Source organism: Paramicrobacterium fandaimingii (assembly GCF_011751745.2).
Classification (GTDB): domain Bacteria; phylum Actinomycetota; class Actinomycetes; order Actinomycetales; family Microbacteriaceae; genus Paramicrobacterium; species Paramicrobacterium fandaimingii.
In genome coordinates this window covers 2850606-3077944 of record NZ_CP061170.1, presented here as the reverse complement: position 1 = coordinate 3077944, position 227339 = coordinate 2850606, and the positions used below count along the sequence as shown (strand labels likewise).

General features: G+C 63.4%; 224 protein-coding genes, 1 tRNA gene and 1 riboswitch (2 of these 226 cut by a window edge). Of the genes, 131 read left to right on the top strand and 94 right to left on the bottom strand.

Annotation, left to right across the window (positions count from 1 at the left end; genetic code table 11):
• A protein-coding gene (locus HCR84_RS14855; protein ID WP_195706656.1) for an MFS transporter crosses the window boundary here: on the bottom strand, positions 1-911 show its 5' portion. It extends 418 nt beyond the left edge of the window; the window shows 911 of its 1329 coding nt (coding positions 1-911); its start codon is at positions 909-911; its stop codon lies off the left edge, out of view.
• A 115-nt stretch (positions 912-1026) separates the two neighbouring features.
• A riboswitch (guanidine-III (ykkC-III) riboswitch) is annotated at positions 1027-1090 on the top strand.
• 15 nt (positions 1091-1105) lie between these two features.
• On the opposite strand from HCR84_RS14855, the gene HCR84_RS14850 reads away from it, so the two are divergent.
• Entirely contained in the window at positions 1106-1420 is a 315-nt protein-coding gene (locus tag HCR84_RS14850; protein ID WP_166979750.1) for a DMT family transporter, read from the top strand.
• A complete protein-coding gene (locus tag HCR84_RS14845) occupies positions 1420-1794 on the top strand; it encodes a DMT family transporter (protein WP_166979752.1) in 375 nt (124 codons plus the stop codon). The genes HCR84_RS14850 and HCR84_RS14845 overlap by 1 nt, the downstream gene beginning before the upstream one ends.
• Here HCR84_RS14845 and HCR84_RS14840 read toward each other — a convergent pair.
• Positions 1785-2525 (bottom strand): SDR family oxidoreductase, encoded by a 741-nt coding sequence (locus HCR84_RS14840; protein WP_166979754.1) that lies wholly within the window; start codon positions 2523-2525, stop codon positions 1785-1787. The genes HCR84_RS14845 and HCR84_RS14840 overlap by 10 nt on opposite strands.
• A gap of 177 nt (positions 2526-2702) precedes the next feature.
• Here HCR84_RS14840 and HCR84_RS14835 point away from each other — a divergent pair, with 177 nt between their 5' ends.
• The 4 genes from HCR84_RS14835 to HCR84_RS14820 all read left to right on the top strand — a co-directional run bounded on the left by HCR84_RS14835 (position 2703) and on the right by HCR84_RS14820 (position 6663).
• Complete coding sequence (locus HCR84_RS14835) at positions 2703-3254, top strand: hypothetical protein (protein WP_166979756.1); 552 nt, start codon at positions 2703-2705, stop codon at positions 3252-3254.
• Positions 3255-3287: 33 nt separating this feature from the next.
• Entirely contained in the window at positions 3288-3956 is a 669-nt protein-coding gene (locus HCR84_RS14830; protein ID WP_166979758.1) for an NAD(P)H-hydrate epimerase, read from the top strand.
• 81 nt (positions 3957-4037) lie between these two features.
• On the top strand, positions 4038-5099 hold the full coding sequence (locus tag HCR84_RS14825; protein ID WP_244972506.1) for an AI-2E family transporter: 1062 nt from the start codon (positions 4038-4040) through the stop codon (positions 5097-5099).
• Positions 5100-5130: 31 nt separating this feature from the next.
• On the top strand, positions 5131-6663 hold the full coding sequence (locus tag HCR84_RS14820; RefSeq protein ID WP_166979762.1) for a deoxyguanosinetriphosphate triphosphohydrolase family protein: 1533 nt from the start codon (positions 5131-5133) through the stop codon (positions 6661-6663).
• A 106-nt stretch (positions 6664-6769) separates the two neighbouring features.
• On the opposite strand, the gene HCR84_RS14815 is transcribed toward HCR84_RS14820, so the two are convergent.
• The gene (locus tag HCR84_RS14815; protein WP_166979764.1) at positions 6770-7345 is read right to left on the bottom strand and encodes a TetR/AcrR family transcriptional regulator; all 576 of its coding nucleotides are present in this window, start codon (positions 7343-7345) and stop codon (positions 6770-6772) included.
• Positions 7346-7465: 120 nt separating this feature from the next.
• Between HCR84_RS14815 and HCR84_RS14810 the strand changes: the two genes are divergently transcribed.
• On the top strand, positions 7466-9712 hold the full coding sequence (locus tag HCR84_RS14810; RefSeq protein ID WP_166979766.1) for a beta-glucosidase: 2247 nt from the start codon (positions 7466-7468) through the stop codon (positions 9710-9712).
• 129 nt (positions 9713-9841) lie between these two features.
• On the opposite strand, the gene HCR84_RS14805 is transcribed toward HCR84_RS14810, so the two are convergent.
• The 3 genes from HCR84_RS14805 to HCR84_RS14795 all read right to left on the bottom strand — a co-directional run bounded on the left by HCR84_RS14805 (position 9842) and on the right by HCR84_RS14795 (position 12848).
• Positions 9842-10720, bottom strand: coding sequence for an aggregation-promoting factor C-terminal-like domain-containing protein (locus HCR84_RS14805; RefSeq protein ID WP_244972505.1), 879 nt, complete (start codon positions 10718-10720; stop codon positions 9842-9844).
• Positions 10721-11063: 343 nt separating this feature from the next.
• Entirely contained in the window at positions 11064-11663 is a 600-nt protein-coding gene (locus HCR84_RS14800; RefSeq protein ID WP_166979768.1) for a histidine phosphatase family protein, read from the bottom strand.
• Positions 11664-11678: 15 nt separating this feature from the next.
• Positions 11679-12848: a PEP/pyruvate-binding domain-containing protein gene (locus tag HCR84_RS14795; protein WP_166979770.1), complete on the bottom strand. Its 1170-nt coding sequence runs from the start codon at positions 12846-12848 to the stop codon at positions 11679-11681.
• 56 nt (positions 12849-12904) lie between these two features.
• Between HCR84_RS14795 and HCR84_RS14790 the strand changes: the two genes are divergently transcribed.
• Both HCR84_RS14790 and HCR84_RS14785 read left to right on the top strand, forming a co-directional pair.
• Positions 12905-13300 carry an SANT/Myb-like DNA-binding domain-containing protein gene (locus HCR84_RS14790; protein WP_166979772.1) on the top strand — a complete coding sequence of 132 codons (396 nt, stop codon included), beginning with the start codon at positions 12905-12907 and terminating at the stop codon, positions 13298-13300.
• Positions 13297-13929 carry a transcriptional regulator gene (locus HCR84_RS14785; RefSeq protein ID WP_166979774.1) on the top strand — a complete coding sequence of 211 codons (633 nt, stop codon included), beginning with the start codon at positions 13297-13299 and terminating at the stop codon, positions 13927-13929. Before HCR84_RS14790 ends, HCR84_RS14785 begins: the two co-directional genes overlap by 4 nt.
• 139 nt (positions 13930-14068) lie before the next feature.
• On the opposite strand, the gene HCR84_RS14780 is transcribed toward HCR84_RS14785, so the two are convergent.
• Positions 14069-14983, bottom strand: a complete 915-nt coding sequence (locus tag HCR84_RS14780) for an SDR family oxidoreductase (RefSeq protein ID WP_244972504.1) — start codon at positions 14981-14983, stop codon at positions 14069-14071.
• Positions 14980-15591 carry a TetR/AcrR family transcriptional regulator gene (locus HCR84_RS14775; RefSeq protein ID WP_218043579.1) on the bottom strand — a complete coding sequence of 204 codons (612 nt, stop codon included), beginning with the start codon at positions 15589-15591 and terminating at the stop codon, positions 14980-14982. Before HCR84_RS14775 ends, HCR84_RS14780 begins: the two co-directional genes overlap by 4 nt.
• A 58-nt stretch (positions 15592-15649) precedes the next feature.
• Here HCR84_RS14775 and HCR84_RS14770 point away from each other — a divergent pair, with 58 nt between their 5' ends.
• Both HCR84_RS14770 and HCR84_RS14765 read left to right on the top strand, forming a co-directional pair.
• Positions 15650-16054 (top strand): MarR family winged helix-turn-helix transcriptional regulator, encoded by a 405-nt coding sequence (locus HCR84_RS14770; protein WP_166979778.1) that lies wholly within the window; start codon positions 15650-15652, stop codon positions 16052-16054.
• Between the two features lie 158 nt (positions 16055-16212).
• The gene (locus HCR84_RS14765; RefSeq protein WP_166979780.1) at positions 16213-16779 is read left to right on the top strand and encodes a DnaJ family domain-containing protein; all 567 of its coding nucleotides are present in this window, start codon (positions 16213-16215) and stop codon (positions 16777-16779) included.
• Between the two features lie 9 nt (positions 16780-16788).
• Here the strand turns inward: HCR84_RS14765 and HCR84_RS14760 are convergent, their stop codons facing one another.
• Positions 16789-18066, bottom strand: coding sequence for an ATP-binding protein (locus HCR84_RS14760; RefSeq protein ID WP_166979782.1), 1278 nt, complete (start codon positions 18064-18066; stop codon positions 16789-16791).
• 120 nt (positions 18067-18186) lie between these two features.
• On the opposite strand from HCR84_RS14760, the gene HCR84_RS14755 reads away from it, so the two are divergent.
• The 6 genes from HCR84_RS14755 (at position 18187) to HCR84_RS14730 (ending at position 26489) form a co-directional block, all read left to right on the top strand.
• Entirely contained in the window at positions 18187-19692 is a 1506-nt protein-coding gene (locus HCR84_RS14755; RefSeq protein WP_166979784.1) for a carboxylesterase/lipase family protein, read from the top strand.
• 177 nt (positions 19693-19869) lie between these two features.
• A complete protein-coding gene (locus tag HCR84_RS14750) occupies positions 19870-21501 on the top strand; it encodes an ABC transporter substrate-binding protein (protein WP_166979786.1) in 1632 nt (543 codons plus the stop codon).
• Positions 21479-22507, top strand: a complete 1029-nt coding sequence (locus tag HCR84_RS14745; protein ID WP_166979788.1) for an ABC transporter permease — start codon at positions 21479-21481, stop codon at positions 22505-22507. The genes HCR84_RS14750 and HCR84_RS14745 overlap by 23 nt, the downstream gene beginning before the upstream one ends.
• The gene (locus HCR84_RS14740) at positions 22504-23373 is read left to right on the top strand and encodes an ABC transporter permease (RefSeq protein ID WP_166979790.1); all 870 of its coding nucleotides are present in this window, start codon (positions 22504-22506) and stop codon (positions 23371-23373) included. The genes HCR84_RS14745 and HCR84_RS14740 overlap by 4 nt, the downstream gene beginning before the upstream one ends.
• Positions 23370-25079: a dipeptide ABC transporter ATP-binding protein gene (locus HCR84_RS14735; RefSeq protein WP_166979792.1), complete on the top strand. Its 1710-nt coding sequence runs from the start codon at positions 23370-23372 to the stop codon at positions 25077-25079. Before HCR84_RS14740 ends, HCR84_RS14735 begins: the two co-directional genes overlap by 4 nt.
• 27 nt (positions 25080-25106) lie before the next feature.
• Entirely contained in the window at positions 25107-26489 is a 1383-nt protein-coding gene (locus HCR84_RS14730; protein ID WP_166979794.1) for an LLM class flavin-dependent oxidoreductase, read from the top strand.
• A gap of 54 nt (positions 26490-26543) precedes the next feature.
• Here the strand turns inward: HCR84_RS14730 and HCR84_RS14725 are convergent, their stop codons facing one another.
• From HCR84_RS14725 to HCR84_RS14690, 8 genes are all read right to left on the bottom strand, one after another.
• A complete protein-coding gene (locus tag HCR84_RS14725) occupies positions 26544-28352 on the bottom strand; it encodes a DEAD/DEAH box helicase (protein ID WP_166979796.1) in 1809 nt (602 codons plus the stop codon).
• Between the two features lie 152 nt (positions 28353-28504).
• Positions 28505-30043 (bottom strand): HNH endonuclease signature motif containing protein, encoded by a 1539-nt coding sequence (locus tag HCR84_RS14720; RefSeq protein ID WP_166979798.1) that lies wholly within the window; start codon positions 30041-30043, stop codon positions 28505-28507.
• A gap of 215 nt (positions 30044-30258) precedes the next feature.
• Positions 30259-32064, bottom strand: coding sequence for a DUF6398 domain-containing protein (locus HCR84_RS14715; protein WP_166979800.1), 1806 nt, complete (start codon positions 32062-32064; stop codon positions 30259-30261).
• A gap of 52 nt (positions 32065-32116) precedes the next feature.
• Positions 32117-32950 (bottom strand): MBL fold metallo-hydrolase, encoded by an 834-nt coding sequence (locus HCR84_RS14710; protein ID WP_166979802.1) that lies wholly within the window; start codon positions 32948-32950, stop codon positions 32117-32119.
• 49 nt (positions 32951-32999) lie between these two features.
• On the bottom strand, positions 33000-36056 hold the full coding sequence (locus HCR84_RS14705) for a glycoside hydrolase family 2 TIM barrel-domain containing protein (protein WP_166979804.1): 3057 nt from the start codon (positions 36054-36056) through the stop codon (positions 33000-33002).
• Positions 36056-36967, bottom strand: a complete 912-nt coding sequence (locus HCR84_RS14700; protein WP_166979806.1) for a carbohydrate ABC transporter permease — start codon at positions 36965-36967, stop codon at positions 36056-36058. The genes HCR84_RS14705 and HCR84_RS14700 overlap by 1 nt, the downstream gene beginning before the upstream one ends.
• Complete coding sequence (locus HCR84_RS14695; RefSeq protein WP_235940773.1) at positions 36964-37899, bottom strand: carbohydrate ABC transporter permease; 936 nt, start codon at positions 37897-37899, stop codon at positions 36964-36966. The genes HCR84_RS14700 and HCR84_RS14695 overlap by 4 nt, the downstream gene beginning before the upstream one ends.
• A 5-nt stretch (positions 37900-37904) precedes the next feature.
• Positions 37905-39245, bottom strand: a complete 1341-nt coding sequence (locus HCR84_RS14690; RefSeq protein ID WP_166979810.1) for an ABC transporter substrate-binding protein — start codon at positions 39243-39245, stop codon at positions 37905-37907.
• Between the two features lie 160 nt (positions 39246-39405).
• Here HCR84_RS14690 and HCR84_RS14685 point away from each other — a divergent pair, with 160 nt between their 5' ends.
• Both HCR84_RS14685 and HCR84_RS14680 read left to right on the top strand, forming a co-directional pair.
• Entirely contained in the window at positions 39406-40026 is a 621-nt protein-coding gene (locus tag HCR84_RS14685; RefSeq protein WP_166979812.1) for a TetR/AcrR family transcriptional regulator, read from the top strand.
• A gap of 63 nt (positions 40027-40089) precedes the next feature.
• Positions 40090-41430: a mechanosensitive ion channel family protein gene (locus tag HCR84_RS14680; RefSeq protein WP_166979814.1), complete on the top strand. Its 1341-nt coding sequence runs from the start codon at positions 40090-40092 to the stop codon at positions 41428-41430.
• 68 nt (positions 41431-41498) lie between these two features.
• On the opposite strand, the gene HCR84_RS14675 is transcribed toward HCR84_RS14680, so the two are convergent.
• The gene (locus HCR84_RS14675) at positions 41499-42923 is read right to left on the bottom strand and encodes a GntP family permease (protein WP_166979816.1); all 1425 of its coding nucleotides are present in this window, start codon (positions 42921-42923) and stop codon (positions 41499-41501) included.
• Positions 42924-43199: 276 nt separating this feature from the next.
• On the opposite strand from HCR84_RS14675, the gene HCR84_RS14670 reads away from it, so the two are divergent.
• On the top strand, positions 43200-44135 hold the full coding sequence (locus HCR84_RS14670; RefSeq protein WP_166979818.1) for a sugar phosphate isomerase/epimerase family protein: 936 nt from the start codon (positions 43200-43202) through the stop codon (positions 44133-44135).
• A 21-nt stretch (positions 44136-44156) separates the two neighbouring features.
• A complete protein-coding gene (locus HCR84_RS14665; protein ID WP_166979820.1) occupies positions 44157-45119 on the top strand; it encodes a 3-hydroxyacyl-CoA dehydrogenase family protein in 963 nt (320 codons plus the stop codon).
• 24 nt (positions 45120-45143) lie between these two features.
• Here HCR84_RS14665 and HCR84_RS14660 read toward each other — a convergent pair whose 3' ends face one another.
• Genes HCR84_RS14660 through HCR84_RS14645 form a run of 4 tightly spaced genes read right to left on the bottom strand, consistent with a single transcriptional unit; the run spans position 45144 to position 48921 of the window.
• Positions 45144-45869, bottom strand: coding sequence for a GntR family transcriptional regulator (locus tag HCR84_RS14660; protein ID WP_244972502.1), 726 nt, complete (start codon positions 45867-45869; stop codon positions 45144-45146).
• Between the two features lie 16 nt (positions 45870-45885).
• The gene (locus HCR84_RS14655) at positions 45886-46680 is read right to left on the bottom strand and encodes a triose-phosphate isomerase family protein (protein WP_166979822.1); all 795 of its coding nucleotides are present in this window, start codon (positions 46678-46680) and stop codon (positions 45886-45888) included.
• Between the two features lie 4 nt (positions 46681-46684).
• Positions 46685-47146 carry a ribose-5-phosphate isomerase gene (locus HCR84_RS14650; RefSeq protein ID WP_166981827.1) on the bottom strand — a complete coding sequence of 154 codons (462 nt, stop codon included), beginning with the start codon at positions 47144-47146 and terminating at the stop codon, positions 46685-46687.
• A gap of 17 nt (positions 47147-47163) precedes the next feature.
• Entirely contained in the window at positions 47164-48921 is a 1758-nt protein-coding gene (locus HCR84_RS14645) for a dihydroxyacetone kinase family protein (protein ID WP_166979825.1), read from the bottom strand.
• 233 nt (positions 48922-49154) lie between these two features.
• Between HCR84_RS14645 and HCR84_RS14640 the strand changes: the two genes are divergently transcribed.
• Together HCR84_RS14640 and HCR84_RS14635 are read left to right on the top strand one after the other, a co-directional pair.
• Complete coding sequence (locus HCR84_RS14640; RefSeq protein WP_166979827.1) at positions 49155-49541, top strand: DUF7715 family protein; 387 nt, start codon at positions 49155-49157, stop codon at positions 49539-49541.
• 52 nt (positions 49542-49593) lie between these two features.
• Positions 49594-49971, top strand: coding sequence for a nuclear transport factor 2 family protein (locus tag HCR84_RS14635; protein WP_244972501.1), 378 nt, complete (start codon positions 49594-49596; stop codon positions 49969-49971).
• Positions 49972-50033: 62 nt separating this feature from the next.
• Here the strand turns inward: HCR84_RS14635 and HCR84_RS14630 are convergent, their stop codons facing one another.
• From HCR84_RS14630 to HCR84_RS14620, 3 genes are all read right to left on the bottom strand, one after another.
• Positions 50034-51491, bottom strand: coding sequence for a DHA2 family efflux MFS transporter permease subunit (locus tag HCR84_RS14630; RefSeq protein WP_166981833.1), 1458 nt, complete (start codon positions 51489-51491; stop codon positions 50034-50036).
• 204 nt (positions 51492-51695) lie between these two features.
• On the bottom strand, positions 51696-52379 hold the full coding sequence (locus HCR84_RS14625; protein ID WP_166979829.1) for a DUF899 domain-containing protein: 684 nt from the start codon (positions 52377-52379) through the stop codon (positions 51696-51698).
• Complete coding sequence (locus HCR84_RS14620; RefSeq protein ID WP_166979831.1) at positions 52376-52942, bottom strand: dihydrofolate reductase family protein; 567 nt, start codon at positions 52940-52942, stop codon at positions 52376-52378. The genes HCR84_RS14625 and HCR84_RS14620 overlap by 4 nt, the downstream gene beginning before the upstream one ends.
• Positions 52943-53030: 88 nt before the next feature.
• Between HCR84_RS14620 and HCR84_RS14615 the strand changes: the two genes are divergently transcribed.
• Positions 53031-53651 carry a TetR-like C-terminal domain-containing protein gene (locus HCR84_RS14615; protein ID WP_166979833.1) on the top strand — a complete coding sequence of 207 codons (621 nt, stop codon included), beginning with the start codon at positions 53031-53033 and terminating at the stop codon, positions 53649-53651.
• A 16-nt stretch (positions 53652-53667) separates the two neighbouring features.
• Here the strand turns inward: HCR84_RS14615 and HCR84_RS14610 are convergent, their stop codons facing one another.
• From HCR84_RS14610 to HCR84_RS14595, 4 genes are all read right to left on the bottom strand, one after another.
• Positions 53668-54111 carry a DUF2185 domain-containing protein gene (locus HCR84_RS14610; RefSeq protein WP_166979835.1) on the bottom strand — a complete coding sequence of 148 codons (444 nt, stop codon included), beginning with the start codon at positions 54109-54111 and terminating at the stop codon, positions 53668-53670.
• Between the two features lie 72 nt (positions 54112-54183).
• Positions 54184-55908, bottom strand: coding sequence for a ubiquinone-dependent pyruvate dehydrogenase (gene poxB / locus HCR84_RS14605; protein ID WP_166979837.1), 1725 nt, complete (start codon positions 55906-55908; stop codon positions 54184-54186).
• A gap of 58 nt (positions 55909-55966) precedes the next feature.
• Entirely contained in the window at positions 55967-59227 is a 3261-nt protein-coding gene (locus HCR84_RS14600; protein WP_166979839.1) for a DEAD/DEAH box helicase, read from the bottom strand.
• Between the two features lie 38 nt (positions 59228-59265).
• Positions 59266-60729, bottom strand: coding sequence for a SulP family inorganic anion transporter (locus tag HCR84_RS14595; RefSeq protein WP_166979841.1), 1464 nt, complete (start codon positions 60727-60729; stop codon positions 59266-59268).
• 91 nt (positions 60730-60820) lie between these two features.
• Between HCR84_RS14595 and HCR84_RS14590 the strand changes: the two genes are divergently transcribed.
• Complete coding sequence (locus HCR84_RS14590) at positions 60821-62275, top strand: CCA tRNA nucleotidyltransferase (RefSeq protein WP_166979843.1); 1455 nt, start codon at positions 60821-60823, stop codon at positions 62273-62275.
• 48 nt (positions 62276-62323) lie between these two features.
• Here HCR84_RS14590 and manD read toward each other — a convergent pair whose 3' ends face one another.
• Positions 62324-63553, bottom strand: coding sequence for a D-mannonate dehydratase ManD (gene manD / locus HCR84_RS14585; protein ID WP_166979845.1), 1230 nt, complete (start codon positions 63551-63553; stop codon positions 62324-62326).
• Between the two features lie 51 nt (positions 63554-63604).
• Positions 63605-65029, bottom strand: a complete 1425-nt coding sequence (uxaC, locus tag HCR84_RS14580) for a glucuronate isomerase (RefSeq protein WP_166979847.1) — start codon at positions 65027-65029, stop codon at positions 63605-63607.
• A 223-nt stretch (positions 65030-65252) separates the two neighbouring features.
• Here uxaC and HCR84_RS14575 point away from each other — a divergent pair, with 223 nt between their 5' ends.
• From HCR84_RS14575 to HCR84_RS14505, 15 genes are all read left to right on the top strand, one after another.
• A complete protein-coding gene (locus tag HCR84_RS14575; RefSeq protein WP_166979849.1) occupies positions 65253-66251 on the top strand; it encodes a LacI family DNA-binding transcriptional regulator in 999 nt (332 codons plus the stop codon).
• Between the two features lie 61 nt (positions 66252-66312).
• The gene (locus HCR84_RS14570; protein ID WP_166979856.1) at positions 66313-67536 is read left to right on the top strand and encodes an extracellular solute-binding protein; all 1224 of its coding nucleotides are present in this window, start codon (positions 66313-66315) and stop codon (positions 67534-67536) included.
• Between the two features lie 4 nt (positions 67537-67540).
• Positions 67541-68671 carry an ABC transporter ATP-binding protein gene (locus tag HCR84_RS14565; protein ID WP_166979858.1) on the top strand — a complete coding sequence of 377 codons (1131 nt, stop codon included), beginning with the start codon at positions 67541-67543 and terminating at the stop codon, positions 68669-68671.
• Positions 68668-69618 carry an ABC transporter permease gene (locus HCR84_RS14560; RefSeq protein ID WP_166979860.1) on the top strand — a complete coding sequence of 317 codons (951 nt, stop codon included), beginning with the start codon at positions 68668-68670 and terminating at the stop codon, positions 69616-69618. The genes HCR84_RS14565 and HCR84_RS14560 overlap by 4 nt, the downstream gene beginning before the upstream one ends.
• Positions 69618-70568 (top strand): ABC transporter permease, encoded by a 951-nt coding sequence (locus tag HCR84_RS14555; protein ID WP_166979862.1) that lies wholly within the window; start codon positions 69618-69620, stop codon positions 70566-70568. The genes HCR84_RS14560 and HCR84_RS14555 overlap by 1 nt, the downstream gene beginning before the upstream one ends.
• The gene (locus tag HCR84_RS14550) at positions 70561-72111 is read left to right on the top strand and encodes a mannitol dehydrogenase family protein (RefSeq protein WP_166979864.1); all 1551 of its coding nucleotides are present in this window, start codon (positions 70561-70563) and stop codon (positions 72109-72111) included. The genes HCR84_RS14555 and HCR84_RS14550 overlap by 8 nt, the downstream gene beginning before the upstream one ends.
• 60 nt (positions 72112-72171) lie before the next feature.
• Positions 72172-73128 (top strand): carbohydrate ABC transporter permease, encoded by a 957-nt coding sequence (locus HCR84_RS14545; protein ID WP_166979866.1) that lies wholly within the window; start codon positions 72172-72174, stop codon positions 73126-73128.
• Positions 73115-73999 (top strand): carbohydrate ABC transporter permease, encoded by an 885-nt coding sequence (locus HCR84_RS14540; protein WP_235940710.1) that lies wholly within the window; start codon positions 73115-73117, stop codon positions 73997-73999. Before HCR84_RS14545 ends, HCR84_RS14540 begins: the two co-directional genes overlap by 14 nt.
• 45 nt (positions 74000-74044) lie before the next feature.
• Positions 74045-75376 carry an ABC transporter substrate-binding protein gene (locus HCR84_RS14535; protein WP_244972500.1) on the top strand — a complete coding sequence of 444 codons (1332 nt, stop codon included), beginning with the start codon at positions 74045-74047 and terminating at the stop codon, positions 75374-75376.
• Between the two features lie 138 nt (positions 75377-75514).
• Positions 75515-75877: a 30S ribosomal protein S6 gene (gene rpsF, locus HCR84_RS14530; RefSeq protein WP_166979870.1), complete on the top strand. Its 363-nt coding sequence runs from the start codon at positions 75515-75517 to the stop codon at positions 75875-75877.
• Positions 75878-75881: 4 nt separating this feature from the next.
• Positions 75882-76391 (top strand): single-stranded DNA-binding protein, encoded by a 510-nt coding sequence (locus HCR84_RS14525; protein ID WP_166979872.1) that lies wholly within the window; start codon positions 75882-75884, stop codon positions 76389-76391.
• 65 nt (positions 76392-76456) lie between these two features.
• Positions 76457-76717 carry a 30S ribosomal protein S18 gene (gene rpsR / locus HCR84_RS14520; protein ID WP_166979874.1) on the top strand — a complete coding sequence of 87 codons (261 nt, stop codon included), beginning with the start codon at positions 76457-76459 and terminating at the stop codon, positions 76715-76717.
• 11 nt (positions 76718-76728) lie between these two features.
• Positions 76729-77181, top strand: coding sequence for a 50S ribosomal protein L9 (rplI, locus tag HCR84_RS14515; protein WP_166979876.1), 453 nt, complete (start codon positions 76729-76731; stop codon positions 77179-77181).
• Between the two features lie 507 nt (positions 77182-77688).
• The gene (gene dnaB, locus HCR84_RS14510; RefSeq protein ID WP_166979878.1) at positions 77689-79059 is read left to right on the top strand and encodes a replicative DNA helicase; all 1371 of its coding nucleotides are present in this window, start codon (positions 77689-77691) and stop codon (positions 79057-79059) included.
• 73 nt (positions 79060-79132) lie between these two features.
• Entirely contained in the window at positions 79133-79612 is a 480-nt protein-coding gene (locus tag HCR84_RS14505) for a P-loop nucleotide/nucleoside kinase family protein (RefSeq protein WP_218043578.1), read from the top strand.
• 86 nt (positions 79613-79698) lie between these two features.
• On the opposite strand, the gene HCR84_RS14500 is transcribed toward HCR84_RS14505, so the two are convergent.
• Positions 79699-80514 (bottom strand): aminoglycoside phosphotransferase family protein, encoded by an 816-nt coding sequence (locus HCR84_RS14500; protein ID WP_166979880.1) that lies wholly within the window; start codon positions 80512-80514, stop codon positions 79699-79701.
• A 209-nt stretch (positions 80515-80723) separates the two neighbouring features.
• Positions 80724-82196: an HNH endonuclease signature motif containing protein gene (locus tag HCR84_RS14495; protein ID WP_166979882.1), complete on the bottom strand. Its 1473-nt coding sequence runs from the start codon at positions 82194-82196 to the stop codon at positions 80724-80726.
• Between the two features lie 255 nt (positions 82197-82451).
• Here HCR84_RS14495 and HCR84_RS14490 point away from each other — a divergent pair, with 255 nt between their 5' ends.
• From HCR84_RS14490 to HCR84_RS14480, 3 genes are all read left to right on the top strand, one after another.
• Positions 82452-83177, top strand: coding sequence for a hypothetical protein (locus HCR84_RS14490; RefSeq protein ID WP_166979884.1), 726 nt, complete (start codon positions 82452-82454; stop codon positions 83175-83177).
• A gap of 102 nt (positions 83178-83279) precedes the next feature.
• A complete protein-coding gene (locus HCR84_RS14485; protein ID WP_166979886.1) occupies positions 83280-83921 on the top strand; it encodes a hypothetical protein in 642 nt (213 codons plus the stop codon).
• A complete protein-coding gene (locus HCR84_RS14480; RefSeq protein ID WP_166979888.1) occupies positions 83918-84178 on the top strand; it encodes a hypothetical protein in 261 nt (86 codons plus the stop codon). The genes HCR84_RS14485 and HCR84_RS14480 overlap by 4 nt, the downstream gene beginning before the upstream one ends.
• On the opposite strand, the gene HCR84_RS14475 is transcribed toward HCR84_RS14480, so the two are convergent.
• The 4 genes from HCR84_RS14475 to HCR84_RS14460 all read right to left on the bottom strand — a co-directional run bounded on the left by HCR84_RS14475 (position 84175) and on the right by HCR84_RS14460 (position 87927).
• Positions 84175-84801: a GrpB family protein gene (locus HCR84_RS14475; protein WP_166979890.1), complete on the bottom strand. Its 627-nt coding sequence runs from the start codon at positions 84799-84801 to the stop codon at positions 84175-84177. The genes HCR84_RS14480 and HCR84_RS14475 overlap by 4 nt on opposite strands.
• A 26-nt stretch (positions 84802-84827) precedes the next feature.
• Positions 84828-85955, bottom strand: a complete 1128-nt coding sequence (locus HCR84_RS14470; protein ID WP_166979892.1) for an ROK family transcriptional regulator — start codon at positions 85953-85955, stop codon at positions 84828-84830.
• 65 nt (positions 85956-86020) lie between these two features.
• On the bottom strand, positions 86021-87412 hold the full coding sequence (purB, locus tag HCR84_RS14465) for an adenylosuccinate lyase (RefSeq protein ID WP_166979894.1): 1392 nt from the start codon (positions 87410-87412) through the stop codon (positions 86021-86023).
• Positions 87409-87927, bottom strand: a complete 519-nt coding sequence (locus tag HCR84_RS14460; protein ID WP_195706655.1) for a low molecular weight protein-tyrosine-phosphatase — start codon at positions 87925-87927, stop codon at positions 87409-87411. Before HCR84_RS14460 ends, purB begins: the two co-directional genes overlap by 4 nt.
• Before the next feature lie 160 nt (positions 87928-88087).
• Here HCR84_RS14460 and HCR84_RS14455 point away from each other — a divergent pair, with 160 nt between their 5' ends.
• Positions 88088-88399, top strand: a complete 312-nt coding sequence (locus HCR84_RS14455; RefSeq protein WP_166979896.1) for a hypothetical protein — start codon at positions 88088-88090, stop codon at positions 88397-88399.
• Positions 88396-90072, top strand: a complete 1677-nt coding sequence (locus HCR84_RS14450) for a hypothetical protein (protein ID WP_166979898.1) — start codon at positions 88396-88398, stop codon at positions 90070-90072. Before HCR84_RS14455 ends, HCR84_RS14450 begins: the two co-directional genes overlap by 4 nt.
• A 23-nt stretch (positions 90073-90095) precedes the next feature.
• Here HCR84_RS14450 and HCR84_RS14445 read toward each other — a convergent pair whose 3' ends face one another.
• On the bottom strand, positions 90096-90485 hold the full coding sequence (locus HCR84_RS14445) for a phage holin family protein (RefSeq protein WP_166979900.1): 390 nt from the start codon (positions 90483-90485) through the stop codon (positions 90096-90098).
• Between the two features lie 113 nt (positions 90486-90598).
• On the opposite strand from HCR84_RS14445, the gene HCR84_RS14440 reads away from it, so the two are divergent.
• The 17 genes from HCR84_RS14440 to HCR84_RS14360 all read left to right on the top strand — a co-directional run bounded on the left by HCR84_RS14440 (position 90599) and on the right by HCR84_RS14360 (position 106522).
• A complete protein-coding gene (locus HCR84_RS14440; protein ID WP_244972618.1) occupies positions 90599-91723 on the top strand; it encodes a histidinol-phosphate transaminase in 1125 nt (374 codons plus the stop codon).
• Positions 91724-91766: 43 nt separating this feature from the next.
• Complete coding sequence (locus tag HCR84_RS14435; protein WP_166981846.1) at positions 91767-92867, top strand: thiamine pyrophosphate-dependent enzyme; 1101 nt, start codon at positions 91767-91769, stop codon at positions 92865-92867.
• On the top strand, positions 92864-93877 hold the full coding sequence (locus tag HCR84_RS14430; protein ID WP_235940709.1) for an alpha-ketoacid dehydrogenase subunit beta: 1014 nt from the start codon (positions 92864-92866) through the stop codon (positions 93875-93877). Before HCR84_RS14435 ends, HCR84_RS14430 begins: the two co-directional genes overlap by 4 nt.
• Positions 93878-93892: 15 nt before the next feature.
• A complete protein-coding gene (locus HCR84_RS14425; protein ID WP_166979904.1) occupies positions 93893-95197 on the top strand; it encodes a dihydrolipoamide acetyltransferase family protein in 1305 nt (434 codons plus the stop codon).
• Positions 95198-95600: 403 nt separating this feature from the next.
• The gene (locus tag HCR84_RS14420) at positions 95601-96923 is read left to right on the top strand and encodes a quaternary amine ABC transporter ATP-binding protein (RefSeq protein WP_166979906.1); all 1323 of its coding nucleotides are present in this window, start codon (positions 95601-95603) and stop codon (positions 96921-96923) included.
• The gene (locus tag HCR84_RS14415; protein ID WP_195706654.1) at positions 96923-97867 is read left to right on the top strand and encodes an ABC transporter permease; all 945 of its coding nucleotides are present in this window, start codon (positions 96923-96925) and stop codon (positions 97865-97867) included. Before HCR84_RS14420 ends, HCR84_RS14415 begins: the two co-directional genes overlap by 1 nt.
• 52 nt (positions 97868-97919) lie before the next feature.
• Positions 97920-98813: a glycine betaine ABC transporter substrate-binding protein gene (locus tag HCR84_RS14410; protein WP_166979908.1), complete on the top strand. Its 894-nt coding sequence runs from the start codon at positions 97920-97922 to the stop codon at positions 98811-98813.
• A 120-nt stretch (positions 98814-98933) separates the two neighbouring features.
• The gene (locus tag HCR84_RS14405) at positions 98934-99896 is read left to right on the top strand and encodes a metal ABC transporter solute-binding protein, Zn/Mn family (RefSeq protein WP_235940708.1); all 963 of its coding nucleotides are present in this window, start codon (positions 98934-98936) and stop codon (positions 99894-99896) included.
• A complete protein-coding gene (locus HCR84_RS14400; protein WP_166979912.1) occupies positions 99893-100738 on the top strand; it encodes a metal ABC transporter ATP-binding protein in 846 nt (281 codons plus the stop codon). Before HCR84_RS14405 ends, HCR84_RS14400 begins: the two co-directional genes overlap by 4 nt.
• Positions 100735-101625: a metal ABC transporter permease gene (locus HCR84_RS14395; RefSeq protein ID WP_166979914.1), complete on the top strand. Its 891-nt coding sequence runs from the start codon at positions 100735-100737 to the stop codon at positions 101623-101625. The genes HCR84_RS14400 and HCR84_RS14395 overlap by 4 nt, the downstream gene beginning before the upstream one ends.
• A 75-nt stretch (positions 101626-101700) precedes the next feature.
• A complete protein-coding gene (locus tag HCR84_RS14390; RefSeq protein WP_166979916.1) occupies positions 101701-102105 on the top strand; it encodes a Fur family transcriptional regulator in 405 nt (134 codons plus the stop codon).
• A 149-nt stretch (positions 102106-102254) separates the two neighbouring features.
• Positions 102255-102491: a 50S ribosomal protein L28 gene (gene rpmB, locus HCR84_RS14385; protein ID WP_166979918.1), complete on the top strand. Its 237-nt coding sequence runs from the start codon at positions 102255-102257 to the stop codon at positions 102489-102491.
• Positions 102491-102658 carry a 50S ribosomal protein L33 gene (gene rpmG / locus HCR84_RS14380; RefSeq protein ID WP_098406719.1) on the top strand — a complete coding sequence of 56 codons (168 nt, stop codon included), beginning with the start codon at positions 102491-102493 and terminating at the stop codon, positions 102656-102658. Before rpmB ends, rpmG begins: the two co-directional genes overlap by 1 nt.
• A 4-nt stretch (positions 102659-102662) precedes the next feature.
• Positions 102663-102968: a 30S ribosomal protein S14 gene (rpsN, locus tag HCR84_RS14375; RefSeq protein ID WP_166979920.1), complete on the top strand. Its 306-nt coding sequence runs from the start codon at positions 102663-102665 to the stop codon at positions 102966-102968.
• 286 nt (positions 102969-103254) lie between these two features.
• Positions 103255-103542, top strand: a complete 288-nt coding sequence (locus HCR84_RS14370) for an HU family DNA-binding protein (protein ID WP_166979922.1) — start codon at positions 103255-103257, stop codon at positions 103540-103542.
• Between the two features lie 100 nt (positions 103543-103642).
• The gene (locus HCR84_RS14365; RefSeq protein WP_208322071.1) at positions 103643-105661 is read left to right on the top strand and encodes a bifunctional copper resistance protein CopD/cytochrome c oxidase assembly protein; all 2019 of its coding nucleotides are present in this window, start codon (positions 103643-103645) and stop codon (positions 105659-105661) included.
• Positions 105662-105718: 57 nt separating this feature from the next.
• Positions 105719-106522 (top strand): GNAT family N-acetyltransferase, encoded by an 804-nt coding sequence (locus HCR84_RS14360; protein WP_166979924.1) that lies wholly within the window; start codon positions 105719-105721, stop codon positions 106520-106522.
• A 7-nt stretch (positions 106523-106529) separates the two neighbouring features.
• On the opposite strand, the gene HCR84_RS14355 is transcribed toward HCR84_RS14360, so the two are convergent.
• The gene (locus tag HCR84_RS14355) at positions 106530-107639 is read right to left on the bottom strand and encodes a hypothetical protein (protein ID WP_166979926.1); all 1110 of its coding nucleotides are present in this window, start codon (positions 107637-107639) and stop codon (positions 106530-106532) included.
• A gap of 107 nt (positions 107640-107746) precedes the next feature.
• On the opposite strand from HCR84_RS14355, the gene HCR84_RS14350 reads away from it, so the two are divergent.
• Positions 107747-109060 carry an ATP-dependent DNA helicase gene (locus tag HCR84_RS14350; RefSeq protein WP_166979928.1) on the top strand — a complete coding sequence of 438 codons (1314 nt, stop codon included), beginning with the start codon at positions 107747-107749 and terminating at the stop codon, positions 109058-109060.
• 25 nt (positions 109061-109085) lie between these two features.
• On the opposite strand, the gene HCR84_RS14345 is transcribed toward HCR84_RS14350, so the two are convergent.
• Together HCR84_RS14345 and HCR84_RS14340 are read right to left on the bottom strand one after the other, a co-directional pair.
• The gene (locus tag HCR84_RS14345; protein WP_166979930.1) at positions 109086-109727 is read right to left on the bottom strand and encodes a biliverdin-producing heme oxygenase; all 642 of its coding nucleotides are present in this window, start codon (positions 109725-109727) and stop codon (positions 109086-109088) included.
• 60 nt (positions 109728-109787) lie between these two features.
• Complete coding sequence (locus tag HCR84_RS14340) at positions 109788-110099, bottom strand: DUF2470 domain-containing protein (protein ID WP_166979932.1); 312 nt, start codon at positions 110097-110099, stop codon at positions 109788-109790.
• A 117-nt stretch (positions 110100-110216) separates the two neighbouring features.
• On the opposite strand from HCR84_RS14340, the gene HCR84_RS14335 reads away from it, so the two are divergent.
• Together HCR84_RS14335 and HCR84_RS14330 are read left to right on the top strand one after the other, a co-directional pair.
• A complete protein-coding gene (locus HCR84_RS14335; protein ID WP_166979934.1) occupies positions 110217-111485 on the top strand; it encodes a serine hydrolase domain-containing protein in 1269 nt (422 codons plus the stop codon).
• Positions 111486-111542: 57 nt separating this feature from the next.
• A complete protein-coding gene (locus HCR84_RS14330; protein ID WP_166979936.1) occupies positions 111543-112070 on the top strand; it encodes a DinB family protein in 528 nt (175 codons plus the stop codon).
• 8 nt (positions 112071-112078) lie between these two features.
• Here HCR84_RS14330 and HCR84_RS14325 read toward each other — a convergent pair whose 3' ends face one another.
• The 3 genes from HCR84_RS14325 to HCR84_RS14315 form a co-directional block, all read right to left on the bottom strand.
• A complete protein-coding gene (locus HCR84_RS14325) occupies positions 112079-112408 on the bottom strand; it encodes a cupin domain-containing protein (protein WP_166979938.1) in 330 nt (109 codons plus the stop codon).
• A 208-nt stretch (positions 112409-112616) separates the two neighbouring features.
• On the bottom strand, positions 112617-112781 hold the full coding sequence (locus HCR84_RS14320; protein WP_166979940.1) for a hypothetical protein: 165 nt from the start codon (positions 112779-112781) through the stop codon (positions 112617-112619).
• A complete protein-coding gene (locus tag HCR84_RS14315; RefSeq protein ID WP_491562676.1) occupies positions 112778-113041 on the bottom strand; it encodes an efflux permease Rv1217c-related protein in 264 nt (87 codons plus the stop codon). The genes HCR84_RS14320 and HCR84_RS14315 overlap by 4 nt, the downstream gene beginning before the upstream one ends.
• Before the next feature lie 35 nt (positions 113042-113076).
• Here HCR84_RS14315 and HCR84_RS14310 point away from each other — a divergent pair, with 35 nt between their 5' ends.
• Positions 113077-113256: a hypothetical protein gene (locus HCR84_RS14310; RefSeq protein ID WP_166979944.1), complete on the top strand. Its 180-nt coding sequence runs from the start codon at positions 113077-113079 to the stop codon at positions 113254-113256.
• Between the two features lie 36 nt (positions 113257-113292).
• On the opposite strand, the gene pntB is transcribed toward HCR84_RS14310, so the two are convergent.
• The 7 genes from pntB to HCR84_RS14275 form a co-directional block, all read right to left on the bottom strand.
• Positions 113293-114705, bottom strand: coding sequence for a Re/Si-specific NAD(P)(+) transhydrogenase subunit beta (gene pntB, locus HCR84_RS14305; protein ID WP_166979946.1), 1413 nt, complete (start codon positions 114703-114705; stop codon positions 113293-113295).
• Positions 114702-116282: a Re/Si-specific NAD(P)(+) transhydrogenase subunit alpha gene (locus HCR84_RS14300; protein WP_166979948.1), complete on the bottom strand. Its 1581-nt coding sequence runs from the start codon at positions 116280-116282 to the stop codon at positions 114702-114704. Before HCR84_RS14300 ends, pntB begins: the two co-directional genes overlap by 4 nt.
• 232 nt (positions 116283-116514) lie before the next feature.
• A complete protein-coding gene (locus HCR84_RS14295) occupies positions 116515-117279 on the bottom strand; it encodes an ABC transporter permease (RefSeq protein ID WP_166979950.1) in 765 nt (254 codons plus the stop codon).
• Positions 117276-118088 (bottom strand): ABC transporter ATP-binding protein, encoded by an 813-nt coding sequence (locus HCR84_RS14290; RefSeq protein WP_166979952.1) that lies wholly within the window; start codon positions 118086-118088, stop codon positions 117276-117278. The genes HCR84_RS14295 and HCR84_RS14290 overlap by 4 nt, the downstream gene beginning before the upstream one ends.
• Positions 118085-118453 (bottom strand): DUF1048 domain-containing protein, encoded by a 369-nt coding sequence (locus HCR84_RS14285; protein WP_166979954.1) that lies wholly within the window; start codon positions 118451-118453, stop codon positions 118085-118087. The genes HCR84_RS14290 and HCR84_RS14285 overlap by 4 nt, the downstream gene beginning before the upstream one ends.
• Positions 118454-118455: 2 nt before the next feature.
• Positions 118456-118800 carry a PadR family transcriptional regulator gene (locus HCR84_RS14280; protein WP_166979956.1) on the bottom strand — a complete coding sequence of 115 codons (345 nt, stop codon included), beginning with the start codon at positions 118798-118800 and terminating at the stop codon, positions 118456-118458.
• Positions 118801-118976: 176 nt separating this feature from the next.
• Positions 118977-119047: transfer RNA gene (locus tag HCR84_RS14275), tRNA-Gly, on the bottom strand.
• A gap of 56 nt (positions 119048-119103) precedes the next feature.
• Here HCR84_RS14275 and dcd point away from each other — a divergent pair.
• The gene (gene dcd, locus HCR84_RS14270) at positions 119104-119709 is read left to right on the top strand and encodes a dCTP deaminase (protein WP_166979958.1); all 606 of its coding nucleotides are present in this window, start codon (positions 119104-119106) and stop codon (positions 119707-119709) included.
• Between the two features lie 118 nt (positions 119710-119827).
• Positions 119828-120187: a helix-turn-helix domain-containing protein gene (locus tag HCR84_RS14265; RefSeq protein ID WP_166979960.1), complete on the top strand. Its 360-nt coding sequence runs from the start codon at positions 119828-119830 to the stop codon at positions 120185-120187.
• 8 nt (positions 120188-120195) lie between these two features.
• Here the strand turns inward: HCR84_RS14265 and HCR84_RS14260 are convergent, their stop codons facing one another.
• The 8 genes from HCR84_RS14260 to HCR84_RS14225 all read right to left on the bottom strand — a co-directional run bounded on the left by HCR84_RS14260 (position 120196) and on the right by HCR84_RS14225 (position 128786).
• The gene (locus HCR84_RS14260; protein WP_166979962.1) at positions 120196-120804 is read right to left on the bottom strand and encodes a ClpP family protease; all 609 of its coding nucleotides are present in this window, start codon (positions 120802-120804) and stop codon (positions 120196-120198) included.
• 1 nt (position 120805) lies between these two features.
• Positions 120806-121417, bottom strand: coding sequence for a ClpP family protease (locus tag HCR84_RS14255; RefSeq protein ID WP_166979964.1), 612 nt, complete (start codon positions 121415-121417; stop codon positions 120806-120808).
• Positions 121418-121508: 91 nt separating this feature from the next.
• Positions 121509-123089 carry a serine/threonine-protein kinase gene (locus HCR84_RS14250; protein ID WP_166979966.1) on the bottom strand — a complete coding sequence of 527 codons (1581 nt, stop codon included), beginning with the start codon at positions 123087-123089 and terminating at the stop codon, positions 121509-121511.
• A gap of 31 nt (positions 123090-123120) precedes the next feature.
• Positions 123121-124689, bottom strand: a complete 1569-nt coding sequence (locus HCR84_RS14245; protein ID WP_166979968.1) for a transporter — start codon at positions 124687-124689, stop codon at positions 123121-123123.
• Positions 124671-125429: an ABC transporter ATP-binding protein gene (locus tag HCR84_RS14240; RefSeq protein ID WP_166979970.1), complete on the bottom strand. Its 759-nt coding sequence runs from the start codon at positions 125427-125429 to the stop codon at positions 124671-124673. The genes HCR84_RS14245 and HCR84_RS14240 overlap by 19 nt, the downstream gene beginning before the upstream one ends.
• Positions 125430-125604: 175 nt before the next feature.
• A complete protein-coding gene (locus HCR84_RS14235) occupies positions 125605-127056 on the bottom strand; it encodes a phytoene desaturase family protein (RefSeq protein WP_166979972.1) in 1452 nt (483 codons plus the stop codon).
• Positions 127057-127153: 97 nt separating this feature from the next.
• Positions 127154-127903, bottom strand: a complete 750-nt coding sequence (locus HCR84_RS14230; protein ID WP_166979974.1) for an SDR family NAD(P)-dependent oxidoreductase — start codon at positions 127901-127903, stop codon at positions 127154-127156.
• 16 nt (positions 127904-127919) lie between these two features.
• Entirely contained in the window at positions 127920-128786 is an 867-nt protein-coding gene (locus HCR84_RS14225; RefSeq protein ID WP_166979976.1) for a fumarylacetoacetate hydrolase family protein, read from the bottom strand.
• Between the two features lie 160 nt (positions 128787-128946).
• Between HCR84_RS14225 and HCR84_RS14220 the strand changes: the two genes are divergently transcribed.
• From HCR84_RS14220 to HCR84_RS14210, 3 genes are read left to right on the top strand one after another with little or no spacing between them, the layout of a single operon-like run.
• Positions 128947-130254: an L-fuconate dehydratase gene (locus HCR84_RS14220; protein WP_166979978.1), complete on the top strand. Its 1308-nt coding sequence runs from the start codon at positions 128947-128949 to the stop codon at positions 130252-130254.
• A complete protein-coding gene (locus HCR84_RS14215) occupies positions 130247-131215 on the top strand; it encodes an aldo/keto reductase (protein WP_166979979.1) in 969 nt (322 codons plus the stop codon). The genes HCR84_RS14220 and HCR84_RS14215 overlap by 8 nt, the downstream gene beginning before the upstream one ends.
• Complete coding sequence (locus tag HCR84_RS14210; RefSeq protein ID WP_166979980.1) at positions 131212-132120, top strand: amidohydrolase family protein; 909 nt, start codon at positions 131212-131214, stop codon at positions 132118-132120. The genes HCR84_RS14215 and HCR84_RS14210 overlap by 4 nt, the downstream gene beginning before the upstream one ends.
• 158 nt (positions 132121-132278) lie before the next feature.
• Here the strand turns inward: HCR84_RS14210 and HCR84_RS14205 are convergent, their stop codons facing one another.
• From HCR84_RS14205 to HCR84_RS14180, 6 genes are all read right to left on the bottom strand, one after another.
• Complete coding sequence (locus HCR84_RS14205; RefSeq protein ID WP_166979982.1) at positions 132279-132983, bottom strand: FadR/GntR family transcriptional regulator; 705 nt, start codon at positions 132981-132983, stop codon at positions 132279-132281.
• Between the two features lie 55 nt (positions 132984-133038).
• Positions 133039-133860, bottom strand: coding sequence for a serine protein kinase RIO (locus tag HCR84_RS14200; protein WP_235940707.1), 822 nt, complete (start codon positions 133858-133860; stop codon positions 133039-133041).
• Between the two features lie 219 nt (positions 133861-134079).
• Entirely contained in the window at positions 134080-135510 is a 1431-nt protein-coding gene (locus HCR84_RS14195) for an MFS transporter (protein WP_166979985.1), read from the bottom strand.
• Between the two features lie 84 nt (positions 135511-135594).
• The gene (locus HCR84_RS14190; protein ID WP_166979986.1) at positions 135595-136200 is read right to left on the bottom strand and encodes a TM2 domain-containing protein; all 606 of its coding nucleotides are present in this window, start codon (positions 136198-136200) and stop codon (positions 135595-135597) included.
• A 60-nt stretch (positions 136201-136260) separates the two neighbouring features.
• Complete coding sequence (locus tag HCR84_RS14185) at positions 136261-136926, bottom strand: LuxR C-terminal-related transcriptional regulator (RefSeq protein WP_166979987.1); 666 nt, start codon at positions 136924-136926, stop codon at positions 136261-136263.
• Positions 136923-138134: an ATP-binding protein gene (locus HCR84_RS14180; protein ID WP_166979988.1), complete on the bottom strand. Its 1212-nt coding sequence runs from the start codon at positions 138132-138134 to the stop codon at positions 136923-136925. Before HCR84_RS14180 ends, HCR84_RS14185 begins: the two co-directional genes overlap by 4 nt.
• Before the next feature lie 114 nt (positions 138135-138248).
• On the opposite strand from HCR84_RS14180, the gene HCR84_RS14175 reads away from it, so the two are divergent.
• On the top strand, positions 138249-139787 hold the full coding sequence (locus HCR84_RS14175) for a PspC domain-containing protein (protein ID WP_166979989.1): 1539 nt from the start codon (positions 138249-138251) through the stop codon (positions 139785-139787).
• Entirely contained in the window at positions 139784-140194 is a 411-nt protein-coding gene (locus HCR84_RS14170) for a hypothetical protein (protein WP_166979990.1), read from the top strand. Before HCR84_RS14175 ends, HCR84_RS14170 begins: the two co-directional genes overlap by 4 nt.
• Before the next feature lies 1 nt (position 140195).
• Here HCR84_RS14170 and HCR84_RS14165 read toward each other — a convergent pair whose 3' ends face one another.
• The 6 genes from HCR84_RS14165 to HCR84_RS14140 form a co-directional block, all read right to left on the bottom strand.
• Positions 140196-140975 (bottom strand): PKD domain-containing protein, encoded by a 780-nt coding sequence (locus tag HCR84_RS14165; RefSeq protein ID WP_166979991.1) that lies wholly within the window; start codon positions 140973-140975, stop codon positions 140196-140198.
• A 20-nt stretch (positions 140976-140995) separates the two neighbouring features.
• Positions 140996-141559 carry a DUF896 domain-containing protein gene (locus tag HCR84_RS14160; protein WP_166979992.1) on the bottom strand — a complete coding sequence of 188 codons (564 nt, stop codon included), beginning with the start codon at positions 141557-141559 and terminating at the stop codon, positions 140996-140998.
• A gap of 58 nt (positions 141560-141617) precedes the next feature.
• Positions 141618-143060 (bottom strand): sodium:proton antiporter, encoded by a 1443-nt coding sequence (locus HCR84_RS14155; protein ID WP_244972499.1) that lies wholly within the window; start codon positions 143058-143060, stop codon positions 141618-141620.
• A gap of 25 nt (positions 143061-143085) precedes the next feature.
• On the bottom strand, positions 143086-143511 hold the full coding sequence (locus HCR84_RS14150; RefSeq protein WP_195706652.1) for a DUF1648 domain-containing protein: 426 nt from the start codon (positions 143509-143511) through the stop codon (positions 143086-143088).
• A 381-nt stretch (positions 143512-143892) separates the two neighbouring features.
• Positions 143893-145065, bottom strand: a complete 1173-nt coding sequence (locus tag HCR84_RS14145; RefSeq protein ID WP_166979994.1) for an FAD-dependent monooxygenase — start codon at positions 145063-145065, stop codon at positions 143893-143895.
• Complete coding sequence (locus HCR84_RS14140) at positions 145062-145679, bottom strand: TetR/AcrR family transcriptional regulator (protein WP_166979995.1); 618 nt, start codon at positions 145677-145679, stop codon at positions 145062-145064. Before HCR84_RS14140 ends, HCR84_RS14145 begins: the two co-directional genes overlap by 4 nt.
• A 220-nt stretch (positions 145680-145899) precedes the next feature.
• Between HCR84_RS14140 and dnaK the strand changes: the two genes are divergently transcribed.
• From dnaK to HCR84_RS14095, 9 genes are all read left to right on the top strand, one after another.
• Positions 145900-147759, top strand: coding sequence for a molecular chaperone DnaK (gene dnaK, locus HCR84_RS14135; RefSeq protein ID WP_166979996.1), 1860 nt, complete (start codon positions 145900-145902; stop codon positions 147757-147759).
• 2 nt (positions 147760-147761) lie between these two features.
• Positions 147762-148427, top strand: coding sequence for a nucleotide exchange factor GrpE (locus HCR84_RS14130; RefSeq protein ID WP_166979997.1), 666 nt, complete (start codon positions 147762-147764; stop codon positions 148425-148427).
• Between the two features lie 5 nt (positions 148428-148432).
• Entirely contained in the window at positions 148433-149413 is a 981-nt protein-coding gene (locus tag HCR84_RS14125; RefSeq protein ID WP_166979998.1) for a DnaJ C-terminal domain-containing protein, read from the top strand.
• 2 nt (positions 149414-149415) lie between these two features.
• On the top strand, positions 149416-149838 hold the full coding sequence (locus HCR84_RS14120; RefSeq protein WP_166979999.1) for a heat shock protein transcriptional repressor HspR: 423 nt from the start codon (positions 149416-149418) through the stop codon (positions 149836-149838).
• A gap of 134 nt (positions 149839-149972) precedes the next feature.
• Positions 149973-150686, top strand: coding sequence for a hypothetical protein (locus HCR84_RS14115; protein ID WP_166980000.1), 714 nt, complete (start codon positions 149973-149975; stop codon positions 150684-150686).
• A 155-nt stretch (positions 150687-150841) separates the two neighbouring features.
• Positions 150842-151483, top strand: coding sequence for a hypothetical protein (locus HCR84_RS14110; protein ID WP_166980001.1), 642 nt, complete (start codon positions 150842-150844; stop codon positions 151481-151483).
• Positions 151484-151492: 9 nt separating this feature from the next.
• Entirely contained in the window at positions 151493-152620 is a 1128-nt protein-coding gene (locus tag HCR84_RS14105; RefSeq protein ID WP_166980002.1) for a class I SAM-dependent methyltransferase, read from the top strand.
• A 30-nt stretch (positions 152621-152650) separates the two neighbouring features.
• Positions 152651-153445, top strand: coding sequence for a thymidylate synthase (locus tag HCR84_RS14100; RefSeq protein WP_166980003.1), 795 nt, complete (start codon positions 152651-152653; stop codon positions 153443-153445).
• Complete coding sequence (locus tag HCR84_RS14095; RefSeq protein ID WP_166980004.1) at positions 153442-153918, top strand: dihydrofolate reductase; 477 nt, start codon at positions 153442-153444, stop codon at positions 153916-153918. The genes HCR84_RS14100 and HCR84_RS14095 overlap by 4 nt, the downstream gene beginning before the upstream one ends.
• Before the next feature lie 318 nt (positions 153919-154236).
• Here the strand turns inward: HCR84_RS14095 and HCR84_RS14090 are convergent, their stop codons facing one another.
• Both HCR84_RS14090 and HCR84_RS14085 read right to left on the bottom strand, forming a co-directional pair.
• The gene (locus tag HCR84_RS14090; RefSeq protein WP_166980006.1) at positions 154237-155475 is read right to left on the bottom strand and encodes a Fic family protein; all 1239 of its coding nucleotides are present in this window, start codon (positions 155473-155475) and stop codon (positions 154237-154239) included.
• A 234-nt stretch (positions 155476-155709) separates the two neighbouring features.
• The gene (locus tag HCR84_RS14085) at positions 155710-155934 is read right to left on the bottom strand and encodes a DUF1016 N-terminal domain-containing protein (protein WP_244972498.1); all 225 of its coding nucleotides are present in this window, start codon (positions 155932-155934) and stop codon (positions 155710-155712) included.
• On the opposite strand from HCR84_RS14085, the gene HCR84_RS14080 reads away from it, so the two are divergent.
• The 7 genes from HCR84_RS14080 to HCR84_RS14050 all read left to right on the top strand — a co-directional run bounded on the left by HCR84_RS14080 (position 155933) and on the right by HCR84_RS14050 (position 162054).
• On the top strand, positions 155933-156370 hold the full coding sequence (locus tag HCR84_RS14080; RefSeq protein WP_166980009.1) for a VOC family protein: 438 nt from the start codon (positions 155933-155935) through the stop codon (positions 156368-156370). The two genes, HCR84_RS14085 and HCR84_RS14080, sit on opposite strands and share 2 nt — an antisense overlap.
• Before the next feature lie 55 nt (positions 156371-156425).
• On the top strand, positions 156426-157388 hold the full coding sequence (locus tag HCR84_RS14075; protein WP_276511779.1) for a Gfo/Idh/MocA family protein: 963 nt from the start codon (positions 156426-156428) through the stop codon (positions 157386-157388).
• Positions 157389-157452: 64 nt separating this feature from the next.
• Positions 157453-157737 (top strand): ATP-dependent Clp protease adapter ClpS, encoded by a 285-nt coding sequence (gene clpS, locus HCR84_RS14070; RefSeq protein ID WP_166980011.1) that lies wholly within the window; start codon positions 157453-157455, stop codon positions 157735-157737.
• Positions 157737-158258, top strand: a complete 522-nt coding sequence (locus HCR84_RS14065) for a DUF2017 family protein (protein ID WP_166980012.1) — start codon at positions 157737-157739, stop codon at positions 158256-158258. The genes clpS and HCR84_RS14065 overlap by 1 nt, the downstream gene beginning before the upstream one ends.
• A 20-nt stretch (positions 158259-158278) precedes the next feature.
• Positions 158279-159304 (top strand): glutathione S-transferase family protein, encoded by a 1026-nt coding sequence (locus HCR84_RS14060; protein ID WP_166980013.1) that lies wholly within the window; start codon positions 158279-158281, stop codon positions 159302-159304.
• A gap of 102 nt (positions 159305-159406) precedes the next feature.
• Entirely contained in the window at positions 159407-160582 is a 1176-nt protein-coding gene (locus HCR84_RS14055) for a glycosyltransferase (RefSeq protein ID WP_338040101.1), read from the top strand.
• An 83-nt stretch (positions 160583-160665) separates the two neighbouring features.
• Positions 160666-162054 (top strand): LLM class flavin-dependent oxidoreductase, encoded by a 1389-nt coding sequence (locus HCR84_RS14050; protein WP_166980015.1) that lies wholly within the window; start codon positions 160666-160668, stop codon positions 162052-162054.
• Positions 162055-162063: 9 nt separating this feature from the next.
• Here the strand turns inward: HCR84_RS14050 and HCR84_RS14045 are convergent, their stop codons facing one another.
• Entirely contained in the window at positions 162064-162639 is a 576-nt protein-coding gene (locus tag HCR84_RS14045) for a dihydrofolate reductase family protein (RefSeq protein WP_166980016.1), read from the bottom strand.
• Between the two features lie 209 nt (positions 162640-162848).
• On the opposite strand from HCR84_RS14045, the gene HCR84_RS14040 reads away from it, so the two are divergent.
• The 5 genes from HCR84_RS14040 to HCR84_RS14020 all read left to right on the top strand — a co-directional run bounded on the left by HCR84_RS14040 (position 162849) and on the right by HCR84_RS14020 (position 168618).
• Complete coding sequence (locus tag HCR84_RS14040) at positions 162849-164498, top strand: DHA2 family efflux MFS transporter permease subunit (protein ID WP_166980018.1); 1650 nt, start codon at positions 162849-162851, stop codon at positions 164496-164498.
• A 150-nt stretch (positions 164499-164648) separates the two neighbouring features.
• Positions 164649-166115 (top strand): HNH endonuclease signature motif containing protein, encoded by a 1467-nt coding sequence (locus HCR84_RS14035; protein ID WP_166980020.1) that lies wholly within the window; start codon positions 164649-164651, stop codon positions 166113-166115.
• A gap of 307 nt (positions 166116-166422) precedes the next feature.
• Complete coding sequence (locus tag HCR84_RS14030) at positions 166423-166869, top strand: DUF6069 family protein (protein WP_166980022.1); 447 nt, start codon at positions 166423-166425, stop codon at positions 166867-166869.
• 22 nt (positions 166870-166891) lie between these two features.
• Entirely contained in the window at positions 166892-168016 is a 1125-nt protein-coding gene (locus tag HCR84_RS14025) for a sensor histidine kinase (protein ID WP_166980024.1), read from the top strand.
• On the top strand, positions 168013-168618 hold the full coding sequence (locus HCR84_RS14020) for a response regulator transcription factor (protein ID WP_166980026.1): 606 nt from the start codon (positions 168013-168015) through the stop codon (positions 168616-168618). The genes HCR84_RS14025 and HCR84_RS14020 overlap by 4 nt, the downstream gene beginning before the upstream one ends.
• A gap of 4 nt (positions 168619-168622) precedes the next feature.
• Here the strand turns inward: HCR84_RS14020 and HCR84_RS14015 are convergent, their stop codons facing one another.
• Positions 168623-169120, bottom strand: coding sequence for a mycothiol transferase (locus tag HCR84_RS14015; RefSeq protein ID WP_166980028.1), 498 nt, complete (start codon positions 169118-169120; stop codon positions 168623-168625).
• A gap of 157 nt (positions 169121-169277) precedes the next feature.
• Between HCR84_RS14015 and HCR84_RS14010 the strand changes: the two genes are divergently transcribed.
• The 11 genes from HCR84_RS14010 (at position 169278) to HCR84_RS13960 (ending at position 181787) form a co-directional block, all read left to right on the top strand.
• Positions 169278-171428 carry an ATP-dependent Clp protease ATP-binding subunit gene (locus tag HCR84_RS14010; RefSeq protein WP_166980030.1) on the top strand — a complete coding sequence of 717 codons (2151 nt, stop codon included), beginning with the start codon at positions 169278-169280 and terminating at the stop codon, positions 171426-171428.
• Positions 171429-171494: 66 nt separating this feature from the next.
• Positions 171495-172736 (top strand): sensor histidine kinase, encoded by a 1242-nt coding sequence (locus HCR84_RS14005; RefSeq protein ID WP_166980032.1) that lies wholly within the window; start codon positions 171495-171497, stop codon positions 172734-172736.
• Entirely contained in the window at positions 172733-173401 is a 669-nt protein-coding gene (locus HCR84_RS14000) for a response regulator (protein ID WP_166980034.1), read from the top strand. The genes HCR84_RS14005 and HCR84_RS14000 overlap by 4 nt, the downstream gene beginning before the upstream one ends.
• 73 nt (positions 173402-173474) lie before the next feature.
• Positions 173475-174494, top strand: coding sequence for a hypothetical protein (locus tag HCR84_RS13995; protein WP_166980036.1), 1020 nt, complete (start codon positions 173475-173477; stop codon positions 174492-174494).
• A gap of 45 nt (positions 174495-174539) precedes the next feature.
• Positions 174540-175250: a FadR/GntR family transcriptional regulator gene (locus HCR84_RS13990; protein ID WP_166980038.1), complete on the top strand. Its 711-nt coding sequence runs from the start codon at positions 174540-174542 to the stop codon at positions 175248-175250.
• 90 nt (positions 175251-175340) lie between these two features.
• Positions 175341-176990 carry an ABC transporter substrate-binding protein gene (locus tag HCR84_RS13985; RefSeq protein WP_166980040.1) on the top strand — a complete coding sequence of 550 codons (1650 nt, stop codon included), beginning with the start codon at positions 175341-175343 and terminating at the stop codon, positions 176988-176990.
• 51 nt (positions 176991-177041) lie between these two features.
• Positions 177042-177977, top strand: coding sequence for an ABC transporter permease (locus tag HCR84_RS13980; protein WP_166980042.1), 936 nt, complete (start codon positions 177042-177044; stop codon positions 177975-177977).
• Between the two features lie 24 nt (positions 177978-178001).
• Positions 178002-178901 carry an ABC transporter permease gene (locus HCR84_RS13975; RefSeq protein WP_166980044.1) on the top strand — a complete coding sequence of 300 codons (900 nt, stop codon included), beginning with the start codon at positions 178002-178004 and terminating at the stop codon, positions 178899-178901.
• The gene (locus HCR84_RS13970; RefSeq protein WP_166980046.1) at positions 178898-179917 is read left to right on the top strand and encodes an ABC transporter ATP-binding protein; all 1020 of its coding nucleotides are present in this window, start codon (positions 178898-178900) and stop codon (positions 179915-179917) included. The genes HCR84_RS13975 and HCR84_RS13970 overlap by 4 nt, the downstream gene beginning before the upstream one ends.
• Positions 179914-180975 (top strand): ABC transporter ATP-binding protein, encoded by a 1062-nt coding sequence (locus tag HCR84_RS13965; protein WP_166980048.1) that lies wholly within the window; start codon positions 179914-179916, stop codon positions 180973-180975. Before HCR84_RS13970 ends, HCR84_RS13965 begins: the two co-directional genes overlap by 4 nt.
• The gene (locus HCR84_RS13960; protein WP_338040100.1) at positions 180909-181787 is read left to right on the top strand and encodes a creatininase family protein; all 879 of its coding nucleotides are present in this window, start codon (positions 180909-180911) and stop codon (positions 181785-181787) included. The genes HCR84_RS13965 and HCR84_RS13960 overlap by 67 nt, the downstream gene beginning before the upstream one ends.
• Here HCR84_RS13960 and HCR84_RS13955 read toward each other — a convergent pair.
• The 7 genes from HCR84_RS13955 to HCR84_RS13925 all read right to left on the bottom strand — a co-directional run bounded on the left by HCR84_RS13955 (position 181777) and on the right by HCR84_RS13925 (position 188757).
• A complete protein-coding gene (locus HCR84_RS13955) occupies positions 181777-182361 on the bottom strand; it encodes a nitroreductase family protein (protein ID WP_166980051.1) in 585 nt (194 codons plus the stop codon). The two genes, HCR84_RS13960 and HCR84_RS13955, sit on opposite strands and share 11 nt — an antisense overlap.
• 72 nt (positions 182362-182433) lie before the next feature.
• Positions 182434-184446 carry an acetate--CoA ligase gene (gene acs, locus HCR84_RS13950; RefSeq protein ID WP_166980053.1) on the bottom strand — a complete coding sequence of 671 codons (2013 nt, stop codon included), beginning with the start codon at positions 184444-184446 and terminating at the stop codon, positions 182434-182436.
• Between the two features lie 68 nt (positions 184447-184514).
• Complete coding sequence (locus tag HCR84_RS13945; RefSeq protein ID WP_166980055.1) at positions 184515-184886, bottom strand: hypothetical protein; 372 nt, start codon at positions 184884-184886, stop codon at positions 184515-184517.
• A gap of 124 nt (positions 184887-185010) precedes the next feature.
• Complete coding sequence (locus HCR84_RS13940) at positions 185011-186078, bottom strand: threonine aldolase family protein (protein ID WP_235940705.1); 1068 nt, start codon at positions 186076-186078, stop codon at positions 185011-185013.
• Between the two features lie 91 nt (positions 186079-186169).
• Positions 186170-186688, bottom strand: coding sequence for an SRPBCC domain-containing protein (locus tag HCR84_RS13935; RefSeq protein ID WP_166980059.1), 519 nt, complete (start codon positions 186686-186688; stop codon positions 186170-186172).
• Positions 186689-186784: 96 nt separating this feature from the next.
• Positions 186785-187876 (bottom strand): ABC transporter permease, encoded by a 1092-nt coding sequence (locus HCR84_RS13930; protein ID WP_166980061.1) that lies wholly within the window; start codon positions 187874-187876, stop codon positions 186785-186787.
• Complete coding sequence (locus tag HCR84_RS13925; protein WP_166980063.1) at positions 187873-188757, bottom strand: ABC transporter ATP-binding protein; 885 nt, start codon at positions 188755-188757, stop codon at positions 187873-187875. Before HCR84_RS13925 ends, HCR84_RS13930 begins: the two co-directional genes overlap by 4 nt.
• Before the next feature lie 186 nt (positions 188758-188943).
• On the opposite strand from HCR84_RS13925, the gene HCR84_RS13920 reads away from it, so the two are divergent.
• The 3 genes from HCR84_RS13920 to HCR84_RS13910 are packed head-to-tail and all read left to right on the top strand — an operon-like array spanning position 188944 to position 191031.
• Positions 188944-189714, top strand: a complete 771-nt coding sequence (locus HCR84_RS13920) for an SDR family NAD(P)-dependent oxidoreductase (RefSeq protein WP_166980065.1) — start codon at positions 188944-188946, stop codon at positions 189712-189714.
• Positions 189715-189737: 23 nt separating this feature from the next.
• Complete coding sequence (locus tag HCR84_RS13915; protein ID WP_166980067.1) at positions 189738-190580, top strand: helix-turn-helix transcriptional regulator; 843 nt, start codon at positions 189738-189740, stop codon at positions 190578-190580.
• 52 nt (positions 190581-190632) lie between these two features.
• Entirely contained in the window at positions 190633-191031 is a 399-nt protein-coding gene (locus HCR84_RS13910; RefSeq protein ID WP_195706651.1) for a hypothetical protein, read from the top strand.
• On the opposite strand, the gene HCR84_RS13905 is transcribed toward HCR84_RS13910, so the two are convergent.
• The 3 genes from HCR84_RS13905 to HCR84_RS13895 form a co-directional block, all read right to left on the bottom strand.
• A complete protein-coding gene (locus HCR84_RS13905) occupies positions 190998-191663 on the bottom strand; it encodes a response regulator (RefSeq protein ID WP_195706650.1) in 666 nt (221 codons plus the stop codon). The two genes, HCR84_RS13910 and HCR84_RS13905, sit on opposite strands and share 34 nt — an antisense overlap.
• The gene (locus HCR84_RS13900) at positions 191660-192964 is read right to left on the bottom strand and encodes a sensor histidine kinase (RefSeq protein ID WP_166980069.1); all 1305 of its coding nucleotides are present in this window, start codon (positions 192962-192964) and stop codon (positions 191660-191662) included. Before HCR84_RS13900 ends, HCR84_RS13905 begins: the two co-directional genes overlap by 4 nt.
• A gap of 70 nt (positions 192965-193034) precedes the next feature.
• Positions 193035-194450, bottom strand: coding sequence for a DUF6421 family protein (locus HCR84_RS13895; protein WP_166980071.1), 1416 nt, complete (start codon positions 194448-194450; stop codon positions 193035-193037).
• Positions 194451-194721: 271 nt separating this feature from the next.
• On the opposite strand from HCR84_RS13895, the gene HCR84_RS13890 reads away from it, so the two are divergent.
• Together HCR84_RS13890 and HCR84_RS13885 are read left to right on the top strand one after the other, a co-directional pair.
• Positions 194722-195381 carry a hypothetical protein gene (locus HCR84_RS13890; RefSeq protein ID WP_195706649.1) on the top strand — a complete coding sequence of 220 codons (660 nt, stop codon included), beginning with the start codon at positions 194722-194724 and terminating at the stop codon, positions 195379-195381.
• On the top strand, positions 195378-197273 hold the full coding sequence (locus tag HCR84_RS13885; RefSeq protein WP_166980073.1) for a YhgE/Pip domain-containing protein: 1896 nt from the start codon (positions 195378-195380) through the stop codon (positions 197271-197273). Before HCR84_RS13890 ends, HCR84_RS13885 begins: the two co-directional genes overlap by 4 nt.
• A gap of 73 nt (positions 197274-197346) precedes the next feature.
• On the opposite strand, the gene HCR84_RS13880 is transcribed toward HCR84_RS13885, so the two are convergent.
• Together HCR84_RS13880 and HCR84_RS13875 are read right to left on the bottom strand one after the other, a co-directional pair.
• Complete coding sequence (locus HCR84_RS13880) at positions 197347-198453, bottom strand: Glu/Leu/Phe/Val dehydrogenase family protein (RefSeq protein WP_166980075.1); 1107 nt, start codon at positions 198451-198453, stop codon at positions 197347-197349.
• Positions 198454-198568: 115 nt separating this feature from the next.
• Positions 198569-199384: an alpha/beta fold hydrolase gene (locus tag HCR84_RS13875; RefSeq protein WP_166980077.1), complete on the bottom strand. Its 816-nt coding sequence runs from the start codon at positions 199382-199384 to the stop codon at positions 198569-198571.
• 71 nt (positions 199385-199455) lie between these two features.
• Here HCR84_RS13875 and HCR84_RS13870 point away from each other — a divergent pair, with 71 nt between their 5' ends.
• The gene (locus HCR84_RS13870; RefSeq protein WP_166980079.1) at positions 199456-200376 is read left to right on the top strand and encodes an AEC family transporter; all 921 of its coding nucleotides are present in this window, start codon (positions 199456-199458) and stop codon (positions 200374-200376) included.
• Here HCR84_RS13870 and HCR84_RS13865 read toward each other — a convergent pair whose 3' ends face one another.
• Together HCR84_RS13865 and HCR84_RS13860 are read right to left on the bottom strand one after the other, a co-directional pair.
• Entirely contained in the window at positions 200377-200751 is a 375-nt protein-coding gene (locus HCR84_RS13865; RefSeq protein ID WP_166980081.1) for a hypothetical protein, read from the bottom strand.
• A 12-nt stretch (positions 200752-200763) separates the two neighbouring features.
• Complete coding sequence (locus tag HCR84_RS13860) at positions 200764-201621, bottom strand: exodeoxyribonuclease III (RefSeq protein ID WP_166980083.1); 858 nt, start codon at positions 201619-201621, stop codon at positions 200764-200766.
• 138 nt (positions 201622-201759) lie between these two features.
• Here HCR84_RS13860 and HCR84_RS13855 point away from each other — a divergent pair, with 138 nt between their 5' ends.
• From HCR84_RS13855 to HCR84_RS13845, 3 genes are read left to right on the top strand one after another with little or no spacing between them, the layout of a single operon-like run.
• The gene (locus HCR84_RS13855) at positions 201760-203943 is read left to right on the top strand and encodes an MMPL family transporter (protein ID WP_166980085.1); all 2184 of its coding nucleotides are present in this window, start codon (positions 201760-201762) and stop codon (positions 203941-203943) included.
• A 5-nt stretch (positions 203944-203948) separates the two neighbouring features.
• The gene (pyrE, locus tag HCR84_RS13850; protein ID WP_166980087.1) at positions 203949-204497 is read left to right on the top strand and encodes an orotate phosphoribosyltransferase; all 549 of its coding nucleotides are present in this window, start codon (positions 203949-203951) and stop codon (positions 204495-204497) included.
• On the top strand, positions 204497-206386 hold the full coding sequence (locus tag HCR84_RS13845) for a septum formation family protein (RefSeq protein WP_166980089.1): 1890 nt from the start codon (positions 204497-204499) through the stop codon (positions 206384-206386). Before pyrE ends, HCR84_RS13845 begins: the two co-directional genes overlap by 1 nt.
• A 4-nt stretch (positions 206387-206390) precedes the next feature.
• Here HCR84_RS13845 and HCR84_RS13840 read toward each other — a convergent pair whose 3' ends face one another.
• Positions 206391-207191 carry an HAD-IIA family hydrolase gene (locus HCR84_RS13840; protein WP_166980090.1) on the bottom strand — a complete coding sequence of 267 codons (801 nt, stop codon included), beginning with the start codon at positions 207189-207191 and terminating at the stop codon, positions 206391-206393.
• Positions 207192-207286: 95 nt separating this feature from the next.
• Here HCR84_RS13840 and fdhD point away from each other — a divergent pair, with 95 nt between their 5' ends.
• Together fdhD and HCR84_RS13830 are read left to right on the top strand one after the other, a co-directional pair.
• Positions 207287-208153 (top strand): formate dehydrogenase accessory sulfurtransferase FdhD, encoded by an 867-nt coding sequence (gene fdhD, locus HCR84_RS13835; RefSeq protein ID WP_166980092.1) that lies wholly within the window; start codon positions 207287-207289, stop codon positions 208151-208153.
• Positions 208150-210420: an FdhF/YdeP family oxidoreductase gene (locus HCR84_RS13830; RefSeq protein ID WP_166980094.1), complete on the top strand. Its 2271-nt coding sequence runs from the start codon at positions 208150-208152 to the stop codon at positions 210418-210420. Before fdhD ends, HCR84_RS13830 begins: the two co-directional genes overlap by 4 nt.
• Before the next feature lie 2 nt (positions 210421-210422).
• Here HCR84_RS13830 and HCR84_RS13825 read toward each other — a convergent pair whose 3' ends face one another.
• Positions 210423-211070 carry a metal-dependent transcriptional regulator gene (locus HCR84_RS13825; RefSeq protein ID WP_166980096.1) on the bottom strand — a complete coding sequence of 216 codons (648 nt, stop codon included), beginning with the start codon at positions 211068-211070 and terminating at the stop codon, positions 210423-210425.
• Between the two features lie 35 nt (positions 211071-211105).
• Positions 211106-212362 carry an Nramp family divalent metal transporter gene (locus HCR84_RS13820; RefSeq protein ID WP_166980098.1) on the bottom strand — a complete coding sequence of 419 codons (1257 nt, stop codon included), beginning with the start codon at positions 212360-212362 and terminating at the stop codon, positions 211106-211108.
• A gap of 84 nt (positions 212363-212446) precedes the next feature.
• Between HCR84_RS13820 and HCR84_RS13815 the strand changes: the two genes are divergently transcribed.
• From HCR84_RS13815 to HCR84_RS13790, 6 genes are all read left to right on the top strand, one after another.
• Complete coding sequence (locus HCR84_RS13815; RefSeq protein WP_166980100.1) at positions 212447-213085, top strand: RNA methyltransferase; 639 nt, start codon at positions 212447-212449, stop codon at positions 213083-213085.
• Between the two features lie 79 nt (positions 213086-213164).
• The gene (locus HCR84_RS13810) at positions 213165-213995 is read left to right on the top strand and encodes an ABC transporter ATP-binding protein (RefSeq protein WP_166980102.1); all 831 of its coding nucleotides are present in this window, start codon (positions 213165-213167) and stop codon (positions 213993-213995) included.
• On the top strand, positions 213992-214675 hold the full coding sequence (locus HCR84_RS13805; RefSeq protein ID WP_166980104.1) for an ABC transporter permease: 684 nt from the start codon (positions 213992-213994) through the stop codon (positions 214673-214675). Before HCR84_RS13810 ends, HCR84_RS13805 begins: the two co-directional genes overlap by 4 nt.
• Positions 214672-215397: an ABC transporter permease gene (locus HCR84_RS13800; protein WP_166980106.1), complete on the top strand. Its 726-nt coding sequence runs from the start codon at positions 214672-214674 to the stop codon at positions 215395-215397. The genes HCR84_RS13805 and HCR84_RS13800 overlap by 4 nt, the downstream gene beginning before the upstream one ends.
• Complete coding sequence (locus HCR84_RS13795) at positions 215394-216353, top strand: ABC transporter substrate-binding protein (RefSeq protein WP_235940704.1); 960 nt, start codon at positions 215394-215396, stop codon at positions 216351-216353. Before HCR84_RS13800 ends, HCR84_RS13795 begins: the two co-directional genes overlap by 4 nt.
• Positions 216354-216384: 31 nt before the next feature.
• Complete coding sequence (locus tag HCR84_RS13790) at positions 216385-216867, top strand: CinA family protein (RefSeq protein WP_166980108.1); 483 nt, start codon at positions 216385-216387, stop codon at positions 216865-216867.
• 92 nt (positions 216868-216959) lie between these two features.
• Here HCR84_RS13790 and argG read toward each other — a convergent pair whose 3' ends face one another.
• On the bottom strand, positions 216960-218375 hold the full coding sequence (gene argG / locus HCR84_RS13785) for an argininosuccinate synthase (RefSeq protein ID WP_166980110.1): 1416 nt from the start codon (positions 218373-218375) through the stop codon (positions 216960-216962).
• A gap of 110 nt (positions 218376-218485) precedes the next feature.
• On the opposite strand from argG, the gene HCR84_RS13780 reads away from it, so the two are divergent.
• From HCR84_RS13780 to HCR84_RS13770, 3 genes are all read left to right on the top strand, one after another.
• Positions 218486-218965, top strand: a complete 480-nt coding sequence (locus HCR84_RS13780; protein WP_166980112.1) for a DUF3151 domain-containing protein — start codon at positions 218486-218488, stop codon at positions 218963-218965.
• Between the two features lie 47 nt (positions 218966-219012).
• Complete coding sequence (locus HCR84_RS13775; protein WP_166980114.1) at positions 219013-220299, top strand: adenylosuccinate synthase; 1287 nt, start codon at positions 219013-219015, stop codon at positions 220297-220299.
• A gap of 68 nt (positions 220300-220367) precedes the next feature.
• On the top strand, positions 220368-222173 hold the full coding sequence (locus HCR84_RS13770) for a glycoside hydrolase family 15 protein (protein WP_166980116.1): 1806 nt from the start codon (positions 220368-220370) through the stop codon (positions 222171-222173).
• Positions 222174-222223: 50 nt separating this feature from the next.
• On the opposite strand, the gene HCR84_RS13765 is transcribed toward HCR84_RS13770, so the two are convergent.
• On the bottom strand, positions 222224-222832 hold the full coding sequence (locus HCR84_RS13765; protein ID WP_166980118.1) for a maleylpyruvate isomerase N-terminal domain-containing protein: 609 nt from the start codon (positions 222830-222832) through the stop codon (positions 222224-222226).
• Between the two features lie 38 nt (positions 222833-222870).
• Between HCR84_RS13765 and HCR84_RS13760 the strand changes: the two genes are divergently transcribed.
• The 6 genes from HCR84_RS13760 to HCR84_RS13735 form a co-directional block, all read left to right on the top strand.
• Positions 222871-223959 carry a lactonase family protein gene (locus HCR84_RS13760; protein WP_166980120.1) on the top strand — a complete coding sequence of 363 codons (1089 nt, stop codon included), beginning with the start codon at positions 222871-222873 and terminating at the stop codon, positions 223957-223959.
• Positions 223956-224594, top strand: coding sequence for a GNAT family N-acetyltransferase (locus HCR84_RS13755; RefSeq protein ID WP_166980122.1), 639 nt, complete (start codon positions 223956-223958; stop codon positions 224592-224594). The genes HCR84_RS13760 and HCR84_RS13755 overlap by 4 nt, the downstream gene beginning before the upstream one ends.
• A gap of 103 nt (positions 224595-224697) precedes the next feature.
• Positions 224698-225546: an ABC transporter ATP-binding protein gene (locus HCR84_RS13750; RefSeq protein ID WP_166981867.1), complete on the top strand. Its 849-nt coding sequence runs from the start codon at positions 224698-224700 to the stop codon at positions 225544-225546.
• Positions 225543-226937, top strand: a complete 1395-nt coding sequence (locus HCR84_RS13745; RefSeq protein ID WP_244972497.1) for an FtsX-like permease family protein — start codon at positions 225543-225545, stop codon at positions 226935-226937. The genes HCR84_RS13750 and HCR84_RS13745 overlap by 4 nt, the downstream gene beginning before the upstream one ends.
• Positions 226938-226953: 16 nt before the next feature.
• Positions 226954-227250: a chorismate mutase gene (locus HCR84_RS13740; RefSeq protein ID WP_166980124.1), complete on the top strand. Its 297-nt coding sequence runs from the start codon at positions 226954-226956 to the stop codon at positions 227248-227250.
• A gap of 3 nt (positions 227251-227253) precedes the next feature.
• A protein-coding gene (locus HCR84_RS13735) for an SDR family NAD(P)-dependent oxidoreductase (protein WP_166980126.1) crosses the window boundary here: on the top strand, positions 227254-227339 show its 5' portion. Its footprint extends 820 nt past the window's final position; only the first 86 of its 906 coding nucleotides appear in the window; it begins with the start codon at positions 227254-227256; its stop codon lies beyond the right edge, outside the window.

Here is a 227339-nt window from a genome sequence, read left to right as displayed (position 1 = left end):
ATGGCTATGCCCTGGTGGCGCAATGCCCCGAGCCTGCCGGAGAAAACGCTCGTGATGAACGCACCGACGGCGACACCCGCTGTCAGCACACCGACCGTGATCGCGCCGCCGCCGAGCAGCAGCATCCCCACCGCGGGAAACAGAACACGGGGCTGACCGAACGTCATTGCAACGAGATCCACGATGAACGACATGCGAATGTTCGGCGCCGTCTTCAGAAAGCGCAGTCCTTCGAGAACCGAAGCGAGCCCTGTCGACCGCACGTCCCCCTGCGGCTCGAGCTTCGGCAGCGATGCAATTCCGGCAAAGGCAAACGCGAAGAGTGCGACATCTGTCGTAAACGTCCATTGCACGCCGACTGATGCGACGAGCACGCCAGCGAGAGCTGGGCCGACCGTCACCATGATGCCCGCGCTGATTCCCGAGAGAGCGGATGCTGCCGGCAGCAACTCAATCGGAAGAAGACGCGGAAGAATCGCCTGCCGCGTCGTGCCGAGAACCGTCGCGGCAACCGTGTTGATCGTCATGACGAGATAGAACGGCCACGCCTGGTCGACGTGCGTCCACGCGAGCAGCGCGAGCGTCACGGTGGAACACCAGGCGACGATCGCCGCGATGAGAGCGAGTGACCGGCGATCGAACGCGTCGGCGAGCATGCCGCCGTAGATCCCGAAGACAAGCATCGGAACGAGAGCAAACAGGGCAACGAGTGAGACGGCGAATGTCGATTGCGTGAGGTCGTAGATGTGCAGTCCGACAGCGACGATGGTCATCTGCGTGCCGATTCCCGCGATGGCGTTGCCGCCCCAGAGTCGAGCGAAAGCAGGGCTGTATTTGAGTGGCGTCAGGTCAGCGAAGATCCCGGTGCGCGGTGGGTCGCTTGGCGGCTCAGAGTCGTGTGTCTCCGTCACGTCAAGCTCACCCCGTCAACCTAACACCCCTCATCGTGTGCCATTCTTGGCTATCTCGCCGGCAGCGGAAATAGCCAAAAGCGGCACACGATCGACGAGGGTTGGCTATCGTAGGGGCAAGGCTCCCGCCGAGCCTGCGGACGAGGGCGCAGTACCCGCACAGCGACAAGACTGACCACGAAAGGTGAGTTGTCGTGGCGTGGGTGATCCTGATTCTCTCGGGCGCACTTGAGGCAGTGTGGGCCAGTGCGCTATCAGCATCGAACGGGCTCAAGAAACTCTGGCCCAGCGTTCTCTTCGTCGTGTCCATGTGCGTGAGCATGGCCGGGCTCGCCTACGCGATGGCGTTCATCCCGACGGGAATCGCGTACGCCGTCTGGGTGGGAATGGGCGCCGTGCTCACCACGGTGTGGGCGATCGTCACGCGCCAGGAGCGCGCAACTGTCGCACGTGTGTTGCTGCTCGCCGGACTCGTCGCCTGCGTTGTCGGAATCAAGGTGGTGAGCTGATGCGGTATTGGATTGTTCTGCTCGCAAGTTCCGTGCTTGAGGCTGTGTGGGCGACAGCTCTCGGAGATTCCAACGGCCTGTCGCTCCTTGCTCCGTCGATCGTCTTTCTGCTCGCACTCACCGCGAGCATGCTCGGCCTCGGCTATGCGATGAAGGGGTTGCCGGTGAGCGTCGCCTACGCGGTCTGGACGGGCGTCGGAGCCGCGCTCACCGTGACCTGGGCGATGGCAACCGGTGTCGAGCCCGCGTCGCTTCTGAAGGTGGTGTTTCTCGCAGGAATTGTCGCGTGCGTTGTCGGTCTCGCGCTCGTCACCCCGGCACGGCCGAAACGCGCCCCGGATCTCTCGGGCGGGGAGGATGCGGCTCAGCTGTAGCGCCTTGCAAGGAAGTCAGAGTAGGTCTGTGTTCCGTACCCCGCGCCGGGAACCATGTTCTTGCGCTCACGCAGGGCGCGCACGATCGCGCCGGGCAGACGTATCGAGACAATGCGCTTCGTCGAGTGCGCGGCGGCCCTCCACTGACGCGCCATCTGCTCGGCGCTGAGCTTCTCGGGCCCGCCGATATCGGCAACGCGTCCCGCTGGCTCGGCGGCGGCCAGCTCCGCCAGGCGAACGGCCACGTCGTCGACGGCGATCGGCTGCGCGCCGAAGCGCGGCACGAAGACCCACGGCAGCCGCTTCTGGTACGCGAAGATCATGGTCAGAAGGTCGTGAAACTGCGTGGCCCGCAGAATCGTGTGCGGCACGGGCGACGCCTCAATCAGCCTTTCGACATCGAGCTTTGACTGATAGTAGGGGAGAGGAATGCTCTCGATACCGACTATCGAAATGTAGACGATGTGCTTCACGCCGGAGTGCTCTGCCTCGTCGAGCAGCCGCTCGGCAGCATCCACGTCTTTCGCGTTTCCCGATGTTGCGAGGTGCATGACGATGTCGACGCCATTCATCGCGTCACCAAGACCAGCTCCTGTGAGCAGATCGCCTTTCAGTCGATCGGGCCCGGAACGGCGGCTCAGAACACGCACGGCGTGCCCGGCTTTTCGCAGTGCATCAACCGTCGGAACGCCCAGCGTTCCCGTGCCCCCGGTCACCAGAATCTCGCTCATCTCACCATTGTCTCTAAGCGGCGCGATTCCGGCTAGAGGTGAGGGGCTGACAAATGCTGCACAGAGGGCTATATTGGTCGGCGGCTTGAAAACGGGAGGTTCGTGTTCATGCCGCCAAAGTCCGGTCGACCCGACTGGCACCCGCAGTGAGCGGGCCACACGAGAGAAAGCACAGAAGTGAGTGCATCGTCCGTCGTCTTGCGACGTGGTGATTATCTTGACTGCCTGACAGAACTTGATGCCGCCGCCTCTGGGCGCGGTGTTCTGACCCGCGAGTTCGAGGAGTTCGTTCTGCACCGTGACGGTGAGGACGCCGCGAGGGCGCTGATCGTTGGCGTCGACTTGTCTGCGTGCGACCGTGTGCGCGAGGTGAAGCGTTCGCTGCGTCGCATTGAGCAGCAGATCGACAGTTCGTGCGCGCTTCTCGAGGGAGACGCCCACGTCTACGTTGTGATCAAGGGTGGTGCCGCCAGATCGTCGCGAGTGCTGCCCATCTACGAGACGCTTGCCGAGAAGCTGCACATGCTGGCCGGCAGCTCGCACGGCATCGAGATCAGCTCGACCGTGATCGACTGCACCGACTGCGAAGACAAGTCGCTGCTCGCCAAGCGCATTATGGGTGACGTGACGTCGAAGACCGCGGACGAAGGTTCGCCTGCGGCGGCGCTCATGTGGCGTGAGCTGGCTGACTCCTCGATCTGCGAGGCCTCGCACAGCGACTACCTCTAGAGCGTCGATGCCGTTCGCACTATCGTGACGAGCATGAAGGCATACACCGCCGCACAGGTGCGGGGGGCCGAGCTGCCGCTGCTCGAGGCTGGCGTTCCGCTCATGCAGCGTGCCGCCGCAGCACTCGCCGACGAGATCGTCGCTGTCGCGCATGAACGGCAATCCGGCGCGGATGCTGCAGCACACTGCGTGCTTCTCGTTGTCGGCGCAGGCAACAATGGCGGCGATGCACTCTTCGCCGGCGCAACGGTCGCCGCGCATGGCGTCTCCGTCGATATCGCGCGCACGTCAGAGCGTGTGCATGAAGAAGGTCTCGCTGCAGCACTCGATGCGGGAGCCGTCGTGGTTGATGCTGACGCCATCGATGCAAACGACTACGACGTGATCGTCGACGCGATCCTCGGCACTGGGACAAGCGGCAGCGCGCTGCGCGGTACTGCACGAGAGACCGTCGAACGGATGCTGTCGCAGCTCGGCGAACGGGAGCGTCCCACTATCGTCGCCTGCGATCTTCCCAGCGGCATCCACCCCGACACCGGCGAGGTAGCCGACTCGCGCGTGCTGACGGCTGACGTCACCGTCACATTCGGAGCGGCGAAGATCGGGATGTTGCTCGAGCCCGCTTCGCGCCATATCGGACGCCTTGTTGTCGCCGAGATCGGGCTTGCCGGCGAACTCGAGCGCATCGACGATGACCGGTGAGGCGAAGCGTCGCAGCTGAGCTCATCCCATAGTATTTCCCACATGAGACGGCGCCGCCATGCACCAGGGGATGAGAAAGAAATGCCCCGCCTGCGTTCCATCGTTCTTGCTCGCCCACTGCGCACCGGGTTTCTCACAACGATCGGCGTGCTGCTCGCCATCGCCGTCGGGCTCGCCGTCTCGAACCTCTCTACCGTCTTTATCTATCTACTGTTCGCCGTCTTTCTGGCGCTGGCCATTGAGCCCGCGGTGAAATGGTGCTCCCGCCGCGGCATCTCACGGCCGTGGGCGATCGTCATCGTGTTTGTCGGCGTCTTCGTCGTGCTCGGTGCCATTCTCGGTTTCGCGATACCGATTCTTGTGGGACAAATCGCGTTGTTTGCAACGTCGGTTCCAACGCTCATCGACGACTTTTCACGGTCGGGACTTTTTCATACGCTTGAAGGCATATTTGGACCAGGGCTCGAGGGGCTGCTCGGCGACCTGCAGTCGTTCGTCGCCGACCCCGCGAACATCGCCGCGATCGGCGGAGGTGCGTTGAAGGTCGGCGTCTCCGTTGCCACGGGCCTGTCGGGCGCGGTCATCGTGATCGTTCTGACGCTGTACTTCGTCGCCTCGCTTCCGACGATCAAGTCGTCGATGTACCGCCTCGCACCCGCGCGAAATCGGCCGAGACTTTCTGATATGACGGAGCAGATCACCGACGCGATCGGTGGCTACACGGCGGGAATGGTGACCCTTGCCTTCTTCAACGCGGTGTTCACAGGCATCCTCTATTTCGCTCTCGGCCTGCCGTTTCCTCCGCTGATGATGGCCGCAGCCTTCCTGCTCACGCTGATCCCACTCGTCGGTTCCGTTCTGTTCTGGGCTATTGGCTCAATTCTCGCCGTCTTCGCGAGTCCGGTTGACGCGCTCATCTTCGCCGCCGCCTACCTCGTATACATGCAACTCGAGGCATACGTACTCACTCCGCGGGTGATGAATAGGGCAGTGTCGATCCCCGGATCGCTCGTTGTCATCGGCGCTCTCGTCGGCGGCACTCTGCTGGGGTTGCTCGGCGCGCTCATCGCGGTGCCCGTGACAGCATCCATTCTGCTCATCATCAAGCAGATCTGGATTCCACAGCAGGACGCTCGCGTATGAGGCGCACCGTCGCGCTAGGCTGAACCGCACTATGGTCACGAGGCAGAGAACGCACACGGACGGCGGCCGCGAGCGGGCGATCGCCGAAGAGCTTCGCGAGGGCGAAGACGAGTTTCGCAACGACATTGAGCGCATCAGATTCTCGCCCTACTTTTCGCGGCTCTCGGCCGTGACGCAGGTGATTCCGCAAGCGGGATCGGGCACGGTGATTCACAACCGGCTCACGCACTCGCTCAAGGTATCCGCCGTTGCGCGTTCCATCGCGATTGGGCTGCGCACGGCAGATGAGGCAACTCAGAGTCTCGTGCACGAGCTCGGCGGCTGCGATCCTGTCGTCGTGCAGGCAGCAGCTGCGGCTCACGATCTCGGCCACCCGCCGTTCGGTCACCTCGGCGAACAGGAGCTCGACCGCGTCGCGCGTGACACGCTCGGCCTGCCAGACGGCTTCGAAGGCAACGCGCAGACCTTCCGCATCCTGACGGCTCTCGACAGCTGCGACGCGACAGCACGCGGGCTGAATCTCACTCGCGCCGTTCGCGCCGCAGTGCTGAAGTACCCGTGGACGCGCAGCGAATGGCGAGCGATTCCCAGCAGGCCACCAGAGCAGATGCCGCGCGGTGTCGGCACGGCGCTCGCGATCGGGGCGCAGAAGTTCTCGGCCTACGACGTCGAGGGAAACGAGATGCGTGACGCGCTGGCGGTATTTCCGGCGATCGCCGAGCATCAGCAGACCCTCGAGTGCTCTGTGATGGACATCGCGGACGACATCGCCTACGCCGTGCACGATCTTGACGACTTCTATCGCGCGGGCATCTTGCAGTACACAGCAGTTTCTGCGGAATTGCGGGCGTGGCTTGACGCCCGCACTGCCCTTGCGGCATCCGATGATTCCGAACTCGACCCGCGAAGCCCGGGGCATGCTCTCGAGCTTGCCTGGCGACGCATAGAAGAGAAAGACCCGTGGATCGCGGATGCTGAAGCATTCTGCGCTTCTGTCGAACGTGTTGCGAATGACCTCGTCGATGGACTGCTCGCCGTTCCCTACGACGGCGGACTTGAGGCAGACCGCGCGGTGACGGGATTCACACGGCGCTGGATCGACAGGCTCAAATCATCGATCGCCGTTGAACGCACACCGACGATCCGCAGTGGACATGTGCGACTCGCGGACGAAGCATGGCACGACGTCATCGTCCTCAAGTTCGTACACTCCCGCTTCGTGCTCGATCGCTCGGACCTCGCCGTGTATCAGCGCGGTCAGACGCGCATCATCGCCTCGCTCGCCGACGGGTTTCACGCGTGGCTGAACGACCCGGACGACGCGGGGAGGGCACCACGGCGCCTGCTCGATTCGGTTGAGGCCGCGACGAGCGAGTATCGAACATTGCGCGATGAGCGCCCCGAGCTGTTTGACCATGGCGGGTCGGCCGAAGTCGCACGGCTCGGACGCTCGCGCGCCATCGTCGACTACATTGCGTCGTTCACAGACGCGCAGGCCATGTCGGTGAACGCGCTGATCACGGGAACGTCGGACGGGCCGTGGGAGGCCGGGCGCGGACTGTGATCGGCAGTCGCCAAAAAAGGCGACCTTCTGGCTCAAAACCTCGCCCTTTTTGGCTGCTGCAGGCTGGGCGGCCGGGCCAGCGTGGCTGGGCGCACAACGCGAGCCGTCAGCTGCGCGGTTTCGCAAGGTCGATGACCGACGCAATGGTCGCGGCCATGTCAATCGATGGATCGAGCAACCACTGGGTCTGCAAGCCGTCCATCGCGGCGATCACGAACGTGGCAAGCTGCCCGGCGTCCACGTCATCGCGAATCGTCCCCGCGCTCTGCGCCGTCGCGATCTCGGCGGTCAAGCGTTCGCGCAGTACGGCATAGCGCGAGGTGAAATACGTGTTCGCGGGGTGCTGCGCATCAGTGGCATCTGCGGAAAGCTGTGTGTATAGGTGAACAAGACCCGCGACGTCGGCATTGTGCCTGATCGTGTCACGCAGCGCCCCGAACACGGTGCTCGTCGCGCCGGCACGCTCATTGTCGAGTTCATCGCGCTTGCGAAGAACCTCGGTGAAGAGTTCTTCCTTTGAGCTGAAGTAGTGAAGCACGCCCGCTTGGCTCAGCCCGACAGCATCCGCGAGCTCGCGCACAGACGTGCGTCGGTAGCCGTTGCGTGCGATAACCTCGAGCGCCGTCGAGAGGATCTCTTCCCGTTTTGCCACGCCTTTGGCGTAGGAGCCCCGCTGTGCCATGAGCTCTATCGTACGGCGCACCCGGCAAATCAGGATGTTGTTTGGAAAACAAAACTGAATGACATAAGGTTTTGGTGACGCGATGGTGCACGGCCATCGCCGGAACCCGCGAGGAGCGTCATGCCCGCCGACTTCACCGCACGCAGCGCCGCCGAGATCGTTGCCGGTCTGAGCACAGAACAGAAGGCCGCATTGACCAGCGGCGAGAACTTCTGGGAGACCAAGGCGGTCGGCAGTGTGCCGTCGATCATGCTCACGGATGGGCCGCACGGTGTGCGCAAGCAGGCCGGCGATTCCGACCACCTCGGGATCGCAGACAGCGTTCCCGCCACTTGTTTTCCGCCTGCCGTCGCCCTTGGCTCCACCTTCGATCCGGCGCTACTGGAACGCGTCAGCGTCGCCCTCGGCGAGGAGGCGCAGGCGGAGAACGTCGGTGTTCTGCTCGGGCCGGGCATCAACATCAAGCGCTCGCCGCTGTGCGGCCGAAACTTCGAGTACCTCTCTGAAGACCCGTTCGTCAGCGGCGAGCTCGGATCAGCGCTTGTTCGGGGACTCCAGTCCCAGGGCGTCGGTGCCTCGCTCAAGCACTTCGCCGCCAACAACCAGGAGCACGACCGCATGCGCGCCAGCTCTGACGTTGACGAGCGACCCCTTCGCGAGATCTATCTGCGGGGCTTCGAGCGCGTCGTCACGGCAGAACAGCCGTGGACGGTGATGTGCTCGTACAACCGCATCAACGGCGTCTATGCGTCTGAGAACCACTGGTTGCTCACCGACGTGCTGCGCGATGACTGGGACTTCGAGGGACTCGTCGTGTCGGACTGGGGCGCCGTGAACGTGCGCACCGACGGTCTGGTCGCGGGGCTCGACCTGGAGATGCCGTCATCGGGCGGGCGCACGGATGCTGAGATCGTCGCCGCTGTGCGCGACGGGTCGCTCGACGAGAGCGTGCTCGACGACGCGGCGACGCGCATCGTGTCGATCGTGCAGAAGGCCATCGCGAACGCCCGCGACGATGCAGCATATGACAGCGGGGCACACCATGCACTCGCCCGCGAGGTGGCGGGCCGCAGCATCGTGCTGCTGAAGAACGACGATGATCTGCTTCCACTGCAGCCGACAGCATCCATCGCCGTCATCGGCGAATTCGCTCGCACACCGCGCTATCAGGGCGCGGGCAGCTCACTCATCAATCCGACTCAACTCGATGACGCACTCACCAGCATCCGCTCCAGACACGACAATCCGGATGCTGTCACGTTCGCGCCCGGCTTCACGATCGACGGCAGCGACGACGCCGCACTCGCCGACGAAGCCGTCGCCGCAGCATCCGCCGTCGATGTGGCGGTCATCTTCGCCGGGCTCCCTGCCGCCGAAGAATCTGAGGGCTTCGACCGCGAGCACATCGACCTGCCCGCCGCGCAGCTCGAGCTGATCGACAACGTCGCCGCTGCGAATCCGAAGACTGTTGTTGTGCTGTCGAATGGCGGAGTCGTGCGGCTGCCCTTCGCCGACTCGGTTCCGGCAATTCTCGAGGGCTGGCTTCTTGGCCAAGCGGGCGGCAGCGCGACGGCCGATGTGCTGTTCGGCGACGTCAACCCGTCCGGGCGCCTGGCCGAGACCATTCCCATGCGCCTGCAGGACACCCCGGCGTATCTCGAATTTCCGGGCGAGCACGGCCATGTTCGCTACGGCGAGGGCATCTTCGTCGGCTATCGCTGGTACGACGCCCGCGACGCCGACGTCGCCTTCCCCTTCGGACACGGGCTGTCGTACACGACGTTTGACTATGGCGATGTTGCCGTCACGGCGGATGCTGCCGGCGTGACCGCCCGCGTGCGTGTCACCAACTCCGGCGAGCGTGCCGGTCGCGAAGTCGTGCAGTTGTATGCCGGGCTGCCCGAATCGACGGTGCAGCGCGCTCCGCGCGAGCTGAAGGGTTTCGCTGCGGTCGAGCTCGCCGCGGGCGAATCTCGTGATGTCGAGATCGTCGTTGCGCGAGGAGACCTCGCCTACTGGGACATCCGAGTGCACAGCTTTGTCGTCGAGGGAGGCGAGTACGTTGTATCGGTCGGGGCGTCGAGCCGAGACCTGCGCAGCAGTGCAAGCGTGACGATCTCCGGAGATGACGTGTTGTTGCCGCTCGGCGTCGAGTCTTCGATCGGCGAACTTCTTTCAGACCCGGTTGCCGGCCCGATGCTTCGGCAGGAAATGGCGGAATTGCTCGGGCCAGAGATGTCTGAGGCCGCCACTGATGAGGGCATGGTGAAGATGATGGCGTCGTTCCCCATCGGGCGCCTCGCGAACTTTGGGGCCGGTGTCGACCCCGCGACCGTGCAGAAGCTGCTCGATGCCGCGAACGTTTAGCGCCAGACGCCCAGCATCTGACTCGTGAGCCGCGACAACCATCCGGGTGGCGCTACTGAATCGGGACTGCGCCCCAGAAAATTCTGGAGCGCAGTCCCGAAAAAGTAGCGCAGGAGCGGGATAGCGGTGTCAGTACCAGCCGGTGGACTGCGAGTGACCCCACGCTGAGCACGGCGATCCGTACACGCCGGAGATGTACTTCAGCCCCCACGTGATCTGCGTCGTGGCGTTGGTTTCCCAATCGGCGGCGACGCTGCTCATCTTGCTGCCAGGGAGAGCCTGCGGAATGCCGTAGGCGCCGCTCGAGGGGTTCGACGCTGTGTACGACCAGCCGGACTCTTTGTTCCACAGCGACACGAGGCAGCTGAACTCGCCTTCGCCCCAGCCGTATTGCTCAGCGGCCATGGTTCTGGCGACGGCCTTTGCGCCCTCGGGGGTGTTGGCTGCCGCGCGCTTCTTCGCCTCTTCCGCTTCCCGCTTCTTCTCTTCGGCTGCCTTCTTCGCTGCCTCTTCAGCCTTCTGCTTCTTGGCAGCCTCGCTGTCTTCAGACACGGATGCTGTTTCGGCCTCGGTCTGCTTGACGAGGTTGAGGGTGAACGTGGGCGTCAGCGAGCGGTAGTCCTCAAGCCGGCCCACGTAGGTCGAGAGGTCTTCGGTGTCGACGGACTCATCGGCGTTGTCGAGCACCGTGCTTGCGCTATCGAGCGCATCTTTCGCGCTGCTCTGAGCATTCTGGTGCGCGACAAGCTGATCGCTGGCCTCCGCCACGGCGGCAGCTGACTCGACGATGGGGTCTTTGTCAACGGTGGGTGTGGCCCAGCTTGCAGCGAGTCCGGTTCCGCTCACCGTCAGGGCGAGAGCCAGGGCTGCGCCGGCCCCGACGCGAGCGCGACGCCTGTTGCGGGTTCGTCGCAGTCGCGCCACGTGATTGCGTCGGGGAAAGGGAGTGAGCTCCGCACCATCTTCTGTCGGTGTCGATTGGGAAGCATCGGGTTCAGGGGATGTCATTCAGCCTCACGGGTGTCAGGTCAGGGGATCGGGTTCTGGGGGTGCTGAGCGCTAGGGCGCGCTGCCGGGCACGAAGGCCGAGCCTCGACCATGAATCTGAGTGCTTTCCTACCGCAACCTGGCAAAATGGTTCACGCACCCCGTCATCACTGAACGGGAGCGTCTCGAGTGGGCGTGAAAGTTCGGGTATTACGGCGCGACGTCTCGCCCGTCATGACGCGGATCGTCGCCCCCACGGCATCCGCTCGATGTGGTTTCTGCTCTCACCGAGTGCCGTTCTTTCGATTTGCGCCTCATAATCCCCTGGGAGCGGGCATTTTCTGTTCTCGACAAACGTGTGTGACTACGGGCGGATGCTTGGAGGGAAGCCCGTCCATGTCAGTTCCACGGGCAGATGCGACATGTCGTTGAACATGACGAGGGTTGCCGCGTGACCGGGGCGGAACTCCAGAACCGTGAGGGCTGTGTTGGCGCTGCTGATTCCGAACCAGCGAATGGGAGGGGCATCAAGCGCGTGACGCAGCAGCCACGCGATGGGGTAGTCGTGGGTGATGAGCACCTCGTAGGTGTCGTCGTCTGTTGTCGGCGCGGCGGCGAACTTCTCGACGAGCGCTGTGGCGATGCGATGCCCGTCGGCAGCCTCGTCTGCATCGAATCCGTCGAAGAAGCCACGCATCGTGGAGGGCATCTCGTCGATTGGCGGGACCCACGGCACGTGGTCGATGAGCTCGGCCGATTCGTGAAGGGGCACCGAGGGAAGGTGCTGAGCAATGGTGAGGGCCGTGTCGGCGGCGCGGGGAAGCGGCGAGTGCCACACCGCATCGATGGGCAGCGTCGCAAGCCGCGCTCCGAGCAGCTCGGCTTGCTGCCTGCCGGTGCTCGTGAGCTCGCCGAATGCGTCGGCGGCTCCGTGGCGGGCGATGTAAAGATGTCGAACTGCCATGTGATGCTCCTTGTGCTACGTCGGTTGATGCTCGACTACTGTGCCGAGATCGCCGTCGATCGTGATGATCGACCCGTCGGTGAGCAGCGACGTCGCGTTGGTGACGCCGAGAACAGCGGGGATGCCGAGCTCGCGCGCCACGATCGCAGCGTGTGCGAGTGATCCGCCTCGTTCGGTGACGACGCCGCCAGCGATACCCAGCAGGGGAGTCCAGCTGGGGTCGGTACTGGGGCAGACCAGAATGTCCCCCCGCGTCACTCGCGAGAAGTCTTGTGGCCCGCGAACGATGCGCGCTGTTCCCGTTGCGCTGCCGGTGCTCGCCGCAGCTCCGGTGAGCACAGGCGTGGGCGCGTCTGTGGGATTGAAGGATGCCGGCGGCGCGACGGTGACGGGCCGGGCCTGAACGATCCAGCTGCGCGCGCCGGCGATCGCCCACTCGATGTCTTGGGGCCCGCCGAGCAGCTCGGCGATCTCAGCCCCCAGCCGCACGAGCTTCCACATTTGCTCGTCGTCGAGCGTTGGGGCACCGCGATGAGGGTCGTCAACGTCACGCGAGACGAGTTGCTGGTCACTCATATCGAGGCGAGTTCGCTTGTCTCCGAGGTGCATCTGGATTGCGCCGTCGCCGCCAACGTGGAACCTGTCGGGCGTGACGCGACCCTCGGCGACGCTGGGTCCCAAGCCCCACGACGACTCAATGAGGGTCATTCCACCGAGTTTCGCCGGCGTGAACAAGACACCGGATGCGTCGGCGTCGACCATCCGCTGCACGATGACCGCCATAGCGGGCCGTTCGGCAGAGGGCTCGCGATCAGCCGCCTGCTGATAGGCAACGGCCCGTGGTGAATGCAGGGAATCCCAGCATCGGTGAATCGCCGCTGCGAGTGCGTCGACGCCTCTGACGCCAAGAACGCTCTCGTAGGTACCTGCCGCAGATGCGTGTTCAGAATCTTCGCCCGAGGCGGAGGAGCGCACGGCGACCACGGGGCAGCCGAGGCGTGCGTATGCGCGCTCCACTTCGTCGCGGAGAGCGTTGGGATACGGCCCTGTGTGCGCAGTCCCGTACTCGTCGAAGGTCAGCACGAAACCGTCGGGAACCGGTAGCCCTGCCCGAAGCATGGTGCCGAGCGCTGCAGCCTTCGCGCCGCCGGTAGCGGCATCCGCGAATCGCAGCTCGTGAAGCATCCGGCACCCTTCAATAAAATATTGACAACGTAATGTTGATACTGCACGCTGGGGTCATGCAACGCAACCCCGATTTTGAACAATCCTCGGCGAACGCCGAGCAGCTGCACGCCAGTCGCGAAGAGCGTGCTCGCGATCGCGTCATGTCGCGCGCGAACGGGCAGATAGCCGAGCAGCCGTGGCGGCCAGCACCCGTGCCGCCGACTGCCGTCGATCTTGTGAACTTCTCCGTGTGGCGGTCGATGGATGCCGAATCGGACGAGCTTGCAGACGCCCTTGCCCTCCTGCCTGCCGCACGCGCAGAAGTCGAGGGGCTCGAGGCGGGGATGCTGTTTGCCGCCCGCAGCGCAGGACTCACGTGGGCACAGATCGCCTCGGCCATGGGGTTTCGTTCTCCGCAAGCATGTCAGCAGCACTACGCGCGCCTGCTCGATCGTCACGAGGCGCAATGACGAGCGCAGATGATCTTCCGTTGTTGACGCTGCACGGCGTGCGCATTCTGGGATTCGCCGATTCGAATGCTGTCGCTCGGCGTTGGGGGCTCTCACCGGATGCCGTAGCTGAGGCGCTCGGGGATGCCGAAGCCCGCGGCTGGGTGTCGTTCGCGAGCTTCGCTGACCTTTCGGGCTGGTCGCTCACGGATCGCGGACGCATTGAGAATGAGCGCCTGCTCGCGGATGAGCTGATGCAGGTGGATGGCGAGCAACGACTCCGTGGTGTGTACGGCACATTCCTGCCGTTCAACGGGCGCCTGCAGAGCGCGTGCACCAACTGGCAGCTTCGGCCAGAAGACGACGGCCGGCTCGTATCGAATGATCACACCGACCTCAAGTGGGACGCACGTGTGCTTCGTGAGCTGGGCGAGCTTGAGCACGGTCTCGCGCCGATCAGCGCGAATCTCGAGAGTATTCTCAGCCGATTCGGCGGGTACGACGTGCGCTTCACTGCGGCGCTGCGCCGCGCGCGAAGCGGCGAGCACGAGTGGGTGGACGGCACTGCCGTCGACTCGTGCCACCGTGTGTGGTTCGAGTTGCACGAAGACCTCATCGCCACGCTCGGCATCGACCGACTCACCAGTTAACCGGGGGTAAGCGGTTTATCCCCTCTCCTGTAAGCCTGAATAACTGAATGTCGACGTCACGGGCTGCTCAAGGATCACGCCGAAGAGGATTGGGGACCAGTGGCATTCGACAACTGTCCCTTGCCTTTGCTAGCCAGGGCTATAGCGGGTCTCCGAGGGGGCCGTACTGCTCTTCCAGGTTCTTGGCCCAGTGGGCGGCGAAGTCCGGTTGTGTGCCGTCGGCATCAGTGAAGCCGTACTCCTGGTACAGGCCCCAGGTGGCCAGGGCTCGTCCGGTCTTGGTCATGATGTCGGGGTCAGCGGCCAGCGCGGCGACGGCACGGCCGAGGTAGGCCGGGGTCTCGGAGTGGGCGAAGTTCGGGTCCTGGGCCGCGCCGTCACGCCAGTTGGCCTCGGTGACACCGAAGTGTTCCAGCAGGGCCTCCGAGCGCAGGAAGCCCGGCGTAATGGCCACGGCCGCGACGCCATGCGGCTTGAGCTCGGCGGCCTGAGCGACGGCGAGGCGTATGACTGCGGACTTCGCCAGGTCGTAGAAGAACGTACCGCGGTATCGGGCGGTGTTGCCGTCGGTGACCTCCACGACCAGGCCGTTCTTGCGGGCGACCATGAGGGGAAGCGCGAACCGGCTGGTGATGACGTGGGTCTCCACCGCCTGTCGCAGTAGCCGTAGACCGGTTTCCAGATCCTGCTCCCACAAAGGGTGTTCCCAGTCGGTCAGCGGGTCTCCGCCCCATACGGAGTTCACCAGGATGTCGAGCCGTCCACCCTGTTCGGCGGCGATCTTGTCGATGAGGGCCTGGACCTGGTTGGGACGGCTGTGGTCGGTTCGGGCGGGAATGCCCAGGCCGCCGGCCGCGGTGACCTTCTTGGCGGTCTGCTCGATGGTTTCCGGGCGGTCCAGGTCGGAGCGCCCACTGGTGCTGCTGCGGCCGGTGACGTACACCGTAGCGCCGGCGCCGCCGAGTTCGACGGCGATGCCCCGTCCGCCGCCCCGAGTGCCGCCTGCGACCAGGGCCACTTTCCCGGCTAGCGGACGTGTGTCGGTCGTCATCATTCCTCCAGGTCGTGGTTGTGTCGGCGTGGGACGTGAGGGGACAGCGCTACGTCGAGCTCTCGCCGGAGCCGCAGTTCGAGGGTGCCTTCGCGTTCGAGTGCCCAGGTCAGGCCCGCACCGACGGTGGTTGCTTGTACGGTGCGGGCCAAGGCCGCAGCATCGGTTCCGGCGCGGAGCTCGCCAGTACTAGCCGCCTCCGTCAGCAATTCCTCGATCGCCCGCTTCTGAGTACGGTGAATGGCCAGCGCACGCTCGTAGAGCTGCGGATCGCCAAGATCCATGCACAAGAACGCCAGATGATTGGCGAAGCTCTCCGGCGTGGCCATCTGGGCCGCCGACTCCACCGTCAGCGCCGCCAAGGCCCCGAGCGCCGAGTCGTGCGACTGACGCACGCGCCCAGCTATCTCGCTCGCGTCCTTCTCGGACCGGTCGGCGAGTGCCAGAAGCAGACCATGCTTGGAACCGAATCGTTGCGCAAGGGTTCCGGGCACCAACCCGATCTCGCGCGCCACGGCGGCCAACGTGAAACCCGAGGGACCCAGCCGACCCATGACCTGCACCGCCGCACGCAAGATCACCGCATCATCGACCCCTCGGGGACGTGCCACGACCGCCACCCTTCGTTAATAAATGCTCGTTCATTCATGAAAACACGCAAGGGCCATCATGTCGAGCACCTCACCCGGTCACGGCCAGTCGGGGACAGTCACGAGCGGACGGATCGAGGCAGCCCTGGTCGAATGGCGCCTGACCTCTCAGACGGCGCACGCGCTGTTGGCGATCGACCCCAATGAGGCACCTCCGTCCATGGGCGTGATGGCAGATCAGATCTATTGCAATGCGCCGAATCTGACCTTCATCGCCAAACAGCTCGAGACTCGGGGGTACGTCAGCCGAATGAAAGATCCGGACGAAAAGCGATCGAATGTGCTTCGCCTCACCTCGGCGGGTGAGCACGCTCGCGCCGCGGTCGTACAGGCGACGCTCGCAGTCACGCCCTTCGCGGACTGCGATGACGACGACCTTCGCGATCTCGCTCTGCTATTCACGCGCGTCAATGCGCGACTCTGACGTACGGTATCGATGGGGAGGCTGGTGACAAGGTTTGGAATGCTATCGCGTTGCACACCACCCAGAGATCCACTCCATGCAGTTGCGTCGCGTCCAGAGGCCGTCCGCTTCTTTCCGTCGGCGTCGATGCCGCATAGCCTGGTAATGGAGGAATCGTCATGAACGACCAGCGCAAGGGCACGAACCCGAAGCACGCGGCACCCGACAAGGCCGAGGGATCGGGCAGCGTCGGTGGACCTCCCCAGTGGAACACAGAGGAAGAGCGTTGGAGCGCCGTCGAGACAGCGATTGAGCTGGCCAGGCGTCGCGGTGAGTTCGACAATCTGCCCGGAGCGGGTAAGCCGCTCGAGGGGATCGACAAGCCGCGCGACCCCGACTGGTGGATCAAGCAGAAGATCGAATCCGAGGGGCTGACCGGGTTCGCGCCGCCCGTGTTTCAACTGCGCAAAGAGCACGAGCGACTCGAAGCGACACTCGACGAACTTCCCTCAGAGTCCCGGGTGCGGGAGTACCTCGCCGATTTCAACAAGCGGGTGCGCGAAGCACGGCGTCAGCTGCACGGCGGCCCGCCTGTCGTCACACCGACCCGAGACATCGACGCAGAGGTCGTTGCGTGGACGGCGAGACGCACGGAACGCGCCTCAAGCGTGGCATCCACTGAGTTAGCCGAATCGACAAGGCAGGCGCGGCGTCTTCGCTGGTGGCGATGGAAGAGCGGTAGCTAAGAGACAGCGTTACGGTGCAAGGTTGCTCAGAGACGTGATCACAGTGCCGTCATCCGCCGTGAGAGTCGGTCCCGTGCCAGTCACAACCAATCGAAATGCTGGCTCACCCACGATGTCAGTGTCGATTTGATCGATGGCATGCCGCAGCGACTCGACGCCAGTCAGCATCTGACCTCCGCCGAGTTTCACTTCGACCGCGCCCCATCGGCCGTCGCGAAGTGTGATGATGGCGTCAATTTCTGATCCATAGGAGTCTCGGTAATGGTGTACCTGCCCGTTGATCTCGGATGCGAGAACCATGAGGTCGTGGACCACCGCACTTTCGAAGAGCATTCCGAGTGTCACCAGATCTGTGCTTAGGTGCTGTGCTCCCGCTCCCAGGGCGGCCGCGGCTAGCGACGGGTCAACCAAGTGGAGTTTCGGGGTGGTTCTCACCCGAGCTCGTGACCGGAGGCTCGGAGCCCAGGCATTTTGCGGCTCAACGATAAAGAGCCGCTCCAGGAGTTCAACGTAAGTGCTGATTGTCTCGGCGTTGATCATCGGAGCGACGACTCTCACATCTGCAGCGAGAGTCTTGAATGTGACGTCGGAGGCAACTGACCGTGCTAATGCCGTAATGAGTTGTTTGATCACCTCGGGTTCGTGCCGGATCGCGGCGAGCCGAGTAATGTCTGCGCGAGCTACCTCATCGACGTAGGCAACGAGTCGGTCGGCAGACTGCTCCAGCCCCAAAGCGGTCATCGCGGGAAAGCCTGGGCGGAGGAGGTTGTCGATGACCTCCTCGAGGTCTGTTTGCTTGGTGGTGTCCGTCGACGGCCGCCCGCCTTCGAATAACTCCGCGAGGCTCACAAGTGATCGAGTACTGCCGAGCTTCTCCCACCACGACATGGTTCGTTGCCGCAGGCGGATAAACCTTCCCGCACCTGTATGTCGGGTGATGTCATCGTTGGGAACTGCTGACCCTGTCAGAATAAATTGTCCTGGCTCAGTTGTTGCATCCACAGCTCGACGTACAAGATTCCAGAGCTCTGGAGCCACCTGCCATTCGTCGAGTAGGCGTGGAGATTGTCCCGTGAGAATTGAACGCGGCGCAATTTCCAAGGTACGTTGTGCATCGGCATCGTCCACGAAGACGTAGGAGTGCGACGCATGGAGAGCCGTCATTGTCTTGCCGGTTGCGCGAGCCCCTTCGACAACTACTGCGCCCGCAGCATCTAAGGAGCGATGAAGGGCTTTATCAATGACGCGTGGCTTGTACGCTTGCCCGAGAATTTCGGCGACATTCATACCGTTAGTCTATCGCTAGGCCGACGATTGCAGAGTTTCTAGGCCGAAGATTGCAGAGAACCTAGGCCGTGAAATGCAGAGCTTCTAGGCCGACGATTGCAGACGTGGTAAGCAAGAGACATGACCTCGACGCCGAGCACAGCGGAAACGAACGCACCTGAGCCTGACGAAGGGTTCGTCGTGCAGACCACTGCCGGGGCGGTGCGCGGAGCCCAGCTCGGCCCGCATCAGGTTGCCTTTCTCGGCATCCCGTATGCTGAGGCGCCGATCGGGGATCGGCGTTTCGCAATTCCGGTCGCCCACGAACCGTGGGACGGAGTGCGTGACGCCACCCGCTACGGAGCAACGCCTCTGCGCGATTACATGGCGGGAATCACGCTCATTCCCGAGCCTGCCTACCCCGGAGATGAGACTCTCACCGTCAACGTGTTCACCCCGACCACCAATCCCGAGACGCCGTTGCCCGTGCTCGTGTGGATTCACGGTGGCGGGTTCATAACGGGCTCACCATCATCGTCGTGGTACGAAACGGGGTCGTTCCCGCGCGACGGGGTCATCGTCGTGTCGGTGTCGTACCGCCTGGGACTCGACGGCTTCGGCGTGATCGACGGTGCGGAGGGAAACCGTGCTGTTCACGACTGGATGCTGGCGCTGCACTGGGTTCGTGACAACATCCGTGCATTCGGCGGCGATCCCGACCGCGTGACGATCGGCGGCCAGAGCGCCGGCGGCACAGCCGTTCTGACCCTGCTGTCGATGCCCAGTGCACAGCCGCTGTTCGCCCGAGCGATCGTTGAGTCTCCCGGAGTCAGCACGGGTGATCGCTCTGAGGTCGCGGCATCAACGGCCGAGGTTGCAAAGCTCTTGGGGATCGCGGCGACCCGAGCGCACTTCATCGACGTGCCTGAGCGTGAGGTGTTCGCTGCGCAGCAGACGGCGCAACGGCATGACATGACTCTGACATGGCTGCGGCGGCTTATGCAGGGCGGAAGCTCGATGCCGTGGACGCCGGTTGTCGATGGCGATCTGGTACCCCACGCGATAGGCGATGCGCTTGCGCAGAGGATCGGGGCAGACAAGCCGCTTCTGATCGGCGCAAATGCCCATGAAACCGATGCGCTGCTGCTGAAGGCCTCCGCCGCCCTCGATCTGATTCCTCGCGGCCTCGCCTTGCGCGCGGTTGGCCTCGGCCGCGAGGCTCGTGAATACGGTCGGCTCACTCCAGGTCGCACACGGCGCATGCTGGGAAGCACGGCAAGCGACGCGGTGTTTCGCTTCACAGCCGCTCGCGCTCTCGCCGCGAAATCCGGCGTCGTCTTCGCCTATGACTTCCGGCTTCCCTCGGCGAAGGATGGGCTGACCGGGCACTGCATGGAGCTGCCGTTTGTGTGGGACTGCCTCGATGGCGAGAACGTCGAGGCGAGCACAGGGATGGGCCCGCCGCAGAAGATCGCCGATGAGATGCACGCCGCCTGGGTGCAGTTCATCGCCGACGGCACGGCGCCCTGGCCCGAGTTCGACGCGGAAGGCGAACGCCTCGGATGGCGCATTGACGGCACACCGCGCGTCGAGCGCATCTTCGATCGCGAGCTGAGGCTCGTCGACATCGAGAAGCGCGCACTTTAGCGGAACACGGCTCGCATCGCTCTGACAGCGGCGTAGATGACGTCATGTGACCGCGCGCACCGGCCACACTACGAACTGTGACAACAGATGCTCTGTCGATGCCCTCTGCACCCCGTAGGTTCGTGACTCCACAACGCCGCTCATGCGGCATCCGTTCAGTCACCCACGAGGTTCGCTATGCCACGAAACAGAATTGTCGCCGCTCTCGCCGTCAGCGCCGCAGCGATGATGATGCTCACGTCGTGCGCAGCCGGAACCTCGGCCGCTGACGACGCCGAGCCGGTCGCAGGTGGCACACTCGTGTACGCGCACCAGCAGGAGCCGCCGTGCGTCTTCGGTGGGTGGATCGAGCAGGCTTACCTGAGCTACCAAGTGCTCGACAGCCTCACGTCGCTCGACGAGAACGGCGAAGCCGTGGCGTGGCTCGCCGAATCGTGGCACGTGTCAGACGATGGGCTCGACTGGACGTTCGAGCTGAAAGACGGAGTCTCGTTCACGGACGGCACAGCACTGACCGCATCGGCTGTCGCCTACAATTTCGACTACTGGCTCGCGGGCGGAAACAGCACGGCCAAGGTGTGGCTCGAGGGGTACTACTCGTCAGCGGAAGCCGTCGACGAGAACACGCTCGCCATCCACCTCGCCACTCCGTACCCGCGGCTGCCCGAAACGCTGGCGCAGGGCTACTTCGGCATCCAGTCGCAGGAGGCGCTCGAGACGCGCACTGACGAGCAGAATTGCGCGCAGCCCATCGGCAGCGGCGCTTTCACTGTCGCCGAGTGGAATCGGGGCGAAAACATCGTGCTCGAGCGCAACGACGACTACACGTCGTGGCCCGCCAACGCGAAGCACGAGGGGCCTGCCATCGTCGAGACCGTCGATTGGCGGTTCGTTCCAGACGGCACGACGCGGGCTGCAGCGCTGAAGAGCGACGAGGTCGACGCGATCTACGACGTTCCGTCTGTCGACTGGACGACACTGGATGCTGGCGGATTTGACCTGCAGAAATATGTAACGCCCGGCCGCCCGCAGCAGCTCGCCTTCAACACTCGCGAAGGGCCGTTCACCGACGAGAAGGTACGCAAAGCGTTTGCCTACAGTCTCGATCGCGAGAGCCTCGTGGAGACCATCGGCCTGGGCGTCATTCCGTTTGAGGGCAATGGCGCGGTGAGCCAGTCGACCCCGGGCTACAGCCAGAAGGCCGCCGATCAGTACTCGTTCGACCTCGAGAAGGCGAAGAACCTGCTCGACGAGGCCGGCTGGAGCACGACAAATTCCGACGGCGTGCGGGTGAAAGACGGCGAGACGCTCAGCGTGACGCTGCCGTATGGCGCGGGAACGATCATCAACGCCGAGGGCGCGTCGATTCTGCAGGGCGTCGCGCAGCAGGCAAAGCAGGCAGGGTTCGACGTGACGCTTATCCCCGTTCCGCCGAGCGAGCACTTCGCCGGTGCTTACACGCAGTCGGACGAACGCGACATTGCGGCGGGGTACTGGACGAGCGTGACCGCCGGCATCCTTTGGATCAATTGGCGATCGGACACCGAAGAGAGCCCCAACGCCAATAACGCCGCGTTCTACAACGACGCCGAGCTCGAAGACCTGATTCTGCGCGCCAACTCGGCAGCCGACATCGACGAGCAGAACGCGCTGTATCAGCAGGCGCAGGAGTACATCGCCGAGCACGCGCTCTCGATCGGACTCTACGACCGGTTGAGCACCCTGGCGATCTCACCGTTCGTGAAAGACATCTGGCAGGAGCACTCACAGGGAGGACCGGTGTTCCATGACGCATATTTCGTCGCCTGAAAATGATCAGGCCAGAAGAGAAGCGGATGCCGCGGCGGGCAGCGCTCGCCGCCTGGCGAACCGCGGCACGCTGATCCGCGGCATCCTCGGCAAGCTCGTCGGCGCGGCGATCACGCTCTTCGGTGCCGCAACCGTCGCATTTCTCGCACAGCTCGCACTCCCCGGTGACCGTGCAACGGTGATCTTCAACATTCGCGCTGGGCAAGCCATCGAACGCACACCGGAGGAGCTCGCGCAGATCAACGAGCAGTACGGCCTGCTGCAGCCCGTGCTCGTTCAGTACGTCGATTACCTGCGCGCACTCGTCTCGGGAACGCTCGGCATGTCGTACCAGCAGTACCGTCCCGTGAGCGACGTCATTCTCGAGCAGCTCGGTCCGACACTGACCCTCACGGTGACGGCGATTGCGCTCGCGTGGCTGATCATGGTGGTGTGGGTGACGCTCACGGCGGGGCGCGGGCCGAAGCTGCGCGCGCTGGGCGCCGTTGTCGACACAACGGCGGCGGGGCTTCCGCACTACTGGCTCGGCATCATTCTTCTCGTCGTCTTCTCGCTCGGCCTCGGCTGGTTCCCTGTGATCAGCGGATCGAGCGCGGCCGGGCTGTTTCTGCCCGCGCTCACGCTGGCGATTCCGCTCGCCGGCTTCATGGGGCAGTCAACTCGCTCTGAGTTCGAGCAGACGCTCGCGCAGCCGTTCATCGTGTCTGCGCGCATGCGCGGCATGGGAGATGCAGGCGTGCGAGTGCGGCACGTGCTGAGGCACTCGGTGCTTCCCGCTATCACGCTGTCGGGGTGGGCGCTCGGAGCCACGATCTCGGGCGCGGTCATCGTGGAATCGCTGTTCTCGCGTCCAGGAATCGGCACGGTGCTCATCACCGCTGTTAACGCGCAGGATCTTCCCATCGTCACCGGCGTCGTCGTGCTCATCGCCGCCCTCTACGTTGTGGCGAATCTGATCGTCGACGTCGTCTACACGCTCATCGACCCGCGATTGAAGGCATCATGACCGCCGTACAGGAACCACGGATACCGCAGGCACCGCAGGCATCGCCGACGCTCGGCAGGCGACAGCATCCGGTCGGCCTATACGCTGCGCTCGCCGTCACCGCCTTCTTTCTCATCGCGCTCATCGCCCCGCAGGCGCTGGCAACGCACGACCCCTTCGCCCTCGCGCTGGGCGATGCCCTGCAGCAGCCCGGGTTCGCGCACTGGTTCGGCACAGACGAGCAGGGCCGCGACCTCTATAGTCGCGTCGTCTTCGGGGCGAGGGAGTCGCTGCTGATCGGTGCCGGCGCAACGGCGGTGAGCATGACGCTTGCACTCATCCTGGGAACGGCGGCATCGCTCGGCGGCCGCGTGATCGGCGCGATCGCCGCTCGCATCATCGAAATCCAGTTTGCGTTTCCCACACTGCTGCTCGCCCTGTTGCTCGTTGCGATCGCTGGCCCATCGGCACTCTCACAGGTGTTTGCCGTGGCGATCGGCACGGCTCCCGGCTATGCGCGCATGATTCGCGCGCAGATTCTCACGGCGAAGAACTCGGGCTACGTCGAGGCGGCGACGGCACTAGGACATTCCCGCGGCCGCATTCTCGCCCGGCACATCATTCCCAACGCCGTGCGTCCGCTCGTCGCGGTGATCGCGATGTCGATCGGGCAGTCGATCGTGTGGGCGTCGAGCCTGTCGTTCCTCGGGCTCGGAGTCGCGCCGCCGTCACCGGAGTGGGGTGCGCTGCTCGAGGCGGGCCGCCTCTACATCACCCACGCGCCGTGGCTCACGGTGATTCCAGGCCTCGTGATCGTCGTACTAGCGATCGCGGCAACAACGATTGGCCAGCACATCCAGCGCGCTCTCGAAAGGGGAGAGAAATGACAGACACGATTACTGCTCCGGATGCTGTCAGGCCAGCGATCGTCGAGGACGACATCGTGCTGCGCGCACGGGGCCTCAACGTGGCGTTTCCGCGCGGCGGCGAACAGCACCAGGTCGTGCACGACGTATCGTTCGAACTGCGTCGCGGAGAATGCCTCGCGATCGTCGGCGAGTCGGGCTCGGGCAAATCGGTCACGGCGCGCACGCTCGTTGGGCTGACCGGCGCCGGCGCGCACATCGATGCAGGCGAGCTCACTCTCGGCACGCAGAACCTCGCGCAGACAAGCGAGAAGCAGTGGCGTGGGCTGCGCGGGCGCCGCATCGGTTTCATTCTGCAAGACGCCCTCGTCTCGCTCGACCCGCTCCGCCCCGTCGGGGCAGAGATCGAGGAGGCGCTCAGGCTTCACGGCTGGGGGCGGCGCGCCGATCGTCGGCGCAAAGCAGTCGAGCTGCTCGACGCCGTTGGCGTTCCGCAGCCCGAGCAGCGTGCGAAGCAGCGCCCAGACGAACTGTCGGGCGGGCTTCGCCAGCGTGCCCTCATCGCCTCGGCCCTCGCGCTTGACCCCGAGATCATCATCGCCGACGAACCGACAACGGCGCTCGACGTGACCGTGCAGGCGCAGGTGCTCGCGCTTCTCGCCGACACCAAACGACGTGGCGTCTCGCAGATTCTGATCAGCCACGACCTCTCCGTCGTCGCGGAACTTGCCGACCAAATCGCTGTCATGACCGACGGGCGCATCGTCGAGTCGGGCCCAGCCGACCAGGTGCTGGGCGACCCGCAGCATCCTTACACTCGACGCCTGATCGCTGCCGTTCCGGGCCCGCACTCGCGAGGGACGCGGCTGAGCGGCGTGTCGCCCGTCGTCGCGCAGCGACAGCCGCACCATGACGTCGGCAACGACGGCCCCGTGCTCGAAGCGCGCGCGCTCACCAAGCGGTTTCCGCGCCCGGACGGCTCAGTCGCGACCGCCGTCGACGACGTCTCGTTCACGCTCAAGCGCGGGCAGACGCTCGGAATCGTCGGCGAATCGGGGTCGGGAAAGAGCACGACGGCGCGCATCGCGCTTGCCCTGACGACACCAGATGTCGGGGAGGTGCGACTCGTCGGCCGGGACTGGTCGCGCGTCAGCGAGCGCCGCCGCCGCGCACTTCGCCGCCGCATCTCCGTCGTCTATCAAGACCCGCTGAGCTCGTTCGACCCGCGGTGGAACACCGAGCGCATTCTGCTCGACGCGCTGCCCTCCGGCACGCCGCGCGGTGAGCGCCGCGAGCGGGTGCGCGAGCTCGTGCAGCAGGTCGGGCTGACGGATGCTGTGCTGCAGCGTTTTCCCCTCACACTCTCGGGCGGCCAGAGGCAGCGCATCGCTATCGCGCGCGCACTCGCGCCGTCGCCGCAGATCCTCGTGCTCGACGAAGCGGTGTCTGCCCTCGACGTCTCGGTGCAGGCGCAGATTCTCGACCTGCTTGACGACCTCAAGCAGCAGCTCCAGCTGAGCTACCTGTTCATCTCGCACGACCTCGGAGTGATCAGCCACGTCAGCGACGAGGTGCTCGTCATGAAAGACGGTCGCGTCATCGAGCATGGCTCAGCCAGGCAGATCTTCACGGCACCGGCGCACGAGTACACGGCGCAGCTCGTCGGGGCGACGAGCAGCGTCGAGCTGCAGCATCCGGAATCATCACCACTGTCGACCCCAGCGTAAGCAATCAACCAAGCAAGGAGCACCACAATGACGGATACCGACCCGACAACACCGCTTCTCTTCAACGCGTTCGTGATGAACACCAACTCCCACATTCAGCACGGTCAATGGCGCAGGCCGGATGCCGGTCAGACGGAATTCAACGACGTCGACACATGGATCAATCTCGCCAAGCTGCTGGAAGAGGCGAAGTTCGACGGCATGTTCTTCGCCGACGTGACGGGGCTGTACGGAGATGCGGATGCTCCATACGACGTGTACGTCAACGAGGGGCTGCAGATTCCCAGCAACGACCCGACGGTGCTGCTGTCGGCGCTCGCCGTGAACACGAAACACATCGGTCTCGCGCTCACCTCCAATGTCGTGCAGAGCCATCCGTTCCACTTCGCCAGGCAGATCTCGACGCTCGATCACATCACGCGCGGCCGCGTCGCCTGGAACATCGTGACCGGCATGCAAGACAACGGTGCGCGCAACTTCGGCCTCGAGAAGCTCGTCGACCACGATGAGCGCTACGAGTGGGCTGAGGAGTACGTCGATGTGACGTACAAGCTGTGGGAGGGCTCGTGGGATGACGACGCCCTTCTGAAAGATCGCTCGGGTGCATACTCCGATGTGTCGAAGGTGCACAAGATTCACCATCAGAGCAAGCGGTACAGCGTTGAGGGCCCGCATCTTCCCTCACCGTCACCGCAGCGCACGCCGGTTCTGTATCAAGCGGGGTCGTCTGTCGCCGGACGCACATTCGCGGCGCGCAACGCCGAAGCGACGTTCATCGTCGCTCCCAGTGCCGAGATCGCCAGGCAGCAGATCGACGAAACGCGGGCGCTCGCCGTGGAGCATGGGCGCAAGCCGGAGGACATCAAGTTCTTCCAGGGGCTGAGCTTCATCATCGGCGATACGCAGGAGGAGGCCGAGGCGAAGGCCGAGGAGTACTTTAAGTACGTGTCTGTCGAGGGGTACGCGGCGCACTCGGCGATCGTCGATCCCGATGGGCGTGTGTACCCGCCGGAGACCCCGTTGAAGGATGTGCAGACCAACTCGGCGCGTGGATTCGTCGAGTGGATCTCGCGGTATATCACCGATCGCGAGCCCGTTGTCGCCGACCTCGTGCTGCAGCGCACGCGCGGCAGCGCCGTCATCGGCACACCCGAGTCGATCGCCGATGAGCTTGAGATCTGGCAGGCAGCGGGCGTTGACGGCATCAATGTGATCAACTGGGTGATCCCCGGCTCGTTCGAAGAGTTCGCCGACAAGGTTCTTCCTGTGCTGCGGGAGCGCGGGCTTGCGAAGACGGAATACTCAGAGGGCACGCTGCGCGAGAAGCTGTTCGGGCAGGCGCACCTCAACGACCGCCACCCGGCTGCCCGATACCGCGGTGCCTTTAGCGAGGTGCCCGCCGGCGTCTAGAACTTCATGGTGGGGTGTCCCTGCATTGTTCGCGCGATGCAGGGACGCTTCATGTTAGTGACGGGGCTTGCGCGGAGCGCGGTCGTTGTCCTTGCTGTCGCGCTTTCCACCGCGGTCGTATGACCCGCGCTTGCCTCCGCGATCGGGGGAGCCGCCGCGGCCGCCGTCACGCTTGCGCGGTCCGCCAAAGCGGTCCGGTTTGATGTCGATCTGCACACCGCTGACGCGTGTGTTCGACACCTTCGAGAAGAAGTCCTTCGGAAGGTCGGCTGGCAGTTCGACGACAGAGAAGTCGAGGCGAATGTCGATCGCGCCGAAGTCTTCGCGGCTGAGGCCGCCTTCGTTCGCGAGCGCACCGACGATCTGTCGCGGGTCGACGCGCTGACGGCGGCCGACCTCGATGCGATATGGAGCCATCGGCTTCGACGAGCGCTTGCGGCGGTCGGCTCCATCGGCGTTATTCTGCTTCGCCTTGCGATCGTCGCGCGCGAGACGCATCTCGTCTTCAGGCGAGAGAAGCAATGGTGTTTCACCCTGCGCGACGACGGCGAGAGCGGCCGACACATCGGCTTCGGGAACATCGTGATGCTCGACGTAATGGCCGATGATGTCGCGGAACGCATCGATGCGCTTTGTCTGGTTGAGCGCCGCAGTGATGGCATCGTCGAATCGCGTGAGGCGCGTGACGTTGATGTCATCAACGCTCGGCAGCTGCATCTGCTCGAGCGGTTGGCGCGTCGCCTTCTCGATGGCGCCGAGCAGACGGCGCTCGCGCGGGGTGACGAAGCTGATCGCGCTTCCGCTGCGACCGGCGCGACCAGTGCGCCCGATGCGGTGCACGTACGATTCGGTGTCGATGGGGATGTCGAAGTTGACGACGTGGCTGATGCGATCGACGTCGAGGCCGCGGGCCGCGACATCGGTGGCCACGAGAATGTCGAGCTTGCCCGTCTTCAGCTGCCCCACGGTGCGCTCGCGCTGCGCCTGAGCGACATCGCCGCTGATCGCTGCAGCCGAATACCCGCGCGCACGCAGCTTCTCGGCCAGAGTCTCGGTCTCGTTCTTCGTGCGGACGAAGACGATCATGCCGTCGAAGTTCTCGACCTCGAGGATGCGGGTGAGTGCGTCGACCTTCTGCGGATACGACACGAGGAGATACCGCTGGGTCGTGTTTGCCGACGTCGTCGTCTTGCTCTTGACGGTGATCTCTTCGGCATCCCTCAGGTACTTCTTCGAGATGCGGCGAATCTGCGGCGGCATGGTCGCCGAGAACAGGGCAACCTGCTTCTCAACGGGAGTTTCGGCGAGAATCGTCTCGACGTCTTCGGCGAAGCCCATCTTGAGCATCTCGTCTGCCTCATCGAGCACGAGGTACTTGAGCTCTGAGAGGTCGAGCGTGCCCTTGGCGATGTGGTCCATGATGCGGCCGGGGGTTCCGACGACGACGTGCACGCCTCGGCGCAGCGCCGAGAGCTGCACGCCGTAGGCCTGGCCGCCGTAGACGGGGAGCACACGCACGCCCTTGACGTGCGCGGCGTACTGCTCGAACGCCTCACAGACCTGCAGAGCGAGTTCGCGGGTGGGGGAGAGCACGAGCGCCTGCGGGGTTTTCTGCGAGGCATCGATGCGCGACAGAATCGGCAGTGCAAACGCGGCGGTCTTGCCCGTGCCGGTCTGGGCGAGCCCGACAACGTCGCGGCCCTCAAGCAGCGTCGGGATCGTGGCTTCTTGAATGGCGGACGGCGTCTCGTAGCCGACGTCGCGCACGGCCTTCAGCACAGCATCGCTGAGCCCGAGATCGGCGAACGTCGTCTGGGGTTGCGCGGTTTCTTCCGCGCGCGATGCAGAGTCTGTGGTGGTCATTAGATCTACGGTACTCGCCTCAACCTCACGATCTCATCGAGATTCCGCTGTCAGAGCGGATTTCTGCCGAAATCGTGTGCATCCGGGGCAGATTCTCAGTCAAGGCGCGGCTCAAATGAGGACATACCCGGTGTTCTTGCCGCGAAGGCTGGTCATTCCCGCCTCGTCACATAGATGATCCCAGCGGGGGCTGTCCATTGCACTCTACCGTCGGGGAGCCTCAATGGAGTCCAGTTCGTTGAGTGCTTGAGCGTGTGATGACGTCGACAAAGCGCGTGGAGGTTGTCGGCCGTTGAAAGGCCGCCATCTTCCCATGCCTGAATATGGTCAATGTCACAGTACGCTGCAGGTGCATTGCACTCGAGGAAATCACATGTGACGTCGCGAAGACGAATATCTCGCTTCATCTTCTCGCTGAGCCGGTATTTCTTCGGGTCGATGTACCGATGCGCACCAGTGATCGGGTCGGTGAGTACGCGCACGAAGCTCGTTGCTTGGCCGATGAGCATGTTCGCCGTATCGGGGTCGATGGGACCATACCCTGCGAGGTCAGCCTGTTCTGCGCTGCGACCGATCAGAGACAAGGCTGGAACAGTGATGACGACGCCGGGCCGAAGCGCGGCAAACTGCGCACGGGTGAGCGTGACGGTGTCGGAATCATGCGTCTCGGCGACCGCACTGCTTGCCTGATCAGGGTCACCAGAGGCGTTGGCAGCAGAATCAACAGGTGAACAGTCGTCAGAGGGATTGTCGGTGCCACGAGCGGCAGCTTCGCGGTTGTCATGATGGTCTGCGTCTGCGTCTGCGTCTGCGTCTGCGTTAGCGCTTGAGTCCGTGGTGACGAGCATCCCGGTCGTGGATGCCTCGGCAATGAGATCTGCCTCGATCTGCTGCAGTGTGCGTGGGTCCCCTGCCGCTCTCAGGGCACGGGCGCGACTGGTCGCCTGCTCGACGATGGATGTCGTCACATCGGCCGAGTGGTAAAGGCTGAGGTATGCCATGCCGTCTTCGGCAGGATCGTGCTCAACGCGTCGCTCGTCGAACGCTGCGTTCTTACGGGTCTGAATGGACTCCGGGTGCAGCTTCTCACGCGTCTTTCGAGCGGTCTGCGTGAATCGCGTTGGGGTTTGGGTGCGGGAGGCGCCGACGATCGCATCGTCGAATTCGGCTCGTGCCTCTACGGGCAGCGACCAGGCCTGCCGTGCTGCTGCGCGGGCGTGAGCGTAACTGGTGAATCCAACACGAAACGCGTCCATCACCTGGGGAAGATCGTCAATGAGGGTGATCGCCTCGTGGATCATTCCCTCAGCAATCCTGTCGGCCACGCCGATCTTTGCCGCGACCTCGGAGACGAACGAGCGTTCCATCGCTTGGTCGTCGGAAAGCCGGCTCGGGTGGGACTCGGCAGAGGAATGCGCGAGCACGGAATCGCGAGAGCGCACGTACACGTCGTGCGCTCGGTAGAGGTTCTCGACGACGAACGCCTGGGCGCGCTGTGCCTGGTCGTACGCGGCCCCGACAGCATCCAGGCCTTCCACGAGCGCGTCTCCGAACTCTGCCGATGGCGGCATGGATTCGTCTTCGAGCTCCACAGCATCTCGAATCATCCAGTACTCATCGCCGAGTCTCGCGCCCGTGTCACCCATCGGCAACGGGCTCTGTAGCTCTGAGCACCAGCGCTGCGAATCCATGGCTCAAGCATAACAATGATCGAAGATAAATGCGAGTAATTTATCGATTATTCTCGAACAAATGTACGAAATTTTAGGGGATGGCAGATCGTCGACAAGGCGCATGGTTTCGACGCTCAACGTTCGTACCCGTCGTCGGGAGTCGCCACGGTGATGTGTTCAGTAAGCGGATACGGCTTAACCTCGGAGAGCGCTACGGCGTTGCACGGTCGATGTCAGCTCTTTTCAGCATCCTGTTCTGCCAGTCTCGCCCGATAGAGGTCACGCATGCTGATGAGCTGGCTCCGTCGCCGCGAGGTGAGCAAGTCGGCATCGCCGAGTGAGCTTTCGCCGTCATTCCAGTACACGCCGATCGCGTGCAAAAGTGTGGATGCTCGTTGAGACGGACTTCCCTTCAACCCGAAGTGCGCCATCATGTCTTGCACGCGCGGTCCCTCGTTCTCGAACGTGAGATTCGCCTTCCCAATGATCCAGACCACAGCTGCAGCTGCCGTTGATGCTTTGCCCGCACGGCGAAAGATTGTCGGTTCCTCGTGAGCCACTCGCGCCAGCAGCCGTCGAGAAGCCGTGCGAAACTCTGTGTCGAAGAGCTCGTCGCAGCACGAGTCGATGAGATCGGCGATGTCTTTCACTCGCTCGTGAATGGGCTCTGGCACAGCTGAAAGATCGAGCGGTTCGTCAGGGAGTGACGCATCACTGAGAGTGTCGAGCACATCGCCGCCGCCGACCTCCTCGGCGAAGGACGAGAGCAGATACTCCTCAACGCTCTCGTCGTCATCGTCGGACAACCCGTCATCTTCATCGGGCGGCACCGGGAGCCCCATGCGCTCGAGCAACGCCATCGGCCCTTGGGCGCGCGGTTGCCGAATGACCTTCTGGAAATCGGGCTCGAAACTATCGACGGCAGCGAGCGTGTCGTGGGTCAGGTCAGTCGGGATGCCGCGAACGCTGTGGGCGTATCGGATGAGTGCCCGCAGTAGTGCCGGTGTCTTGCTGAGATATTGTGCGTCGGCCACGATTTTGCGGGGAATGAAATCGGCGAGCAGAAGCTCGACCGACACGGGGCTCCACCGCAGCGGGTCGCCTGGTCCGTAGCCCGTGCCGAACCACATCAGTGATTCGAGGAGTCCACGGGTGTCAGCGTTGTCGAGAACTGCGCCGTGCTGTGATGCGAAGAATTCGTTGGTGATGTCGGCGAGCTGCTTCTCTGTGTACTCTGGCCGTGCGTAGCCGGAACCGCCGGTCGGCATCATGCCCGTGATCCATTCCGTGAGCGGTCGAATCATCGGCCACGTTTCCGTTTCGAGAGGCGGGAACGTCATGGCGCCCACCGCAATCGCCTGCTCGACGCGTGCTCGCGCATCGGCAAGGCTGATCTCCGCGAGATCTGCGGAGTCGTTATCGATGCTGCTCCAGTGCGTGATGACCTCTGAGAGAGGCTGCTCAATGAGAAATGCGTCTTTGACGAGCGTTCCCAAATTGTGGTCGATGTAAATCAGAATCGTGAGTTCGTGACGCCCGGGCAGGTCGACACCGACGATGATGTTCTCGCCGTCGCCAAGCACATGGGTGGCTGCGATCGCCCGATACGGCCGCACCTCGTCGAGACGACGCAGCCAACCGGGAACCGGGCTCTTTCGCGCGGTGAGGTCTCGCCGTACCTGCTGTTTGAGGAGGTCATTCCCTGTGAACTCCTTCAACACGAGAGCGAGGGCGTCGGTTGGCCGCTGAGCGACATCGAGAAACGACTCGACAAGCGCGGGCACGGTCAGCGTGTCGTCGTTATCGTGCCGTTCGAGTGGGCTCAGGCTTCGCGGGTCGAGAGACGCAGCGACAGCGCTGGCGAAGGTGAGCAGCCCAGCAGGGTGCGGATTGCTCAACTCGTCTTCAATGCCGGCGAGCAATTCGAGGTGCGGCAGCTCCATCTCTGGCTGCTGCGGGCGGATTGGCCTGGCGCGTGGTTCTCGGCGATTCTGCGGCCGACTGCTGTTGCGTCGCGGATGCTTTTTCTTCGGGCTCACAGGCGCGAGGCTACCAAAATATTGTTGAGTCCCGAGGGGGAGAATCGAGTCGCTACGTCAGGTGGTCGTTCGCTCCGCTCGTCCACGCGATGTAGCGTTCGGCCGATCGCTGCACGATTGCCGCGGCATCCCCGGGCACACATGCCCCGAAGTTGTTGTACAGAACGTCGAAGCTGAATTGCTGCACGTGGTCGGCCATGCGCCGGATGACCGCAGGCGAGAGCGGTATGCGGTTGGGGTAGCTCCGCAGAAAAGTGACGTTGCCGTCTGGGGTGGGAAAGATGGCGTCGCCCGCGAAGAGCACGCCTTGGTCCGCTGCACCGTCGGCCCAATGCGCGATTGTGCTTCCGGGGAAGTGCCCGCCGATCTGGTCGAGGCGAACGCCCGGGAGCACAGCGAACGGCTCACTCCAGGTGCGCACGGCGGCCGTGGCGTTCCCGAGCCATCCAGCGTCGGCTTCGGCGACCCAGATCGTGGCGTCGTCGAAGGCCGCGCTCCACGCCGATTGCGCGCCGTACATGTGCGGATGGCTCGCCACAATATGACGGATGCCGCCAAGCTCACGTACCCGCTCGATGGCGGCCGTGTCAATGAACCCCGGCACATCGAACAGCAGATTGCCCTCATTCGTCTGCACAAGCATGCCCTGCTGGTCAATCCCGACGCCGGGGGCGCTGATGCCGCAGAGACGGTCATCGATCTGCGCTACCTCGACCGCCCGGCCAGAGTCGCCCAACTCAGCGAGTGTCGTCCAGCGCTGCCCCGTCGCGGGTACGTACTGCCGTTCGTCTTCGCAAATGGGGCACTGTTCCGGCGGGCGCGGGGCGGGTAGATACTCGACACCACACGCCACGCACAGCCAGAGGCGCGGATGCTGTTTGCTCATGGTCCCAGTGTGACGTATGTCGCGAGTCTCGTGGTGCTGCGCGGGGTGGCTACAGCGCCGTGAAGCGCAACGTGATGGTGCGCGCTTCAGGCCGCAGTAGGAAGTCCGGCCAGACGTCCGGCCCGCAGGCACGTGAGCCGAGGCCGTTCTGCGCCGCGTCGATGTAGAGGTAGGTCACGTCGTTGTTGGGCAGCTCGTGCGGATGCCGCGCGACATCGAGCTGCTGCGCCGTGTGCCGCGTGAGCGTGAAGCCGGGTCGCCGTCCGCGCGCGTCTGGCACAGCATCCACCTGAAGCCAGCCGATGCTGCTGCGAGCTACAGTGAGCGATCGCAGGTCGCTGCGGTGCCCGGTCTCTTGTGGACGCGCGTAGTCGACGGTCAACTCGTCGAGTGCCGCGTCGAAATTGCCGACGCGCGCCGCATGGCGGCTGTCTGGGTACGACTCCAGCGGCCCGGTGCCGAACCACGAAGCGCCGTCGACGTCGCCCGGAAGCTCGAAGCGCAGCCCGATGCGCGGCCACACGATGTTCCACCCGCTCGTCGGTGTGATGTCTGCGCGTAACCACAGCTCACCGTCGACGAGCTGCCAGCGCTCGTCCGTCACAACTGAGTCGCGTGAGTTGGCTGCCGCCCAGCGACGGCGCACGCGCACAGCATCCTCGCCCGTTTCAACGACCTCCACTCGCGACGTCAGCCGGTCGAGGCCGGCCTCGCGCCAGATCGTGTCGTACGCGGGAGCGGGCTCGCCGTTGCCGTTGTTCAGCCATGGATCGATGTGCTCGTATGAGCCACGGCCCTGACCGCGATCGTTGTCCGTCGGCCCGCGCCACAGTTCAAGTCGTGGCCCCGAAACAGGCTGACCTGCCAGCGTCACAAGCTCACCGTGCTCGAAGCGTGCCGCGCCGAGCTGAAGCTCTGCGGCGATCGTGTCTGAGACACCGGATGCTGTCAGCCGCGGCGCCGCGAGACCGGCGCGCTGCGGTGCCAGGTCGACCTGCGTGAACACGATGCTGTGCCCTGCGGGCGCCCACGGGGCATCCTCGCGCAGCACGGCGTCGAGTGTGAGCCACGCTTCGCCGCTGTCGGGCGCGTTGAGTTCTGGCAGCGTGACGGTCTGCGAGGCATCGGCGGCGACCGGTTCGACCTCGACGATGCCCGACGATGTCGCGACCCCATCGACCTCCACGCGCCACCGGAACTCGAGGTCCCCGGTGCTTGCGGTGTGCCGACGGTTCGTGACCGTCAGCGTGAGGGAGGGCGAAGCATCCGTTCCCGACGCCGCGCGCGACACCTCGAGCCGCACCGGTGCGACGACCTGCTTGTACTCGTGCAGCCCCGGCGACGGGGTGCCTGCAGAGAGCACCATGCCGTCCATGACGAAGTTGCCGTCGTGCACGACCTCGCCGAAGTCGCCGCCGTAGCCGAAGTACTCAGTGCCGTCAGAATCGCGCGTGCGCAGCCCGTGGTCGCGCCACTCCCACACGAAGCCGCCGTGAAGCCGTGGATGCTGCCACACGAGGTTCTCGTACTGGTCGATAGCGCCCGGTCCGTTGCCCATGGCGTGGATGTATTCGCACAGAATGAAGGGCTTCGTGCGCTGCCTCGCGGACTCGGGCGCCGAGCAGCCGAGCAGCAGCGAGCGCGAATCGTCACTGCCGATCGCATCCGTCTCGGGAACCGAGGAATACATGCGTGAGTACACGTCGGTGTAGGCGCCGGTGTAGTCGCCCTCGTAGTGCACGGGGCGTCCCGGGTCGCGATCATGCACCCACGCCGACATCGCGGCGAGGTTCTGCCCCGTTCCCGACTCGTTGCCGAGCGACCACATGATGATCGACGGGTGGTTCTTATCGCGCTCAACCGTGCGCTCGATGCGATCGAGGTAGGCATCGCGCCACGCGGGGTCGTCACTCGGGTTGTCGACCCAGCCGCCGCGCTCGAAACCGTGCGTCTCAAGGTCGCACTCGAGGATCACCCAGAATCCGAGCTCATCTGCGAGGTCGAGCACGCGCGGGTGCGGCGGGTAATGGCTCGTGCGGATCGCATTGACGTTGAACTGCTTCATCAGAGCAAGATCGGCGCGCGTCCACTCCTCATCGAAGACGCGCCCGCGGTCGGGGTGCGTCTCATGGCGGTTGACGCCGTGAAACACGACGCGCTCGCCGTTGACCAGAAACTGGTCGCCATCGATGCGCACAGAACGAAACCCGAGCCGAAGCGAAATGGTTTCGGCGGCACTCGACACCGTCGCACCGTAGAGGCGTGGAGTCTCGGCGGTCCATGGTGCGACAGCATCCACGGTCACGGGTGCCACGTCACGGCGGCTCGCCCACTCGACGTCGATGCCCAACTCGGGCACGCTGAGGCGCACGGGGAAGGCAGATTCGGATGCTGTCACCTCAGCGGTGATGACACCGCCACCGTCTTCACTCAACCCCGCGCGCAGCCACACATCGTCGATGCCGCCGACGGGCCGCGCCTGCAGCGTGACGTCGCGAAAGATGCCAGGCAGCCACCACTGGTCTTGGTCTTCGACATAACTCGCGGCAGACCACTGGTGCACGCGAACGGCGATGATGTTCTCGCCTGCCGCGACAGCATCCGTCACATCGAACTCCTGTGCGAGCCGACTGCCCGAGCCGACGCCGATCTCGACGCCGTTCATCCACACCGTGTAGCGCGACTCTACGCCGTCGAAGCGCAGCAGAATGCGTTCGGCATCCGTCCACGATTCGGGCAGCTCGAACGTGCGACGATAATCACCCGTCGGGTTCTCATCTGGCACGTTCGGGGCGTCAACGGGAAACGGAAACTGCACGTTCGTGTAGATCGGTGCGCCGTAGCGGCCATCACCCTGCAGCACCCAATGGGAGGGCACGGGGATGCTCTCCCACGACGCATCATCGAACGCGACAGCCGCGACATCGTCGACGCCCTCGCCCGGGGGCAGCACACCGGCGGCACCAGGCTCACCAGGTGCTCCGGCGAGCAGCCGAAACCGCCAGTCGCCGTTCAGCGAGAGCGTCGGAGCATCCGTGTGCAGCCACGAGCGCGCTGGGGTGCGAGCGCCCGATCCCGGGCCGACGTCGGTGAGATACGAGGGCATTACTTGACAGATCCTTCCGTGAGGCCGCCGCGCCAGAAGCGCTGCAGCACGATCATTGCAATGGCGAGGGGAATCACCGAGAGCAGAACGCCACCCGTTGTGAGCTCGTAGAACTCCGGCAGGCGGTCGACCTGGCTGAGCCAGTTGTTGAGACCGAGCGTGATCGGGTACAGCTTCGAGTCCGACAGCATAACGAGCGGCAGAAAGTAGTTGTTCCAGATCGCCACGAGCTGAAACAGAAACACTGTCACAAGTGCGGGGGTCAAGAGGCGCAGCCCCACCGTATGAAAGATGCGGATCTCCCCGGCGCCGTCGATGCGCGCGGCCTCGAGCAGTGCGTCGTCAACTGTCGCCTGCGCGTAGATGCGGCACAGGAACAGACCGAAGGGCGACACGAGTGACGGGAGGAGAACGCTCCAGTAGGTGTTCGCAAGGCCCAACTGGCTGAACAGCAGAAAGAGCGGAAGCGCCGTTGCCGTCGCCGGAACGAGCACTCCGCCGAGGATCGTTCCGAACACGAGGTTGTTGCCGCGAAACCGGTACTTCGCCAAGGCGTAGCCACCAGCCGCGGCGAAGTACGTGGCGAGCACCGCACCGACCCCGGCATAGAGAAGGGAGTTCAGAAACCAGCGCACGAAGATGCCGCCGTCATACGTCAGCACCTGGCCGAGGTTCTCCCACAGCGCGAACGTCGGTGCGAACCAAAAACCGTACGTTGAGAAGAGGTCTTCCGTCGTCTTCGTCGCGGCAACGATTACCCAGTAGACGGGGACGATGAAATACAGGGCGACGATCACGAGAATCGCGGTGACGATGATCGTCGATGAGCGGCGACGGCCCGCCATGCGACTCGATGTCAGCCCGGGCTTCACTGCCTGCAGCTGAGTTGTCTTTGGTGAGGTCGTCGTCATTTGCTCTTCCTGTTCGTCAGGCGGAGGAACGCGAACGACAAAGCGAACGCGACGACCGCGATGAGCACCGCTTGAGCTGCAGCGACGTTGTAGTCGTTGTAGGCGAATGCCGTTGTGTATGCCGACAGGTTCGGCGTGTATTGGCTGTCGATTGCGGGCGCTACCGTTTGCAGCACTTGCGGCTCGGCAAACAGCTGCAGGGTGCCGATGATGGAGAACACGGTTGTGAGCACAAGTGCGGGGGTAATGAGCGGAATCTGGATGCTGCGCGCGATGCGCCACGGGCCCGCACCGTCGACCCTGGCTGCCTCGTACAACTCGCCTGGGATCGCCTTGAGCTGCGCGATGATGATGAGCATGTTGTAGCCGGTGTAGCTCCAGGTGACGATGTTGGCGATCGACCAGAGCACGGTGCTCGCGCCGAGGAAGTTGATGTCGAGGCCCATCCAACTCGCCACGTCGATCACGGGGCTGAGGCCCGGAACATAGAGAAACGACCAGAGAATCGTGGCGATCACGCCCGGCACGCCGTAAGGCATGAAGTACGCTGCGCGAAAGAGACCGGGCCACCGGGCAGATACCGATTCAAGCAGCAGTGCGAGAACCGTCGCCGCCACAATCATCACCGGCACCTGCACGATGCCGAAGAGCAGCATGCGGCCGATGGAGGCGATGAAGTTGCCATCGGCGAGGGCGAGAGCGTAATTGTCGAACCAGGCGAACCTGCTTGTCACGCCTTGCTCGCCGAAGAGGCCGCTTCGCGTCACCGTGGTGAAGCTGGAGCCGATGGCGACGATGATCGGCAGAATGAAGGTGAAGAGGAAGAGCAGCAGAAATGGCGCGAGCAGCAGCCACGGCGCTCGTGCCATCGCGTTTGTGCGCGTGCCTTTGTGTCCGGAAGAAGTGCCGCGTGTCGTCACGCGCTCGGTCATGGTGCTCATGCCTGCCCCTTTCGGATGCTGAGGCCCTTATGCCTGAACGCGTCGATGATCTCCTTCTCGGCGTACGCGACGGCGTCGACGAGTGTGCCTCCCGACGCCTTGCGGCGAAAGCCATCAGAGAGGATGTTGAATGACTGCTGCGTCACAGGCCACCACGACCAGTCGGGGTTCTGCTGCTGTGTTGCCGGAACGAATACGTCTTCGTTGTAGTTCTGCCCGCTGAAGAACTCCGACGGCTCCTGGCGCGAGGCTCCGATGTAGTCGGCCGAAGGTGACCAGCCGATGCCGCAGTGCTTGATGAGGGCATCGATCGCTTCGTGGTCCGTGCACATCCACACAGCGAACTCGAGTGCTTCCTGCGGATGAGCGCTGTTCGCGAGAACCGCTGCCGTCGACCCGCCGAGGTAGCTTGAGCCAAAGCCGCTGTCGCCCCACGTGGGCATGGGCGAGACCTTCCACTTGCCATCGCCGCCCGCGACGCTCTCAACCAGGGCGTCGCCCCAGCTTGCGCTTGTCACCGCTGCGAGCTTTCCGTCTGCGGCGGCGGCATACCACGCCGGTGAGTACGGGGTGTAGCCCGTGGTGACGAGGTCATTGTCGATAGCCTTGTCGAAGAATCGCGCGACGTTCAGCGTCGCCTCGTCTGTCATGTTGATGACCCAGCCGTCCTCTTCCGGTGTCAGCCAGCGCGCACCCGCCTGTGTTGCGTACGCGCAGAATGGGCTGGCGTCAGAGATGGGGAAGCACTCGAGGTAGATGTCCTGTCCGCGCAGTTCTTTCGCGAGCTCCGCCCATTCGTCCCAGGTGCCCGGCGGTGTTCCGCCCACCGTGTCGTAGAGCGCTGGCTGGTAGAACGTGGCCATGGGGCCGGAGTCCTGAGGGACCCCGTAGACGCCTCCCGTGAAGCTCACCTGATCCCACAGCGTCTTATCGAATTTCGCCGCGTGCTTGTCAGCGCCGTAGCGAGAGAGGTCGACGAGCCCGTTTACGAGCATGAACTCGGGGATCGTGCGCATCTCCACCTGCGCGAGATCGGGGCCGCCGCCCGCAGCGAGAGCCGAGTACATCTTCTGGTATCCACCGTCGTTGCCGCCGGGAATCCAGACAGCCTCAACCTGAACGTTAGGATTCTTCGCGTTCCAGATGTCCGCGACCTTCTGCAGGTTCTTGAGCCAGGCCCAGTAGGTGAGGGTGATCTTTTCCCCCGTCGCTGCCGGTGCAATCACAGGCTGCGCGTTCACCGAGGTTGTCCCCGGTGTTGCGCAGCCGGCCAGCATCCCGACCGCGACCGAGCCGAGCCCAAAGCTCAGCAACTGCCGTCGTGTGACTGGTGTCATACGATCTCCACTTCGTTGTGTTAGTGCGTGTTCAGAAGAGAACTGAGTCGTCGTCACTCGGTAGTTAACTGTCGAATTCGGCGACGTCAGGAAACATAACACAAATTCGAGTGAGTACTCGAAATTCGCCCAAAACTGTTTGCCGCGGTAATCTTCCGGCATGAGCAACGTGGACACTCCGAAGCGTCGCGGCCCCTATGCGAAGTCGGCCGAGCGCCGGCGAAGCATCGTCGACGCTGCATTCGAGGTGTTCGCGTCGCAGGGGTACCGTGGCGGTTCGCTGCAAGACGTCGCTAACCGCGTCGGCCTCAGCCAGACGAGCTTGCTGCACTACTTTCCGTCGAAGGCCGATCTGCTTGTTGCCGTGCTGAACAAGCGCGACGCCGAGGCCGACACGGGGCCGATCGGCCAGGGCGAGCACGACTTCGAGACGACGCTTGTCGATCAGGCGAAATACAACGAGAGCGTGCCAGGCCTCATCGAGCTGTACTCGGTGCTCTGCGGCGAAGCGGTGACGACTGATTACCCGGGCCGCGAGTACTTCGTCTCTCGTTTCGGCCGCCTCCGAAGCGAGTATTCGGCAGAGCTCATTCAGCTTCGAGAACGTGGGCGTCTGCGCCCTGGCGTTGACCCGGAGCGCGCCGCCGCATCGATCGTGGCGCTGTGGGACGGCATCCAGCTTCAATGGCTTCTCGAGCCACGAGTCGATATGGCTGCGTGCCTCAAGGACTACCTCGACAGCATCATCCTTCCCCTGGCAGAAATCACCGAGCCGAGCTGAGGCGACAAGCGAAAACACGGGGATCTGTGGCATCGTGGGCACTCGAGGAAAGGAGTCCGACGCATGGATCCTCTGCAGTCCTGGCTGACCTTCGGCATTGCCTTCGTGGTGACGGCCGTCGTCGTCACGGCGATTCTGATCATTGTTGCGCTCGTCCTGACGCAGCTGCAAAAGCGCAAACCGTTCATCGTCCACCTGCGTGCACGGTGCGCGGTGCCGTTCCGCACGCTCATCGCGGTGGCGGCGCTCTGGGGAGTCGTCGCGGCGACGTTCCCTTTGACCGGGTGGATTCCGGGGCTTGTGCATCTGTTTTCGATTGTGATGATCGGACTCGTGGCGTGGCTGCTCGTGAGTGCCGTCTACGTTCTTGCCGATGTTTCGGGTGCCAAGTACGCCGGCGCTGAAGACACGATCGCCGCGCGCCGCATGCGCACGCAGATGACGATGGTGCGGCGCCTGCTCATCGTGATCGTCGTCGTGATCGCTCTCGGTGCGATTCTCATGACGTTCCCCGGCATTCGAACGATCGGCGCGAGCGTTCTCGCCTCCGCCGGTATTGCCAGCATCGTCGCCGGTCTCGCCGCGCAGACCGTGCTGGGCAATCTCATTGCGGGCGTGCAGCTGGCGTTCTCCGACGCCGCTCGCGTTGGTGATGTCGTCGTTGTCGAAGGGGAGTGGGGGCGCATCGGCGAAATCACTCTCGCGTATGTTGTCGTCGACATCTGGGATGAACGGCGGCTAATCGTTCCGTGCACCTACTTCACATCGCAGCCCTTCACCAACTGGACGCGCAACGCAAGCGAGATTCTCGGCACCATCCCGTTCGAGATCGACTGGCGCGTCAATATCGCGGCAATGCGCGTGAAGCTCCACGAGGTGCTCGAGAACACTGAGCTGTGGGACGGCCGCAGCGGCTCCCTGCAGATCATCGATGCAACCGGCGGCTTCGTCACGGCGCGCTCAACGGTGTCGGCCGCGGACTCAGGCAAGCTGTGGGATCTGCAGTGCCTCGTTCGCGAAGAGATGATCGCGTGGCTGCAGAAGACGGGCAATTTCTCGCTGCCCGTGACGCGCGTGCAGATGATTGACGGCGAGGCGATGGATCGCAAAATGGCGCGCTCCGGGCCGAAGGCTGCAGAAGCTGATGCCGAACGCGACAACGCTGGAATGTTCTCGGGCTCGCCCGAGGCCGAGGCTCGCGGAAGCATGTTCACCGGCGCTATTGCTGTGCAAGAGCGCGAGCAGGAAGCTCGTGACGAAGATCTCGCGCCACCGGCCGACCAACCGGCTGACCAGCCTGTAGACCCGTCCCTGAATGAGCGCCCGACTCCGGGATGGCAGCAGGTTCCGCCGCCGCGGCCGCCGCTGCCGCCCCAGGATGCGCAGCAGCGACCGCCTCAGTAGGGCGAACGAATGCGGGAGGGCGTCGCGACCGGACACGGTCGCGACGCCCTCCCGCGTCTGGTTCCGCGTCAGATGCCCACAGCGGTGACGAGCGCATACAGGGCCCACGAAATGGCGAAGGCAAGCAGCCCGACGGCCGTCGAGATGACGGTCCACGTCTTGAGCGCGTTCTTCGTCGACAGCTCGAGGAAGCGGCTGACAAGCCAGAACCCCGAGTCGTTCACGTGCGAGAACGAGATGCCGCCCGCACCGAGGGCGACGACGATCAGCGCCAGCTGAAGCGGGCTCTGCCCGCCCGTCGCGATGACGGCCGGAGCGAGGAGCCCCGCGGCGGTCGTTGTCGCTACGGTTGCCGAGCCCTGCGCGATGCGCATCGCGACGGCGATTACGAACCCCGCGACGATAAGTGGAAGCCCAATAGCGTTGAGGATGTCGGCGAGAGCATCGCCGATGCCTGTCGAGGTCAGCACACCGCCGAACATTCCACCTGCACCCGTGATCAGAATGATCGAGCATACGGGAGCAAGTGCATCGTCGACGATCGTTTCGATCGCGCCGCCGATCTTGCCTCGTGCGGGAACCACGATGAGAACGATCATCGCGATGAGAGATGTGATGAGCAAGGCAATGGGAGTTGCTCCGATCGTGGTGAGCACGGGGAACCACCACTCGTCTCCGCTCAGGTTTCCGTTCGTCTGCAGTGCGGCGGCTCCTGTGTTCAGCGTGATGAGAATGAGCGGAAGAAGGAGCATCGTCAAAATAGTGCCAAACTTCGGCAGAGTGACGCCTTCCTTCGCGAAATCACGAGGGCTTCCGAGAAGATTCGGAACCGGGTAGTCAGGGTATCGGCGAGCGATGACCAAAGCGAGGCGATGCCCGGCGAGATACCAGACGGGGATGGCGATGAGCACTGCGGTGATGACAACGAGGCCGACGTCGACGCCCAAGATTCCCGATGCTGCAGTCGGGCCGGGGTGGGGAGGAACGAGCGCGTGCATCGTCAAGAACGCGCCGGTCGAAGGCAGGGCGTAGAGCAGTAGGCCGCCCTTCAGCCGACGCGCCACTTGATAGATGATCGGAAGCATCACGATGAATCCCGCATCGAGGAAGATCGGGAATGCAAACAGGAATGACGCGAGAGACAGAGCGAAGGGTGCTCTCCGATCACCGAAGCGTCGAATGAGACTCTCGGCGAGCACCTGTGCGCCGCCGGAGATCTCAATAATGCGGCCAAGCACCGCACCGAATCCGATGAGCAGTGCCACGCCCCCGAGAGTGGATCCGAAGGGGCCGGTTACTGTTTCAAGCAGGTCGCCTGCCGTCACGCCCGCGGCAAGAGCCGTCAGGATGCTGACGATGACGAGTGAATAGAAAGCGTGCAGCCGTACTTTGATGATGAGGAAGAGAAGTAGGGCAATGGCGATGACCGCGATTGCGAGAAGCACGGGCACGGGGCGCGTGGTCTCGACAGCGGCGTCGAGCGCTAAATGCATGGGGTAGGGTCCTTGCGGTTATCCGCCCTGATGAGTCTGGGCGACACGGAAAGATGGAAGCGATACTCGCGAGCACCGCGCACAGAGAACTGCGGTGTCTCGCGAATCGACGGGCATGTGCATCTCCTTTGTTGCAGACGAGGCCAGTGAATATCGTAGAGCCTATAGGATCCAGGATTGCCAGAAAAGAGGGGAAGGAGAATTGGCGGAAATAATCCTATAGGATATAGCTTGCAGTACATTTGTATCGAACATTCGCGAGCGCAACGGAGCACGATGTCACACAAGGCCCCATTCACCGCCGAGACCTGGCCGATTGCCACGTGTCTCCATGGCTTCCCCCCGGTCGACAGCGATGGCGTCGCCATGCACGACGCGGATCCGCGCGTGTGGGATGACATGTTCTCCCAGATCGAGAATGTCGGCTTCAACCTGGCAGAGCTCGCCGACAGCCACCTTCGGCCAGCCGACCTCGAAGCCACTCGTCGCGATGAGTTTCTCGCGATCGCTGCGTCGCACGGCGTGGGAATTCCCTCCGTGCACCTCCAGCGACAGAGCGTGATCATGCCCGGTCGTGAGGAGCGAAATCTCGCATACGCGCACCGCACAATCGACGCTGCCGCTGAGTGGGGCATGGAGGTCTTCTCGACGGGACTGCACCAGCCGTTTAGCGACGCGCAGAAGCGCGCTCTCTGGTTTTGGACGGCGGACGGCCCGAAAGATCCAGACGACGACGAGGTGTGGAACGCCGCGGTTTCCCGCTTACGCGAACTGGGCAGGCATGCCGCCGACGTTGGCCTTCGCATGTCACTTGAACTGTACGAAGACACATACCTGGGAACGGGCGAAAGTGCAGTACGACTCGTCGAAGAGATCGGCCTCGACAACGTCGGCCTCAACCCCGATGTCGCCAACCTGATCAGGCTGCATCGTCCGGTCGAAGACTGGCGCGAGCTGTTCGCGAAGACGCTCCCGTACGCAAACTACATGCACGTCAAGAATTACACGCGAGACGAGGCAGGCGACGGCAGCTGGTCGACGTCTGTTCCCTCGACGATGGAGGCCGGGCTGATCAACTATCGCCAGGTATTCCGCGATGCCATCGGGCTCGGATTCGACGGCATCATACTCATGGAGCAGTACGGGGGAGACAGCCTCGGAGTCTGTGCCACTAATCAGACGTACGTTCGCACGCTGCTGCCTCGCGCATAGCACGGTAAGGAGACACACATCATGAGCACACGTACCATCGCCGTTGTCGGCTCCGGATACATGGGCGGCGGAATCGCCCAGGTTCTGGCGCTCTCAGGAACCCGCGTTCGCATCGCCGACATCTCTGAAGAGATCGCGACGAAGAACTACAGCAGGCTCATCGACGAAGCAAAGCAGTTCGTCGCTGATGACCTGTTTCCCTCCGACGCCGTTGAGCGGATCGAGGCGAATCTCGAGGTTGCCGCATCAATCGAGGATGCTGTCGCCGATGCCGACTTCATCGAAGAGGCTGTTCCCGAGAAGATCGAGATCAAGCACGACACTCTGCGTCGAATCAGTGCGGCGGCCCGTGCCGATGCCGTCATCGGATCGAACACCTCGACGATCCTCATCGGCTCTCTCGCCGAAGCGGTGACGAACCCGGAGCGCTTCCTTGGCGTGCACTTCTCGAATCCGGCGCCATTCATTCCGGGTGTCGAGTTGATTCCGCACGAAGGCACGAACGAACGTGCGATCGCGACGGCCGAGCAAATCGTCGCGGCAACGGGCAAGGAGGCGGCGCGTGTCAAGGACTCGACAGGCTTCGTGCTCAATCGCCTGCAGTACGCCCTGTTTCACGAGGCAACACAGATTGTCGAGGAGGGCATTGCGGCCCCGGAAGACATTGACACGATCGTGCGCACGACGTTCGGCTTCCGGCTGCCCGTCTTCGGTCCATTTGCCATCGCCGATATGGCCGGATTGGATGTCTACTCGTTCTGCTACGCCTCGCTGCAGACGCGGTGGCCCGAGCGGTTTGCCACTCCGGAGTCGCTGAAAAAGCTCGTTGACGCGGGGAAATTCGGCACCAAGTCGGGAGCGGGCTACCTCGATGTGCCGGCAGAGCGCGCCGCCGAGCTCGTCGCCTACCGCAACAAGGCATATGTGGCGATCAAGAAGCTGATGGACGAGCTGGGCCCGGCGCCCATTCAGCCTGAAAACTGACGCACGGCCTGTCGGTTCCTCTGGCTATTGCGCGGCTTTCCTCTGCGCGTCCGCGCGCGAGCGCTCGCGCACCCTGTCGATGTGATCACGCATCGCCAGTGACGCGGCTTCCGGCCCAGACGAGATCGCGTCGAGAACCATGCGGTGTTCGGCGACCGCTTCTGAGGCATCGCTCACCCCTGTCGTCACCGTCTGGCGCATGCGGTGCACGCGTGTTGAGATCGCCTCAGACATGTCGAGGAGGAACGGGTTGCGCGTGTGTTCGAAGATGAGGTGGTGGAAGTTCCAATCCACGGCGAAGTAGTCGCGAATAAGATCGACGGTCATATCGCCGCTCTCTGCCGAGCTCTGCACTCGCTCCATCATCTCGACGTGTTGGGTGAGGGCGGCTTCGAGTACAGGGACAAGCGTCGCTGAATCGCGAGCGGCGAGTGCTGTCGCTCCGCTTTCGAGAACCAAACGGGCATCAAAGAGGGCCTCGAGCTGGTCGTCTGCGATGGGAGGCGCCACCCGGTAGCCTTTGTGCGCTTCGCGAGTGACGAGCCCCGTGCGCTCCAGCTGAACGAGCGCCTCGCGCACGGGCGTCGGCGAAACGTTGAGATCGCGCGCAATCGCATCGATGGAGAGTCGCGTGCCCGGTTCGATCGACGAGCTCATGAGCATGTCGAGAACGAGATCGTACACGCGGTCGCGCAGGCCCCGCCTCTCGAGTGACGATGAGACGCCGTGCGAGAACATTGTGTCGGCCAAGGCTTCCTCCAGAGAGTCAGGATGGTGCGGACTCGGCTACGCGAGTCGAGTGCGTGCGCACCTCGTCGAGAATTGTCCCGATGGCGGCGGGGTCGTGCGAGAAGCGACCGAGGAACAGCCCATCGACATCGTCGCCGACGTGGCTGAGAAGGCCAGGCCCCGCACTTCCACCATAGATGACGGTGGAGTGTGGAAAATCGCTGAGCCCGCGCACGTAGTCGCGCAGGCTCGCACACACCGGCCTGATGTAGCCGGGAGACGCCGGCTGCGGAGCCCCGATCGCCCAGAAGGGCTCATACGCGACGATGACGGGGCCGCTGTTCTGCGCGCGGCGAGCGTCAGCCAGCGCGTCGTCGAGCTGGCTGATGCATTCGGCCGCGGCATCCGTCGGGCTCTTCTTGTCGGCCTCGCCGATGCAGAGCACCGGAGTGAGGCCATTGCGCAGTGCCGCGTCGGTTTTGCGACGCACAACCTCGGGGGTCTCACCGAAGAGCCGCCGCCGCTCGGCGTGGCCAACCTCGACGACGCGGCAGCCGAACTCGGCGAGCTGCGCTCCGGAGACTTCGCCCGTGTATGCGCCGACATCCTCGGCAGCGAGGTCTTGGGCGCCGACCGCCGCGAGATCTCCAAGAATCTCGCGAGCCGCCGGAATCGACAGGTAGGAGGGAATGACGAACAGCTCGGCCTCCCCCTCGAGGATCGCGGGATGCGTGCGCGCGAGCTGCGCAACGGCGCGGCACCATTCGACGGTCCTGGCGTGGCTGAAGTACATCTTCAGGCTGACGCCGATGAGGGTGGGGAGAGCCGTCATTTCCCTATTCTCCTTCGTATGCGCAGATCTCCTGTACTTTCTCGTTTGATGCGCTCGTCGTGTCGAACTCGTAGGTCAGCCATTCGCGCACATTTCGGCGAGCCAGCTCAAGGCCGACAACGCGCTGACCCATGCAGAGCACCTGAGCGTCGTTCGAAAGCACACTGCGCTCCACTGAGTAGCCGTCGTGCGCGGTCACCGCGCGAATGCCCTTCACCTTGTTCGCCGCGATCGCCACACCGAGACCCGTGCCGCAGATCAGCACGGCGCGATCCGCCTCGCCACGCGCAACCATCTCGGCTGCCGTCGTCGCGATCGTCGGATAATTTGTGTGCCCCGATGCATCGACACCCACATCCGTCACCGTCTCGACGAGCTCGCTCGCCTCAAGGTCCTTCTTGATCGTCTCTTTGTAGTCGAATCCGGCATCATCCGAACCCACCACAACACGCCATGTTCTTGACATCATCACTCCATTCGTCGTCATACGTCTTCGGTTTCAGAAAATCTCTCGTTACCGCGAAGGATGCCGCCGACGGTATCGGCGATCATCGCAAGTGAAATGGCGCCGGGGTCGGTGACGCCGAGGGCCTTCTCGCCGTGCGCCCGAGCACGGCCCATGCCCGGCATCAGGTCTGCGGTCTTCGCCGCGGCCTCCTGTGCCACGAGCGTTGCCGCAGCCCACGCGTCAGCGAGAGCCTCGCCTGAGGACACCCGCTCGGCGAGCGTGTCGGCAAAGGGCACGAGCGCATCGACCATTGTCTTGTCGCCTACCGCTGCCTTGCCGTACGACATCACGGCGTCCTTCGCCGCGGTGATTCCCGCGCTCACGGCTTCGGCTGATACCGGTTCTGCGTCGTCGAATTTGTCGCCGATCGTGCGAAGGATCACTCCCCACAGCGCGCCAGATGTTCCGCCGGCGCGGTCGGACCACGCGTCGGCCGCGCGGGAGAGGAGAGTCTGCGCTCCGGCCCCCTTCTCGACAACGGCCGCCGCCTCGGTTGCAGCCGCGCGCGATCCGCGCTGCATGCCAATGCCGTGATCACCGTCCCCGGCGATCGAGTCAATGTGGCCAAGCTCGTCGGCGTTCTCATCGATTGTCACGCGCGCGGCATCGAGAGCGGCGGCAATGCGCGCTGCGGCTCGGCGTGAGTCGGCGCTGGCCTTGGGAATAGCGACGTCTGCCTCGTCATCGTCGCTGCGATCGACGATCTCGAGAGCCGACGTGTCGAACGAGCCGCTGCGAAACGCGGGCGTATCCGTTGGTGCGTTCCAGAGCGTCTCGAGCTCGTCGTCGACCCAGAATAGGGTGAGTGAGACGCCGGCCATATCGAAGCTCGTGCAGAATTCTCCGACCTGTGGGTCGACGAGTGTGATCCCGCGTTCCTCAAGCAGGTCGGCAATGCGGGTGAACACAACGAAAAGCTCTTCGCTCTTGACCGAGCCGAGACCATTCAGAACGGGAACGACGCGTGCGCCGTCGACGGTGACGCCCTCCGGAATCTCGGCGGCGTCAAGCAGGCGCGTGGCAAACAGCTCGGCCAGCCCGTCTGCTGTTGGAATATCTGTCTCGTCGATGCCCGGCTCGCCGTGGATGCCGAGGCCGATGGCCATGCGGCCCTCGGGAACGGTGAACAGCGGTTCGTCAGCGCCCGGCAGCGTGCAGCCGGTGAAGGCGACGCCCATTGAGCGGGTGCGCGCGTTGGCGAGCATGGCAACGCGCTCGACGTCGTCGATGGAGTACCCGGATGCTGCGGCGGCCCCCGCGGCCTTGAACACGGTGAGATCGCCGGCGATCCCTCGACGCTTCTCCCTCTCGTTCGGCTTCGCGCTGAAGATGTCGTCGGTCACCGTGACGGTGCGGCAGTCGATGCCGTCTTTCCGCACGGTCTCCTGCGCTTCGGTAAAGTGCAGAACGTCACCGGCGTAGTTGCCGTAGCTGAGCAGAACCCCTTTGCCCTGTTCGCTCGCGCGGACGACCGATTCCACCTGATGCGCAGAGGGAGAGGCGAAGAGGTTTCCCATCGCCGCGCCATGGGCAAGGCCCGGGCCGACGAGCCCGGCAAACGCAGGGTAGTGGCCGGAGCCGCCTCCGATCACCACGGCGACCTCGGCGCCCGCAGACTGCGTCGAGCGCGAGACTCCGCCGTGGACTTTGCGCACCCAGCGCCCGTTCGCGCGAACGAAGCCATCCACCATCTCATCGGCGAAGTCCGCCGGTTCATTCCAGAGCCGAGTCATTCTGATTTCTCCTCGTCGTTGAGCACGCCGATCATTAAATCCGTTCCTATAGGATATTGGATTCGATCGCGATCTGCATCCTCGCTTCAGTGTCTCTCACGACGCCGTGGTTCGACAGTGGTAACGGTGGCTGTGTGTCAGTGCTGGCTGTGTGTCAGTGCTGGCTGTGTGTCAGTGGTGGCCCCTACCGTCGATGGCGTGCCGGATCTTCCAACCGCAATCGGGAGAAGATCATGAAAGTACTCATCGCAACCACCGAGCTGCAGGGCGAGAAGCCCGACGATTTCATGCGCGCCGTTCCGGGCGAACTCGTCGTCGATGTGGGGTCGTGCCAAGACGTCACGGCAACCGACGACTGGAGCTTTGCCTGTGCCCGCAGCTTCGTTGGGGTCTCGTCTGGCTCCATGACGACGACAGCGAAGGTCGTCGACAATGTCGCCGTTGATGCGCGCTCCTACATGGGCGCAGTGAAGCAGGGGCTCAGTGACCGGTACTGTCCGGAGTGCGCAAACGAGATCGCCAGTACCTCTCGTGCCATCGCAATGCACTGGAGCGAAGGCACAGTTCTGGAGCGCAATCGAAGCACGATTCAGGCACGAGAGCATAGCCAGATACAGTGACGGCGACCGCCGACCCCTACCGCTCTCGCTATGACGTTGTTAGCGTGATCGCATGATGGATCATGGTCACGAAGACAACATCCTTGCTCTTGAACACCGAGGGTGGCAGTCCCTCTGCGACGGGACGGGCGACGCGTTCTACGGCAGCATCATGACCGACGATGGCGTCATGGTACTCGCTGGAGGATTCGCGCTTGACCGCGCCGGCGTTGTGGCGTCCTTGGCTGACGCACCGCGGTGGGACCGGTTCGCGATCACAGACGAGCGTGTCATTGCCGTCAGCGATGAGGTGCGAACGCTCGTGTATACGGGAACCGCTTCGCGTGGATCGGAACCAGAGTTCCGCGCGTTTATGTGCAGCACGTATGTGCGTCTCAACGGCGAATGGAGGCTCGCGCTGTATCAGCAGACTCGCAGTGAGTCTGACTGACAGCGCGAGCCTCCATTGACTCGTGGTGTGTCGAGGCTGTGGACCTCAGGGGGCCGTGCCGATCACCCGGCGGTGACACCGACGGGCTCGGTTGGGGACTTCTCGTCAGAGTGCTCATCGTCTGCGATGTCATCGGCAGGCTTCTTCACGAGGAAGGCCCCGACGATGGCGAACGAGAAGATGACTGCTCCAGCAAGGAACGCTGCTCGAACTCCGCTCGCAACGCTCGCATCATCGGCAACGCCCTCGGCCATGAGGCCGGTTGACACGCTGGCCATCACCGTGATGAAGAGAGCGGTTCCGGCGGCGCCGGCAACCTGCTGCGCTGTGCCGACGATCGCGCTCGCGTGGGAATAGAGATGCGGGCGCACCGAGCCAAGGCTTGATGTGAACAGCGGCGTGAACAGCAGTGAGAGGCCGAGGCTCAGCACAAGGTGCGCACCGAGAACGAAGAACGGTGACGTCGTCTCCGACACGGTCATAGCCAGCGTCCAGAGCGCGGCCGCCACAATGATCGTCCCGGGAACAAGCAGGGGCTTCGTCCCTACCCGGTCGTACATGCGGCCGACGAACGGTCCCATCACGCCCATGAGCAACCCACCGGGCAGAACGAGCAGCCCGATGAAGAGCGGCTCGAGGTGCAGCGCCTGCTGAAGGTAGATCGGCAAGAGGATGATCGTGCCGAACAGGCCCATCATGGCAACGACCATCATCACGACAGACGTCGAGAAGTTTTTCGAGGCGAACGTGCGTGTGTCGAGAAGTGCGTCGTCCTTCTTCTCAAGACGCTTCTGCATGAACACGAAGACCACGAGGGCGATGACGCCGACGGCGATCGTCACCCACACGCTGACGGGCGTTCCCTGCGGGTTGTCTCCGTCGCCGCTGCCGATATTGCTCAGCCCGTAGACCAACGACCCGAACCCGATAGCGGACACGATGATCGACGGAACGCTGATGGGGAGCTTACGCGGTTCATTCACGTTGGTGATGAACTTGGTGCCGATCACGAGCATTGCGACAGCGATCGGCAGAACGATGATGAACATCCAGCGCCAGCCGAGCGAATCGAGAATGATGCCCGAAACTGTCGGGCCGATCGCCGGAGCCACGGAGATGACGATCGACACATTGCCCATTGTCTTTCCGCGGGAGGCCGGCGGAACAAGGGTCATGATCGTGGTCATGAGCAGCGGCATCATGATCGCGGTGCCTGAGGCCTGCACGACGCGTGCGCCGAGCAGCATCCAGAATCCCGGTGCGATTGCCGCGAGCGCGGTGCCGAGCGAGAAAAGCGTCATCGCGGCGATAAAGACCTGCCGCGTTGTGAAGCGCTGCAGCAGAAAGCCAGTGATCGGAATCACAACGGCCATGGTGAGCATGAATGCTGTCGTGAGCCACTGGGCGAGCCGTGCCGAAATGCTGAGATCGCGCATCAGATCGGTCAGCGCGACGCTCATGATCGTCTCGTTGAGAATCACAACGAAGGCAGCGCCGAGCAGCAGCCAGATCACTTTCATATGTGCTGGGTGCGTCGAGGTTCCGGACTCTGGCGCAGAGACAGAGGTGCGGTCAGTCAAGAGTGTTCCGTTCGTTGTGTGCGGGCGCGGCAAAAGCGCAGAAACTCAGGGGAATCGTGCGACGGTGTTTCGCGTCGATGAGAGAGCCAACCGCGCGCTGAGCCGAACTATTCCACCATCGAACTGCAAATTTGGCAAGAGTCTTCAGGAATCATCGCCATATAACGCTGCAATCTCTGGTGAATCGAGCCATCCACTGTACGCAGGTGAGACGGGCCAGCCGTCAGGCGAGTCCTGCCACTCCTCTCGACGACCCCAGGGCAGAAGGTCGACGAGAGGAAACGTATGGCTGACCTGCTCGGTACCTCGACCGCTGCTGTGCCACGTTCGGTACACGGTGTCGCCTATGCGGAGAAGGACATTGAGGGCGAAGCCGCCTCCGGCCGGAGCATCAACATCGGCGCCGAAGCTGCTGTTGGCTGAGGAGTACCACGTCATCTGATTGCCGACGCGGTGCTTGTAGGCGAGCGCCTCGTCGATCGGTCCCTGAGTGACGACGACGAATCGTGCGTCGTAGTTTCGAAGGAAGTCCAGACGAGTGAACTGAGAGGTAAATGATGTGCAGCCACCGCACTGCCAGGTCTCGCCAGGGAACCACATGTGGTGGTAGGTGATGAGCTGCGACCTGCCCTCGAAGACGTCGGCCAGACGAATCGGCCCTGTCTCGCCATCAAGCGTGTATTCGGGAAGCTCGACCATGGGGAGTCGACGGCGTTCGGCGGCTATCGCATCGAGTTCTCGTGTCGCAGCCTTTTCTCGTACCCTCAGCTGGTCAAGTTCTTGCCGCCACGACGCGGCATCGACAGTGCGCGGAAATGCAGTACTCATCGCTGATCCTCCTGATCGTGGCGGTATGCGGTGAAGACGACTCCATCGGTGAACGATTGTGACTCGATGAGCCGAAGCTTCGGCATCCGGACGCCAGTGGGGAAGAGTCGGCGGCCACGCCCCTGCGCGACCGGATACGTGAAGAGGCGGTACTCGTCGACGAGCCCGGCGCTGATCAGCGCGTGCGTCAGCTGGATGCTGCCGGTGCACACGATGTTCTTGCCCGGCTGTTGTTTGAGGGAGCGAACCTGCTCAATCGGGTCTGCACTCAGAACCGTCGAGTTCTGCCACGCAGGGTCGACGATTGTCGTCGAGACCACGTACTTCTGCACGGTATTCAGATACTCGGAAACTCCCAGCGTGTCGTCGGGGTGCTTAGGCCAGAACCCACGGAAGTCCTCGAACGTCTGCCGGCCGAGCAGGCATGCGTCAGCATCCTGGTCCTGACGAGCCTTGAGGGCTTGGTACGCGGGGTCCGGTTCAGCCGTGGGATCGAACCAGTCATCGAGCATCTCAATCGATCCGTCGAGCGTGATGTTTTGCGTGATGGCGAGTGTGCGCATGACAGCCTCCTGCGTGCGTCGCACGATGTGGACGATGTGAACACTAGAATGTAAACACCGTACACATGACGCGGGGGAGGAATCAAGAGTGTCGACGAGGGATTCGTACCATCACGGAAATCTGCGAGCGGAACTGATCGAGGCCGCGCTCGCCGCAGCGCGCACCGACGGGGCGCAGGCCATCGGGCTGCGGAGCATCACGAAGCAGATCGGGGTGTCTCCGAACGCGGCGTACCGACACTTTGCGGATCGCCAGGCGCTGATTGTCGCCGTCGCCGAAGAGATTCAGGCCAGAATGGCCGAGACGATGCGCTCGCGGGTTCTGGCCTCTGACGACGATTCGGCGGCAACGCGTGCACGCTCGCGCCTGCGTGCGGTGGGGCTCGGGTACATCGCCTTTGCTCGTGCGGAGCCGGGATGGTTTTCCCTCGCGTTCTTCGGCGCGCGGGAGGCGCCCGAGCCGCCGTTGAGCGTGCCGGGCGACCGCACGCCACCGCCGTTCGCATTGCTGATCGAAGCGCTTGATGCTCTTGTCGACGCGGGCGAGCTTGCCGCGGAGCGCCGCGATGGTGCGGAATGGGCATGTTGGAGCGCTGTCCACGGTTTCGCGGAACTGGTCATCTACGGCCCGCTCTCGACGCACGATGACGAGCTCGTCTCAGCGCTGGCTGAACGAGTCGTCGACGACATCATCGTGGGAATTCGCTGAGCGCGGCGGGCGCGGATCACATGCGGTCGTCTTCTTTGAGATCGTCGAGGATGTCGACAGCATCCACGTCAAATTCTTCCCAGTCTTCGTCACCGAGGTCGTTGCTGTCGTCGTTCTCATCTGCGCCGTCGTCATCGACATCGGCGAAATCGTCAGAGCCGTCAATGCGAACGAGGTGAGTTCCCGACTCAGCATCGAGGTACTCAATGATCGCGTTGTCGAGGTTAGCGATATCGTTCACCTCGAACACGCCGATATGGCGTTCGTCGTCGAGATATTCCTGCGACTCGTCGCCCGAGAGAAAGCGCCACCCGCTGTCTCCATCACCGTCTGGGTCTTCACGGTACATGTACCCGACAGGGCGCCCAGACTCGGTTACCTGGTCGGACACCACCGCCGTTCCGTAGCCCGGGGCGAGATCGACGAAGTCACTCTGGGCCAGAACGTATCTCTTGGACATAGTCATCCTCCGCTGGGATCAACAATGACGCAGGAGGCGACGCCGCACAAGACCTCGTGACCGAGCTGAGATCTAGAGAACCTGCCGCGCATTCGTGCGAGCCAGGTCGATCAGTTCGTCACCACGGCCCGACATCACCGTTCGAATGGCATACAGCGCGAAGCCGCCCACCTGCTCGGCAGTGATCGCTGGAGGCATCGAGAGCTCCTGGCGTTCGGTGACCACGTCGACGAGGGCAGGACCATCGTGCTCGAACGCCTGCTTTATCGAGTCGCGCAGATCGCTCGACCGTTCGACGCGGAACCCCTTGATGCCGAGTGCTGTCGCGACATCAGCAAAGTTCGGATTGTCGAGACCTGTTCCGAAGGTGACGATGCCTGCCGCCTTCATCTCGAGCTCCACGAAGTTGAGCGACGAGTTATTGAAGACGACGAGCTTCACCGGCAGTTTGCTCTGCGTCAGCGTGATGAGGTCGCCCATCAGCATCGCGAGGCCGCCATCGCCCGAGAACGTCACAACCTGGCGATCGGGGAAAGCCGACTGAGCGCCGATCGCCTGGGGGAGCGCGTTCGCCATGGAGCCATGCGTGAACGACCCGATGAGCCGGCGCTTGCCGTTCATCGTGAGATACCGTGACGCCCACACGACGGGTGAACCGACGTCGGGCATGAACACTGCATCGTCGTCTGCGAGTTCGTCGATGAGGCGCGCGACATACTGCGGATGCAGAGGCTGTGCTCCACGTCGCGGTGTGGCGAGCTCGTCCATCTTTTTGCGAGTCTTCGCATAGTGCTTGCGCATCGCGTCGAGGTGACGGCTGTTCTTTGCCGCCCGGAGTCGGGGAAGCAGCGCCTCGATCGTCTCGCGCACGCCGCCGCGCAGTCCGACGTCGATGGGAGTGCGGCGCCCCAGGTTCTCCCCGCGAATATCGACCTGGACGACCGTTGCGTTGTCGGGGAAAAACTGCTGATACGGAAAGTCCGTTCCGAGCATGACGAGGGTGTCGCAGGTCTCCATCGCGCGGTACCCGGAGGCGAAGCCAAGCAGCCCCGTCATGCCGACGTCGTAGGGATTGTCGTGCTCGACGAACTCTTTGCCGCGCATCGCGTGCACGATCGGTGCTTTCAGCGTTTCGGCGAACCGCATGAGCTCGGCGTGGGCGCCCTCGCACCCGGCGCCGGCAAGGATCGTCACTTTGCCTGCCCCGTTGAGCGCTTCTGCGGCGCGGTCGAGCGATGCACCGTCGGGAACGATGGCTGAGGTCGTGCCGAAGATCGGCGCGATGAGCTCGCTCGCTGCCTCGGCAAGCCCCACGTCGCCGGGAAGCACGATCACGGCGACGCCGCGCTTCTCGAGGGCAGCTCGCATTGCCATGTGCAGCACACGCGGCATCTGGTCGACGCTCGAGACGTGCTCGGCATACACGCTGCATTCGCGAAAGAGTTCAACGGGGTGAGTCTCCTGAAAGTACCCGCTGCCGATCTCCTCAGTGGGAATCTGAGCGGCGATGGCCAGCACGGGAACCCGGGAACGCTGCGCATCGAAAAGTCCGTTGATCAGGTGCAGGTTTCCCGGCCCGCAGCTTCCGGCGCATACGGCGAGCTCGCCGGTGAGCGCGGCCTCGGCGGATGCGGCGAAGGCTGCCGATTCCTCGTGGCGCACCTGCACCCAGTCGATCTCGGGGCGCGTGCGCAGAGCATCCGTGAAGCCGTTCAGAGAATCGCCGGGAATTCCATAGATTCTTTTCACTCCGCTTGCCTTGAGTGTCTCGACGATGTTCTCGGCGACTGTGGCCATGGAAACCTCCCCTAATCCCTGCTGCGAGTCTTTCAGATGCCAGCGGGGTATACCAGGGTCACGCGTCGTCGAGCAGCATCCGGATGTCGTCTGCGCTGAGCGCACTGCTGAATGCTGCGTCGTCATCGACGACGGCATCAAACAGTGCGGCCTTCTTGCGCTGCAGCGCCATCACCTTCTCTTCGATGGTTCCCTCGGCGACGAGCCGATACACAATTACGTTCTTCGTCTGCCCGATGCGGTGCGTGCGGTCGATCGCCTGCGCCTCACTTGCGGGGTTCCACCAGGGATCGAGCATGAATACGTAGTCGGCCTCGGTGAGTGTCAGCCCGAAACCGCCCGCCTTGAGGCTGATCAGAAAAACAGGATTTTCTCCGGTGCGGAACTCGTCGATCACAGTCTTGCGACGCCGCGTCGAGCCGTCGAGATACGAATACCGGATGCCGCGAGCATCGAGCTGTTCGGCGACGGTGCCGAGAAACGACGTGAACTGGCTGAACACAAGAGTGCGGTGCCCCTCGGAGACAAGGGCGTCGATGTGTTCGAACAGCACGTCGAGCTTGCTCGCGGTGATGCCCGCGTACTCGGTATCGACGAGCGAGGGATCAAGCGCCAGCATGCGCAGCAGCGTGAGGGAGCGAAAGACGATGAATCTGTTGCGATCCATATCGTCGATGAGCCCGAGGAGCTTCTTGCGTTCACGCTGCAGCACGGTGTCGTACAGGCTGCGGTGGTCGGAGGCGAGCTCGACAGAGATGGTCTGCTCTTGCTTGTCTGGGAGCTCGGGAGCGACGAGTTCCTTCGTGCGGCGCATCATGAACGGGCGAATGCGCTTGCGCAGGCGCGCGAGACGCTCGGGGGCTTCGCCGCTCTCGACGGGTTTGACGTACTCTTCGCCGAAACGGCGCCGCGAAGGGAAGAGCCCCGGAGCGGTGATCGAGCACAGTGCCCAGAGGTCGAGAAGCGAATTTTCGAGCGGCGTGCCGGTGATGGCGAGGCGGAACGGAGCCTGAATGTCTTTTGCCGCCCCGTGCGATTTGGAATCGGGGTTCTTGACGAACTGAGCCTCATCGAGAATGAGCCCCGCCCAGGGCATCTCTGTGACATGCACGGCGTCGATGCGCATGACCGCGTACGACATGATCACGACGTCGGCGCCCGCGACGGCCTGGGCGAGCGGGGTTTTGCGCTTACCCTGCGTCGCCTCGATGATGCGAACGTCGAGGTGCGGGGCGAAGCGCTGCGCCTCGGAATGCCATGTGGAGATGACGGAGGTCGGCGCGATCACGAGAAACGGCGGCTCCCCGGCATCCGTTCCCTTTTCTTCACGCGCGTGCGTGATGAGCGCCAATGCCTGCAGCGTTTTGCCAAGGCCCATGTCATCGGCGAGGATGCCCCCGAGGCCGTGCTGCCAGAGGAACGCGAGCCACTGAAACCCGTGCACCTGGTAGGGGCGAAGCTCCGCATTCAGTGCCTCGGGCACGGCGGTCTCGGTGACTGTTCCGCCGGCGAGGGCTGCAACAGAATTTCGCCACGATACCGCCTCATGCGTCTCGTCTGCGAGGTCTTCGAACTCAGACCAGAGACTCGCCTGGTAGCGGCTGAGCTTCGGATGGTCTGGCTCCCACTCGTCGAGGGAGTCAGCCTCGTCGAGTAGTTCGCGCAACCTGTCGAACGCGGGGTGGGCGAGCGAGAAGTATGTGCGATCGACGAGCTTCAGCTTCTTCTTGCCGCGGGCCAGCGCGTTGAAGAGATCGATGAACGGAATCGTGCGGCCCTCGATCGTGATCACGAAGCCGAGGTCGAACCAGTCGTTCTGATCGGTTTCAACAGTCGTGATGGAGACGTGGGGCGACTCCGTGAGCTCGCGGTACTCCGGTCGCGTGCCCGAGACATCGACGCGAACGCCCTCAAGCGACTCAAGCACCGGAAGAACGTGTTCCGTGAATTCGGCAGTCTCGACGTCGCGAAGCGCTTGCGACGCCGCCCACGTCACGTCGGGCCAGGCGCGTTCCACGCCAGCTTTTGTCGCGGCTTCGGTGTCGGCATCGCGGCGCTCTCCCGGGCTCTGAGCGAGCTGAAGGGTGCGCTGCGGGTCGTGATATTCCCAGTGCCAAGCGAGTGTCAGGGCATCCCGAGCGCCGTAGGTTGCCGAGAGCACGAGTTCTGGCGGCGCCACCTCGGGCAGGTCGACAGAGGCGTCGCTGCTTGTCACCGGAATTCCGGCACTGACGCGGGGGTAGTAGTCGCTGAAGAACTCGGGAACGTCGGCGGTCGGAATGGCGACAGCATCCGTTCGGCTCAACATCGCGAGAGCTTCGGATGTGAGGGGAGTGCGTGAAGGGGCAAGGGTCACATGGATGCCGCTGTCGTCGCGAACCGCTGTCGTAAAGACGCCGCTCGTGCCGATCGCGAAGACGTTCTGCGCGCGGAATGCATCGCCGTCGACAGTGACGCGAGGCGCAAGAATAAGCCCATCGTCTGCGGAGCTCACGTCGAGACTCACTGAGGCGCTTGAACCGAGAGACACCGTGAGCCCGCGCGTGAACCCGGCAAACGTGATTCCGACACGCTCGGCGTCGGCGAGCAGCGTCCAGAGCAAAGGGCTGCGAAATTCATCGAGGGGCACAGTCTCTGTGTCGCCGAACAGCGCAAGGTTGCGGGTTGCGTCGTAGAGACCGAGAAACTGCGTGAACCACAGCAGCTGCTCCGAATCGAGGCCGAGACGGTGCTGCTGGTGCGCGAGTGTGCGCCACGAGAGGTTTCCTTTGACCCATCGGCCGCGTTTGCCTTGCAGAAGCGGGCGAACCCGCATTTTGAGAGCAACGCCGTCGTTAACGTCTTCTGCCGTTGCCGGTGTCTGCGGCGCATGTCGGCGCGTCGATACGGCACGCCGCCTCAGCTCGAAACCGAGCGCGAGCGGTGTCGAGGGTACAGGGTCTGTCGACGCTCTCGGCGGGGTGCCGAAAGCTGATTTCCACGCGGGCTCGTTCGGCTTCTGCGCTGAGCGTCGCAGCTGTTCCCCAGCGCAGACCAGAAGCGTTGCAGCGATGTGCTTGCACCGGAGGCCGACAGGGCACGTGCACGATGCGCGCTCGACCGTATAGATCTGCCCAGACGGCACGAGCGCGATTGTGCAACGGTATGGCTGCCGTTCGGTTCCGGCAACGCTCGATGTGAGAATTCGTGAGTCAGCGGTCCAGACCATGTCGGTCACGGCTCCGCCTGCGGCATACGACCGCGCGCGTTGAAGCATCGCGTCGGAGACGAAGCGCGCGGCAGAATCCGGTGCGATGTGGGGGAGCGCGTCGAAGGGCACGACTCACATGCTCTCACGGAGCGCCGACACGACAACGCTCACTTGAGGGTGCCGGAGAGACGGTTGTGGAACCGCGTTGACCTCTCGTCGAGGCCTGTGAAAGAGACCTCGACGCCGTGCTCGTCATACTTCGCCTGCACGGAATCCAGGGCAGACACCGTTGAGGCATCCCAGATCTGCGCTGCCGTGAGGTCGACGATCACCGTTCCGGAGTCCTCTGCATACGAGAACTGCTCAACGAGGTCGTTGCTGCTGCCGAAGAAGAGCGGCCCGACGACCGCGTAGGTGATGGAGCCCGAAGTGACGGTGCGCGTGACGCTGACGACGTGCGCCACGCGGCGTGCAAAGAGCATGATCGCGAGAATCACTCCTGCGCCGACGCCGATCGCGAGGTTGCTCGTCGCAACGACGACCGCGACGGTCACAACCATCACGCACGTTTCAGACAGCGGCATGCGCTTCAGCGTCGAGGGGCGGATGCTGTGCAGATTCACCGTCGACACGGCGACGACCATCATCACCGCGGCGAGTGCAACCATGGGAATCTGCTCCATGACGCCGCTCAGCACAGTGACGAGCAGCAGAAGAAACGCCCCTGCGACGAATGTCGAGATGCGGGTGCGAGCACGCCCCAGCTTCACGTTCACAACGGTCTGCCCGATCATGGCGCAGCCCGCGATGCCGCCCCAGAGCCCTGCGAGCATGTTGGCGACGCCGAGTGCCCACGATTCACGGCCCTTGTGCGACGCGGTGTCGGTGATGTCGTCGACGAGCTTCGCGGTAAGCAGCGTCTCCATGAGGCCGACGAACGCGACGCTGAGCGCGGTCGGCCAGATGATCTGCAGCGTCTCGAGGTTCAGCGGAACGAGAAGCGGAGTAATGCCGGGCAGGCCGCCCGATACCTCGCCCTGGTCGCCAACCGTCGGAACACCGAGATTCGCGATCATGGCGATGGCGGTGACCACGACAATCGCGACGAGAGGAGCGGGAACAACCTTCGTCAGCCGGGGAAGCCCGATGACGATCAGGATCGTCAGGGCGAAAAGCGGGTAGACGAGCCAGGGCACGTGCAGCAGATGCGGAACCTGGGCGGCGAAGATGAGGATGCCGAGGGCGTTCACGAATCCGATCATCACCGAACGCGGAATGAACCGCATCAGGCGCGCGAGCCCCGAGAGCCCGAACACGATCTGCACGAACCCGGCGAGAATCACCGTTGGCAGCAGATACTCGGTGCCATGCTCGCGGACGAGCGGCGCCACGACGAGGGCGACGGCACCGGCCGCGGCTGTGACCATGGCTGTACGGCCGCCGAGAAACGACATCGAGACGGCGAGCACGACCGACGCGATCAGGCTCACCTTCGGGTCGACGCCGGCGATGATCGAGAACGAGATCACTTCGGGAATGAGAGCCAGCGTTGTGACGATGCCGGCCAGCACTTCTGTGGTGAGTACGCGCGGGCGTCGTAATGCCTGAAGGGTGGAAGGAGAAGATGTCACCGCTCAACACTAGGCGACGTCCCGCGTGCCCGCTGACGTGTTGCCTGTGGTGGGCGGGCGATCACCGGTTCGCTCATTTACGATTGTCTGCATGGTGAACATGGCTGAGGCCCTCGAACGACTCAAGACTCTCGCCGACTCACCCGTCGTGCAGCGCGTCGCGACAGCATTCGCCGACGCCGGCCGTGAGCTCTCGCTTGTCGGCGGGCCCGTGCGCGACGCCATGCTCGGAGTCCCCGTGCATGACTATGACTTCACCACAGACGCGCGGCCAGACGAGATTCTCGAGATCGTCACTCCCATTTCGAGCGCGCAGTGGGACATCGGCCGTGAGTTCGGCACCATCGGCGCGCGCATCACGACGGGTGCGGGGAAGGGTGTCGTGACCGACACCGTCGAGATCACAACGTATCGTGCCGACGCCTACGACGGCGAGACGCGAAAGCCCCTTGTCGCCTTCGGCGATGAGCTCGAGGACGACCTCAAGCGACGCGACTTCACCATCAACGCCATGGCGCTGCGTGTTCCCGAGGTGAAGCTCGTCGACCCGCACGGCGGGGTCGAGGACCTTCTCGACGCCACATTGCGCACGCCGTCATCACCCGAGGTGAGTTTCGGCGACGATCCTCTGCGCATGATGCGTGCCGCCCGGTTTGCCAGCCAGCTCGGCTTTCTCGTGGCAGACGAGGTGCAAGACGCCATGGGGCGCATGGCGTCGAGCATCGAGATCGTCTCGGCCGAACGCGTGCAGGCCGAGCTGGCAATGCTGCTCTGCACCGCCGCGCCGAGCAGCGGCATCCGTCTGCTTGTCGACACCGGCCTCGCCGACATCGTGCTTCCCGAAGTGCCGGCACTGCGACTCGAGACCGATGAGCATCACCACCACAAAGATGTCTACGAGCATTCGCTGACGGTGCTCGAGCAGGCGATCGGTCACGAGAAGAAACGGCACCCGGGTGAGATGCCCGATCTCGTGCTGCGGCTCGCCGCTCTGCTGCACGACATCGGAAAACCTGCAACGCGGCGGCTGGAGCCGGGTGGAGCTGTGAGCTTCTATCACCACGATGTTGTCGGCTCAAAGCTCGCGAAGAAGCGACTGAAGGCACTGCGCTTCGATAAAGACACCATCACGTCTGTGGCGCGGCTCATCGAGCTTCACCTGCGGTTCTTCGGGTACAGCGAGGGCGCATGGACCGATTCGGCCGTGCGCCGCTATGTGCGTGACGCCGGCGACCTGCTCGAACGCCTGCACATGCTCACGCGCGCCGACGTGACAACGCGCAACAAGCGGAAGGCCGATCGCCTCGCGTTCGCCTACGACGACCTCGAGGCGCGCATCGCCGAGCTCCAAGAGCAAGAGCAGCTCGAAGCCGTGCGCCCCGAGCTCGATGGCAATCGCATTCAGGACGTGCTCGGCATTCGCCCCGGCCCCGAGATCGGGCAGGCCTACAAATGGCTTCTCGACCTTCGCCTTGACGAGGGGATCCTCGGAGAGGAAGAGGCAACGCGTCGCCTCAAGGAATGGTGGGCATCCCGCGAGACGTAGGCCAACGGCATCCGCCACCTCCGGTGACCACCAGTCGTGCCCGGGTATTTACCAATCGTGAACTGTGCCGTCCTGCAGGCGGTTCACCGGAAGGTACGCCGCCGTGTAGCTGAACGACTCGGCCAGCGCGTCATCATATTCGACGCCGAGCCCCGGGGCATCACCCGGATGCAGAAGCCCGCCGTCGAACGTATAGCTCGTTCGGAACACGCGCAGGGTGTCGTCTGAGTGCTTCATATACTCCTGAATGCCGAAGTTGTGGATCGACAGGTCGAGGTGCAGGGCGGCGGCCTGCCCGACGGGCGATACGTCGGTCGGCCCGTGGAAGCCCGACTTGATCTGGTAGACGGCAGCGAAGTCCATGATCTTCTTGAGCGCTGTGATGCCGCCCGTGTGCGTCACGGCGCTGCGCACGTAGTCGATGAGCTGCTCCGTGATGAGCGTCTGGTAGTCGAACACCGAATTGAAGACCTCGCCGATGGCAAGGGGCGTCGTCGTCTGCGAACGCACACGGCGAAGACCCTCCTGGTTCTCACCCGGAGTGCAGTCTTCAAGCCAGAAGAGGTCGTGGGGCTCCAGCGATTTTCCGAGGGATGCCGCCTGATTCGGCGTGAGGCGGTGGTGGCCGTCGTGCAGCAACGGCAGCTCGGGGCCGAACTCGTCACGCACGGCGGCAAACACCGTCGGGATGTGCCGCAGGTAGGCGCGCGAATCCCACGACTCCTCCGAGGGTGCGGCTCCGCGCGACGCCGGCTCGTAGTCATAGCGCTGCCCCGGCTTCTGATCGCCGGCGACGCCGTAGACCTGGCCGAGTCCGGGAACGCCGGTCTGCACGCGGATCGCAGCGAAACCCTCATCGAGATGATTGCGAATCGACGTGAACAGCGACGGGATGTCGGAGCCAGACGCATGCCCGTAGGCGAGGGCTCCGCGCCGCGACGCCCCTCCCAGCAGTTGGTAGACGGGCATGCCCGCCATCTTCCCCTTGATGTCCCACAGGGCAACGTCGACAGCGGCGATCGCGGCCATCGTCACGGGCCCGCGGCGCCAGTATGCGCCGCGGTACAGGTACTGCCAGGTGTCTTCGATGCGCTGCGGGTCGCTGCCGATGAGCAGCGGCACGACGTGCTCGCTCAAATACGACGCGACGGCAAGCTCACGGCCGTTGAGCGTCGCATCGCCGAGCCCTGTCGTTCCGTCGCTCGTCGTGATGCGCAGCGTGACGAAGTTGCGTCCGGGGCTCGTGATGAGCACCTCGGCGCCCTCGATTGTTGCCATGCGTGTTCTCCTTCTCGTGCGAGATGATTTCGGATGCCAGGTGTCGACCGCTCAGCGGCGCGCGTACGCGAGCTTCGGCAGTTCGTACGCGAGATCCCTCGCTGTCTCGTGCGCGTCGTCGAGGCACAGCATCCCCGTCGCGACGAGCTTCGCGAGATACCCGGCATCCATTCGTCGTGCGAGATCGTGGCGAGCGGGAATCGATGCAAAGGCGCGGGTGTCGTCGACGAAGCCGCTGGTGTTGTAGAAACCGGCGGTCTCGGTGACCAGCTCCCTGAAGCGGGCCATGCCCCCTGGGGAATCGAGAAACCACCAGGGTGCGCCAAGACGCACAGACGGATACGCACCCGCGAGGGGCGCGAGCTCGCGAGAGTACACGGTCTCGTCGATTGTGAAGAGAATGAGCCGAAAACGCGGGTCGAGGCCGAACGCCTCGAGCAGGGGGCGCAGCGACCGAGTGAACTCAACGGTCACGGGAATGTCGAAGCCATGGTCAGCGCCGAGTGCGTCGCGAATTCCCCCGTGGTGGTCGCGCAGCACGCCGGGATGCACCTGCATCACGAGACCGTCGTCAAGCGACATGCGGGCGTTCTCGAACAGCATGTTCGCCCCGAACGCCGCAGCGCTCGCCGCATCCGCCTGCCCGTCGAGAGCCAGGGCGAAGAGGCGCTGTGCGTCGGCAGCCGAGAGAGGCGACGTGTCTGCGCTCTGGTGCCCGTGGTCGCTCGCTCGTGCGCCGGCAGCGGCGAACGCGAACCGGCGCTGGGCGATTGCCTCCAGAAATGATGCGTAGTCGGTCACGTCGATGCCGCTGGCACGAGAGAGCGCGTGAATCTGCTCACGCCAGTCCTCTCGATTCAGCTCGAAGAGGGCGTCTGGTCGAAACGTGGGAACGACTCTGTCGCCCCACCCGTCATCCGCCAGCCGCGCATGCTCAGAAAGCGACGACTGTGCCGGGTCCGTTGTGGCGAGCACCTCGATGTTGAAGCGGTTGAAAAGCGGACGGATGCTGTTTTCACGGCGAGCGAGCACCTCGCTCAGCTCATCGAACAGCTGATCCGCGGTCTCTGCACTCGGCACCGTGTCGATGCCGAAGATCTCGACAAGCTCGTGCTCAAGCCAATACCGCGTCGGTGTGCCGCGAAAGAGCTTCCAGTTCTCGCAGAATCGGAGCCAGATCACACGGTTGTCTGTCTCTGTCGCTCCGGGCCGACCATCGATGCGCGACACGCCGAGCTGTTCGTTCGTCATGCCCTGCGACACAAGCATGCGTCGCAGGTAGTGGTCGGGTTTGACGAGCAGCTCTGCCGGGTCGCCGAAGCCGTCATTGCGCGCGATTGCCCCCGCGTCAACGTGGCCGTGCATGCACACCAGCGGCAGGTCGGCGACACCGCGGTAGAGGTCGCGGGCGATGCCACGCAGCGTCGGCTCGGCGGGGAGCGCGCGATCGGGATCGAGCGTCAGTGGATGCACCATGTGGCGTCCTTTCATGAAACAAAAGCTATGTTGTTTCATTGCTTGTAAAGTCCCGCAACCGCTTCGTCGCGAGAGGTTTGACTACTATAACCGCCTAAACGCAGGAATCAAGAGAGAGTTTGAGAGCGGGATTGCTGGTGCATCAATGAAAATTCATGAAACGCTTGACCTGTAGTGAAAAGGTTTGCATAATCGACGACAGGCAAGCACGAGGAGGTGCACCATGGTGGTGACAATCAGGGATGTGGCGAAAGAAGCCGGTGTCTCGATCTCAACGGTCTCCCGTGCGCTCGCCGCGCCACACAAGGTGGCAGAGTCGACACGGGTGGTGGTAGAGGCGGTCGTCGCACGCTTGGGATACCGCCCGAATCGGAACGCCCGGGGACTCATCACCGGACGAAGCGGAACAATCGGGCTCATCATTCCGGACCTCGAGAACCCGTATTTCGGAGCGGTGAGCAAGGGAGTGCAAGAGCGTGCACGCGCGGCCGGCTACTCCGTATACATCGGAGACTTCGATGAGGATCCGAGCATTGAGAGCACTGTCGTCAGGTCGCTCGCCAAGCAGGTCGATGGAATCATCATGTGCTCGCCACGTTCGAGCGACAGCGAACTCGAACAGCTCACCTCTCTCGTGCCCACGGTGTTGGCGAACAGAAAGTTCGGCGATGTGCCGTCGATCGTCTTCGACAATGACGGCATGCGAAGGGTGCTTCGACATCTCACGGCGCTCGGGCACACGAAGATCGCCTACGCGGGAGGCCCACAGCAATCTTGGTCGCACAGCCGGCGAATCGAGGAATTCCGTGCGTTCAACGACGAGAACGATGGCGTTGAGCTCACAGAACTCGGTAACTTTCCCCCGACATTCGGCGGCGGCGTTCAAGCTGCCGATCTTGCCATGGCCAGCGGTGCGACGGCCGTCATCGGCTACAACGACCTCGTAGCACTCGGCATCCTCGATCGCATGCGGGAGCGGGGAGTCTCGGTTCCAGACCAACTGAGCCTTGTCGGCTTCGACAACGTTCCCGTCTCCACATTCGTGCGCCCGAACCTCACGACAATCGAACTCCCTCGTAAAAACATGGGGCGCATGTCTGTCGACCTCCTCTTGAACATTCTTGATGGGAAGGGCGCCGAGGCGACGCACATTCCCCGACAGCTTCCCGTTGATCTTGTGATCCGGCAATCCACCGGAGAAGCACCGCGCCCCGCGCAGTGACGGGTAGAGAAACAGCTTCTTGACAGTGGTGTCGAGAAGCCCTACGGAAGGAAACATCATCATGCGCGTCACGAAACGGACCGCAACGATCTCGGCGGTTGCAGCAGCTGCATTGCTGTTCACCGGCTGCACAGCACCCGGCTCGGGCTCCGAAAACCAGGAGCCCGCCGACGCGGGAAATGTGCCAGACAAACCCTCAGCTCCCGTCACACTGAACATCCTCGATGTGGCCGGGGCGCAGAAAGAAGTCGGCGCCATGGTCGAGGACTACGTCGCGGAGCATTCCGACATCATCTCGGCTGTGAACTGGGAGAGCGGCGGCTCGCCCGATCTCGTCGGAACGGTGAAGCCGCAAGTTGACAGCGGCGACCTGCAGATTGATCTCGTTTTCACGGGAAATGACGGGCTCTCCGCAGGAATCGGCCAGGATCTCTGGGTTCCGATTGTCTCTGACTACGGCGACCGCTTGTCGAATCAGAAGAACTATCTCGAACCAGCAGCCAACATGCAGGAGCTGGCCGAGGGATTCGGAGCGGTTGTCTCGTACTATCCCTCCGGCCCACTGCTCAACTACAACCCGAAAGAGGTTGACGACGTGCCCTCGACGCCAGAGGAGCTGCTCGCGTGGGCGAAAGCGCATCCCGGCAAATTCGGGTACGCACGCCCGGCCAACTCAGGCCCTGGGCGCACGTTCTTGATGGGTCTTCCCTACATCTTGGGAGACGAAGACCCGGCGGATCCGGAGAACGGCTGGGACAAGACCTGGGATTACCTGGCAGACATTGGTCAGTATGTGTCGAATTACCCGACGGGAACCGGTCAAGTCGTCTCAAATATGGCCGACGGCACCTGGACGATGATTCCAACGACGACAGGCTGGGACATCAACCCGAGGGCAGAAGGCTCGCTTCCCGAGTGGATCGAGGCCTCGGCATTCGATGAGTTCACGTGGGTGACAGACGCGCACTATGCGGTGGTCCCGAAGGGGCAGTCCGCAGACAAGCTGTCGGCGATTCTTCTGATGCTTCAAGACATGCTGACGCCGGAGCAGAACGCGAAGGCGTATGACCACGGCTACTTCTACCCTGGCCCGGCCGTCAAGGACGCGACGCTTGATCTTGCGCCGAAGGAAAGCCAAGAAGTGATCGCCGAGTTCGGTCGCGACTGGTACGACGACCTGATCGAGAAGATGCCGAAAGAGACTCCGCTGACGCCAGACGAGATGGTCAAGGCATTTGACATCTGGGACCGCACTATCGGGGTCGGAAAGTATGAGTCCGAGTAACGCCATGAACATCTCTGCAACGAAATTCGATGCTCTTGAGCTGGTGAATGTCGGGCGCAGCTTCGGTGGCCAGGTCGCCCTGACCGAGTTGTCGCTGACGATCCGAGCAGGCGAGTTCATCGCCCTGCTCGGGCCGTCAGGCTGCGGCAAGTCGACAGCGCTCAATTGCTTGGCAGGCCTTCTGCCGCTGACGCATGGCGAGGTGCTGATCGACGGCAAACGCGTCGATGTGCTGCCGGCAGAGAAGCGCGACTTCGGAATGGTCTTTCAGAACTATGCGCTCTTTCCCCATCTCAGCGTGCAGAAGAACGTCGCCTTCGGACTGCAGATGCGCGGAACCCCGCGCGCAGAAGTGACGCGCCGCGTCGCCGAGGCGCTGGCGCTCGTGCGTCTTGAGGAGCACGCGAGAAAGCTGCCAGGGCAGCTCTCGGGAGGCCAGCAGCAGCGTGTGGCCATCGCCAGGGCCATTGTTCTCGAACCGCGGCTCGTGCTCATGGACGAACCTCTTTCGAATCTCGACGCGAAGCTTCGCCTCGAGATGCGCTCCGAAATCCGTCGCCTTCACCAGGCGCTCGGGCTCACGACGATCTATGTCACGCACGATCAGGAGGAGGCACTGTCGATGGCCGACCGCCTCGTCGTGCTGCGTGATGGTCACGTGCAGCAGATCGGAACCCCGCAGGAACTGCACGACAGTCCGGCGAACTGGCACGTCGCGGACTTCATGGGCTACCGCAACATCGTCGATCTCTCTGTGGAGAGTGTCGACGGCGACACGGCCGTCGTCGCAGACGCCGGTTTTCGCCTCGTCGGCACGCCGGTGGGAGCCATCGCCGCCACTGACAGCGTGCGGGTAGCGATCAGGCCGCACGATTTTGCGGTCGTGGATCGTGGCCACAGCGGTGCGAACACACTAGAGGCAACAGTGAACGCCGTCGAGTACCAGGGTCGTGAGTTCGCGCTCGACGTCGAGACGCTCGGCGGGCAGCGTTTGCACGTGACCTCTGAGTATGCGCCTGCGCTGGGGGATGCCGTCACGCTCACTGTTCCGCAGGAACGCGTGCTCGTCTATCCGACGGCGCTGAGCACCGGGGCCGCGCAACAGCAATCACCCGTCGGCCTGGTCGCATCATGAGCACTGCGCTGACTGACAGCGAGCACGCGGCGCCGGTGGAATCGCAGCGAAGCACGGCGAGCCTGAGCCATCGTCTTGCCGAACGCGGGGTCGATGCACGGCTGTGGCTGCTTCTGCCAGCACTCGTGTTCATTCTTGCGCTCTTCGTCTACCCGTTTGCATACGGCATCGGGCTGACGGCGCAGCCGCTTCAGCGCACCGTCGATCAATGGGGCGGCGGCATCTTCGCCAACTACGTGCAGTTCTTCAACGACCCATTCATCTTCGATTCGGTCTGGCTGACCATGCGCCTCGCGCTGCCTGCCGCGCTCTTCAACGTTCTTGTGTCGATCCCCCTTGCATTCAAGCTCCGCGGCAAATTCCGCGGCAAACGCCTGATGTCGGCGCTCCTCGTGCTGCCCATTACGCTCGGCACGGTGCTCACTGCGCAGGGACTTCTGATTTTCGCTGGTCGTCAGGGCTGGCTCAACCGGTTTCTGCTCGACATCGGTCTGATCGACCAGCCGCTGCAGCTTGTGAATAACTACCTCGGTGTGATGTTCTCGCTGATCATCTCCGGGTTCCCCTTCGCCTTCCTTCTTGTGTCGTCATACCTTTCTGGGATCGATCCGTCGCTGGAATCGGCTGCCAAGACGTTGGGAGCCAATTGGCGACAGCGATTCACACGTGTGACGTTGCCGCTGCTCGCTCCGGGGCTGGCGACAACGTTCATCCTGACGTTCGTTCTGGCGTTCAGCGTCTTCCCGTCCGCTCGCCTCGTTGGTGACCCAGGCGGAAGCACGCGTGTCATGGCACTGATGGCGTATCGGGCATTCGGCGAGCAGCAGAACTACAGCATGGCGTCGACGATCGCCATTCTCATGGGAGTCGTCGAGCTCATCGTCATCGCCGTCGTCCTTCTCGGGCGCTCATTCTTATACAAGGGATCAACGGGAGGGAAGGGCTGATGTCAGAATCCTCCACAGCGGCGGGCACTGCCGCACACGAAATCGCGCAGAGTTCTCCACGAGGCTCCACGCCGAGCGCACGAGGAAAGAAGCCCGGGTCGCGGCCTCCGGGGCAGCGGTCCCTCGCCGCATCGCCGGGAACATGGCTCGTCTGGGCCGGCATCGCCGCGTTCTTCGTCTTTCTTTTCGGCATTCTCACGAGCGTGCTCGTCGATTCGCTCGGAAAGGGCTGGTTCGCCACCTGGCTGCCCGCCGAGTTCACCGTCGACTGGTACGCAGAATCGTGGGAGCGCTTCGAGTTGGCGCAGGTGATCGGCGTCACGCTCATCGTCTCGCTCAGCGTTGTCGCGATCTCCATACTCGTCGGAGTTCCCGCAGCCTACGTGCTTGCTCGACGGGATTTCCCGTTCAAGCGCGCGGTGACGGCGCTGTTCCTTCTGCCCGTGCTGATCCCGCCGATCACGTTCGGCATCCCGCTTGCGACGGTGATGTACAACTTCGGCCTCGGGCGCTCGCTCATCGCCGTCATTCTCGTCAACCTTGTGCCGTCTGTGCCGTTTGTGATCATCACGATGACGCCGTTCATCGAGCAGATCAACCCGACGATCGAGAACGCGGCGCGCATGTGCGGTGCGGGAATGCGCCACGTCTTCGTTCGCATTCTCGGCCCGCTCCTTGTGCCGGGCATCCTCGCGGCGGCAATTCTCGTGCTTGTGCGAACGGTCGGCATGTTCGAGCTGACGTTCCTGGTGTCAGGGCCGGGTTCAGACACGCTCGTTGTCGCGATCTACCGGGCAATGACGTCGGCAGGCGGCGCCGAGCCGCGGCCGCTCGTCTCGTCGATGGCCGTGATGTACACGGCGATGATGCTCGTGATCCTCGTGATCGCGCTGCGCTTCGTCAACCCGACGCAACTGGTTGCCCGGGTGCGTGATTCTGACGATGACTGAGAGCCACGCGCCCGCAGTGGCCCCACGGCTCTCTGCGCGCACGCTCGATTCCGTGCGTGCATCTCCCGAGGTGAGCGGGCCGCCGGCGTGGTGGCAGCAGGTTCAGGTGGGCATCGTCCACCTGGGCGTTGGTGCCTTCGTGCGCTCGCATCAGGCCGTCTACACCGAAGACGCAATGGCGCTCACCGGAGAGCGGGGGTGGGGAATTCTCGGCGTGACAGGCAGAACGGATGCTGCCGCAAGGCAGCTCTGCCCGCAGAACGGCCTCTTCACCGTGCTGACTCGTTCGACGCGGGGCACGAGTGCTCGCATCGTCGGCTCTCTGAAGGACGTGCTCTTTCCCGGTGACGACTCCGATCACATCGCCCAGTCGATTGCTGCCGCGACGACGCACGTCGCCACGCTCACCATCACCGAGAAGGGGTACAGGCTGACCGCGGGCGGCGGCACAGACCTGAGTCGCTCAGACGTCAGCGACGATGTCGCCGTTGTCGCGGACGAGCTCACACGCGGGCGCAGCACCGCGCCGTCGCAGACTCCGATCGGGCTCCTCGTGCGGGGACTCGCCCGACGCTTTGTGCTCGGGGCCGAACCGTTCACCGTGCTCTCGTGCGACAACATGCCGGCAAACGGCGAAACGACGCGCACGGCGGTGCTGACGTTCGCGGCGGCTGTCGCGCGGGTCGCCGACGGCGAAGCATCCGGATTTGTTGATTGGCTTAAGCGCAGCGTCGCCTTTCCCTCGAGCATGGTTGACCGCATCACACCGGCGACGACAGGCAGCGACCGCCGCGAGGGGGAGCGTCTGCTCGGTGTGCGCGACGAGGGGCTCGTCGCCGCCGAGTCGTTCGCGCAGTGGGTCATCGAAGACAGTTTTGCCGGCCCGCGTCCCGCGTGGGAGCTCGCCGGGGCGATTCTCACAGACGATGTCGAACCGTACGAACGAGTGAAGCTGCGCGTTCTCAATGCCGCGCACTCAATGCTCGCCTACCTCGGCGCTCTCGCCGGTCACGACACCATCGCCGAAGCGGTTGCCGATGAGCAGCTGCGGGAGCGCGTCTGGGAAACCCTCACGACCGATGTGCTCCCCGCCCTTCGTGCGCCACGGGGAATCGACCTGCCCGCATACCGCGATTCAGTGCTCGAGAGATTCGCCAACCCCGCGCTCGCACACGCGACGCGTCAGGTAGCGACAGACGGATCGCTGAAGGTTCCGCTGCGCATTCTGAGCACGGCATCCGACCGCATTGCGTCCGGCCACACGCCGCACGGCCTTGCACTTGCCGTCGCCGCATGGATCGCCTTCGTCGCCGCGAGCATGCGCGACGGGGCTCCGCCGCTTGACGACCCGCAGGCTGCGCTCCTGCATGAGAGCGTCGCAGACGCGGACGCTGTCGCGAGCGATCCGCGCGCGCTCGTCGACCGCATCTTCGCTCGCCGCCAGCTCGTTCCCGCTGATGTCGCAGCCGATGATGCGTTCCTCGCCTCCGTCGTCGAGAAGCTGGCAGAGGTGGCCGCCCTGACCGCGGGAGCGCGGGCGTAGCCACGGAGGTTTCGGGGCGCGAATGTCGCACTCCTCGCCAAGATCGATACGATCGAATATATGCCTGGCGTGAGCGACACCGCGAAGCCCGCGGTGCCATCGACGCCTCGGGTGCCTCGCCGCTTCGGCAGACGAGCTCATGAGGTTTCCTCTGCGTATGCGCTTCTCGCGCCGAGCTTGTTCGGGCTTGTCGCGTTTCTGCTCTTCCCGATCCTCGTCGTGTTCTGGCTCAGCTTTCACCAGTGGGATCTGCTGAGCGCCCCCGTGTGGGTTGGCGCAGACAACTACGTGAGCGTGCTCGGAGATGCCGAGTTTCTCAATTCGCTTCTCATCACCGTCGGCTTCGTCGTCATCGTGATTCCCGTGCAGACCGCGCTCGGGCTGCTCGCTGCCTCGCTCCTGACCCGAGGTCTTCCGGGCAGCGCCGTGTTTCGAGTGATCTACGTTCTGCCGTGGATCAGCGCGCCGCTCGCGCTCGGCATCGTGTGGAAGTGGATTCTTGCGCCAACGGACGGCCTGCTGAACACGCTCATCGGCGCGCGAATCGAGTGGCTGACGAGCCCGGCGCTTGCGCTGCCCAGCGTTGCCGCCGTCGTCATCTGGACGAACGTCGGCTACATCACCCTGTTCTTCGTCGCCGGGCTGCTCAGCATTCCGCCGTACATCGTCGATGCCGCACGCATCGATGGCGCGGGGCCCTCCGCCATCTTCTGGCGCATCAAACTTCCGCTGCTTCGCCCCACAATGTTCTTCGTGCTCGTCACGAGCGTGATCAGCGTCTTTCAGCTCTTCGACCAGGTATACGCGCTCACAAAGGGCGGGCCGCACGCTGTCACCGACGCGGGAACGCTCGGCTATACAGACGTCGTCGCCATGCGCCTGTACACCCGGGCGTTTTCAACGTTCGAGTTGGGCCAGGCAGGGGTCATCGCCGTCGTGCTTCTTGTTCTGCTCGTTCTCATCACCGTGGCGCAGCAGGTGTATTTCCGACGGAGGACCACGTATGACCTCTCGTAGCAGCGAAAGGCTCCGGATGCCGGTGCGCACACCGCAGTCACGTGCGCCGCGCCGCGCGCTCGCTGCCCTTGGCGTGTACGCCCTTCTGCTCGTTGGCGCGGCCGTCACGCTTCTCCCCTTCGCCTTCAGCGTGATGACGGCGTTCACGACACCGACACAGTTTGCTCGCGAAGGCGCCGCGTCGCTGCCCAGCCCGGCGACGCTCGACAACATCGGCGAGCTGCTCGGCGGCGGTTTCGGCTTCGGACGCTCGCTTGGAGTGACTCTCGCCATGACGGCGGTGCTTCTCGTCGGTCAGCTGGGCTTCTCGATCATGGCGGCCTATGCCTTCGCCCGCATCGAGTTTCCCGGGCGCAGCATCCTGTTCTGGACCTACCTCTCGGCGCTCATGGTTCCGGCCGTCGTACTCGTCATTCCGCTCTATCTCATGATGGTGCAGCTGGGACTTCGCAATACTTTCTGGGGGCTCGTTCTGCCCTTCATGTTCGGAAGTCCATACGCAGTTTTCCTGTTGAGAGAGTATTTCCGAGGCATCCCTCGAGACCTCGTCGACGCTGCCCGCATTGATGGCGCCGGGCATTTTCGCATCATGACGGGTATCGTGGTTCCGTTGTCGCGACCAATTATCGTCACCTTGGCGCTCATCACCGTCGTCACTGCCTGGAACAGTTTTCTCTGGCCGCTCGTGGTGACAACGGGGAAGACCTGGGGTGTGATCACGGTCGCGACTGCTAGCCTCCAATCTCAGTACACGAGCAATTGGACGCTGGTGATGGCCGCGACGACGTTAGCCCTCGTTCCGCTGGTGATCGTGTTCCTGATCTTTCAGAAGCACATCGTCAAGTCCATCACCATTACCGGTTTCAAATAGAGAAAGACCCGAATGGCGAAGCGAATCCTTACGATTGCAGCGGTGGTGGCAGCATCTTCCCTTATGCTGTCTGGCTGCGCTGCCTCTGACACGACCGAGGCAGACACCACAACAGTCAATTTCCGGCTGTGGGACGAAACCGTCGCCAAGGCCTACGAGGCCTCGTTCGACGAGTTCGAAGAGCAGAACCCGAACATCAAGGTGAACATCAACGTCGTTCCCTGGGCCGACTACTGGTCGAAGCTGCGCACCGACGTTGCGAGCGGAACCATGGACGACGTCTACTGGATCAACAACTCCTACTACGGCGCCTACGTTGACTCGGGCAACCTCATGGACGTCGGCGCTGTCATGGGCTCCGCCGCGGCAGAGGCGTGGGAGCCGAGTGTCGTCGACCAGTTCACGCGCAATGGCACGCTGTGGGGCGTGCCTCAGCTGTACGACGCCGGCATCGCTGTCTATTACAACGCCGACATTCTCGAGGCTGCCGGAGTGACGCCGGAGCAGCTGAACGATCTGTCGTGGAACCCCGAGAAGCCAGACAAAGAGAAGCAGTCCGACGACCAAGCGGCGGCAGACACCTACCTCGAGGTCGCCCGCAAGCTCACCCTCGACTCGAGCGGAAAAGCCGGAGACACCAAGGGCTTCGACGGTGACTCCGTCGAGCAGTACGGCACGAATATCGCCTACGATCTGCAGGCGATTCTGCTACCTTTCATCGGGTCAAACGGCGGTGCATTCCAAAAGGGCGACGAGTTCGCATTCGCAGGCGAGAATTCGGCGAAGGCCATCAACTACCTCGTGCAGGCCATCAACAAGTACCACGTGGCACCGTCGGCCGCCGATACGAACGATGACGGCGACTTCAGCCTCAACGCGTTCACCCAGGGCAAGATGGCCATGTTCCAATCGGGGCTGTACAACCTCAAGAACGTGTCAGAGGGTGCCGACTTTGACTGGGGCGTCGCCATGCTCCCGGCCGGGCCCGAGGGCCGTGTCTCCGTGACGAACGGCATTGTGGCCGCGGGCAACGCGGCAAGCGAGAAGAAGGATGCGGTCAAGAAGGTGCTCGGCTGGCTCGGAAGCGAGCAGGGCAACGCCTATTTGGGCGCCGACGGCGCAGCCGTTCCCGGCGTTGTCGCAGCTCAGGACACCTACTTCGACTACTGGAGCAAGAAAGACGTCGACGTGTCGCCGTTCTTCGATGTCGTCTCCGATGGCAAGACGATCCCCGCTCCCACCGGGCCGAACTACAGCAAGGGCTACGAAAAGTTCGACCCCATCTTCAAGGAGATCTTTGCGGGAACAGTGAAGCCGCTCGACGGGCTGGAGCAGGCGCAGGCCGAAGCGAATGGGGCAATCGGCTCCGGCAATTGAGCATGTGTTCGCCCTTCGCCTCGGCGTCGGGTATCATAGCCAAGTTGCCCGTGTTCACTTCACGAACGCGAGCCACGATGCTACAACCCTCCTGTTGCAGAACGTCTGCAGCCGATCAAGACCGAAGGAGGTGGGTTAGTGACGCATCAGTACGAACTCATGGTCATCCTCGACCCGGAAATTGACGAGCGCACGGTTGCACCGAGCCTCGACAAGTTCCTCAACGTCATCCGCAACGGCGGTGGAACTGTCGACAACATTGACATCTGGGGACGCCGTCGTCTGGCGTACGAGATCAACAAGAAGTCCGAGGGCATCTACGCCGTCGTTGACTTCACCGCGACGACCGAGTCCACTCAGGAGCTCGACCGCCAGCTGAAGCTCTCCGAAGCCGTCATGCGCACAAAGGTGCTCCGCGCAGAAGAAGCGATCGCTCAGGTTGCTTTCGAAGCGCAGCGCGCTGAGGCCAAGGCCGCGCGCAAGGCAAGCAAGGGCGCCTAGTCCCATGGCTGGCGAGACCGTCATCACCGTGGTGGGCAACCTCACCGCCGATCCCGAACTGCGCTACACGCAGTCGGGGCTTGCGGTTGCCAACTTCACGATCGCGTCTACTCCTCGTACGTTCGACCGTCAGGCGAACGAGTGGAAAGACGGTGAAGCACTCTTCCTGCGTGCGAGCGTCTGGCGCGAATTCGCCGAGCACGTCGCAGGCACTCTCACCAAGGGCAGCCGCGTCATCGCTCAGGGGCGTCTCAAGCAACGTTCGTTTGAGACCCGCGAGGGCGAGAAGCGCACAGTGATCGAGCTTGATGTCGACGAGATCGGCCCGAGCCTTCGCTATGCAACGGCGCAGGTCACCCGTGCACAGTCGTCTGGTGGTGGGCAGGGACGTGTTCAGTCCGCGCCCGGCCAGAACGACGAGCCTTGGGCTCCAGCAGCGCAGTCGCAGCCCCAGTCGGGCGGCGGCGACGGGTGGGCAACACCCGGAAGCTACGGCGACGAAACCCCGTTCTAACTACCTGCGTGTGACGGCTGGGTAACAGCACCGTCGCACCGAATTTTCACGAAGAGGAATCCACTATGGCTGGAAAGTCGAGCGGCCAGGGCCGCAAGCCTTCCCGCGGTAAGGGTGCAAAGGCATCCGCCCCGGCGAAGTCAATTCGTGTCGGCGTCATTGATTACAAAGACGTCGCCACACTCCGCAAGTTCATCTCAGAGCGTGGAAAGATCCGCGCTCGTCGCATCACCGGTGTCTCCGTGCAGGAACAGCGCCTGATCGCACGGGCAATCAAGAACGCCCGCGAAATGGCACTTCTGCCTTACGCCGGCTCGGGCCGCTAAGGAGCACACGAATGTCGAAAGTAATTCTGACGCACGAGGTCACCGGCCTCGGTGCCCCCGGTGATGTCATCGAGGTCAAGAACGGCTACGCCCGCAACTACCTCGTCCCTCAGGGTTTTGCTACCCCGTGGACGCGTGGTGGCGAGAAGCAGGTCGAGCAGATCAAGTCCGCTCGCGCCGCTCGTGAACTCGAGACCATCGAAGAGGCGAAGTCCCTCAAGGACGCCCTCGAGGCGAACGAGATCACGCTGACCGTCAAGGCCGGCGCCGAAGGCCGTCTGTTCGGCTCGGTCAAGCCGGGCGACATCGCCTCGGCCATCTCCGAAGCCGGCATCGGCGAGGTTGACAGGCGCAAGATCGAGATCCCCAGCGCCATCAAGGCAACGGGCAAGCACGAGGCCACCCTGCGCCTCCGTGAGGACGTCTCAGCGACGATCGCCCTTCGGGTGGTTGCCGCCAAGTAAGGCGCTTCAAAACTGCGGGGTGAGCCACTGGCTCACCCCGCAGTTTTTTGTGTACGCCTCAGTAGAGAGTTGGAGGTTGCACATGGGTGGTTCTGGGGATAATATCTGCTCATCTGTGCACAGGTGCGGCCACGATTCCCAACCCTCAACCATGGCTTCAACTGGGTTTCTTCTCCACATGGGGTGGAGAAATTAAAACCAGGTCAGACTTCAAAAATAAAATTCGATCCCCACGTTCTCCACAGTTATCCACATCTGTTTCCCACAGGACTGACGGCGTTTCGCCCAGGTTCTCCACAGAGTTATCCACAGGCTGATTTTGGGGATGCGCGAGAGGTCTCTAGGGTAAGTCAGCAGACCGGTCGCGCACGTTCGCACAAGCGAACCAGCGGCTGATGTCGGCGGGTGCTGATTCACTTGGCGAGTAACGACGAACGACGACGTTCGGTTGCCGCTGAGGCAGGGCAGTGCTGTGCCGGTGAGTTGTGAAAAAGGGGGAGTTAATTCGTGTCGATCGCGCATCTTGAGGCTGGTGGAGTAGCTGGTCCTGACTCAGAGCGTTCGTATGAGCGCACCCCGCCGCATGACCTCCTCGCCGAGCAATCGACACTCGGTGGAATGATGCTCTCGAAAGATGCAGTCGCCGATGTCGTTGAGCTGGTTCGCGGTGTTGATTTCTACGTTCCCAAGCATGAAATCATCTTCGACGCGATGCTGTCGCTCTATTCGCACGGCGAGCCGACAGACGTCATTGCCGTCACGGATGAACTCGTCAAGCAAGGCGAGCTGCAGCGAGCCGGCGGTGCCGACTACCTTCATACGCTGACCTCCCTTGTTCCGACCGCGGCCAATGCCGGGTTCTACGCGTCAATCGTGTCTGAGCGAGCCATGCTTCGCCGTCTCGTTGAGGCAGGAACGCGCATTGTGCAAATGGGTTACTCGGGCGAGGGGGAGGTACTCGACCTCGTCAACAACGCGCAGGCAGAGATCTATTCGGTCTCCGGTGACGAGACGGCAGAAGACTACGTTCCGCTGAACACGGCTGTCGACGCTGCCGTCGAAGAGATCGAGGCCGCGAGCGGCCGCGACGGAACGATGACCGGCATCCCCACCGGTTTCAAAGAGCTTGACGATCTCACCAACGGTCTGCACGCGGGCCAGATGATCATCATCGCTGCGCGCCCCGCAATGGGTAAGTCGACTCTCGCGCTCGACTTTGCGCGGGCAGCATCCATCGCGAACGATGAGCCGTCGATCTTCTTTTCGCTCGAAATGGGCAAGAGCGAGATCGCCATGCGCCTGCTCAGCGCCGAGGGAGCGATCCCGCTGCAGAACATGCGCAAGGGAACGCTCGACTCGCGTGACTGGACGACAATGGCCTCGACGCGGGGCCGCATCAACGAAGCGCCGCTGTATATCGACGACAGCCCCAACATGACGCTCGTCGAGATCAGGGCGAAGTGCCGTCGTCTCAAGCAGCGGGTGGGGCTCAAACTTGTGGTTATCGACTATCTGCAGCTCATGACGAGCGGAAAGCGTGTCGAGAGCCGTCAGCAGGAGGTCTCGGAATTCTCGCGTGCGCTGAAGCTGCTCGCAAAGGAGCTGCAGGTTCCCGTGATTGCGCTGTCGCAGCTGAACCGTGGTCCTGAGCAGCGTCAAGACAAGATGCCAGCGATCAGCGACCTGCGTGAGTCGGGATCGATTGAGCAGGATGCCGACATGGTCGTGCTTCTTCACCGTGAATCGGTATATGAGAGGGACTCTCGTCCTGGGGAAGCCGACCTGATTGTTGCAAAGCACCGTAACGGTCCCACGGCGACGATCACTGTGGCTTTCCAGGGGCACTATTCGCGCTTTGCCGACATGGCCCCCGCCTGATCGAAACTAATGTGTAGGGAATCGTTGAACGTGACCATTCTCAACGCCAGTGGCGACGCGTAACGTCGGCTTCGTGGCATTGAATAGAACTCCCGTAGCTCGAGTCGCAATGATGTGCGGCCCCGGTGGTGCCGGCAAGACTACCTACGCCAAGCGCTTGGAGCGCGAAGGCTGGACGCGCTTGTCGTTCGAAGTGGAGTTCTGGGATCGCGGAATCACGACGATGCCTTCCGCCGACGTGGTCGCTGAGGTGGCAGCAGAGCTGAAGGCGCGTTTACTGAGCCATGTCGCAGCGGGGAATGATGTCGTGCTCGATTTCGGGTTCTGGTTCCGGCGACAGCGCGATGAGTTCCGCGAATTGCTCGCGCCGCACGGTATCGTGCCGAAGACTGTCTACATTGCGACGGACCTCGAGACCATTCTGAGCCGGGTCGGTGACCGACACGGCAGACAGGCAGATGACTGGCCGATGACCGAGCAGACCGCGACGGAGTACTTTGAGCAGTTCGAGCCACCGTCGCCAGAGGAAGGACCGCTCGAGATCATCAGCTAGGGGTGTGGCGAGTCACGCGATCGACCTGTTCATACACGAATGCTCGTGAATGATCAACGAGATATGGGGCGGTGCGCTGTCGTTGATCAGCCAATGAGCTTCATCAGATGCGAGGCCTGGGCTTCGGTTGTGCCGGGTGCGTTCCGGAGGAAACCGCTGTTTCCGGGTAGGAGCATAACCAGCCAGAAAGCTGCCCAGAGCGGTTGGTAGGCACGCATTCGCTCCCTCTCGACTTCCGATAGCCCGACGGCCTCAGAGAGAGACGCAGGATTGAAGACGCCGGTGAGGCGCCCGGCGATGTGCTCGACATGATCGGCCAGTTCGTATGCCGGATCTGTGAGGCCGCCGTCCTCGAAATCAACGAGGCGGCACGTTTGACCATCCCAGACGATGTTCGCCGGGTTGAGATCCGAGATTCCAAGCCCGACGAGTCGTGGGGAGGGCAGAGCGTCGGGTCGCGAAAGCCATTCGAGCGCAGTTTCGACTCCGACGGCCACCTGCTTCGGGTTCTGGCACCGGGAGAAATCGTTCGTTTTGCTCAGCCAGCCGCTGAGCGCCTGAGGAAGTGTCGACGGGCCGTAGGGGCGTTCGCTGATTCCCGCGGAGTTGATGTGCTCGAGGGGGATTCTGTAAAGGCGACGCAACGTCTGCCCAAGCGACCCTGTCTGCTCACGGGTCAGCGGTTTGTCGCCGAGTGGATCTCCTGGCAGTCGTTCCATGATCACGACAGGGTGGCCGCTCTCAGTCTCGCGTCTCAGAGGTCGTGGGGCCACCCCCGGTGCGTGTTCCCAAATGAGATTGAGGCATCTCCACTCGCGGTCCGCTTCTCCATCAGACCAACGCAGAAACCTCTTACGAACCTCTGTGGTGGTGAAGCGCAGCTCGTGGGTCTGGGTCTGCATGTTACTCAGTGTAGGAGGGTCGCCGACGTATTCATTGAGCCCCCGGCACGATATGAGCATGCAGTAATCGCTCGCCGGGAGTACCGTTGAGGGTCTCATCCTGGTCGAACAGCTGGCGTTGATAGACCCAGTGCACTCACGAAGGCAGCACAGATTGCGCCTCGATCAATTTGACTCGAGAATCGTGTGTCCTTCGGCCGCCGCGTACGTCATGTGCGCGGCTTGGTATCTCGTCCGGGGTCTGGCCCGCCGTTGTCGTCTGGCGGTTCACGGTCGTCGTCTCCCGGAGCGCGTCGCTGTCCCAGGTAGCGTCGGTTCACATACCAGTCTGGTGGGGTCAGTCTGGGGTGGCCGTTTTTGTCGCGGGTGATGGTCCAGTCGTCGTGGTCGAGGAGCCGATGATGAAACCAACACGCCAAAACACCGTTGTCGAGGTTGGTGGGACCGCCATCTTCGTATCTGTGTATGTGGTGGGCTTCACACAGCCAGGCGGCCACGTTGCAGTCATCGACAACACAGGTGTTCCCATCGCGGGCGATCAATGCCAAACGTTGCTTCGCGGTGAAGAACCGTCTGGCGTTCCCGAGGTTCAACACGTCGCCATGCTCATCAATGGTGACGTTCATCGTGTCGCCATCGCACTGCATCTGTGTCACAAAACTCATCGGCAACGGTGCTGGTGTTCCCGGTGACCAGGCTGCACCGGTACCGGCGTCGAGGTCCTCGTTCTTCACGGTGACCATCACTGTGGGACCGCGACCGTGCAGTTTCGGTGTGGAGTCTTGTTTGCCGACACCGGCGATCATCGCGGTGAACACGTCTGCACGTTCCTGTGGCCGTGACCGCTCCTCCGGCGCTTGCTTGGTCGCGGCGAGCTCCTCAGCATGCATAAACGTCGGCGACGTTCTCTTCGACATGAACGCATCAAACACGGGTGTCACCTGCGCTGCCTGCTCCGGTGAGAGCACCCCGGTGATCTTCATCGACCCGTCATCTTGGTGTTTGAAGACCAGTTTGCGGGCCTCATGGAGTTCTTCTGCTGTGGGTTCGACACCGTCAGGGTCAAGGGCAACACGGAACACGCGGGCCTGCTGCCGCACAGCATCCGCCGTGAACGGCACCTCACCGAACGCACCCGTCGCATTACCGATCAGCGTTTTCTCGGCCCAGTCGATCTGCTCGGGGGAAACCCGGGGCAGGACAGGTGCCAACGTCGACGTGATCGACTCGGCAACATCCAGACCAATCGTGCCTTGGGCGAGCGCGTCCGCGGTCTGGGAGAAAACAGGCTCGAGAGGCAGCCCGGTGTCCGACACTCTCGGTGTTGTGTGTTTCGCGACTGTCGCAAACCGATACGCTGTGGAGTTCTTCGCCCCCGTGATCACCTCAAACAGCGCCGTCGGGCTCTTCGCCCCGTGACGAGCGGCGAGACCGTCAAAACCGGCATCCGTGTCCGACCGGCGAGCAATGTCGCCCACATTTGAGATCTGACGGCCTTCGATGATGCGAGTGGTGTTTCCCAGCAGACCGGTATAGGTCAGCAGTGTGTTGGCGGAGAGATCTGCAGGGTTAATCGTCGCGAGTCGTGATGCGGCAGAAAGCAGGTCTTCCGCAGCCTCAACAGCGACAGCATCCGGACCACCATCGGGGTCGAAAGCTGATAGCGCCGCTACGTTTTGCATGACTGAAGTCTGCCACCGACCACTGACATTCCATCGACACAAATCCCCGGTCAAACCACCTATTGTGGATAACTCGCAAAACTTTCCACCTGTGGACGAAGAATCAATAGCGTGATCAACGAGCGAGGTAGTGGCAAGAGGGTTTCGGCATAGCGGGCGTTCCCATTTCCGTCCACATGTCGATGCCTTGTCGTGGGTGTCTACAGATGAGGAATCGTGCCGTTTCACAGGCCGCCGTCGCGACAGGCTGTTCGCATGATGAAGCTAGATGAGTTCCTCAGCGCGCCCGACGAGAGCCTTGTGCACTTCCCCGACGTTGACGAGGAGGATCGTGCGGACACCGAGTATGCGATTCTGGCACGCAGCGACGAACGGTCAGCCGTCGCAGACCCGAGGCCATCCGCTTTCTCGTATGGACTGGGACCGCGTGCCGACGCACTCGTTGACGTTGTGCTGCTCGTCGAAGATGTCATGCGAAGACCGGTCGAAGAGGTCTCTCCGGACGATGCTGCTGAACTCTCCACGATGTGTGTCTACCCGTCTCTTGTGCAGGCAGTGGCGCTTCAAATTGCATTCGGCCGCGAGACTGGAGTTGAGCATCGAAGAAAGTGGCTGTCGTTGATCGCCGAGGCGAAGATAAACGAGATGTCCGTCGATGACTATGTGATCGGGCCCCTGGCATTCCGAGAACTCAACGGCGACCGCATCGACCGCCTGTTTCGCGGCATCGAACGGCAATGCCCGCTGCACGATCGCGTCGTGCACGGAATCGCCGTGCTGCGGAGAATGATTGCGTTGCTTCCGAGCGAATACCGGTCGAGACCTCTGTGCACGTTGGCCTGGCTGCAGTGGGCAAATGGCAAACGCGCGATCGCCGCTGCCTACCTGACAGAGTCACTGCGCCTTCAACCCGATGATGCTGTGGCGATTGTTCTCTCAATATATTTTGACGCACAGATGCCGGTGTGGCGCGCCGCATGACGTCGTTCCGCAGGTGGCGCACGCTCAGGATGTGGCCGGTAGAATGGATGCATCGTCGGCCGTGTCCCCGCGGCCGATCTTCATGAAAGAGGCAGAGTCTTCGTGGTCACTCCCGCACGTTCGCACGCCATCGAGCCTGCGCCGACGCGGTTCTGGATTCTTCATGTTGTGCGCGCGGTGCTCTTTGCCGCCGTTGGCCTCTTCATCACGTTCTCACGAGACCACTCGCCAGCGCTCGGTCTCGTGGCCTTCGGAGCGTTCGCACTCGTTACGGGCATCGTCATCGGTGTGCTCTCGATTCGCATGGTCGCCGACGTCACAACGCGACGCCTGATCATCGCGCAGTCGATCATCTCGATCGTGGCCGGAACCGCAGCGCTCGCTCTGCAGTCAACGGGATTAGGCACGCTTTTGCTCACGGTGTCGATCTGGGCGGGAATGACGGGGCTCCTCGAGCTCTATGCCGGTTACCGTCTCATTCGTCGTTCCGCATTGTCGCGTGATTTCTTGATCGCCGGTGGGCTCACCGCGCTTCTCGCCGTCGTCTTCGTTCTTCTGCCGCCCGACTTTCAACAGGCAGACGGTGGGCTGAACGACGCACCGCTCACCCTGACATCGTCGGTCATGGCCGTGGGCGTCTTTGGGGCGTACGCCGCCATCATGGCAGTTTTTCTCGCCATCGGCGGGCTGTCCATCAAATGGCAGAAGGCAGACGACATCGCGGCAACGGAGGAATCAGAATGACTAAGCCAAGCAAGCGAGAGATGCTGAAGCCGCTTGAGCTTCTCGGCATCGCCGCTGCATTCGGCGTCTTCGCCGGGCTCATCACGCTGATGTCAACGCGCGACTTTTTGCTCACCATTGTCATGGCCGGAATCGCGTTCATCGCCGGCCTGGTGTTTCTCGCGCTCTTCGCGTTGACGATCAAGCCGAACAAGATCGAGCGAGAAGAGATCCAGCGCGACGACGACGGAAACCCCAAGCCGCCGACAATGCTCTAGGGCTCCGGCGCGTCACCGCTCGGTGTTAGCCCCGCCGCGCTGAACGCACGCGCGTAGATGTCGCGAATGGCCGCCTGTTTGCGGGCGTTGTACTCCATCATCGTCTCGGCACGGTCGGTCGAGGTGACTGCGGCGGAGCGCTTCACGTCTGCGTACAGCATCCGATCACCCTCATGTCGACGAAGGTGATCGCGAAAAATGCGATGCTTCCACGGCTCAGGGGCGTCGGGCCCGAAGATGTGCAGGTTGACGGATCGATCGGATGCTGTGAGGCAGCGATGCTCGAACCACCAGGGTTCGCGAACCGTGAGCACGTACCCAAGCTCGGTGAGCGGCGTGAGCCACGGCGTCTCGTGCGAAGGATCGGCGACGATGAGATCGATATCGATGACGGGCTTCGCCGGGAGCGAAGGAACGCTCGTCGAACCGACGTGGGAGATGTCGAGAACGAGCGCGCCAAGGCTGAGGCGGATCGTCGACTCATACTCGGCGTACCGCATCGGCCAGGTCGAATCGTATTCAACGATGTCGATCGGCCGATGCGAGGGCTGCACAACCCACGGTGACTGACCAGGAGGGGGAGCGTCGTCGGAAAAAGTCGTGATGTCGTGCACGGTCGGCATGCGACAAGCCTATGGGCCGGAGGCGCCTACACGATGCCGAGGCGCTCGGAGAGCACGAGGGCGGCTGCGCCGCGCAACACGATGTCGGGGCCGAGCGGCGTGACGTGGATGTCGACGTGGTCGACGTCGTCGGCTGTGTGAGAGTCGACGGCCTCTCGCGTCGCGTCGATCAGGGCGTTGCCGACGATCTCATCGGGACCGGTGAGCACAACCGCCGTGAGTCCGAGTGCTGTGACGAGGGGCGCGAGCGCGACTCCGAGTACCCGACCGGCACTGTGCAGCGCAGCATCCGCCGTCTCGCCCCCGACGACCGCTTTCTCGATCCGCTTACGCAGCGCCGCTGCGGTGATGAGCGATTCGAGTGGGACGGGCTCGCTCTCGGGTGTTGCGCGCACGAGCACACGACCGATTTCGCCCGCGGTCAAGCGCGACCCCAGCACGGGGCGGCCATCGAGCAGCAGCCCGCCCCCGACACCGCGGCCGATTTTCACGAGCAGCAGGTCGTCGCCACCCGATGCGAAGCTGTGCTCGGCGAGCACAGCGACGTTTGCGTCGTTCGCCACGCTCACCGGCACGCCGAAGCGCGAGGCCAAAGCCGGAGCAAGTGCGCGATTCGTCCAGTCGAGCGAGATGCTGCGGCGCACGACTTCGTCGCGATCGACGATGCCGGGCACGCCAACCCCAACGCCGAGCACGGGTGCCGTCGTCAGCTGCAGCGCCCACTCGAGAAGGTCGTCGACAAGTGAGGCGGCCTTGTCGCCCGTGACGCCGGGCGACGGAATCGACACCTCTTCAGAAATCACGCCGTCAAGGTTTGTGAGCACCGCCCTGAAGACATCGTGGCCGCTGAGGTCGATCGCGACGATCTGTTGATTGTCGCGTGCCATCTCGAGAAGCACGGCTGGTTTGCCCGGACCGCTCGCTTGACGGATGCCGCGTTCGACGACGAGCCCCTCGCGCTGCAGATCTCCGACAAGGTCGGACACCGTGACGCGGGTTAGCCCGGATTCGCGAGCGATATCCGCTCGGCTCAGCGGGGTTCCGCGATAGAGCATCTGCAACACGAGTGCACGGTTGTGGGCTCGTGTGTGACCCGGGTGCGCGGCAGACTCACGCCGCAATGCGGCGGAAGACGACAGCAGCCGCGGATCCATGTCTCTTCGTTGTCCTCACACTTGGTTTGCAACGCCGCACGCCCTCGCGGGAGGGCGCAGCTGGGTCAGCGCGGTGCGCCGAGTGCGTCAACCTGTGACGCGGCGAGGCCAATGTAGCGATCGGGCGTGAGCGCGAGAAGGCGGTGCTTCGCGTCGTCTCCGATGTCGAGACCCGTCACGAACTCAGCGAGCTCGGCATGGCCGATGCGCTTTCCGCGTGTCAGCTCCTTCAGCAGGGCATACGGGTCGCTGATCTGCGAGCGGCCTGCCGTCACCTCGGCGCGAATAACCGTTTGGATCGCCTCGCCGAGCACCTCCCAGTTGCTATCGAGATCGGCGAGCAGCGCCTCCGTGTTGAGGTCGATCTCGCGGAGCCCGCGACCGATGTTGTCGAGGGCGAGCACGGAGTGGCCGAGGGCGACTCCGATGTTGCGCTGAGTCGTCGAGTCAGTGAGGTCGCGCTGCAGACGCGATGTCACGAGAGTCGAGGCAAGCGAGTCGAGCAGCGCTGCAGAGAGCTCGAGGTTGGCCTCGGCGTTCTCAAAGCGAATCGGATTCACTTTGTGCGGCATCGTCGACGAGCCGGTCGCGCCCTCTTGCGGAATCTGACGGAAGTATCCCATCGAGATGTACGTCCACATGTCGGTAGCGAGATTGTGCAGCACGCGTCCTGCGTGAGCGATTCGTGAGTACAGCTCTGCCTGCCAGTCGTGCGATTCGATCTGCGTGGTGAGCGGGTTCCACGTGAGCCCGAGTGACTCGACAAACTCCCGAGAAATGCGCGGCCAATCGGCATCCGGGTCGGCGACGACATGTGCGGCGAAATCGCCTGTCGCCCCCGAGAACTTGCCGAGGTACTCACTCGCGTCGATCTGCACGAGAATGCGCTCGAGTCGATACACGGTGACGGCGAGCTCGCGCCCCATCGTGCTCGGCGTTGCCGGCTGCCCGTGCGTGTGCGACAGCATGGGTACATCGCGATGCTTCTCGGCGAGCTCGCGCAGCGTGCGGATGACACCTCGATACTTCGGCAGCCACACGTTCTGCACAGCATCCTTCACCGTGATTGCGTACGAGAGGTTGTTGATGTCTTCACTCGTGCACGCAAAGTGGGTGAGTTCGGCGATGTGGTCGAGACCGAGCTCAGAGAGCTTCTCTCTCACCAGGTACTCGACAGCCTTCACATCGTGACGCGTTGTCGCCTCGAACTCGGCAAGGCGATCGATCTCGATCTGACCGAAGTCATCGACAAGCTGCCGCAGCGATTCGGTCTCGGCGACAGTCAGCGGCTGTGAGCCGAACATGCCGTGCGACGTGAGGTAGAGCAGCCACTCCACCTCGACGGTGACGCGTGCGCGGTTGAGTCCCGCCTCGCTCAGGTGTTCGCCCAAGTCGGTGACGGCGGCGCGATACCGGCCGTCGAGTGGGCTGAGTGGCTGAGGCGGAAGTGGTGTCATCGAAGGGCTCCCTGTCGGATTGCGGGCTCGAGCTGGCGGAACAGAGCCAGGCTCGCTCTCTCTATCATCCCAAGAACCTGGTCGAAGGTTTCCGCGCTCGAGTAGTACGGGTCGGGAACGTCCCATGTTCGGTCCGCAGAATCGTCGAACGACATGAGCAGAGACACCTTTGTCTGATCGGATGCCGTCGGCGCGCTGTGCTGCAGCGAACGCAGATGCGTGCGGTCGAGGGCAACGACGAGGTCGAGGTTCGGAAACCAATTTTCGTCGAACTGCTTCGCCCTGTGCATCGAGCCGTCGTAGCCGCGGGCTGAGAGCGCGTCGAGCGTTCGCTGGTCTGCGCGCTCGCCGACGTGCCAATCGCCGATGCCCGCCGATGTGGCGGTTACCCACTGGGAGAGTCCCGCCTGACGGGCGCGCGACAGAAAGACGATCTCGGCCATCGGCGACCGGCAGATGTTTCCCGCGCAGACAAAGCAGATCGAGAAGGGAACGATCTCGGTGGCGCGCGACATAGGTTCCATTCTGTCGAACAGTGGGGTCGAATCACAGTCCACGTCGCGATTAATCATCCACAATCGCGTCAATGTCCGGACTTTCCACAGTTTGCTTGTGCGGGGTGGGGCGGATGCTGCCCGAGAGAGAGCCTTGATGCACGCCGTGAAAGGAGTATCCGTGAACCCCGTCACCGAACCTGAGGCCGAGCAGGCGATCGCTGAGCTGCGTGCCCAGCACACCGCCCTCGACCGTGTGCGCGACACTGTCGCCGCTCTCGCGCACAACCGCATTCCCCTGGCAATGCCGGCCACCTGGTCAGGCGCCTCGGCGCGAGCGTACGAGCTGCGTCTGCACGACATCGACGCGCAACTGACAATCAGCGAGTCGAGCCTCGATGGGGCGCTTGACGCTGTGCTTCACGATATCGCGAGCGTGCAGGCAGACACCGCAGCGCACATGGAGTCTGGCCGCGTGAAGGAGGGGCGATGAGCATCACGGTGGGCAGCCCGACGATGATCGACACAGACGAGATCAGCACGTTGGAAGAGGAGCTCTCGAGTTTTTCGCTCGAATGCGGGCTCGCGAGCGCCGAGGCGTCAGCCGCGCGCATCATGACGGCACCGCCGAATGCCTCAGCGCGGTGGAGCACGGCGGGCCCGCGCATTGACCGAGCGGCCGATCAACTCGCTGCAGCGTCCGACCACGCGGCCGCGGTCGCCCGAGCGCTCGGCGCAACGGCGTCACTGTACCTCGAGACCGAGTCGACGGTGAGCGGCTTGTTCAACCTGGCTTCGTCGGCGACCGGCGCCGTCGGAGGTGCGCTCTTCGGGCACATGCTTCTTCCCCTTGTCGGAGCCACGATCATCGCGGGCCCGGGCCTCGTCGCGCTAGCCGCAACTCCTGGCGGGCGTCAGGCATTCTCGCGCGTAAAATCTGTGCTCGGTGAGAACGTGACGGGCTGGCTGAACGCTCATCCCGATGTCGCTCGCAGTCCGCTCGCCATGCTGCTTGTGCGCGGGCTCGTCTCGGGCAGCGACGACACAGTCAAGTCCGCGTTGGGCATGCCGCCGGCGCTGTCTCCGCTCGTCAACGATCCTCGGCTCTCGGTTCCCGGTGTCGCCGTGGGCCTCGGCGCTCTCGGCGTTCGCTCACTTGGCGAGTCACCGGTTGCGGCGACCCCGGGTGCCCGCTCCACGGTTGGTGCTCCGACATCCATTTCCGATCTGGCGACGCGCATCCCCAGTTCCGGCTCGGGTTCGGCCCAGATTCGCGTTGAAGAGTATGAGAACGGTGACTCATGGGTCGTCTACGTCGGCGGCACCGTCGACATGGGGGTCGGTGGCGATGACGAAGCGTTCGACATGGAATCGAACCTTGCGCTCATGGCCGACGCAGACGGCGGCGGCTACCGTGCGGTTGAGCAGGCGATGAGCGACGCGGGAATCGACCCGGACGATGCAGTGACGATCGTTGGGCACTCTCAGGGCGGGCTCATTGCCGAGCGCCTGACGCAGTCGGGCGATTACAACGTGCAGACGCTCGTCACGTTCGGTGCCCCATCAACCGGCGCCGACCTGCCTGACGGCGTCAACGCGTACGCCATCGAGCATTCGGGAGACGTGATCCCTGCGCTGGGCGGCTTCACCGACGGCGGTGAACGAACGGTCATTACGGGCGACGCCCCTCCCGGAGGTGATTGGATGTCGCCGCACAGCATGTCGGGGTATGAGCAGACGGCAACTCAGATCGACGAGACGTTCGATCCTCGGTTCGGGCCGTTTCAGTCGGCAATCGACGGCATCGACGGCGACGGCACGCGAACCGACTACCACGCAACGCGGGTGGAGGCCGGTGAGGCGCCCGGCGACGCCCCGGTGGCCGATGACCCGTCATCCCACGACGCGCACCATGCTGTGCGACCACAAGACGTCGATCTGAGAATCGATAGTTTTGCTCACCCCGAGGCATCGAGCCCCGAGGCGCAGCCCGGGGGAACAGATGTCGGGTTTGATCCGGACGCCGGTGGCGACGGCGAGCGTGATCACGGCGGAGACGACGACGCGCTACACGATCCGGGGCGCGTCGACGGAGAGCACGTGGATCGCTTGGGGCCGCAGCCATCGCCGCTCCCACTGCCAGACGAGGTGATTCGCTCGGAGTAGTGCCTGCCTCTGAGGACTGCGTTCTACGACTGCGCCCGCTTCGGACGCACGAACAGTCCGATGAACCAGTTGATGATTCCGATGACGAGAGCGCCAAGCACGCCCCACCAGAACCCCTCGACCTGCAGCCCGAACCCGAACAGGCTGCTCAGCCACGCGGTGAGCAGCAGCAGAAGCCCGTTTACGATGAACGAGATCAGGCCGAGCGTGAGGATGTAGATGGGGAACGCGACAACCTTGATGATGGGCCGGATGATGCCGTTGACGATCGCGAAGATCAACGCGACGACGGCGTAACTCAGCCCGATTTGCCACCATTCGGCACCAAACGACGTCATGGTGATGCCGCCGACGATGAGCGTGGTCAGCCAGATTGCCACGCCGTTCACGATGACCTGCAGAAGGAACCTCATGCACCCATAATGACAGCAGTTCCCGAGCAATTCCGCTGTTTTTGGATCATCTCACGTCGATGTCCGCGCGTATACCCACGGGGGCATGGTCACTGTCTAGACTCGGGAAGGTGATTGCCCCCGAAGACGCCAGCCGGCTTCCCAACGCATCGCACGTGCGACTGCGTCCCGAGATCGTCGCGACCCCGCCCTACCGTCAGGGCAAGCCCGCAGCCCCCGACGCATTCAAGCTGTCGAGCAACGAGAACCCGTTTCCTCCGCTTCCCGGGGTGATCGAGGCGATCGTCACGGCCACCGATGTCAACAGATACCCGGATGCCGCCGCCACCGAGTTGCGCCAGCGCCTCGCCGCAGAGCATGGCGTCGATGAGAACGAGATTCACGTGGGTGCCGGGTCGGTCGCCCTGCTCTCTCAGTTCATTCAGGCTGCAGCGGGACCGGGCGATGAGGTGCTCTACTCGTGGCGCAGCTTCGAGGCGTACCCGGGACTCGTGACGGTTTCCGGAGCAACGAGCGTGCAGATTCCCAACGACAGCGCCGGCGCGCACGACCTCGACGCGATGGCCGCCGCCATCACCGATCGCACTCGCGTTGTGATCGTGTGCACGCCAAACAATCCGACGGGCGCGATCGTCACTGCTGATGCCTTCGCCGCATTCATGCAACAGGTTCCACCGCAGGTGCTCGTGCTGCTCGACGAAGCTTATGCCGAGTTCGTTCGCGATGAGAACGCGGTGAACGGCCTCGACGTCATCGAGCGCTACCCCAACGTCGTGGTGCTGCGCACATTCTCGAAGGCCTACGGCCTTGCAGGGCTGCGCGTCGGCTGGGCACTTGGCTCTGAGCAGTTGCTCGACGCCGCTCGTGCCTCCGCCATACCGCTGTCTGTCACGGGCACGGCTCAAGCCGCGGCCATCGCATCTCTCCAGCGCGCAGACGAGCTGTTGGAGCGCGTTGACACCCTCGTCGAGCGTCGCGACCACATTGTGGCGCAGCTCCGCGGGCAGGGCTGGGCGATTCCGGAAACGCAGGCAAACTTCGTGTGGCTGCCGACGGGAGATGAGACGGATGCCGCGGCAGCGACGTTCACCGAGCATGGAATCGTGTCGCGGCCGTTCGCCGGTGACGGCATCCGAATCAGCATCGGCGAGCCAGAATCTGTCGATAAGCTCCTAGCGGCGGCCGAAGTGATTGTGAATTCCCTCCCATCCGGTCACGGCGCAAGGACCATAGGTTAGAACGGTGGCTTCTGTGAACGACACCCAGAACTCGTCGGTGCGCATGCTCGCAGCCGACGGAACCTTTGCTCCGACGCCGGCGGCAGAGAAATACCTTCCGGTGCTCGACGGACTGACAGACGACGACCATACGCAGTTTCTGCGCGACATGGTGACGACGCGCACGCTCGACCTCGAGGCTGCGAACCTGCAGCGGCAGGGCCAGCTTGCATTGTGGGCCCCTGCTGTCGGCCAAGAGGCGGCGCAGGTGGGCTCCGCGCGGGCCGCTCGTGCGCAAGACACGTTCTTCCCCTCGTATCGGGAGCACGCCGCCGCCCTGATCCGCGGCGTAGATCCTCTCGGCATCCTCGCTCTCTATCGGGGTGTGACCCTAGGCGGGTGGGACCCGAACGACCCGAAGAACGGCAACTTCCGCCTGTACACGCTCGTGCTCGGTGCGCAGACGCTGCACGCCAGCGGGTACGCCATGGGCATCACCTTCCGGGGAGAGGCGGCGACCGGCAATCCGGAGTCAGACAAGGCGGTGATCGTCTACTTCGGCGACGGATCGACGAGCGAGGGCGACGTCAATGAATCGATGATCTTTGCCGCCAGCTACCAGACGCCGCAGGTGTTCTTTCTGCAGAACAACCAGTGGGCAATCTCCGTTCCGGTCAGCAGACAGTCGCGCACGCCGCTGTACAAGCGCGCGGCCGGGTTCGGTCTCGACAGCGTGCACGTTGACGGCAACGACGTGCTGGCAAGCTACGCGGTGTCCAGACAGCACCTGGAGAATGCGCGCGGCGGCAAAGGCCCGCAATTCATCGAGGCCGACACCTACCGTGTCGGCGCGCACACGACGAGCGACGATCCCACGAAATACCGCACGGCAGACGAGCTCGACTCCTGGGTTGCTCGCGATCCGATCGCTCGCTTCGGAACCTGGCTGCGTTCGCAAGGCGCGGCAGACAGCCTCTTTGACGAGATCGATGACGAGGCAAAAGACCACGCAGCCGATGCTCGCAGGCGCTGCCTCGAACTCCAGAGCCCCGATCGCGATGCGATGTTCGACTTCGTGTACAGCGAAGAGCATTCGCTCATCGACGACCAGGCCGAATGGCTCGACGCCTATGAGGCGAGCTTGGAAGGCGGTGCAGACCAATGACAGAGACACTCGAGTCCCCAGCTGTCGCGGCATCCGGAATCACGACGATGCCCATGGCCAAGGCGCTGAACGCCGGACTGCGCGCAGCAATGGCCGATGACAATGTGCTGTTGATGGGCGAAGACATCGGCCCGCTCGGCGGCGTCTTTCGTGTGACCGAGGGGCTGCACGCAGAGTTCGGCGAGAACCGCGTTCTCGATACTCCACTTGCTGAGTCCGGAATCATCGGCACGGCGATCGGCCTCGCGATGAACGGCTTTCGGCCCGTGTGTGAGATTCAATTCGACGGCTTCGTGTTTCCCGGGTTCAACCAGATAACGACGCAGCTGGCCAAACTCACGAACAAGCACATGGGCGCGCTGTCAATGCCCGTCGTGATCCGCATTCCCTACGGCGGCCACATCGGAGCGGTTGAGCACCACCAAGAGAGCCCCGAAACCTACTTCGCGCACACTCCCGGGCTGCGCGTGCTCAGCCCGTCTACCCCGAACGACGCGTACTGGATGATCCAAGAGGCGATCGCCTCGAACGACCCCGTCGTGTTCTTCGAGCCGAAGAGTCGTTACTGGCAGAAGGGCGAGGTCGACCTCAGCTCGCACGGAGCGCCGCTGCACTCGAGCCGCGTCGTGCGGCAGGGAAGCGACGCAACGATCGTCGCCCATGGCGCGATGGTGACGACGGCTCTGCAAGCTGCCGAGCTGGCATCGGGGGAGGGCATCAGCCTCGAAGTTGTCGACCTGCGCTCGATCTCCCCCCTCGACTATGAGCCGCTGCTCGCAAGCGTGCGCAAAACGGGTCGGCTCGTCGTCGCGCAGGAAGCATCCGGATTCGTCTCGGTCGGATCCGAGATCGCGGCAACCGTCGCCGAGCGAGCGTTCTACTCGCTTGAAGCGCCCGTGCTGCGGGTGTCAGGCTTCGACGTTCCCTTCCCCGCCGCGCGCCTCGAGAAGCAGTTTCTTCCCGACGCCGACCGCATCCTCGAGGCCGTTGACCGGTCTCTCGCCTACTAGCCACCTGGAGAGCACATGAGCGAGTCAGAGTTCCCCCTTCCCGATGTCGGCGAGGGCCTCACCGAAGCCGAGATCGTGCAGTGGAAGGTTGCTGCGGGAGATTCCGTCGAGCTGAACCAGGTGCTCGTTGAGATCGAGACGGCGAAGTCGCTTGTTGAGCTGCCGTCTCCGTTCGAAGGAACGATTGGGCGACTTCTCGTGGAAGAAGGCGCGACTGTCGACGTGGGAACCCCCATCGTCACCGTGCAGAGCACAGAGGCGGATGCCTCGACTGCGCCGACCCGTGAGGCAGAAGCCGTTGCCGCCGATACGAAGTCGACGATCGAGCCGGAGGAATCGGGAGAAGGGGCGGTGCTCGTCGGCTACGGAACCGGCGCGGGGGCCCCGAGCCGGCGCCGCGCGAAGCGACGCATCAACACCCAACCGGCTCCTCCGGCATCCGTTCCGGCCGCCGCGGCGGGCCCAATCATCGCCAAGCCGCCGATTCGCAAATTGGCAAAAGATCTCGGCGTCGACCTCAGCGTCGTCGAGGGCACCGGCCTCGCCGGCGAGATCACCCGTGACGACGTCGTGCGCCACGCGGGGCAGGCGAGCGTGTTCCGCAACATCGAGACACCCGAGTGGAGTGAAGACCGCGAAGAGCGCGTTCCGGTCAAGGGCGTGCGCAAGCAAGTTGCGCAGGCCATGGTGTCGTCGAAGTTCTCGGCACCGCACGTGAGTGTTTTCGTCGACGTGGATGCCACGCGCACGATGGAGTTCACCAAGCGCCTCAAGGCGTCACCGGACTTCGCCGGCGTGAAAGTGTCTCCTCTGCTGATCATGGCTCGCGCAATGATCTGGGCGGTACGTCGCAACCCCAGCGTCAATGCAACGTGGACCGACGAAGAGATCATCATTCACCACTACGTCAACCTGGGGATCGCCGCGGCGACGCCGCGCGGTCTGCTCGTGCCGAACGTCAAGGAAGCGCAGTCGATGACGCTGCTCGAACTGGCAACGGCGCTCGAGCAGCTGACGCTCACCGCCCGCGACGGCAAGACGCAGCCGAGCGATATGCAAAAGGGAACGATCACCCTGACGAACATCGGCGTGTTCGGTATGGACACGGGAACGCCGATTCTCAATCCGGGCGAGGTCGGCATCGTGGCAATGGGCACGATCAAGCAGAAGCCCTGGGTTTTCGATGGGGAAGTTCGCCCGCGATTCGTCACGACGATCGGGGGGTCATTCGACCACCGCGTCGTCGACGGCGACGTGGTGTCGCGATTTGTCGCCGACGTGGCATCGATCATCGAGGAGCCCGCGCTCCTGCTCGATTGAGTGCTCATGCGCGCACGGAGATAACGAAGCAGTAACTCATTGTTTTGGATTCTGACCAGCGGTTTCTTTCGATTGTTCATGCATGATGCGCCCTCAGGGGCGATCGATGGCTTCGCATAGTACTGCCCGGGCAGTTAAGCTGGCCTGTGGCCTTCGGGCCACTTAACCAGTCCGCGCCCTCGAGAAGCCGGCAGCCGTCGGAGTCACGTGGACGTATGGTCGAGAACATCGGCGCCGACTACCCGGTCGACGCCGCGGCAGATACCCGAGAATGCCGTGGCGGTTCATCCCGTCGCATTACCGCTTTACCTCGGGGAACCTGTCTCTGTTCCCGACCCGGCCGCACAAACATTAGCCGCACGTGAAGCAGCCTCCGCCGCTTCACTGCGTGCCTGGAGAGTACGTGTCAGAAACCGTTGCGCTCACAGCGCAGAATCTCTACAAAGTCTTCGGGCGGCGCCCCAAAGAGGTCATTAAGCGACTCAAGGCTGGCGAATCGCGTGATTCGCTGACTTCGCAGGGAACCGCCGCCGTCATTGACGCCAGCTTCGAGGTCAAACACGGCGAGATCTTCGTCGTCATGGGCCTGAGTGGCTCGGGCAAGTCGACGCTCATCCGCATGCTCAATGGCTTGTGGGACACGAGCGAAGGCAACGTGACCATCGGTGACACGGCGATTACCGGAATTTCAGACAAAGACCTTCGCGATGTGCGTCGCAAGCGCATCTCGATGGTGTTTCAGCACTTCGCCCTGTTGCCGCACCGCACGGTGCTCGACAACGTGGCGTACGGCTTGGAAATTCAAGGGATGACCAAGGCGGAGCGTCAGCAGAAGGCGCTCGAATGGGTCGGACGTGTGGGCCTCACAGGCTGGGAAGACAAGCTCCCGAGTCAGCTTTCGGGCGGCATGCAGCAGCGCGTCGGCCTCGCCCGCGCACTCGCGGCCGATACGGACATTCTGCTGATGGACGAGGCGTTCTCTGCTCTCGACCCGCTGATTCGCCGCGAGATGCAGGAACAGCTTGTCGAACTGCAGCAGGAACTCGGCAAGACAATCATCTTCATCACCCACGATCTCAACGAGGCGATGTTCCTCGGTGACCGCATCGCGGTCATGCGCGACGGACGCATCGTGCAGATTGGCGCTCCAGACGACATTCTCACCGACCCGGCGAACGACTACGTCGCGCAGTTCGTGCAGGATGTCGACCGCGCACGCGTTCTGACAGCATCCGGTGTCATGGAACCCGCGCGCTCGGTGATCACGGCAACGGCCGGCCCGCGTGGCGCGCTGCGCACGATGCGGGACCTGCAGACCTCCGCGGCGTTTGTCGTCGGCAACGGACGCAAGCTTCTCGGTGTTGTCCGCGACCGCGACGTGATGCGCGCCGTCAAGGATGGTGAGAAAGACATCATGTCGATTCTGCGCCACGACACTCCGACCGTCTCGCCCGACCAGCACCTGGTTGACCTCTTTGGCATCTCTGCCGAGTCGACGCTTCCCGTTGCCGTGATCGATGACGAAGATCGCCTGCTCGGCGCCATACCTCGCGTCACGCTTCTCGCGTCGCTGGGCAACGTGCCGTCGACGACGACCGAGATTCCCGTTGTCGAGCCGGCCTCGACGATTCCCGTTGAGACGATGACCGAGACGCTGCTCGAGTCCGGCGGTGAAGAGGCAACCGCCGACGAAACCGCCGCCTCGAACGAAGGGAGTGCCAACTGATGGAATTCAGACTTCCCCTCGGTGACTGGATCGAAGTATTCAGCGAGTTCATTACAGATACTCTCAGCGGTCTCTTCGATGTCATTGCCACAATCTTCGGCGGGTTCTACGACGGAGTCGACGTGCTTTTCGCCGCGCCGCCTTTCTGGGTGATTATCATCATCCTTGCCGTGCTCGGATTCTTCGCGCGCGGATGGGTGTTCGCCGTCGGCACAGCGATCGGACTCGTCGTCATCCTCTCCGTCGATCAATGGGAGAACGCGATGCACACGCTCGCGCTCACCCTCGTTGCTGCCGCCATCGCCGTGATCATCGCTATTCCGGTCGGAATCTGGGCTGCGCGCTCTGAGACGGCGTCAGCGATCATCCGCCCGATTCTCGACTTTCTGCAGACGATGCCCGCATTCGTCTACCTGATTCCGGCGATCATCCTGTTCAGCGTCGGAGTCGTCCCCGGCATCGTGGCGACAATCATCTTCGCCATCGCGCCCGGCGTGCGACTGACCGAGCTCGGCATTCGCGGAGTCGATGCTGAAGTCGTCGAGGCAGGGCAGGCGTTCGGCGCATCGCCACGCCGCATCCTCTTTCAGATTCAGCTGCCACTTGCCCGCCCGAGCATCATGGCCGGTGTCAATCAGGTGATCATGCTCTCGCTGTCGATGGTCGTCATCGCGGCGATGGTTGGGGCACCTGGTCTTGGCGGGCCCATCGTTCAGTCGCTGCAGTCAATCGACCTCGGACTCGGTTTCGAATCGGGTCTCTCCGTCGTGATTCTCGCAATCGTGCTCGACCGCCTGACGGCAACGCTCGGCGGCGGCGGCAAGAAGAAGCGGGCGAAGTCCCCGGCCTCAAACGACGCCTCGCAGCAGGCATCGGATGACGCGGAGCAAGCTGAAGCTGCGGGCCCCAAGCGGGCGCCGGCGGCCGGGATTAGCGGGCTCTAAACCAATCCACCATGTGTGACCCTCGGCTTTACCGAGGCGTAGAAAGGAAAATATGAAGAAGCGTATTCTCGCTGTAGCCGCCATGGCTACGGCCGCTGTTCTCGGCGTGACGGGATGCTCCGGCGACGCCGGCGGCTCCGGCGGAGGCAGCGAAGACAAGGGCGACATCACCATCGGCGTCTTCAACGGATGGCCCGAGGGTGAGGCTGCCTCGTACCTCTGGAAGTCGATTCTCGAGGAAAAGGGCTACAACGTCGAGCTTGAGTATGCCGACGCGGGTCCCGTGTTCGCCGGTGTTGCCGACGGAACATATGACTTCGCTCTCGATGGCTGGCTGCCGCTGACGCACGCTGACTACTTCAAGAAGTTCGAGGGCGACATCGTCGACCTCGGCGCGTGGAACGAAGACGCCAAGCTCACCTTCGCCGTGAACGCCGACGCGCCCATCGACTCGCTTGAAGAGCTTGCTGCCAATGCCGACAAGTTTGGCAACAAGATCATCGGCATCGAGGCAGGCGCTGGCCTCACCAAGGCGACGCAGGACGCTGTCATTCCGGAGTACGGCCTCGAGGACATGGAATTCATCACGTCGTCGACTCCGGCCATGCTCGCCGAGCTCAAGAAGGCACTCGACGCCGACGAGAACATCGTTGTGACGCTGTGGCGCCCACACTGGGCATATGACGCCTTCGACATCAAGGACCTCAAGGACCCGAAGAAGGCCCTTGGCGAGACTGAGTCGATCCACACGTTCACGAGCACCAGCTTCGAAGAGGACTTCTCTGAGGTGAACGGGTGGCTGAAGAACTTCAAGATGGACTCAGACCTGCTCTTCTCGCTTGAGAACGTCATGTACAACACCGACGAGGAGATCAAGGACTTCACGCCGGTTGTCGAGGACTGGATCGCCGAGAACCAGGACTACGTCGACGGACTCACCAAGTAGAACCACGACGATAAGCGGCGGGCCACCTCTCGAGGGTGGCCCGCCGTTTTGTCGCGGTGAGAGCGAAGCATCCCCCAGTCGATTTTGAAAATCATTATCATTAGTGATTAGATGATTCACATGCACAAACGCTCAATCGCCGCTCTCATCGCCGCTCCCGCTGTCATTCTTGCGCTCGCGGGGTGCCAATCGACGGATGCTGCAGAGCAGAGTGATGCGCTCACTATCGTCGCCTCGACAAATGTGTACGGCGATATCGCAACGGCGATCGCTGGCGATGCCGCCGACGTCACATCGATCATCGACTCAAGCGCCCAGGACCCTCATTCATACGAGGCCAGTGCGCAGGACCGTCTCGCGGTCAGCAAGGCTGACATCGTTATCGAGAACGGCGGAGGGTACGACGGCTTCATGGATGACCTCATCGGGGACTCCGACCCCGCCATCCTGAACGCCTCTGAGCTCTCAGGCCTCATGCCCGACGCTGACGAGCACGAGCACGCTGACGAGGAGAGCCACGAGGAGGGCCACGAGCACGAGGGCCACGACCACATCGAGGGCTTCAACGAGCACGTCTGGTACAACTTCGACGCCATGGGGCACCTCGCCGAGCACATCGCTGAAGAGCTGAGCGACATCGATCCGGACAACGCAGGCACGTTTGACGACAACTACGCCGACTTCTCGGCACAGCTCGAGAGCCTGCACGAGTCCCTGCACACGATCGGTGACACCGCTGAGGGGGCGGCCGTGCTGATCACCGAGCCCGTGCCGCTCTACCTGCTCGACGATGCCGGCCTCGATAACAAGACACCGGAGGCCTTCAGTGAGGCTGTCGAAGAGGGCACAGACGTCTCAGCATCCGCGATGCAGGAGATGCTTGGTCTCGTCGAATCCGGAGACATCGCTCTGCTCGCATACAATGAGCAGACGAGCGGCCCCATCACCGAGAAGGTGAAGGATGCCGCAGAATCAGCGGATGTTCCCGTGGTGTCGTTCACCGAGACCCTGCCTGACGGCGAGGGATACATCAGCTGGATGACCGCCAACATCGACTCCCTGAGCGAGGTCTTCGCCGCGTGACGCAGCAGCACAAGCACCCCAGCGACCCGGTTGTCTCTCTGCGAGACGCCGGGCTTCGCTTTGGCGACCGATCGCTGTGGTCGAATCTCGCTCTCGACGTCTGCCCTGGAGAGTTTCTCGCGGTGCTCGGCCCGAACGGGTCAGGGAAAACGTCGTTGCTCAAGGCGCTTCTCGGCCAGCAGGAGCTCTCGTCGGGCAGCCTCAGCATCAACGGGCACCCCGTGCGCCGCGGAGACCGCCAGATCGGTTACATTCCGCAGCAGAAGCTGATTCCCGCAGGCACCCCGATGCGCGCTCGTGACCTCGTTGCCCTCGGCGTCAACGGTCACCGATTCGGCATTCCACGGTCTCGCCGTGCGGAGAAGAAGCGCGTCGACGAGCTCCTTGATGCCGTCGGGGCCACCTTATACGCAGAGGAACCGGTCGGCAGTCTGTCTGGCGGAGAGCAGCAGCGGCTGCGCGTCGGTCAGGCGCTTGCGGCGGACCCCAGCATCCTGCTCTGCGACGAACCGCTGCTGAGTCTCGATCTTCACCATCAGAGAGCGGTGAGCGAGCTCATCGATGCTCGCAGGCGAGACGCGGGAACGGCGGTGCTCTTCGTCACGCACGATGTGAATCCCGTGCTGAACATGGTCGACAGGATTCTGTATCTCGCCGGCGGACGCTTTCTCGAGGGGACGCCAGACGAGGTGCTGCGTTCTGACGTGCTCTCGAAGCTCTATGGAACGCCCGTCGAATGCATTCGCACAGGCGGCCGCGTCGTTGTCGTCGGCATTCCGGATGCCGAGACGACACACCATCACCATCATGACCACCATCCCGATCACGAGGGCGCCGCATGACGCCGCACCTGGCACTGCTCGTGCAGGCGGCCTCCGGCGACGATCTCTGGTCGCGACTCTTCAACTTCGAGAACTACGGCGAGCTGCTCGCGCTGGTGCACAACTCGGTGATCGCGGGCGCCGTGCTCGGCATCGTCGGCGGGCTCATCGGCGTCTTTGTGATGCAGCGTGACATGGCATTCGCCGTGCACGGCATCAGCGAGCTGTCGTTTGCCGGGGCCTCGGCTGCGCTGCTCTTCGGCGCCAACGTGATCGTCGGCTCGATTGCGGGCGCACTCGTGTCGGCAATCATGATCGGGCTGCTCGGTTCGAGGGCACGCGATCGCAATTCGATCATCGGCGTGCTCATGCCGTTCGGCCTCGGCCTCGGCATCCTGTTTCTTGCGCTTTATCCTGGCCGCTCCGCCAACAAATTCGGGCTGCTCACGGGGCAGATCATCGCCGTCGATGACCCGCGGCTCGGATGGCTCATCGCCATTTCCGCTGTCGTTCTCGTTGGGCTGCTGTGGATGTGGCGCCCGTTGACGTTTGACAGCCTCGACGCCGACGTCGCTGCCGCGCGCGGAGTGCCGACGCGATTCATCTCGCTCGCATTCATGGTGCTCCTCGGGCTCATCGTCGCCGTCTCAGTTCAGATCATCGGGGCGCTTCTCGTGCTGGCGCTCGTCGTGACCCCGGCCGCGGCAGCGCTGCGACTCTCGAGCTCGCCCATCATGGTTCCGGTGCTCGCCGTGACGTTCGGTTTCGTCTCCGCGGTCGGCGGAATTCTTCTCGCCATCGGGGGCTCCCTGCCGATCAGCCCGTACATAACGACGATCTCGTTTGCGATCTATCTCGGTGCGCGGCTCGTCGGTCTCAGACACAAGGCGCGCCCCGCTGTGCGCTGACTCAGCAGCATCCGTGCTCACCCGAGATTGCCGGAATCTCGGGGTAGTCTGGAGGATGGTTCAGGGAGGTGACGCATGGTTGTCAGGCGCAATACATGGCAACGTGAAGCTGTGCGCGACGCGTTGGACTCGACCGACGGCTTCGTCAGCGCGCAGGGGCTGCATTCGCAGCTGAAGGACTCGGGCTCCCACATCGGCCTCGCGACGGTCTACCGTGCGCTTGCCGATCTTGCCACAGACGGCGATGCCGACTCGCTACAGTCCCCCGAGGGGGAATCGCTGTACCGCGCGTGCGAGAGCTCGGGGCACCACCATCACCTGATCTGCCGCACCTGCGGCGTTACCGTCGAGATCGAAGCTGGGGAAGTCGAGCGGTGGGCCCGCAACGTCGCTGCCGAGCACGGTTTCACTGATGCCAGGCACATCGTCGACATCTTCGGTCTCTGCGCGCAATGCTCGGCGGTACAGCACGCATCCTGACCGTGGGTGATTTCGGGCTGTGATAGAGTAGCTCGTTGGCTGATCGGACCCTCTCGACCGTTCACGCCGTATATCTCCTTTCACAGGGGATATGCCGACAAGAGATCTTGGGCAGAGCATCCGTTCTGCGGTACTGAAGGAGACCAACTATGGCAGCAGTGTGCCAGGTGACTGGAGCCGTTCCCGGCTTCGGACACAACATCTCGCACTCGCACCGACGCACCAAGCGTCGTTTCGACCCGAACATCCAGAAGAAGACGTACTACGTTCCGTCACTTCGACGTAAGGTGACGCTCACCCTGAGCGCCAAGGGCATCAAGGTCATCGACGCACGCGGCATCGAGTCCGTCGTCAAAGACCTTCTCGCACGTGGGGAGAAGATCTAATGGCTAAGGCACAAGACGTCCGCCCGATCATCAAGCTTCGTTCGACGGCAGGCACGGGATTCACCTATGTGACCCGCAAGAATCGTCGTAACAACCCTGACCGACTCGTGCTGAAGAAATACGACCCAGTGGTCCGCAAGCACGTTGACTTCCGCGAGGAGCGATAAGCATATGGCTAAGAAGAGCAAAATCGCGCGCAACGAGCAGCGCAAGCAGGTCGTTGCCCGCTACGAAGAGAAGCGTCGCGAGCTGAAAAAGGCTCTCGTTGACCCCAATGGCACAGACGAGTCGCGTGAAGCAGCTCGCGTGGGTCTGCAGAAGCTTCCGCGCAACGCCTCACCGGTTCGCGTCCGCAACCGCGACGCGATCGACGGACGTCCGCGTGGACACCTCAAGGCTTTCGGCATCTCGCGCGTTCGCTTCCGCGAGATGGCACACCGCGGCGAACTGCCCGGCGTGACCAAGTCGAGCTGGTAAGTCACATTCCCTGAGAAAGGGCATCGGCCTCGTGCCGGTGCCCTTTCTCTGTGCGCGCCAGACCGCGGCGAGGACGCGGAAAATGGCGGTTTTCGAGCGACTTTTCCCTCTTTTGGGTCGATTTCGGGCGACACGCGCCCTGAAAGTGCCCGAAAACCCGCATAAATCCGCGAAACCATGCGGATCTCTGTTACATTCATCGAGTCACAGAACCTCAGTGATAACTCGTCACAGGGGGCCGAATACCGCGTGATTCACGCAGCAAACGTCCGAGGAGGACAACTCAATGGCTGATAAGTCGCTCAACAAGACCGAGCTCGTCGCGAAGATCGCCTCGTCGACCGGCCAGAGCCAGGCTGCCGTCGGTGGCGTGCTCGACGCCCTGTTCGCTGAGCTTGCTGGCTCTGTCAGCAACGGCGTCAAGGTTTCGATCCCGGGCTGGCTCGCCGTCGAGCGCACCAACCGTGCTGCTCGCACCGGCCGCAACCCGCAGACGGGCGAGACCATCAACATTCCGGCCGGCCACTCCGTCAAGGTGACCGCTGGCTCGAAGCTCAAGGCAGCTGCCAAGTAGTCTCCAGCTCTCGAGAAGGGGCGTCGTGCATCGCACGACGCCCCTTCTGTATGCCGGTGCCTGAACGCCCGCACTCAGGACACCCGCGTAATCTTGTAGCGTGACCCGTTCCCTGCGCATTCTCGGCCCGTCAGTGCTGCTCGCTGTCTCGCTGCTCGCCGTTTTCGCCGGGCTGGCGCTCGGCGGGGGAGCGGATGCCCCGGCGATCGGCGATCCCGGGGCCTTTGTACGTTTTGCGCTGCCCGTCATGAAACTTGTCGTCAACCTCGGTGTCGCGCTCACGTTGGGTACGATCTTGATCGCGCTCTTCGCGCTTGATTCCACGCGCCCTGCCTACAGCCGTGCGCTCGACATCGCCGCTGCGGGAGCTGGCGTCTATACCGTGGCCTCGGCTGGCACGGCCTTCTATACGTTCATGAACATCACGGGAACGCAGTTTTCGTTCGGCAATGACTTCGGCCAGAAGCTCGCCGTGTTCTTCACAGACGTCGAGGTCGGCCAAGCCTGGCTCATCACGACGCTCATTGCTGCGGCGGTCACGGTGCTGTGCTTCGCCGTGCGCAACCAGACAGGACTGCTCTTCGTCGGAGTGCTCGCCCTCGTCTCATTGGTCCCGATGGCCGAGCAGGGCCACGCGGCCGGCGCGGCAAACCATGCCCAGGCAGTGAACGGACTCGGCCTCCACATTCTCTTCGCCGCGGTGTGGATCGGAGGGCTGCTTGCGCTTGTCATTCTCAAACGTGAGCTCGACGGCGTTGAGCTCACGCAGGTTCTCAGTCGATATTCCACGATCGCGCTGGTGTGCTTCATCGTCGTCGCCATCTCGGGCTATGTGAGTGCGCAGCTGCGCATCGGGGCGTGGGAATCGCTGCTCAGCCCGTACGGGCTGCTGGTGATTCTCAAAGTCGCAGCCCTCGTCGCCCTCGGCATGTTCGGTGCCATGTATCGACGGTGGGTGATCAAACGGATGCCGCAGCCCGGCGCCGCCTCGAAGGCTGCCGTATCGCGGGCGGCACGCACGAGCACACGCCTGTTCTGGACGCTTGCCGTGACCGAGGTGGGGTTCATGGGCGTTGCGTCCGGGTTTGCGGCCGCACTCGCGCGCACAGCGACGCCAGTGCCCCAGGAGGCTCCGCAGGAGGGCACCCCGGCCGTGCTGCTGACGGGCGACCCTCTGCCTCCGCCGGTTCAGGCGTCAACCTTCATAACGGGCTGGGACATCGACCTGATCTGGATGCTTGTCTGCGGCTTCGGAATCTTCTTCTACCTCTGTGGCGTCTGGCGGCTCCACAAGCGCGGCGACAAGTGGTCTGTGCTGCGCACGATCTCCTGGATCGCGGGCCTGCTTCTGCTGTTCTACCTCACGAGCGGTGCCACCAACCTGTACCAGCGGTACCTGTTCAGCCTGCACATGCTCGGGCACATGGGCCTGACGATGGCCGTTCCCGTTCTGCTTGCCCCTGGTGCTCCGTTCACGCTTGCACTGCGCGCCCTGCACAAACGCACTGACGGGTCACGCGGGCCTCGTGAATGGGTACTTATCTTCGTTCATTCGAAGTTCTCCACCTTCATCAGCCACGGTGTGGTCGCGGCCGTGCTGTTCGCCGGCTCGCTCTGGGTGTTCTACTACTCTCCGATGCTGCGCTGGGCGATGGAGGAGCACATCGGGCACGAGTGGATGATCGCGCACTTCGTGATCACCGGCTACCTGTTCGTCAACGCGCTGATCGGCGTCGACCCGGGGCCGCCGCGCCTCGGCTACCCGATGAGGCTTCTTCTGCTGATGGCGACAATGGCGATGCACGCCTTCTTCGGAATTTCCATCATGATGAGCACTGGGCTGTTCGCCGCTGACTGGTTTGGGGCGATGGGGCGCACGTGGGGCCCGACGCCGCTCGAAGACCAGTACATCGGCGGCGGCATCGCCTGGAGCGTCGGTGAGATCCCCACGATCATCCTGGCGATCATTGTGGCGGTGCAGTGGGCAAAATCAGACACTCGTGACCAGAAACGGCTCGACAGGTCGGAGGCGCGCAGCGATGATGCCAACCTTCGGGCATACAACGATCAGCTGGCGAAGCTCGCGGCGAAAGACGACGCCGACAAAGACCGGGTGTGACCGAGCGTTATCGAGTCCCTGAAGACGCACGTGACGTTCACCGGCTAGGTTTGTGTGATGGTGAGCGGAGATATACACGGGCGCGCGCGTCTGCTCGCCGCGTATGACGCGAAGTTGCGGACTGACGCTGAGACGTCCAACGCGATCAGCGTCGAATGCCTTGGGCTGTTGAGACTTGCGGTCTTCGCCGGCGGCCGCGGATTCATCACCTATCAAAACCTGAACGGTGTGAAAGCCTCCGGGATTCGCGAGCTCGTGCGCGACGCACTGAACTACTACCTCCTCCGCACTGAGATCGACAGCGTCGAGTGGAAGACGCGCGCGCACGACGTTGCGCCCGGACTGCACGAGTCCCTGATCGGCAGCGGTTTCGTCGCTGACGAGTCAGAGTCGATCATGATCGGCGATGCCAGTGGGCTCGCCGTGGATGTTGCGCTGCCCCCTGAGGTGTCTTTGCGGCGCATCACCGACGAGCACAACGTGCGCGCAATGTGTGCCATGCAGCACGAGGTGTTTGGCGACCCGGTCTCTGTGCACATGGCAGACGCTGTGCTTGCACGACTCGCCTCGGCAGACGGCTTGGAGCTCTGGATTGCTGAGGCGGACGGCGAGATTGTCTCGGCCGGACGGCTTGAGCCCGTGTCGGGGACCGAATTCGCTGGCATCTGGGGTGGCGCTACTCGCGAGGAGTGGCGTGGCCGGGGAATCTACCGTGCACTGACGGCAGCGCGGGCTCGGTCGGCGCTGTCCATGGGCAAGACGCTCCTCCACAGTGACTCAACGGAGTACTCCCGTCCGATCCTCGAGCGCGCGGGTCTTGTCGCAGTCTCAACGACGACCCCGTACGTCTGGAACCGGTAGAGTCGGCTCAGTCGTCGTCGCCCGTCGTCTCTTCTGTGAGCAGCTGCGCAGTGACCGAGCCGTCAGCGAAAAGGTAGACGTTGCCGAATGCCGTGAATGGCACGTTCTCGGTTACCTTGTCGATCGAGCCGTCAGCAAGCGACTGCACGTCGACGTCGATCGTCGCCGTTGCGTCTGTGTTCGGAATCTCCCATGATTCGCTGCCCGCAACCAGCTCGATCTCGGGGTAGGACGAAATGCTCCATGCCGGATCGCCTGACACCCGGTCGGTGACCTCGTAGCCGAACGGGCATCCGGTCGGCTGCAGAATCACCTGCTTTGCGCACTCGTCCAGCTGAGCGTCGAATTGCTCTTGCGCCACGTCGATGAACTCGTCTGTCGGCTCGGCGTCGACGCTTGCCTCTTCTACCTGCGCGGGAGAATCGGCGAAGACCTCCGTCGGCTCAGCCGTGAGGTAGTCGGTGTCGATTGCGAAGTCGTAGCTGCCCGGTGTGAAGACGAGAACATTCACGATGTTGTCGAACGCAGCCTCCGTGCCCTTCGGGGTGAGCTGACGCGTGTCGAACTTCTTGCCGTTCATCGAGAACTGCGTCGTGTGGTTGACGCTGAGGTTCACGGCGGCGAGGGGGCTTGTCGAGAACTCCCAGTGGCCGAAGAACCCGCCGACCTTCGTCAATTCGAAGACGGCGGTGCCGACATCGTCGCCGATGGTGAAGTCGTAGGTGACCTGGTGGATGCCGTCGCCCGACGTCGTGTCTGACACAAACGTGGTGTCAGACACCGGGGAGATGACGCTGTTTCGCAGTAGCTTGTCTGACGCGTTCTCGGGGAGCCCTGCGCTCTTCAACTCGCCCTTCGAGAGCGTGACGCCGGGAACGTCGAGGGCTCCGGCCGCATCTTCACGCTGCAGTGCATCGAGATACTGAGTGACAGTGCCGCGCGGCCCATAGACGGTGCGCTGCAGAGATCCGACAGCGCTTGCAGCGGCACCGAGCAGCATGACGCCGACGATCACCCAGATGATGATGAATCGGGTGCGCGCAGGGTCAGACGGCCGCTCCGGCTGCTGTGGGGCAGAGGGAACGTCGTTCGGATGGGCTGGTGGTACCTGAGTCACAGAGGCCATCCTATGGCAGGGTGAGACCAAGATCGACGGGTAGTAGTGCCCGTCGCCTATCATGGTGGGGTCGTCCGCGTCGAGGAAAAGAGCGTTGCACCCCCATCATGACCGATTTTGCCCTCGCGCCTGAGCAGCAGGCCGTCTTCGACCTCATCGAGAAGACTCGAGACCACATCTTTGTCACGGGCAGGGCCGGCACCGGAAAATCGACGCTTCTCAATGAGCTGGCATGGCGCACCGACAAACAGGTGGTCATTGCCGCCCCCACCGGTGTCGCGGCGCTCAACGTGGGCGGCCAGACGATCCATTCGCTCTTTCGCCTGCCCATCGGCGTGATCGCCGACAGCGACATCGAGCAGAACGACGCGGTTCGCAAACTCCTGAACACCATCGAGACGCTCGTCATCGATGAGGTCTCCATGGTCAATGCCGACCTCATGGACGCCATCGACCGAAGCCTCCGTCAGGCGAGGCAGCGCGCGAGCGAGCCGTTCGGCGGTGTGCAGATCGTGCTGTTCGGCGACCCCTACCAGCTCGCGCCCGTACCGGGGGACCCGGAGGAGCGCGCCTACTTCGCCGACACCTACCGCTCAATGTGGTTCTTCGACGCGAAGGTCTGGCTCGACGCACCGCTGACGATCGTGGAGCTCACCGAAATCCACAGGCAGCACGACGTCGACTTCAAGCGCATGCTCAACGCGGTGCGCCACGGCCGTGTCACCGCCGACATCGCCGAGCGACTCAACACGATGGGCGCGCGCACACCACCCGACGACGGCGTCATCACACTCGCCTCGCGCAATGACAGCGTCAACCGCATAAACAATGCGGCGCTTGCTCGACTGCCCGGGCGGTCTCTGAGCGCCAAGGCCGAGATCAACGGCGACTTCGGCGGCCGCGCGTACCCGGCAGAAGAGACTCTCGAGCTCAAAGAGGGCGCGCAGGTGATGTTTCTGCGCAACGACGGCGCAAATGACGGCGGCCCCCGCTGGGTGAACGGAACAATCGGAACCGTCACGAAGATCACGTCGACGGTTTTCGTTGAGGTTGATGGCGACGAACACGAGGTCGAGCCGGCCACGTGGGAGAAGTATCGCTATTCGTACTCGTCGATCACGAAACGGCTGAAGCGCGAAATCGTCGCCGAGTTTGAGCAGTTCCCGCTTCGACTGGCGTGGGCAGTGACGATCCACAAGTCACAGGGAAAGACCTATGACCGCGCCGTCGTCGACCTGGGAAGCCGTGCGTTCAGCCCGGGGCAGACCTACGTTGCGCTCAGCCGACTGACCTCGCTTGATGGCCTCTATCTTTCGAGGCCGCTTCGTCCGAGCGACATCATCGTCGACAAGGATGTTCAGCGATTCATGGCGAACGTCACCCGCGTCGCTGGGGTGGATGCCGCGGCCGCAGCGCGCTGAGAACACGGCGCTCGTCAGGCAACGTTCAGGCGGCGGTCTTTGCCTTGTGCAGATCGGTGAAGAGATCGGAGTTGAACCGGTATGCGAGAAGTGTCTCGTCGATCATGCGCTCACGCTCGTTGTCGTTCCAGGGCGCTGCATCAAGCAGCATCCGGTAGTTCTCTTTGAACGCGTCGATGTCGTCGATCTGGTCGAAGTCGTAGAACTCCACGCCACGCTCATCGAGGCCGTAGTGACGGCGCACGACCCGGGCGATGAACTGACCGCCCGAGAGATCGCCGAGATACCGCGTGTAATGGTGCGCGATGAAGCTTTCGGGCGATGACGCCACCTCGCGGATGCGGTCGGCGTAGGCCGCGGTCGTGGGCAGCGCGCTGATGTCGCCGCGCCAGTCAGCGCCGAACAGGTGCTCGAGATCACGCTCGAGCAGCGGCAGACGGTGGAGCTCCGGCGCGAGGAAGGGCGCTGTGACGGCATTGTCTGCACGTGCGGGCGCGCTGTTTTCAAGTGCGTCGTAGATAAACCAGTGCTGTGCCGAGAGTTCGGCGTAGTCGCGCTTCGTACCGCGACCCTTCATGAGGTCGCTCATGAACGCGGCGCCCTCGCTGTCGGAGTGCGAAGCGCGCGTGCGCTCGGCGATCTGCGCCGAGAATCGGGTGGTGGTCATGGTGCTCCGTCGGGGATTCAGGTAAGGGTAGCCTCAGCATACTGACGGGGCGGGGTGATGTCACGAGGATTCTGCTGCGCCGCGTTCGTCTCCGAGGCGCAGGGCGGCGGCGCGGTGCAGCAGAGCGACGGCGCGACGCACGTCTTTGCGCTCCACCACTTCGGTGGGCCACGGAATGCGGGTGAGAATTTTTTCGCCCGCGGCATCCGTGTATTCCCAATCGCCGCCATCGCCGTCGAACCCCACCATGGTCACATCGGATGCCGCAAGATCGGCGAACGCGTGAACGATCGTGTGGTTGTCGGCAACGTGGTCGCCGTTCATGTGGCTGAGAATCGCGGTGATCACGTCCGCGTCGAAGTGCTGCGTCATTCTCACAGTCAATCAGCACGGCGCAGCGACGCGCCAGAGCGCCCGGACGGGCATGTACGGCTCTGTTTCAGGCTGAGTGGTTACAATCCAGCAAGAACTCTTGGGGGAGGTCGATTGGTGAGAGGTCGTAGGCACCACTCGCGCATCGTGACGGCGTGTGCCGTGCTCGGCGTCGGGCTTTTGGCATTGACGGCGTGCTCGGGAGAAGCTGCTCCCGCCATCACACTTCCGGCGCAAGCCGATGCGAAGCTTGCTGACGAAACCGCGACGCTCATCGACGATGCCGTTGCTCACGCGATCGAGGCGTCGGCGTCAACCGGCGCGATCGCCGGAGTCTGGGCGCCCTGGTCGGGCATGAGCCTCAAGGGCTACGGCGTCACGGAGCTCGACGGCGACACGAAGATCACCGCCGACATGGCGTTTCGCATCGGTGCCAACACGCGGCCGATGACGTGCGCCGTTCTGCTCGCACTCGTCGACGACGGTGTTGTCGCGGTGGATGACAAAGTGTCGGAGTACCTGCCGACGACGGTCGGAGTCGACGGGCTCACGCTCGAGCAGCTGTGCCAGGGAACTTCGGGTCTCGGTGGGTACCGGGGCAATCTCGACAAGACGTTCATTCAGAACCCTGAGAGGGTCTGGAGCCCCAACGAGCTGTACAACGACGGCATGGCGACACACGAGGCAACGCCGGGCGAGACATTCTCGACGGCCGATACCGGGTACGTTCTGCTCGGGCAGGCGCTTGAGTCGGCAACGGGAAAGTCGTTCGCCGAACTCTACGAAACCTACATCTTCTCGCCGCTCAGCCTGGAGAACACGGAGCTTCCCGCGCCGACCGACGTCGAGCTGCCCGACAGTTCGCTGCACAGCTACGAGGCGCTGTCGGTGTCAGGCAAGCTGCAGTGCGACAAGCCGTTCGACGAATCAAAGCAGTCGTCGTCGATCGGCTACACCTCGGCTGGCGTCGTCGCGACGGCCGATGATCTGCGCGCTTTCTCGCAGGCGTTCGCGCAGTCCAAGCTGTTCAGCCACGAGGCAGCGAAGCATCAGGAAGAGACGCGGGCCATCAGCGACGACGCCGAATCGTGGATTCAGTATGGCTTCGGCACGTATCACTACGGTCCGCTGTATGGGCAGTCCGGTGATGTGCCCGGGTTCATCACAGCATCGCTGAGTGACCCGGCATCCGGTCTCACCGTCGTCGTCATGCTCAACAACTCGACGGCAGGCAGCTCACTCGCGCTCTCGCTTGCCATGCAGCTGGCGTCGTACGCGTCGAAGCTCCCCGCGGCCTCGGGGTCGAAAGCGCCGTCGATCGACCTGCCGTGGTCGGCAGAGCAGATGAACGACCAGGTGAGTGATCGCGCCGTCTGCCAAGGCTGACGCGCGCTGAGCTGACTCAAATCTGCGTTGCGGCATGCTCGGCTCTAAGGTGGGAGTATGCCCATCACTCCTGACACCAAAGATTGGACTTGGGTTCTAACCCGGCCGTGTCCCGAGTGCGGCTTCGATGCGACAACGGTCGAGCTCACGGAGGTCGGCGGCATTGTGCGCGCCAACGCCGGCATCTGGGCTGAGGTGCTCGAGCGAGACAACGTCGGCGAGCGGCCAGACGACAGCACCTGGTCACCGCTTGAGTACGCGTGCCACGTTCGCGACGTGCATTCCCTCTTCGCGGAGCGACTCGTGTTGGCGATGACGCATCAGAACCCCGTGTTCCCCGACTGGAACCAAGACGAGGCAGCGGTCGAGGGCCGCTACGCGGATCAAGCGCCGAGCCAGGTTGCGAGCGACGTGATGGATGCCGCATTCGCCGCGGCCGAGGCGTTCGACGGTGTGCCAGCGGAGTCCGCTGGCCGCACAGGCCGACGCAGCGATGGGGCGAAGTTCACCATCGAAACCCTTGGGCGGTACTACGTTCACGACATCGTGCATCATGCGTGGGACGTTACCAACGGGATCGACTGACGGGCGAATCAGCCTTTTGCCACGGTGAGCAGAAACACCGAGTCTTCGAGAGCGCGCACATTGTGAGTCTGTTCGGGAACGATGATGAGGTCGCCGTTCCAGCCGGTCCACGAGGCATCCGCCGTCGTCAGCTCAATGCGGCCACTGATCACATGCACCGTGGCATCACCCGGGCTTTCGTGGTCGCCCATGGTCTCGCCGCTGCGCAAGGCGATGAGCGTCTGACGCAGCGTGTGCTCTCGTCCGCCGAAGACGGTCTTTGCGCTGCGTCCGCTTGAACCGGTCTGCGCGTGCTCAAGCTCGTGGCGGGCGAGTGCGGTGAGCGATGTCTTCTGCACGTGGGGCCTCCAAGGGTCGGTCACTCCAGTGTGCCGCAGATTGCGCCGAGTTCACAGGGCTGGGTCACCAGGGGAGCCTCGGGTGAGGCTCCCGCCTTCGGTGTGCGATCACCTCGCACGCACTGATTCCTCCACCGCGTCTATTACATACTCGTCTCATGGCAACGGGCAAGGATAATGCCCGAGATTGTGACTGCGTGCAGCGGTATCAACCGCTGTGAATGTCACGCTGACGGAAGCCCGCAAATGTCAGAACGCCAAGGATGACGACGGCGCCGACCAGTCCGACGAGAGGGAACCAGTCGAAAGCGAGCAGAATCCACGACGCCCCGGACGCTTTCGGAAAGATCAGCACGGCTGGCAGGTAGCTCATACCACTCTCGTGTAAGCCACGGCGTCCGGGTCATCGACCCCCACGAGAACCGCACCGAGCCACAGGGCGTAGACCGATACCGTCAGCAGAGCAACGGTACCGAGCGTTGCGACAGCCAGTTGGGCCCCGAGCCAGCGGAACCGAGACACCGGTTCGGCGAGCACGATCTCCAAGCGCCCCGCCACTTCCTCTGAGTGCGGACGCTGTCCCATGACAATGGCGTATGCGGCAGCGCACGCCGCGATGAACAGGTGCTGCAACCGGGAGGTCGGTATTTCGCACGGCTCGATGTCGCATGGAGTTCTTCGACATCGGCGCTGACGTATGCATTCTGCGCAAATGCGTGTGGTGGATTCCCGACTTCGCCGTCGACCGGTACCGAGGCGCGCTTGTCGAGCTCGATAAACAGCTGCGCTCCGGCCGCCCGTTTGTGGCCCACTCGACGCGACACCTCATCGAGGCAGAGCGTCCCTGACGCCCCCGCCGTGCCCGACGGGCCGTCACACAGGCGTCAGAGAGCCCTGAGGATGTCGTCGACGCGGTTCTTCGCATCGCCGAAGAGCATCTGCGCGTTTTCTCGGAAGAACAGTGGATTCTGAACCCCGGCGTAGCCCGACGCCATGGAGCGTTTGAACACGACGACGTTGCGCGCCTCCCACACACGCAGCACCGGCATTCCCGCAATGGGGCTCGACGGGTCTTCGGCGGCGGCGGGGTTCACCGTATCGTTCGCGCCGATCACCAGCACCACGTCTGTCGCAGCCAGTTCGTCGTTGATCTCATCCATTTCGAGAACGATGTCGTACGGCACTTTGGCCTCCGCCAGAAGCACATTCATGTGCCCGGGCAGACGTCCCGCCACCGGATGGATGCCGAAGCGCACGTCGATGCCGCGGTCACGCAGCTTCTGGGTGAGCTCCGCGACGGGATATTGCGCTTGGGCGACCGCCATGCCATACCCGGGAGTGATGACAACGGTCGAGGCGCCCGAGAGCAGCTCGGCGACAGCATCCGCCTCGACCTCGCGGTGTTCACCGTGCTCGTCGTCGCTGCTCGAGGGGGCCGCGATGCCGAAGCCGCCGGCGATCACCGAGAGGAACGAGCGGTTCATCGCCTTGCACATGATGTACGACAGGTACGCACCCGACGACCCGACAAGCGCACCGGTGACGATCAGCAGGTCGTTGTTGAGCAAGAAGCCCGCGGCAGCCGCCGCCCAGCCCGAATAGCTGTTGAGCATCGAGACGACAACGGGCATGTCACCGCCTCCGATCGACGCGACAAGGTGCCAGCCCAGTGCAAGCGAGAGCAGCGTCACCAGAATGAGCAGCCACAGCACCGGCATCATCACATACCAGACGGTCAGGCCGATGAAGACGACGATCGCGCCAAGATTGAGCACGTTTTTGCCTGGGAGCATGAGCGGCTTCGACGGCATCCGCCCCGACAGCTTCAGGAAGGCAACGATCGACCCGGTGAAGGTGACCCCGCCAATGAAGATGCCGATGAACACCTCTGCGTGGTGGATGTCGGCGAGGGCGCCGCTGAGGCCCGGCGCGTGCAGGTGGCCGTTCCAGCCGACGAGCACGGCGGCAAGCCCAACGAAGCTATGCAGCAGGGCAATGAGCTCTGGCATCCCGGTCATCTCGACCGTGCGTGCACGCCAGAGCCCGAGAGCGGCGCCGATGATCATGGCGACGACAAGCAGAATGAGACCGATGAGGGCCTGCGGCTGCCCCCAGGCGCCCTGAAGGGTCACCCAGATGGTCGCGGCAAGCGCGATGACCATGCCGACGATGCCGAAGGTGACACCGGAGCGTGCCGATTCGTGGCGGCTGAGCCCAGCAAGGCTCATGATGAACAGCAGGGCGGCGACGATATACGACGCACCAGCAATGGATGCTGCGAGGTCGACGGGGCTCATCGCGTGGCTCCCTCAGAGTTGGCGGACGGTTTCGCTGTGCCTCGCGAGAACATCCCCAGCATGCGCCGCGTCACGGCGAACCCTCCGAAGATGTTGACGGATGCCACGAGCACGGCGACCGCGGAGATGATCTGCACGAGCAGGTTGGGTGTGGTGATCTGCACGAGCGCACCGACGATGATGATGCCCGATATGGCGTTCGTCACGCTCATGAGCGGCGTGTGCAGGGCGTGCGCAACCTTGCCGATCACGTAGAAGCCGACGACGACAGACAGCATGAGCACAGTGAAATGTTCGGGAAGCGGTGGTGGCGCGACGGCATTCACGAGAAACAGCGCGGCGATTCCGAGCGCGATCAGCGCCGTCTTGCCGCCGGCCGAAAGTGCGCGCTTCTGCGGTGCAGGCGCGGTGGCCTCCTTCTCGGCAGGCGCCTGTGGCGCAGCCGAGACCTGCGTAGGCGGCGGTGGCCATGTCTCTTCACCGTTCCTGACGACGGTGACAGAGCGCTGCACGATGTCGTCGAAATCAAGGGTGAGCTCTCCGTTCTTCTCCGGAGTCAGCAGTTTCAGCAGGTTGAGCAGGTTCGTTCCGTAGAGTTGCGAGGCCTGCGTCGGCAGCCGGCCCGCAAGATCGGTGTAGCCGAGAATGATCACGCCGTTGTCGGTGACGATGCGCTCGCGTGCCTTCGAACCCTCGACGTTGCCGCCCTGGGCAGCTGCCATGTCGACGATGACGCTGCCCGGCTTCATGAGGGCGACGTCCGCCGCGGTGATGAGCCGCGGAGCAGCGCGGCCCGGGATGAGCGCGGTCGTCACGATGATGTCGACATCGGCGGCCTGCTCGGAATAGATCTCGGCAGCTCTCTCGTTATACGCCTCGCTCGTCGCCTTCGCGTAACCATCAGAAGAGACGTCCTTCTTCTCTTCCGCAACGACCACCTCAAGGTATTCGCCGCCGATCGAGCGCACCTGATCTGCGACTTCGGGCCGCGGGTCTGTGGCGCGCACGATTGCGCCAAGGCTCGAAGCGGCACCGATGGCAGCAAGTCCGGCAACGCCTGCCCCGGCGACGAGCACCTTCGCCGGCGGCACCTTGCCAGCAGCCGTGACCTGGCCGGTGAAGAACCGGCCGAACTCGTTGGCGGATTCGACGACGGCACGGTACCCGGCAATGTTCGCCATTGAACTGAGAACGTCCATCGACTGCGCCCGCGAGATTCTCGGCACAGCGTCCATGGCGATCGCCGTGATTCCGCGCGTCGCCAAGGCCCCGCGCAGTTCAGGGCGCAGAGCAGGGCTCAGCAGGCCGATAAGCGTCGCGCCGTCAGCGAGCCGTGTGATCTCAGCATCCGTCGGCGCCTCGACTTTCAACACGATGGGAGATGCCCAGGCCTCATCGCCGCTGACGATCGTGGCGTCGGCCTCAGCATAGGCGGCGTCGGGAAACGAGGATGCGTCACCGGCTCCGCGCTCGACCACAATCTCGTAGCCTAATTGGCGCAACTTCGTGACTGTCGTCGGAGTGGCCGATACTCGTGTCTCACCGTCAAGCTCGGCGACAATTCCGATACGCGTCATGAATAACTCCTTTGTCGTCTTCGTGCCATTCTGACGGACGCACTGCCCGTGAGGCCGCTCCGCAGACACGAGTTACGACTATAGAGGTGTGAAAACGCGTGAATCGGTCTGAGTGCGCTTATGCGCGCAAAAGAATTGCAAATATTTACAGGCGAGCAATTCCGTGGCTTCTCGTCGATCGAGTTGCTCTTCCACTCGAGCGATGCGGCAGCGAGCGTACTTGCAAACCGCGCTACCTGACCTTCTTGCGGTAGATCGCGACAGTGACGCTGTACGCAATGAGGAGAATCCCCACGCACCAGGCGAGTGCGATCCACAAATCCCCGCCAACAGGTTGCTGTGCGAAGAGCGCCCGGATGCTATTGACGATCGACGTCACCGGCTGGTTCTCCGCGAACCAGGCGACGGGACCGGACATCGACTCGGTGGGCACGAATGCGGAGCTGATGAACGGCAGAAAGATGAGCGGGTAGCTGAAGGCGGTAGCGCCGTCGATGCTCTTAGCGGAGAGCCCGGCGATCACGGCGATCCAGGTCAGTGAGAGCGTGAAGAGAATGAGGATTCCGGTAACGGCGAGCCACGCGGCAACTGAAGCGCCAGTGCGAAATCCCATGAGCAGCGCCACCCCTGTGACGATCGCGAGTGAAACGATGTTGGCGACGAGTGACGTGAGAACATGTCCCCAGAGAACGCTGGAGCGGGCGATGGGCATCGACTGGAAACGCTCGAAGATGCCTCCCTGCATGTCGAGAAACAGGCGGTACGCCGTGTAGGAGATTCCCGACGCGATGGTGATCAGAAGGATGCCGGGGAGCATGTAGTTTACGTAAGACGCACCGGACCCGGTGCTGATTGCACCGCCGAGAACGTACACGAACAACAGCATCAGCGCGACAGGGGTGAGCGCCGTCGTGATGATCGTGTCTGGACTGCGAAGAATGTGCCGCAAAGATCGTCCGGTGAGGATGCCGGTATCGACGACAGCATGGGGTGTCATGAGAGTACCGTGCCTTCGGTTTCGGTAGTGGGCTGTGCATCGCGGGAGTCCCCGACGAGTGCGAGAAAGACGTCTTCGAGAGATGGCTGCTTCTCGACGTACTCAACAGTCGCGGCCGGCAGGAGCCGCCTCAGTTCGTCGAGCGTGCCGTTCTGGATGATTGTGCCTTCGTGCAAAATCGCAATGCGGTCGGCAAGCTGTTCAGCTTCGTCGAGATATTGCGTCGTCAGCAGCACGGTAGTCCCGCCGCGCGCCAGCTCCTTTACCGTTTTCCACACATCGATGCGCGCCTGCGGATCGAGCCCGGTTGTGGGTTCGTCGAGAAAGATGATCGGGGGATCTCCGATCAGGCTCATGGCAATGTCGAGTCGCCGCCTCATGCCGCCCGAGTACGTCGCCGCCCTGCGGTTTCCGGCATCCGTGAGCGAGAATCGCGCGAGCAAGTCGTCGGCAATTGAGTCAGGATGCCGAAGGTGGCGAAGCTTCGCGACGAGCACCAGATTCTCACGCCCTGTGAGAATCTCATCGACGGCGGCGAACTGTCCCGTGAGGCTGATCGATTCGCGAACGTCATTGGGCATCGTCGCGACATCGAGCCCGTTGACGGTTGCCGATCCTCCGTCCGCAGTAAGAAGTGTTGACAAGATCTTCACTAGGGTCGTCTTCCCCGCGCCGTTCGATCCGAGCAGTGCGAAGATGCTGCCATGGGCCACATCGAAGTCGACACCGCGAAGAACGCGTAGTTCTTTGTAGGACTTCGTGATTCCTGAAACGCGAATCGCCGGTGCAGGGTTCGTTGCGACGGTCATTGTTCAGCATTCCGTTGTGCTTTGTCGATCGTCTCGACAAGCCGGGCGCGCTCTTTGTCGATCCACCGCTTGCCCCCGTATGCTTGCGCGAACGTCTCGGTGAATTCGATGGGGTCGTCTCCCACTATGTCGCCAACAGGTGTGCCGTCGATTGCCGCGCGCTCCCATAGGTCGGCGAGGTCGGTGATCATCTGCGCAAGAGTCGCGCCGTCTGTCACGGAACCCGAATACATGAGATAGCGGTGCACCGCGTTCGACGCCTCTGCATAGGGTTCGGGCAGAGCATCCATTCGCGATTTTGCCTGTTTGTACTGCTTCTTCTGCTCGAGCGAGCCGGTGACTGCTTCAATCCACTTCGATGCCATAATCATTCTCCTTCAGGTAGTTTTTCGGCGTGGTGGAGCCGTTCGATGCGGTCCGAGAGAAATCTCCATGTGCTCCAGAACCCGGTGAGCTGTTCGTGCCCGCGCTCGTTGAGCGAGTACACCTTGCGCGGCGGCCCTTTTTCTGACGGCACCTTTTCGACGTCGACGAAGCCCTTCTGCTCGATGCGAACGAGCAGGGCATAGATGGTTCCCTCTGCGAGTTCGGAAAACCCTTCGTCGCGCAGCCGCGCTGTGATCTCGTAGCCGTACGCCGGGCTGTCCGCCAGAATGGCGAGCACGATTCCCTCGAGAGTGCCCTTCAGCATCTCTGTCGTTTGATTGCCCACGCGTCACTCCATCTACTCAGTGTCATTAGCTACCGCTACAAAGTAGCACTAAGTACCAGTACATAGCAACACTGATTAGCAGAAAGTGGCGGAGCGCACGAAGATCAATCCGGATACGCGCTCGGGCACAGCGAGCCACACATCGATCGACACGAACGGTCAGATCTCATAAACGGAGCGGATGACGGGAATCGAACCCGCGCTATCAGCTTGGGAAGCTGAAGTTCTACCATTGAACTACATCCGCAGAGTGCCTGAGGGCACCTCGACATACTAGCAAGTTCTGACGGATACACTGACAACGTGCTTCTCTCAGACCGCGACATCAAAGCAGAGCTGGCGGCCTCGCGCATCGGGCTCGATCCGTACGACATCGATATGGTTCAGCCGTCGAGCGTCGACGTGCGCCTCGATCGCTTCTATCGCCTGTTCGACAACCACAAGTATCCGTTCATCGACCCCTCGCAGGATCAGCCGGAACTGACGCGGCTCATCGAGGTGGAGCCGAACGAGTCGTTCATTCTGCACCCGGGCGAGTTTGTGCTCGGCTCGACGTACGAGCGCGTCTCGCTGCCCGACGACGTCGCAGCGCGGCTCGAGGGCAAGAGCTCGCTCGGCAGACTCGGTCTTCTCACGCACTCGACGGCCGGGTTCATCGACCCCGGCTTCTCTGGGCACGTGACCCTCGAACTCAGCAATGTGGCAACGCTGCCGATCAAGCTGTGGCCCGGCATGAAGATCGGGCAGCTCTGCTTCTTCAGGCTCACATCGCCGACAGAGCGCCCATACGGCTCGTCTGAGTACGGATCCCGCTACCAAGGGCAGCGTGGCCCGACCGCATCCCGCTCGTTCGCGAATTTTCACCGCACCGACGTGAGCGTGACGGATGCGGGCAGAGCCGGCGAATAGCAATCTGCCCAGCGTCGATCTGCCCAGCGTCGATCTGCCCAGCGTCGATCTGCCCAGCGTCAATCTGCTCTGAGCAGAATCGCGAGACAGCCGCGCGCCGAGCGTTCTAGGGTGAAGCATGGCCGAGATTGTGGAGATGCAGAAGGCGCGGCAGCAGCGAGAACTGCGGCGCGGACCAGAACGACCGGAGCGCTCACAGCCCGAGACCCTGTGGCGCGAAGCGCTCGGTGAACGGCTTCGGGAGCATCGCGGCCGGCGCGGCGAGAAGCTCACCGACACAGCGAAGGCAGCCGGCGTCTCTCCGCAATACCTCTCGGAGGTTGAGCGCGGGCGCAAGGAGCCCTCGAGTGAGATGATCGCGGCGATCGCCGGCGCGCTCGAGACGTCGCTCATCGAGCTGACGAGCGAGGTGGCGGCCGGGCTGCGGAGGCGGGGCGCCACGAACAGCGCCAGCGACGCGCTGCTGCTCGCCGCCTGACCGGGGAATCAGGCCGCAGCATCCGTTTGCCGTCTCGGTGTCAGCACCTGGTCGACGAGTCCGTAGTCAAGGGCCTGGGCTGAGGTGAACACGCGATCGCGATCGGTGTCGCGACGCAGCGTCGGAACGGGCTGGCCGGTGTGAGCGCTCAGGATCTCTTCGATTTCGGATCGGATGCGCACGACCTCGTCTGCCTGCAGAATCAGGTCGGGAATCGCGCCGCGACCCTCGGCCGCCGGCTGGTGCAGCACGATGCGCGTGTGCGGCAGCACGGCGCGTCTTCCCGGAGTGCCCGCGGCGAGAAGAACGGCACCCGCCGCGATGGCCTGCCCGACGCACGTCGTCGCGATGGGCGACTGCACATACTGCATTGTGTCGTAAACGGCCAGCATGGCGGCCAGGTCGCCGCCCTCGCAATTGATGTAGAGGTTGATCGGCTCACCGGAACTCTCGGATTCGAGATGCAACAGCTGGGCGATGATCGCGTTCGCCACCCCCGCATCGACGGGCGTGCCCAGGTAGATGATGCGCTCGGTCAGCAGGTTCGAGTAGACGTCCATGATGCGCTCGCCGCGCGGATGCTGCGCGACGACGTTCGGGATTGTGTACGAGCTCATGTCAGACCCCCAGTCCGATCGGATTTCTGCGGTCGGGCATCACCTGGTGAAAGCTCGAAACAAGCTGATCGATGAAGCCGTACTCCCTCGCCTGCTCGGCCGTGTACCAGCGGTCGTGAAGCGAGTCGTCGAAAATGCGCTCGATCGGCTGGCCCGTGTCTTCGGCGATGAGCCCAAGAACGGTGTCACGGTTGTGACGCAGATCGGCGGCTTGCACCTCAACCTCGACGGCTGAGCCGCCGATGCCGGCCGAGCCCTGGTGCATGAGAATTCGTGCGTGAGGCAGGGCGCTTCGCTTGCCTGGGGCCCCTGCTGACAGGAGGAACTGGCCTGCGCTGCAGGCGAGACCGAGGGTGAGCGTCGAGACATCGCACGGCACGAGCCGCATGATGTCGTGGATCGCGAGCATCGACGGGACGCTGCCTCCCGGCGAGTGGATCCACAGCGCGATGTCTGAGGAGGAGTCTTCGGCGGCAAGCAGCAGAAGTTGGGTGGCGAGCAGCGTGCCGTTGTCGTCGTCGAGCACGCCGTCGAGAACAAGCACGCGTTTGTGCAGCAGCTGCTCGCGCATGCGTTCGGTGAAAACCGGTGGTGAGGAGTCATCGTGTGCCATGACTCGAGCATGCCTCCGGGGGAATGCGAGGGGAAGCGGATGCCGCTGACGGCAGATCTGCCCACAGCAGATCAGTCCGGTCAGAGTGGTGTCAGGTGAGGGCGTTGATGCGCACGACGACGATCTGCGTCGTCATTCCGGCGTCATCGAGCGGAGAGTGCTGCGCGAAGTATCCCTGGGGCGCGGCGGCGATCACGACGGTGCCCACGGGCATCCCCTCGAGGTTGACCCCGAGGAATTGTGAGAGGGCTCGCCCCGACGTCGTCGCCGTGTCGAACGACCCGGAGTCCGGCGGGGACATGGTGGATTCCCAGCCGTAATCCCACGGCGCGAGGTCGTACCCGAACGACACTCTGCTCGAGTCGGTGATTGTCGTTGAGCTCTCGCCTTCGACGAGGACGGTGCCCTCAAGCTCCGTGGGCGGAGCGAGATCTTCGGGAACGGTGATTGCCCACTCGCCGTCGCCTTCGATGACCTTGAGACTATCGATGGTGAGTTCGGCCTCTGCGGTTGAAGACTGCGTCGGCTCGTCGTGCGCCGAACTGTTCACCGCGAGAGGGATGCCGATGCCGAATACGAGAGCGGCAATGGCTGCACTCGCGATGATGAGGCCGATCAGCCAGCCCCGGCTCTTTCGAGGTGGGGGAGATTGCGGCGGTGCAGTCAGATACGGGGCCTGGGGCTGGGCCGTTGCTGCGGCTAGCGGGTCTGCTGTGACTTCCGCGCGCACCATCGTCTCGGCCGCGGGCACGCTGCTCGGGGCCGACGGCACCTCGATGCGCGTCTGCGCGAAGCCGAGTTCGCGCTCGAGCTGCTGAAGTCTCTGAGCGAAAGCGAGCGCCGACGAGAAGCGCTGGGAAGGCTCGTGGCTGAGCCCGATCATGAGCGCCTCGACGACACCGGAGGGCAGACCCTGGCGCTGCATCGGGGTGACGGCACCGTTCTGAATGCGGGCGATCAGCTGCGCGCCGCGGTTTGAACCGCCGGGGACCTCGAACGGGCTGCGTCCTTCGAGCAGCGAGAAGAGCGTTGCGGCGAGCGAGAACACGTCACTGCGCACATCAACGCGCGGGTCGTCGTCGAAATTCTCGGGGGCCGCCCACGGAATGCTCATTCCGAGGGAGCTCGCGTTGTTCTCGACGGCGGACTGCGTTGCATATGCCTGTTCGCGCATGCGTGTGGCTTCGGGAAATCCGTCGGCGATGGCAGAGATGCCGAAATCGGTCAGGACCGCGGCGCCATAGTCATTGATCAGAACGTTCGCCGGCTTCACATCGCGGTGCACAACTCCGACGCGGTGCGCAGACTCCAGAGCGGATGCCACCCGAACGCCAATATGCAGAACATCGGCGAGGTCGAGTGGTGCATGGCGAAAGCGGGCCCCGAGGCTGCCGCCCGAGCAGTATTCCATGACGAGATACGGCTGCTCTTCGGCATCCACGCCCGCCGAGAAGATTGTGCCGATGGCGGAGTGCGACGACACCCGCGCCATGAGGTTCGCCTCGGCGGTGAACTGACGGCGCAGCGCCTCGCTGAGGGCATCGGTACGCAGCACTTTGAGGGCAACGAACCGGTTGGGAAGCTGCTGGTGATACAGGTATACATCAGAGAATCCGCCGCGGCCGAGCAGCTTCACATAGCTGTAGCCGTCGATCTGCGGTGGAGAACCCATGCCCCGATCCTAAAGGAGAGTGCGGATGCTTCTACTTACGCAGCGACGCGAGAAGCTCTGGTGCCCGTGAGTCATAGACGCGCCCACCGATCACCATGCCGGCCGCAAACGCGGCACACCCCACAACAACGCCGACCGCGAGCCCGATCCACCCGATGAGCGAGCTGCCGGTCACGATGTAACTGATGCCCAGGGCGAAGGTCGGAATCGAGAGCACCGCCGTGGCACCAAAGGTTCCCAACATGGCAACCGTAGACGGTAGACCAGCGCCGGGTTGGGATTTGAAGGGGCTATCTCCGGGCTTCGGAACCGGAAACACGAGGAGCACCGATGTGACGCTCGCTGCACCGAAGCCCGCGAGCGTGATGTTGAGCACAACGCCCAGAAGCGACGGCAATCCGGCGAAATCTCCCCTCACTGCCGCGACAACCACAGTGATCACGACCATCAGGGGCACGCCGAACGAAGCGACGGCGAGAGCGCGACCCGTGCGATCGGCGGTGCCACGCACGCCTGACGCCAGATGCAAGGCAAATGCAGTGCCGTCGAAGGCAATGTCGGCATACAGGCTTGTCGAGATCATGAACGCTGCGAAGATGACGCCGAACGTCACCATGCCCATGCCGCCAGCGCCCATGACACCGTAGAACAGCATGAGCGCCACAATCAACGGCACAACGAGAAGTTGGCGCGCATAGCGCGGATCACGCATCCAATACGTGAGTGAGCGCGCCATGACGGCACCCATGCGCGAGTCGGGAACGACGCCGAACAGCCCGAGACCCTTGTGAGACTGGGCGGTAGCGTTCGAGCGCAGCGGGCTCGACAGCATCCGGTCGAGACCTCGACGCCACAGAAAGACGCACGCGGCGAGCGTGACGAGGGCGATGGCGAGGCGTGCCGCAGCAGCACCCCATTCGCCCGCTGCGACATCCCCGGGCACAGCCCACGCGGCGCCGAGCGGCGTCCAGCTGAGCACCGATGCGATGGCGGGCAGCAGGTCGGCGATCGATCGAGCGCCCTCCGTCACTCCGATGATGATCGGGCCCAGAAGAATGAGCGGAATGAACAGAACCACACCGGAGAGCTCACGGAAGCGCCGACCAGAGCTGACGCCAGCGGAGGCGGTTGTGAATGCACGTGACGCTGCGACGCAGGTGAGCACGGCGATCACCGCACACACGATCGACGCGATGAGGGCGAGCGGATGCTGCCACCAGATGATGGCCGACCCCAGCGCGGCTACCGTCGTGACGATCCCCGGAATGCCCAGAACACCGCTTGCCGTGAGAGCGACAAACTGTGAGTCTCGAGAAATCGGGAAGGGCGACAGCTTGATCGGGTCGAGAGTCTGATCGACGCCGACAGTGACGAGCGGGCCAATCAGCCACCCCAGAAGAAGAACGGAGCCCGCTCCGACGACAATGGGGCGAGCGAGCTCAAGCGGTGCGACACTGAGCAGCACGAACCCGACGAACAGCAGCCCAAGCATCCCGAGCCCATACAGTGCGCCGACTGCCGCCCCGACCATCTGCCACGGGCTGCGCTTGAGCGAGTTCCACATCGAGTGGAACCGCAGGCTTACGAGGACTGCAACCATGATGGTCCCTCTGCGTGCCGGCGACCTCCAACAAGCTCCACAAACCGGTCCTCGAGCGTTGATCCCGCGCGCACCTCGTCGACGGTGCCCGCGGAGACGACCTGCCCCTGCGAGACGATGGCGACGTGGTCGCACATGCGCTGAACGAGGTCCATGGAGTGGCTGGAGACGATGACCGTTCCTCCGCCGCGCGCATATTCGGCCAGGATGTCTCGGATGTTCGCCGCCGACACAGGGTCGACCGACTCGAACGGCTCGTCGAGCACCAGAAGGCGCGGCGCATGAACGAGGGCGCAGGCAAGCGCGATCTTCTTCGTCATACCCGCCGAGTAGTCCACGACGAGCGAGCTGCCCGCTTCGGTGAGGTCGAGCATCGTCAGCAGATCTGCTGTGCGTTCAACGGCGCTGCTTCGGTCGAGGCCGCACAGCATGCCGGCGTACGTGACGAGCTGCTGACCCGTGAGCCTGTCGAACAGCGCAACGCCGTCAGAGAGCACGCCGACGAGCTTCTTCGCCTCAACGAGGTTCTGCCACACATCGACGCCATGGATGCTGATGCCACCGGCATCCGGGCGCAAGAGCCCTGTCGCCATGGAGAGCGTCGTCGTCTTGCCCGCGCCGTTGGGGCCGACGAGACCGTAGAACGAGCCGGCGGGAACATCGAGGTCGATTCCGGCAACCGCCGTCTTCGACCCGAAATGCTTCACAAGACCGCGGATTGAGAGCGCTGCTGACTGCACGGTTCTCCTTTCGTCGCGGTGCCACTTTACGGATCTCACTCGCTCAACGCGTCATCCCCGCGATGGATCTTGCTGTGTTCAGACATTCGGAATTCTCTGGAGTGTTGCGGTGTGCCGTTGCCTGTTCGACGGCGTGTCGGCGCGCTTTTCCGAATGCGTGAACGGAATTGAGTTCTCAGCGACGGCGGGGCGACAGATCCGGCTCGTGATGGATGCCGAACTCATTGCGCAGTGCAGAGAGCGCGGCCCGCCACCCGCCGAGGCCGTGAACGCCAGGGCCAGGAGGAGTTGCCGCCGAGCACAGGTAGACCCCGGGCATGGGCGTGCGCCACGGGTCTGTCGACGGCACAGGGCGCGCGATCAGTTGGCGAAGCGAGACATCGCCCGTCGCGATGTCGCCGCCGATGAAGTTGGGGTTGTGATCGTGCAGGTCGGCCGCCGTGCGCGCCGTCGACGAGATGATGACGTCGCGAAACCCGGGGGCGAAACGCTCAATCTGGCGTGTGATTGCCTCGGTCTGGTCGATCGTCGATCCGCGAGGCACGTGCGTGTATGCCCACACCACGTGCTTTCCCGCCGGTGCGCGCGTCGGGTCGAAGACACTCGGCTGAGAGAGCAGAACGTACGGGTTGTCTGCGTGGTTGCCCCGGGCCACCTGATTCTCGGCTCGGGCGACGTCGCCGCGGGTGCCGCAGAGATGAAGCGTTGCTGTGCGTTCAAGATCGGGGTTCGCCCAGGGAATCGGGCCGGAGAGCGCGAAACCGGCAGTTGCCGCGGCGTTGCCCGGGCGAAACCGTGACAGAGCGCGCGCGTAGTCCCGCGGCATCCGATCGCCGGCGAGTGTTCTCAGTCCGGCGACGCCGGTGTCGGCGATGACGGCGCGGGCGGGAGGCAGCGACTCGAGCGACTCCACGTGGTGACCGGTGACGAATTCCACGCCATGCGAGACAGCATCTGCGACGAGCGAATCGGCGATCATCTGGCTGCCACCCACCGGAATCGGCCACCCTCCCGAGTGCGCGTATGCAGCCAGGACGAGCCCGGCTGCGGTGGGTGCGATGCTGGGCAACGGGCGGATCGAATGCGCGATCACGCCGGTCAGCAGCGCTGGAGCGTCATCGCCGTGCCATGCGACATTCCACAGTGGGGAGCCCTGCTCGATGGCGCGCGCAGCGAATCGAGCGAGAGCAACAGGATGCCGCGGCAGGCGCAGAATCGGGTGCGACACCGAATCGGAAACGGCGTCGAGGTTGTTCAGCAGAGGTCTCAGAAGTGCCAGCCACGAGCTGGCGTCGCTGCCGAGGCTCGCTGCCGTTCGCTCGAGATCCCGCCACGCCATTGCGGCGTGCGTCGGAGTGAGCGGGTTGGCGTAGGAGACAGGCGGAGTGATGAACTCGAGGCGATCGGCAAGCCCGAAGCGGTGAAAGAACTCCGACGCGTAGGCCATGGGGTGCACGGCAGAACACACGTCGTGGTGAAAGCCTGGTTCGGTCAGTTCGGCGGTCTGGGACCCGCCACCGAGGTGCTCTGAGCGTTCATACACGCGCACGCTGAGGCCGGCTCGAGCAAGCGTGACGGCGGCGGCGAGGCCATTGGGCCCCGAACCCACCACGACCGCATCGAGCATGTCTGCCCTCCCTCGGTGCATTGCGTGTCTGCCTTCACGCTATCGTGCCAACGGCGAGCCTGGGAGGGGCGGTGCATGTCTCGGGCCGCGGAGGGCGCTATTCAGGGCGCAAGCGCAGCTCGTGCATGCCGCCGTCAACCGCGATGCAGGTTCCGGTTGTCGATCGTGACAGTGGGCTGGCGAGGTAGGCGATGGCGTCGGCAACCTCGCCGGGCGCGACGAGCCTGCCGTGAGGCTGGCGTGCCTCAAGCGCGGCGCGCTCGGCCGCAGGGTCGGACGCCTTTTCGAGAAGCCGCCCGATCCACGGAGTGTCGGCCGTTCCCGGGCTGACGCAGTTGACGCGAATGCCCTCACGCAGGTGATCTGCGGCCATGGCGCGCGTCAGCGAGAGCACAGCGCCTTTCGACGCGCTGTACAGTGCGCGCTGCGGCAGCCCCGCCGTCGCCGCGATGGACGAGGTGTTCACGACAGCTGCCGCGCGCGATGCGCGCAGATGCGGCAGGGCCGCAGCCGTCGTGCGCGCGATCCCGGTCACGTTGACGTTGAGCACGCGTGCCCACTCGGCATCGTCGTTTGCCGCGATGTCGCCCTGTGCGCCGATTCCCGCGTTGTTGATCACGATGTCGATGCCGCCGAGCCTGTCGACAACGTCTCTGATGGCGGCCTCGACCGAAGCGCGGTCGGCGACGTCTGCCCGCACGGCGATGAACCGCCCATCTGCGGCATCCGGATTCAGATCGAGAACCGCGACGCGCGCCCCGCCGTCCGCGAGACGAGCAGCCGTTGCCGCGCCGATTCCCGATGCCCCTCCCGTGACGACGGCCACCAGGTTCTCGAATTCCTGCATGATGCTCCTTTGCTGATCAGCTGGTGTAGGCGACGAACTTCTGGCGCTGGCGGCCGAGCCCTTCAACGTCGATCTCGCAGACGTCGCCCGGCTTCAGGTAGGGGTAGTCGCCGGAGAGGGCGACTCCCTGGGGAGTTCCCGTCATGATGAGGTCGCCGGGCTCGAGAACGAGGTACTGGCTGAGGTGCCACACGATGTCGTCGACGTCGAAGATGAAGTCGCTCGTGCGCGAATCCTGCCGCGGCTCGCCGTTCACCCAGCTGCGCAGACGGAGGTTGTTGTACTCCACCTCGTCTGGCGTCGAGACCCACGGGCCGACAGGGCTGAACCCGGCGCACGACTTGCCTTTCGACCATTGCCCTCCTGAAACCTCAAGCTGAAAAGCCCGCTCAGAGAGGTCGTTCGCGGTGACGAAGCCAGCGATATGGCGGATGCTGTCGGCGGGCGAATCGAGATATGACGTGCGCTTTCCGATCACGACGCCCAGCTCCACCTCCCAGTCGGTCTTCTCGCTTCCCTTCGGGATCGTGACGTCGTCGTTCGGCCCCGCGATTGTGTTGGCGGTTTTGAGAAAGATGATGGGAACCTCGGGAGGTGCCGAGCCTGATTCGGCGGCGTGCGCGGCATAGTTCATGCCGATGCAGATGATGGAACTTGGGCGAGCGATGGCCGAGCCGACGCGCTGCCCCGCGGCATCCGGAATCTGCGTGAGAGCACCGACGGTGAGTGCCCTTCGCGCCTCGGCGACACCACCGGAAGCGAAGAACGCTCCATCGATGTCGTTCGTGAGCGGGGAGAGGTCGTAGCAGACCGGTGTGCCGTCATTGTCGACGATCGCCGCCGGAGTCTCGTGCCCGGCCGAACCGAGTCGCGCAAACTTCATAGACATCCTTCTTCTCGTCAGTGAGAGCGCGACAGACGCGCGGGAACATCCGACACTATAGCCGCTTTGATCAGATCAATACGGGTATTTGTGACTATTTCACCCTTCTTGACACTGCTTTGATCGGATGTCTAAGCTCCAGTAGACCGATAGGAGACCCGTGACCACTGTGATCGCGCTTGAGACGAGCGATGTGCGTTTTCCGACGTCGATGCAGCTTGACGGGTCTGACGCGATGAACCCAGACCCGGACTACTCGGCGGCCTACGTGCGCATCATGACCGATGCAGGCGACGGCCACGAGGGCCACGGCTTCGTCTTCACGATCGGGCGCGGCAACGATGTTGAAGCGGCGGCGATCGAGGCGTTGCGCCACCACATCGTCGGCGCGAAAGCCGAAGATTTGCTCGACGACATGGGGCAGACGTGGCGTTCGCTTGTCTGGGACTCTCAGCTGCGCTGGCTCGGCCCAGAGAAGGGCGTCATGCACATGGCGATCGGCGCGGTCGTCAATGCGCTGTGGGATCTCAAGGCAAAACGGGCGAGCCTGCCGCTGTGGCAGCTTCTTGCCGGCATGACACCGGAGCAGATCGTGGATCTCGTGGACTTTCGCTACCTCACCGATGCGCTCACGCGCGACGAAGCGCTGCAGATTCTGACGGCAGCTTGGCCCGGGCGCGATGAACGCGAGCGGATGCTGCAAGCAAACGGGTACCCGGCCTACACGACGACTCCCGGATGGCTTGGCTACTCGGATGAGAAGCTCGTTCGTCTTTCCCGCGAAGCCGTCGCCGATGGATTCGGCATGATCAAGCTCAAAGTGGGAGGTGACGTCGGCGACGATGTGCGGCGCATGAAGCTGGCCCGCGAGGCTGTCGGCCCCGATATTCGCATCGGCGTCGATGCGAATCAGCGGTGGGACGTCGCCGAGGCAATCGCGTGGATGGCGGAACTCGCGCCCTATGATGTTGCCTGGGTCGAAGAGCCGACGAGCCCAGACGATATTCTCGGCCACGCGGCGATCGCGAAAGGCGTCGCGCCGATTCCGGTAGCGACCGGGGAGCACGTGCAGAATCGGATTATGTTCAAGCAGATGCTGCAGGCGAAGTCGCTCAGCGTGCTCCAGATCGACGCCGCACGCGTTGCCGGCGTCAACGAGAACATCGCCATTCTGCTTCTCGCCGCCAAGTTCGGCGTTCCGGTCTGCCCGCACGCGGGCGGCGTCGGTCTCTGCGAGGCCGTGCAGCACCTGTCGATGTTTGACTACGTTGCCGTCTCGGGCAGCGTCGAAGGTCGTGTGATCGAGTACGTCGACCACCTTCACGAGCACTTCGTTACGCCGGTCGACGTGCATGACGGCTCGTACTGGCCGCCGTCGGCCCCGGGAGCGGGCAGCGAGATGCTCGCGGCGAGCCGCAGCGAGTTCGCCTATCTGTCGCAGCGGGACGCGACCAGCATCCATGTCTGATGTTGTCGTTCCCCGATTCGGCTACGGGACCGCGAACGTCGGCAACCTCTTCCGTGCGCTGAGCGATGACGACGCGTGGGAGATTCTGCAGGCCGCGTGGGACGCAGGGGTTCGGTACTTCGATACGGCACCGCACTATGGGCTCGGCCTGTCGGAAAAGCGACTCGGTGCTTTTCTGCAGACGAAGCCGCGAGACCAGTTCACTGTGTCGACAAAGGTTGGGCGGCTGCTTCGCCCGAACCCCGATTGGGCCGGCGAACTCGATACCGCACACGACTTCGCCGTTCCGGCGCAGTTGCGCCGCCAATTCGATTTCTCGACAGAGGGCATTCACACCAGCGTCGCTGAGTCCCTTGAACGCACGGGGCTCGACCGCTTCGACATCCTCTACCTGCACGACCCCGAGCGTGCCGAGGTGCCGATGTCGATTGATGAACGTTTGGTGTCTGCCCTCTCTGCCATGGCCGAGCTGCGAGACGCCGGTCAGGTGCGTGCCATCGGCGTCGGGGCGATGACCACAGACACGCTGCTGCGGGCCGCGCGCATCAACCACACCGATCTGCTCATGGTCGCCGGGCGCTTCACGCTAGCCGAGCAGCCCGCGCTCGATGACGTGATTCCCGCGTGCCGCGAAAACGGCGTGGGCATCGTCAACGCCTCGGTGTTCAACTCCGGCCTTCTGGCCAAGACACGGCCGAGCTTCGACGCGCGCTACGAATACGGCGACGTTCCCGTCGAGATTCTCGACCGCGTCACGGCGATCGCCGAGATCTGCCGCGAGTTCGATGTCGAGGTGCCGACTGCCGCGCTACAGTACACCTTGCGCGAGCCCACGGTGCACTCGGTTGTCGCCGGCGCAAGCAGCGCTGAGCAGGTGCGCCAGAATGCAGAGCGCATGAACGCTCCTGTTCCCGACGCTTTCTGGACCGCACTCGCAGACAGGGGGCTCACTCCAGCATGACCTCAGAGATCGAGCAGAAGGCGGATGCTGCTCTCGCGGTGCCGCGCGGCCGGAGAATCGATTCGCATATGCATCTGTGGACGCTCGGTGAGGGCCGCTACCCGTGGCTGACACCCGACTTCGGCCCCCTCTACGCAACATGGACGCCCGAGCAGGCCGAGCCGGAGCTCGCCGCGGCGGGCATGGCTGGAGCCATTCTGGTGCAGGCCGAAGACTCGGAGGCCGACACCACATTCATGCTCGACATCGCCGACAGGCACTCGTGGGTGCTCGGCGTCGTGGGCTGGATCGACCTGACCGACCCGGATGCTGCGGCAGAGCAGCTCGACCGTTGGCATGGAAACTCCGCCTTCTGCGGCATCCGGCACCTGCTCAATGACGATCCGCGCGATCTTCTGGGAGACGACCGCGTCATCGCGTCGCTCTCCGAGGTCGCCCGTCGGGGGCTTGCCTTCGACCTGCACGACTCCTGGCCGCGGTTTCTGCCCGAGACGGCAGCGCTCGCCGATCGGGTTCCCGAGCTGTCGATCATCATCGACCACGTGGGCAATGCCCCGCGCGGGCAGGGTGACTATTCGGAGTGGATGGCGACGATCGCCAAGGCCGCGCAACGCGAGAACGTCTCAGCGAAGCTTTCGTCCCTGCGCTATCCCGGCCAGCCGTTCTCTGTCGACGCCGTTCGCGAGGTTCGCGACCACGCGCTCGACTGCTTCGGCGCCGATCGTCTCATGTATGGCGGCGACTGGCCGATGCCCGTCGCCGAGGGCGGCTACCCCGCGACGTGGGGGGTCATGGCGCAGCTGATCGGCGAACTCGCAGAGGCCGAGCAGAACGCGATACTGCGCGAAACGGCCTGCCGCATCTACGGACAGTCGACGCGGTTGTCCGCGCTTCGGTCCCGCTGAGCCTCGCAGGCACCTCAGGGTGTGTGGGTGGCGAGAAACGCGTCAACGTCCGATCGCTGGGGATGCTGGGTGAGGCGCGCAGGATCGTCACCGCGAGCGCCCCGGCCCCATTTGCCCGTCGGATGGCGTCGGTGATTGCAACTCTGAGCTTGTCCTCGTCACCCTTCGTGAAATGAGGTTGATGGGGGCGAGGCCGCGGCATCCCTCAGCCACTCCTCGACGCCCGAGATGTGCACGACGGCGAGTGACCGCGCGAGTTCTGCGTCGCCGCGCTCGAGCGCATCGACGATGGCCTTGTGCTCAGACAGCGTGCGCGTGACGGAATCCTCTTGGGTCAGGCCGCGCCAGACACGAGCCCGCACGGTGTTGCTTGAGAGAGAATCGATGAGCGTGGCGAGGTAGGAATTTCCGGATGCTCCGACAATTGCGCTGTGAAAGTCGATGTCGTGGTCGACAAGGTTCTCCACCGTCGTCGCGTCGTCGATGGATCCGATCTTGTCGCGCAGATCAGCCACTGTCTCCGGCGTCATGTTGAGCGCCGCGAGTGCCGTCGCCGCCGGCTCGAGAATGCGTCGCACCTGAAACAGCTCGAGTACCGAATCGTCGTCATGCAGGTCGACGACGAACGACATCGCTTCGAGAAGCAGCCGTGGTTCGAGGCTCGTGACATAGGTTCCGTCGCCACGTTTGACGTCGAGAACTCTGATGACGTCGAGGGCCTTCACCGCTTCGCGCATCGAACTGCGTGAGAGTCCGAGACGGTCGCTGAGCTCCTTCTCCGGCGGGAGGCGGTCGCCCGGCCGAAGCTCCCCCGAGGTGATCATGCTCTTGATCTTGAGGATTGCCTCGTCGGTGACGGCCATGCAGAGATCCTATCTTTCTCCGGTCAGATCTCTGGCGTCCCGCAGAGAGGCGAGCTCAGAACGCCTCGGCGACAAGGGTGGCGAACAGCTCTTCTGGGTCGCGGGGGAGGCCGCGCCGTGTGAACCACGTGCACATGTTTACGCAGTCGCGGTGCAGAAGGTCGAAGCCGCTCGGGTTCGCGGCGAGGTCCACGATCTGGGGCAGATCGATCAGCACCACCCGCTCCTCATGCACGAGGATGTTGTACGGCGACAGGTCACCGTGCGCGAACCCGGCACGAGCGAAGATGCTCATCGACTCGGCGACGCTGTCGAAGAGCACAGCGAGCTCCGCGGCATCCGATCTCAGCTGCGCAAGCCGGGGAGCCGCGGTGATGCCCTCACCGATGAACTCCATGAGCACTTCGTCGTCGTGAATCTGCACGGGGTAGGGCACTGCGGCCCCGTCTGCGTAGAGACGCCGCAGCGCCTCGAACTCGGCAAATGCCCAGTTCGTTGCGGCAAGTTCGCGCCCGTACGTCGACTTCTTGTCGAGAGCTCGTTCGTCGCGTTGGCTGCTGGTGCGGCGGCCCTCGACATACACGGTGCTTCGGGTGAAGTCGCGGCGGGCAGACGACCTGTAGCGCTTTGCGGCAAGCACGCATGATCGCTCGCTGTCGCCGGGAACCGCTCGCTCAATGAGGTAGACCTCTGCTTCTTTGCCGGTCTTCACAATGCCGAGCTCGGTGTCGAGCGCGGCAGATTCGGTGACGATCCAGTCAGGATGCGGAAGAGGTCCCCGTTCCGTCGGGGAGGTCTCGGGCCAGGTGGACCAGCGCTGGTCAGGGCCTGGTTCGATGAGATCGGATGATGAAAAGCTGAGTGCGTCGAAAGACACGGTGCGAACTCCAGAGAATGGGAGGCCGCTCGCGTGCGTCAGCTGAGTGCGGCGGCCTCGGAGGAAGTGAACGTCGAAGGCAGACTGAAGACAGTCATGGCAATTCCTCCTCTCATCCGGTGTTGCGAAAAGAGTAGCATCAACGTCCGCAACGCGGACCAGAGTGCTGCAAACATGCAAACATGCAAACATGCAAACGGGGCGAGCTGTGCAGTCGCGCTACGCGATGGTGGACGGCTTGGCCTTCACCGGAAGCATTAGCAGCAGGCCTGCGAGCAGAACGATGACAATACCCAGGATGCCGAAGCGGGTGTCGCCCGTCAGGCCGACGAACAGGGTGAACAGACCCGGTGCGAGAAAGCTGACGGCGCGGCCTGTGGTGGCGTAGAGACCGAAGATTTCCCCTTCGCGACCGGGCGGGGTGATGCGCGACAGAAAGCTGCGGCTGGCGGACTGCACCGGGCCGACGAAGAGGCAGAGGAACAGCCCGCAGATCCAGAATCCGATTTGCGCATCGCCGACAAAGAGCACGGCCGCTCCGAAGATCACGAGGCCGACGAGAGAGGTCATGATGATCTTCTTTGCCCCGACACGGTCGTCGAGCCAGCCCCCGGCAAAGGTGCCGATGCCCGCCACGAGGTTGGCGGCGACGGCGAAGTAGAGCACTTCTGAGCTCGAGAAGTGGAACACCTGCGCGGCGATGATGGCGCCGAACGTGAAGACGCCCGCAAGCCCGTCTCTGAAGACGGCGCTCGCGATGAGAAAGACAAGCACCTGTGGGCTGTTCTTGGCAAGGCGCCCGATGGTGCGAAACAGCGACGCGTACGAGGCGAAGAACGACGTGCGGTTGCGGCGTGTGATGCGGGGGATCTCGGGCACCTTCACCATGAGCGGAATGGCGAAGACGGCGAACCATACAGCCGAGAACAAGATGGCGAGCCTGATGTTGAGGCCGTCGTCTGTCGTCACACCGAGGATGCCGGCCTGGCCCTCGGTTCCGAAGCTCTGAATGAACAGCAGAAGCAGCAAGGCGAGCAGCACGATACCGCCGACATAGCCGAGACCCCAGCCCATGCCCGAGACCTTGCCCACATTGCTGCGGTTCGACACCTGCACGAGCATCGCGTTGTAGTTCACGCCAGCGAACTCGAAGAAGACGTTGCCAGCCGAGATCAGCACGATGCCGAGCACCAGGAAGGCAGGCGACCCTTCGACGAAGACCATTGCGGCCATGGCGATGACGACGAGAAGCGTATTGACGCCGAGCCAGAACTTGCGCTTGCCCGAGCCGTCGGAGCGCTGCCCCATGACCGGGGCGAAAAGAGCGACGAGGATGCCGGCGATGAGCAGCCCCGTGCTGAGGTGCGTGGCGTTCGTCGCCAGTGCCAGCGTGAGCTGGGGATCGCTCGCGTCGCCGCCCGCAGCATCAACGACAGCGGGGTCGACGAAGAGCGAGCTTGCAAGGTATGTGCTGAACACGAATGTCGTGACAACCGCGTTGAATGAGGCGGAGCCCCAGTCCCAGAGAGCCCAGGAGATGACCCGTGACTTTGGAATCTGAGCGTTGTCGGTCAGACCGACGATGGGCCCCGTCGTGCGGTTCTCTCCTGTGGGTGGTCTCCCGCCCGTGCCCGACGCATCTTTGCTCATGAACACAGGCTATCGGGACGACGTAAGAATCGTGCCCCGTCACCGGCGAGCCGGTGGCAGGGCACGAAGACGCGTTGCTGGCTGCTAGTCACGCAGAGGGCGACCTTCAGCATCCGTCTGGAACGACTGGGCGCGCGCGAGCACCATGATGCCCTCGATGAATCCCCAGAGGGCACCCATGCCAAAGGTCACGATTGTGACGATGATCTGCGCGATGCCGATGCCGGCATAGCCGAGGTAGAAGCGGTGAATTCCCCATCCGCCGAGGAAGATTCCCAGAAGGCCTGCGGCCATGCGGCTCTTTGCGTATGGGTCGTTGGGCCCATAGCCCGGCTGCTGCCCATAGGGCTGCTGAGCGTAAGGCTGCTGGCCGTAGGGCTGCTGCTGTTGTCCGTACGGCTGCTGCCCGTATCCCGGCGCTGGCTGTCCATACCCCTGCGCGGGCTGCCCATAGCCGGGAGCGGGCTGCTGCTGTTGCCCCTGCGGTGGCTGCTGGGGCTGAGCTTGCGGCGCGTGGCTCGGCGCGGGCGGTGCCTGCTGGGCGTGCACTTGTGGTTGCGACTGCTGCGTCTGGTCCTGTGAGGTCGACTGTTCCTGAGCCTGCGTCTCGTCGGCCTGCTTCGCCTCTGGTGACGTTGCCGGTGTGTCGCTGGGTTCCGGTGACGTCGGAGGCACGTTGTTGTCAGTCATAAAATTCAACCTATCTTTCATCGTGGAGTGTTCCGAGGGGGAGTTCTGCCCGTTTCAGGACTAGAGCAGCTTTCGCTCCAGCGCCCAGGCGGTGAGCTCATGGCGTGACGACAGCTGCAGCTTGCGCAGCACGCTTGACACATGAGTCTCGACGGTCTTGATCGATATGAAGAGGTCGGCAGCCACCTCTTTGTACGCGTAACCGCGAGCGATGAGTCTCATGACTTCCTGCTCGCGTTTCGACAGGCGGTCGAGCTCATGGTCGGCCTGCGCGGTCTCTCCGCTGATCGCGCCGAACGCGTCGAGCACAAACCCGGCGAGTCGTGGAGAGAAGACGGCGTCGCCTTCGGCCACCCGCCGTGCAGCATCAGACACATCGGCGCCTGACGAGCTCTTGGTGATGTAGCCCCGGGCGCCAGCCCTGATGACGCGCACAACGTCGTCGGCGGCGTCCGACACGCTGAGCGCCAAGAAGAGGGTCTCGGGTGAGGCCGGTGCGGCACGCGTGACGACCTCGGCGCCGCCGCCGCCGAAACCGCCGGGAAGATGCACGTCGAGAAGCACGACGCGAGGTTTCAACTCAGTGACGAGCGTGATCGCTTCATCGACGCTCGCCGCCTCGCCAACCACGTGGATGTCACTGGCGAGGTCAGCGCGGAGTCCTGAACGAAAGATCGAGTGGTCATCGACGATGAGCGTTGAAAGGCTCTGCCTGTCGTCGGTCATGCTTCCTCCTTCGTTTCCTGCGCGAAGGGCATTCGCAGCAGCACTTCGGTGCCGGTTGCGCCCGGCCCTTGGCGAATCGTCGCGGTTCCGCCCAGTCGATTCAAGCGCCCCATAATCGACTCCCGCACCCCGAAGTGTCCATCAGGAATGGCGTCGACGTCGAATCCGGGGCCGCGATCCGAGATGGAGATCTCGATGCTCGACGGAGACGATTCGGAGTAGACGGTCACTGTACCGCCCGCGTGTTGGGCCGCGTTCAGCATCGCTTCGCGTGCGGCAGCGAGCAGGCCCTCGGGTGCTTCCGGAACAGCGAGGCCCGCGGTGATCACGTCGATGCGCGCAGCGAAGTCATTTTCGAGAGCGGATGCTGCGCGCCGCAGCTCTGCCGAGAGATCCAGCGGTCCGCCGACGTTTTCAGCGAAGAGCCACTCACGCAATTCGCGTTCCTGTGCCCGAGCCAGGCGCGACGCGTCTGAGCCGGGCTCTGCCTTCTGCTGAATGAGGGCAAGAGTCTGCAGCACCGAGTCGTGCAGGTGAGCGGCCACCTCCGAACGTTCGATGTCGCGTGCTCTCGCCGCCCGCTCGTCGGCGAGGTCGCGTGCCAGCCGCAGAACCCACGGCGCGACGACGACGGCGACACCAAGCAAGACGGCGGATGCTGCGAAGAACACCGTCCAGATGTTTGGCTCATTGTCTGTCACGAAGAACAGCAGAATTCCCAGCACCACGAGCACGAGGGCGCCCAAGGCGCGAACGACGAGGGCTGAGCGGCCCGCAACGCGGCCGCGGCGAAGCTCGTCGAACTGCCGCCAGGCGAGCCCAGCACCGGCGCAGACGACGACGGCGGGAACGATGAACGCAAGAGGAATGTCGGCACCTAACCGCGTCGCGATCATGGCGCCACCGGCGAGAAGCAGGGCAATGCCGAGAAGAATCTCGGTGACGGGCGCGCGCGAGCCAGCCGCATCCGTTCTCGCGGCGTCATGGCTGGGGCGCGTGAGCACACTCTTCACGGGAGTGCGGCCCTCGCTGATCGGGGTCGTCGCCCACAGCCATGCGTAGAGAAGCAGGCCAGCGCCGCCGCACAGCGCGAGAATCGCCGTCACGGCGCGCACAGCACTCACGGGAGTTCCGGTGTGTTCGGCGACCCCAGCGCACACGCCGCCGAGCACGCGCAAGCGCGGGCGAACGATCGTGGCGGTCTGCATGGAACAATCCAAGCATCTCCGGGGGAGGAATAGAGCACTTCGGGGTGGGAAGTCAGGGTCGGTTCAGGGGGAACCCCCATGGCGCAGTGTCGATCGCCGCGGCAGTCTGGAACCATGACGAACGACAATGGACAATCGCAACGGTCCGAGACGAGCCCCAACGGGTGGTCAGCGCCGGGCGGGTTCTTCGACTGGATCCGCGGCATCAATATGCGTCGCACAGACGACAGATGGGTGGCCGGCGTCTGCGGAGGCGTGGCAGAACGCACAGGGCTCGACCCGATGCTCGTGCGTGGAATCGCCATTGTCGTCGCGCTGCTCGGCGGCCCGATCTTCTTGGCTTATGCGGTCGGCTGGGCGCTGCTGCCCGACACGACAGGGCGCATTCATATCCAACGGATGCTGCAGGGAATCTTCGATCCCGCCTTGATCGCAATCGGCGTGCTTCTTGTCTTGACGTTCATTCCGTTCTCGCAGGGTCTCTGGTGGCAGGGAACGCCCGGCTGGTGGGGGATGCCCAACTGGCTCGAGGGCATGCTGCGCGCCGGGTGGATGATCGTGCTCGTTGCCGGAATCATCTGGCTTATCGTGGCGATCTCTCGAAAGGCGTCGCAGCGCGGTCCTCATCATCCCCACGATGCCCGCACACACAACGAATTCTGGAGCGCAGGCCACGCAGGGCCGGATGGTGGGCAGCCGTCAAGCTTTGCAGCCGGAACCACCGGGGCCGCGGAGCCAGCAGCGCACAGCAACCCGGCGGATGCCGCGGGCGGCCCGACCGACCCGTCGGTTGGGGCGCCTCCCGCGCAGAGTGCTCCGTATGTCGCACCTCCGAGTGAGCCGTACTCGGCGTACTCCGGGAATCAGGCCGGGCCAGCGTGGGCGCCGTCACCGGCCGCCGATCACTACGCCGCTGCTCAGCAGCGCCAGGCCGCTGCGCGTGCTCAGCACGAGGCGCGCATGCGAGAGAACGCGCAGCGCCGTGCAGAGAATGCCGCTCGCTGGCGTGAGCGTCAGCCGGGCGCGGGCTACATCGCGATCAGCTTGGGACTCGCCGTCGTCGGCGGTGCGCTCGCTGCACTGTCGGCGCTCGGGTGGCAGCAGAACGCAGCCGTGTTCGGAATTGCCGGCGCGCTTGCCGTGCTTGCTATCGCCACGATCATCGCGGGTATCCGCGGTCGTGAGAATGGTGGGCTCGGCTTCTTCTCGACGGTCGCTGTCATCGCTCTTGTTTTCGTGGGCATTGTGCCGCAGGGGGCGCACTTCTCGGCATTCGGCGACACGACGTGGCGGGTCTCGCAGGTGGAGTCCGCGCAGTCGCAGAGCTACGTGGTTGGGCTTGGCCGAGCGACTCTCGATCTGCGTGAGCTCGACACCGCGGACGACGGAGGCGACATCAATCTGTGGCTCGGCTTCGGAACCGCAGATGTCATCATTCCCGACGACATCCCCGTCGAGGTTCGATTCGCCGGGGCGGCCGCGACGCTCGACTCCAATGGAATCGCCGATATGGATGGCACGCCTCAAGGGCTGTTTCCCTCGGCAACAATGCAGACCGATGCGGCAGAGAATGCCGATGCGTCCGACATCACAATCGTGTACGTGCGCGCAATGTTCGGCACGGCAGACGTCACAGTAAGGAAGACACCATGAGCACCGAACCGACATCGCCCGACCGCAACGATTCAGACCCCGCCACGCCGGTGGAGGCAACGGATTCCGCGCAGGCCAACACTGCTCACGGCTCGACGGAACCGATCGACCCGGCCGAGTCGTGGTTCTCGCAGCCGCAGACCGACACAACAGCTCCGTTCGCGTCGACGTCGTTTCAGCCGCAACCTGCCCCGGATGCTCCGAAGACATCGGGGCGAAGGGCACCGCTCTTCGGCACGATCTTCTGGGGCATCGTTCTTTTGGTCTTCGCCGTTGTTGTAGTGGTGCTCTCAATCTCCACGATCACGGTAGACCCCGTAGCATTGACGATCACCGCGCTCGTTGTGCTCGGTGCCCTGCTTGTCGTCGCTGGTATCGCTGCATCCGTCCGCAATCGCCGGAATTAGCTCAGCATCCGGGGCCGGTGGGATTGCGATTGCATTCCTTGTCGACAATGACGGAATTGGCGGTGGTGGCGATGGCGGTGACTCCGGATGCCGCCTTCGTCAGCGTTCCGTCAACGTCGAGCCAGCCGGTGCCCGACGTCTTGATCTGCACCGAGTAGTTCACAGTCAGCGACACCGTATACGTACCTTTTTCGGCGTATGTGTGGCTTGTCGCCGTCGCGGTGAATTCTTCGACCCCGAGGCTCTTCCATGAGCTGCCGCCCGTGCCGGTGTTTGCGGTTGACCCATCTCCCCACGACCACGAATAACTGCTCGGTGTGAACCGCACGGTGATCGGAAACTCGAAGAGCTTCCCCGAGTCGGTGTTCACATCGGCGTCGGCATAGAAGTTCGCGGGCAGCCCGACGATCATCCATCCGTCCGGCTCCATGGTCACGTGAGTCGGGGCGGGGGTGAACGATGCGAGGTCGTGAATGGTGATGGGATCGGATCCCTCGTCTGGGCATGTCCCAACGAAGCGGCACGGAAACTCGACATGCGCCTCTTCTTTGCCATCAGCGTCCCCGTCGCCGCTGTCGCCGCCGCCCGAGTTGTCGCCGCCACCACCGCCGCCGTTGTCGCGCCCGTCGGACCCGCCATCACCCGGATTGGTCTTGTCGGCACCGACGTCGACCTCTCCATCGTTGATTCCGGCATTTGCACATAACCCGAGTTTCTGCATCTCGGGAGAGCACTTACCTTGTGCCGAAACTGCTCCTCCGAAGAAGACAGAGGCCACCACTGAAACGAGAATTGCCAGGCTTAACTGGTGCAGAAATCGTCGCCCTGCCATGAGCCTTCATCTTCGATAATGAGTTGTTCGGATTTGGTTTCCCACGAGAGCGCAATTTCAACTGGGAAGACATCCGTGCGGTCTGATGGTGTTACATCGTTGCCGTTCTCATCCATGATCTGAACATTCGTTACGTCTTGGCAAAGCTTTATGCGCATTTTGACTGAGTCGTCGTCTTGATCCAGTGAGACCACTGACGCGGAGTTGAAGCTCGGAATCCCTTTTGTGTATTGATTCTTGTCGTCGAGGTATGTATCAGAGGTCAATTCTTTGAAGAATGGCTCTGACAGAATTGGCTTTAATTTGTCCGAACTGATGTCCTCGTCTGAAGTCATCTCGAAGAACGCGGCGTTGTACTGCTGGTAGACGTCGACCGCAGCCTGGAGCGCCTCGTCTTCGCTGGCGAAGATCGCCGTTTTCGTCGGGGTTGGCGTGGGCTTGGCGTCAGTTGGTGCGCACGCCGTGGCGCTCAGCGACAGCGCGCCGACACACACGAGTGCCACCATCGCACGCCACATCCGCGAGAAACGCATAAAGATCAGCGTAGAAAAATCGGCACCTGCCTGCGGAAGTTATCCACAGGCATCCGCATCAGGCCTGCGGGGTGCGCTCCTTGGCAGGCTTCGCAATCATCCAGACGGCTCGGGCGACGAGCAGAAGCGTGAGGACTGCGCCGAGCGCCTTCCACCAGAGGTCATCCGTGAGGAACAGCAGCACCATCGCCGCGAGCACAGGAGCGAGGTATGTGAGCGACCAGCGGATGTAACCGCCAAAGCTCGGCATCGGCACTCCGGCCGAATCCGCGACCGACTTGGTCATGAAGTTGGGGCCGTTGCCGATGTAGGTCATCGCCCCGCCCAGCACCGACCCGAGGGAGATGGCGATGAGCAGAATTTCGGGCACTCCGGCCACGAGGTTCTCACCATCGATATGGGAGATCATCTCAAAGAACGTGGCGTAGGTCGGGGTATTGTCGAGCACCGACGAGAGCCCGCCAGAGAAGATGAACAAGGTGATGTTCGTTAGCGGCAGCTTGGGTGCAATCTCGCCGAGGTATTCGAGCGCCGGCATCATCGTGAGGAAGATACCGATGAACAGGGCGGCCACCTCGAGAATCGGTGCCCACGTGAACTTGTTGTCGACATAGCGGGCGGCGCGGTTGCCGATGAGGAGAGACCCGACCGCAGCGGCGATCATGACGATTTCGCGCCACGGAATGCAGTCAGCGAACTCGGCGGTGCCGTGCTCAATTGCATGCGCATCGACGGACGGCACAAACGCAACGGCGATGATGATGACCGCAAGGAACAGAAGACCACTGCCGCCGCGCAGCCCGAGCTTCGTCTGCGTCGCGTTGTCCTTCTCAATTGTCTCTGCGGTCTCTGTGGCGTACGAGCGCTTATCGAGTGCGTAGAACGTCAGTAGCAGCATGACGTTGACGAACAGCCAGTACGGCCAGAGGCCCAGTGTCCATTCGAAGGGAACGCCTCGCAGCATCCCGAGAAAGAGCGGCGGGTCACCGAGTGGGGTGAGAAGGCCACCGCAGTTGGCGACGATGAAGATGGTGAAGACCACCGTGTGGACGCGGTGCTTGCGCTCCTGGTTTGTGTTGAGAATCGGCCGGATGAGCAGCATCGCAGCGCCCGTTGTGCCGATAAACGACGCGAGCACGCCGCCGATCGCGAGAAATATCGTGTTATTGCGTGGGGTGGCCTTGATATCGCCAGAGAGGAAGATGCCCCCCGATGCGACGAAAAGCGAGCCGAGCAAGATGATGAACTGGCTGTACTCGATCAGTGCGCCGGTGACGATGCCCGGGTGGCCAGCGAGGATGAACCACAGAGCGATCGGCACACCGAGCACAAGAGCGACGATGAGCTTGACGAGGTTGCGATCCCAGGCCTTCTCTGTTGCCGGAATCAGCGGAAGAATGGCGATGCACAGCAGCAATGCGGCAAAAGGGAGAATGCTCCACCACTCGACGTGCATCGCAGCATCCTTCCGTCGTGCCATGGTTCCATCGACGTGAACCACTGCTTAAGGCTACCGGAGCCGGGACCTATTCCGACTCTTCGTCAGTCACGCTCTCGCCGCCCGAAGTTCCTCTACGGTGTTTACGCGGCAGGGCGCTGAGCGCGAACGCTAACAGAGCAAGGACCGTGGTCCAGATAAGGATGTTCAGCAATGCCGAGGTTGATTGTTCCGGAGACCTGGCTGCGGACAACGAACTAAACCAGGTGAGTGCTATACCGCCTGTGATAAACGTTCCGCCTGCCATACCAGCGCTTCCAGCGAAGCGGGAGATGTCGTCGCCCGACGTCAGAACCACAACGGAGATCAGGATTGCGCCGATGAGCCCTGGCAGGAAGGACATCCAGAATGCGGCTTGGGTTCCGTACCATGCATCTGCAGTAAAGGTGGCATTCCAATGCGTGGGAACAGACGTGGGCAGATCGGCGGATGTTAGCCGATCGATGAGAACCACCAACGGAGGAATCCACGACGGAATCATAGAGAGAACGATGCCAGGTGAGTGGGGTACCGATGCGATATCTCGGAGAAGCTCTCTCATACCGTTCGTCTGACCGTCAGGACGGGCTGTGGTGTTTGCGCGGTGCGGACATACGCTTCAACACTCCACATGTATCGCAGCATCCTTCCGTCATTCCGCGGCTCCAGTGACGGGAACCACAGCTCAAGGGTAGTAGGCGTCGTGCTTGCGCCACGCGGTGGTCACTGTGAACTCCGTGCATCGTTGCAGATGCTCTTGTCGTGCCGCGTTGCTGTACTCCACGTGGCCGACCGTGGCGGCGTCGCTGGCGTTCGCAGGTTACTGATTTGGATGGGCGATGCGCACACGGTTTCATTACGATGCGCGACTGAGTTCGGCGAGGGAACGGTGATCCTTCGGAAGCAGGGAGCCAGTCATCACACGACTGAGCCCAGGTATGTGCATTGCACGGAACCCCCAGCGCCGCAGCATCAGCGTTGTTCGGGAGCGCGGCAGGAACCACTCGACGACTCGGTCACGCGCGGCCGCCTGCACCTTCGTCGTCTCGGGTCGCCACCGGCGTTCGTACTCGAGAAGGGCGTTGGGAACATCACGCGCGCTCGGGAGCAACTCGCCCAGGAGATATGCCCCCGCGACTCCAAGCGAAGCACCCTGGCCCGCGACGAGCGATACCGCGTATGCGGCATCGCCAACCAACACCACCCGTCCGCTCGTCCAGCGCGGCAGCTCGATCTGCGCAACCTGATCGTCGTACATCTCTTGCGACGGGGGAGCCTTCGCGAGTGCGCGCTCGACAAGTTCGCCCATTCCCGAGAGCTGACTGAGCAATTCTTCACGAGAGTCGGTCTGAGGACTCGGATCGGTCGTGCGGTACACCGAGAACGTTGCGATACGCCCTTCCCCAAGACCATAGAAGCCCATCTGGCGATCGAGCGTTTCGGTGAGCACAAACTGACCGTCCACGGCGTCGTAGATCTCGCGATCGTGAAAGATGAACGCATTTGTGCGCATGCCGAGATCGCGAACGTACTCGTTCTCCTCACCGAAGACGAGAGAGCGAATTCGAGAGTGGATGCCGTCGGCGCCGACGATCAGGTCGGGGTGCAGCTCGGTAGCGTCGGAGAGCCGTACAGACGAGTCAGTGATCGCGTCGACGGTGACTCCGTAGCGAATTGTCACAGTGTCTCTCAGCGACTCCCTGAGCACGCGTTCCAGAGCGGGTCTCATGATGCTGACGATCTCACCGTTCAGAGCCTTGACGAACAGATCGTACCTGACGCTCACCGTCGTGTGTCCGCTGCCGTCGACGTAGCGAAATGTGTCGACGGAGCTTGCCGCGTCGCGCAGCCGTTCGCCGAGCCCCATTCGATGCATCGCTTCGAACCCGGGCCCGGAGAAGTCGATCATGTACCCCTGTGGTCGAGGAGCGGGAGCGATGTCGACGACGACGACATCCCAACCCTTGCGATCAAGCTGGCCTGCGAGGGCCAGTCCGGTGATTCCTGCGCCGCAGATGAGTGCTTTCATTGTGTATGTCCTTTCTCTTCGGTATTCAGGCATGCCGCAATGAGAGCAAGGGCATCGTGCATCGGAATATGTGAATCGAGCCCCTTGTGAAGAATGAGTCCGTCGAGCACGGCGAGAAGCACTACCGCTGCGGTATCGGGGTCTGGATGGCCTAAGCGGGCGATCGACGCCGAGACCGCAGTGCGAAAGTCGACCATCAGGTCTCGCATCTTCTCTTTTAGAGCCGGATCCCGAGTTGCCGCGAGATACGCCTCGATGACGACGCGAGACGCCGGGTCAGTGCCGTCGTATTCGTCAAGTTCGTTGAGCATGGCATCAACGAACGAGTTGTCATCTCGCTGTTCGGCAAGTGCAGTCGTCGCCTGGTCAAGCGCCCGCTTCATCTCACTGAGGGCCGCCAGGCGAAGCACGTCGTGAAGTGAGTCGAAATGATAGTGCACCAGGCCCGATCGCACGCCAGCACGGTCGGCGAGAAGCCGGGTACTCACGGCATTCCAGCCGACCTCTCCAATGAGCGCGGTGGCGGCATCGAGCAACTTCGCACGCGCTGACGTGCCGCGCTCGGAGCTTGCTCTCGCAGAATTCGATGGAATTTGGTCATTCGCCTTGGACATATGCCCAAATTAGTCGATAGCGAGGCGCTCGTCAATGCATGAGGATCGTCATCCTGAAAGTTGAGCGTGCTTGGCTCAAGATTGGCTGGGAGAAATTGACACCGACATCGTGGTGAGTAAACTTGAGTCGCAGGCACTCAACTACGAATGCCTCGAGACTTTATCCCCCGCATCAGACGCACCATGCCATGAGACCTGGCTGGTCAGAAGGAGAAAACACATGTCACGTGCAGTAGGAATCGACCTCGGAACCACCAACTCGGTGGTGAGCGTTCTTGAGGGTGGCGAACCCACCGTCATCGCAAACGCTGAGGGCATGCGCACAACCCCCTCGGTTGTCGCATTCACCAAGGACAACGAGGTGCTCGTCGGCGAGACCGCCAAGCGCCAGGCTGTCACGAACGTCGACCGCACAATCGCATCGGTCAAGCGCCACATGGGCACCGACTGGTCGTTCCCCGTTGACGACAAGAAGTACACGGCCCAGGAGATCTCGGCTCGTATTCTGCAGAAGCTGAAGCGGGATGCCGAGCAGTACCTTGGCGACACGGTTACCGACGCGGTCATCACGGTTCCTGCGTACTTCAACGACGCGGAGCGCCAGTCGACGAAGGAAGCCGGCGAGATCGCGGGCCTCAACGTGCTGCGCATCATCAACGAGCCGACCGCTGCCGCCCTCGCCTACGGACTCGACAAGGGCAAGGAAGACGAGCTCATTCTCGTCTTCGACCTCGGTGGCGGAACGTTCGACGTCTCACTGCTCGAAGTGGGTAAGGACGACGACTTTTCGACGATTCAGGTGCGCTCCACCTCCGGTGACAACCGCCTCGGCGGAGACGACTGGGACCAGCGCGTCGTCGACTGGCTGATCACGCGCTTCAAGGAGTCGACGGGCGTCGACGTCTCGAATGACAAGATCGCCAAGCAGCGCCTCAAGGAAGCTGCCGAGCAGGCGAAGAAGGAGCTCTCCAGCTCGACGAGCACGAGCATCCAGCTGCCATACTTGTCTCTGACGGAGAACGGGCCGGCCAACCTCGATGAGACCCTCTCGCGTGCACAGTTTGAGAACATGACGAGCGACTTGCTCGAGCGCACGAAGAAGCCGTTCTCCGACGTCATTCGCGAGGCGGGAATCAAGGTCTCTGACATTGCGCACGTGGTGCTCGTCGGTGGGTCGACGCGTATGCCGGCCGTCGCCGAGATTGTGAAGAAGGAAACCGGTAAGGACGCAAACAAGGGCGTCAACCCCGATGAGGTCGTCGCTGTCGGCGCCGCACTTCAGGCCGGTGTTCTGAAGGGCGAGCGCAAGGACGTTCTGCTCATCGACGTCACTCCGCTGAGCCTCGGTATCGAGACCAAGGGCGGAATGATGACCAAGCTCATCGAGCGCAACACTGCAATCCCGACCAAGCGAAGCGAAACCTTCACGACAGCAGACGACAACCAGCCGTCTGTCGCTATTCAGGTGTTCCAGGGTGAGCGTGAGTTCACCCGCGACAATAAGAACCTCGGAACGTTCGAGCTGACGGGCATCGCACCGGCACCCCGCGGCGTGCCCCAGGTTGAGGTCACCTTCGACATCGACGCCAACGGCATCGTGCACGTGTCTGCGAAGGACAAGGGCACGGGAACCGAGCAGTCGATGACGATCACGGGAGGCTCGTCGCTCTCGAAGGACGACATCGACCGCATGGTGCGCGAGGCTGAGGAGAACGCGGCCGAAGACAAGCAGCGCCGTGAGCAGGCTGAGACGCGTAACAGCGCCGAGCAGCTCGCCTTCTCGATCGAGAAGCTCATCAAGGACAACGACGACAAGCTGCCAGAGGACGTCAAGTCCGAAGTGCAGGGTGACGTCGACTCGCTCAAGTCGGCTCTCGCCGGCGAGGACGAGGATGCTGTCAAGTCAGCCTTCGATAAGCTCAACGAAAGCCAGGTCAAACTCGGCGAGGCAATCTACTCGCAGGCGCAGGCCGAAGGTGAGCAGGCCCCGGCTGCAGGCGAAGAGCCCGCTGCCGAAGAGAACTCCGACGACGATGTCGTCGACGCCGAAGTTGTCGACGATGAGGACGAGAAGAAGTAGGAATGACTGACAAGAACCAGAACCCGGAAGAAGAACCGAGAGTCAACGACAAACGTCGCATCGACCCGGAGACCGGTGAGGTTCGTCAGCCTGAGGCGACCGCGGGGTCGGAGGCATCTGCCTCCGGCCCTTCGGCACAGGACGACGCTGCCGAGCAGGCCGCGTCTGCCGACGAGCTCACGGTCGACGACATTCTCGCCGCCGCTGATGATGACGCTCCTGGCGATGACGAAGCTGACGCCGAGAACGTGCGCGAGGCCGAGTTGCTGAGTGACCTGAAGCGCGTCAACGCGGAATACGCCAATTATCGTCGTCGTACGGAAGGCAATCGCGAGGCCGAGAAGGAGAGAGCAACGGGCAACGTGCTGAACGCACTGCTCCCCGTGCTCGACGACCTCGACCTCGCCGAGAAGCACGGCGATCTTGAGGGCGACTCCGCCTTTTCGCAGATCGCGTCGAAGCTGCGCCAAACGGTGGAGCGTCTCGGTCTCGCGAAGTTCGGTGCCGAGGGTGAGGCGTTTGACCACAATCAGCACGAGGCGATCTTCCAACAGCCGAGCCAGGACGTGGAGACAGAGACCATCGTCGACGTCGTTCAGACCGGATACTTTGTGGGAGACTCTCTGCTGCGAGCGGCCAAGGTGGTCGTCGCTGTTCCTGCCGAGTAGGTGCCATGGCCAGTCAAGATTGGTTCGACAAGGACTTCTACAAAGTTCTCGGTGTCGACAAGAGCGTGAGCCAGGCAGATCTCAAAAAGACCTACCGCAAACTGGCTCGCAAATACCACCCAGATTCACACCCGGGTGACGTCGCAGCTGAGTCGAAGTTCAAAGAGATCTCTGAGGCATACTCGGTGCTCTCCGACGAGGCGCAGCGCAAGGAATACGATCAGGTTCGCGCGATGGGGTCCGGCGCCCGATTCACGGCGCCGGGCTCCGGCGGCGGTAGCAATGGCGGCTTCGAGGACGTCTTCGGTGGAATGTTCGGCGGCGGAGGAGGCGGCGGCTACCAGCAGGCCGACTTCGACGACATCCTCGGCGGAATGTTCGGCGGGGGTCGCTTCGGGCAGCCGAGCGGTGGATACCGCGGCTTCGGCGGGCCGACGCCTGGGCGTGATGTGACAGCATCCACGACCCTTGACTTCATGACCGCCACCAAGGGTGACACGATCACTCTGCAGACGGCCGATGGGCGGCCCATCAAGGTGAAGATTCCTGCGGGGGTCTCTGATGGGCAGAAGATCAAGCTGCGCGGAAAAGGGCAGCCCTCACCTGATGGCGGCGAGCCAGGCAACATCGTTCTCACGGTTCACGTGCGCAAGCACCCCGTGTTCGAACGTGAGAACCTGAACCTGCGGGTGCGCGTTCCCGTGACTTTCGTCGAGGCGGCCCTCGGCGCGACGATCGAAGTGCCGACGCTTGAGGGTCCTCCCGTGAAGCTCAAAGTGGCTGCCGGCACGCCGAGCGGTCGTGTGCTCCGCGTCAAGGGCCGTGGCGTGGAGACGTCAAAGGGAAAGGGCGATCTTCTTGCCGAGATTCAGGTGGCCGTTCCGGCCCACCTGTCACCGGAAGCCGAAGCCGCGCTCAGGGCCTTCCACGATCTTGAGCCGGGCGAGAACCCCCGTGATGAGATTCTTGCGAGGGCACGAGGCTGACCATGGACGAGAACTCACCGATCTTCGCCATCGCGGTCGCCGCCGAGCTTGCGGGAATGCACCCGCAGACGCTCCGGCAGTACGACCGCATCGGGCTCGTGCAGCCTCAGCGAACGGCCGGTCGTTCTCGCCGCTACTCCATGCGAGACGTTGAGCAGCTGCGCGAAGTGCAGCGCCTCAGCGGCGAAGGCGTGAGTCTTGAGGGAATCGCCCGCATTCTGAGTCTCGAGAATGAGGTAACACGACTCTCCGGTCGTGTGCGCGAGCTCGAGAACGCTCTCGCGGACCAAGTGCTGAAGGCTCAGGGGCGGCGGGTTTTCGCCGCAGGCGAGCATGGCGACGTCATTCCTCTGAGAAGCGGAACACGCACGCAGAGGCGCACGGAAGTCGTCGTCTGGCGACCGCGCCGAAACGGCGACGTGTAGCAAAGCTCGCACAGCGCCGGCCACCGATACGCTCGGTGGCCGGCGCTGTGCCTATGGGGACGGGTACCACTTCCCACAGACAGTCATCCGCTCGTCTGCGACAGTGAGAGAACGAGCAGAACAGGAGCACGGTCGTGTCGAACCAGTACCCGGGTTACCCGCATCCGCCATACGGCCACGGTGCACAGGGGCCCGGCATGCCACCTGGCCCTCCGTATGCGCCGCTGCCGAATCAACCGTACCGCCCCATGGCTCGCACGCGTCCGCCACTTACCCGCACTCAGAAACGGGCAGCTCTTTGGTCGGGTGCCCTCGGATTCCCCATTATGACTCTGGGGTTCACAATCGTTGTGTGCGTGCTCGGGTGGTCGGCAATCGCGGGAATCATCGCCGGTGTGCTGTCACAGGCCGAGTACAAAGACAGTGACACTGTTGAGATCCTCGACTTTCTGAATGCGATGGGCGAGTTCTGGTGGGTCTTCGTCCTGGCTCTCGTCGTTGGACTGCTCATCTGGGGCGCCGGTTACGGATCGAGCATCGGCATCGCCAAAGCCGGACACATCAAAAAGGCAACGGGGATGACCTGGGCAGGGCTCGGGATCGCCAGCTTCGCGGGGATGATTCTGATGTGGCTTGGGCAGATCGTTCTCTCTGTCGGCGGATTCTTCGTCGCGATACTCAGTCAGGATTCTGCGGGCGTGAACGTCGTGATCTACGGGACAATCTACTGCGTGTTGAGCATCGTCATCTGGGCGGCCACCGGAGCGTTGAGCTGGTGGTGGATGGCGCACTGCATGCGTGACCGTCACCCGGCGCAACGGTACGCGGGAGAGCCGTACTTCATCTGACCTGGCACCCGGCGCGGGTTCGCCGGACGGCGCCATTGATTTCGTCGTCCACAGGTCGGCAGTCGGGTGCGGTTATTCACAAGGTGTTGATCTGCCGTGCGAGGCCGCTGCGCTGTTTGCAAAGGTGAGGTCCTACCGAAAAGGGAGGACTGCCGATGTCGAATGCCCACGATCCGCGCTCCGCGCCCGCGGCGTATTCGCCGACAGTGTGGCCCCCAGGTCGTTCGGTGCCACAGCGGATGCCGCCAAAGCTGCCTCTTTCGCAACGACAGCGCCTCAGCGCGCAGCTCGCCGGGGGTGCGACGTTTCTGTTCATCGGCGGCGGCGTGACGGTGCTTGTCGTCACCGTGTTCGGCGTGGTGTTGACATTGTTCTACGTCGGAGCATGGCAACTCGCGGTTGGAGCGGGCGAGGAATTCGTCGAGACAACGGAGACCCTCCTCTGGCAAGGAGCGGTCGTTGTCGGTCGATGCCTCCTCGCCTGCGGGCTCGGTTATGGGGCAAGCCTTCTCGCGCTCCGCCTCGGCAGGGTACGCCAGACGAACCTCACAACGCTGCTCGGGGCGGGCATCGCCTCGGTGGCGTGGTCGATCATGGCCGGAATCTTCGCGATCGCATACTTCTGGATCGGAAACGCGCGCTTGCCCTTGGCGGGCAGTCCCGATGCCGCGAGTCAGTTTCAGACGGTTCTCATCATCGGAATGGCGATCGCAAGCGGCGTCATCGTCGGCTCACTCAGTTGGTGGTTGGCCGCACACCTGCTGCGCTCGGCTGCCGGTGGAGCGCGCACGCCGTAGCCTGAGAACGTGACAGAGTTTTCGTTTGACGCGCTGCGTCGATGGCCCGACGTCGAAGCACCGAATCTCTCTGCGTCAGATGCGACAGATCGGCTCGTTCTCGACACGGCAGCGTCAGAGCTGGCGGATGCCGCTGTCGGCGACGTCGTGGCGATTGGGGACCGCTACGGTGCCCTCGCGCTTGGTGCGGCCGCGCTGCACGGCGCCGGCGGGATCCGCGTGCATCAAGATGGCCTATCGCAGGAGCGGGCCATCGCCGCGAACGCTGAGCGACTCGGGCTCAGCGACCGCGTCGAGCTGAGGCCCCTCGACGATGAGCTGGTGAGCGGCGCTCGCGTTGTTCTGCTGCAGCTTCCCCGGTCGCTCGACGCGCTCGACGAGATTGCCGGGTTGATCGCACGTTCGGCATCGCCGGATGCTCGCGTCTTCGCCGGCGGTCGGGTGAAGCACATGACCCCCGCGATGAACGATGTTCTCGGCACGGCGTTCGGCTCAGTGAGCGCGGGACTCGCCCGCCAGAAATCACGTGTGCTCACGGCATCCTCGCCTCGTATCGGCGCCCCGCAGCGGTGGCCGAAATCGCGCCGTCACGACGATCTCGGGCTGACCGTTTGGGCACACGGAGCCGTGTTTTCGGGAAACCAGATCGATGTCGGAACGCGGTTTCTGCTCGATTACCTCGATGCGGTTCCCGCCGGTGCACGAGACGTTGTCGACCTGGGCTGCGGCACGGGTGTGCTCGCGACGGAGTTTGCGAAGAGAAGACCGGATGCTCGCGTGACGGCGACCGACCAATCGGCGGCCGCCGCAGCATCCGCTCATCTGACGGCCGAGGCGAACCGCGTCGGCGACCATGTCACCGTGCAGCGCGACGACGGTCTGTCTGCTCAGCCCGATGCCTCCGTCGATGCGGTGCTGCTGAACCCGCCGTTTCACATCGGCGCCTCCGTTCATGCCGGAATCGCGCTGAAGCTCTTCGCCGAAGCGGGGCGGGTGCTTCGACCGGGCGGAACGCTGCTCGCCGTATGGAACTCGCATCTGCAGTATCGAGCGCAGCTCGAGCGCCTGGTCGGTCGCACGACGCAGCTGGGGCGCAACGCGAAATTCACGGTGACCGTGTCGCGTCGACTCGACTGATCTGTCGGCGCCGTCGATTACGCTGGAGGTATGCGCCAATACCTTGATCTGATGCAGCGTGTTCTCGACGAGGGCGTCGAAAAATCCGACCGCACCGGAACCGGAACACTCAGCGTGTTCGGGCACCAGATGCGGTTTGATCTGCAGGCAGGCTTTCCTGTTCTCACAACGAAGAAGCTGCACCTGCGGAGCATCATCGGCGAACTTCTGTGGTTTCTGCGGGGCGACACGAACGTGGCCTGGCTGCACGAGAACAACGTCAAGATCTGGGATGAGTGGGCTGACGAGAACGGCGATCTGGGGCCGGTTTACGGTCACCAGTGGCGCTCGTGGCCGACCCCGAACGGCGGGCACATCGATCAGATCGCGACAGTGATCGAGTCGCTGAAGGCAAACCCCGACTCACGGCGGCACATCGTCAACGCGTGGAATGTCGCCGAGGTCAACGACATGGCTCTGCCGCCGTGCCACACGATGTTCCAGTTCTATGTCGCAAACGGCACGCTCTCGTGCCAGCTGTATCAGCGCTCGGCCGATATCTTTCTCGGTGTGCCGTTCAACATCGCCTCGTACGCGCTTCTCACCATGATGGTCGCGCAGGTCACCGGGCTGAAGGCGGGCGAATTCGTTCACACGTTCGGCGATGCTCACCTCTACGTGAATCACCTCGAGCAGGCGAAGCTGCAGCTGTCGCGCGAGCCAGGGCCGCTGCCCACCATGCGCATCAATCCTGAGCGCACGCAGATCGACTCCTTTGAGATCGCCGACTTTACACTCGAGAACTACGAAGCGGCCCCCAGCATCAAGGCGCCGATCGCGGTATGACCGTCACGCTCGTTGCGGCCATGGGCCGAAACCGGGTGATCGGTGCGGAAGGCGGAATGCCCTGGCACCTGCCCGACGACCTCAAGCACTTCAAAGCAGTGACGCTCGGCACGACGATGATTATGGGGCGTCGCACGTTCGACTCGATCGGTCGGCCTCTGCCCGGGCGTCGCACGGTCGTTGTGACACGGGATGCCGGGTGGCAGCGTGACGGCGTCGGCGTCGCCCATTCGCTTGGCGCTGCTCTCGCTCTCGCGGGTGATGCGCGCATCTCGATCGTCGGCGGCGGGCAGATTTATGCTCAGGCGATGCATCTCGCCGACCGCATGGAACTGACATTCATCGATGCCGAGCCTGACGGTGACACGCTGTTTCCCGAATGGAACGACGCCGATTGGCGTGAATCGACACGCGAATCGCACGACGGTTTCGACTTCGTGACCTTCGAGCGCATTCGCCACGCGCGAGAGTGACGGGGAAAGCCCTTCATCGCGGGAAACTCTGCGCGCAAATCTTGAGCACGTCGCCCCATGCCGTTTGGGCTCGTCGAGAGTGGCCGTGTATTCGTCTGGGATGAGGGCAGTCATGGCGTCACGGTACGTTTTACCTCCGACACGCCCCGACCCGACGGTCTGCGGAACTCACTGCGAGAACCGAGTGGAATGGCTCGGCACAGCGAGACCCACGGGACGCCGCGTGGCACCGCGATGGCGTCGAGACCGCGCATTCGCTCGGCGCTGCTCTCGCTCTCGCCGGTGATTCCCTCATCTCTAATTACACCTGCGGTTTCGTTACTGGGCAGTGCGTCTGGCGTCGTTGGCGTACTCGTCAAGGACGCCCAGGATTCCGTTGTGCTGCCAGACGCGATTTCGAGATTGTCCCGTGCGCTCTACGACTATTCCACGTTCGGTCAGAACAGAGAGAGCGCGAAGGATGCTCATATCGCTTACGTGGAGAGCGTTCATCAGATACTTGGTGTTGACGATGGGCTGTCCAATGAGCAGGGGGAGCACTCGCCACGCCACGGACTGCGGGCGCAGCCCCGCGAGCGTCGCGCGGTCGCCTTCGAGCTGATCATGCAGGTTATCGACAAGACGACGTCCGGTCACCGCTGCGAAGCGAGACGCGTCAGCGAATCTGCGCACGATGGGGCCAGCATCTCCGTTGCGATATGCGCTGAGGGCTGCAAAATACGTGCGCGTGTCCGTAAGCAGGCCCCCCGAAATCGGTACCGTGGTGTGAGTAGCCATGCCTTTGTTGCGCAGTAGCGCCTGGGCGAGTGCTCGTCCGGTGCGTCCATTGCCGTTTGAAAACGGATGGATGGTTTCAAACTGCGCGTGTGCGACGGCAATGTGCACGAGCACTGGAATGTCTGTTCGTTGCATAAACCGAATGAGGTCGTCGATTGCGCTCGACACTCGGGTGTGCTGCGGGGCAATGAACTCTGCTCCAATCGGACCGGCATTGTCTCGGTTGCCGATCCAGACGAGTTCTTGTCGATACGTTCCGGCCTCATCCCGGAACAGATGGTCGTGCGCCATCAACTCACGGTGCATGCTCCGGATCGAGTCTGAATCGAGAACGCCTGAGAGTCGAAGCGCGGCTTCCATTGCACGAACATTGCCAACGACAGAAAGCGCGTTGGCTTTGTCTCCCTCCTCGATCTCAGCGAGTGCAAGTTGCTTCGCCGACGTCGTCAGCAGTTCGATCTGGCTGCTTGACGCGCTTTCCGTGCGGAGCAGAATCGCCGCCATGGGGCCCAGTGCCGGGTTATTCTGCCCCAGGCGAGTGAGCGCATGGCGGTCGAAGTCCGCGAGTGCGAGGGCAGCCTCCTCAATGTTTGTGGCATCCTCGCCAGAGAGTTCCGGCGTCCACTCATGAATGGCGGGGGTAACTGCTGATTCATACGTGCCGGTTTGTCGTTTGACCTCGGCGTGCGAAAAAATGCCCGGATTCCGGGGGCGCCACTGACGAGTCTCTCGGCTGAGAGGTGAAATCCGGATCTCGCCGGGAAGTCGATCTGTGGGCATGATTCAAGCTTACCAACACATCTATACCAAAGTGTTGGTACTGCGTGTGATAACCAACACTTCGCACCGTTCGGCCGCTCCGCACTCCGTTGCCGCGAGCGCACGGCAACGTTGTCGTCAAGCGAAGGAACCTCGATGTCACTGCACGCGATCGAACTCATCGGCGCCGCCTTGATGGCTGCTGACAGGTGGTGATCGAGCGGCGATGTGACCAGAGAACAATTGTTCAACAGATCATTGGACAATTGCCTTTTGATCGCTCCAAGCATGCGCGAACCGACGCATGTAGAAGAGATTTGCACGGGAGAAACCCTTCATCGAGGGAAACTCTGCGCGCAAATCTTGAGCACGTCGCTCGACTATGCTCGACCCCCAAGATTCATGCTTCTGTCGTTCAAGAATTGTTCGCCCGATTCGCCACTGGAGTTGAACGGCACAGCTCGATACAGTGCGACCCATGGGCATCACAATGGAAAACGTTGGCATCGCCGTACGCGATTTGGAAGAAACAATCTCATTCTTCAGCGATCTGGGGCTCACCGTGGTCGGGCGGGACGAAATCAGCGGCGAGTGGGCGGACACCGCTGTCGGACTTGATGGCAACCACGCGAAGATCGCACTGCTCCAGACTCCTGATGGGTCCGGTCAGCTTGAGCTTTTCGAATATGTTCACCCAGATGCCATCCAGACGCTGCCGACTCTGCCGAACGAGATCGGCATGCACCGCGTTGCCTTCTCCGTCGACAACATCGACGAGGCTCTTGAGATAGCGGCACAGCACGGTTGCCGACCGCTTCGGGGCGTGGCGACGTATGAAGACGTCTACAAGCTCACATACGTGCGCGGACCGAGCGGCATCATCGTGATGCTCGCCGAGAAGCTCTCCACGGACTAGACACCGATCGACTCGCGCAGCTGCGCGCGCGTCGCCTCGGCGTCGCGCTGCTACGTTGGCTTCAAGCGAAGGAGCGTCGATGGCACAGCACACGATCGGACTCATCGGCGCTGGTTTCATGGCGGCAACGCACACCGCGGCGTGGAAGCAGCTCGGTTTCGACATCGTCGTGTGGTCGCCGCGTTCGGCAGAGGCGTTTGCCGCCGAGCACGGCGTGACGGCCGCGGCATCCCTTGACGATCTTCTGCGCGACGCGACGATCGTCGACATCACGTCGCCGACGCCGTACCACGCCGAGCAGATTCGCGCGGCGATCTCGGCCGACCTGCCGATCGTGTGCGAAAAGCCACTCGCGCGCACGGCCGACGTCGCACGGGACCTCGTGCGCTCGGCCGAAGCGGCGGAGATTCCGCTGTTTCCCGCCCACGTCGTGCGATACATGGAGCCCTATGCGACAGCGCACGCGACAGTTGCGTCCGGCGCCCTCGGACGAATTTCCCGCGCGGAGTTCACTCGCGAGGCTGCGACACCGGCCGGAGGCTCATGGTTCGACGATGACGCTGCCTCGGGCGGCATCCTCGTGGATTTTCTCATTCACGACTACGACCAGGCGCGTTGGATGTTCGGGGACGTGCAGCGCGTCGAGGCGACGCAGAACCCCGAAACGGTCGACGGTGTCGTTCCGCAGCTCGTCGAAGCGCGTGTGACTCTCACGCACGTCGGAGGTGCGGTGACCGAGGTGACGGGGCGATGGGGGCCAGCCGACACGCGATTTCGTGCCACTTTTCGCATTGAGGGCGACGCCGGATCGATCGATGACGACTCAACGGCCCAACGCGACGCCGAGTCGGCCGCCGCGCACGGCGACGCGTATCTCGCCCAGCTGGGCGACTTCGCCGACGCGATTACCGATGGTGCGCCGACCCGGGTGACGGCGATCGACGGCCTCGCGGCCGTGCGCATTGCCGAGGCGGCGCATCGCTCGGCGGCATCCGGTACTGCCGTCGGGTTGATCTGACCGCGGGCTGAAACCTGAGGGAAAGACGGATGCTTCGCGGCCCGAGAGGTGTCAGCATAGAGGTATGCCGCAGACCGACGAAGACACCAGACTCGACGAGCAGCTGACGCTCGGCTCGCCCTGGGTGACGATCGTCTGGGACGACCCGGTGAACCTGATGACCTATGTGTCGTTCGTGTTCCGCAGCTATTTCGGCATGAGCGCCGAGAAGGCTGAGCGGCTGATGCTGACTGTGCACAATGACGGCCGCGCCGTTGTCGCAAGCGGTACGCGCGAAGAGATGGAGAGGCATGTCACCGCAATGCACGGTTACGGTCTCATGGCAACGCTGCAGAAGGCGGGCGGGTGATGAAGGCTTTTCGCCGGTCAGGAGACCACGTCGAGGCGCAGTTTGACGACATCGAGGTCTCGGTTCTGACAAACCTCACCGAGCAGCTGCGCTCACTGATCGCTGGAGTCGAATCGGGAGGCGCGATCGATGACGCGGCAGGAGACCGGCTTTTCCCGCCCGCCTACATGAACGACGAGGAGGCGGCTTCGGAATTCAGGCGCTTCACCATCGGCGACATCGCGCTCGCCAAGAAGGCAGATGCCGACGCCGTTCTCGAGACGTTCCGCGATCAGGGTGCGCTGCCCGTTCAGATGGGAACGACGACCGAGGTGCGCATCGGCCGCGAACAGGCACTTCGATGGATGCGGTCGCTCACCGACCTGCGGCTGAGCCTCGACTCGCGCATCGCCGAGCCGACGGACGAACTCATCGCAGAGCTCACCGACGATGACGTCGAATCGCTGCGCGGCATGTATGACTGGCTGACGTTCGTGCAGGGAACGCTGATCGAAGCCGTCGACAAGCTCGACGCCCAGTGATTGCGACGTATGGTCGAGACATGGCTGATTCGACGGATGCTGACGCGCGCTACGTAGAGCCAGGGCGGCCCTACGATCGCGACACAAACTACATTGAAGACCGCATTACGCGCGACGGGCGCGATGGCTGGCCGGTCGAGGCCGGACGGTATCGCCTTATCGCAGCGCGCGCGTGCCCGTGGGCAAACCGCACGATAATCGTGCGCAGGCTCCTCGGGCTCGAGGGAGCGATCTCGCTCGGGCTTCCCGGGCCGACGCACGACCAGCGAAGCTGGACTTTCGACCTCGATCCGGGCGGCGTTGACCCGGTGCTGGGCATCGAGCGGCTGCAGCAGGCCTACTTTGCGCGCTTCAGCGACTACCCTCGCGGAATCACCGTTCCGGCGATCGTCGACGTCGCCAGCGGTGCCGTCGTCACAAACAACTTCCCTCAGATCACACTCGACTTCGAAACCGAGTGGGCAGAGTTTCACCGCGAGCGGGCACCTGACCTGTACCCCGAGGGGCTGCGCGACGAGATCGATGAGGTGAGCGAGCTCGTCTACCACGACGTGAACAACGGTGTGTACAAGGCGGGATTCGCGGGGTCTCAGAATTCGTACGAGCGAGCGTACACCGCACTCTTCGAACGTCTCGATTGGCTGAGCGAGCGCCTCGAACGGCAGCGGTTTCTCGTGGGGGACACCATTACCGAAGCTGACGTGCGGTTGTTCACAACCCTCGCGCGCTTCGACGCCGTGTACCACGGGCACTTCAAGTGCAACCGTTCGAAGCTCGCCGAAATGCCGGTGCTGTGGGCGTATGCGCGCGACCTCTTCCAGACTCCTGGATTCGGCGACACGATCGACTTCGAGCAGATCAAGGCGCACTATTACGTCGTGCACCGCGACATCAACCCGAGCGGAATCGTTCCCGTCGGCCCAGACGAGAGGCCCTGGCTCACCCCGCACGGTCGCGAGCAGCTGGGCGGCCGCCCGTTCGGCGACGGCACGCCCCCTGCTCCGCCACGAGACGGCGAAGGCGTGCCTGAACTGCGCTCGGCGTAGCGCGCGCTTCGGGCACGCGGGTCTGCGGTGAGGGCACGCTCTGGGCGAAACTCACGGTCGAGGCGAAGGGGCGCCCGGTATTGTTAGCTGACAATGCACATCATGATCGCGACTGACCAGCATCCTGAGTCGCTTGGCGGTGCGCAGGTTTCGATTCGACTGCAGAAGAAGTTTCTCGAGAAGGCCGGCCACCGGGTGACCATTGTGGCCCCCGGCATGCATCGCGAGCACCCGCAAGACCCCTGCTACGTCGACCTCCCGTCGTTTCCCATCACCTTCGACCGCGAATACGCGCTGACACGCCCCGGCCGTCGAAGCGATCGCGCACTTGACGCTGAGATGGCTCGTCGCGGCCCCGCCGACGTCGTGCACATTCAGGGCGACTTCTGGGGCGCCGCCATCGGGCTCCGATTTGCCCAGCGACACAGCATTCCCGTTGTGCTCACGTTTCACAACAACATGGAGTTCGGTTTGCGCAAGACCGTCCCCTTTCCCAAGGTCGTCACGAAGATGCTGCTCGCCATCGAAGGGCGTTCGCTCGGCGGCCAGCTGTCGCTGCTGCGCCCAGACGCCTGGCGCTACCTCAACGAGCTCGCCCTCAGAGCGGATGCTGTTACGGCGCCCAGCAATCACTTCGCGGCGCTTCTTCGCACGAAGGGCGTTGCGCAAGAGATCGACGTCGTGCGCACCGGAGCAGACGACGAGGTGATCGACCAGGTGCTTGACAGCCGCGACCCTGACGCGAAGAAGTCGCGCCCCAGCCTCGTGTGGATGGGCAGAATGAGTCACGAAAAGCGCATTCTCGAGTTTCTTCAGGCAATCAAGCGATCCGGAGTCAATGCGGAGGTGCGCCTCTACGGCCAGGGACTTCTGCTCTCAAAGGCGCGAGAGTTCGTCGCGAAGCACAAGCTGCGCGACCGCGTCGTCTTCGCCGGAAAAGTGCCGTATCAGGAGGCGCTCGCGGCAATCGCCGACGCCGATGCGCTCGCGCAGACCTCCATCGGCTTCGAGACGCAGGGCATGACCGTCTTCGAGGCGGCGGCGCTGGGAACGACGTCGATCGTGTGCGACCCGAAGATCGCAGCCGAACTTCCCGAAGGGGTCTACGTCGAACCCGAGAACGATTCGATCGACGCGCTCGCAGAGACGATCACGCGGTTCGTCGACTCCACAGCATCCGGTGAGCTCAGCCGACCTTCGCCGAGCGCCGCCGACACGCTGCGCCAGAGCGCGCAGACAGCGCGCATGATCGAGATCTACGAGCGCGTCATCGCCTAACTCGGACCGATCGCAGCGCGCACTGTGACGAAATGTGAAACGTCGAAGGTGACGGATGCTGTCAGGCGGAGCATCCTTGGTGAATGACCCGCCAGATTCGCTTCAACGCTTTTGACATGAACTGCGTCGCTCATCAGTCCTCCGGTCTGTGGCGGCATCCAGACGACCGCTCGCGTGAGTACAATACGATCGAGTACTGGACGCACCTTGCCCAGCTGCTGGAGCGCGGCAAGTTCGACGGGCTGTTCATCGCCGACGTGCTGGGCACCTACGACGTCTATGGCTCGAGCAACGAGGGCGCAATCAAGCACGGCGCGCAGGTGCCTGTGAATGACCCGCTGCTGCTCGTCTCGGCGATGGCCGCCGTCACCGAGAACCTGGGCTTCGGCGTGACCGCCGGAACGGCATACGAGCATCCGTATCCGTTCGCCCGCCGCCTGACGACGCTCGATCACCTGACGAAGGGCCGCGTCGGCTGGAACGTCGTCACCGGGTACTTGCCCAGCGCTGCGCGCAACATGGGGCACGACGACCAGATGGAGCACGACGACCGCTACGACTACGCTGACGAGTACCTCGAGGTGCTCTACAAGCTGTGGGAAGGCTCGTGGGAAGACGACGCCGTGCAATACGACCGTGAGTCGGGCGTGTTCACCGACCCGAGCAAGGTGCACGAGATCGGCCACGAGGGCAAGAACTTCACGGTTCCCGGCATCCACATCTCCGAGCCGAGCCCGCAGCGCACGCCCGTGATCTACCAGGCCGGTGCCTCACCCCGCGGCGTGACGTTCGCCGCAGAGAACGCCGAGGCCATCTTCATCGCCAACTCGACGAACGATGGGCTGAAAGAGACGGTCACGCGCATTCGCGACGGCCTCGAAGCGGCTGGGCGCGGGCGCTACGATGCTCGCATCTACGCGCTCATCACCGTGATCACCGACGCGACGCCCGAGAAGGCGCAGGCGAAGTTTGAGGACTACCTCAGCTACGCCAGCCCGGAGGGCGCAGCCGTGTTTCTCTCGGGGTGGATGGGCGTCGACCTGTCGAAGTACTCGCTTGACGAGCCCGTTGGCAACGTCAAGAGCAACGCCATTCAGTCCGCCGTCGCCAATGTGCAGCGCGGCGCTGACGATGGCACCGTTTGGACGGTCGGAGACATTGCGAAGCAGGGAGCGATCGGCGGCCTCGGCCCGTACATCGTGGGAAGCGGCGAGGAGATCGCCGACCAGCTTCAGGACATCGCTGAGCACTCAGACGTCGACGGCTTCAACCTCGCCTACGCGGTGACGCCCGGCACGTTCGAAGACATCGTTGAGCACGTGATTCCCGTTCTGCAGTCACGGGGTGCTTACCAGACTGAATACACTCCGGGAACGCTGCGGAACAAACTGCAGGAGAAGGGCGACCGTGTTGCACCCGAGCACCGCGCCGCCCAGTTCAGCTACCGCAACTGGGTGCCGCAGCAGAGCTGAGCCGGGGCGTCACGCCACGGCGTACCGATGCATCGCGACCCCGCCCTCGAAGAGGCGATGCTCGAGCAGATCGAGCGTCAGCTGTGGGGGCGGGTCGTTGAACAACGGACGACCGCGCCCCAGCCAGGCGGGGTGAATGAACAAGAGCAGCTCATCGAGCAGGTGGGCGCGATGCAGCGCCGTCGCCAGCGTTGCGCCGCCGACACCGATGTCACCATCGCTGTCTGCTCGAAGCTCGGCAAGCTGAGTGATCGCGTCATCGCCTCCGATGACCCGGGTGTTGTGATCGGCCGTGGTTCGTGTGCGTGAGACGAGCACCTTGGGCTTGGTCGTCCAGATCTCGCCATACTCGCGCAGGTAATCCGGCAATGACGAATCGTTGCGCGCGTTCGGCCAGAACGGATCCATGATCTCGTAGACCGAGCGACCCTGAACCATCATCGTGAGGGCCTGCGCCCGGGAATTGAACTCACGGTGAAGCTCTTCCGTGATCAGCATCCAATCGCCTCCGCCGTCTTCGCCGGGGTCTCGCTCGATGTAGCCGTCGACAGAGACGTTCATCCAGTACACGAATCGCGCGGTCATGGTGCTCCCTTCGCGCGACCCCGCTGCACGCCAAGAGCGTCGCTGCGTCCCGCTTTCTTGCATTGTCTACCGCTGAGCTCGCGGAGTAAACACCGGGGAACATAAACATCGCTCGTCGTGTGCGAATGCGTCCTTTGATCGATGCCCCACCACCCTCGAGTGCGTAGTCTCTGAGTGTGCCGGGTTGTCTCCGGCAGAAAGAAGCACCGATGTCATCGGTCAGCACACAGCAGACGGCGGGCAAAAGACGGTGGATCGGCCTCGGGATGCTCGCGGCATCGCTGTCGATGATCGTGCTCGATGGCACGATCGTCGGCGTCGCCCTTCCGACGCTGATCGCCGATCTCGACCTCGAGGTGAGTGAGGCGCAGTGGGTGAACGGCATCTACTCTGTGGTGTTCGCCGCGCTGCTGCTGACGACGGGGCGCCTCGGAGATCGGTTCGGCCGGCGCCGACTTCTCATCATCGGCATCGTCGTCTTCGTCGCGGGCAGCGCTATCGCGGCCCTTGCCACATCGGCGGGAACACTGATCGGCGCGCGGGTTGTGCAAGGCGTTGGCGGGGCGCTCATTCTGCCGACGACGCTCTCAAGCGTCAACGCCACATTCCGTGGCAAAGACCGCGCGATTGCGTTCGGCGTGTGGGGTGCCGTGATCTCGGGCATGGCCGCTCTCGGACCGCTCGTCGGCGGGTGGATTACGACGTCGTTCACGTGGCAGTGGATCTTCATCGTCAACGCTCCGCTCGGCGCGATGCTCATCGTGGGGGTTCTGCTCACCGTTGATGAATCGCGCGAGAAGATCGAGGTTCCCGGGCTTGACGTCGGCGGTCTGCTGCTCAGCGTTGCCGGCTTTGGGCTGCTGGTCTTCGGACTCATCGAGGGGGAGTCACTTGGCTGGTGGGCGCCGACGTCTGAGCTCACGATCTTTTCGTGGACCTGGGGAACGGATGCCGCGATCTCGGCGGTCCCTCCCGCGCTGCTGCTGGGCGCGGCATCCCTCGTCGGTTTCGTGCTCTGGGAATTGCGCCGTGCAGGGCACGCACGATCGGCGATTCTCGACCTCAGTCTGTTTCGTGTGCGCACGTTCCGCTGGGGCAACCTCGTCGCCCTCTGCGTGGCAATCGGGGAGTTCGGGCTGCTTTTCGCGCTACCTCTATTCATCGTCAATGCGCTGGGCGTCACCACGCTTCAGGCGGGACTCGCGCTCGCCGCAATGGGGCTCGGCGCGTTTGTCGCTGGCGCTCAGGCGCGGCACGTCGCCGCTCGCTTTTCGGCTCCGACAACCGTGCTGATCGGACTCGTGCTCGAGACGATCGCCGTCATTGTGCTTGTGTTCGTTCTGACGGCATCCATCTCGCTGTGGCTTCTCGCCGCGGTGCTCGTCGTCTACGGGCTTGGGCTTGGGCTCGCCTCGGCGCAACTCACGGGAACGGTGCTCGCCGATATCCCGGTGGAACAATCGGGCCAGGGCTCTGCGACGCAGAGCACCGTGCGGCAAGTGGGGTCGGCGCTGGGGACGGCGGTGATCGGAACGGTGCTCGCGGCGTCGCTTGCCGGAGTGATTCCGGTGCACCTGGATGCTGTCGAAGGTCTGCCCTCGCAGCAGGCGACGTCGATCTCTGACGCGACTGTCAGTGCGGCGGGCGGCACGATTGCTCCGCTGCGTGAGGAGGGCACCCATGGCAAGCTCAGCGCTGCGGCACCGGATGTCGTCGCTGCGCTGTCAACAGGAATGGCAGATGCAACGCGCATTTCACTCGGTGCGGCCGGGGTCTTCCTCGCTCTCGGGGCGGTCGCGTCCACGGGGCTGCGGCGCACACGTGGCACGAAACCGGCCCGCGTCGACTCTCGTGAATAGATTGAAAAGGCGCCGAAACCGATATCTTCTCTCTTCGACGTCGTCGCTTCTTCGTCCACAGGTGGAAAGTTTTGCGAGTTATCCACAATAGGTGGTTTGACCGGGGATTTGTGTCGATGGAATGTCAGTGGTCGGTGGCAGACTTCAGTCATGCAAAACGCAGCAGTGGCATCAGCATTCGACCCCGAAGAGGGTCCGGATGCTGTCGCTGCGCGTGCCGCTGATAATGCTCTGGCGGGTGTGGCTGAGCTTGCGTCGATCGACCCGACGGAACTCTCCGCGAATGCGCTTCTGAACTACGTCGGCGTCCTGGGAAACATCACCCGCCTTGTCGAAGGCCGCCAAGTCGCCAATGTGGGAGATATTGCACGCCGTTCTGACACGGATGCGGGGTTTGATGGTTTGGCTGCCCGTCACGGCGCGAAGAGCCCCACAGCGCTGTTTGAGACGATCACGGGGGCGAAGAACTCCACCGCATACCGATACACGAAACTCGCCAAACACACCACACCGCGAGTCTCCGACACCGGACTACCGCTCGAGCCCGTGTTCGTTCAAACCGCTGACGCACTCGCCCAAGGCACGATTGGTCTGGATGTTGCCGAGTCGATCACCAGCACTCTCGCACCGATTCTTCCTCGGGTGGCACCAGAGCAGATCGACTGGGCCGAAGCGACACTGATCGGCAACGCCACCGGTGCATACGGTGAAGTGCCACTCACCGCAGATGCCATACGTGGGCAGGCCCGCGTGTTTCGTGTTGCTCTGGACCCTGACGGTGTCGAACCCACAGCAGAAGAACTCCATGAGGCACGCAAACTGGTCTTCAAACACCAAGACGACGGATCGATGAAGATCACCGGCACACTGTCACCGGAGCAGGCAGCGATCGTGACACCGGTGTTTGATGCGTGCATGTCGAAGAGAACGTCGCCGACGTTCATGGAAACCGAGGAACTCTCCGCGCACGGCCAAGAACCAGAACCCCGGTCGAAGCCGCAGGAACGCGCAGACGCGTTCACCGCGATGATCGCCGGTGTGGGGAAGATGACGTCCACACCGAAACTCCACGGCCGCGGTCCCACGGTGATGGTGACGGTGAAGAACGAGGACCTCGACGCCGGTACCGGTGCAGCTTGGTCACCGGGAACACCAGCACCGCTACCGATGAGCTTTGTGACACAGATGCAGTGCGATGGCGACACGATGAACGTCACCATTGATGAGCATGGTGACGTGCTCAACCTCGGGACCGCGCAACGGCTGTCCACCGCGAAGCAGCGTCTGGCGTTGATTGCTCGTGATGGGAACACCTGCGCGGCTGCCGCGGACTGTGACATTCCGGCGTGGCTGTGTGAAGCGCATCACGTGCAACGGTGGGAAAACGGCGGCCGAACAGATGTTGCAAATGGCCTGATCGTCTGCTGGTATCACCACAGATTGCTGGAACGCGGCGAATGGTCCCTCACCCGCGACAAAAACGGCCACCCCAGACTGATCCCACCAGGCTGGTATGTGAACCGACGGTATCTAGGACGGCGACGCCGCATCACAGACAACGAAGACGACGACCGTGACCCTCCAGACGATCATCGAGATACCGGGCCGCGCACCTGACGTACGCGGCGGCCCCGGAACACCATACGCACGAGTCAAACAGCTCGAAGCGCTACGAGGTGTGCCCGGTGGCCGATCGGCTTCGGGCCGGTCGTGAATAGATGAAGCCCTTTTCGCAGGCAGCCGACAACGCCGTCGTCGGTTGGCGCTTGCACACGTTTGACGTCGTGGGGCGAGACATGACATCCACCGCGTCATCAGATAATCAGCCTGCACTAGGACATTTGTCCTGCAAATGTCGGGATATCGCCATCTGCCTTCACGACCCGTGTCATTCCTATCGTCGAAAGTAACGAAGGGAAACATCATGACCGCACCCCAGACCACCGTTCAGACACCACAGCGAAACCGTAGAGCACGGCGTTCGCTCACCAGCATCCTGGTCATTGTGATCGCCGCGCTTGCCGCCGAACTCGTGTGGGCAATTGCCGTTCCTCTCGCTGGCCTCGAGCTCGTCGTGCCGCAGGCAGGTAGGACCGTTGAGCCGGTGTCGATAGCGGCATCCGTCGTTATCGCCGGGCTTGCTGCTTGGGGGCTGCGGGCGATCATGGCGCGCACACGGAAGGGCCTGAACGCCTGGACAGCGATTGGTGCCGTTGTGCTTGTGCTCTCACTCGGCGGGCCAGCGCTCTCTGGCGCGATTGGTGCCGTGCTCAGCGTGCTGATGATTATGCACGTCGTCGTGGGAATCGTTCTGATCGTCGGGCTTCGCTTATCCGTGCGCTTCGGCCTCGCCCAGCGGACGACCGCGTAACGTGAACTCAGGGAGAACACTGATGACCGACCGAAGTATGACGGCAGACTGCGACGATTGGGTGGTCGGACCGCTCATGCGCCGCCGTCCTTGGTTTGCGCTTGTCTGGCTGCCAATTCTGCTGATCGCGCCCCTCGTGACGAGCATCACCTCCGGGCGCACCGCAGAGACGATCGCCTACGTCGTGATCGCCGCCTGGTACATCGTGACCGTCGTGCTGCCGTATCGGCAGGTGCCGCGCTGGTATGCAGAAGCAGCGTTCGTTGTATTGACCGCACTCGTCATCGTGCAGTTCGTAATCTCAGGATCGGGCCAGAGCTTTCTGTATCCACTGCTCGCGATCGCGGCAGCCACAACAATTCGGCTGCGCTACGCCGCCGGCATAGTGATGGCGCTGTCGATCAGTGGCACCGTTGCCGAAGGCATCGAGTCGATGTCGCTTTCACGTGCGCTGCTCTTCGGCTTTGCGGGTGTCATGGCGGGAATGAGCACCTACCTCATTCGATACCTTGTCGACACGGTGGCTGAACTGCGTGCGACACGGCGGCGACTCGCCGGACTCGCGGTTGCCGAAGAACGACAGCGCTTCTCCCGTGATCTGCACGATCTGCTGGGGCACACGCTGTCGGTCATCGTGGTGAAGGCAGAGGCGATTCGTCGCCTCGCGGCATCCGACCCCGACGCCGTCGTGGGGCACGCACGAGGCATTGAAAACGTCGGGCGCACAGCTCTTGCCGATGTGCGCCAGACCGTCGCCGGGTATCGCGAGCTGACACTTGAACACGAATTGGCCGGCGCCGTCGAAGCGATGAGGGATGCCGCGGTGAGCGCTGAAACATCAAGCCCGACGCCCCCATTGTCGCCGCAGGTGGATTCGCTTTTCGCCTGGGTGGTGCGCGAGGCGACAACGAACGTTCTGCGGCATGCGAACGCCACTCGATGCACCGTCCGCATCACGTCCGACGACGCGGGCGACACGATGGAGATCGCAGACAACGGCCACGGCGCCGTCGCCGCCGAATGGGGCTCGGGCATTCGCGGCATGCGAGAGCGTGCGGAGCGCATCGGTGGAACCCTCGACATCAGGTCTGATGCCAGAGGATTCGCGCTGACGGTGAGCGTTCCGCGAGAAGGGAACACCCCGTGATCTCGATTGTGATCGCCGAAGACCAGACGATGATGCGCTCGGCGCTGACGACTTTGCTCGAGCTGGAGGGCGATCTGAGAGTCGTCGCCGGTGTTGGGCGCGGAGACGACGTCGCCGACGCCGTTCGCCAGCACACTCCCGATATTGCGCTTCTCGACATCGAGATGCCCGGGAAGTCCGGCCTCGACGCCATTTCCGATGTGCGACGTGAGAGCCCCACAACCGCCGTCATTGTCGTCACGACGTTTGGCCGTGCCGGGTATCTGCGCAGGGCGATGGATGCCGGGGCGCGCGGGTTTCTCGTCAAAGACGATCCGGTCGACGAGCTCGCGGCAGCCATCAGGCGCGTCGTGGCGGGGGAGACCGTCGTCGATCAGCTGCTCGCCGCCCAGGCGCTGAGCGCGGGGGAGAACTCGTTGAGCCAGCGGGAGGCTGAGGTGCTCGCGGCGTCGGATGGCGGCATTCCGATCTCCGAGATCGCCGAGAAGCTGCATTTGTCGTCGGCAACGGTGCGCAATTACATTTCGGCGGCGATCGGCAAACTTGGCGCCCGCAATCGGGCGGAAGCGCTTGAGCTGGCACGTCGCAACGGCTGGGTGTGAATGACTACTCGAAGATGAGCCACTGGCGACCATCGATGAGTTCGCGTGCCGCATCCAGATGCCCCGCGTGTGTGGCCGTCTCGATCAGCATGTGCAGCACGACATCGCGCACGGTGGCAAGGCGGTAGTCGCCGAAGAGCGCGTCTGGCCACCAGCGCGGAGCGGCATCGAACGATGTTGCCAGCAGGATTGCATTCGAGCGCTCACACGCATCCTCGTAGAGTGCCCTCGCTTGAGACCCCGTCAGGTGTGGCGGGACGTCCCAGCCATCACCACCCGAACCGACCCAGTCGATGACAGCGCGATCTCCGGCAACGGTGCCGCCAAACCAGAATCGCTCGTCGTCAAGTGCCAGGTGATGCAGCATCGCGGTAATCGACCACCCGCTGGGCAGTACTCGTTTTTCCATCGCCTCGTTATCGAGCCCCTCGACGATGCCGAGTACGTGCTGTCGTTGGCTGTCGAGTCGTGCGAGCAGCGCCGCATCTGCCGGGGTTGTCATGCCCACACATTACGGGTCGGCGGAAAATCTGCCAAAGAGACGCCTGCAAACTGGCATTGCGGGCCGTCTCGCGGTAAAGTTGAGCATGAAAGACTCAAGTTTTGATTTCACCATTGATTTTCAGGAACAGTGATCTGCGCAGGCAGGAAGGACACACATGGCAAACATGCAAGGTGCGCCCTCCACGCAGGAGGACGCCAAGAGCGCACTTGAGCAGTTCGGCGTCAACCTCACCGAAATTGCTCGAGCGGGCAAGCTCGACCCCGTGATTGGGCGAGATGCCGAGATTCGTCGGGTCAGCCAGGTGCTGACGCGTCGCACCAAGAACAACCCCGTGCTCATCGGCGAACCCGGCGTCGGCAAGACGGCCGTCGTCGAAGGGCTCGCTCAGCGCATCGTCGCCGGCGACGTTGCCGAGTCGCTCAAAGACAAGCAACTCGTCTCTCTCGACATCTCGGCGCTTGTCGCCGGAGCAATGTATCGAGGCCAGTTTGAGGAGCGCCTCAAGAGCGTTCTGAAAGAGATCAATGATGCCGAGGGTGAGATCATCACCTTCGTCGATGAGCTCCATCTGCTGATGGGAGCTGGTGGCGGAGAGGGCTCCGTCGCGGCATCCAACATGCTCAAACCCATGCTTGCCCGAGGCGAGCTGCACCTCATCGGCGCGACAACCCTCGACGAGTACCGCGAATACATCGAGAAGGATGCCGCACTCGAACGTCGCTTCCAGCAGGTGTACGTCGGAGAGCCCAGCGTCGAAGACAGCATTGCGATCTTGCGTGGGCTGAAGGGTCGCTACGAAGCGCACCACGGTGTCACGATCACCGACGCAGCGCTCGTTGCTGCGGCATCGCTCAGCAACCGCTACATCACATCGCGTCAGCTCCCAGATAAGGCGATCGACCTGATCGACGAGGCAATGAGCCGACTGAAGATGGAGATCGACTCGTCGCCCGTCGAGATCGATGAACTCAAGCGCCAGGTCGACCGCATGAAGATCGAGGAGCTCGCCCTCAAGAAAGAGAAAGACGACGTCTCGAAAGAGCGCCTCGCCAAGCTGCGGGAGGAGCTCGAGGTCAAGCAGGAGCAGCTGTCGCACCTTCAGGCGCGGTGGGAGCGAGAGCGAACAGGGCTCAACAAGGTCGGAGACCTCAAGAAGAAGCTCGATGAGGCGAAGACCTCCCGCGACAAGGCGATGCGCGAAGCGAACTACGCCGAAGCATCGAAGCTCGAGTACACGACGATCAAGCAGCTGACCGAGCAGCTTGAGCAGGCAGAGCACGAGAGCGAGCCTGACGAGCCGCGCATGGTGAACGAGCAGGTCACCGATGACGATATCGCCGCTGTCATCGCCGCGTGGACGGGCATTCCCGTCGGCCGACTTCTGCAGGGCGAGACCGAGAAACTTCTGCACCTCGAATCGGAGCTCAGCAAGCGTCTCATTGGGCAGCGGCGCGCAGTGTCGGCCGTTGCGGATGCCGTTCGGCGCAGTCGCGCGGGAATCTCGGACCCGAACCGCCCGACGGGGTCCTTTATGTTTCTCGGCCCGACGGGCGTCGGCAAGACCGAGCTCGCCAAGGCGCTCGCGGAATTTCTCTTCGACGATGAGAAGGCGATGGTGCGCATCGACATGTCGGAGTACGGCGAGAAGCACACGGTGTCACGTCTCGTCGGTGCCCCTCCCGGATACGTCGGATATGAGCAGGGAGGCCAGCTCACGGAGGCGGTGCGCCGTCGCCCCTATTCGGTGATCCTCCTCGACGAGATTGAGAAGGCGCACCCCGAGGTGTTCGACGTGCTGCTTCAGGTGCTCGATGACGGACGGCTGACCGATGGTCAGGGCCGCACCGTCGACTTTCGCAATACCATCCTGATTCTCACGTCGAACCTCGGCTCGCAGTTTCTCGTGGATCAGAGCCTGTCGTGGGAAGAGAAGGAGCAGTCGGTGCACGATCTCGTGCGCCAGGCGTTCAAGCCCGAGTTCGTTAACCGTCTTGATGACATCGTTGTGTTCTCCACGCTCACGCAGGAGGAGCTGGGCGAGATCGTCGAGCTCTATATCGACAGATTGCAGCGGCGACTTGTCGAACGACGTCTCGACCTCGCGGTCACGCCTGATGCACGGTCGTGGCTCGCGGATCGCGGCTACGATCCGATTTACGGAGCGCGCCCACTGCGTCGGCTGATGCAGAAGGAGATCGACGACCGACTTGCGACGTCGATTCTCGGGGGCGAGATTCACGATGGCGACACGGTGCGCGTCGATTTCGACGCCGCGGGCGATCAGCTCACCGTCGTCTCGGTCTGACCGAGTTGAGGGCGCTTCCCCCGCGCGGGGGAAGCGCCCTTTGCCGTTGTCGGGCACGATGGACTCGTGACCGGTCATACGAAGGCGACATTGCTTGTCGGAGCCTCATGGCGTCGTCTGCTCGTGCTGCTCATCGGAGGGCTTGTCTCTATACCGTATGGCGCGATCGTCATCTGGGCCGTCGCGTTGTGGACGAGCGACGACGCAGCCTGGTACGCCCGCTGGTCAAGCGTTGCCGTCGGTGTGTTGCTGATCGTGCCAGCGATACTCCCCGTGACGCGCGCTCTTGAACGCACCGTCGCGTCGCAGCTTCTCGACATTTCTGTGCCTGAACCACGCGTCAGGGCACAGTTCTCAGACACGGCGCGTGGCGCACTCTTCTTCGCCGGGCACATCGCCTCTGGCGGCATCCTGATTCTCGGAATCGCCTTTGTCTTTCCCCTGCTCGTCGTTTTGATCGGCGATGGGCTTGGTGGAACGGGGGCGGGTGCCGAGCTGATGCGCGATGCGTTCGCCGTCGCCGTTGTCGATGAAGCGACGGCGCTGGCCCTCGGTGCCGTCGCCTCAGCACTCATCGTCGGGTTCACCATCGGCGCGTGCTACTTGCTGCCGTGGTACGCGGCGCTGCTGCTCGGGCCATCGCGCGACGAGCAGCGGGCCCGCGACGCGGAGGCAGCGTCGGCAGCGCAGCGACGTGGGGCGCTCGCGCGCGACGTGCATGATTCCGTCGGTCATGCCCTCACCGTGACGACGATGCAGGCATTTGTCGCTCGCCGTGAGATAGAGCATGATCCGGATGCTGCGAGGGCGGCGCTCGCCGAGATTGAGCGAGTGTCACGCAGCGCCGTCGCCGAACTCGACTATGTGCTCTCGGTGCTGCGCGACGGCGAAGGGGCGCGTGACGATCGCGCCGCCGATACGCGCACGCTCGGCGACGTCGGGTTGCTCGCCGAGGAGACGCGTGCGGCAGGATTTGCCGTCGAGCTTGCGATGGAGGGCGAGCCAGAGCGGTTGCCCGCGAGTCTCGGCCGTGAGGCATACCGTGTGGTGCAGGAGGGCGTGACCAATGCGCTGCGGTACGCCGCGACTCCGCGCGTCTGCATCGAGATTGCGCTTTCGGGGGACGATCTCCGTATTCATATCGACAATGAGACGGCTGCCGTTCGCGCCATCGACGGCCGAGGGCTTGTCGGCCTGCGCGAGCGGGTAATCGTGCTGGGTGGGGAGTGCCACGTGACGGTAGGTGATGGCCGATGGCGGCTCACAGCCGTTCTGCCCACCCGAGGGCCGACGGGAAGTGCCGCATGAGCATTCGCCTTGCGCTCGTTGACGATGAGCCTCTCGTCCGCGCCGGGTTGCGCGCCATTCTCGAGGCAGAACCCGGCCTCAGCGTCGTCGGCGAGGGCGCGGATGGTGATGACGTGCAGAGCCTCGTCGACGAGTTCGCGCCCGATCTGCTCGTCATGGATGTGCGGATGCCGCGCGTGAGCGGCATCGAGGCGACACGGCGCCTCCGTCAGCATCCGGGCGGGCCGCGCGTGCTCATTCTCACCACGTTCGACAGCGACGATCACGTGTACGAGGCGCTCAAGGCCGGGGCTGACGGCTTCGTCGTGAAACGCGCGGAGCCCATGGAACTCGTGCGCGCCGTGCAGATCGTCGCCGAAGGCGAATCGCTCCTCTATCCGGCGCACATTCGCCGGTTCGCCGCGAGGCAGGGATCTCACGGGGACAAGCTCTCTGCGGCACATCTCAGCGAACGGGAGAGAGATGTGCTGCGCCGTGTCGCTCGCGGACTGTCAAATGCGCAGATCGCGGACGAGATCTTTGTCGGAGCGGAGACGGTGAAGTCGCACGTGGCAAGCATCCTGATGAAGGTTGGAGTTAGAGATCGCACGCAGGCTGTGATCGCCGCATACGAATCGGGGTTCATCGAACCCAATACCGCCGAGTCTCGCGACGATACGCGCTGAATTCCCCCGTGCGGCACGCGTATTCCCCCGGGCAGGGGGAGACTCGCGGTACGTCTGTCGCGACGCTGGAATCATGAATACGTCACCTCACATCCCAGCCCGTGAGTCGGGCACCCAGCACCGTCGCAGCCGCATTACTCTGATTGCTGCGCTCATCTGGTCACTTGGCCTTGCAACAGCATCCGTTCTCTGGATAACCGGCATTGTCGGTGCTCCGTTCGGCACCTTCATCGCCGCGGACTTCGCCGCGCTGATTGACGCTCTGCCAACCACTGTCGCGTCGCTGCTGATCTGCGTGGTCGGCATTGTCGGCGTTGGCATCGCCGCGACGGCTCTTACGCGACGGGATGCCCCGCCCGTCACCGTTCTCGCCGTCTTCGCTGGGGTGCTCGCGCTGTTCTCCACCGTTATCGTCGCCGATGCGAAAGTCATGGCTGTGATCGGTTATGCGCTCAGCTTTCGCCTTGTGCCGCTCAACGCCCCGCTGATTCTGCAACTCGCGATGCTGCTGGGGTCGGCCATCTGGATCGCTGCGGCCGTGCGGGCGCCCGCAGGGCGAATCGTCGCGGTTGATGGGCGACGTCCCTCCGCGCTCGCGAAGGCGGCGGTTGCCGTCGCTGTCGCCATTCCGCTCATCTACGCCGCTGTGCGGTTCGCTTGGGCGGCCGGCATTCCACTAGGCATCTCAGACCAAATGTTGGCAGACGGCCAGGAATCGGGGCTCTGGACAATCGGCCTCGGCCTCGCGAGCGTGGCAACCGCTGTCGCGTTGCTGACGCTCGGTCTCGTGCAACGGTGGGGCGAGCGTCTGCCGCGATGGGTGCCGAGTCTTGGTGGCCGACGAGTTCCCATCGCCCTCGCTGCGGTTCCCGTCACGATCGGCGGGCTTGCGATCTTCGCCGGGGGAGTGATGTTCGTTCGCGTTGTCTCGACGGGGACGTTCCCGCTCGGAGAGAACTGGGCGACCGTCGGGCCCGAGCTGCTGTGGCCGCTGTGGGGCATCGCGCTCGCCGTCGCTCTCGTCGAGTACCTCCGGCGGCGCGTGCGCATTGATCGCCCTGCGACGAACGCAACCATTGACACTAGTCACTAAGTCATCTAATCTCTTAAACACTTCCCCAACGATGAAGGATGTCTGATGCTCACGACCTCACGCGGCGCAAGTCTGTCGTATTCGCTGGCACAGGGGATTTTGGAAATGATCAGCGATCGAGGTCTGACTCACGGCGACGTGCTGCCGAACGCACGCACGCTCGCCGAGCACTTTGACGTGACGATTCCGACGATTCGCGAGGCTCTGCGCACTCTGGAGGCAACGGGAGCCGTTGAACTGCGTCATGGTTCTGGCACCTACGTCGGCGCCAATATCGGACGGCTCGTGCTCCCTAATCCGAACGGTTTGGATCTGACGGGTGACATCCGGCTGCAGATGATCAATGCGCGCTTCGTGATCGAGCCTCAGATTGCTGAACTCGCAGCCATCTCGCGCGACGGAGATGCGGGACTCGAGGCCCTTGAAGAGTCGCTGGACAGCTCTGATTGGGCTCTGCCCTCCGTGGTGACACCCCAGCTGAATTTTCATCGGGAGCTCGCCCGCGTCGCTGGAAACGTCGTGCTCTATGAGGTCGTCGACTCACTCCTCTCGTTGCGGTCGAGAGAACATCGCGAGATCCGCAGAATGTACGACCGCAAGAAAGACCATGCGCAGCACCGCGCGATCTACGACGCCGTCAAGAAAAACGACGCCGCACTCGCGCACACACTCATGCACGAACATCTCAGCGACATTCGTGCCGTTGTGACAGAAGAAGCGCTCACCGCCCAGAAGGACGATCCCTCAGCTAGCTGAACAGCGCAGAACATTCCCGCCATCGAGGCAGTATGCCTCGAGGCTCAGCCCCGCTATGCCTGAAACCAGTGACTGCAAAGGAGCAGCATCATGAAGAAGCATGTGACAGCTCGATCGAAACGGATCTTGCTTTCCGCACTCGCCGGAGCATCCGTCGTCGCTCTCGCGGCCGGGTGCTCCGGAACCCCTGCCGGTGAGAGCCCGAGCGAGCCCGTCGAAGGCGGCGCATTGACGTTCGCTCTCGACTCCGCGCCCGATAATCTCGATCCCGGATCCTCGAGTTCTTCCGTCAACGCCGAGGTGATGCGCCAGGTTTTCGACAGCTTGGTCTGGCAATCACCCGACCACGAATTCAAACCGTGGCTCGCCGAAGATTGGGCGCTGAGCGACGATGGCACCGAGTACACGTTCACCCTGCGTGATGGAGTGACGTTCCACGATGATTCTCAGCTTGACGCGGCATCCGTCTGCTTCAACTTCGACCGGGTCACTGACCCCGAAACCAAGTCACGCTCGGCGATCTCTGCACTCGGAGCGTTCTACGAGGGCTGTGAGGCGAGTGGTGATCTCGAGGTGACTCTGTCATTGTCACAGCCAGACGCCACATTCCTGTCTGGTCTCAGCCAGGTGTGGTTGGGAATTCAATCTCCGACGGCAATTGAGAAGTACGGCGATGACGTCACCACCCATCCAACGGGAACCGGACCATTCGTCTTCGACAGCATGGCGTTGAACAGCAATGTTGTGCTCACCAAGAACGCTGACTACGACTGGGCGCCCGAGGGAATGAAGCATTCGGGTGCTGCATACCTCGACACCCTCAAGTTCCTCGTCGTCACCGAACCGACAACGCGTTTCCGATCCATTGGCAATAACGTGGATGCCGCTGAGACCATCGCCACGCAGGATGTGGCGACAGCAAAGGACGATCCCGCGCTCGGCGTCGACGTCGTCTCGGTTCCGGGTACGCCCTACCAACTGTTCTTCAATGAGTCACACGCACCATGGGACACCGTTGATGCTCGTAAAGCTGCGCGGATGGCCATGGACATTCCCTCGATCATCGAATCTCTGTACTTCGGCGTCTTCGACCGGGCATGGTCCCCGCTCTCGCCGGCGAGCAAGTATTTCGATGATTCCCTCAAGGACTCGGTCTCTTACGATCTCGACGCGGCGAAGGCTGCTTTCGACGACCTCGGATGGGTTGTGGGAGACGATGGCTACCGCTACAAGGACGGAGAGATTCTGAAGCTTGACTATCTGGTGCCTTCGGCAAAGCGTGAGAAGCGACAGCAGGTTGCGCAGTTCCTTCAGGAGAATCTGAAGGACGCAGGAGTAAAGGTGAACCTGCAGTTTCTGGCGAGTGGACCGTACAGCGCGACGCGTGACAAGAACGATTACGACGTCATGGGTCTGAGCCTCACGAGTGGGTACAGCGCTTTGGGAGCGATTTATGACTCGGACAATTACCCGGCACCGGGCAAAGGCAACTACTACAACTACGCTCAGCTGAAGTCCGATGAGGTCGACGGCTGGATCGAGAAGGCGCAGCTGTCAGCAGACGACGCAGAAGCCGAAACGTACTGGAAGAACATTCAGCAGTATGTGATCAAGAACGCCGTCAGCGTGCCGATCTACAACTTCAACTACACAGTCGCTTTCGCCGCCCACGTGCACGACATCTCATATAACTGGAAGAGCTACCCCGTGTTCTATGACTCGTACGTGACAGAGAAATGATTTCGCCAACATTCGCAATGACGCAGCTGGCAGGGCAAGGAGCGTGACGACATGGGTTCAGTGATCCTTCGACGAGTGCTGATCGCTATTCCCGTTGTCTTCGGGATTACCGTTCTCCTGTTCGTCACGCTCCGGGTTCTGCCCGGCGACCCGACCGAGGCTCTGCTCGCGGAAGTACCAGTGACCACGGAAGTGCGCCAGCAGCTCACAGAGCAGCTGGGGTTGAATCAACCGCTGCTCGTTCAATACTGGAACTTCATCTGGCATGCCCTTCAAGGCGACCTTGGGCGGTCCTTCACAACCGGACAGGGCGTCACCGACATGATCCTGTCGCAACTGCCCGCGACCATCAGGCTCACCATCGCCGGTGTTATTTTGACCGCAGTCTTCGGCATCGGCTTCGGAGTTCTCGCCGCGGCATTCCGTGACACGTGGGTTGACAGCACGATAAGGATCTTCAGCCTCCTCGGAACCGGGATGCCGGTCTTCTGGACAGGGTCGCTCCTGCTCCTGGTCTTCTCCTTCCAATTTCACATCTTCCCGTCAACGGGCAACTCCGGCCTCAGCCACCTCGTCTTGCCCGCTATCGCACTCGGGTTCTTGTCGGCAGGGCTGCTGACGCGGCTTGTTCGAAACAGCATGGTCGAGTTGTTTGGCGAGAGCTTCGTGCTCGCGTTGCATGCCAAAGGACTTTCGCCTCGCGTCGTCACCGTTCGACACGTGCTGCGCAACGCTTTGATTCCGGTTGTGACGGTGATCGGCCTGCAGGTGGGAGGACTGCTCTCTGGTGCTGTGATTAGCGAGATTGTGTTCTCCAGGCAAGGTCTTGGGCGCCTGCTGGTGACAGGAATCAACGGCCAGGACTTCCCCGTCGTGCAGGGCACCGTGCTCGTTATTGCACTCATCTACGTCGGTGTGAACATCGTTGTCGATGTGTCCTACGCCTACATCGATCCTCGCGTCCGCACGGCGATCGCCCAATCTTGATCGACGAAAAACAGAGGTAAGCACATGTCATTGACGACAGAAATGAACACCTCGCCACCCGGGCGACCGCGGCTGTGGGGCCCGCGATCGGCGTCGAGGCGTCGCATCTGGCGCCACGTCAGCAATAAGCGCGTCTTCATCGTTCTCGCCATCGCTGTGCTCGGGATCGCTGTCGCCTGGGCGCTGTTCCCCTCCCTGTTCTCACCGGGAAGCCCTCTCGAGCTCCGCCCGGAGCAGGCTCTTGACGGCCCAAGCGCGGAGAACCCGCTGGGTACCGACCAGTTCGGACGCAGTCTCTTGGCACAGATCATCTACGGGTCTCGAAGCGCGCTGATGATCGGCATCCTCTCGGTCGTCGGTGCCTTCGTGCTCGGCGGCCTCATCGGACTGCTCGCAGGATTTCTCGGTGGCGCCGTCGACACCATCCTGATGCGTATTATCGATGTGCTGCTGTGCTTCCCAGGCATCCTGCTTGCCCTGGTGATCGCCGCTGCACTTGGACCGACACTGCAGAACCTGATCATTGCCATCGCGATCGGGCAGACACCGGACTTTGCTCGCGTCATGCGCGGCCAGGTGCTGTCTATTCGGAGCCGTCTCTTCATCGAAGCCGTTACGGCAAGCGGGGTGAAACCGGCCCGAATTGTGTTCCGCCATATTCTTCCCAACGCGCTCGCACCCGTGACGGTGATCGCGGCTCTCGGCGTTGGCTCCGCGATCGTATCCGGTGCGACCCTGAGCTTTCTCGGACTCGGTCCGCAGGGAGGTGTTCCCGACTGGGGTCGGCTGTTGTCTGTCGGACAGGACTATCTGGCGACCGCCTGGTGGATCTCGACGTTCCCTGGACTCGTCATCACCGTGGTCGTCATCGCCGTGAACATTTTGGGCGACGCCCTTCGAGACAAGATGGATGTGGAGTCATGAGCGACACAGAGAAGATTCTGGAGATCGACGGACTTCGTGTCGCGTCTGATCGTGGGGGAAGCGACACACCAATCGTGCGGGACATGAGCATGAGCGTGGCGAAAGGCGAGCTTTTCTGCCTCGTCGGTGAGTCAGGCAGCGGCAAGAGTGTCAGCGCGCTTGCACTCATGGGACTCATTCAGCGGCAAAAGGGGATCACTGTTTCGGGATCGGTACGATTCAACGACGAAGAGTTGGTCACTGACTCAACAGCACGATTCGCCAGCATTCGGGGCCGGGAATTCGCAATGATCTTTCAAGACCCGATGAGCTCGCTCGACCCGGTCTTTCGCATTGACGACCAGATCAAGGAAGCCCTGCGGCGCCGTGAAAAGCTGACAGCGGCGAAAGAGCGCGAACGCATCCATGAGTTGCTGACGCTCGTCGGAATTTCCGACGTCGATCGATGCCTCCGTCAGTATCCGCACCAACTGTCGGGCGGAATGAGCCAGCGGGTCATGATCGCCATGGCCCTCGCGTGCAAGCCAGATGTGCTGATTGCCGACGAGCCGACGACGGCACTCGACGTCACGATTCAGGCGCAGATTCTCGGACTGCTCAATCGCTTGCGTCGCGAGATGGGCATGACGATCGTGTTGATCACGCACGACATGGGAATCGCGGCGCAGGTCGCCGATCACGTTGCCGTGATGTATGCGGGACGGGTCGTCGAGCAGGGCACACCGCGAGAGCTCTTCGCGCGCCCTCAGCATCCATACACCGTTGGGCTTCTCGCCTCGATTCCCCGTCTCGACGGACCGAAACTCCATCTCCTTCCTGCGATACCCGGGGGAGTACCCGACCCGAAATCGCTTCCAACCGGGTGCGCATTCCATCCGCGTTGCCCGGCTGCCACGGAACGGTGCCGATCTGAAGACCCACCGCTCGAGCCGTTAGATGGGCGCCTTGTGGCGTGTTGGAACGCCGCCGAGGTTGCCGAAAACGGCGTTGACTTCTCTGAAAGTGAGGCAATATGAGCATCGACAACGGCGCGCTGACCGAGCGCAGTGCCGCAGACTCTGCGGGCACTGACCTCCTCACAGTGCGCAGTCTCACGAAGCACTACACCGTTGGCGGAAACATCTTTGGCCGAGGTACGAAGACCGTTCGAGCTGTCGACGACGTCTCGTTTTCGATCGGCACGGGCGAGACGCTCGGTCTCGTCGGTGAATCAGGATGCGGTAAGAGCACACTGGGGCGTTCGTTGCTGCGGCTTGTTCCCATCGAAGGCGGAAGCATCGAATTCGAGGGAACCGATACGGCGAAGCTCAAGGGTGAAGAGCTGCGGAAGATGCGCAAGCATATGCAGGCTGTCTTTCAGAACCCTCTCGGTTCGCTTGACCCCCGCATGACAGTCGGAGCGACAGTGGGTGAGCCGCTCGCGCAATTCGGCCTTGCTCGCCGTGATGTTCGTGGCCGCGTCGAGGAGCTCTTCGACCTGGTCGGCCTCGATCACGCCAAGATCGATGCCTACCCACGACATTTGTCGGGAGGGCAACGGCAGCGCGTGGGCATTGCCCGAGCGATTGGGCTCGATCCGCGGCTGATCGTTGCAGACGAAGCGGTGTCGGCGCTCGATGTCTCCGTTCAAGCTCAGATCATCAACCTGCTCGTTCGGCTGCAGCGCGAACTGGGACTCTCGTATCTCTTCATCTCTCACGACCTCGCCGTCGTTCGCCACATCTCGCACCGGGTTGGCGTGATGTATTTGGGACGCCTCGTTGAGATCGCCGATTCGGACGCACTGTTCGCCGCGCCAGCGCACCCTTACACGAGAGCGCTGCTTGACTCGGCTCAAACGCCCGACCCGACGAAACGTCGAGAGCAGATCATGCTCTCTGGTGACCTGCCGTCGCCGACGAATGTTCCCAGCGGATGCCGCTTTCGCACGCGTTGCCCGCTCGCACAGCAGATCTGCGCCGAGATTGAACCCCAGCTTCGGGAGATCCGACCGGGGCAGCAGGCCGCATGCCACTTCCCGCTCCCCGACAACCCCCATTCGACCGCATCAGAAGAAATGGACCGACGCCCGTGACCGACTCGACAGTGAAATCAGAACAGATCCTCCTCGCCCAAATGACCTGGCCTGAGGCGGAAGCCGCAATAAGTCGATCACCTCTGGCGATCGTGCCAACGGGAGCGTGTGAACAGCACGGTGCGCACATGTCACTCGACACGGACACGGTGCGGGCCGAAGGGTTCAGCAGGCGATTGGCTGAAGAGTTTGCTCCCCGTGCGGTCGTCACACCGTGCCTTACTCCAGGTGTGTCAGCTCACCACATGGCTTTCGCCGGAACGCTTTCCGTGAGCCCCGTCACATTTCAGCAAATGCTGTATGAGGTTGTCGAGAGTTTATATACCCACGGGTGGCGATATGTCTTTATCGTCAACGGGCACGGCGGAAACATGTCGGCGTGCGGAGTGGCTGCGAGTCGACTCCAAGCCGACTTCCCTGATCTCACGGTTGCCTGGACGGGAATCACCTCACTCGTGAGCGATGTCGCGGCCGAGCATACTGTTGGCCCGAAGGCCGCGCACTCGAGTGAGATCGAAACATCGCAGACACTGTATTTCGACCCCTCCCGGGTGCGATCTGACGTGCTCGAGGCCGCTCGCCAGAGCGGAACGACGCCAACGCGCTACCCGGGGGTCTCGGGCGTCGCAGGCATCAAAGCTCCGCGGCCCTTTCACAAGGTGAGCCCCGATGGTGCAACGGGAACGCCGTCTGCAGCAACGGCAGAACTCGGCCAGAAGCTCATCGAGACGGCCGTTGCACGTGCAACAGGGTTCCTGGAGAGCTTTCTCGGCGACGCTGAAACGGCGGTTGCGCCGTCACCTACGCGTTGACGAGCACAATCTCGTTAAGCGACTTGCGCTCGCGCGGGGCGATCTCACGCGCACGCAGCTTCTCGTCGGGCAGAGCATCGGGGGTCGCGAGTATGCCGAGCGCTGTCACTGACACCACGCGCTGGTGATCGGCGAGGGTGAAGGCAGCGTGCATGCCCTCGGGGTCGAAGCCGCCCATCTGGTGAACGTGAAGGCCGTCTTTGTGAGCTTGAAGCGCAAGTGTTGCGGAAGCCTGCCCAAGGTCGTACTCGGCCCAACGCTGTTCAACTCCGTCTTCGGTCACCGTCTCGGCGACGTTCACGATGAGAGCCGCAGCGGTGACAGCCCACAGCTGGTTGAACCCGAGCAGGTTATCGACGATCTTCGCGTGCTCCGGCGTTCCGCGGCGAGCCACGATGAACCGCCACGGCTGCGTGTTTGCAGCGGATGCCGCCCAGCGGGCTGCTTCCAACGCTGACGTGAGCTTTGCCTCGGGAACCTCGACGGTGACGTCGAATGAACGTGGGCTCCACCGGCCGGCGATCACCTCCGAGATCGGGGCGCTTGTCACGGCAATGCGGTCCTGCGGGGTCATGAATCTCCTTGGTGTCGATCTCGATATCGGGGCGAAAGCCCCGGAGTATGCAAACGCATTGGATGCAGTGACTTATTCCAGAGATGCCAGAGCTATCTGTCGACGCACAGCGTTGGCGATCTCTTCGGGAATCGTCGCATCGTGGAGGCTCGTAGTGTCGCCGAGAGGGCGCCCATCGGCGACACGGGCGAGAAGACGCCTGAGGATCTTTCCCGAACGCGTCTTCGGCAGCTCGCGCACGATGTAGATGTGGGCAGGCTTGGCGATCGGTCCGATCTGGGCCGAGACGTGCGCACGCAGCGCCGCGACGAGTGCTGAGCGCACCCGAACGAGCTCGGCGTCGCCGACGACGACGAATGCCGCGAGGGCACTGCCTGTGACGGCATCGTCGACTCCGGCGATGCCTGCCTCCACAACGGCAGGGTGCGACACGAGCGCCGACTCGATCTCGAGCGCCGAGAGACGATGCCCCGAAACATTGATCACGTCGTCGATGCGGCCGAGCACCCACGTGTCTCCGTCAGCATCCACCATGGCGCCGTCGCCCGACGCAAACCATCCCTGCCGCCAGTACGCCGCCCAATACGAATCGCGGTACCGCTCGGCGTTACCCCACACCGTGCGGGCGAGCGCGGGGCCCGTGCGATCCACGACGAGCGCGCCGCCGACACCGGGAGCAACGCCAACACCATCGGCATCCACAACGCGCGTCGACAGCCCGGGAAGCGAGCGCGTCGCCGACCCCGGCTTGAGCGTCGAGACCCCTGGGAGCGGGGCGATCACCGCGGCTCCCGTCTCTGACTGCCACCACGTGTCGATGATCGGGCATTCCCCACGACCGACGTGTTCGTGAAACCAGCGCCAAGCTGACGGATTGATTCCCTCGCCGACCGTTCCGAGAATCCGGATGCTGGAGAGGTCGTGGTGCGCAGGCGGCCCGTCGGGAAACCTCCCCATGAGCGTTCGGATCAGCGTCGGCGCCGTGTAGTACGTCGTGACGCCGTAGCGCTCAATGATCTCGAAATGCCGTCCGGGGTGCGGCGTGTCGGGTGTGCCCTCGTACATCACCTGCGTGGCGCCGTTCGAGAGGGGGCCGTAGATGGAATATGTGTGCGCCGTCACCCACGCGAGGTCGGCCGTGCACCAGTACACGTCCGTCGGCTTCACATCGAAGATCGCCCAGTGCGAATAGCTCGCCTGTACGAGGTAGCCGCCCGACGTGTGCACGAGGCCCTTCGGCGTGCCCGTCGTTCCCGATGTGTACATGATGAACAGAGGAGTCTCGGCGTCGAAGTACTCGGGAACATGAGTGTCGGATGCCGTCTCGACGGCATCGTGCCACCAGACGTCGCGGCCCGCGGTCCACGGCACGTCTGGCGTCTGCTCTCCCGTGCGTCGGACCACGAGCACATGCTCGATGCTCGGTGACGCTGCTACCGCGGCATCCGCCTGCGCTTTGACGGGCACCGCCGCACCGCGCCGAAACTGGCCGTCGCTTGTGATGAGGAGCTTCGCCTGGGTGTCATTGATGCGAAAGGTCACGGCCTCGGCGCTGAACCCGCCGAAGACGAGCGAATGGATCGCGCCGATGCGGGCGACGGCGAGCGTGGCAATGAGCGTCTCGGGAATGACGGGAAGGTAGATGACAACGCGATCACCTTTGCCGATGCCCAGCTCGGTGAGCGCGTTCGCCGCGCGTGACACCTCACGCTGCAGGTCGGCGTAGGTGAGGGTGCGGCGGTCGCCGAGCTCCCCTTCGAAGTGCACGGCAACGGTGTCGCCGCGGCCGGCGTCGACGTGCCTGTCGACGCAGTTCGCCGCCACGTTGAGCGTTCCGCCCGCAAACCATTCGGTTTTCGGCACCGTGAGTGTTCCGTCTTGTCGCTCTCGCACCGGCTCCCACGTGTGAGTCGTGTGCCACGGGGTGTGCCAGTCGAGCCGCCGTGCAGCCTGCTCCCAGAAGGCGAGGGGGTCGGCTTCTGCACGAGCGACGTCGGGGGCGGTGACGTTTGCCGTGAGCGCGAGGTGTTCCGGGGCGGGGTAGATGCTCGTATTCGTCGCGCGCACATCGATTGCTGAGGTCATGATCCGACCGTAGGCGCCGACGGCAGCCGGCCGCGGCAAACAGCGAAACTCTCTGTAACAGAGCGTGGTCAGCGGCTGAAGAGCGGCAGAGGCATGCCGATGCTCACAAGCACCGATCCGAGTCCGTAGCCCACGGCGCACACCAGCAGTCCGATCACCGGCACCCAGTAGGCCATGCGGCTCGTCACGAGGCGGCGAATCGTCCAGACCGTGAACACGATCACCGAGGCGAGGGGAACCCAGAGGGCGATGCCCGTGCCCAGGCCGATGAGGCCGAAATTGCAGTAGCGGCCGACTTCAATGCACGGAATCGTCGACAGGCCGAGAAAGCTCGCGACGAGCAGCGTGAGACCCACGGTCATGACGAGCAGCACCTGCAGAACCACGGACGCCACGAGGTCCCATTCAGGGCGTGAAGACGCGGGAGACCGGCCGGGCATGCGGCAAGTATGTCACTGCAAACTGGATGCCCTCGGTGGAAATCCTCGGCGTCACATGTCAGCGCGTCTCGCCAAATGACACCGGATGCTGGTCAGCATTCGCACCGGTTTGATTCTGTGCCTGTTACGCAGCGAATGCCCGTCGAATCTCGGCGATGAACGCGTCGATGTCTGCCTCTGTGGTGTCAAACGCGCACATCCACCGCACCTCGTTCAGATCGGCATCCCAGTCGTAGAAGCGAAACGTCTCACGCACGGTGTCGGCGATGCCGTCGGGAAGCCTGGCGAAGATCGCGTTTGACTGCGTCGCCTGCGAGAAGCTGAGTCCTGGCAGCTCGCCCGTGGCGATGAGCTCGTCGAGTCGGCCACGGAGCTGCGCGGCAATCGCGTTTGCATGCTGCGCCGAGCGCTTCCACAGGTCGCCCTCGAGCAGGGCGATGAGCTGGGCCGAGATGAATCGTTGCTTCGAGGCGAGCTGCATGTTCATCTTGCGCAGGTATACGAGCCCGTCGGATGCCGTCTCGTTGAACACCACGATTGCTTCGCCGAACAGCATCCCGTTTTTCGTTCCACCGAAGCTGAGCACGTCGACGCCGACGTCCCTCGTGATGGCGCGCAGCGGAACATCGAGAGCAACAGCGGCGTTGGCGATGCGCGCGCCGTCCATGTGCAGTTTCATACCCCGCTCGTGCACGTGCTCGGCGATCGCACGAATCTCTTCTGGCGTGTAGAGCGTCCCGACCTCTGTCGACTGTGTGATCGACACGACGAGGGGCTGCGCCCTGTGCTCGTCGCCCCAGCCCCATGCTTCGGTGTCGATGAGCTCGGGCGTGAGCTTGCCGTCGGGCGTGTCGACGGTGAGCAGCTTCATGCCGCCGACGCGTTCGGGAGCGCCGTTTTCGTCAACGTGAATATGGGCGGTGGATGCCGTGATCACAGCGCCCCAGCGCGGCAGCATCGACTGCAGGCCGACGACGTTCGCTGCGGTGCCGTTGAACACGGGGAACACCTGAACGCCCTCGCCGAAATGGCGTTCGAACACCTCGGCGAGGCGCGCCGTGTAGGCATCCTCTCCGTAGGCGATCTGGTGGCCGCCGTTTGCCGCGGCGATCGCATCGATGATCTCGGGGTGCGCGCCGGCATAGTTGTCGGAGGCGAATTGCTTGGCTGAGGGATCGTGCAGAGAGTTCACACCTCTATCCTCACGCATTCGGTGCCGTCGATGCGTGCACCGAGCGCAGGATTCCTGCAAGCGTGCGACGCTGAGGCGAATGCCCTGCGGCTTACAGCAGTTTCGCGTACTCCTCGTAGAGAGAATCCCAGCCGACAGCGTGCGCGGCATCCCCGACCACGAGCGGAATCTCGATGCCGCCCGCGACGGCATCGAGCGCCTGCAGGCAGATGTGCCACCCGGCCGCAAGGCTCGACGCAAGGGAGGCATCGGCGAACACATGGCTGAGCTGCACGATCGTGCCTTCGGGCGACGGGGCCAATTCGATGTCGATGCGGTCGGCGGCCCAGTTCAACGACAGCATCTGCTGCGTCGCCGCCGTCAGCACCTTGCCCAGGTTGGCGTTCGCCTCCAGATCATCGGACTGGCGCAGCAAGACGGGCCCCAGGCGGTCGAGATCGCGGTCGGGCGAGAACGGCGCCCATCGTCCAATGACTGCGCGCTCCGTGAGGGCAGGCCACAGTGTCGCCGTGGAATGCTCCATCGTCCGTTCAAGCGTGAGCAACTGGTGCGAGCCCAAGTCGATGAGCGTCGCGCCAAGGGGATGCTGTGGCAGTTCACATTCGGCCATGTCTCCAGTGTGCGATGCGCGGCGACAATCGTCCAGCACAACGACGAGCGTCCGCCCGCCGACGAGGGCGGGCGGACGATGCTCAGACGCTGACAATCAGCGGCTGAGCGCCTCCCCCCATTTCACGCGAGACCCCATCTTGAGAAGCGAGTTCTCGTAGATGCGCGAGCCGATGAACACGACGATGACGGCGGATGCCGCGAGCACAAGCAGTGACAGAAGCGGTTCCCACCATTCGGCTGTGCCGAGGAACAGCCGCATCGGCATGCCGACCGGTGCCGAGAACGGAACATACGACATGATGCCGAGCACGAGTGGATTGTCGTGGAAGAAGATGACGAGGAAGTACGGAAGCATCACGAGCATCGTGACGGGCGTCGTCGTCGAGCCGATGTCTTCCTGGCGCGACACCATGGAGCCGGTTGCGGCGAACATCGCGGCGAGAAGAATGAACCCGATCGCGAAGAAGCCGACGAACCAGACGATGGGCGCGCCGAGGCCCAGCAGCAGCTCACTCTGACCGATTACCGAGAGGCCGATGATCGACAGCACGGCGAGCACCGCGATCTGCCCGAACGCCAGAATTGAGTTGCCGAGCACCTTGCCCGCCAGAAGCGAGCGCACGGGGATCGCCGACATGAGAATCTCGACGACGCGCGTCTGCTTCTCTTCGACGACGCTCTGCGCGATCACCTGGCCAAACGTCATCGCCGACATGAAGAACACGAGGCCGAAGCCGATGGCGACGAAGTAGGCGATGAGCGGGTTCTCGGCACTGGTGTCGAGAAGCGTCACCTTTGGAGTGATGCTGAGCTGCATCATGAGCGACGTCGGCGCCTCGGTATCGGCGATGATCGCGATGCCGACAGCTGAATCGTCGGGGATGAGAGCGGCATCGGCATCGCCGTCTTCGACGAGCGTCTTCGCTTCGTCGACGCTTCCCACCTCGGTGACGTCGTATCCGTCAACGCCGTCGAGAGCAGAGGATGCCTCTCCCACCGCCGCAATCGGAGCATCAGACTGGTTCTGCACGGTGAGACCGCCGATGATCAGCGCGCCGATCGTGATGACAAACAAAATGATCGTCGAGATGACGAACGCCTTGCTGCGCAGCCGCGCCATGATCTCGCGTTCGGCGACGAGCCAGGTGCTCGAGGCGAAGCTCGGGGCATGTGTGGGGGTGGTCATGCGATGACCTCCTTGAAGATCTCGGCGAGCGATGGATGCTTGGGTGCGAACGTTGTGACGGCTCCTTCGTCGATGGCGCGACGAAGCACCTGCTGCGCCGTCGCATCGTCGTCGACGTCGAAGAGCGCGTACCCGCCGTCAAAGTCGAGAACGCTCACTCCCGGGGTCTCGCGCAGCCACCCGGCGTCGCCGGCGAAAAGCAGCTCGAAGCGATGCGCAGAGTGCTCGGCGCGCAACGACTCACGGGAGCCGCTGGCACGCACCTCGCCTCCGGCGATGATCACGAGGTCATCGCAGAGGCGTTCGACGATGTCGAGCTGATGGCTTGAGAACAGCACGGGAACCCCGCCCGACGCATATTCGCCGAGAACGCCGACGACGGTGTCGACGGCGAGGGGATCGAGTCCAGAGAACGGCTCGTCGAGGATGAGCGTCGTCGGCTCGTGGACGAGGGCCGCGGCGATCTGCGCACGCTGCTGGTTTCCGAGCGACAGATCTTCGATCGGGTCGTTCGCCCGTTCCGCGAGACCGAGGCTCTCGAGCAGCTGGTCGGCGTTGCGCTTCGCGTGAGCGTTGCTGAAGCCGTGCAGCCGGGCAAGGTAGATCAGTTGCTCGGCCACCTTCATCTTCGGGTAGAGGCCGCGCTCTTCCGGCATGTAGCCGAAGGCACGTCGGTCGGATGCCGTGAGTGGGCTGCCGTCGAAGGTGACGCTTCCCGCGTCTGACGTGAGCAGACCGAGGATGATCCTCATTGTCGTCGTCTTGCCCGCGCCGTTGCCGCCGACGAAGCCGGTGAGTCGGCCTGGCGCGACAGTGAAGCCGACGTCGTTCAGCACACGACGTGTTCCAAAGTTCTTTGTGATGCCGGAGATCTCGAGCACTGCCGGTCCTTTCCTCGGGTCTGATTCAACGTTATGGCCGGGCGTGTCTGACGGCATCCGCCTCTGGACGGGTTTCGTCTCTCATCCGCCAGGGGGAGAGCCCAGCGGTAAGCGCGAGGGAGGGACTCCCGATCCTTGGTTGATCGCGACATTCCTTGATTCACGGCACAGCGCGACAGTAAAAACATGACTACGGCACAGAAGCGAATTGCACTTGTCACTGGATCAAATCGGGGAATCGGCAGAAGCGAGGCTCTTGCGCTCGCGCGAAGCGGCGTCGATGTCATCGTGACGTATCGCACAGGCGAGCAGCAGGCGACGGGCGTCGTTGATGAGATCGCAGCGCTTGGCAGACGGGCTCGTGCGTTGCAGCTTGATGTCACCGACTCGGACTCCTTCGACGCCTTCGCCGCACGCGTGCGCACGGAGCTCGCCGACGGCTGGGGTCGCGACAGCATCGACATTCTCGTCAACAACGCGGGCGCAGCTGCATGGACTCCGCTCGGAACCATCGAGGCACAGACGGTTCGAGATGCCTTTGAGATGCACGTCGTCGGCGTTGTGATGCTGACGCAGACGCTTGAGCCGCTGATCGCCGATGGCGGGCGCATCATCAACACGTCGAGTGGGCTTTCGCGGTTCGTTGGCGAGAACGGCTACTCCATCTACGCAGCGACGAAGGGTGCTATCGAAGTGTGGACGCGCTACCTGGCACAAGGACTCGCTCCTCGGGGCATCACCGTGAACGCGATCGCTCCCGGCGCGACGGCGACCGACTTCGGCGGGGGAGCACTGCGCGACGACGAAACCGTACGAGGTGCACTCTCGGGTCTCATTGCAATGGGCCGCATGGGGGATCCGGAAGACGTTGGACCCGCCGTGGCCTCACTTGCTTCCGAGAACATGGGCTGGGTGACGGGACAGAGAGTTGAGGCGTCCGGAGGAATGCGGCTCTGAGTCGCATCGGGCAGAATGAGCTCATGGTGAGTGATGGCCGGGCGCAACTCGCGGACTTTCTGCGCACGCGGCGAGCTGCGCTCCAGCCCGAGGACGTCGGGATGCCGCGAGGGCCTCGCCGTCGGACAGATGGCTTGCGGCGGGAGGAAGTCGCAGCGCTCGCCGGCTTGAGCGTCGACTACTACAGCCGAATGGAGCAGAGCAGAGGCCCGCATCCGAGTGAGCAGATGCTTGTCGCGCTTGCGCGAGGGCTTCGCCTTTCGCTCGACGAACGGGACTATCTGCTGCGCCTCGGCGGATACCCTGTGCCCGCCCGCATGACCCGCGGGGACCACGTCGACGCCGGAATCATGAGAATTCTCGATCGCCTTGGCGACACCCCGGCTATGGTTGTCGGCAGCGCGGGCGAAATTCTGTACCAGACGGCACTGGCAAAAGCGCTTTTCGGCGACGAGTCGCACTTCTCGGGTCTCGAGCGCAGCGTCGTCTACCGCTGGTTCACCTCGCCGGCTTCGCGGGCGATCTATCCAGACGACGATCACGATGAACGCGCGGGCGACTTTGTCTCCGACCTTCGCACGGCCTATGTGCGCGACGGACGGCCCTCGCTCGTCGCAGACGTCGTCGATGCGCTGACCGAATCAAACGCCGAGTTCAGAACCTTGTGGGCCGAGCATCGCGTCGAGCGCAAGCGCAGCCGGTACAAGCAACTCGTCCACCCCGAGGTCGGCGTCCTCGAGGTATATTGCCAATCCCTTTACGATATCGATCAGAATCAGGGCCTCCTCGTCTTCACGACGACACCGGGAAGTGACAGTGACGAGAAGCTCAGGCTGCTGAGTGTTGTGAGCGGCAATGTTGTGTGAAGCACGTCGCGTCCCGAGCCCCTCGGTCGCTGCAATCTGAGACACTGGGGTCGTGTGGTTTCGTTCAAGCAAGCGCCCCTCGGGTCAGCAGACAGCGGATGCCGCGGGCACGCCGTTTGGAATTGGCGTGCCCGTGCACGTGGTCGACGGTGCCACGGGTGACAGCTTCGCTGACGAACCGACAGGGCTCATCGTCGGAACGGGTGCCGTGCTTCCGCACAGTGGCGTGACGAATCAGAATGTGCAGGCGCGCGTCTGGGTCGTGCAGTTCGACGAGCCGCAGCACCTTCGCGATGGGCGAGGCCCGTTTTCACGCGCAGAGGTCTCCGAGGAGTTTCTCGTTGCAGCGCCACCTCTCGACGAGAACGCCGAGGACACCGATAACCCGACGGCAACGGGCTCAGGCGACGAGCCTGGTCAGGCACGTGGGACGACGACGCCGTTCTCATAGGCGAACACGACTGCCTGAATTCGGTCGCGAAGCGCAAGCTTCTGCAGAATCTTTGACACGTGTGATTTCACCGTCGCCTCGCCGACGAAGAGGTTTTGAGCGATCTCGGCGTTCGACAGCCCCTGCGCGACAAGGTGCAGCACTTCTGCCTCGCGTTCGGTGAGCTGCGCGAGTTCGGCGGCAGCTGACGGCCGTGGAGCATCGGGCGCCGTGGCAGAGGAGAATCGCTGAATGACGCGGCGCGTCACCTCGGGCGAGAGCAGCGCGTCGCCCGCAGCGATCGTGCGCACCGCCTCGACGAGCTTCTCGGGGCTGGAGTTCTTGAGCAGAAAGCCGCCTGCTCCCGCCTCGAGCGCGGCGAAAAGGTAATCCTCACGGTCAAACGTGGTGAGAATGATGACGGCGGCGCCTGTCGACGACGTCACTTGGCGGGTGGCCTCGAGCCCGTCGAGCACGGGCATCTGCACGTCCATGCAGATGATGTCTGGGGAGAGTTCGCGCGCGAGATTCACGGCAATCTGACCGTTCTCGGCTTCGCCGACAACCTCGATCTCTGGCTGGGCATCCAAGATGATGCGAAAGCCAGCGCGCACCATCTCATGATCGTCGGCGAGAAGAACGCGAATGCTCATGCAGATGCTCCTGACGGTTCGGGAGAGACAGGGGTGTCGGCCGCCGGAATCTGTGCGCGCACGAGATAGCCGCCGCGTGAGCGTGGGCCGATGGAGATCTCGCCGCCGACGGCCGTGACGCGCTCGCGCATACCCCGGTGGCCGAGTCCGCCCTTGCGCGGTTTGACCGGCACGAGCCCTGTGTTCGTTACCTCAAGTTCGACGGCCGAATCGAGATAGCGCAGGCGAACATCGGCCGTTGCCTCGGACCCGGCGTACTTGCGCACGTTGGTGAGTGCCTCCTGCGCAATGCGAAAGAGAGTGAGAGAGACAGTGCCAGGCAACGTTCGCGGCTCTCCGTGCACCTCGAAGGTTGTGGGAAGTCCGGCTGCCGATGACTCCGCGACGAGCTCGCTCAGCTGAGAGGCGTTGATGGTGCTCACGCCCGCCGACGCGTCGTCGTCATCGCTCTCGCGGAGGGTCCCCACAAGGTGATGCAACTCGTCGATCGCCGTGCGCGCGTTCTGCTCGATGTTCGCGAGCGATGCCCGCGCAGCATCCGGATTTGCGTCCATCACCGTGCGCGCCGCACCAGCCTGCACGCCCATCACCGATACGTGGTGCGCGACGACATCGTGGAGCTCTCGGGCAATGCGCACACGTTCGAGCGAGACGGCCTGGGCCGCTGAGCGCTCGCGCTCGCGCTCGAGCTGCAACGTGCGGTACTCGAGTTCTGCTCGCTGCCGAGCAGAGCGAAACGCATGCGTGCCGAAATAGGCTGCGCCACCGAAATACAGCAGATTCGAGATGACCTGAATGCCGAAGTACGCGAGCATGGCCGTCTGCGTACCGAAACCGTTGTAATCTCCGCTGACGTTCGGGTCGGTCACCGCCGTGACCATGGCGATTGCGAGCCAAATGAGCATCGCTCCGGTGATCGCGCCGAGAGTGAAGCGAACGATTCGTCTGTCGCTCACCCAGGCGCCGACCGTGTACATCGCGACGAAGAGCACGATCTGGCTGAAGAGCAGTTCACTCACGCCCAGCTCGAAGCCCGCGATGTACACACCGGCGACCACGAGCGCCGTGATGCTCGGCCACCGGCGACGAAACACGAGCGCTGCGCACATAACTGCGGCCCAGATGACGGTGATCCACAGGGGGCTGGGTTCGCCCATTGCGCCTGCCAGGCGATACAGAACGCTGCTCGGCATCATGCAGGCAAAGAGTACGAGCGCGCCGAGGGCATCGCGCCGACGGTTCGCGGGGGTGGCCGCAGGCCGCTGCCACGCCTGCTCGGCAGGATCGAGTGTGTCGCTCATGCGTCAACGGTAGCGAGAATGCGTGCGCGGAGCATCCGCCACGGGGCGGATTCTCGCACCAGCCCACACGTCAGTCTGCGCTGGTGATCCCCGACGTCGACTCAATGACGTCGCCCATCTTCTTGCCCAGCGCCTCGTAGAACATCGACAGGGGGAACTCGTCGTCGAGAACAGCGTCAGTCATTCCTCGGGGGAGCCCCGAGAGCGTCTCATCGTCGAGCCCGCGCGCCCACGCCGATGCCGGATGGGGCTCAACAACGGATCGAACGAGCTCGTAGGCGGCGAGCCAGTGCGCCTTCTTCGGGCGGTCGATCGAACGCCAGTAGAGATCGTTGATGGCGTCGCCGAGCGCGACGACGACGTCGGGAACGTCATTCCAGTCGATCGTGAGCTTCGTGTCTGTCCAGTGCAGCACATTGTGCTGGTGCAGCCAGGCAAACAGAAGCTGCCCGCCGAGGCCGTCGTAGTTGCGGTGGCGGCTGCCGGTGAGGGCGAAGCGGAAGATGCGGTCGAAGATCACGGCGTACTGCACGTGCTTTGCATGCCGCAGCACCTCGCGCTCAGCATCCGTGAGCGGGTCGCCCTCGCCGTGATCGCGCGCCGTGAGCTCCCGCTCGAGACGCACGGATTCGCGGAACGCGGTCATGTCGCAGCGCATCTCTTCAAGCGAGTACATGAAGTAGGGAGAACGCTGCTTGATCATGAACGGGTCGAACGGCAGGTCTCCGCGCATGTGCGTTCGGTCGTGAATGAGATCCCACATCACAAACGTCTCTTCGGCGAGCCGCTGGTTCTCGAGCAGCTCACGGGCATCGTCCGGCAGGTCCAACTTGGTGATGTCGGATGCTGACGTCACAACGCGGCGAAAACGCGCGGCCTCGCGATCCTGGAAGATCGCACCCCACGTGAATGCGGGAATCTCGCGCATCGCAATGGTCTCGGGGAACAGCACAGCGGCGTTCGTGTCGTAGCCCGCTGTGAAATCGATAAACCGAATCGGAACGAACAGCTTGTTCGAGAAGTCGCCGTTCTCGAGCTCGGCGATGAACTCGGGCCACAGCACCTCGACGAGCACGGCCTCGACGTGGCGATTGCGTGAGCCGTTCTGCGTGTACATGGGAAAGATGACGAGATGCGCAAGACCGTCGACGCGGTGCTGTTCGGGGTGGAACGCGACGAGCGCGTCGTAGAAATCAGGAATGCCGAAGTTGCCTGCTGCCCACCGAGTGAGATCGGCGCGTACTGCCGTGAGGTACTCCTCGTCCCAGGGGAAGAGCGGAGAAAGCTCGTTCACGCCATCGATCAGATCAGAGACGTGGCTGCGCGCTGCCTCATGCGCATCCGCGATCTCGATCGATCCGTCCTTCGACTGCAATGGCTGCAGGCCAGAGACCGCAGCTCTCAGCTTCAGCCAGGCCGGGTGCGTCGCGAGGTCGCCGTCGTGTGCGACGGGGCGTGCGGCAGTGTCGACAGCGGCATGTTCCATAGGAGCCTCCTCGCTCACTCGGTGTGTGCACTTTCGCGTTCGAGCCTAGGCGGAAATGCGTCGTGAAAAGTGGACGACGTGCGGATAATCGTGCGCATCACGAGCAGTCACGCAATTCTCTAGCGTTATGACCGTGATCCACGAGCGTAATGAGCGTCGGCCGAGGTGTGGAGGGACCGTGCACATGCGTTCAGGCTTCAGTGCTCGAACGGCGGCGTCGCGAAGTCTGTATTACCGTAGCCAGGTTGACAATGAGCGACGGAGGCGTGCCATGCGCATCGATGTGAACGAGGTAACGAAAGGCAAGGACGCCGAGATTTTACCGGCCACCACTGTGACGGTGCAATCCGAGCACGTGACGTTCGTGCGCGCCGAAACCGAGCAGCGGCCGACCGTGCTCGGCCTGATCGTCGCGGGACGCATGAAACCGTCGAGCGGTGGGGTGACCATTGACGGGGCGACCGCACCAAAGCGATTGCGTCGCGCCGTCGCGCTCATCGACGCACCCGAGATCAGTGACCCCGCGCCGAACGTCCCGGTGTGGCGTGTGGTCAGCGAAGAACTCATGTTCGCTGACCGACCTTCCCACCCTCTCGCGGTGCGCGACGCTCTCGACGAGCTTCATCTCACTGCGGAGCGGCGGCTTGATATCGCGCAGCTGGAACCGACGGCACGGGTGCGGATGCTGCTTGAACTGGCGTCCCGACGGCCGGGTGTCGAGGCGCTTGTTCTCGTCTCTCCCGACCGCCACGGAGGCGATCCCGTCGAATGGTGGCGTGTGTGCCGCACCTTTGCTGCGCGTGGTTACGGCGTTCTCGTCATCGCCGGCTATTCCTCGGCGACGGCCATCAATAGGCTGTCGGGGCCCGACGTGTCTGAGACCGTTGCCGCCGACACTGTGCCTCTGTTTCAGACAGGAGAACTTTCATGAAGATCTTCGCGATGCTGCGCGCGGAGTTCGCGCGGCTCACTGCGACGACGATGGCGAAGCTCGCCCTGCTTGCTCTCATGGTCGTTCCGCTGCTGTACGGCGGCCTGTACCTCTGGGCGAACCAAGACCCGTATGACAACCTCGACCAGGTGCCCGTCGCCCTCGTCGTCGATGACGAAGGCACGATGTCCGACGGCGAGTACACAAACTACGGTGATGAGGTCGCAGAGTCCCTGCTCGACGACGGAACATTCTCGTGGAGCCGCGTCAGCAGAAGCTCTGCTGAACACGGTGTGGCATCGGGTGACTTCGACTTTTCGGTCACGATTCCCGCCGCATTCTCCGAATCGCTCGTCTCGCCTCAGACCGACAAGCCGAGACAGGCTGAGGTCGTGCTGACGACAAACGACGCGAACAGCTATCTTGCATCGACGATCGGTGAATCAGCGATCACGACGATCAAAGAGCAGATCGTCTCGATGGTGAATGAGCAGGCGGCGAGCAGGATGCTGGATTCCATTGCCGAGATTCGAGTCAGCCTTGTGAGCGCTGCAGATGGCGCAGGGAAATTGGCAGACGGTGCCGAGACAGCGTACGACGGCTCGAGCGATCTCGCCGATGGGCTCGCGAAACTCGCCACGGGAGCCACATCGCTGTCTGATGGGCTCGATGAACTGAAGAGCAAGACGCAGGCGCTTCCCGGCCAGACGGAGACTCTGGCAGATGGCGCCGCACAGGTGGCGGCGGGAAACCAGAAGATCGCCGATACAGCCGACTCCGTTGCTGCAGCATCCGAGAGCTTCAACAGTGCGCTTCCCGGCGTGCGCACAGATATCAGCACGTGGCTTCAGGAACAGGGGTACGACGACGGGCAGATCGCCGACGTGCTGAAAAAACTCGACCCGCTGCGCACAAAGGCAGATGCGGTGAATTCCACGGTGCAGGGCACCGTGTCGTCAATCGATGACCTGTCGAACGGGGCGTGGCAGGTGTCGAACGGGGCACGCACGCTGGCCGATGCGATGCCGGCGCTCACAGCAGGCATCAGCGACGCCGCAACGGGGGCTCAGCAGCTCGAAGACGGCGCGAGCACGGCGTCCGAGGGGGCCGTGTCGCTACGTGATGGGCTCAGTTCCCTGCTCGGCGGTATCACCGAGCTGCGTGATGGGCTGCAGGACGGCGTGGACAGCATCCCGAATTCGTCCCAGGAGCTGCGCGACGACCAGGCTGCGACGATTGCCGACCCGGTCGATGTCTCGACGTCTGCGGTGACGAAGGCCGGAACCTATGGCGCCGGCCTCGCACCGTTCTTTGTTGCGCTCGCGGCCTGGATCGGAATCTATGCGCTGTTTCTCATTATCAAACCCGTGTCGAAGCGGGCAATCACGGCAATGCGCGCGCCGATTCGCACGACGCTCGCCGGCTGGATGATGCCCGCTGGACTCGGCGCAATTCAGATGATCGCCCTGTACTTCATCGTCTCAGGGGCTCTTGGTTTCACCGTGCATCAACCCTGGGGCGCCTTCGGCATTATGGCACTGTCATCGATGACGTTCGCCGCAATCATTCTCGCTCTCAACGTATGGTTCGGCAGCGTCGGGCAGTTTCTCGGACTCGTTCTGATGGTGGTGCAACTTGTCACCGCCGGAGGAACGTTCCCCTGGCAGACCTTGCCTGAACCCTTGCGCGCGCTGCACTTCGCCTTCCCCATGCCATATACGGTCGACGCGCTCCGGCAGTTTATGTACGGGGGCAGTTACGCGGCCGCCGGTGAGGACGCCATTGTGCTGGGACTGTGGCTCGTCGGTGCGCTTGCACTGACCACCCTCGGGGTGGCGAGAATGACTCGCTTCCGTACGATGCGAGATCTTCAGCCGAGCCTCATCGGCTGACGCATTGCTTAGCGAGTGTGCGGCTGCTCGACACTGTGTCGAACGGCCGCACACTCGCTCGTGAGCCGTTACCTCACACGCCCGCGGGAACCGACTCGAGGCGCTCCTGTGCGAGTCGCTCTGCCGCATCGAGGGTTGTGATGCCTTCGCTCTCTGCCTGCGCAAAGATGGCGCGAAGCGCGTCGCCGATGTGCTCGACGCGATCCTCGATCGCCTGCCTGTCAGCGCCAGGCTTCGACGCCATGTCGATGTAGATGACGCCGCCGGCATTGACGACGAAGTCGGGAGCCCAGAGGATGCCGCGCTCGGCAAGCTGCTCGGCGCCATTGTGATGCTGGAGCTGGTTGTTTGCGGCACCGACGACGGCCCGGCAGCGCAGCGACGCAATGACGTCGGGAGACAGCGCTCCACCGACACCGCACGGAATGAACAGGTCTGTTTCAAACTGATGCTCGTCGCCCGGTTCGATCCAGCTGGCGCCGATCTCTTCGGCAAACGCCTTGCGTGCGGGATTGACGTCGGTGACGACAAGACGCGCGCCCTCTGAGGCGAGGCGGCGTGCAAGGCGGCCCCCCACCTGCCCGAGCCCGGAGATCACGGCACGGCGCTCGGCGACGACGGGACTGCCGAAGACCGAATCGAGCGTCGCCGTGACCGCGGAATACACCCCTGCGGCTGTCGCGTCGCTCGGTTCGCCGACGCCGCCGCGGTCAGCGGGAAGACCTTCGACGGAGGCAGTGCGTTCAGACACCGTCGCCATGTCTTCCGCCGACGTGCCGACATCTTCTGCTGTGAAGTAGATGCCGCCGAGCGTCTCGACGGCATCGCCGAGGTCGAGCATAGCGTCGCGCTTGCGCTCGGCGTCAAGAACCGTCCCCTCGGGAAGATAGACGACGGACTTGCCGCCTCCTCGGGCAAGCCCCGCGGCGGCATTCTTGTACGTCATTCCCTCGGAGAGCCGGAGCGCGTCGGCGAGGGCCTCACGCCAGTTGCGGTACGTCCATACCCGCGCTCCGCCAAGCGCGGGGCCGAGTGTCGTCGAATGGACGGCGACGATGATGGTGAGCCCGGACCGGGCTCCACGTGTGATGAGTACACGCTCGTGCTCGAACTCCGGTGCGGTGAACGCGTCTGCGCTGCGCTGATCAGTGACGCGCGCTTGAGAAACAGGTGACAGCATTGTCGATCTCCTCGTGGGCGATTGCTTCGAGGCCTCGTGTGGAAGCCTGCACGCGAACAGGGATGGCGTCGCGTGCCCTTCCAGTGTCACTCAGGAACAGCCGAAAGGCCACCCGTCAGAGATCGTGTCTCGACAGCCAGGGCTCGAGCACGGTGAGGAAGGCTCCAGGGCGCTCAACGCTCGGCAGGTGAGCCGTATCGTCAAGGCGCATGGAGTCTGCACCGGGAATCTGCTCCGCAAGGTACTCGAATTGCATCAGCGCCGGAGTGATGTCGTACTCCCCGACGACAACGAGCGCGGGTACGTCGATGTCGACGACGCGGTCGAAGGCCGGAGGCTCAAGGGCACGCGGTACCGGGTTCTCGTCGATCTTCGAGATGTTGAAGCGGTTGAGGGTGCGTGCTGTTTCGAGAAAGTCGGGGTCGATGTCACCGGGGTCTCGCAGTGGACCGACCGCCCACAGCCGCACTTCCGCATCCATATGGGCAGGCCAATCGCGTGCTTCCCACGTGGAGTCCATGGTGTCGAAGAGCTCGTCTTCGGCCTCCGAGAGCTCAACCTCGGGAAAGCCGCTTGGGCCCGATCCGATGGTCACGAGTCCAGCGACGCGGTCGGCGTGCTCGACGGCGAGGTCAAGCGCGATCTGCCCTCCGCGCGACGAGCCGATGACCGTCGCGCGCTCGACGCCGAGCTCGTCGAGAAGCCGCAGTGCGTCGTCGCAGTTGGAGAACTCGACGTCATCTGAGCCCGTTTCGCCGAAGCCTCTCGTGTCGAAGCGGATCACGAAGTGGTGCTCGGCGAGTGGCGTGACGAGAGGGTCCCACATGCGCAGCGTCGCGATGCCCGCGTGAATGAGCAGAAGAGCGGGATTCTCGCTCTTCCCCTCTGTCTCGTAGTACAGCCGGCCCCCCGGCACATCCATGTGCGGCATGTTTCCGAGCCTACGTCAGCCGCGCGTCGCCCGAAAGGCCCGCGGCATTCCCGCTCCACTAGTCTCGAGGAGTGACAGGAGTGTTGACGGGGTTCACCATCATCGGCGTCGTGATCGCCGTCGGCTTCGTCGCCGGGCGGCTGCAGATCGGCGGCGCGACGGCGGGCCGCAGCATCCAGCACCTCTCGTTCTTCATCGCGAGCCCCGCATTGCTGTTCCACGTTCTCGCCCACGCTGACGTTGGCGTCGTGTTCTCGGCCTTCATCTGGGTTGCGCTGATCTCTGCGGTGGCGATGGCGGGACTCTTTGTCGTCATCAACCTGTTCACCTGGCGAATGAGGGTGGGCGAGACGACGATCGGAGCGCTCGCCTCCGGCTACGTCAACGCGAATAACATCGGGCTGCCCGTCGCCGTCTACGTACTGGGCGATGCCCAGTATGTTGCGCCGCTGCTGCTTCTGCAGCTTATCGTCTTTGCCCCTCTGAGCCTGGCGATTCTCGACCTCACGCGCACGGGAAAGGTGTCGGTGAAGGCAATCGTCACCCAGCCCTTCCGCAACCCCATGATCATCGCGTCGCTCGCCGGTGTCGTCATCGCGGCGACGGGAATTCAGCTGCCGGATGCCGTCTATGCGCCGTTTGAGCTGATCGAGGGTGCTGCGGTGCCGATGATGCTTCTCGCCTTCGGCATGTCGCTGAGCGGGCAGAGGCCGCTGCGCGCGGGAACAGGGCGCGCTCGAGTGTTCGTCGCCTCGTCGCTCAAATCGGTGGGGATGCCGCTCGTCGCGTTCGTCGTGGCAAGGGTCATCTTCGGGCTCGACGGGCATGCGCTGTTTGCCGCAACGGCGCTCGCTGCGCTGCCAACGGCTCAGAACATCTTCACGTATGCGACGCGCTACGACACCGGCGAGGTGATGGCCCGCGACGCGATTCTCGTTTCGACAGTCGCGGCGATCCCCGTGCTGATCGTGATCTCCGCGCTGCTCGCCTAGCTACCAGGTGAAGTTGGGAATCGCGGTGATCATCATCGCGATTCCGCCGGTCCAGACGGCGAACGCGATGACGATTGTGCCGATGGCGATGAACAGCGCCCGCTTGGCGCGGATCATGAAGACGATCGCCCAGATCGTGCCGGCGACCAGCAGCGCGAAGGGAAGGATCATGGCGATAAGCCAGCCGGCCATGAACAGCGGAGCGCTGCACTCACCCGAGCAGGCGCTGACCATCATCACGCCGAACAGCGCGATGAGAAAGGTGACGACGAGCACGACGGCGCCGAGACACAGGACGGTGACCGAGATGCCGATGTCCCAGCCCCGCGATGATCCGGTCAGCCGTTTCGGCTTTGTTGTCAGTTCTGCAGTCATTGTGTGCTCGTCTCAGCCGAAGATCATGGGCATGTCGTCGTCATCGCCAGCGGATTCGATGTCGACGACGACGGGAACATGGTCGCTCGGGGAATCACCCTTGCGCTCATTGCGGTGGATTGACGCACCCGTCACGCGATCGGCGAAGGCGGGCGAACCGAGAATAAAATCGATGCGCATTCCCTCGTTGCGAGGGAAGCGCAGCTGCTTGTAGTCCCAGAAGGTGAATCCCTCGGGCACGAGCGGGCGCACGACATCGCTGAGTCCAGCGGACTCGAAGGCGCGGAACGCAGCGCGCTCGGGTTCGGAAATGTGCGTGGACTCGCCGTGGGCGAACGTGGGGTCGCCCATGTCGGAGTCGAGTGGGGCGACGTTGAAGTCGCCCATGAGCGCGAGTGGCAGGTCGGAGTTCTTCTGGAGCATCCCCTCGACCTGGGCCCGCAGTGTGTCGAGCCAGGTGAGTTTGTATGCGTAGTGCGGGTCGTCGAGTCCGCGGCCGTTGGGCACGTAGAGGCTGAAGAGACGAACGCCGTCGACCGTGACGCCGAGCGCCCGTGCCTCGATGGGAACGCCGTCGGCGTCGAGCTCGTGCTCGACCTTCGGCGGTTTGCCGAAGCCGGGAATCTGGGCGAATCCGCGCTCGACATCGGTCATCGGCAGTCTGCTTGCGAAGGCGACGCCGTTCCACTGGTTGAGTCCGTGAATCTGCAGGTCGTAGCCCGCCTGCTCAAACGGCTCGACGGGAAACTGATCGGGCCGGCACTTGATCTCCTGCATTCCGAGCACGTCGATGTCTTCTCTCACGAGCCAATCCACGACGCGGCCGACTCTGGTGCGAATGGAGTTGACGTTCCACGTGGCGATGCGCATGCGTCAACGCTACCTGGCCGGTATGAGAGTTTGGCTGGTTTGGCGTCGGGTGCCGAATTCAAACTTTTGGGCGACGTGCAGACCCACGTGCGCTTCATAGCGTTGAGGTGTCATCGAGAAACCTGCGTAAAGGAACCCATGTCGCACACGCCAACACCACGCCACACCGCGCCGTCACGAGCGCCGCGGTGGGTGCGGATCGTCACACCCCTCATGCTCATTCTTGTCTGGTTTGCCGTGTTCGGCGCAGGCGGTTCGGCGTTCGGGCAGGTGAACGATGTCGCCGAGAACGATCAGGTGCAGCACCTTCCGGCTAGCGCCGACGCCACACAGGTGCACGAGCTTGAGCCCGAGTTTCGCGGCGACGATGTGGTGCCCGCCGTCATCGTCTTTGAGCGCGATTCGGGAGTGACGGATGCCGATAAGACGGCGATTGACGCGGCGATCGACCATATTGCGGGCATCGATGGCGTCGTCAGCGACGGCGTCTCCCCGGCGATTGCCTCAGACGACGGCGAAGCGGTGCAGGTCGTCGCACCTCTTGACGCCGACATCAAGCCGGCTGACACGGTGGAGAAGATCCGCGCCTACTTCGCCGATGCGCTGCCCGACGGCCTCGATGCGGCCGTCGCGGGCCCCGCTGGTCTCTCGGCAGACATCGTCGATGCGTTCAGCGGTCTCGACGGACTGCTGCTCATCGTGGCGCTTGCCGTCGTGCTCGTGATTCTCATCATCGTCTACCGTTCGCCTCTTCTGCCGTTCATCGTTCTCGGTACGAGCCTTGTCGCCCTGACAGGTGCGATGTTCACCGTTGTGGAGCTTGCGAAGCAAGACATCGTCGTGCTCTCCGGGCAGACCCAAGGAATCCTGATGATTCTCGTGATCGGCGCCGCAACCGACTATTCGCTGCTGTACGTGTCTCGCTACCGTGAGGCGCTGCGCGACCATGAGCGAAAATGGGAGGCATCGTGGGCCGCTCTGCGCGGTGCCATGCCCGCAATTCTCGCCTCGGGCGGAACAGTCATCGCGGGGCTTCTGTGCCTTCTGCTCAGCGAGCTCAACTCAAACAAGGCGCTCGGTCCCGTCGCGGCGATCGGCATCGTCTTCGCACTTCTGGCCAGCCTCACGCTGCTTCCCGCGTTGCTCATGTGGGCGGGCCGAGTTGCGTTCTGGCCGATCCGCCCGCATTTCGGGGAGGAGCACGCCGTGACGAAGGGCGTCGAGGGTCGCGGCCTGTGGCCCGCCGTCGCGCGCCTTGTTGCGCGTCGCCCGCGCACCATCTGGATCGCCAGCACCGTCGTGCTCGCCGCCGCAGCCTTCGGTCTCGTCGGGCTGAAGGCAGACGGCGTTTCGCAGAGCGAGTTCGTGATCGGCCACTCCGAGGCGCGTGACGGCCAGGCGGTGCTCGACGATCATTTCCCGGGAAGCGCCGGAACGCCCGCTGTCATCGTGGCGCCGAAAGACTCGCTGGATGCTGTCTCCGACACCGTGCTCGGCACAGACGGCGTCGACTCGCTCGCCGTCATCTCCGATGACTCCCCGAGCGGAACGGTGCCCATTACCGAAGACGGCATTCAGCCGACGCACGGCCCGACGGGCCCTGTCGAGGGCGAACCGAAGGTTGTCGACGGCCAGGTGATGCTGCAGGCGAGGCTCGAAGCGCCGGGAGATTCGGTGGAAGCCGAGGAGGTGGTGCGCGATCTGCGCTCCCAGTTCGGCGAATCGGGCGAGAGTGTTCTCGTCGGCGGCGTCGCGGCGACGGCGATCGACACGATCGACGCCTCTGTGCACGACCGCAATCTCGTCATTCCGCTCGTGCTCGTCGTGATCCTGATCATTCTCATGCTTTTGCTGCGATCGATTCTGGCGCCCGTGCTTCTCGTTCTCACCGTTGTGTTGTCGTTCGCGTCGGCGCTCGGCGTGTCGTCGATCGTCTTCAATGACATTCTGAAGTTCCCCGGCGCAGACCCCAGCGTGCCGATGTTCGGGTTCGTCTTTCTCGTCGCCCTCGGCATCGACTACAACATCTTCCTCATGACACGCGTGCGAGAGGAGTCTGTGCTGCACGGCACGAGAAAGGGCATCACGAACGGCTTGGTGGCAACGGGCGGGGTCATCACGTCTGCGGGAATCGTGCTCGCAGCGACATTCGCCGCTCTCGGAGTTCTGCCCGTGCTGTTCCTCGCGCAGATCTCGTTCATCGTCGCATTCGGGGTGCTTCTCGACACGATCATCGTGCGGTCGCTGCTGGTGCCGTCGCTCAGCTACGACATCGGCAAGGCCATTTGGTGGCCGAGTAAGCTGTCGCGCACTCTAAACTAAGGGACGTGACTGACGCGCGAACTCAACTTATCGACCATATTTCGGCCGAGGCCGTGTTCCACGGTGACTTCACACTCACGAGCGGAAAGAAGGCGACGTTCTATGTCGACCTGCGCAAAGTGAGCCTCGACCATCGTGTAGCTCCGTTGATCGGGCAGGTCATGCTCGACCTCATCGCTGATGTCCCCGACGTGTTCGCCGTCGGCGGCCTCACGATGGGAGCAGACCCGATTGCCGCGTCGATTCTGCATCAGGGAGCGGCGCGCGGTAGCGACATCGACGCGTTCGTCGTGCGCAAGGAGCCGAAGGACCACGGTCGAGGCAAGCAGGTTGAAGGGCCAGATCTTGCGGGAAAGCGCGTGATCGTCGTTGAAGACACGTCGACGACGGGCGGGTCCCCTTTGAAGGCAATCGAGGCGCTCACGAAGGTGGGAGCAGAGATCGCCGGCGTCGCCGTTGTGGTTGACCGCGACACCGGAGCACGCGAGGCTATCGAGGAGGCGGGGTACGACTATTACGCCGCTCTCACCCTGAAAGATTTGGGATTGGCATAGTGACTCCACGCGACGACGACAAGCACCCAGACGAACCGAACCCGCAGACGGGCGAAGCAGATCTGGGCGCTGACTGGCTGATGTCGCAGCTCGACGACACGGGAGCCTTCAGCACCATCGACGACGGTGATGGCGAAGACGCGCCCCCGACAAGCGACGCGGCGGACGAGGGCAGCCGAAAGATGAGGCGGCGGCGTTTTCGTCGCAGAGAGCAGCAGCCGGATGCAGCGAAGGCAGACGTTGCCCCCGACGCCGCCGCGCCCAAGACGCGTGACGCCGACGATGGCGCCCCGACGCAGGCCTTCGATGTTGCTGCCGATCGTGCAGCAGAGAGCCCTGTCTCTCCGAGAAGTCCAGAGCCTCCGAAAGATCCAGAGCCTCCCAGAACTCCTGTTCCTCCGCGAAAGTCGCCAGACGGCATCTTCTCGTGGGGTCTCACCCCCAATGATGCGGGTGACCCGCTCATTGAGAAGCCAGCCGAGCCGGAGCCGGAGCCGTCGGATGACAAGCCCATCGGTGCTCATGCGGGTGAGCCTGACGAGGGCGAGGCGACACAGGCTTTCGACCCATTCGCTGATCGCGGCCCCGAACCGGTATCTCCCGAGCAGGCGGCCATCGACGGCAGGTTCTCGAGTCCTGACGCTTTCGATCGGCTCTATGACGAGGCAACGCTGTCGTCACTTGCTGATGACGCTGTCGTCGGTGACGACGATGATGACGAGGATGCTGTCGACGAGCCGACCGCGGCAGACCTGCCCGCCCCCAAGTCTGCCGCTTCTGACGAGCCGACAATAGTCGTTCCCGCGCCCATCGATGACGCGCCCTCGACAGGCGGCGAGGCCGCTGCAGACGACGCCATCTTCGACGAGTCCACGGAGTTCGCTGACGACGTCGAGCGCGCCGAAGCCGAAACGCTCGCCGAGGAGGCGGGAGTTCCGTTGGTAGCCGAGACGACGGAGCCACCCGACCTCGGCATTCTCGATCTGTTCGGCGGGGCGAAGCGCCAGCACACGACTGACGACGCGCCCGCTGCAGACGACGACGCGCACATCACTCCAGCCCCCACGGCGCTGGGAGGCACCCGACAGGCAGGCTCGGCAACAGGGGACACCGGGGACACATCGCGCACGGGAGACGAGTCAGAGACGAGCGCACGGCTGCGAGCCCTCTTCGAGCGCACGGCAACGGAACCCGTTGCCACGAACCGGCCCGCATCGGATGAGCACACTGTGCCGACGCGGCAGAATCCTGTGCAGGCCCCTCTCAGCTCGGGTGGTGGTGCCGGTGGTTCCCGCGGGGCGCGTCGTTCCGGTGTGTCCGGCGGTTCGGGCGGTTCGCCCGGTAACCGCCCGCTGCTCATCGTCGGAGTCGCGGTTGTCGCCGTGCTCGTACTCGGAGGGCTTTTCTGGGTGGGCACTCTCGTTCCCGGAATGATGGCGTCATCGCAGCCCGAGCAGACGGAGACGAGCACGCCGACGCCGACGCAATCCATTCCCGCAGAGGGAACACTGCCCGCCGGCACCTATTCGTGGGACATGCTGCGCGGTGGCGAGTGCCTCAGTGATTATTCGTCCCCGTGGGAAGAAGAGTTCACCGTCGTCGACTGCGAGGGCGAGCACGATGCGCAACTCGTCGCTGTCGGCGAGATGTCTGACGACGAGAACGCCGCCTTTCCCGGCGAAGACGAGCTGGCGAGCCAGATCTACCTGAAGTGCAGCGACCCGAGCGTGCTCGACCTCGCCAAGGCGGGCGCGTACGGCGACGTGCAGGTGCAGGGAAGCTACCCGGTCACCGAAGAGCAGTGGAACGACGGTCAGCGCAGCTATTACTGCTTCGTGAACCGCTCATCGGGGGATCCGCTGACCGGAAGCCTCGTTCCGGCCGGGTAAGCCCTCAGTACGTTTCGGTCTCGACCGGTTCGTCGTTCAGAAGATCGGCAACGCTGTCGAGCACCTCGCTCGGGCGGAACGGATACTTCTCGATCTCTGCCTGATCGCTGATGCCCGTGAGCACGAGCACCGTGTGCAGCCCGGCTTCAATTCCGGCGACCACATCGGTGTCCATGCGGTCGCCGATCATTCCCGTGTTCTCTGAGTGCGCGCCGATGCGGTTGAGCGCCGAGCGGAACATCATCGGGTTCGGTTTGCCCACGACGTAGGGGTCGCGCCCCGTTGCCTTGGTGATCAGCGCTGAGATGGCTCCCGTCGCGGGCAGCACACCCTCGGCGCTTGGCCCCGTGGCATCCGGATTTGTGGCGATAAATCGCGCACCGTTGTTGATGCAGCGAATCGCCTTGGTGATGGCTTCGAACGAGTAGTTGCGTGTCTCGCCGACGACGACGAAATCGGGATTCACCTCGGTCATGATGAAACCGGCGGCGTGCAGCGCGGTCGTGAGACCGGCCTCGCCGATCACGAACGCCGAACCGCCTGGCGCCTGCTCTTTGAGGAAGGCCGCCGTTGCGAGCGCCGACGTCCAGATCGACTCTTCGGGAACGTCGAGTCCCGAGGCGCGCAGACGTGCGCTGAGGTCGCGCGGGGTGAAGATTGAGTTGTTGGTGAGCACGAGAAACGGCTTGTTCTCGAAGCGCCACTGCTGAAGAAGGTCGGATGCTCCGGGGACCGCGGCGTTCTCGTGAACGAGAACGCCGTCCATGTCGGTGAGCCAGCATTCGATGTCGTCACGGGTGCGCACGAATTGTCTCCTCTAGGTGTGGGGATGACTCCAGTCTAGGCGGCTCAGGTGTCGTGCGAGTTGCCGGTGCGAGTGCACGATGCTAGACCTAGGGTGTGGGCAGAATTACCGCTCGACGACGAGTCGCACGCTACACCGTGGGTGAGCGCATTTCGGTGCGCGAGGATCACCTCGCCGTTGAAGAGCCTCTGGAGATCCGCGTCGGCGGAGAAGCCCTCACGATCACGATGCGAACGCCGGGAAACGACGTCGAGCTTGCGCAGGGCTTTCTGCTCTCTGAGGGCATCGTCAACCGTCCCGAGCACGTGCTCGGCGCCATGCACTGCGCAAGCGATGGCGAGGAGAACACTTACAACGTTCTCGACGTGACGCTGGACCCTGCTCTCGGCGCCGTCGCAGCCGGGCTGAAGCGTGCGTTCTCGACGACGAGCGCCTGCGGTCTGTGTGGCAAGGCGAGCATCGACGCCGTGCGCACAACGTCGACGTTCGATCTGCACGACGATGCGGCTGTCGTCGACGCGGAGTTTCTAGCGACGCTGCCTGTGCGTCTGCGCGCCGGGCAGTCGGCGTTTGAGAAGACGGGCGGGCTGCACGCCGCGGCGCTCTTCGACTCGGTGACGGGCGAGCTGCTCGTGCTGCGCGAAGACGTCGGGCGGCACAACGCCGTCGACAAGGTTGTGGGCTGGGCACTGGCCAACGGTCATGTTGCGGGCCGCGGCCTCGTGCTGATGGTGTCGGGGCGCGCGAGCTTCGAGTTGGCGCAGAAGGCGTTCATGGCCGGCATCCCGATTCTTGCCGCTGTATCGGCGCCGTCGTCTCTCGCGGTTGAGCTTGCAGACGACGCGGGGCTCAGCCTCGTCGGCTTCGTGCGCGACAACCGCATGGTCGTGTATGCGGGAGCAGAACGCGTGACGAACGAGAGCAGTGCAGAGCAGCATCCGGCGAAAGTGAGAACAGCATGAGCGACGAAACAGATGTCTCCAAGCCCAAAGAGTGGGCAGCCGGAGTGCCGGGCATCGCGCATGCAATGGGGCCGGCGTTCAAAGACGTCGGCGTGAACCGTTCGCTCAAAGGTCTGCTGTCGATGAACCAGAAGGACGGCTTCGACTGCATGAGCTGCGCCTGGCAGGATCCGCCGGAGCGTAAGACTTTCGAGTTCTGCGAGAACGGTGCAAAGGCATTCGTGTGGGAAGCGACGCCGCTTCTCGTGACGAGCGACTTCTGGCGACAGCATCCGGTGTCTGAACTCGCGGACAAGACCGACTACTGGCTGGGGCAGCAAGGGCGCCTCACAGAACCCGTCTATAAGGCCGAGGGCGATGACCATTACCGCCCGGTGACCTGGGAGCGGGCATTCGAGATTCTCGGAGAGGAGCTCAACGGTCTCGATTCGCCCAACGACGCGGCGTTCTACACGAGTGGACGCACCGCAAACGAGACGGCGTTTCTGTACCAGCTGTTTGTGCGCTCCTTCGGAACGAACAACCTCCCCGACTGCTCGAACATGTGCCACGAATCGACGGGCACGGCGATGAGTGACACCGTCGGCGTTGGCAAGGCGACAGTGCGATACGACGACTTCGAAAAGGCGGACCTTGTCATTGTGATGGGGCAGAACCCCGGAACGAACCACCCGCGCATGCTCACGGCGCTCGAAGATGCGAAGAAGAACGGCGCATCAATCGTCGCCGTCAATCCGCTTCCCGAGGCCGGACTCAAGCGCTACAAGAACCCGCAGACCGTGCGCGGATTGGTGGGGCGAGGCACCGATCTTGCCGACCAATATCTGCAGGTGAAGCTCGCGGGCGACATGGCACTGCTGCAGGCGCTGTCGAAGCGGGTTCTGGATGCCGAGGCACGACGCGGCGGAATCATCGACAGTGACTTCATCGAACGCCACTGCGTTCGTTTCGACGAGTTTGCGCAGAGCCTCGACGCTCTCGACGAGCAGCGGGTGCTCGACGCGACAGGCGTCACCTCTGCCGAGATCGACGAACTTGCCGAGCGGTACATGGCGAGCGAACGTGTGATCATCACGTGGGCGATGGGACTCACGCAGCATGAGTTCGCCGTTCCGACGATCACCGAGATCATCAACCTGCTGATGCTGCGGGGCAACATCGGCCGCCCCGGGGCCGGTGCATCGCCGATTCGCGGGCACAGCAACGTGCAGGGCGATCGCACGATGGGCATCTGGGAGAAGATGCCCGACTCATTCATCGACGCGCTCGACGGGGAGTTCGGCGCCCGGCTGCCTCGTGAACACGGGCTGGATGCTGTCGGCACGGTGCGGGCAATGCGCGACGGCGCCGTGAAGGTGCTCGTCGCTCTCGGCGGAAACTTCGCAAAGGCGATTTCGGACACCGACGTCTCTGAGGCGGCACTGCGCGGCACGCGACTGACGGCGCAGATCTCGACAAAGCTCAACCGCTCGCATGCCGTCGTTGGCGAGACGGCTCTGATCTTGCCCGTGCTGGGTCGCAGCGAGATCGACAGGCAGCGCTCGGGCGAGCAGTTCGTCACCGTCGAAGACACCGTCGCCGCGATTCACGCGTCGAAGGGCACGCTTGAACCCGTCGCTCCGAACCTGCTGTCTGAGGTTTCCATCGTCACCCGCATGGCACGCGCGGTGCTGGGGGAGAGCAGCCCCATTGACTGGGCTCACTTCGAGCACGACTATGACAGCATTCGCGACAGAATCGCTCGTGTGGTTCCCGGCTGCGACGACTTCAACAAGAAGGTGCGTGCGCCAGGCGGTTTCGATCTGCCGCACGGTCCGCGCGACAGTCGGACGTTCCCGACCGAGACGGGAAAGGCGCAGTTCGCCGTCAACGAGCTGCGCACGATCGACGTGCCGCCCGGCAGGCTTCTGCTGCAGTCTTTGCGCAGCCACGACCAGTTCAATACGACGATCTACAGCAACAACGACCGGTACCGCGGCGTCAAGAACGGTCGCCACGTGATCTTCGCCAACGCGGACGATCTCGCCGAACTCGGCATCGCAGACGGAGCGAGCGTCGACATTCACGGTGAGTGGAGCGACGGAGTCGACCGGGTGGCGCGCGGATTCCGCGTGATCGCGTATCCGACGGCGAAGGGATGCGTCGCCACCTACTTCCCCGAAGCGAACGTGCTTGTGCCGCTCGATTTCACGGCTCACGGCAGCAATACTCCGGTGTCGAAGTCGATCGTCGTGCGCCTCGAGCAAGTTGCCATGGCGGCGGTCTGACGTTACGCGGTCACCCAGATCGATGCCCCGGCTTCGTCGGGGAGCGTGACCGTCTCGGCATCAGCCGAGACGGTGAGCGGATGCTGCGCGTCGACGCGCAGCCGCGATCCGACGTTCACGGCGCACCGCTCGAGATCGCGCAGCAGCTCGGGGTCGCGGTCGCTGATGCGCAGCACGGTGCCCACGTGCCCCGCGGCGGCGTTGGCCAGCAAAACGAATTCTTCGCGGGCGGTCCGCCCCGCGGCATCCGGAATCGGGTCCCCGTGGGGGTCATGCGCCGGCTGGCCGAGGCGGGCATCGATCGCGTCGAGAAGCCGGTCGCTGATCGCGTGCTCGAGCACCTCGGCTTCGTCGTGCACGGCATCCCACGTGTAGCTCATCTCGGTGACGAGCCACGTCTCGATCAGGCGGTGCCGACGCACGACGGCGATCGCCTGCGCACGACCTTCGGCCGTGAGCGAGATGGATCCATAGCGTTTGTGCGACACGAGCTTCGCTGCGGCGAGCTTCTTCACCATTTCGGTGACCGTCGACGGCGCGAGGTCGAGGCGTGAGGCGAGCTGCGACGGCGTGATGTCGTCTGGCTGCCACTCGGTGTGCGAGTAGATGGTCTTGAGGTAGTCCTCGACCACGGCTGCGGGGGGTCTCATGGCGATCCCAGCTTAGCCGCGCACGACACGAGCCATCAGACGCCCGAGATTGTCAGCACGAGCAGCGCGGCGTTGAGCGCGATCAGCAGAGCAGAGGCGACGATTCCCACGATCGTTGTGAGGCGTCGGTTGGCGAAGCGCCCGAGCGTATCGCGTTTCGCCGTCACGGCGACAAGCGGCACGAGCGCGAAGGGAATGCCGAAGCTCAGCACAACCTGGCTCAGCACGAGCGCCTGCGTCGGATCGACGCCGATCATCACGATGACCACGGCCGGAACGAGCGAGATCAGCCGCCGTGCCAGCAGCGGAATGCGGCGATGCAGCAGCCCGTGCATGATCTCGGCCCCCGCGTACGCTCCAACGGACGTCGACGCGAGCCCCGACGCGAGCAGCCCGACGGCGAAGAGCGTCGCCACGGCGGGGCCGACTCCAGCAGCAATGGCGGCGTGGGCTCCCTCGAGCGAGTCCGTTCCCGCGACACCGGGCAGAACGGATGCCGCGAGCAGCAGAATCGCCAGGTTCACCGTTCCCGCAATCACCATCGCCACCGTCACGTCCCACCGCGTCGCCCGCAGCAGCGTCGTCAGCGTCGGCCTCTCGGGAGACGGGCGAAAACGGTCGCGGGCGAGCGCCGAGTGAGCGTAGATCGCATGGGGCATGATCGTCGCTCCGAGAATCGACGCGGCAAGCAGCACAGACCCCGTTCCGTCAAAGCGAGGGACGAGCCCGGATGCCGCCTGCGCAGCGTCGGGCGGCGCAATCACGATGCCCGCCCCGAAGCCGATGGCGATGATCACGAGCAGGCCGATGATCACGAACTCGAAGTGCCGTGCGCCGCGCCGCGACTGAACGGCAAGGAGCACCATCGACACGGCTCCCGTCACGAGGGCGCCGACGATGAGCGGCAGGTTGAAGAGAAGATTCAGGGCAACGGCGCCGCCGATCACTTCGGCGAGGTCCGTCGCGATCGCAACGAGCTCCGCCTGCAGCCAGTATGCGATGCGCAGAGGGCGTCTTCTGATGCGCTGGCCTAGAACTTCGGGGAGGCTTCTTCCGGTGACGATTCCGAGCTTCGCCGACAGGTACTGAATGAGCCAGGCCATGAGATTGCCGAGCACGACGACCCACACGAGCAGGTACCCGAAGCGGGCGCCCGCCGTCATATTGCTCGCGACGTTGCCCGGATCGAGATAGGCGACGCCCGCGACAAGCGCCGGTCCGAGCAGCCAGATGAGCCGCGGAGCGCGCGTGCGACGCGACGTTTTCGACGGGGCATCCGGAATGTGAGGCATACCGAAAACATAGCAAAGTTTCGGTGCGCCGAAAACACGAGCGTAGAGTTCGGTACGCGACCGAGGCAGGGCTACGGTTGACGTATGACGGATGCCGCTTTGCCCCCCACCCACGAGCTGTCGACAAACGGCGTCGGCCCCTGGCCAGGCGAGTGGCCCGAGGGGGAGCAGTACGATCCGGAACTGCTAGAAAAGGGCGACACCCGCAACGTGATCGACCGCTACCGGTACTGGAGCATGGAGGCGATCGTCGCCGATCTCGACACCGTGCGGCACCCGTTCCACGTGGCCATCGAGAATTGGCAGCACGACATGAACATCGGGTCGATCGTGCGCAGTGCGAACGCCTTCGCCGCCGATACCGTGCACATTGTCGGGCGCCGCAGGTGGAACAAGCGCGGAGCCATGGTGACCGATCGTTACCAGCACGTCGAGCATCACGCGACGATCGATGACCTCGTGCAGGCCGCACGCGAAGCGAAGCTGCCGATCATCGGCATCGACAACGTGCCAGGGTCGGTGATCATTGAGACGTTCTCGTTTCCGGCCGAGTGTATTCTGCTGTTTGGGCAAGAGGGCCCGGGGCTCTCAGACGAAGCGCTCGCCGTGTGCGAAGCGGTCGTGGAGATCAGTCAGTTCGGGTCGACGCGGTCCATCAACGCCTCGGCGGCCGCAGCTGTCGCCATGCACGCGTGGGTGACACAGCACGTCACATTCGTCTGACCAATCGCGGGGAATCTAGAGAATGTCTCCCGTGTTGCCTAGTGTGGTAGTTCACTGACGGGAAGGTTCTCCGACCACCATGATCCAGTTCGATCACGTCTCGAAGACGTTCCCCGATGGCACGCGCGCGGTCGACGACTTCAGTCTCACCATCCCGTCGCGCCAGACAACAGTGTTCGTCGGATCGTCCGGATGCGGAAAGACGACGATCCTGCGCATGATCAATCGCATGGTCGACCCGACGGGCGGCACGATCCACATCGACGACGACGATATCGCGACGCTCAACCCCGTGACTCTTCGTCGCCGCATCGGCTATGTCATGCAGAACTCCGGGCTGCTTCCGCATCGCACAGTTATCGAGAACGTCGCGACGGTGCCGATGCTCACGGGAGTGAAGAAGAAGGAGGCACACGCGGCGGCGCTCGAGCTTCTCGACACCGTCGGGCTCGACCGTGGCCTCGCCGACCGATACCCGGCGCAGCTTTCCGGCGGGCAACAGCAACGTGTCGGGGTCGCCCGCGGGCTCGCCATCGATCCAAACATTCTGCTGATGGACGAGCCTTTCGGTGCCGTTGACCCCATTGTGCGGCGCGAACTGCAGCAGGAGCTTCTGCGCATTCAGAGCAAGCTCGCCAAGACCATCGTCTTTGTCACGCACGACATCGACGAAGCGTTTCTGCTCGGCGACAACGTCGTGATTCTCCGTCGGGGCGGCCACATCGTGCAGGCAGGAACGGCAGACGACATCATCTCTGCTCCCGCAGATGACTTCGTCGCCGATTTCGTCGGCGCGAACGAAGGGAAACGCGACCTGACGGTTCTCGAGCGCAACGGCAGGCGCGTCGCGGTTGACCCGTCTGGGCGTATCGCGGGTGTTCTTCGACCGGAGCATCCGACCTCCGCATGAGCTGGGTCGTCGCCAACTTCGCACAGATCTGGGAGCTCACCCTGACGCATGTCGGGTTGAGCGTTCCGCCGATCGTTCTGGGGTTCATTCTGTCGGTGCCGCTCGGCTGGGTCGCCCACCGTTACGCGGTGTCGCGCAGCATCCTTCTCACCGTGAGTGGGCTGTTGTACACGATTCCGTCGCTCTCGCTTTTTCTCGTGCTTCCGGCGATTCTCGGCACAACGCAGCTCGATCCTGCGAACGTGGTCGTCGCCATGACCATCTACGCGATTGCGCTCATGGTGCGCTCGGCCGCGGACGGCTTCAGCTCTGTCGAGCCGAGCGTGCGGCAATCGGCAACTGCCGTCGGCTACTCGGGATGGGGGCGGTTCTGGGCGGTCGAGCTGCCCCTTGCCGGCCCCGTTCTTGTCGCGGGAATGCGGGTCGTCTCGGCGAGCACCGTGAGTCTGATCAGCGTCGGCTCGCTCATCGGCGTCTCGAGCCTCGGCTACCTCTTCATTGACGGACTCAACCGGCAGTTTCCCACCGAGATTCTCGCCGGCATCGTCGCGACAATCGTTATCGCCGTCGTCTTCGACGTCGCGCTTGTTCTCATCGGCCGACTGCTCATGCCGTGGACGCGATCAGGTGCGCAAGTGAAGCGTCGACGCGCAGCCACGCGCACGGAGGTTGCCGCATGAGCCTCTTCGCTGCCGCATTCGCGTGGCTCTTCGACGCCGCCAACTGGGCGGGTTCGAACGGCATCCCGATGCGTACCCTCGAGCACCTGATCTACACCGTCGTGACGCTCATCGCCGCGGGCATCGTCGGCGTTGCTGTCGGGCTCTACATCGGCCACACCGGCAAGCTGAGGGGAGCAGCGGTGCTCGTCACCGGGTCGCTGAGAGCGCTGCCGACACTCGGGCTGCTCTTTCTCTTCGCCCTGTGGCTTGGCATCGGCCTGACGCCGGTGATCATCGTGCTCGCCGTTCTCGCCGTTCCTCCGCTGCTCGCGGGCACGTACGCCGGCATCGAGGCGATCGAGCGCTCGACAATCGACTCCGCTCGGGCGATGGGCATGACGGAATGGCAGATTCTCGCGCGCGTCGAGATTCCACTCGCGATGCCGTTGATCGTGAGCGGGGTTCGCTCGGCGGCGCTGCAGGTGATCGCGACGGCGACGATTGCCGCGTATCTTCCGCTCGGCGGACTCGGTCGATTCGTCTTCGACAACCTGTCGCTGCGTCGTTGGGATGCCGTCATCGGTGGCGCCATCATCGTGACGGTGCTTGCCCTCATCGTCGACGGACTGTTCGCACTGCTGGAGCGCTCTGTCGTCTCGAAGGGCGTGCGTGCGGCACGGAGTCGTGGTCTCGGCGAGGCGGCGACAAAACGTAAGTCCGTTGCGGTGGATGCCGCATGATCGTTCACACGAAGGGAACCACAATGGGTACAGCACGACGAGCCATCGGGCTCGGACTCGCAGTCACCGCAGCGCTCGCCCTGAGCGCGTGCGGAAGCTCCGACTCCATCTCGGGCTCAGACACATCAGACAACGGGGGCACGTCGACGGTCAAGGTGGGCTCTGCGGGCTTCGCAGAGTCTGAGATCATCGCCGAGATCTACGCTCAAGCGCTGGAGGCGCAAGACATCACTGTCGAGCGCACTATGCAGATCGGGCAGCGCGATGTGTATGTCGCGGCACTCGAAGATGGGTCGATCGACCTCATTCCCGATTACACGGGCAACCTGCTGCAGTTCTACGATGACTCGTCTGACGCCTCGTCGAGCGACGAGGTCTACGACGCGCTCTCCGACGCCGTCCCCGACGGCTTCGAGGTGCTCGACCAGGCGAAGGCCGAAGACAAAGACAGCTACAACGTCACGCAGGAGTTCAGTGAGAAGAACGGCGTGACAAGCCTCGCCGATCTCGCAAACGTCGACGAGAAGCTCGTCATCGGAGGAAACCCCGAGCTGAAGGAGCGGCCATACGGGCCGCAGGGGCTCACCGACGTGTACGGGGTTGCCGCCGACAATATGTCGTTCACACCGATCAACGACTCGGGCGGACCGCTGACTGTCGAGGCGCTCGTCAAGGGCACGGTGAACGTCGCCGATCTCTTCACGACGTCACCGGCGATCACGGAGAACGGCTTCGTCACGCTCGAGGACCCGGAGAACCTGATCCTGCCGCAGAACGTTGTGCCGCTGATCAATTCGGATGCTGCCACAGACGAGGTCGTTGAGGCGCTCAACGCCGTCTCTGCGAAGCTCACGACGGAAGACCTGATCGACATGAACACCCGAAACCAGGGTGACGAGAAGGCCTCGCCCGCCACCATCGCGAAGGACTGGCTCGCTGACGCCGGCCTCGTCTGAGGCGCGATGTCGCGGAGCCGGGGCTGTCACAATGCCGCGAGTTGAGCATTCGGCAATCGCGGAGCGCATCTCGCGATTGGCGCAGCGCGCTGGAGCCTCGATCGCGGTCGCAGAGTCACTCACGAGCGGAGGAATCGCGGCGGCGCTTGGAAAAGCACCGAGGGCGTCCGATTGGTTCATGGGAGGCGTTGTCGCGTACGCGCGATCGGCAAAGCACGAATTGCTCAACGTCTCTGATGGACCGGTCGTGCGCGCCTCGGCGGCTGAGGAGATGGCAGAGGGTGTGCGCACGCTCATGCATGCTGATGTCTCCGCTGCCGTCACGGGCGCGGGCGGCCCGGAACCGCAGGACGGCCAGCCAGATGGCACGGTCTTTCTGGCGATCGCGACGAGTGCAGGCACTCGCGTGACGAAGCTTGTTCTGAAGGGTGATCCGGGTGCGGTTGTGCACGGGACCGTCACGGAGGCACTTCTCGCACTCGAGAGGGCTCTCGAAGACGACGCCAGAGTGTGACGCACCAACAAAAAAGTGAGATGCCAGAAAACGTCGCTGACGCATGCGCGAAAGGCGACGTTTTCTGGCATCTCACTTTCGTGAGCTGACGGTTAGTCGACGCCGAACTCCATGGCAGCGGAGTCGAGTGCGCTCTCGGCATCCGTCGACTTCGCCCCGGCGGAGATCGCCGCGGCTTCGCCCTCTTCGAGGTCGCCCATGAACTTGGCTGTCTCTCCCGAGACGATGCCCTGTGCGGTGTACTGCTCGAGGCGTGAGCGCGAGTCGGCGATGTCGAGGTTGCGCATGGTGAGCTGGCCGATGCGGTCTGTCGGGTCGAACGCGGCATTCTCGACGCGCTCCATCGACAGCTTGTCCGGGTGGTAGCTCAGACGCGGCCCCTGAGTGTCGACGATCGTGTAGTCGTCGCCGCGGCGCAGGCGCAGTGTGACCGAACCGGTGACGGCGGAGCCGACCCAGCGCACGATCGACTCGCGGAGCATGAACGACTGCGGGTCGAGCCAGCGGCCCTCGTACATGAGGCGGCCCAGACGGCGACCCTCCTGGTGATAGTTGGCGATCGTGTCCTCGTTGTGGATCGCGTTGAGCAGCCGCTCGTAGGCGATGTGCAGCAACGCCATGCCCGGAGCCTCGTAGATGCCGCGGCTCTTCGCCTCGATGATGCGGTTCTCGATCTGGTCTGAGACGCCGAGCCCGTGGCGGCCGCCGATGGTGTTTGCCTCGTGCACGAGCGCGACGGCGTCGTCGAACTCGACGCCGTTTATCGCGACGGGGCGGCCCTCTTCGAAGGTGACGGTGACCTCTTCGGTCTTCACCTCGACGTCGTCGCGCCACGCGGCGACGCCCATGATCGGCTCGACGATGTCAACGCCGGCGTTCAGGTGCTCGAGTGTCTTCGCCTCGTGCGTTGCGCCCCAGATGTTTGCATCTGTCGAGTACGCCTTCTCCGCAGAGTCGCGGTAGGGGAAGCCGTGCTCGACGAGCCACTCGCTCATCTCTTGGCGACCACCGAGCTCTTTGACGAACTGTGCATCGAGCCACGGCTTGTAGATGCGGAGGCGCGGGTTGGCGAGCAGGCCATAGCGGTAGAACCGCTCGATGTCGTTTCCCTTGTAGGTGGAGCCATCGCCCCAGATGTCGACGCCGTCGTCCTTCATGGCGCGCACCAGCATGGTTCCGGTCACGGCGCGGCCGAGCGGCGTCGTGTTGAAGTACGTCTTTCCGCCGCTGCGAATGTGGAAGGCGCCGCACTGCAGCGCGACGAGCCCTTCTTCGACAAGCGCCGATTTGGCGTCGACGAGGCGCGAGATCTCCGAACCGTACTCCGTGGCACGTGCGGGAACCGTGTCAATGTCGGGCTCGTCGTACTGCCCGATGTCTGCCGTGTACGTGCAGGGGATCGCGCCGTTGTGGCGCATCCAGGCGACGGCGCAGGAGGTGTCGAGGCCGCCCGAGAAGGCGATGCCGACGCGTTCGCCGACGGGAAGACTTGTGAGGACTTTGGACATGCCCTCAATCTTAAGGTCGGGACGCGAAAACGGCGAAACGGGCTCCGCGGCATATCGACGTGTCACCTCGGCTTGGGTCCTGTGGGGCGCTCGGTTGATACGATTGGTTCGTGACCGATAACAATCTGCTTGGGGTTCCAGAGACGCGCCTTCCTGCAGAGCCAGATGTTGAGACGGCTCTCGAGGGCGCGGAGACCGTCGATGCCATCTCGCAGGTCGTGCGGGAGCATCCGGCGTCTGCCCTTGCCTGGGCCGTCTATGCCGAGCACGTTCTTCACCCGGCGCACCCGCTCGAAGGGTATGCGGCCGCGCGCGTGGCCTACCATCGCGGCCTCGATTCGCTGCGCAAAGCGGGCTGGCGCGGGCAGGGGCCCATTCCGTGGTCGCACGAGCCAAACCGCGGCGTTCTGCGGGCGTTGTATGTTCTGCGCCGAGCCGCCGCGATGATCGACGAGACAGGCGAGGTTGACCGTCTCGATGAGTTTCTGCGCGGCGCAGACGACACGGCAGCAGCGCGCATCGAACTTCTGGGAACGAAGCGGGAACCCGCGCCGTCGACAGAGACGTTCGTCATTCGCGGCGAAGACTGAGCTGCGCTCAGCATTCGCACGCACACCGATAAAGAGAGGCATCCACTATGCCAGGAATCGTGATCGTCGGCGCCCAGTGGGGCGATGAGGGCAAGGGCAAGGCAACTGACCTGCTCGGAAGCCGCATCGACTACGTCGTGAAGTTCAACGGCGGAAACAACGCGGGCCACACGGTCGTCATCGGCGACGAGAAGTATGCCCTCCACCTGCTGCCCAGCGGCATTCTGACCGAAGGCGTCACGCCGGTGATCGGAAACGGCGTCGTCGTCGACCTCGAAGTGCTCTTTCAAGAACTCGACGCACTCACTGCACGCGGCGTCGACGTGTCGAAGCTGCGCGTCAGCGCCAACGCCCACGTGATCACGCACTACCACCGCACGCTCGACAAGGTGACGGAGCGCTTTCTCGGAAAGCGTCAGATCGGCACGACGGGGCGTGGCATCGGGCCGGCGTATGCCGACAAGATCAACCGCGTCGGCATCCGCATTCAAGATCTGTACGACGAGAACATTCTTCGGCAGAAAGTCGAGGGAGCACTCGACGTCAAGAACCACACGCTCGTGAAGATCTACAACCGTCGCGCCATCGAGGTCGACGAGATCGTCGACGAGCTGCTCATGTACGCGGAGCGGCTGCGACCCATGGTCGCCGATACGGCGCTTGAGCTGCACGAGGCACTGAACGACGAGAAGATCGTGCTCTTCGAGGGTGGTCAGGCGACGATGCTCGACGTCGATCACGGCACGTACCCGTTCGTCACGTCGTCGAACGCGACGTCCGGGGGAGCGGCGACGGGTTCGGGCGTCGCGCCCAACCGCATCGACCGCGTCATTGCGATCATCAAGGCGTATACGACGCGCGTCGGCGCTGGCCCGTTCCCGACCGAGCTGTTCGATGAGAGCGGCGACTATCTGCGCGAGACCGGGTTCGAGTTCGGAACGACGACGGGCCGTGAGCGCCGCGTCGGCTGGTACGACGCACCGATCGCGCGTTATGCCTCTCGGATCAACGGCGTCACCGACTTCGTGCTCACCAAGCTCGACGTGCTCGACGGCCTCGACACCATTCCCGTGTGCGTTGCCTACGACGTCGACGGCGTGCGCTTCGACGAGATGCCCGTGAACCAGTCGGACTTTCACCACGCGACTCCCATCTACGAAGAGTTTCCGGGTTGGAAGCAAGACATCACCGGATGCCGCAGCTTCGATGATCTGCCGAAGAACGCGCAGGACTACGTGCTCGCGCTCGAGAAGATGTCGGGTTCGCGCATCTCGGCAATCGGCGTCGGCCCCGGCCGTGACGCCATTGTCGTGCGGCACGACCTTGTGGACTGAGCGGCACCGCAGCGTCTTCGACCGGGGCATCCCTCGATAATTTCTGTTCCCTGCGCGAGACTGGGCACATGCCGCAGAACATCGAAGACTATGCCCTGATCAGCGATTGCCAGACGGCGGCCCTCGTCGCGCGCGACGGCAGCATCGACTGGCTCTGCCTACCCCGTTACGATTCTCCGTCTGTTTTCGGGGCGCTCCTCGGTGACGAAAGCCATGGTCGGTGGAAGCTGGCCCCGACGGACGAGTCAGCTGTGGCGTCGAGACGCTACCAGAACCACAGCTTCGTGCTCACCACCCGGTGGGCAACGCACGACGGCGAAGTCGAGGTGACGGAGTTCATGCCCCTGCGCGACGGTCGAGCTGATCTGGTTCGGCGCGTGCGCGGAGTGCGCGGCACAGTTGAGATGACCGCTGACGTGCGTTTTCGGTTCGGCTACGCAACGGCAGTCCCGTGGGTGCGGCAGCTGTCGGAGGGCACGCACCACGGAATCAAGGCAGTGGCCGGACCCGACGCCATCGTCATGCGCGGCATGTCGCTCACTGCGGCCCCCGACCACACTCACACAGGGACGTTCAGAGTTTCGGAGGGCGAGACCATCGACCTCACCATGACCTGGTACCCCTCGCATAAGCGGGCACCGGAGGCTCCGGATGTCGACCGGGGTCTGCAGAGAACAACGCAGTGGTGGACAGACTGGGCGTCACGCGTCACACACGAGGGCGCGTACTACAACGAGGTGATCCGCTCGCTTCTCGTGCTGCGGGCGCTGACGCACGAGGAGACCGGAGGCATCGTTGCGGCGGCGACGACATCGCTGCCTGAGCAGTTCGGCGGCGAGCGCAACTGGGATTACCGCTATGTGTGGCTGCGCGACGCGGCGCTCACTCTTGAGGCGCTGCTGCTGCACAGCTACACAGACGAAGCCGCGGGCTGGCGGGCCTGGCTGCTGCGTGCGATTGCGGGTGACCCGGCCGACGTGCAGATCATGTACGGCATTGCCGGCGAGCGTGACTTGGCGGAGAAAGACATCTCGTCGCTTCCCGGGTATCGGGGGGCAAGCCCCGTACGTGTCGGCAACGGCGCCGTCGACCAGTTTCAGTCGGATGTCGTCGGAGAGGTCATGGTCGCGCTCGACAAGGCGCGCAAGGCGGGCCTCGATGAGACCGACTTCTCATGGCCACTGCAACGTGCTCTCGTGCAGTTCGTCGAGCAGACGTGGGACAAGCCTGACCAGGGAATTTGGGAGATTCGTGGCCCCGCGCAGTATTTCACGCAGGGACGCGTCATGGTGTGGGCTGCGCTCGATCGCGCAATCAGCGCCGTGAGGGACGACGGCCTCGACGGACCGGCCGACGAGTGGGAGGCGCTTCGCGACCGCATCCGCGATGAGATCGAAGAGAAGGGGTTTGATACCGAACTCGGCTCGTACACGCAGCACTACGGTTCGGGCACCGTCGACGCGTCGCTTCTGCAGCTGCCGCAGGTTGGCTACTGCGCCTACGATGACCCGAGGATGCTGTCGACGGTTGCCGTCATCGAGCGGGAGCTCATGGCAGACGGATTGCTTCTGCGCTACCGCACAGAGCACGACGTCGACGGGCTACCCCCTGGAGAGAACCCGTTTCTCGCTTGCTCATTCTGGCTCGTCGAGCAGTACGCCTTCAGTGGTCGTCTCGACGACGCCCGCGAGCTCATGGACCGGCTCGTCGGCTACGCCAACGACGTCGGGATGCTGAGCGAGGAGGTCGATCCGACCACGGGGCACCATGTCGGGAACACCCCCCAGGCACTCTCGCACCTCACGCTGCTGCGTGCAGCCGACGCGATCTCGCGGGTCGAGCGGGGCGAGCCGGAGCCGCTCACGCCACACTGACGTCAGGCCACACTGGCGTTAGAAAACACTGGCGTTAGACAACACTGGCGTCAGACGACGCTGAAGCCAGGCGGAAGCGTCTCGCGGCCCGTGAGCGCCATGAGCACGCTCTCGCCGTCGCCTTTGCGCGCGGCGATACCCGCGGCGAGGGAGGCCGCCGACTCGATGAGTTCGGGCGCGAAGTGCGCAGTCTGACCCGTGGCGCGGGCGAGATCCATCGTGTGCACCACGAGTTCGAAGACGCGCGTCTTGAGGTACTCGTCGAGGGGAATTCCCATGCCGCCGAGCGAGACGAGTCTGTCACTCGGCTGTTCGGCGAGAAGCGCGAGAGCACGCTCGACGAGTGCGGTGATGGCCCCGACGGGGTCGTCTCCAAGCGCAATGCCCGCATCGACGCCGCGCTTCGCGATCGCCTCCGGGTTTGTGTACGCGAGGTAGATCTGGCCGTAGTAGTCGCCCGCCGTCGGCATATCAATCTGAGCAGCCGGGTCGAGATCGAGGTAGTCGATCACCGTGATGACCGCCCGCGCCGTGTGCCCGGCAAGTGAGCGCACATTCCAGACGCCGAGGCCCGGAGCATCCCACTGGTCGCCCGCCACGTTCGCCACCACGTCGATGAACGTGCGGCAGGCCATCGCATATCGTTCTGTTCGCGCCATGCTTAATGGTGGCACGTTCTGCTGGCAGACTGAAGAGCATGGCGCACACGCATCCCACCTTCTGGCTCGGAACCTACACGGCAGATGGCGACGGCACGGGAGCGGGGATCGTCGCCCTGACGCGAGAGGATGCCGGAACGCTGCGCCCCTCGTTCGCGCACGCGGCACAGTCGCCGTCGTGGCTCGCGGTGCACCCGCAGCATCCGGTCGTGTATGCGAGCGAAGAATTCACGGGCAGGGTACTCGCGCTGCGTGCTGGCGGCGACGCTCTCGACGCGGTTGGTGACACGGCTGTCGATGCCGGAGTCTGCCACCTGTCTGTCGCTCCAGACGGCCGTGCTCTCGTCGCCGCCAACTACGGCACGGGATCGGTCAGCTGGATTCCGCTGCGTGCCGATGGGCGATTCGTCGGCGCGGCTCACGTCATCGAGCCCGCGCCGCGTGACCCATACGGCTTCGACATCGACGGCGATACGGGGCTTGCCTCGTTGTCGGCACCGGATGCCGCGGCTCGCGATCCGCACGCGCACCACTCGCTCTGGCTGCCGAACGGCCTCGTCGTCACAACGGACCTCGGTTTCGACCTGGTGGGCGTGTGGCGGCCGACCGCGTCGGGCCTCGTGCACCTGCAGGATGTGTCGCTGCCGCGGGGCGTCGGGCCGCGGCATGCGCTGTGGCACGAGAGCGGCCACCTGCACGTGCTCACCGAATACTCGGGCGAGGTGTTCACGCTTCGCTTCGACGAGTCGGGCGCTCTGCGAGTGCTCGCAGCGGTGCGCGCGAGCGCAGACTCCCTCGAAAACGGCGACACCGGAGCCGAGATCGCGATCGGCGACAGGCGCGATCGGCTCTATGCCGGCATCCGCGGCACAAATCGCCTCTCCACGCTTGAGGTGCGCGGCGACGGAACTGAGCTGCGTGCGATTGGCGACGTGGAATCGGGAGGCAACTGGCCACGCCACCACATCGTCGATGGCACGCTGGTTCACGTGGCGCACCAGTTCTCTGGCGACGTCGCGACGCATCGCCTCGACGAGCGCACAGGCATTCCGCGCACCGTCGTGGGCACAGTTGAGACGGGAAGTGCCACGTGCCTCGCCCGCGCGCACGTTAATATCGATTCATGACAGCCACCCGCCCCGAGCCGACACCGCTCATCGGACGGTTCGTGCGCCTCGACCCCCTCGTCGGCACCGATGCCGCAGATCTCTTCGGCGCAATCGCGCGGCCCGAGGTGTATGAGTTCGGCTACGGAGGCGGCGTGGCCGGAATGCCGTCGGATTCCGCGACGTTCGAACGCGAGCTCGCGAGCCACTACCCGTTTGCAACGGGCATTCCGTTCACCGTGCGCAACGCGTCGGGATCTGCGACCGGCCCAGCCAGCGGTCGCGTCATCGGCACGACGTCGCTCGGCGACATCGACGTGCTCAACCACGGCGCGCACATCGGCTGGACGGCATACCATCCCGCGGCCTGGGGAACCGCGGTCAATCCGGAGTGCAAGCTGCTGCTGCTCACGCTCGCGTTTGACGCCGGGTTCGAAAGGGTGAAGATTCAGACGGATGCCGTCAATGCCCGGTCTCGGGCGGCCATTGCGAAGCTCGGGGCATCGTTTGAGGGAATCCTCCGGCACCATAAGATCCGCGCTGACGGAACCTGGCGCGACACAGCCGTCTACTCGGTGCTTGCGGGCGAATGGCCCGACGTTCGTGCGCGGCTGCAGGAGCGCCTCGAGCACGCAGCGGCTCCGCCGTTCACGTAACGCAGACTGTTCGCCTGACGGCAGCACGATCTGCGACTGGAGGATGACGCAGATCACTCCAGCGCTCGATGTGCTCGCTCCCGCGGATGACGAGCATGGAATCATGACCGACAACAACGACTCCGCATACGGTGCTCAAACCACGACGAATCCGCCAGTGACAGTGCCACCACTGCTCGCGGCCGAGAACCTGCACAAGAGCTACGGCCCGGCTCGCGCCCTCGCGGGTGTCAGCTTCGCCGCATTGCCGGGAGAGTCCGTCGCCATCATGGGGGCATCCGGATCGGGGAAGACGACGCTTCTGCACGTGCTCGCCGGCATCATCGTTCCCGACGCTGGCACTGTCACGTTCCAATCGATCGCCGGTGCCGTTCGCGTGAGCGAGCTGGGCGAGAAAGAGCGATCGCGTCTGCGCCGCGAATCGTTTGGCTTCGTGTTTCAGCAGGGGCTGCTGCTGCCCGAGCTCACCGCCAATGAGAACGTGGCGCTGCCGCTCATGATGGCGGGATACCCGCGCCGCGAGGCCGAGGGGCGCGCGACACATTGGCTTCACCTGATGGGGCTCAGTGGCCTGGAGGCGCGCCGCATCGGAGAGCTGTCTGGCGGGCAGGCGCAGCGCGTGGCCATCGCGCGTGCTCAGGTGACGGGTGCGACGGTGACCTTTGCAGACGAGCCGACGGGTGCTCTCGACTCGACAACCGGAGACGGGGTCATGTCGGCGCTTCTTGATTCGACGGTCGGCCAAGGCAACACGCTCGTCGTCGTGACGCACGATGAGACGGTGGCGGCCCGCTGCTCGCGCACAATCAGAATGCAAGACGGGATGCTGCGGCAGCCCGCGCCCGCCCAGGGTGTGGCGTCACAGGGCGCAGCTCAGCAGCATCCACACACCTCTCTCGGTGCGCAGCACGCGCAGACCCAGTTTCTCGGCGACGGATGGAGCCAGCAATGAGCACCGCCATCGCACGCGCCGCGAATCCGACTCAGCAAGCTGACCGCCACAGCGACCGCATGCCCGTCATGCGCCTCACCTGGATGCTCGCACGCCCCGGTGCCCAGAGCCCAGCGACGATCGTGCTGCCGACCATCGCCTTCGCCGTCTCCACGGCACTTCTGCTGATCGTCGCCGGCGGCGTTCAGATGTTCTGGCGCTGGACGAGCGTTGACGCAGACCTCTACCAGATGCTCAGCGTCCTCGCGCTTGCCCTGCTCCTTGTGCCGCTCGCCTCGCTCGGAGGCTCCGCTGCTCGCCTGTCTGCACGCCGTCGCGATGACCGTCTCGCCGCGCTTCGCCTGCTCGGCGCAACGCCCGGGTCAGTGATGCGCATGACGGTTCTCGAATCGACTGCTGTCGCTGTCATCGGCGCGCTCGCCGGAGTGGCGCTCTATGCAGCATCCATGCCGTTTGTCGGCCTCATTCCGTTCGGCGGCGAGCCGATTGGCGCAGCGTCGCTGTGGGTGGGGGTGCCGATGATTCTCGGCGTCGTCGCTGGCGTTGCCGTGATCGCCGCGATCAGCAGCGTCATCGGTCTGCGCCAGGTTGTGATCTCGCCTCTCGGCGTGCGCACAAAGCAGCAGCCGCAGCGCGTGCACTGGGCACGCGTGCTCATCGGTGCCGTCGTGGTGATTGTCGGGTTCACCGTGCTGCAGAGCCTCGGCGCACTCGGCGACTGGGGAGTCATCATCGTCGTGCTCGCGGCGACATTCGGCGCCGGTGTCGCCGTTCTCGGTCTCATCGGTCCGTGGGCCGTTGCCCTGCTCGCCAAGGCACAGCTGCGCTCGGCGAAGTCGCCTCAGAAGCTGATTGCCGCGCGCAGCATCCTCGAAAACCCCAAGGCGGCGTGGCGGCAGGTATGCGGGGTGGCGATGACAAGCTTTATTGCCGTCGTCGGCGGCACGGGCACAGCAGTCGCCGTGACAGCATCCGCCGATGCCCGGCCTCAGGACATGGTGCTTATCACCGACATTCGCACCGGAATCCTCATCACTCTCATCGCTTCATTCCTCATGGTGGCATGCTCAGCAGGTGTCAACCAGGCGGCAGAGATTCTCGATCGAAGGGAGACCTGGGTGAATCTCGATCGCGTCGGAATGGCTCGCTCCACAATGGAGGCGACGCGTGCACGGCAGGTGTTTGTGCCGCTGACGTTTGTTGCGCTGCTTTCGGCGATTGTCGGTGGGGTTCTCGTGTTTCCGCTGCTCGGGCTCTCGCTGATCTTCGCACCAGCATCGCTTCTCGTGATCGCGGTCTGCTTCGTCGCCGGATTCGCGCTCGTCGCATTGGCAGTGGCCTCGACCAAACCTGTGCTGTCACGCGTGCTCGCACAGCCGGAGCGCGTGTGACGGTTAGGCTTGGGGCATGCCCGACTCCGACGCCACAGCTGAACTGAATCGACTGCGCAAGAGCATCGACAATATCGACGCCGCGCTCGTGCACCTGCTGGCTGAACGCTTTAAGTGCACGCAAGAGGTTGGTTCGCTCAAAGCGACGCACGGACTGCCCCCGTCTGACCCATCCCGAGAAGCACGTCAGATCACTCGGCTGCGCGAGCTTGCCGCAGACTCAGAGCTCGACCCGGAGTTTGCCGAGAAGTGGTTCACGTTCGTGGTGTCGGAGGTCATCCACCACCACGAACGCATCGCCCGCGGGCAGTAGCGCATGGGTTCGCGGGCAGAGCGCCGCACCGTCGTCGTGACCGGCGCAAACGCAGGTCTCGGGTTTTGGACGACGCTGCGCCTTGCCGA

Coding starts and splice junctions, on each gene's coding strand:
- HCR84_RS14235 (WP_166979972.1), bottom strand. CDS start 127,056: ATGCTCGATGCGGTCGTGGTGGGTTCGGGGCCCAATGGCCTCGCCGCC.
- rpsN (WP_166979920.1), top strand. CDS start 102,663: ATGGCTAAGAAGAGCAAAATCGCGCGCAACGAGCAGCGCAAGCAGGTC.
- HCR84_RS14845 (WP_166979752.1), top strand. CDS start 1,420: ATGCGGTATTGGATTGTTCTGCTCGCAAGTTCCGTGCTTGAGGCTGTG.
- HCR84_RS14170 (WP_166979990.1), top strand. CDS start 139,784: ATGAGCACCGAACCGACATCGCCCGACCGCAACGATTCAGACCCCGCC.
- HCR84_RS14085 (WP_244972498.1), bottom strand. CDS start 155,934: ATGGGTCGCACTGTATCGAGCTGTGCCGTTCAACTCCAGTGGCGAATC.
- clpS (WP_166980011.1), top strand. CDS start 157,453: ATGCCGCAGACCGACGAAGACACCAGACTCGACGAGCAGCTGACGCTC.
- HCR84_RS13955 (WP_166980051.1), bottom strand. CDS start 182,361: ATGACCCCGCAGGACCGCATTGCCGTGACAAGCGCCCCGATCTCGGAG.
- HCR84_RS14675 (WP_166979816.1), bottom strand. CDS start 42,923: ATGCATTTAGCGCTCGACGCCGCTGTCGAGACCACGCGCCCCGTGCCC.
- manD (WP_166979845.1), bottom strand. CDS start 63,553: ATGGCAACAATCGAGGGCGCCGAGGTGCTCATCACGAGCCCCGGACGC.
- HCR84_RS13810 (WP_166980102.1), top strand. CDS start 213,165: ATGATCCAGTTCGATCACGTCTCGAAGACGTTCCCCGATGGCACGCGC.
- HCR84_RS14300 (WP_166979948.1), bottom strand. CDS start 116,282: ATGACGCGTATCGGAATTGTCGCCGAGCTTGACGGTGAGACACGAGTA.
- HCR84_RS14000 (WP_166980034.1), top strand. CDS start 172,733: ATGAGCATTCGCCTTGCGCTCGTTGACGATGAGCCTCTCGTCCGCGCC.
- HCR84_RS13860 (WP_166980083.1), bottom strand. CDS start 201,621: ATGCGCATCGCCACGTGGAACGTCAACTCCATTCGCACCAGAGTCGGC.
- HCR84_RS13975 (WP_166980044.1), top strand. CDS start 178,002: ATGTCATTGACGACAGAAATGAACACCTCGCCACCCGGGCGACCGCGG.
- HCR84_RS14460 (WP_195706655.1), bottom strand. CDS start 87,927: ATGTCGCGCGCCACCGAGATCGTTCCCTTCTCGATCTGCTTTGTCTGC.
- HCR84_RS13895 (WP_166980071.1), bottom strand. CDS start 194,450: ATGGAACATGCCGCTGTCGACACTGCCGCACGCCCCGTCGCACACGAC.
- HCR84_RS13900 (WP_166980069.1), bottom strand. CDS start 192,964: ATGAGCGACACACTCGATCCTGCCGAGCAGGCGTGGCAGCGGCCTGCG.
- HCR84_RS14760 (WP_166979782.1), bottom strand. CDS start 18,066: ATGAATGTCGCCGAAATTCTCGGGCAAGCGTACAAGCCACGCGTCATT.
- uxaC (WP_166979847.1), bottom strand. CDS start 65,029: ATGGTGCATCCACTGACGCTCGATCCCGATCGCGCGCTCCCCGCCGAG.
- HCR84_RS14705 (WP_166979804.1), bottom strand. CDS start 36,056: ATGCCCTCGTATCTCACCGACGTCGGCCCGGGATCGGGCGCTCGCACC.
- HCR84_RS14175 (WP_166979989.1), top strand. CDS start 138,249: ATGACGAACGACAATGGACAATCGCAACGGTCCGAGACGAGCCCCAAC.
- HCR84_RS14055 (WP_338040101.1), top strand. CDS start 159,407: ATGATCGCGACTGACCAGCATCCTGAGTCGCTTGGCGGTGCGCAGGTT.
- HCR84_RS14655 (WP_166979822.1), bottom strand. CDS start 46,680: ATGACGGCTCTCCCCACCCTCATCGGCGTCAGCCTGAAGATGTACTTC.
- HCR84_RS14205 (WP_166979982.1), bottom strand. CDS start 132,983: ATGGCCGTCACCGACGAGGCAATCCTCAAGATCAAGAGCATGATCACC.
- HCR84_RS13790 (WP_166980108.1), top strand. CDS start 216,385: ATGCCGCGAGTTGAGCATTCGGCAATCGCGGAGCGCATCTCGCGATTG.
- rpmB (WP_166979918.1), top strand. CDS start 102,255: ATGGCAGCAGTGTGCCAGGTGACTGGAGCCGTTCCCGGCTTCGGACAC.
- HCR84_RS14550 (WP_166979864.1), top strand. CDS start 70,561: ATGACTGAGAGCCACGCGCCCGCAGTGGCCCCACGGCTCTCTGCGCGC.
- HCR84_RS13985 (WP_166980040.1), top strand. CDS start 175,341: ATGAAGAAGCATGTGACAGCTCGATCGAAACGGATCTTGCTTTCCGCA.
- HCR84_RS13970 (WP_166980046.1), top strand. CDS start 178,898: ATGAGCGACACAGAGAAGATTCTGGAGATCGACGGACTTCGTGTCGCG.
- dnaK (WP_166979996.1), top strand. CDS start 145,900: ATGTCACGTGCAGTAGGAATCGACCTCGGAACCACCAACTCGGTGGTG.
- HCR84_RS13775 (WP_166980114.1), top strand. CDS start 219,013: ATGCCAGGAATCGTGATCGTCGGCGCCCAGTGGGGCGATGAGGGCAAG.
- HCR84_RS13740 (WP_166980124.1), top strand. CDS start 226,954: ATGCCCGACTCCGACGCCACAGCTGAACTGAATCGACTGCGCAAGAGC.
- HCR84_RS14710 (WP_166979802.1), bottom strand. CDS start 32,950: ATGAGCAAACAGCATCCGCGCCTCTGGCTGTGCGTGGCGTGTGGTGTC.
- HCR84_RS14215 (WP_166979979.1), top strand. CDS start 130,247: ATGTCTGATGTTGTCGTTCCCCGATTCGGCTACGGGACCGCGAACGTC.
- HCR84_RS14210 (WP_166979980.1), top strand. CDS start 131,212: ATGACCTCAGAGATCGAGCAGAAGGCGGATGCTGCTCTCGCGGTGCCG.
- HCR84_RS14765 (WP_166979780.1), top strand. CDS start 16,213: ATGAACGACCAGCGCAAGGGCACGAACCCGAAGCACGCGGCACCCGAC.
- HCR84_RS14810 (WP_166979766.1), top strand. CDS start 7,466: ATGCCCGCCGACTTCACCGCACGCAGCGCCGCCGAGATCGTTGCCGGT.
- HCR84_RS14750 (WP_166979786.1), top strand. CDS start 19,870: ATGCCACGAAACAGAATTGTCGCCGCTCTCGCCGTCAGCGCCGCAGCG.
- HCR84_RS13930 (WP_166980061.1), bottom strand. CDS start 187,876: ATGACCACCCCCACACATGCCCCGAGCTTCGCCTCGAGCACCTGGCTC.
- HCR84_RS13980 (WP_166980042.1), top strand. CDS start 177,042: ATGGGTTCAGTGATCCTTCGACGAGTGCTGATCGCTATTCCCGTTGTC.
- HCR84_RS13855 (WP_166980085.1), top strand. CDS start 201,760: ATGTCGCACACGCCAACACCACGCCACACCGCGCCGTCACGAGCGCCG.
- HCR84_RS14745 (WP_166979788.1), top strand. CDS start 21,479: ATGACGCATATTTCGTCGCCTGAAAATGATCAGGCCAGAAGAGAAGCG.
- HCR84_RS14095 (WP_166980004.1), top strand. CDS start 153,442: ATGACCGTCACGCTCGTTGCGGCCATGGGCCGAAACCGGGTGATCGGT.
- HCR84_RS14740 (WP_166979790.1), top strand. CDS start 22,504: ATGACCGCCGTACAGGAACCACGGATACCGCAGGCACCGCAGGCATCG.
- pntB (WP_166979946.1), bottom strand. CDS start 114,705: ATGAGCCCCGTCGACCTCGCAGCATCCATTGCTGGTGCGTCGTATATC.
- HCR84_RS14500 (WP_166979880.1), bottom strand. CDS start 80,514: ATGCAGACCCAGACCCACGAGCTGCGCTTCACCACCACAGAGGTTCGT.
- HCR84_RS14290 (WP_166979952.1), bottom strand. CDS start 118,088: ATGACCGTCGCAACGAACCCTGCACCGGCGATTCGCGTTTCAGGAATC.
- HCR84_RS14185 (WP_166979987.1), bottom strand. CDS start 136,926: ATGACCGACGACAGGCAGAGCCTTTCAACGCTCATCGTCGATGACCAC.
- HCR84_RS13915 (WP_166980067.1), top strand. CDS start 189,738: ATGGTGAGTGATGGCCGGGCGCAACTCGCGGACTTTCTGCGCACGCGG.
- HCR84_RS14770 (WP_166979778.1), top strand. CDS start 15,650: ATGTCGAGCACCTCACCCGGTCACGGCCAGTCGGGGACAGTCACGAGC.
- HCR84_RS14340 (WP_166979932.1), bottom strand. CDS start 110,099: ATGACGCAGCACTTCGACGCGGACGTGATCACCGCGATTCTCAGCCAC.
- HCR84_RS14015 (WP_166980028.1), bottom strand. CDS start 169,120: ATGACAACCCCGGCAGATGCGGCGCTGCTCGCACGACTCGACAGCCAA.
- HCR84_RS13750 (WP_166981867.1), top strand. CDS start 224,698: ATGACCGACAACAACGACTCCGCATACGGTGCTCAAACCACGACGAAT.
- HCR84_RS14650 (WP_166981827.1), bottom strand. CDS start 47,146: ATGTCAAGAACATGGCGTGTTGTGGTGGGTTCGGATGATGCCGGATTC.
- HCR84_RS14225 (WP_166979976.1), bottom strand. CDS start 128,786: ATGAAGTTTGCGCGACTCGGTTCGGCCGGGCACGAGACTCCGGCGGCG.
- HCR84_RS14435 (WP_166981846.1), top strand. CDS start 91,767: ATGCTCGCAGCCGACGGAACCTTTGCTCCGACGCCGGCGGCAGAGAAA.
- HCR84_RS14090 (WP_166980006.1), bottom strand. CDS start 155,475: ATGCCCACAGATCGACTTCCCGGCGAGATCCGGATTTCACCTCTCAGC.
- HCR84_RS14470 (WP_166979892.1), bottom strand. CDS start 85,955: ATGGATCCGCGGCTGCTGTCGTCTTCCGCCGCATTGCGGCGTGAGTCT.
- HCR84_RS14360 (WP_166979924.1), top strand. CDS start 105,719: ATGGTGAGCGGAGATATACACGGGCGCGCGCGTCTGCTCGCCGCGTAT.
- HCR84_RS14815 (WP_166979764.1), bottom strand. CDS start 7,345: ATGGCACAGCGGGGCTCCTACGCCAAAGGCGTGGCAAAACGGGAAGAG.
- HCR84_RS13885 (WP_166980073.1), top strand. CDS start 195,378: ATGAAGATCTTCGCGATGCTGCGCGCGGAGTTCGCGCGGCTCACTGCG.
- HCR84_RS14695 (WP_235940773.1), bottom strand. CDS start 37,899: ATGACCGAGCGCGTGACGACACGCGGCACTTCTTCCGGACACAAAGGC.
- HCR84_RS13935 (WP_166980059.1), bottom strand. CDS start 186,688: ATGGCCGAATGTGAACTGCCACAGCATCCCCTTGGCGCGACGCTCATC.
- rpsR (WP_166979874.1), top strand. CDS start 76,457: ATGGCTGGAAAGTCGAGCGGCCAGGGCCGCAAGCCTTCCCGCGGTAAG.
- HCR84_RS14700 (WP_166979806.1), bottom strand. CDS start 36,967: ATGACGACGACCTCACCAAAGACAACTCAGCTGCAGGCAGTGAAGCCC.
- HCR84_RS13890 (WP_195706649.1), top strand. CDS start 194,722: ATGCGCATCGATGTGAACGAGGTAACGAAAGGCAAGGACGCCGAGATT.
- HCR84_RS13765 (WP_166980118.1), bottom strand. CDS start 222,832: ATGGCGCGAACAGAACGATATGCGATGGCCTGCCGCACGTTCATCGAC.
- argG (WP_166980110.1), bottom strand. CDS start 218,375: ATGTCCAAAGTCCTCACAAGTCTTCCCGTCGGCGAACGCGTCGGCATC.
- HCR84_RS14570 (WP_166979856.1), top strand. CDS start 66,313: ATGCGCGTCACGAAACGGACCGCAACGATCTCGGCGGTTGCAGCAGCT.
- HCR84_RS14625 (WP_166979829.1), bottom strand. CDS start 52,379: ATGAGTACTGCATTTCCGCGCACTGTCGATGCCGCGTCGTGGCGGCAA.
- HCR84_RS14040 (WP_166980018.1), top strand. CDS start 162,849: ATGTCATCGGTCAGCACACAGCAGACGGCGGGCAAAAGACGGTGGATC.
- HCR84_RS14390 (WP_166979916.1), top strand. CDS start 101,701: ATGGTTGTCAGGCGCAATACATGGCAACGTGAAGCTGTGCGCGACGCG.
- HCR84_RS14495 (WP_166979882.1), bottom strand. CDS start 82,196: ATGCAAAACGTAGCGGCGCTATCAGCTTTCGACCCCGATGGTGGTCCG.
- HCR84_RS13920 (WP_166980065.1), top strand. CDS start 188,944: ATGACTACGGCACAGAAGCGAATTGCACTTGTCACTGGATCAAATCGG.
- acs (WP_166980053.1), bottom strand. CDS start 184,446: ATGACCTCAGCAATCGATGTGCGCGCGACGAATACGAGCATCTACCCC.
- HCR84_RS14620 (WP_166979831.1), bottom strand. CDS start 52,942: ATGCGCACACTCGCCATCACGCAAAACATCACGCTCGACGGATCGATT.
- HCR84_RS14540 (WP_235940710.1), top strand. CDS start 73,115: ATGACCTCTCGTAGCAGCGAAAGGCTCCGGATGCCGGTGCGCACACCG.
- HCR84_RS14730 (WP_166979794.1), top strand. CDS start 25,107: ATGACGGATACCGACCCGACAACACCGCTTCTCTTCAACGCGTTCGTG.
- HCR84_RS13945 (WP_166980055.1), bottom strand. CDS start 184,886: ATGCCCGGCCGGTCTCCCGCGTCTTCACGCCCTGAATGGGACCTCGTG.
- HCR84_RS14255 (WP_166979964.1), bottom strand. CDS start 121,417: ATGGCACACGATGACTCCTCACCACCGGTTTTCACCGAACGCATGCGC.
- HCR84_RS14415 (WP_195706654.1), top strand. CDS start 96,923: ATGGAATTCAGACTTCCCCTCGGTGACTGGATCGAAGTATTCAGCGAG.
- HCR84_RS14330 (WP_166979936.1), top strand. CDS start 111,543: ATGCCCATCACTCCTGACACCAAAGATTGGACTTGGGTTCTAACCCGG.
- HCR84_RS13960 (WP_338040100.1), top strand. CDS start 180,909: ATGCCACTTCCCGCTCCCCGACAACCCCCATTCGACCGCATCAGAAGA.
- HCR84_RS14670 (WP_166979818.1), top strand. CDS start 43,200: ATGTCACACAAGGCCCCATTCACCGCCGAGACCTGGCCGATTGCCACG.
- HCR84_RS13745 (WP_244972497.1), top strand. CDS start 225,543: ATGAGCACCGCCATCGCACGCGCCGCGAATCCGACTCAGCAAGCTGAC.
- HCR84_RS14840 (WP_166979754.1), bottom strand. CDS start 2,525: ATGAGCGAGATTCTGGTGACCGGGGGCACGGGAACGCTGGGCGTTCCG.
- HCR84_RS13815 (WP_166980100.1), top strand. CDS start 212,447: ATGACGGATGCCGCTTTGCCCCCCACCCACGAGCTGTCGACAAACGGC.
- HCR84_RS14735 (WP_166979792.1), top strand. CDS start 23,370: ATGACAGACACGATTACTGCTCCGGATGCTGTCAGGCCAGCGATCGTC.
- HCR84_RS14590 (WP_166979843.1), top strand. CDS start 60,821: ATGGTGAACATGGCTGAGGCCCTCGAACGACTCAAGACTCTCGCCGAC.
- HCR84_RS13795 (WP_235940704.1), top strand. CDS start 215,394: ATGATCGTTCACACGAAGGGAACCACAATGGGTACAGCACGACGAGCC.
- HCR84_RS14395 (WP_166979914.1), top strand. CDS start 100,735: ATGACGCCGCACCTGGCACTGCTCGTGCAGGCGGCCTCCGGCGACGAT.
- HCR84_RS14475 (WP_166979890.1), bottom strand. CDS start 84,801: ATGCCGACCGTGCACGACATCACGACTTTTTCCGACGACGCTCCCCCT.
- HCR84_RS14725 (WP_166979796.1), bottom strand. CDS start 28,352: ATGACCACCACAGACTCTGCATCGCGCGCGGAAGAAACCGCGCAACCC.
- HCR84_RS14350 (WP_166979928.1), top strand. CDS start 107,747: ATGACCGATTTTGCCCTCGCGCCTGAGCAGCAGGCCGTCTTCGACCTC.
- HCR84_RS13830 (WP_166980094.1), top strand. CDS start 208,150: ATGAGCGACGAAACAGATGTCTCCAAGCCCAAAGAGTGGGCAGCCGGA.
- HCR84_RS13965 (WP_166980048.1), top strand. CDS start 179,914: ATGAGCATCGACAACGGCGCGCTGACCGAGCGCAGTGCCGCAGACTCT.
- HCR84_RS14685 (WP_166979812.1), top strand. CDS start 39,406: ATGAGCAACGTGGACACTCCGAAGCGTCGCGGCCCCTATGCGAAGTCG.
- HCR84_RS14555 (WP_166979862.1), top strand. CDS start 69,618: ATGTCAGAATCCTCCACAGCGGCGGGCACTGCCGCACACGAAATCGCG.
- HCR84_RS14405 (WP_235940708.1), top strand. CDS start 98,934: ATGCACAAACGCTCAATCGCCGCTCTCATCGCCGCTCCCGCTGTCATT.
- HCR84_RS14100 (WP_166980003.1), top strand. CDS start 152,651: ATGCGCCAATACCTTGATCTGATGCAGCGTGTTCTCGACGAGGGCGTC.
- HCR84_RS14445 (WP_166979900.1), bottom strand. CDS start 90,485: ATGAGGTTCCTTCTGCAGGTCATCGTGAACGGCGTGGCAATCTGGCTG.
- HCR84_RS14575 (WP_166979849.1), top strand. CDS start 65,253: ATGGTGGTGACAATCAGGGATGTGGCGAAAGAAGCCGGTGTCTCGATC.
- HCR84_RS13865 (WP_166980081.1), bottom strand. CDS start 200,751: ATGACTGCAGAACTGACAACAAAGCCGAAACGGCTGACCGGATCATCG.
- HCR84_RS14830 (WP_166979758.1), top strand. CDS start 3,288: ATGAAGGCATACACCGCCGCACAGGTGCGGGGGGCCGAGCTGCCGCTG.
- HCR84_RS14230 (WP_166979974.1), bottom strand. CDS start 127,903: ATGCAGGAATTCGAGAACCTGGTGGCCGTCGTCACGGGAGGGGCATCG.
- HCR84_RS14045 (WP_166980016.1), bottom strand. CDS start 162,639: ATGACCGCGCGATTCGTGTACTGGATGAACGTCTCTGTCGACGGCTAC.
- HCR84_RS14120 (WP_166979999.1), top strand. CDS start 149,416: ATGGACGAGAACTCACCGATCTTCGCCATCGCGGTCGCCGCCGAGCTT.
- rpmG (WP_098406719.1), top strand. CDS start 102,491: ATGGCTAAGGCACAAGACGTCCGCCCGATCATCAAGCTTCGTTCGACG.
- HCR84_RS14030 (WP_166980022.1), top strand. CDS start 166,423: ATGACCGCACCCCAGACCACCGTTCAGACACCACAGCGAAACCGTAGA.
- HCR84_RS13880 (WP_166980075.1), bottom strand. CDS start 198,453: ATGCTGTCACCTGTTTCTCAAGCGCGCGTCACTGATCAGCGCAGCGCA.
- HCR84_RS14110 (WP_166980001.1), top strand. CDS start 150,842: ATGTCGAATGCCCACGATCCGCGCTCCGCGCCCGCGGCGTATTCGCCG.
- HCR84_RS14430 (WP_235940709.1), top strand. CDS start 92,864: ATGACAGAGACACTCGAGTCCCCAGCTGTCGCGGCATCCGGAATCACG.
- HCR84_RS13805 (WP_166980104.1), top strand. CDS start 213,992: ATGAGCTGGGTCGTCGCCAACTTCGCACAGATCTGGGAGCTCACCCTG.
- HCR84_RS14195 (WP_166979985.1), bottom strand. CDS start 135,510: ATGAGCAAAGATGCGTCGGGCACGGGCGGGAGACCACCCACAGGAGAG.
- HCR84_RS13760 (WP_166980120.1), top strand. CDS start 222,871: ATGGCGCACACGCATCCCACCTTCTGGCTCGGAACCTACACGGCAGAT.
- HCR84_RS14160 (WP_166979992.1), bottom strand. CDS start 141,559: ATGCGTTTCTCGCGGATGTGGCGTGCGATGGTGGCACTCGTGTGTGTC.
- HCR84_RS14610 (WP_166979835.1), bottom strand. CDS start 54,111: ATGTCCAAGAGATACGTTCTGGCCCAGAGTGACTTCGTCGATCTCGCC.
- HCR84_RS14285 (WP_166979954.1), bottom strand. CDS start 118,453: ATGGCATCGAAGTGGATTGAAGCAGTCACCGGCTCGCTCGAGCAGAAG.
- HCR84_RS13905 (WP_195706650.1), bottom strand. CDS start 191,663: ATGAGCATTCGCGTTCTTCTCGCCGACGATCATGAGATGGTGCGCGCT.
- HCR84_RS14345 (WP_166979930.1), bottom strand. CDS start 109,727: ATGACCACCACCCGATTCTCGGCGCAGATCGCCGAGCGCACGCGCGCT.
- HCR84_RS14800 (WP_166979768.1), bottom strand. CDS start 11,663: ATGGCAGTTCGACATCTTTACATCGCCCGCCACGGAGCCGCCGACGCA.
- HCR84_RS14780 (WP_244972504.1), bottom strand. CDS start 14,983: ATGATGACGACCGACACACGTCCGCTAGCCGGGAAAGTGGCCCTGGTC.
- HCR84_RS14795 (WP_166979770.1), bottom strand. CDS start 12,848: ATGCTTCACGAGCTGCGATTCGCGGATGCCGCTACCGGCGGCGCGAAG.
- HCR84_RS13825 (WP_166980096.1), bottom strand. CDS start 211,070: ATGAGACCCCCCGCAGCCGTGGTCGAGGACTACCTCAAGACCATCTAC.
- HCR84_RS13755 (WP_166980122.1), top strand. CDS start 223,956: ATGACAGCCACCCGCCCCGAGCCGACACCGCTCATCGGACGGTTCGTG.
- HCR84_RS14680 (WP_166979814.1), top strand. CDS start 40,090: ATGGATCCTCTGCAGTCCTGGCTGACCTTCGGCATTGCCTTCGTGGTG.
- purB (WP_166979894.1), bottom strand. CDS start 87,412: ATGACACCACTTCCGCCTCAGCCACTCAGCCCACTCGACGGCCGGTAT.
- HCR84_RS14630 (WP_166981833.1), bottom strand. CDS start 51,491: ATGAAAGTGATCTGGCTGCTGCTCGGCGCTGCCTTCGTTGTGATTCTC.
- HCR84_RS14565 (WP_166979858.1), top strand. CDS start 67,541: ATGAACATCTCTGCAACGAAATTCGATGCTCTTGAGCTGGTGAATGTC.
- HCR84_RS14025 (WP_166980024.1), top strand. CDS start 166,892: ATGACCGACCGAAGTATGACGGCAGACTGCGACGATTGGGTGGTCGGA.
- HCR84_RS14130 (WP_166979997.1), top strand. CDS start 147,762: ATGACTGACAAGAACCAGAACCCGGAAGAAGAACCGAGAGTCAACGAC.
- HCR84_RS14250 (WP_166979966.1), bottom strand. CDS start 123,089: ATGGGTTCTCCACCGCAGATCGACGGCTACAGCTATGTGAAGCTGCTC.
- HCR84_RS14640 (WP_166979827.1), top strand. CDS start 49,155: ATGAAAGTACTCATCGCAACCACCGAGCTGCAGGGCGAGAAGCCCGAC.
- HCR84_RS13990 (WP_166980038.1), top strand. CDS start 174,540: ATGCTCACGACCTCACGCGGCGCAAGTCTGTCGTATTCGCTGGCACAG.
- HCR84_RS14145 (WP_166979994.1), bottom strand. CDS start 145,065: ATGAAAGCACTCATCTGCGGCGCAGGAATCACCGGACTGGCCCTCGCA.
- HCR84_RS14805 (WP_244972505.1), bottom strand. CDS start 10,720: ATGACATCCCCTGAACCCGATGCTTCCCAATCGACACCGACAGAAGAT.
- HCR84_RS14265 (WP_166979960.1), top strand. CDS start 119,828: ATGGCCGAGATTGTGGAGATGCAGAAGGCGCGGCAGCAGCGAGAACTG.
- HCR84_RS14410 (WP_166979908.1), top strand. CDS start 97,920: ATGAAGAAGCGTATTCTCGCTGTAGCCGCCATGGCTACGGCCGCTGTT.
- HCR84_RS14010 (WP_166980030.1), top strand. CDS start 169,278: ATGGCAAACATGCAAGGTGCGCCCTCCACGCAGGAGGACGCCAAGAGC.
- HCR84_RS14720 (WP_166979798.1), bottom strand. CDS start 30,043: ATGGATTCGCAGCGCTGGTGCTCAGAGCTACAGAGCCCGTTGCCGATG.
- HCR84_RS14180 (WP_166979988.1), bottom strand. CDS start 138,134: ATGCAGACCGCCACGATCGTTCGCCCGCGCTTGCGCGTGCTCGGCGGC.
- HCR84_RS14140 (WP_166979995.1), bottom strand. CDS start 145,679: ATGTCCAAGGCGAATGACCAAATTCCATCGAATTCTGCGAGAGCAAGC.
- HCR84_RS14690 (WP_166979810.1), bottom strand. CDS start 39,245: ATGACACCAGTCACACGACGGCAGTTGCTGAGCTTTGGGCTCGGCTCG.
- HCR84_RS14450 (WP_166979898.1), top strand. CDS start 88,396: ATGAGCATCACGGTGGGCAGCCCGACGATGATCGACACAGACGAGATC.
- HCR84_RS14295 (WP_166979950.1), bottom strand. CDS start 117,279: ATGACACCCCATGCTGTCGTCGATACCGGCATCCTCACCGGACGATCT.
- HCR84_RS14370 (WP_166979922.1), top strand. CDS start 103,255: ATGGCTGATAAGTCGCTCAACAAGACCGAGCTCGTCGCGAAGATCGCC.
- HCR84_RS14820 (WP_166979762.1), top strand. CDS start 5,131: ATGGTCACGAGGCAGAGAACGCACACGGACGGCGGCCGCGAGCGGGCG.
- HCR84_RS14035 (WP_166980020.1), top strand. CDS start 164,649: ATGCAAAACGCAGCAGTGGCATCAGCATTCGACCCCGAAGAGGGTCCG.
- HCR84_RS14310 (WP_166979944.1), top strand. CDS start 113,077: ATGGAGTTCTTCGACATCGGCGCTGACGTATGCATTCTGCGCAAATGC.
- HCR84_RS14050 (WP_166980015.1), top strand. CDS start 160,666: ATGACCCGCCAGATTCGCTTCAACGCTTTTGACATGAACTGCGTCGCT.
- HCR84_RS14320 (WP_166979940.1), bottom strand. CDS start 112,781: ATGAGCTACCTGCCAGCCGTGCTGATCTTTCCGAAAGCGTCCGGGGCG.
- HCR84_RS14545 (WP_166979866.1), top strand. CDS start 72,172: ATGCCTGGCGTGAGCGACACCGCGAAGCCCGCGGTGCCATCGACGCCT.
- HCR84_RS14825 (WP_244972506.1), top strand. CDS start 4,038: ATGCCCCGCCTGCGTTCCATCGTTCTTGCTCGCCCACTGCGCACCGGG.
- HCR84_RS14425 (WP_166979904.1), top strand. CDS start 93,893: ATGAGCGAGTCAGAGTTCCCCCTTCCCGATGTCGGCGAGGGCCTCACC.
- HCR84_RS13800 (WP_166980106.1), top strand. CDS start 214,672: ATGAGCCTCTTCGCTGCCGCATTCGCGTGGCTCTTCGACGCCGCCAAC.
- HCR84_RS14560 (WP_166979860.1), top strand. CDS start 68,668: ATGAGCACTGCGCTGACTGACAGCGAGCACGCGGCGCCGGTGGAATCG.
- HCR84_RS13770 (WP_166980116.1), top strand. CDS start 220,368: ATGCCGCAGAACATCGAAGACTATGCCCTGATCAGCGATTGCCAGACG.
- HCR84_RS14080 (WP_166980009.1), top strand. CDS start 155,933: ATGGGCATCACAATGGAAAACGTTGGCATCGCCGTACGCGATTTGGAA.
- rplI (WP_166979876.1), top strand. CDS start 76,729: ATGTCGAAAGTAATTCTGACGCACGAGGTCACCGGCCTCGGTGCCCCC.
- HCR84_RS14790 (WP_166979772.1), top strand. CDS start 12,905: ATGCAACGCAACCCCGATTTTGAACAATCCTCGGCGAACGCCGAGCAG.
- HCR84_RS14490 (WP_166979884.1), top strand. CDS start 82,452: ATGATGAAGCTAGATGAGTTCCTCAGCGCGCCCGACGAGAGCCTTGTG.
- HCR84_RS14755 (WP_166979784.1), top strand. CDS start 18,187: ATGACCTCGACGCCGAGCACAGCGGAAACGAACGCACCTGAGCCTGAC.
- HCR84_RS14190 (WP_166979986.1), bottom strand. CDS start 136,200: ATGACTGACAACAACGTGCCTCCGACGTCACCGGAACCCAGCGACACA.
- HCR84_RS14060 (WP_166980013.1), top strand. CDS start 158,279: ATGGCTGATTCGACGGATGCTGACGCGCGCTACGTAGAGCCAGGGCGG.
- HCR84_RS14525 (WP_166979872.1), top strand. CDS start 75,882: ATGGCTGGCGAGACCGTCATCACCGTGGTGGGCAACCTCACCGCCGAT.
- HCR84_RS14480 (WP_166979888.1), top strand. CDS start 83,918: ATGACTAAGCCAAGCAAGCGAGAGATGCTGAAGCCGCTTGAGCTTCTC.
- HCR84_RS14635 (WP_244972501.1), top strand. CDS start 49,594: ATGATGGATCATGGTCACGAAGACAACATCCTTGCTCTTGAACACCGA.
- poxB (WP_166979837.1), bottom strand. CDS start 55,908: ATGGCCACAGTCGCCGAGAACATCGTCGAGACACTCAAGGCAAGCGGA.
- HCR84_RS13995 (WP_166980036.1), top strand. CDS start 173,475: ATGAATACGTCACCTCACATCCCAGCCCGTGAGTCGGGCACCCAGCAC.
- HCR84_RS13875 (WP_166980077.1), bottom strand. CDS start 199,384: ATGCCGCACATGGATGTGCCGGGGGGCCGGCTGTACTACGAGACAGAG.
- HCR84_RS14245 (WP_166979968.1), bottom strand. CDS start 124,689: ATGGTTGCAGTCCTCGTAAGCCTGCGGTTCCACTCGATGTGGAACTCG.
- HCR84_RS14665 (WP_166979820.1), top strand. CDS start 44,157: ATGAGCACACGTACCATCGCCGTTGTCGGCTCCGGATACATGGGCGGC.
- HCR84_RS14645 (WP_166979825.1), bottom strand. CDS start 48,921: ATGACTCGGCTCTGGAATGAACCGGCGGACTTCGCCGATGAGATGGTG.
- HCR84_RS13820 (WP_166980098.1), bottom strand. CDS start 212,362: ATGCCTCACATTCCGGATGCCCCGTCGAAAACGTCGCGTCGCACGCGC.
- HCR84_RS14785 (WP_166979774.1), top strand. CDS start 13,297: ATGACGAGCGCAGATGATCTTCCGTTGTTGACGCTGCACGGCGTGCGC.
- HCR84_RS14125 (WP_166979998.1), top strand. CDS start 148,433: ATGGCCAGTCAAGATTGGTTCGACAAGGACTTCTACAAAGTTCTCGGT.
- HCR84_RS14065 (WP_166980012.1), top strand. CDS start 157,737: ATGAAGGCTTTTCGCCGGTCAGGAGACCACGTCGAGGCGCAGTTTGAC.
- HCR84_RS14260 (WP_166979962.1), bottom strand. CDS start 120,804: ATGAGCTCGTACACAATCCCGAACGTCGTCGCGCAGCATCCGCGCGGC.